The following is a 230686-nucleotide window of genomic DNA, read 5'->3' on the forward strand; positions in this document are numbered from 1 at the left end:
AGATGAGAGCTACAAGACAGGCTCGCTGATGCCTGGGTACTACGCCCTCGCCTCGCCTGCGGTCATCGATGCGACGAAGGTGGCCCAAGCCGTCGCCTTGAACATCAGTACCGGGCCTAAGGTGTCCTTGCTGTCCCGCACCGGTACGACACCGGGGAGGTTCAGCGCGGCCTCGACGCACTGGCCGTTGGCGTCGCTGCGGGTGCTCTTGTGCCACATGGCACGAGACAGGTCCATCGCCGCCCCTCCTCCTTCTTTCGGATCTAGGCCAGGTCCCTGGCGACGGCGGCGATCAGGTCGCGGGACTTGCTGGCGCTGAGCGCTGCCGCATGTAGGTGGGTGTAGGTAAGGGTAACCCGACGCATGTCGTCTTCACGTTCGAGGTAGGCGTCGCCTGCCTGGCTCACCACGTAGGCGACCGGGCTGTGCACGTCTTCGGGGAACTCTAAGATCGAGAAGGAGCCGACGGTGCCGGGGTGCCAGCCCTCGCTGAACGGCAAGACCTGCAGCTCGATGTTCGGCCGCTTGCTCATCTCGACCAGGTGGCGGAGTTGGGCGCGCATGACGTCAATGCCGCCGGTGTGGCGGTGCAGCACGCCTTCGTCCACGATCGCCCAGAACGTCAGCGGCGGATCCTCGGTCAGGCAGGCTTGCCGGGCCATGCGCAGCTCTACACGGCGGCGGACTTCTTCCTCTTTCCCTGGCCAGGCCGCCTTGGTGATGGCGCGGGCGTAGTCCTCGGTCTGGAGCAGGCCGGGCACGACGGCCAGTTCGAAGTTCTTGACCTCGACGGCCGCGCCCTCCAAGCCGACGTACATGCTGTAGTTGCTGGGCAGTTGGCCGTACTTGGCCCACCAGCCGCGCTGCTTGCCCTGCTGCTGGAGGTCGAAGATGGTGGCGCGGCGCTGTTCGTCGCTGATGCCGTAGCGGTCGAGCATGACGATGAGGTCGCCGCGGTTGATGCCGACGTCGCCTGCCTCGATCTTGTAGATCTTCGACTCGCTGCAGCCAAGGACGTCCGCAATCTCGACCTGGGTGATCCCGGCTGCTTCGCGAGCGGCCTTGATCTGCCTGCCGAGCTGCCATCGCGCGATGGTCGGGCCGCTTGCCCTGGGCACCTTGACCCTCCTCTGCCTGGCTGATCGACAGTCTTCTCCGCCCCGGGCGGGCGGGCAAGGCGCCACGCCGACCCATCAGACCAGACTCGTAAAACTTACACTGAAGTATTGAACCCGGAAGATTTGCGTGTCAGTCTGTAATCGGCCGGTGTCGTTGGGTGGATCCGAGATCCTCGGCGGCAGTGGTGAAGGAACCCGGCGGAGGGCGGTCTTGCAGGTGGGTGCCGGTTCGTCGCTCTCCGCCGGGCTGTAGTGCACGTACATGGCTGCCGGACGGACGGCGGCAACCGCCCGTCCGGCAGCCACACCGAAGCGAGGGTTGAGCATGGCGACAGCAGGTGCGCTGGTGGGAATCGCGCTGCTCGGGTTTCTGGCAGGGCTGTTCAGCTTCCGGGTGAAGAGCCGGTGGTGCCCGCGCTGCGGGACGTCCACTTCTCCAAGAAATCAGGGGCGGCACTGGGTATGAACATTGCGCCGACACAGATGTCACCGGCTGGGAGCCGACGGAGTTGATGCCAACTTGACGATTGGATCGCCTTGGAGCGAACTTGCCGTACAAAGCGGCCGGGCCAGAAATCGATTTTGCCCAATCTGGCTTGAACAAGGCGCTACCCGGCGCGGTGGGCGGACATTGCGCCGACGCGCCGGAGAGTCGTGATCCTAACTGTCCGGAAGGTTACCGAACGTGTTTCGGCTGGTGGGGGCAAGGGTCGGTAAGGATGGAGGTATGCCTTCGCCACTGTCCAAGCCCCGCCACGCCGTGGTCGTCGGCGGGAGCTTCGCCGGTCTGTGTATCGCGCGTACCCTCGCCGATCATGTCGAACGGGTTACCGTACTCGACCGGGACCGCTTTCCGGACGGACCGCGGCTGCGTACCGGTGTTCCGCAGGCCCGTCACCTGCACGTCCTGATCACGTCCGGGCAGCGCGCCCTCGACCGGCTATTCCCCGGCCTGATGGCCGAACTCTACGACCGGGGCGCCGTACCGGTCGCCGCCCCGACCGACCTGCTGTCGCTGAGCCCGTACGGCTGGCGGGAACGTTTCCCGGCCACGCACACCCTGGTCGGGGCCAGCCGGGAACTGCTGGACTGGACCATCCGGCAGCGGCTCTCGGCCGACGGGCGGATCCGGTTCGAGTCTGCCCGGGAGGTGGTCGGGCTGCTGCCCGGCGACGACGGCGCCTCGGTCGCCGGAGTGGAGTTGCGGGTCCGCCGTGGCGGGTCCGAGATCCACCGCTGCGACGCCGACCTGGTCGTCGACGCCAGCGGGCGCGGCTCGCGTACGCCGGGCTGGCTGGACGCGCTCGGCTACGGGCGGCCGGCGGAGACCCGGATCGACGCCGGGCTGGGCTACGCGAGCCGGCGGTACCGGCTGCCCCCGGGGGTCGCCGACAGTTGGAAGAACATCATGGTGATGCCGAAGCCGCCGCACGTCTCCCGGGCCGGCGTGCTGTACCCGATCGAGAACGGCCGCTGGATGGTCACGCTCGGCGGGTTCGGCGACGAGACTCCGCCCACCGACGAGGCGGGCTTCCTGGAGTTCACCCGCAACCTGCGCAGCCCGCTGATCTACGAGGCGATCCGGGACGCCGAGCCGGAGGGGCCGATTCACGGGTACCGGCGCACCTCGAACCACCGCCGGCACTACGAGACGATGCCGCGCTGGCCGGAGGGGTTCCTGGTGGTGGGGGACGCCGCCTGTGCCTTCAATCCGGTCTACGGGCAGGGCATGAGCGTCGCCGCGCGGACGGCGGTGGTGCTCGGCGACCACCTGCGGACCCGGCCGGGGCGGTTCGGCCGGGCCGCCCAGGCGGCGGTGGCCGGGTGCAGTGCCACCGCCTGGACCATCGCCACCGGTACCGACCTGCGGTTCTCCTCCGGCGGGGCGGTACGGCCCGGGCGGCGTGGCCGGCTCTCCCACTGGTATCTGGACCGGGCCTCCGACGTGGCGGACCGGGACCCGTACGTGCTGCGGGTGCTGACCGACGTGCAACACCTGGTCCGGCCGCCGACGGCGCTGGCCCATCCGAGGGTGGCGCTGCGGGTGCTGCGCGGTCCGACCCGCCCGCCGCTGTCCACCCCGCCCATCACGGCACCGGCTCGGCCGGCACCCGGACGGTGAGCACCCCGGCCAGGTCGATGTCCTCGGCGCGGCCGTCGAAGCCGGACTCCGAGATCAGTCGGGCGCCGAGGACGGTGCTCCAGAAGGTGCGGGCCTCGACGTCGGCGGGACGGTCGATCACCCAGCCGTGCCGGTCCAGGATCGCGGCGAGATAGCTCTGCGCCTGGCGGAACAGCACGGTGAGGCTCTGCTCGGCGACCGGGCGCAGTTCCGGCCGGCGCCGGGTGATCGACATCGCCTGCACCGCGATCGGTACCGCCGGCAGGGTCAGCGCGCTGCGGGCCAGCGCCGCCCGGAACGCGGCCGGGGTACGTCGGCGCAGGCCGACCGGCTCCAGCCGCTCGGCGTCCCGGAGCAGCAGCATGAAGGCGGCGTGTACGAACAGCCCCTCCTTCGAGCCGAAGTAGTAGGTGATCTGGTTCGGGTGCGCCGAGGCGGCAGCCGCGATCTCGGCCACGCTGACGGCGTCGAAGCCGCGCTCGGCGAAGAGTGTCGCGGCCTGTTCGAGGATCTGCGCCCGGGTACGCCGACCACGGGCTCTGGGCGGCTCGGTGGACATGCCATAGTTGTATGCGATACAACTAACGGAGGACAAGCCGGCACACCGCGCGGACGACGAGGAGACCAGCATGAGCGGCCGGGACGCGGTAGTCACCGGACTCGGCGCGACCACCCCGCTCGGCGGGGACGTCGACTCCCTCTGGCAGGGCATGCTCGCCGGACGCTCCGGAGTACGCCGGATCGACGACCTGGTGGCCGACTTCCCGTACACCGACGACCTGCCGACGAAGATCGCCGCTCCGATGGCGGTCTCCCCGGAGACGGCGCTGTCCCGGGTGCAGGCCCGCCGGATGGACCGTTGCCAGCAGGCCGCCCTAGTCGCCGCGCGGCAGGCCTGGGCCGACGCCGGCAGTCCCGAGGTCGACCCGCTACGCCTCGCGGTGGTGATCGGGACCGGGATCGGCGGCGTCAACACCCTGCTGGCCCAGGACGACCTGCTGGAGGAGAAGGGGCCGGCCCGGATCTCCCCGCTCACCGTGCCGATGCTGATGCCGAACGGCCCGGCGGCCTGGGTCAGCCTGGAGTTCGGCGCCCGGGCCGGCGTCTACACCACGGTCTCCGCCTGCGCCTCCGGCGCCGAGGCGCTCGCCCTGGCCGCCCGGCTGGTCCGGGCCGGCGAGGCCGACGTGGTGATCGCCGGTGGCGCGGAGGCGGCCATCGCACCGCTGACCATCGCCGGCTTCGCCCAGGCGCGCACGTTGTCGAAGCGCAACGACGAGCCGGAGTGGGCCTCCCGGCCGTTCGACGTGGACCGCGACGGCTTCGTGCTCGGTGAGGGGGCCGGGGTGATGGTGCTGGAACGGGCGGACTTCGCCGCCGCGCGTGGCGCCCGGGTGCTCGGCCGGCTGGCCGGCTACGGCATCACCGCCGACGCCCACCACATCACCGGTCCGGACCCGACCGGTGCCGGCCAGGTCCGGGCGATCCGCAACGCCGTGTCCGACGCCGGGCTGCAATCCTCCGACGTCGGACACGTGAACTGCCACGCCACCTCCACGGTGGTCGGCGACGTGGGGGAGGCGAGCGCGATCCAGCAGGCGCTCGGCGACGACGTCGTACTCACCGCGCCGAAGTCGAGCCTCGGGCACCTGGTCGGCGCGGCCGGCGCCGTCGAGGGCATCGTCACCCTGCTGTCGGTCGCCAACGGCGTCATCCCGCCGACACTGAACCTCGACCGGAAGGCCCCCGAGGTCCGGTTGGACGTGGCCAGCGCCGCGCCGCGCGAGCAGCGTCTCGCCGCCGCCGTCTGCAACTCGTTCGGCTTCGGCGGGCAGAACGTCTCGCTGCTGTTCACCGCCAACTGACGGCGGCTCCGTCCGGCGCCTGAGTTACCCGGGGAGGTTGAAAAGTTTCACTGCGGTTGGTTGAATTCGGCAATAGCTTACCGTCGATCTTGGAGCGTCCGCCGTGTCCGTCTCCCGCCGCGCCGTCCTGTCGACGATCCCCGCCGCCGGCCTGCTGGCGCTGGCCGTACCGCTGCGGGCCAGAGCCGCGACCCCGCCGGAACGGGTGACCGCCGCCCCCGCCGAGCACGCCGTACTGCTCGGCAACACGGTCGCGGTCTTCGCGGGTACCGCCGGGTCGAACGTCCGGCCCGAGGTGGCCGGCAAGGTCGCGGCGATCGACTCGACCGCCCGGTCCCGGCTCGACGCGCTGGCCGCCGCCGGCCCGGGCGAACTGTTCCGGAGCGTTCCGCTGGGCACCAGCGACCCGAACCTGACCGCGTCGTTCCAGTACCTCTACGAGATCGCCCTGGCCACCCGGACCCCCGGTGGCACCCTCACCGGCGACGCGACCATCCAGCGCCGGGTGATCGACGGTCTCGGCTGGCTGCACGAGCGCTACTACGGCGACCAGTCGGCCGGCTACTACGGCAACTGGCACAACTGGGAGATCGGCATCTCCACCCACGTCAGTCGGACCCTGGTGCTGCTCGCCGACGAGGTGGCGGCGTACCGGCCGGAGCTGGTCGGGACCTACCTGACCTCGATGGACGGCTACCTGCGCAACGGGAAGGACGGCGACGTCGACCTCGACTCGCGGTTCCACACCGGCGCGAACCTCGCCGACATCGCGACGAACCGGATCCTCCAGGGTGCCGTCTCCGGCGACGACGCCCGGATCAGCAAGGCGCTCGCCGACCAGCTCACCGTCTTCGCCACCGTCGACCCGTACGCGCTGCGGCACGGCGTCACCGACGGCTACTACGCCGACGGGTCGTTCATCCAGCACGCCTCGGTCGCCTACACCGGCTCGTACGGGCGGAACCTGCTGACCCGGGTGGTGCAGACCATCAAGATCCTCGAAGGTACCGGGTACGTCCAGCGCGCCGACCTGGTCGACGTGGTCCGGGGCTGGGTGGTCGACGGGTTCGCCCCGCTGATCTTCGAGGGCTGGATGATGGAGGTCGTCAAGGGGCGGGCGGTCTCCCGGCCCGGCACCGGCTACGCCGACGTTGCCGCGGTGGTCGAGGCGGTCGTCGACCTCTCCGGTCACGCCACCGGCGCCGACGCCCGCGCGCTGGCCGGCTACGTCAGGTTCGTCCGGCAGACCTCGCGGGCCGCGCCCAACCCGAGCACCTTCGTCTCCCCGGTCAGCATCGCCCGGTACGCCGACATCCTCGCCGACGCCTCGATCCCGGCGGCCGACCTCAATCCCGCGCAGCGCTGCGTCGCGTTCAACGCGATGGACCGGACGGTGCACCGCCGCCCCGGTTACGCCTTCGCGCTCGCCCGCAGCTCCGACCGGATCAGCAAGTACGAGTACATGAGCGGCGAGAACCTGATGCCCTGGTTCCAGGGGGACGGGGCGTACTACCTCTACCTCGCCGGACAGGACCAGACCCAGGCGTACGGGGTGGACTACTTCACCACCGTCTCGCCGTACCGGCTGGCCGGGGTGACCGCGCCGGTCGAGCACCGGCACACCGTCCCCGAGCTGTACGGCACCGCCTGGTACGACAACCCGGCGCGCGGCTTCACCTCCTCGTCGGAGTCGCAGAACACGTACGTCTACTTCCCGCGCGGCACCAACCGGTTCTCCGGCGGGGCGAGCCTCGGCGCGTACGGGGCGGCCGGAATGGTCCAGTCCGACGACGCCGCGTACGCCGCGAAGCGGGCCGGCACGCTGCCGGACGACTTCGTCGCGTACCGGAACGCCGTGGCCACCAAGTCGTGGTTCCTCTTCGACGACGAGATCGTGGTACTCGCCGCCGGGGTCGGCGACCTGGCCGGCCGGGCGGTCAGCACGACGGTCGACAGCCGGATCGCCGAGGCGTCCGATCCGGTGACGATCACCGGACGACTCCGCGACGGCCGGCACTTCACCGGCCCTGCCACGGCCACTGCCAGCGACACTGGCACGGCCACCGACAGCGACACTGCCACCGGCAGCGGCAGTGCCCCGCTGGCCTGGCTGCGCTACGCCAACGCCGCCCAGCAGACCTCGGTCGGCTACGTCTTCCTGGCCGGGCCGGCGCCCACCGTCACCCTCGACACGGTGACCCGGAGCCGCCGGCTGGTCCGCACCGCCAACCCGGACACGATGGTCCGCAAGCAGGTCTTCTCCGTCTCGGTGGAGCAGCCCGCCGCCGCCCCGCACGGCTCGCTGGCGTACGCGCTGCTGCCGAACGCCACCGAGCAGCGGCTGCGAGCGTACCCGGGCGGGCCGGTCGTGGTGCTGGCCAACAGCACCCGGTTCCAGGCGGTCCGGCACGCCGGGCTGGGGCTGGTCGCCGCGAACGCCTTCACGCCCGGCCAGCACGCCGCCGACCGGCTGGTGGTCGACGGCCCGGCCTCGGTGCTGGTCCGGCAGGCCCGGGACGGCACAGTCTCGGTCGCGCTGGCCGACCCGACCACCGACCGGGACACGGTCTCGGTGACGCTACGCGGCAGGTGGCGCCGGGTGGTCGCGGCCGACGACGGGGTCCGGGTCCGCCGGGTCCCCGGCGGCGCCCGGATCGAGGCCCACACCCGGCACGCGTACGGCCGCAGCTTCCAGGTGACCCTGCGCTAGCAGCACCGCCCGAACTAGCCTCGGGTACGCGGCAGGCAGCACTTCTTGTACTTCAGCCCGGAACCGCACCAGCACGCCTCGTTCCGCTCCGGCGGCCAGCGCAGTTGCGTGCCCCGCTCGGCCAGTTCCGTCGCGTAACCGGCCCGGGCCGACTCGTCGGTCGGGTCCGCGCCGTCGCGCCCGGCGAATCCGGCCAGCCCCTCGGTGGAGCCGCGCAGCGGGCCGAGCCCGATCCGGCCCGAGTCGGCCAGCCGGACGAGTTCCCGCTGGACCCGGCCCCGGTGCTCGTCCCAGTTCCGGCCGAACACCTCGGCCAGGTCGGGCCAGCGCGACAGCAGCGCGTCGAGTTCCGCCTCGGGCAGGAAGAGCCGGCCGGCCGGACCCGGCTCGGCCGCCGCCGTGGTCGCACTGCGGAAGAGTTCGTTCTCCAGCCGGTCGGCCAGGTTGTCGTTCTGGTCGTGCGGCAGGGCGAGTTCGCGGCGTACCCGGTGCCGCTGTTGCAGCAGGAAGAAGAGCAGCCCACCGGCCTCCTGCACGGCCGCCTCGCCGGTCACCGGTCCGGCGGTCACCGCTTCTCCGGCCACCGGCTCGGTGGTGCCGGCCTCGGCCGTCTCCTCCGTCGGGGTGGGCCGGTTGCGCAGTGCGGTCTCCACCGCCTCGGTGAGCCACTGCTCGGCCAGGTCGGTCCGACCGCCGACGTCCAACGCGGCGCTGAGGTAGGCGGCGGCGTCGGGCTGGGAGTCGAGCAGTGGGCGGAGCGCGGTGAGTTCGGCGAGCGCCTCGTCGGCCCGCCCGGTCCGGAACAGGATCCGGGCGTGCAGGGCGCGGGCGAATCCGGCGTCCGGGTCGGTGTCGTCGGGGTACGCCGCGACGGCGCGGTCCGCGTACCGCAGCGCGGCGTCGAACTTCGCCCTGGTCTCGGCGATCTCCGCGGCCAGGGTCAGCGCCTTTCCGGCGTCCGTCGGGTCGGCGAGCCGGCCCTGTTCGGCCGCGTCGGCGACCTCGGCGGCGATGCCCAGCGGGTTGGCCGCGCCCAGCGCGGACTGTCGTAGCTCGGTCAGGTCTGCGCTGCTGAGAACGTCTTTCGTCGGCACGTTTTCACCGTACTGCGGCACACCGCCCCAACCCGGCGGCTCCGGGCGTAACCCGCCTCACGTGGCCGGGGCAACCCGGTGGCCGGATCCGGCCAACCGTGGCGTCTTCCGGTGGACCGGCCGGCGGCGTTAACCTGCCTGAAACGATTCAGGCAGGAGGCAGGGGTGAGCCAGCTCAGCGCCGACCACACCGCCGACCCGATCCCCGACCCGGCTCGCCGGGGCCTGACCGCCGACCCGACCCCTGGTTCGTCCTGCCAGGAGTCGACCGCCGACCCGAGTGCCGGGCTCTCCCAGCGAGGGGCCACCGCCGACGCGCGACCCGGGCTCTCCCGGCGCGGGCTGCTCGGGAGCGGGGGTGCGCTCGCGCTCGGCGCCAGCGCCTCCGGAGCCGTGCTCGGTGCACTCGGCGCGGCCGTCACCGGCGCCGCCCCGGCCGCCGCGTCCTCCGGCGGAGCCGCCGCCCCGACCGGCCTGCTCACCTCCCTGCTGGACACTCCACTGGGGATCGCCGCCGACCGCCCCCGGCTGAGCTGGATCGTGCCGGCGCTCGGCCGCGCACCCCGGCAGTACGCCTACCAGGTGCAGGTGGCGTACGCCGCGACCGAACTGTCCCGCCGGGGCGGGGTGGTCTGGGACAGTGGCCGGGTCGTCTCGGCCGACTCCACCGCCGTCCCGTACGCCGGGCCGCCGTTGCGCCCCGGCTCGGTCTACCACTGGCGGGTGCGTACCTGGGCGGACCGGAACCGGGTCTCGCACTGGTCGACGCCGCAACGGGTGGTCACCGCCGCCGGGGACACCTGGGTCGCCGAGCCGATCTGGGCACCGGACGGCACGGTCCGGCTCGGCGACGGCAGCTTCGAGGTCTCGGTCACCATCACCTCGGTCGCGGCCAGCCTCTGGTTCCGGGCGCAGAACACCGCCAACAACTACCTCTGGCAGCTCCGGGCCGGCACCCCGGGCGTACTGCGTACGCACGTGCAGCGCAACGGCAGCTACACCGTACTGGCCGACAGGCCGCTGACCGAGCCGGTACCGGTCGGCGCCCCGCTGCGGCTACGGATCGAACTCGCCGGCCCGACCATCCGGACCTACCTCGGCGACGTCCTCGTGGACACCACTGTGGACGGTACCTACTCCGCCGGCAGCATCGGGTTCCGCAACGGCAGCACCGAGGCGCAGCGATTCCACTCGGCCACCTTCACCGACCCGGCCGGCGCGGTGCTGGTCGACGAGGATTTCTCGACCGGACCGGGGGTGTTCGCTCCCGGTGGCACGGTCAACGGCGGTGACCTGGTCGTCGAGCGGGGACAGTCGGTGCTGGCGACGCTCGGCGAGAGCAACGACTGGGCGCTGCTGCGTACCGAGGTGGTGTTGCCGCGCAAGGCGGTCGCCGCCGGCTTCGTCTACGCGACCGGGCAGTCGCCCGAGCCCACCCGGCAGTACGTCTACCAGCTCCGGGTCAACGACGAGTTCGCCGGAGTCGGCCCGGTACGGGCGATGGCCGGCGAGGCCCGGTACGCCACCCACGACGTCACAGGGCTGCTCCGGCCCGGCCGCAACGCCCTCGCCGCGCTCTGCTACTCCGCCCAGGAGCGTGCCTTCCTCGCCCAACTCGTCGTCGTCTACACCGACGGCACCCGCCAGGTCTTCGGCACCGGCCCGGGTAGCGGCACTGGTAGCGGCACCGGCTGGCGGGCTCGGCGCGCGGGAGCGTGGCGGCCACCGGCCGGCTTCACCGGCGGCGGCTACTACCAGGCGCCGCAGGAGTATCTGGACGCCCGTCGCGAGCCGGTCGGCTGGACCCGCGCCGGGTACGACGACTCCGGCTGGCAGCCGGCCGTCGCCGCCCCGCTGACCCGGCCGCTGGCACCGGCCTGGGTCGGCGACATGGAGTACACCTACCGGCGCCCGGTCGCGGTGCACCGGCTCGAACCGGGCCGCTGGCTCTTCGACCTCGGGCAGGAGGTGGTCGGCGGGCTCCGGCTCTCGGTCGACGCAACGGCCGGGCAGACCGTCGAGGTCCGGCTGGGCGAGGAACGCACCGAGACCGGTGCCCGGTACAACCTGCGGGCCGGGCAGACCTATCGGGAGGTCTGGACCCTGCGGGACGGCCGGCAGCGGCTCGAACACTGGGGGTACCGGGGCTTCCGCTGGATCGAACTGGTCGCCGATCCGGGACTCGACCTGTCCCGGGCGGTCGAGGCGGCGGTGCTGAAGCTGCCCTGGCGGGACGGGGACGCGACGTTCGAGAGTTCCGATCCCGACCTGGACCGGGTCTGGGCGATGTGCCGGTACTCGATCGAGGCGACCCGGCAGGACCTCTACCAGGACACCCCGACCCGGGAACGCGGCCCGTACGAGGGTGACGCGATCATCAACCAGCTCTCCGAGTACGCCACCCAGCGGTCGTACGCGCTGGCCCGGTACTCCACCTCCTACCTGGCCCGGCGGCCGACCTGGCCGGCCGAGTACCGGTTGCAGACCGTGCTCACCGCCTGGCAGGACTACCTGGCCACCGGTGACCCGTCGAACCTGGCCGCCGACTACGACCTCTTCGTCGACCGGCAGCTCGACGAGGCGCTCAACGCCGACGGGCTGGTGGAGAAGAATCCGGGCAGCTCCAGCCAGGCCAACGCCGACCTGGTCGACTGGCCGGCGAGCAACCGCGACGGGTACGTCTTCACCCGGGTCAACACCGTGATCAACGCCTGGCAGTACGCCGCATTCGAGGCGCTGTCCCGGATCGCCGGGGTGCTCGACCGTCCCGTCGACCAGCAGCGGTACGCCGAACTGGCCGCCCGGCTGCGCGCCGCACTCAACGCCCGACTGCTCGACCCGGTCGCCGGTGCCTACCGCGACGGGATCGGCACCGACCACCGGGCCCAGCACGCCACGGCGTTCCCGCTGGCCCTCGGCGTGGCGGAGGAGCAGCACGTCCGGGCGCTGGGGGAGGGGCTGGCGGCCGGCGGGATGCGGGTCAGCGTCTACGGCGCGCAGTTCCTGCTGGAGGCGCTCTACCGGGCCGGGCTGGCCGACGCCGCGCACGGGCTGCTGACCAGCCGCGAACAGTCCTCCTGGCTGCACATGATGGACGACCTCGGCGCCACAATCGTGATGGAGGCGTGGGACCCGTCGATCAAGCCGAACACCACGTTCTCGCACGCCTGGGGATCCGCACCGGCCAACATCGTGCCCCGGTTCGTCGCAGGGGTACGCCCACTCGCCCCCGGTGCGCGCGAGGTGCTGGTCGCCCCGCAACCCGGCCCGCTGGACTGGCTGCGCGCGACCGTCCCGACGGTACGCGGACCGGTACGGGTACACCTGGACCGCCGCTCGGTACCGGCCCCGGAGCACCGGTCCGGCTCGCACCCCGAGCACGGGTCCGGGCCGTACCTCGCCGTCACGCTGCCGCCGAACGTCGCCGGGCGGATCGAACTCGACCTGGCCCGGTTCGGCGTCACCGACCCTCGACGGGTGCGGGTTCGGACCGAAGGACGCTCCCCAGAGCGGACGGTGGCCGACGGCCGGCTCGTGCTGCCCCGGGTCGAGCCGGGCACAACCGTGCTCACCTGGCCCGACCGGCCCTGAACCCGCCCCACGGAGCCCGTCCACCGAGCCAGCCCACCGAGCCCGTCCATCGAGCCCGTCCGCCGAGCCCGTCCACAACCAACGAGCCGCCGACGCCGGGTCGGCAGGCCGTGCGGCAACGCCCACCGACCACCGACGAGCCCGCCCCATCGGCAATCACGAGCCCGTCCCACCAGCGCGAAGACGAGTCCGTCCATCGGCAGGAAGAGGAGCGCCACATGTCACGACGCCGACGATCCGCCCGGCTGGGTACCGCCCTGGTCGTCACCGCCGTACTCGTGCCGGGGAGCGTGCTCGCCGGTGCGCCACCCGCGATGGCGACCCGGGGACACGCACCGGGCACACCGACCGGGCTGACCGTCGACGACCGGACCCGCCCCCTCAACGTCGAGGGCACGCCCCGGTTCGGCTGGCTGCCCCGGGACCGCGACCCGGGCGAGACGCAGACCGCGTACCGGTTGACGGTCTCGGCGGCCGACGGCGACCTGGTCTGGGACTCCGGCAAGGTCCGCTCGGCCCGGCAGTCCTACGTCTCCTACGGCGGCCCGGCGCTGGCGGCCGGGGCGGCGTACCGGTGGACGGTGCGGACCTGGGACCGGACCGACCGCAGTTCACCTGCCGGCAGCGGCAGCTTCGAGACCGGCATCTCCGACGCCCGGTGGGAGGGGGCGAACTGGATCCGTCGGGTCACCGGCGACGCGGACGACTACACGCTGGCCCGGACGGAGGTGTCGATCGGGCGCAGCCGGGTGGTCCGGGCCCGCGCCTACACCGCCGCCGACCACACCTACGAGATCTACCTCAACGGCCGGCGGGCCGACCGGGGTACCTCGTTCGGCTACCCCGGTGAGGACTACTACCAGGCCGCCGACGTCACCGACCTGGTCCGGGCCGGCAAGCCGCTCGCGATCGGGGTGCGCTACCACTGGTACGGCAGCGGTCAGGGCCGCCCCGCCGGGGCTCCCGGAGTGTTGCTGAAACTGGTCGTCGAGCACGCCGACGGCACCCGGGCGGTGCACGTCACCGACGGCACCTGGCAGGTCGCCCGGGACAGTTTCTTTCCGGCCGGATCCGCCCGGCGCAACGGCGAGGGCGACCGGATCGAGCGCCAGGACGCCCGCGCCGAGATCGTCGGCTGGACCGCACCCGGTTACGACGACTCCGCCGCGCCCTGGGCGCCGGCCGTGGTCGTCGGGGCGCATCCGGCGACGGCGTACCCGCACCTGATCGGCCAGGAGACCCGGCTCGCCGAGCGGACCGTCAAGCCGGTCGCGCTGACCACCGCCGCCGACGGCACGGTGGTCGCCGACTTCGGCGTGGTGATCCCGGCCCGTCCGGCGGTACGGTTCGACGCCGGGGTCGCCGGCCGCACCGTGCCGATCCGGGCCGGCTACAACCTGAACCCGAGCACTGGCCGGGTGGAGACCTCCACGCTGCTCTCCCAGGGCACCGACATGAGCTTTCCCTACGTCCAGAAGGACGGGAAGCAGGAGTTCCGGGCCTTCACCCACCTCGGCTTCCGCTACCTGGAGATTCCGGCCGCCGGTGAGCAGATCGGCCGCGACGACGTCTCGGCGGTCGTGGTGCACACCGACACCCCGGCCGGCCGGGAGGCCGACTTCCGCAGCTCGGACCGCACCCTGGACGAGGTGTGGGAGATGCTGAAGCGGTCGGCGATCTATTCGGTGCAGGAGGCGTTCGTCGACACGCCGACCCGGGAGAAGGGCCAGTTCCTCGGCGACGCGGCCGACATCTCGTACGCCACCATGGGCGCCTTCGGCGAACGGGACGCCACCCAGCAGGCGATCCGCGAGTTCCTCCACTCCGCCACGCGCTTCTGGAACACCGGCAACGACCTGGGTCGCTACAACGCGGTCTATCCGAACGGCGACGGCAAGCGGGACATCCCCGACTACTCGCTGATGTTCGTGGACTGGGTCTGGCGCTACTACTCGGAGACCGGCGACACCGACCTGCTCGCCGAGGCGTACCCGTCGATCCGGAACACCGCCGACTACGTGCTGCGGCACATCCCGGCCGACGGCCCGACCGCCGGCCTGGTCACCCGGCTCTCCGGCGGCAGCGGGGCGTACCAGTACGGCATCGTCGACTGGCCGGAGCCGGGCCGGTTCGGCTACGACATGAGCGCCGCCGCCCGGACCACCATCAACGCCCAGGGCGTCGACGTGCTGCGCGACGCCGCCCGGATGGCCGAGGCGCTGGGCCGACCCGCCGAGGAGGCGGCCGGTTACCGGGCCCGGGCCGACGCACTCGTCGACACCATGAACGCGAAACTGCGCCGCCCCGACGGCGTCTACGTCGACGGCCTCGCCGCCACCGGCGAGCAGAGCACGCACGCCGGCCAGCACAGCACCTCGTACGCGATCGCGCACGGGGTGGCGCCGGAGGCCGATCGGCCTGCGCTGGCCGGATATCTCGCGTCGCTGGGCATGAAGCAGGGGCCGATGACGGCGCACTGGCTGCTCGCCGCGCTCGGCGAGGCGGGCCGGGCGGACGCCGTACTCGACCTGCTGACCAACCCGGACGACCTGGGTTGGGCGAACATCCTCGCCCAGGGCGGGACGTTCACCTGGGAGGCCTGGACCCTCGACCCGGGCACCAACTTCAGCCAGTCGCACGGCTGGGGCGCGCAGGCGGTGGTCGACGTGCAGGAGACGCTGCTCGGGGTGCGTACCGCGACCCCGGGCGCCGGCCGGGTCGACGTCGTGCCCCCGGCAACCGGCCTGTCGTACGCCTCCGGCACCGTGCACACCCAGCGTGGCCCGGTGACCGTGGACTGGCGTCGTGACGGTGCAGGGGTACGCGTCGCGCTGGACGTACCGGTCAACGTGACCGCCCGGGTCGCGCTGCCGGTGGTGCCGGGCAGGTCGTACCGGGCGAGCGGGCCGAGCCGGGCCACCTTCGTCGGCATCGAGGACGGCCGGGCCGTCTACGAGGTCGGCTCCGGCCGTTCCCTCTTCCAGCCGACCGAGCGCCGCCCCTGACCCGCCGCCCTACCCCGCCACCGTGACCCGACCGCGACCCGACCCAGCACCCCGCTGGGCCGGGCCACGGTCGGGTCACCATCATCGCGAAGAGTTCGGCTCGCCCCGGCCGGCCGGACTTTCCAAGATCTTTCCTGCGACTGTGGGTGGAGGGTCAGTCGGGGTCGGGGAGGGCGAGGAGGTCCCGTAGTGCGGATCTGCCGTCCGGGGTGAGTCGTACGGCGCGACCGGAGCCGATGCGTTCTATCCACTTGTGGTGCAGGAACGTCTCGCACAGCTTCGCGCCGGCGGTTCCGGCGAGGTGTTGCCGTCGCTCCGTCCAGTCGAGGCAGCCGCGGGCGAGCGGCCGGCTGCCGGGGCGCAGCGCCTCCGGGTGTACGCCGAGGGTGTCGGTGAACCAGGCGAGCCCGGCCGGGGTGAGGGCGAAGCCGCCGCTCTGGTCCAGCAGTCCCGCCCCGGTCATCGCGTCGGTGACCGCGACGCCGAGCTGTCCGGCGAGGTGGTCGTAGCAGGTCCGGCCGCGTCGCAGCGCCGCGTCGGCGGTCGCCGCCCGCAGGCCGCGCGGGGGTGCCGCCCGCCCGTCGATCCCGGCCGACACGCTCTCCAGCAGGTGGGCGACCGAGGGACCGGCGAGTTGGACGTACCGGTGCCGGCCCTGGCGACGCTCGACCAGCAGGCCGCCGGCGACGAGCCGGTGCAGGTGCTCGGTCGCGGTGGAGGGCGCGACCCGGGTGTGCGCCGCCAACTCGCCGGCCGTCCAGGCGCGGCCGTCGAGCAGCGCCAGACAGATGGCCGCCCGGGTCTCGTCGGCCAGCAGAGCCGCCCACGAGGCCAGGTCAGAGGCGGAGGTCATCACCCCAGTCTAGGTCGCGACGCTTCGGCCACCGCCGAACCATTTCGGCCGTACCTTCCGGTTCATGCAGCAGATCAGCGGCCACGATGCCGCCCTTGCCGTGTTGACCGACCCGGCCTTCGTGGTGCCGCCGGTGCCCTCCGGCGAGACTGGTGTCGCCTGGCTCCGCGCCACGGTCGGCCGGTTCAGCACCGGCGAGGCGCACCGGCGTCGACGGGCGCTCTCCGTTGCCGTCCTGGCGGCGATCCCGCCGGAGTCCCTCCGAAACGCCGCCGACCCGACGGCGCATCCGGTGGCCGTCCTTGCCCGCGCGATGGGCATCGACGACCCCGTGGTCGAGTTGGTGCGCGACGTCGCGCAGGCGTACCAGCCGGGCACCGGTGACGCCGACCGGGCCGACGCGGCCGTGGACCGGCTGGTGGCCGTGCTCGGTGGCGGCTTCGACGAGCCGACCGCCGCCCGGATCGGTGTACTGGTGCAGGCGTGCGAGGCCACCGCGACGCTGATCGAACGGGCCCGGTGCCGCCCGGTCGACGACGTACTGCGCAACGAGCCCCCGGTCCCGGCGACCCGGCGGCAGGCGCTCGTGCCGACCACCGTCGGCGGCGTCACCGTCCAGGCCGGCGAGGTGGTGCGGGTCGGCCTCGACGGTGAGCTGGCCTTCGGCGCCGGACCGCGCCGCTGCCCCGGTCGCGCGCACGCCCTCGCCCTCGTCGAGGCGGCACTACGCTGACCCGCCCGGGCTGGGGCTGACCCGCCCGGGCTGGGGCTGACCCGCCCGGGCTGGGGCCGTCCGAGGGCTGGAGCCGCCCCGCCCCTCCCGGGGCCACCGCGTCCTTCGGGACCACCCGCGTCCTTCCGAGGCCACCTCGTCCTTCGGCACCACCGCTACGGGCCACCGCGTCCTTCCGGCCCACCGTGCCGGGCCGGTTCGGAAACCGCTCGACATCAAGCGAGGTTCAGGTCATAGGGTCGTGGGCATGAGCGCGATCCGGGGGGACCGAAAGACCTTCTACCAACTATTGATCAACACGTTGTTGGTGTCGGTCATCAACTTCACCGTCTGGTTCGCGATCACCTTCTACGTCTACCTGGAGACCCGATCGGTCTTCGCCACCGGCGTGATCTCCGGGATCTTCCTGGTGCTGACGGCGCTGACCGGCATCTGGTTCGGCAGCCTGGTCGACCACCACCCGAAGAAGACGGTGATGCAGGTGTCGGCGGTGGTGTCGCTGGGGCTGTACGCACTCGCCCTGGTCGTCTACCGGTTGACGCCGGAGGAGTCGTTCGCCGACCCGACGAGCACCGCGCTGTGGACGATGGTCGTACTGCTGATGCTCGGGGTCATCGCCGGCAACGTCCGGACGATCGCGTTGCCGACCCTGGTGACGGTGCTGATCGAGGAGGAGACCCGGGACCGGGCCAACGGGCTGGTCGGTACCGTCTCCGGGGTCACCTTCCTGGTGACGTCCGTGATCAGCGGCATCCTCGTGGCGATCGGCGGGATGTTCTGGGTACTGGTCCTGGCGTTGGTGGTGCTGGCGCTCGCCCTGCTGCACCTGGCCCTCGTCCCCGTACCGGACCGGCCGGTGACATCCGTGCCGGCCACGGAGCCGTCGACCGAGCCGTCGACTGTCGGGCAGCCACCGCTGGTCGCCGGAGCGGCGGTCGGCACCGAGCCGGCGGTCGCCCCGAAGCGCAGCGTCGACCTGCGCGGCACCATCCGGGTGGTGGGCGAGGTGCCGGGGCTGAGCGCGCTGATCCTCTTCTCGGCGTTCAACAACTTCCTGGGCGGCGCCTTCATGGCGCTGATGGACGCGTACGGGCTGTCGCTGGTGTCGGTGCAGACCTGGGGCCTGCTCTGGGGTGTACTGAGTACCGGGTTCATCGTCGGCGGGCTGCTGATCACCCGGACCGGCCTGAGCCGGAACCCCGTCCGACTGCTGCTGCTCGTCAACCTGCTGCTCTGGACCGTCACCATGCTGTTCCCGCTGCGCGCGTCCATCGTCCTGCTCGCCGTCGGGCTCTACGTCTACATGCTCGTCGTGCCGTACGCGGAGGCCGCCGAGCAGACGATCCTGCAGAAGGTGGTGCCGTACGAGCGGCAGGGTCGGGTCTTCGGCTTCGCGCAGAGCGTCGAGCAGGCCGCGTCGCCGTTGACCGCGTTCCTGATCTCGCCGATCGCGCAGTTCGTCTTCATCCCGTTCATGACCGACGGGGCGGGTGCCCGGGCGATCGGCGGCTGGTTCGGCACCGGCCCCGACCGGGGACTCGGTCTGGTCTTCGTGCTGACCGGCATCATCGGCATGATCGCGACGGTGCTGGCGTTGCGCAGTCGTCCGTACCGACGGCTCAGTCAGCGGTTCGTGGCGGGGTCGGAGCCGAGCCAGCCTGAGCTCGCCCCCTCCGGCAGCAGGTCGTAGCCGGCCGATCGTCAGGGTCCGCACCGAGGAGCAGTTCGCCGCCGACGTCCCCGGGCGCGTGGCGTTCCGGTGACCGGATGTGGCCACCGGAATCCATTGAGTCCGGGCGGGGCTGCTGGCCAGGATCGTCTCAGGAAACACATCGAGACGTTTCACCGGCCGTGCAGTGGGGAGTCGGCGCATGAAATCCACCAGGTTGCCCCGGTCGGGACTGTCGGCCGTACTCGCGCTGCTGCTGGCGTTGCCGATGGCGGCGGTCGCCGGGTCGGCACCGGCCGCCGCGCGGGCGGACAGTCCGGCGGTGACGGTGGCCGGCCTGACCACCGAGCGGGCGACGAACCCGCTCGGGCTGGACGTCGAACGGCCCCGGCTCGGCTGGACGGTCGACTCCGCCCGGCGCGGCGTGCTCCAGCACTCGTACCAGGTGCGGGTGGCCAGCAGTCCGGGTCGGCTCGACCGGCCGGACGTCTGGGACAGTGGCCGGGTCACGTCCCGGAACAGCACCCTCGTCCCGTACGCCGGCCCGGCGCTGGAGCCGCGCACCCGGTACGCCTGGCAGGTGCGGATCTGGGACGAGACCGGTCGCGCCTCCGGATGGAGCGAGCCGGCGTACTGGGAGACCGGGGTCGGCGGGCCGGACGGCTGGCAGGGCGACTGGATCGGGCTGGCGCCGCCGACCGAGTCCTGGGTGGACTACACCGTGCAGACCACCGTCCGGGTGGAACGGGACGCGGCCGGGATCTTCCTCCGGGCCAACGGCACGGGCAACGCCTACATGTGGCAGTTCTCCACCACCAACGGCCAGGCGAAGCTGCGCCCGCACGTACGGGTGAACGGGACGTGGACGGTGCTCAAGGAGGTGTCGCTGGCCGCAGTCGTACCCCCGGAGAAGCTGGCGGTGCCGCACACCCTGCGGATCGCCGCGATCGGTGACACCTTCACCACCTGGGTCGACGGGGTGCAGGTCGACGTGACCCGGCACGGCGCGCACCGCTCCGGCTCGATCGGCCTGCGCACCTCGCCGCCGGAGACGGCGGTCTTCACCGACCTCTCGGTGACCAGCGGCGACCGGACGCTCTACGCGGCACCGCTGACCGACGGCGAGAACCCGTTCGGCGCCGGTGCCCCGACCGCCGACGGCCTGCGGGTCGGCGGCAACACCGAGACGCTGCTCGCCGCGCTGGACGCGAACCCGCTGCTGCGGCGCGGCTTCCGGGTCGACGGCACGGTCACCCGGGCCCGGCTCTACGCCAGCGCGCTCGGCGTCTACGAGCTGTCGCTCAACGGCACCCGGGTCGGCGACCACGAGCTGGCCCCGGGCTGGACCGACTACGCCAAACGGGTGCAGTACCAGAGCTACGACGTGACCGGCCAGCTCCGGTCGGGCGACAACGCGCTCGGGGCGATGCTCGGCGACGGCTGGTACTCCGGCAGCATCGCCTGGTTCGGCACTGACAACTACGGCCCCCGGCCGCTGCTCAGCGCCGCCCTGGTGGTCGACTACGCGGACGGCCGTACCGAGACGGTCCGCACCGACGGCTCCTGGCGGGCCACCCCCGGCCCGTTCCTCTACACCGACCTGATCCACGGCGAGACCTACGACGCCCGGCGGCTGCCGGCCGGCTGGGACGGGCCCGGCTTCGACGACGCGGGCTGGACGGCGGCCACGGTCGGCGGCGACGGCGGGGCGACGTCCCGGCTGGTCGCCCAGGTCGACCCGCCGGTCCGGGTGACCCAGGAGCTGCGGGCGCAGACGCTGACCCAGCCGACCCCGGGGACCTGGATCGTCGACCTGGGGCAGAACATGGTCGGCAAGGTCCGGCTCAGGGTGGACGGCCCGGCCGGCACGACGGTACGCATCCGGCACGCCGAGGTGCTCAACCCGGACGGTACGGCCTACACCGCGAACCTGCGGACGGCTCGGGCCACCGACCTCTACCGACTGCGCGGTGGCGGCCCCGAGGTGTACGAGCCCACCTTCACCTTCCACGGCTTCCGCTACGTCGAGCTGACCGGCTTCCCCGGCACCCCCGACCTCGGCACCGTCACCGGGCTGGTGATGCACACCGACGGCGAGCTGACCAGCACCTTCGCCACCAGCAACCCGATGGTGAACCAGTTGCACAGCAACATCACCTGGGGGCAGCGTGGCAACTTCCTCTCCATCCCGACCGACACCCCGGCCCGGGACGAGCGGCTCGGCTGGACCGGCGACATCAACGTCTTCGCCGAGACCGCGACGTTCAACATGGACAGTCTGACCTTCCTGACCAAGTGGCTGGCGGACCTGCGGGACGCGCAGTCGGCGAACGGGGCGTACCCGGACGTGGCGCCGAGGAGCTGTTGCGGGGACGGCGCCACCGGCTGGGCCGACGCCGGCATCACCGTCCCGTACACGCTCTGGCAGCGCTACGGCGACCTGCGGGTGGTCGAGGAACACTACGAGTCGATGGTCCGCTACGCCGGCTGGCTGGAGAGCACCAGTTCGGGACACCGGCGGACCAACGCCGGCCCGTACCTCGACTGGCTGAACCTGGACGACCCGACCCCGGCCGGTGTGATCGGCACGGCGTACTACGCGTACAGCATCCGGCTGCTCGGGGAGATGGCCGGCGCGCTCGGCCGGACCGCCGACGCGCAGCGGTACGCCGCGTTGTCGAAGCAGGCCGCCGAGGCGTTCACCACGGCGTACGTCGCGGCGGACGGGACCGTGCAGGGCGACAGCCAGACCGGGTACGTCCTCGCGATCGGGATGGACCTGCTGCCCGACCCGTTGCGGGGGAAGGCCGCCGACCGGCTCGTTGCCAACCTGGAGCGGCACGACTGGCATCTGGCCACCGGCTTCCTCGGCACCCCGGACCTGTTGCCGGCGCTGAGCGACACCGGGCACCTCGACGTGGCCTACCGGCTGCTGCTCAACGACACGTACCCGTCCTGGGGCTACGAGATCGGCAAGGGTGCCACCACCATCTGGGAGCGGTGGAACTCGATCATGCCGGACGGCAGTTTCGGCGACGTGTCGATGAACTCGTTCAACCACTACGCCTACGGCGCGGTGGGCGACTGGATGTACCGCACCGTGGCCGGCATCCGACCGGACCCGGCCAACCCGGGCTACGCGCACCTGACCATCGCACCGCAGCCCGGCGGCGACATCCGCGCGGCGAAGGCGTCCTACCGGTCGATCCACGGCACCGTCGGCACCGACTGGCGACTCGACGACCGGGACCAGTTGCACCTGGCGGCCACCGTGCCCGGCAACACCACCGCCACGGTACGGATCCCGGCGGCGAGTCGGCACGCGGTCACCGAGGGCGGCCGGCCGGCGGACCGGGCCGAGGGGGTGCGGTTCGTCCGGCTGGACGGTGCCGACGCGGTCTTCGAGATCGGCTCGGGGAGCTACCGCTTCGCCGTCGACCGGGTGCTCGGCGACCTGGGCGAGGCGGCCGACGCGGTCACGGCGGCGGCAACCGTCGCCGACCAGGTCGAAGGTGAACTGAGCTGGCCGCTGGTGGTCCAGTTGCGGGTCCGGCTCGCCCGGTTGACCGTCGAGGCGGCAGCGGCCCGGCTGGCGTACCGGTCCGGGGAGGGGGACGCGCGGGCCACCGCCGCCGCCGTACACCGGGCCCTGGCGACCGGGGCCGACCTGGAACGCTGGCTGGCGACCCAGGTACGGGCCAAGCGGATCCCGTCGGCGGTCGCGGACCGGTTCGCCGCTCCGCTGACCCGGCTCGACCAGCGGCTCTCCGCCGCCTCGTCGGCCCTGGTCGGCGCGGTGGCCCGGCTCGACCTGCCGGCCACCGAGGCACTGCCCGGCGACGTGGTACGCGCGGCGGTGCTGGTCGCCAACGGCGGAACCGCCACGCTCACCGGCGTCGAGTCCAGTCTGGACGTCGAAGGCGACGGCGTGACGGTGCGCCCGGTCGGCGGTCGGCCGGGCAGTGTCGCACCGGGCCGCTCGGTGCGACACGAGTACGAGGTACGGATCCCGGCCGGTCAGCCGGTCGGGACGGTGTCGCTGACCGGGTCGGCGGGTTACCGCCACCGGTCCGGTACCGCGACGATGCCGCTGGCCGGATCGCTGCCGGTGGCTCCGGCGGTCACCGTGGTCTCGACCACCGTCGCGCCGGCCACGGTGGCTCCGGGCGGCACGACGACCCTGCACACCGTGCTGCGCAACCGGTCCACCGTCGCGGCGAGCGGGCAGTTGACCGGTACCGGGCCGGACGGCTGGCGGATCGAGCCCGGCGGTCGGGCCTACACGCTGGCCCCGGGCGCCGAGGTCACCCTGGACAGCGCCGTCACGGCACCGCTGGCGGTGACCGAGGGCCCGGCCGCCATCACCGTCGCCACCGGGCCGACCGAGGCGGAGCGCCGGACGGTCGAGGTGCCGGTCCGGTTCGACAACCCGCCGGGGACGGTGCTCGACCACGTCGACCTGGGCGGGGCAGCGTCGGAGCAGGCGCACCGGCTGGCCGCCTCGGAGCACTCCGGCAGCAACGTCGAGGCCGGGCTGACCCGCCGCTACACCAACGTCAGCTATCCGGGCGGATGGTTCGAGTTCGACCTCGCCGTCGCGCCGGGCCGGCCGTTCCTGCTGCGGGCCGTCGAGACGTACGACAACCCGCAGTTGAAGGACTACCAGGTGCTGGTCGACGGGGAGTTGGTGCACGCACGGGCGTACCAGCGTACGGCCGCCGGGGTCGGCACGGTGAGCTACCAGTTCGTGGTGGACCGGCCGGAGTCGACCGCCGACGGGGTGGTCCGGGTGCGGTTCCAGGACACCGGCGAGGGCTACGACCCGTCGATCGCCGACGCCTGGGCGCTGCCGCTGCCGCAGTGACGGGTCAGCCGAGGGGCGCGGCGCAGTGACGGGTCAGCCGGTGGGCGGGCCGCAGTGACGGGTCAGCCGGTGGGCGGGGTGAGCGGGCGGCGGCTGGACTCCCGGACGACGAGTTCGGGTTCGAAGACCACCTGCTGGTGGCGGTGCTCGGCCGGCTCGTTCACCTCGCCGAGCAGCAGGCCGGCGGCGGTCTGGCCGAGTCGCTGCCGGGGTTGGCGTACCGAGGTGAGCGGCACGGCCGCAGCGGCGGCGAAGTCGATGTCGTCGTAGCCGACCAGGGCGATGTCCTCGGGTACCCGGATCCGCTGCTGGGTCAGCCCCTGGAGGACGCCGAGCGCGAGCAGGTCGTTGGCGCAGAAGACGGCGGTCGCTCGGTTCTGCCGGGGTGCGCCGAGCAGTCGGGCCGCCGCGTCCCGGCCGGCGGCCACGGTCAGCGCCGGGGTGTCGAGCCAGGGCAGGTCGCTCTCGGCCAGCCCTGCCCCGGTCATCGCCTGCACCGCGCCGGTGTGCCGGTCCCGTACCTGTTCCAGTCCGACCGGCCCGCCGACGAAGGCGATCCGTCGGTGCCCGGCCTCCAGCAGGTGGCGTACCGCCAGTTCACCGCCGAGCCGGTCGTCGACCGAGACGGAACAGAGGTCGGCGTTCCGGGAGCGCCGGTCGAGCAGTACGACGTGGATGCCCCGGTCCCGCAGCCGGAGCAGCCGGCTGCTGGCGTCGTCGACGGGAGTGATGAGGACGCCCTGCACCCGCTGCTCCTTGAGCAGGTCGAGGTAGGCGTCCTCGCGGGTCCGGTCACCGTCGCTGTTGCAGAAGATCAGTGCCATTCCGGCGGTGCCGATGGTGTCCTCGACGCCCTTGGCGATGTCGGTGAAGAACGGGTTGGCCACGTCCAGCACGACGAGGCCGACGGTCCGGCTCCGGCCCCGGCGCAGTTGCCGGGCCGCGTGGTTGGGTACGAAGCCGAGTTCGTCGATGGCCGCGAGGACCCGGGCGCGGGTCGCGTCGGAGACCAGCTCGGGCTGGTTGAGGACGTTGGAGACGGTACCCATCGAGACCCCGGCGTGACTGGCGACGTCGCGGATGCTCACCACGGGGGTCTCGCGCACCGCTGTCCCTCCCTCCGCATCGGCCTCCAACTGAATCGTGTCAAGGATGCCTGGCGGCTCGGGCGGCGGGGGGTACCTGACCGGATGTGGCCACCGCTGGCGTGACAGGCGGCGCGGACGAACGCGACGGAGCGGGTGAACGTGGCATCGGCCCTGCCCACGGCGGGGTTACTCGAATAGGAAAGGGCTTACCTCCGGGTAACGATTCGGTAACCGTGTCGAAACGCTTGACCGGCTGCGAAAGGTGCATCTAGCGTCTTCATCACATTGGGCTGAAACGTTTCATGGCTGGAGGGCTCGATGCCCGAGCGTGCAGACCCGGTACCGGCGCGGCTGGCCCTGTCCGGCGTACGGAAGTCGTTCGGCGCGGTGCACGCGCTGGCCGACGTACGTCTAGAACTGCGGGCCGGCGAGGTGCACGCGCTGGTCGGTGAGAACGGTGCCGGCAAGTCGACCCTGGTGAAGATCCTGGCCGGGGTGCACGCCCCGGACGCCGGAGAGTTGACGATGGACGGTGCGCCGCTGGTGCTGACCGGTCCGGCCGACGCCCGCGCGGCCGGGATCGCGGTGATCTACCAGGAGCCGACGCTCTTCCCGGACCTGTCCGTGGCGGAGAACATCTTCATGGGCCGGCAACCGCTGCGCGGCCTGCGCCGGATCGACACCGCCGCGATGCGCGAGCGCGCGACGGAACTGTTCGCGCGGCTCGGCGTACCCCTCGATCCGGACCGACCGGCGCGCGGACTGTCCATTGCCGACCAACAGCTCGTGGAGATCGCCAAGGCACTCTCCTTCGAGGCCCGGGTGCTGGTGATGGACGAGCCGACGGCGGCGCTCTCCGGCGTCGAGGTGGAACGGCTCTTCGCGGTCGTCCGTTCGCTGCGCGAGGCCGGCGCGGCGATCCTGTTCATCTCGCACCGCTTCGACGAGGTGTTCGCGCTGAGCCAGCGGATCACGGTGATGCGGGACGGCCGATGGGTCTCCACCGACCCGGCCGACGAGCTGGACGTCGCCCAGGTGGTACGCCGGATGGTCGGCCGGGAGGTGTCGCAGCTCTATCCGAAGCAGCCGACCGAGGTCGGCGAGGTCATCCTCCGGGTACGCGGGCTCAACCGGCGCGGCGTCTTCGCCGACGTCGGCTTCGAGGTGCGCCGGGGCGAGATCGTGGCGCTGGCCGGCCTGGTCGGGGCGGGGCGCAGCGAGGTGGTCCGGGCGATCTTCGGCGTCGACCCGTACGACGCGGGCGAGGTACTGGTCGACGGCGTACGCCTGCCCGGCGGCCGGCCGGCGGCGGCGATGGCGGCCGGACTGGCGCTGGTACCGGAGGACCGCCGCCAGCAGGGGCTGGTGATGGAGCTGTCGATCGAACGGAACGCCACGCTGACCCGACGCTGGCCACTGGCCCGGTTCGGCCTGCTCGGCCGGGGCGCGGAACGGGCCGCCGCACAGACCTGGACCCAGCGGTTGCAGGTGAAGGCGGGCCGGCTCGGCGACCCGGTCTCCACCCTCTCCGGCGGCAACCAGCAGAAGGTGGTGTTGGCGAAGTGGCTCTCCACCGTGCCGAAGGTGCTGATCGTGGACGAGCCGACCCGGGGGATCGACGTCGGCACCAAGGCGGAGGTGCACCGGTTGATGTCGCAGCTCGCCGGGGAGGGAGTCGCGGTGCTGATGGTCTCCAGCGAGTTGCCGGAGGTGCTGGGCATGGCCGACCGGGTGCTGGTGATGCACGAGGGCCGGCTGGTCAGCGAGATAGCCCGGGACGCGGCGACCGAGGAGTCGGTGATGCTGGCCGCCACCGGACAGGGAGGTAGGGCGTGACGACCACGACCCGACCGGGGGCGGGGCCGGACGCGGCCGAGGTCCGGGCCCGCAGCGGTGCCGCCGGGATGCGGCTCGGCCACCGGCTCTTCGTGGCCCGCGAGGTCGGCATCGGGCTCGCCCTCGTCCTGCTGGTCGGGGTGACCACCGCGGTCAACCCCCGGTTCCTCTCCGGGCAGGGCCGGCAGGACCTGATGCTCGGCGCGACCATCCTGGTGGTGCTGGCGGTCGGCCAGGCGATCGTGATCATCACCCGCAACGTGGACCTGTCGGTCGGCTCGATCCTGGGCCTGGCCGCGTTCGCCACCGGAAAGCTCTTCCTGGCGATGCCGGACGCGCCGATCGTGCTCGCCGTACTGGTCGGGACCGGGCTCGGCGTGCTCTGCGGCGTGGTGAACGGGGCACTGATCGCGGTGGCCCGGGTACCCGCCCTGGTGGTCACCCTCGGCACCCTCTACGTCTTCCGGGGCATCGACTACTCGTGGGCGGCGGGTCAGCAGATCAACGCCGCCGACATGCCCAGCGGCTTCAAGAGCATGGGCACCGCCGACCTGCTCGGCATCCCGCTGCTCGCCCTCTTCGCGGTCGCCGTACTGCTGGTCGCCGGCTTCTACCTGAAGTCGTACCGCAGCGGCCGGGAGCTGTACGCGATCGGCTCGGACCCGGCGGCGGCCCGGCTGCACGGCATCCCGGTGGGGTGGCGGGTGTTCGGGGCGCTGGTGGTCAGCGGCGGACTCGCCGGCCTGGCCGGAGTGCTCTACGCGGCCCGGTACGGCACCCTCGACGCGGCGGCCGGCACCGGGATCGAGTTGAACGTGGTCGCGGCGGTGGTGGTCGGCGGCGTCGCCATCTTCGGCGGCAGCGGCTCGGTCTACGGTGCGGCGCTCGGCGCCGTACTGCTGAGCACGATCGGCAGCGCCCTGCCGGTGCTGAAGGTCAACCCGTTCTGGCAGCAGGCGGTCGTCGGGGCGCTGATCCTGGCCGCGATCGGACTGGACCGGGCCCTGGCCGCCCGGGTGGCGAACCGGCTACGAGGAAGGAAGGCCCGTGGCGCCTGACAGGACGACGGGCCGGTCGGCCCGCTGGGTTTCCACCTTCGGCACCTGGGACGTGCTGGTGATCGTCGTGTTGGCCCTGGTGGTGGTCGGCTCGTCGGTACTGGTCGAGGGCTTCGCCACCGCCCGGTTCTGGGGCTTCCTGCTGCTGGACATCGTGCCGATCGCACTGATCGCGCTGCCGATGACGCTGATCGTGATCACCGGCGAGATCGACCTCTCGGTGGCCAGCACGCTCGGCCTGGCCAGCGCGGTACTCGGCCAGCTCTGGGTGAGCGGGCTGCCGCTGGTGCTGGCCGTACCGCTGGTGGTGCTGCTCGGTGCCCTGCTGGGCGCGGTCAACGGGCTCTTCGTCGCCGGGTTCGGGCTGCCGTCGCTGGCGGTGACGATCGGCACCCTCGCCCTCTACCGTGGCCTGGCGTACGTGGTGCTCGGCGACCGGGCGGTGGCGGACTTCCCGATCGGCTGGACCGGCAACTCCATCGAGGCACTGCCCGGCACCACGGTCCCGTGGGTGGTGCTGCCGCTGGCCGTACTGGCGATCGGCTTCGGGGTGCTGCTGCACGCCACCCCGGTCGGCCGGGGCCTCTATGCGATGGGCAACAACGACCAGGCCGCCACCTTCTCCGGGATCGCGGTGGCCCGGACCAAGTTCTGGCTCTACGTCGTCACCGGCGCAATCGCCGCGCTCGCCGGAGTCTTCTGGACCATGCGGTACGCCAGCGCCCGCGCCGACAACGGCGCCGGGCTGGAACTGTCGGTGGTGGCGGCGGTGCTGCTCGGCGGCGTCTCCATCTTCGGCGGCCGGGGCACGCTGGTCGGCGTCCTGGCCGGGGTACTGCTGCTGATGACGCTGCGCAACGCGCTGCAACTGGCCGACGTGCCGGCCGACACCCTGACCGTGGTCACCGGCACCCTGCTGATCGTCTCCGTCGTCGGGCCGAACGCGGCCGGCATGCTCCGGGCGCGGATGCGACGGCGACGACCCGCCGCACCCCCGGTGGCGGGCGCCGAAGGCGCCTGACCACGTCTCCACCCCCCGCTGTAACCACTGTCGAATCCTCCGGCCCGCGAGTTGGGCGGCTGTATGTCAGGAAGGGACCAGTCATGACCGTCATGCGATCCAGAGGCGTACGGATGGCTGCCGCCGCGGCCACCCTGGCGGCGTTGCTGCTCAGTGCCGGCTGCGCGAGCGACGACGAGGGCACCCCGTCGGGTGGGGCCTCCGCCGGTGGCGGCGGCTCGATCAAGGAGGGGCTGAGCGTCGCCTTCCTGCCCAAGCAGGTCAACAACCCGTACTTCACCGTGTCGGACAACGGTGGCAAGACGGCGGTGGAGGAGTTCAAGGGCGAGTACAAGGAGGTCGGTCCCTCCGAGGCGAGCGCGTCCTCGCAGGTCAGCTACCTGAACACGCTGACCCAGCAGGGCAGTGACGTGATCGTGGTGTCGGCGAACGACCCGAACGCCATCTGCGGGGCGGTCAACCAGGCCCGGCAGGGTGGTGCGAAGGTGGTCACCTTCGACTCCGACACCAACAAGGACTGTCGGGACCTCTTCGTCAACCAGGTCACCGGGCAGGGGATCGCGGAGAACCAGGTCAAGCTGATCTCGGACGCGATCGGCGGCAAGGGCAAGGTCGCGATCCTGTCCGCGACCGCGAACGCGACAAACCAGAACGCCTGGATCGAACTGATGAAGACCGAGCTGAAGAAGCCGGAGTACAGCGGGATCGAGCTGGTCACCACCGTCTACGGCGACGACAAGGACGAGAAGTCGTTCCAGGAGACCCAGGGCCTGCTCTCCGCCCACCCGGACCTGAAGGGCATCATCTCGCCGACCACCGTCGGGGTCGCGGCGGCGGCCCGCTACCTCTCCGGCTCGCAGTACAAGGGCAAGGTGGCGTTGACCGGGCTGGGCACCCCGAACCAGATGCGCGAGTTCGTCAAGAACGGCACCGTCAAGAGCTTCGCGCTGTGGAACCCGGCCGACCTCGGCTACCTGGCCGCGTACGCGGGTGCGGCGCTCGCCTCCGGGATGATCACCGGCAAGGAGGGGGAGAAGTTCACCGCCGGCAAGCTCGGTGAGTACACCGTCGGCGCCGAGGGCGTGGTGGTGCTCGGCCCGCCGACCGTCTTCGACGCCGCCAACATCGACCAGTTCAACTTCTAGGCGGTACCCGCCCGGCGCCGCCGCCGGCCAGAGCCGACGGGTCCACCCCCGACAGCTCTGGCCGGCGGCGTAGCCGGGTCAGGCCGCAGGGAGGAAGGAATGGTGTCGTGACCGTACCGATCGAGCAACGCCATCGGATGGACGACGAGGAACTGGCCCTGCTGCGACTGCTCGCCCAAGGGCTTCCGGTCGACGCGGTCGCCCGCCGGCTGGAGATGTCGGAGCGGACCGTGCGACGGCGTACCCGGGCGATCTGCGACCGGCTCGGCGTGCCGGCGCCGATCTCGGCGGTGGTGTGGGCGGTCCGGCACGGCCTGCTCTGAGCGACCGCCCACCGGCAACTGCTGTCAGCCGGCGTCGCCGGGGCGGTCCTCCGGGGCGACGACGTACTGCCGCAGGTAGAGGTCCTGGAAGGTGACCGGTCCGCGCGGGCCGGGTACGTGGTCGACGTTGATGCCGGTCTCCGGTACGCCGTGCAGCTTGAAGCCGTCCAGCAGCCGGGTGGTGGCGTTCCAGAAGATGCCGGTGCCGATCGCGGTGGCGATGAACCGCTCGGCGGCGGCCCGGTCCTCGGTGACGATCGTCGCGGCCAGCCCCGAGGTCTCGGTGTTGGCGATCGACACCGCCTCGGCAAGATCGGCGACCTCGGCGACGGTCACCGTCGCCTCCCGCCCGCTGTCCAGCGCCCACTCGTAACCGACCGGGTGGTCGTACGGCGGCAGCGAGGCGCGTACGCCCAGCTCGGTCAGGGCCGCCTCGAAGCGTGGCACCGCCTGCCCGGCGACGTCCCGGTGCACCAGCAGCAGGTTGACCCGGTTGCAGACGCCCAGCCGGTCCAGGCCGGCGACCAGTAGTTCGGTGGCCCGGTCCAGGTCGGCGGCGGCGTCGACGTAGAGCACCCCGCCGCCGTCGGCGTGCGCCAGGGTACGCACGCCGTGCCGGGCCGCCTCGGCGCCGAGCGAGCGGGTGGCGTCACCACTGCCGCGCAGGATCACCAGCGGAATCAGGTCGGTCTGCCGGACCAGGGCGACCGCGCTGCCCCGGCTGGCGTCCGGCAGCAGTTGGATCGCGTCCGGGTCGAGCCCGACGTCGCGCAGCCCGGCGGCGATGACGTGCCGGTGCAGCGCCTCGGCCGAGGTGAGCGCCGCACCCCCGGTACGCAGCACACCCGCGTTGCGGGACTTGACCAGTTGCGAGGCGACGTCGACCGTCACGTTCGGGCGGGCCTCGAAGTTCGCCCCGATCACCCCGACCGGCCGGCGTCGCTCGGAGAGCCGCAGCCCGCCGGGCAGCGACCGCAGCGGCGTCTCCCGGGCCGGGAACGGCGCCTCGGCGAGCAGCCGCAACTGGTCGGCCATGCCCTTCAACCGGGCCGTGTCGAGCCGGAGCCGATCCTGGAGAGCGGGGCTCATCCCGGCCTTCCCGGCGGCCTCGACGTCCTGCTGGTTGGCGGCGAGGATCTCGCGCTCGGCGGCGACCAGGCGGTCCGCCATCGCCGTCAACGCGGAGTCGATCACCGAATCGGGGGCCTCGGTCAACCCGGCCGACGCCGCCCGGGCCCGCCGGCCGCACTCGGCGACCAGGGCGTGCACGCGCTCGTCCGCTCCGCCGGAGGCTCCGTCGGCCGTCTCGATCGACACCATCTTCCGGTCTCCTTCGCCGTCCTCGTCCGCCGTCACGCCCGTCCGCCGCCGTCACGCCTGTCCAAGGCGCTGGTGACAGCCACCGAGTGTGACACGTTTGTTCAACGAGGGAGCAATAGTGTCCGCTATTCAGGACCAGCCGGGCGGCCCGGGGGCTCAGAGACGACCATGATCGTCGTACGGATAGGGTCCCCGCCATGTCGAAGAACCTGGTGCGGGTCGTCTTCCTCGACGCCGACACCGGAGCACAGCTCGGCCGGAGCGAACTGCCGCTCGGGCAACTGCCGGAGAGCTTCCAGCCGGCGACCACCCTGGAACTGGCCGGCGCCACCTGGTCGGTGGAACGCGCCGAGCCGCCCACGGCAGCCCAGTTCGCCGCCACCGGCACCCTCACCCTCACGCTGCGCCGGGTCGAGTCGGCCCCGCCCGGCGACATCCTGTACTCGCTGCCGACGCTCTGCGCCAGCCTGCCGGCGGTCGCCCCCACCCCGGCCGGTGCCGACCGGCTCGAACTGCACGAGGACGACTGGCGGCAGGTGGAGTTCGTCAGCGCCGACCTCGGCGACGAGGTCCAGGCCGAACTTCGGGAGGTACGCCGCAGCTTCGAGCAGCACGCCCGCCGCGACGAGCAGGGCCGGGTGCAGGGCTTCCAGAACATCCACGTCCGGAGCAACCCGGTCAACCCGCTGTCCCGGCCGGTGTCCCGGACCGGACTGCTGGACCTGCTGCCGCCGGACGCCCGCAGCCGGGGCGGGATCGGCTTCCGTGGCCAGCGGGGGATCGTGCCCAGCTCGTTCGCGGTGACCGTCGGCCGGGTACTGCTGTACGGCCTCGCCGACGGCGACGCGCTCGCCGTACTGGCCCTGCGGGCCGAACCGGGTCCGGCGGCGGAGCCACAGCCGGGGCTGGTCGCCGCGTTGGAGCGGGTGATGCACGAGGCGGACCTGCTGCTCGTCGACTGGTGCCGGGTGGCTCTGGTCGGACCGGCGTCGGTCGGTGACTACCTGGCCGCCACCGGAGCCGTCGGCCGGAGCTGACCCGATGCGGCGGGCCGGCCGGAGCTGACCTGGCGGCCCAGCGGGTCGGTCGGAGCTGATCCGAGCGGGCTCGGTTCGAGCGCTCCTGGTCCGGGCGCTCCTGCTCCGAGCGCTCCTGCTTCGAGCGGGCCGGGGGCTGGACGGGGCTTTCTAAACTCGGCCCGTGCCTCCCGGCATCACCGATCTCGACGGGCTGGCCCGGGCCGCCGCCGCTGGCGACCGGGACGCCCTGGACCGCCTGCTCGTCGCGGTACGCCCCGACGTGCTGCGGATGTCCGCGCGCTTCCTGCCCAACCGGGAGGACGCAGAGGAGGCATGCCAGGACACCCTGCTGGCGGTGGCCAGGGGGATCACCGGATTCGACGGGCGGTCGGCGTTCCGGACCTGGCTGCACCGGGTCGCCGCCAACCGGGCCCGGTCGACGTACGCGACACTGCGTCGGCGGTTCGAGGCCGAGGGGCGTGGCGGGCCGGTGCCGGAGACACCCGACCCGCGCCGGACCAGCGTGGTCGCGGGCACCCGGCTGGACCTGCTCGACGCGCTGGAGGCGATCGGCCCCGAGTACGCCGAGCCGGTGGCGCTGCGGGACGTGCTCGGGCTGCCGTACCGGGAGATCTCGGTGTTGCTGGGGCTCGCCGAGGGCACCGTCAAGTCCCGGATCCACCAGGGGCGGCAGCGGTTACGCGACCGGCTCACCGACGCACAGGTCTGATCTGGTGCGCCGCCGGCCGCCCCGCCCCACCGCCGTCGAGATCGGCAAACCCGACCCTCGCCGTCGGAGGCGGCTCGTCGTGCCGGGGCTGCTGATCGTGGCGTTGCTGGTGGCCGGATGCGGTTCGGCGCCGGTCGCCCCGCTGCCCGCACAGTGGCCGACGCCCACCCCGATCGGCAGCGCCACCGCGAGCCCCACCAGCACCGCTGGCCCGTCCCGACCGGCGGCCACGTCGACCCCGGCCGCCGCCACCACCGCGCCCCGCACGCCCCGACGCACCCGTACCCCCGCGCCGTCCCGGGCCACGCCGACCGTCGAACTCTCCCCGGCCTGCCTGCCGGCGGTGATCTACACCGTGGACGGGTCGGACAGTGCGGCGATGCCCAAGGCGCTCTGCCTGACGGTGGCCGCGATTCTGCGCATCCAGAACGTCGGCCCGGGGACCGTCACCGCCACTCCGGCGGACAGGGTCGCCCAGCACTACGAGGGCGGTGTGGTCGACTGCCGCATGCTCCGGCCAGGCACCGTCGAGGTGAGGATCGAGGGGGAGACGGGCAGCCACACCATCACCGTGCTCGTGGTCGAGTGATCGTCGGATGGGCGCCGGCCATACGTGGGACGGCGGGACGAGTGACGACCGGGAGCCGGCGTCAGGGGCGTACCCGGATTCCGGCCAGTAGCGTGTCGACGAAGTTTGCCGAGGCGTTCGCCGGGGGCGCGACCTGCACGTACAGCAGACCGGCAGAGTCCGGGGCGAGTGCGGCGACCTCCACGATCACTGGCTTACCGGTGCGGCAGGCGGTGAACGCCGCCACGTACCAGTCGACGGAGCCGCGTCGCACGGTGCGTACCGGGGCCGCCTCGCACTCGGCGTGCGGGCGTTCGGCGAGGTATCCGGCCGGGTCGTGCCGTTCGGCCAGGCTGCCGGAGAGCCCGACGAAGGCGCCCGGCACCGTCGGGTCGGTCGGCCAGCGCTCCGGATCCGGCGACATCACCAGCGCCGGCTCCAGGTCACCGTCCGGGCCACGCTGGCCGATCCAGCCCGAACCCGTGGCCCGCCAGCCCTCCGGCAGGGCGACGGTGATCCGGCTGGTCGAGTCGGTGCCGATCCGGCTGTCCCGGCCCAACCAGCCCGGCCACAGCACGGTGAACGCGGTGCCGGCGAGTGCGGTGACGGCGAGTGTGGCGGCCCCGAGCAGCGTGGCGGCCCGGAGCGGGCGGCGGCGTGGTCGGCGTACCGGAGATGGTTGGTCGGTCGATGCGGACGGCCCGGCGGTGCCGGTGGCCAGGTCCAGCGCGGCGGCGAAGGCGGCGGCGTCCGGGTAGCGCTCCGCCGGGGACCGCGCCGTGGCCCGGTGGAGCACGGCCGCGACATCCGGGGGTACGCCGGGCCGCAGTGCGATTGCCCCGGCCGGCCCGTCGGCGGTGTCGTTCCGGCCCGGCGTGTCCTCCGGTCCCGTGGCGCCAGGCGGTGGCGTGCCGAGCAGTGTCGTGCCGAGGCGACCGAGCCCGAAGACGTCGGTGCGGGCGTCGACCAGCGCCGCCGGGGACTCCTGTTCCGGCGCCATGTAGCCGGGCGTGCCAGCCCGGGCGGTCAGCCCGGACGCCGCTGCCAGGGCCTTGGCGAGCCCGAGGTCGGCGATGAGCACCGATTCGTCGGTCCCGGCGTCGCCCGACGCGCTGTCCTCTGACCCGGTTGTCGGCGTCGTGGCGCTCTCGTCCGGTAGGTGGTTGGCCGGCGATGGCTGGAACAGGACGTTGCCGGGAGTTAGATCCCGGTGCACGATGCCGTTCGCGTGCAGCACGGCCACCCCGGCGGCGATCTCGCGCAGCACCCACAGTGCCCGGCCTACCGGCAGCGGCCCTGCCGCGAGACGGTCCCGCAGGCTGCCACCCTCGGCCCAGGCCATCACCAGGTACGGCCGGCCGTCGGCCAACTCGCCGACCGAGTGGACCCGGACGAGCCGCTGGTGGTCCAGCCGCCACAGCAGGCGGGCCTCGTCCAGGAACCGTTCCCGCACCCGCAGGTCGTGGCTCCAGTTCTCGGCCAACACCTTGATCGCCACCCGCGCGTCGAGGGCCGGGTCGTGGCCCAGCCAGACGGTGGCGAACGAACCGAAGCCCAACAGCCGCTCGACGCGGTACGGGCCGATCCGCTGCGGCGGGTTCACGTGGGCGGCTGGTGGCGGTCGCGGGTCACCAGGCCGGAAGCGCTGGTCACCGGCTCAGGATACTGCGAGATCGCCAGGCGACCGACGTCCCGGCCTACTCGGACGTTACGGCTGGCAGGGGCACTCGCAACGCCAGTCCCGGAGCGCGGCGGCCGGGTGCCGGTTCGGGTCGACCTCGATGCAGTTGTGGTCCTGGTCCCCGGCAGCCAGCGCCGTGGCGCACCGGACGCAAAGGTGGACCGGCAGCGAAATGTTGATCACGTTCGGGTCGGACGTCCAGGACACGGGGAGCGGCCCGGAGTCCGTGGACGGTACGGCTTGGTGCGGTAGGTCGTCACTGAACACATGTCACCCCTCACAGGAGCGCGGGCAGGTCCGGCCACGGAGCCCTAGTCACGTAGCCGGACCGCATCCGTTGTTTGTGCCCCTCTAGGTAACGACAATCAGCCACCCCCTGTCAAGTACGACAGGGGGCATTTCGACATGTGAAATGGCGAGCCACCAGCGCAAACGGGTGACTCGGGTAGGACTTCCAAGTCCGTAAGGGGTTCTCGTCCGGAAGCTCAGGCCATGGCCCGGCGGAAGTTGTACGGCTCAGCGGAACTCCAGGAGCGCCTGGGTGTGTCCCGCGTTCGCGTCGTGCAGCTCACCAGCCGGTCGGACTTCCCGGAGCCGGTCGACCGCCTCGCTGGCGGCGCCGTCTGGTGGGCGGAAGACGTGGAGCGCTGGATCGAGGAACACCAGCCGTGGAAGGCCAGGGGAGCGGACGAGCCACCGCCGCCGGAGGACTGAGCGTCACCCAGACGTGAAACGGCCCGCACCCCGAGTAGGCATCCAGGGGTGCGGGCCGTTGTTCGTGTGGCCTCAGCCGGCGTCGGGGTACGTCAGCACTGGTCGTCGCCGCCGACGAAGGAGGCGAGTACCCGGTCCCGCTCGCCACTGGCGATCCGGTAGACGTACGGGGTGTAGGGGTCCTCGAAGAAGGCGATGATCCGGCCGCCGCTCGGCACGACGTACGCGCGCAGCGTCCACTTGCCGTACTCGATCGCGCCCTGCGGGCCGTACTGCTGCTCCAACTCGTCGAGGGTCATCCCGACCCGCCCGCCGGCCCTGGTCCGGATCGTCGGATCGGTGCTGGAGAGCAGGACCAGCCGGTTGCCCTGGAACCTGAGCAGCAGGATGCCGGCGTACCGTCCGGTGGCCTGCCCGGAGTAGAAGCCGGTGCAGGTCTGCTCCTCCTCGACATTCGTGACCAAGCCTTGGGCGAGTAGCCCGGTACGGGTGGAGACCCCGATCCGGTACGGGCCGATCCCGTCGGCGGTGAGCACAGGACGGAACGCGACACGTCCGGTGCGTACCCCGACGACCGCCCCGAATCCGCCGCCGCCGTCCCCGGGAGCGGCGGCCCGTACCGGCGCGGCGGCCCGTTCCGGTGCGCCGACGACGGTCGACGCGGCGGCAACGGTCGACGCGACCGACGCGGCCGGCACCGCGCTCGCCGGAGCGGCCGGGGCGACCGGAGTGGCCGGGGTGACGACGAGAGCGGCGAGCAGGATGCCCAGGCCGGCGACGGAACGCCGTGCTGGTATGTACATGGTGGACCTCCGGTCTGATCGGTGCTGTCATCCGGTTAGTCCCGGCCACCGGAGGGGTTTGTTCGGCTCGCCGCTGCCGGAAACCCGACAGTGCCCGGCCCGTCCCGCGCCGTGCGCCGGATGCGGTCCCGGCCCGTCCCGCGCGGCGCGCCGCTGCGGATCCGCCGGCTTTCCGGCGCCGTTGTCCACCGGTCGGTGGACAGCCGGATTCCATCCGGTGGTCGTCCCCGCCGGGCCTCGTCGGCGGAAGCATCGAGGCATGACAGTCGTCAGCGCGCAGGGGTTACGCAAGAGCTACGGCGGCGAGGTGGCGGTGGACGGGATCGACCTGACCGTCGAGCGGGGCGAGGTCTTCGCGCTGCTGGGGCCGAACGGGGCGGGCAAGACCTCCACGATCGAGATCCTTGAGGGGCACCGAAAGCGGGACGGCGGCACCGTGTCGGTGCTCGGCGAGGACCCGGGTACGGCCGGCCGGCGGTGGCGGGCCCGGCTCGGGATCGTGTTGCAGACCGCCACCGACGCCGCCGAGCTGACCGTCCGGGAGACCGTCCGGCACCTGGCCGGCTACTACCCGAACCCTCGGGACCCGGACGAGGTGATCGAGGTGTGCGGGCTGACCGGGAAGGCGAGCGCCCGGATCCGTACCCTCTCCGGCGGTCAGCGCCGCCGGCTCGACGTGGCCCTCGGCATCGTCGGCCGACCCGAACTGCTCTTCCTGGACGAGCCGACCACCGGCTTCGACCCGGAGGCCCGTCGGCAGTTCTGGTCGTTGATCCGCCGGCTCGCCGACGAGGGCACCACGATTCTGCTCAGTACCCACTACCTGGACGAGGCGGAGGCGCTGGCCGGTCGGCTCGCGGTCCTGGCCGGTGGCCGGATCATCGCCGAGGGCACCCCGGCGACCATCGGCGGCCGGGCCGGCGTCGCGGCCACGGTCAGTTGGCGGGACTCCAACGGCGAGCACCACGAGCAGACCGCCGACCCGGTCGACCTGGTGGCCCGGCTGACCGCCCGAACCGGCGGAGCAGTGACCGACCTGCGGGTGCACCGGCCCAGCCTGGAAGACGTCTACCTGGACCTGATCGGAGAAGGTCGATGACCGCCACCGAGCCGACGACCGAGACCGGGCCGACGGGCGCCACCAGCACGCCGTCTCCGACGGTACGGCTGCCGTCGACGTTCCGGGTCGGTCTCGCCCGGGGAGCCGTCGAACTGAAGCAGTTCTTCCGGCAACGTGACGCGGTGGTCTTCACCTTCGCCTTCCCGGCCTTCATCGCGCTGATGCTGGGGCTGATCTTCGACGAGCCGGCGTACGGCATCCCGGGCCTCACCATCAGCCAGGTCTTCGTGGTCGGGATGATCGCGTACGGGATCGTCTCCACCGCCTTCATCAGCGTCGGCGTGGGGATCGCCGTCGACCGCGAGGACGGCACGCTAAAACGGCTGCGGGGCACTCCGGCCACCGCCGTCGCGTACTTCGTCGGCAAGATCTGCCTGGTCGCGGCCTCCACGGTCGGCGGGATCGCCCTGCTGCTCGCGGTCGGGGTGTTGCTCTTCGGGCTGCGGCTGCCGACCGATCCGGCGCGCTGGCTGACCTTCGGCTGGCTGCTGGCGCTCTCCGTCGTCGCGTGCACCCTGCTGGGCATCGCGGCCAGTTCGCTGGCCCGGTCGGCGAAGAGCGCGCCAGCGGTGTTGAACCTGCCTGCGATCGCGCTCCAGTTCGTCTCCGGGATCTTCGTGCTGAACGACACGCTGCCGGCCGGGATGCTCAGCGTGGCATCGTTCTTCCCGGTGAAGTGGATGGGACAGGGCTTCCGGTCGGTGTTCCTGCCGGACAGCATGATGGCGCAGGAGGCGGCGGGTTCCTGGCAACACGGTACGACGGCTCTGGTGCTCGGCGCCTGGTGCGTGGGCGGACTGCTGCTCTGCCTGCTGACCTTCCGGTGGACCGAGCGCGGCAGCCGTTGACCTTCCGGTGGACCGAGCGCGGCAGCCGTTGACCCGTCGACGGACCGAGTGCGGCAGCCGGTGACCGTGCCGGCCGACGAGGTCCGGCGGCTGCCGAGCGTCAGGTGGGCAAGCCGGCCCGGGAACGGCGGGGGAGTGGGAGGTCAGGCGGTGATCAGGGTGTTGCTGGTGGACGACCATCCGGTGGTCCGGGACGGACTGCGCGGGATGCTGCACACCGAACCCGACCTGGAGGTCGTCGGCGAGGCCGGCTCGGGCCAGGAGGCGGTGGTGGCGGCCCGGGCGCACCGGCCGGACGTGATCCTGATGGACCTGCGGATGCCGGGCCTGGACGGGGTGTACGCCACCGAGGCGATCCTGCGCGAGTCGCGGAGTTGCCGGGTGGTGGTGCTGACCACCTACGAGAGCGACGCGGACATCCTGCGGGCGGTGGAGGCCGGCGCCATCGGGTACCTGCTGAAGGACGCCACCAAGGCGGACCTCACCGCCGCGATCCGGGCCGCCTCCCGGGGCGAGACGACGCTCGCACCGTCGGTCGCCGGCCGGCTGGTCCGGCAGGTACGCGGTCCGGCCGGTCCGACGCTCTCCGCCCGGGAGGTGCAGGTGCTCGCCCTGGTGGCCGAGGGCCGGACGAACGCCGAGATCGGTCGTGCCCTGCACATCAGCGAGGCGACGGTGAAGACACACCTGCTGCGTACCTTCGGCAAGCTCGACGTCTCCGACCGGACCGCCGCCGTCACCACCGCGATGGCTCGGGGACTGCTCGGATAGGTCTCCTCCGGCGTCCGGTGCCGTACGGGGGTCGGCACCGGACGCCGGAGGGCTCGGATCAGGGGTTCAGGACGTCGAGGCGGTGTCGGTGTCGGCGGTGAGGAGTTCCCGGACCCGGGGGACGACCTCGGTGCCGTACCGCTCGATCGTCTCCATCAGACGCTCGTGCGCCAGCGTGCCGGCCGAGTACTTCAGGTCGAAGCGCTGCACCCCGAGGACCTGTACCGTTCGGGCGATCTTGCGGGCGACGGTCTCGGCCGAGCCGACGTGCCAGGCGCCGTTGGCGATGTCGGCGTCGAACCGGGCCCGGGTCATCGGCGGCCAGCCGCGCTCGGCGCCGATCCGGTTGAACAGCACCCGGACGTGCGGCCAGAGCAGGTCGGCCGCCGCCTCGTCGGAGTCGGCGACGAAGCCGGGCGCGTGCACCGCGACCGGCAGCGGCTCCCGGCCGAACTCGGCGAGGGCGCGGTGGTAGAGCTGCACGTACGGGGCGAACCGGGCCGGGTCTCCGCCGATCACGGCCAGCACCAGGGGGAAGCCGTAGCGGGCGGCGCGGACCACCGACTCCGGGCTGCCGCCGACCCCGACCCAGGTACGGATCCGGCCGGACTCGGTCTTCGGATAGACGTGCTGCTTGGTCAGCGACGCGCGTACGGTGCCCTGCCAGGTGACGGCGTCCTCGGTGAGCAACTGCGACATCAGGTCGGCCTTCTCCTCGAAGAGCCGGTCGTAGTCGGTCAGGTCGAAGCCGAACAGCGGAAACGACTCGGTGAACGAGCCTCGGCCGAGGATGATCTCCGCTCGGCCGAGGCTGAGCGCGTCGAGGGTGGCGAACCGCTCGTAGACGCGTACCGGGTCGTCGGAGCTGAGTACGGTGACCGCGGTACCGAGCCGGATCCGCTCGGTCCGGGCGGCGATCGCGGCCAGCACGATCTCGGGTGCCGAGACCGCGTAGTCGTCCCGGTGGTGCTCGCCGAGCCCGAAGAAGTCGACACCGAGCCGGTCGGCCAGCACCGCCTCCTCGACCACGTTGCGGATCACCTGGGCGTACGGGACCGGGTTGCCCGCCGCGTCGGCGGTCACGTCGCCGAAGCTGTCCAACCCGAATTCCACGGCCGTCGCCATGTCGTCCTCCCACGCCTCACGCCGGTCGTACCGTGCGGCCGGCTTCCCGGGCGGTGCAACGGGGGTGCCGGGGGTCGCATTCCCGCCCGGCCAGGTGCGAAACGTCACCGCTGACCGGTACGCCGGTGCCCGCCGAACGGTACGGCGCGAGCCGTTACGACGCGGGGTCCGCGAGCCGGTACGGCGCGGAGGTAATGGCGTCGCCCGCGTGCCGACCGTCCCGGTAGGGTGACCCGGCCGGCCGCGGGACTCAGGTACGACTTCCGGAACCCGCCTCTTAAGCGATGATTCGCAGCTCGTGCCCCCATTCCCCGGCCGGCTCCCACCACTTCCGCAAGGAGGGTCGTCGTGCTGCCGCTGTCGGACCGGGTCGCCTGCGAGGACGTGGTCATGTTCGTCAACGCGGCGGTCACCTCGACAGGGCAACGCGAGTTCCGGGCGGGCGCCGCCGAGCAGCGGATGTCGCTGGCGTTCCTGCACGACTACGTGCTCGGCAACTACCGCGACCTGTACGCCGCGACGCTGGCGCTGGACGTCAACCACTTCAACGCGGCGCTGGTGGTGACGAACCTGCTCCGCACGGCGCGACTCGCCGACCCGCAGCGGCGGGCGGTGGAGGGGCGGCTGATCGCGGCCCGGTTGCGGCTGCTGCCGCCGCAGCGGGTGTACCGGGTGTTCGGGGAGTTGCGCCGGCTCGGGCTGAACAACCGGCGTACCCGGGCGATCATCCGCGACTGGCTGGCGGCCCGACCCGATCCGGCACTGGACGCCGTCAAGTACCGCCGGGGGTTCTCCGTCGCCGCCCGGCACGCCCACCTGGCACTGCCGACCGAACTCGGTACGGTGCTGTTCGACTGGCGCCGCCCGAAGCGGTACGACACCCCGATCCTGGAGACCTGGCGGCGGGCGCACTACGAGCAGCGGTCGCTGTACGGGCTGCCGTACACCGTCGCCGAGGGGCTGGCGGCCCTGCACGGCATCGACCGGGCGAAGTTCCTGACCGGCATCGCCCCGATGCTGACCGGCGGCGAGCGGCTCCGGCTCCAGTCCTCGGCCCGCCGGCTCGGCGTCGACGCGGTCCGGATGGACCTGTCCCGGGCGCCGCTGACCCGGCTCGCCAGCTTCGTGCTGTCGCTGCCCCGCGCGGAGCGCATCGAGCGGCGGGACGAGTTGACCGGGGCGCTGGTCGCCGCTGCCCGCCGGGCCGCCGGCCGGCAGGCCGGTAGCTGGGGGCGAGTGGTGGCGGTGCTGGACGACAGCTACTCGTCGTCCGGTTCGGGGGAGAAGCGCCGCCGTCCGTTGGCGGTGGCGCTGGCCACCCACTTCCTGCTCGGCGTGCTCGCCGCCGACTACACCGGACTCTGGCTGCGCCACCGGGACGACCCGTTGCTGGTCCGGGCGGCCGGCGCGACCGGGCTGGGGGAGCGGCTGGTGGACGGGCTGGCGCACCGGCCCGACCGGCTGGTGGTGGTCTCGGACGGCTGGGACAACGCGCCACCCGGGCAGGCGGCGGAGGTACTGCGGATCTGGGGTACCCGGCTCGACCCGGAGCGGCGGACCTTCGTCGTACACCTCAACCCGGTGTACGACAGCGACAACTTCGACGTGCGCCGGCTCGGCCCGGCGGTGGCGACCGTCGGGGTACGCGACGCCGAGGACGCCGCCGCCCTGGTCGAACTCGCCCGCTTCGCCACCGGTACGGCGAGCTTCGACGAGCTGCGCCGACACCTCGACGACCGGGTCGCCCGGTTCCTTGCCAACGAACCGGGCCGCTCGGCGGTCCAGGAGCCGGCCCGGCCGGAGGTGGCGGCGTGAGCCCGACCCGGATCGAGGGCAGCGCACCCGGCCCGTGGCGGTGGGACCTGTCGACGAGCGGACTGGTCGCCGGCCCCGACCAGGTGTGGGGTGCCGTCCGGCTCCAGCCGCTGCTGCGCGCCGAACCCATCACCGACCTGCGGCTGCACCCCCGGCTCTACGACCCGGACGACCTGTCGCTGGTGGCGGTGGACCGGCGTACCAGTTACGTCTCCTACATCCCGCACGCCTTCGTGGCGAGCTGGACCGCCGACGGCAGCCCGGCCGCCACGTACGGCACCCAGTTGGTCGACCCGGCGGCGGGCCGGCCGCCCCGGGGCATCGGGCTGCACTTCCACCGCCGGATGGCCCGACGTGAGGAGAAGCGCCGGCTGCGGTTCCTGCCGCTGCACCTGGCCCTGGAGGGCTATCTCGGGTTGCAGTTCGGCGGCCCGCCGATCGCCTGGCAGGAGTGGACCCGCCGGGCCGTCACCCGTGGGCTGTCGCCCCGGTCCGAGGCCGCGTACGCCGGCAGCGAGATCCCCGGGCTCGGCGACGCGCTGCGGATCTTCGAGATCCATCCCGACCAGTGCGGCGTACTGCTGTACGTCGCCGACGCGCTCGCCGCCGCCCTGGTGGTGCCGCACCCCGACGACTACCGCGCACTGCATCCGACCCTGCTCGGCGACCTCTACGGCGAGCTGGTCCACCAGTACGCGCACCTCTATCCGGCGGTACCGGAGTTCCGCAGCAGGCTCGACGACGACCGGGTGCACAGCGTCGCCGACCTGCGGGCCGAGGTGGCGCGCGACCGGGCCGGCTGGGACGGGCTGCGGAACCTGCTCGCCGACGGGCTCTTCGGCGCCGAATACCGCACGGTCGAGGAGGTGTACCGGATGAACGGCTTCGTGCTGTCCCGGTTCCTGCCGCCGTTCCATCCGGACCGGGAGAACCACGTCGGCGAGGTCGTCACCGACACCGACGGTCGGCTGGCGTACCTGAAGACGTTCCGGCTCTCCGCCGCGCAGGCCCGCCGGGGCTATCTGCTCGGCCGGCTCGGCGCGCACGACTGGGACCTGGACGCCACCGCCGCTGCGCTCGGCACCGACCGGGCCGGGCTGACGCTGCGCCTCGACCGCGCCGGCTTCGGCCACCTGCTGCGTCCGGACATCCTGGACGCCTGCCGCGCCCAGGCCCGGACCTCCGGCAACCGCACCGGCCGGACCCGCCGACGGCACTGAGCGGACCCGCCGACCGCACCGGCCGTATCCGCCGACGGCACTGACCCGGTCCGCCGGGCGGCACAGACCGGGCTTGGGCGGCGGCGCTGAGCGGGTCACCCGGGCGTTGCCGGCCGGGATCGATGTCATTCGTTGACCGGCCATCGGCCGCATGATCTGATGCGCGGACGCGAAGATGCGTCAATATTTCGATCGGATGTCCTTGGGGGTCGAAGATGTTCGGGTTCCGTCGACCCGTGTTGGCTGCGGCGCTGGTGTTCACCCTCGCCTCGGCCGGCACGCTGTCGGGCGTCGTCGCCGCACCGGGTACGGCCTCGGCGGCCCTGCCGACCGCCGCGGTCGCGCTCGGCGACAGTTTCGTCAGCGGCGAGGGTGCCGGTGGCTACCAGCCGGTGGTGGACGCGGGCGGCACGGCGCAGGGCTTCCCCGGCTGGTCCGCGCCGAACAGCAACGCGTTCTTCTGCCACCGGTCGGCGAACGCCTCGCTGCACCAGGCGAGCCTGCCCGGCATCCAGGCCCGGTTCAACCTCGCCTGCTCGGGCGGGCAGCCCTACGACATCACCAACGCCTCGGCCGGCCGGACCAAGGGGCGTACGGTGGCCGCGCAACTCGACCAGCTCCGCGCGGTGGCGCAGACCCACGACATCGACCTGGTGCTGCTCGGGCTCGGCTCCAACAACAGCTCGTTCACCTTCGGCGACGTCGCCTCGAAGTGCGCCAACCGGTTCATCGCGGACGCCTGGACCGGCTGGTGGGAGTTCTGGGCGTACATCGGCGGCCCGGTGCCGCAGGCGCCGTGCGCCGGCAACGACCTGGCCACCTCGGCCCAGTTCTCGGCGGCGACCGCCGAGACCGCCAACGCGGTCCGGCAACTGCTGGCCACGCTGGACCAGGTCGACGCCGACGGGCAGCACCGGATCGTCTTCCAGGACTACACCAACCCGCTCCCGTTCGACCTGGAGGCGCGGTTCCACGAGGAGGACAGCCGGGACGACAGCCGGGACAAGTTCCGGGCGCTGGGCGCGGAGCGGTACGCGGCCGGTTGTCCGGTGCACCGGGCCAGCCTGGCCGCCGGTCACCTCTTCTCCTCCGGTCTCGGCACCCTGGTCCAGTCGGTGCACGGCACGATGCGTACCGAGTTCCCCGGCGACGACCTGGTCTACCTGAACGTGCAGCGGGCCTTCGACGGTGCCCGGCTCTGCGAGACCGGGTCCAGCCCGACCGGCGCGCTGGCCACCCCGATCCGGTTGCAGGACGGACCGAGCGGCGTACCGGTGACCAGCCTCTCCGGCCACGACAAGATCTACATCCAGCGGATCGCGGACGCCTGCGTGACGTACTTCCAGACCTGCCAGGAGTCGTGGCACCCGAACGCGGCCGGGCACGCGGTGCTCGGGCAGTGCCTCGCCGGTGCGGCGGCCACCCCGAACCGGGCCGTCGCCTGCGTACGTTCCGGCTCCGGGGCGATCACCGTGAGTTGAGCCTCGGCCGCCCGTCCAGCGGGTCGGGTCCGCACCGGCGTCGGGACCCCGGTGCGGACTCGACCTTCGCGCGCTGAGGGTCGACGGTCCCGTCGCACTACGTTCGACGGGACCGTCGCACGCCGACGTCCGACGGGACCGCTGCTCAGCGCACGTGCAGGAACGGACCGCTGATCAACGCACGTGCAGGAACAGACCGCTGCTCAGCGGACGTGCACGAAGACCGGGTTCGAGTAGAACCAGAGGTCGCTCCACGGGCTCTCCAGCCCGTCCGCCAGTGGCTCGGCCTCGTCGGTGCTGGTGCCGCGTACCCGGGCGTAGGTGTCGGCGCCGACGTCGCGCAGGGTGTGCCGGATGACGTACTCGGCACCCTGCTTGCGCCAGTCGCGCGGGCCGAACCGGGCCACCACCTTGGTGGTCGGGTTGGTGTCGGCATCCAGGTTCGACTGCGGGCCGGTGATCTGCCCGGTGATCAGGTCGACCCGGCGGACCTCCGGGCGGTCGCCGTTGCCGTTCTTGCCGGCCGGCGGCCGGAACCGGATCTCGATCTCGACGTCGGTGCGGTTGCGCCGGCTCAACGTCACCGTCTCGCCCATCGCCGCCGTACGCCCCTGGCTCCGGGCGGTGAGGTCGAGGCTGCTGATCAGGTCGCCGGTGGTGACCCAGATCCGGCCGTTGCGCAGCCCGTCCATGATGTCGGCGTAGTCCTGCCGGGCGTGCACGTAGGTCTTGCTGTACTCGCCGGGCCAGAAGTCCGAGCCGCCCCGGGTCCAGTGCACGTGCGAGTCCGAGGTGGCGGTGATCCACCAGCGCCGGCCCTCACCGAGCAGCGAGTCCCACATGCCGCCGACCCGGGCGGTCATCTGGTCGAAGCCACCGTGCGTCGGGTAGTTGCCGTAACCGCCCCGGGCGCCACCGTTGAGCGGACCCGCCTGGTGTCCGGGTGCGCCCTCGAAACCGACGTAGATCTCCGGCGCCGCGTTGTTGCCGTTGCGGAACTCGCGCGGGGTGTCCTGGCCGTAGACGCCCCAGCCGGGCGCCGAACGGGAGGTGTGGTGGCCGATGACCAGCGGCTTCTGCCGCATGTCCCGGGCCGCCTTCAGGAACTCGATCATCTTCGCCTCGGTGTCCCGGCCCGGGTCGGTCGGGTAGGCGTCGAACTTGTTGAACCGGCTCTCCAGCTCGAAGAGCTGCTGCGCCTCGTCCTCGTGGTGCGGGATCATCAGCGTGTGGTGGTCCAGGGCGGGGGTGTCGAACTCCATCCCCCAGAACTGGAGCACCTCGGGGACCAGCTTGCGCGACCGCAGCAGGTCGGGGTACGCCTGCTCCAGGTTCACCTTGGAGTGGTTCGGCCCGCCGTGGTCGGTGCACATCGCCCAGGTCAGCCCGAAGTTCTTCGCCATGATGGCGTTGGTGACGATCGGGTAGACCGCGTCGGCGCCCTTGTGGAACGTCGGCGGGTTCGTCGAGGTGTCGAACTCGCCGCTGTACTCGGAGTGCACGTGGTGGTCGCCGGCCCGCCACACCCGGTTACGGGAGTCGCCCTGCTGGTTGCCCTTGTGGTCGTCGTCGTCCTTCTCGTGCGCGTACGCCGCGCCGCCCCCGACCAGGGGACCGGCGGCGACCAGCGTCGCGCCGACGCCGGCGTACCGGACCAGTTGGCGGCGGGAGATCTGCGCGCCCTCGGCCTCTTCCTTCATGGTGGAGCCTTTCGTTGAGCCAGCCGTGGCTGTGACAACCAGCGACTCTCACCGGATCGGTTGAATACCGGATGAATGGCGGCCGGGCCTGCCGGGAACAGTGCGTCCCGGTCGACTGAATCGGGCTCCGTCTCCGTGACCTGCTGTTTCCCTGCCTGCCCGGTGGGTGCCGGGCGGGCGGGTCAGCAGCAGTCGCAGTCGCAGTCGCAGCAGTTGCAGCAGTCGCAGTCGCAGTGCCGGGTGCACCAGCAACGGTCGCCGCGCGACCTGCGGTGGTACCTGCTCCAGCGCGGCTGCCACAGCCCGCAGGTGCAGGTGGTCAGCACGCAGGCGCCGCCGATCACCAGCGGGGCGCCGCAGCCGTCCGGTCGCGGTTCGGCAGCCCCGGGATGACCCGCCGGCTGCCCGGACCGGCGGTGCCCGGCGAGCGGCACCGCCGGGTGGTCGTCGGGTACCCCGGCCAGCGCGAACGTCCGTTCGATGGCGTCGCCGACCTCGCGGTCGAGCAGCGCCCGGACCAGCGCCCGGTCCCGCAGTTCCAGGTCGGCCAGGGCCAGCCGCAGGCCGTGGTGCGCGTCCTCGCACAACCGGCGGGCCTCGGCCAGGTCGGTGCCGGTGGCCCGCAGCGGGTTGAACGCGCCCCGGGCGGCGTCGTCGGCGTGGTCCTCGACGGCGTCGAGCAGGTGCGCGATCCGGCCGAAGTACCTGCCGACCTCGGCCAGCCCGGCGGCGTTGCCCGGTCGCCCGGCCAGGATCGCGGTGTGCGCGAAGGCAGCCGCCACGGCGGTCTCGGTCGGCTCGGTGGCGAGCAGTACCGACGCGCCCGGTACCAGGGTGGACTCCACCGCGCCCTGCCGGTCGACCGCGTCCAGCAGTACGGCCGTGTCGAAGCCGACCCCGTTGCCGGTCCGGGCGCCGGCCTCGGCCCAGCCGTCGGCCAGCCGACCGGCCACCCCGGCGAGGGCGGGCACCCGCAGCGCGCCGTCCCGGTCGGCGACGTGGTCCCGGGTCTTGCCGGCGGCGAGTACCAGCGAGACGGCGGCGGCCAGCCGGGCACCGGGATCGGCGGAGGAGAGCACCGAGGCGCGCTGGAACCCGCGCAGCGCGCACGGCGCCGCCGGGCGGTACGACGCCAGGGCCGGGCGCTGCGCCTCCAGCAGTACGGAGATCAGCAGGCCGTCGTAGTTGGTGGCGAGCCGGGCCCGCTGCCCGTGTTCGTCGCGCAGGGTGAGGCAGAGCCCGCAGAGGTGACCGAGCCAGGCGGCGTGCAGCTTGCCGCACATCCGGTGCCGACACGGTCGTACGATCCCGAACAACGCGCCCCCTCGGTCGAACCGTCTGCGGCGGCAGCGTACCGACCCGGTGCACCCCGGGACGGGTCAGGATTCGCCGGATCGGCGGCGGGGCCGGCGCAGCCCGCTCGACCGGACGGCGTCCGACATGGCCACCCCGAGCAGGACCGCTCCGGTGAACCCGGCCACCGCGACCGGGACCAGCGACAGGAACGCGGGTGCCGTGCCGACCAGCACCACCAGCCAGCCGAGCCGGGACCAGGCGAACGTGCCGAAGAGTTCGTACTCGAAGACGGTCCGCCCGATCAGGAACAGGGTGGGCCCGCCGACCACCACGGCGACCAGGTCGAGCCCGGCCGCGTTCCGGGTCTCGCTGACCAGCAGCTCGAATCCGGTGGCGGTGGAGACGACGCCGGCCACCATGAGCAGGTGGGTGTACGGCGCCCACCGGGTCGCCCGGCCCGGCCCCTCGGCGATCGCCGCCTGGAGGAGCGCGCCGGCCCGGTAGACGTAGATCTGCCAGAGCAGCAACAGGGTGGCGAACGCCAGCAGCAGGATGCCCATCCGTTCGGCGTTGAGTCCGGTACGACCGCTGAGCAGCAGCGGCACCAGGATGATGTCACCGAGCGCGAGGATGACGAACTGCTGGTAGCGCTCGCCGAGGTGCTCGCTCGCCTTGTCGTACTGGGCCAGCGGGACCCGGCCCAGCCAGGGTGTCGGATACCGCAGCGCGGCGCCGACGTAGTCGATCACCAGGGCGATGCCCCAGAGCACGAGCCGGGTCGACGCCGGCAGGAACGCGCCGGCCATCCAGAACGTCCCGGAGAGGGTGAACCAGCAGAGGAACCGGGCCGCCCGGGCCTGCGCCTGGTGCCGCCGGAGTACGGCCACCAGCACGATGCCACGGACCAGGTGGATGGCCACGTACATCCCGGCGAAGAGCCAGCCGAGCGCCGAGAACGCCTGCGGGATGCTCGCCGTCAGCACGATGCTGCCGAGCATCGCCCAGCCGACGATGATCTGGATCTTGGGCTCGTCCGGGTTGTAGAAGTCGGTGAGCAGGGCGGTGATCGACCAGACCCACCAGATCCCCATCAGCAGCACAAGTATCTCGGCCGCCGCCGTCCAGGTCACGGCCTCGGCCAGCCGCATCGACAGCAGGGCGAGGGCCGCGACGTAGACCACGTCGAGCAGCAGCTCCAGCAGGGTCGCCCGCTTCGGTGCCTCGGGATGGCGCAGCAGCCTGCGCGTCTCCTCGCTCGCCATCGAGCAGCCGCCCCACTTCCCGCCGTCCCAACGGTTACCTTCCGCTACCTATAGGCGAACGATCGACGGGCGGGGTTGGACGTAACCACGGCCGGCACCGCCCGCCGACGGCGTGGTCGACGACGAGAGGAACGCTCGGATGCGGGCCGGGTGGTGGCGGGTGGGGTCGGTGGTTCAGGGGTTCGGCTGGTCGATCGTGCGGGGCAGGCCCAGACCGGCGACGGCGGCGGCGACCAGTTCCTCCGGGGTCGCGGCGACGTCGAGGGTGAGGACCCGCTCGTCCGGCTCCGGCGGCTCCAGGGTGGCGATCTGCGAGTCGAGCAGGCTGGCCGGCATGTAGTGTCCGGCCCGCCGGGAGATCCGCTCCCGGATCACCTCGGCCGAGCCGTCCAGGAAGACGAAGTCGACGCTCGGCGGCCCCTGCCGGAGTACGTCGCGGTATGAGCGCCGCAGCGCCGAGCAGGCGAGTACGGTGGAGACCCCCTCGGCGGCGCGTTCGGCCATCCAGCCGGCCAGTTCCCGCAGCCAGGGCCAGCGGTGGGCGTCGTCGAGCGGCACTCCGGCCCGCATCAGCTCCACGTTGGACGGTGGGTGGAACTCGTCCGCCTCGGCGAAGGTCAGCCCGGTCGCCGCGGCGATCCCCTCGGCCACGGTGGTCTTGCCCGATCCGGAGACGCCCATCACCACGACGTGCCGGGTGGGTCGGGCCGGCCCGTCGCCGCTGCGGGACGGGCCGGGGACGCGGTCACCAGTCATGGACGGTGCCGTCCTGCAACCGGTTGAACGGCAGGTACGCCGGCTGGTACGGGAACCGGGCCGCCGCCTCCTCGTCCAGCTCGACCCCGAGCCCCGGCTGCTCGCCCGGGTGCAGGTAGCCGTCGGTGAAGGTGAACGACTGCCGGAACACCTCGTCGGTCAGCGGACCGTGCTTCATGTACTCCTGGATGCCGAAGTTGTGGATCGCCAGGTCCAGGTGCAGCGCGGCGGCCATCCCGACCGGCGAGATGTCGGTCGGCCCGTGAATCCCGGACTTGATCTGGTACTGCGCGGCGAAGTCCAGCAGCTTGCGCATCGCGGTGATCCCGCCGGTGTGCGTGACGGCGGACCGGACGTAGTCGATGAGCTGTTCACGGATCAGCGTCTGGTAGTCCCAGACGGTGTTGAAGACCTCGCCGATCGCCAGCGGGGTGGTGGTGTGCTGCCGGACCAGCCGCAGTGCCTCCTGGTTCTCCGCCGGGGTGCAGTCCTCCAGCCAGAACAGGTCGTACGGCTCCAGCGCCTTGCCCAGCTTGGCGGCCTGGATCGGGGTCATCCGGTGGTGGCCGTCGTGCAGCAGCGGCAGCTCCGGGCCGAACTCGTTGCGTACCGCCTCGAAGACGGTGGGCAGGTGCCGCAGGTAGGCCCGGGTGTCCCAGTCCTCCTCGACCGGCAGTGCGGTGCGCTGCGCCGGCTCGTAGTCGTAGCGCTTGCCGTCGACGCTGGTCTGCGCGGCGACGCCGTACACCGCGTTGATGCCGGGGACCGAGGTCTGCACCCGGATCGACCGGAAGCCCTCGTCGAGGTGCCGCCGGATCGAGTCGAACAGCTCCGGGAGGTCCCGCCCGGAGGCGTGCCCGTACGCCATGATGCCGGCCCGGGACGCGCCGCCGAGGAGCTGGTAGAGCGGCATCCCGGCGGCCTTCGCCTTGATGTCCCAGAGCGCCACGTCGACGGCGGCGATCGCGGCCATGGTCACCGGCCCACGCCGCCAGTACGCCGACCGGTAGAGGAACTGCCAGGTGTCCTCGATCCGGTGCGGGTCCCGCCCGATGAGCAGCGGTACGACGTGGTCGGCGAGGTAGGAGGCGACGGAGAGTTCCCGCCCGTTGAGGGTACCGTCGCCGAGCCCGGTGATCCCCTCGTCGGTGGTGATCTTGAGGGTGACGAAGTTGCGGTCCGGGCTGGTGACGTTCACGTCCGCGGCGACGATCTTCACGACTTGCCTTTCTGCGCTGGGGTGGAATGGGGGAGCGGTGGGACGGCGGGTCGGCTCACCACTCCGCGAAGGAGCCGTCGGGGTGCCGCCAGACGGGCCCGCGCCAACTGTGCCCGCGCTGGTCCGCCCGGCGTACCGCATTCTCGTCGATGTCGACGCCGAGACCGGGGCCGGTCAGCCGGGCGATGTGCCCGTCGGCGAACCCGAACGGCGTCCGGTCCAGCACGTAGTCCAGCACCTCGGCGTCGGCGTTGTAGTGGATCCCGATGCTCTGCTCCTGGATCAGGTAGTTCGGGGTCGCGAAGCCGACCTGGAGGCAGGCGGCCAGCGCGAGCGGCCCGAGCGGGCAGTGCGGGGCGAGCTGTACGTCGTACACCTCTGCCAGTGCCGCGATCTTACGGACCTCGGTGATCCCACCGGCGTGCGACAGGTCCGGCTGGGCGACCGCGATGCCGGCCTGGAGTGCCGGCAGGAACTCCTGCCGGCTGTAGAGCCGCTCGCCGGTGGAGACCGGGGTGCTGGTCGACCGGACGAACTCGCCGAGCAGGTGCGAGTTCTCCGGTACGACCGGCTCCTCCAGGAAGAACGGCCGGAACTGCTCCAGCAGCGGGGCGACCCGGCGGGCGTTGGCCAGGGTGAACCGGCCGTGGAAGTCGACGGCCACGTCCCGGTGCTCGCCGAGCACCTCCCGGGCGGCGGCGACCCGCCGGACCACCCCGTCGAGTTCGGCGACCGAGGCGACCGGGCTCATCCGGCCGGAGGCGTTCATCTTGACCGCCGTCAGCCCGGCCGCCACCTGCGCCGCGATGTGCTCGGCGACCTCGGCCGGCTCGTCGCCGCCGACCCAGCCGTACACCCGGATCCTGTCCCGGACCGGGCCGCCGAGCAACTGGTGCACGGGCGCGTCGAAGTGCTTGCCGGCGATGTCCCAGAGCGCCTGGTCGAGCCCGGATACGGCGCTGGCCAGGATCGGCCCGCCCCGGTAGAAGGAGCCTTTCGTCATCACCTGCCAGTGGTCCTCGATCCGCAGCGCGTCCTGCCCGACCAGCACCTCGCTGAGCTGGTGCACGGCGGTGCGTACCGTCTCGGACCGGCCCTCGCAGGTGGCCTCGCCCCAGCCGACGATGCCGTCCGAGGTCTCGATCCGCACGAACAGCCACCGGGGTGGGACGAGGAAGGTCTCCACCCGTTCGATCTTCGTCACGATGCCTGCTCTCAGCCCTTGGTGGCCCCGGCGGTGAGGCCGGAGACGACGTACTTCTGCACGAACAGCGCGATCAGCATGATCGGCAGGGTGACCACCGTGGACGCGGCCATCAGCCCGCCCCAGTCGATGCTGGCGTACCCGACGAAGTCGAAGATCGCCACCGGCAGGGTCTTGGTGTCGGCGCCGGAGAGCACCAGGGCGAACATGAAGTTGTTCCAGGAGAAGATGAAGGACAGGATGCCGGCGGTGGCGATGCCCGGCGCGGAGAGCGGCAGGGTGATCCGCCGGAACGCCCCGATCGGGGTGAGCCCGTCCACCTGCCCCGACTCCTCCAACTCCTCCGGCAGGCTGTCGAAGAAGCCCATCAGGATGTAGACCACCAGCGGCAGCGAGACGAACATGTGGCTGAGGATCAGCACGGTGAAGCCGCCGACCAGCCGCAGGTTGGAGAAGACGTAGTACCACGGCACCAGCAGCGAGACGCCGGGGATGACCCGGGCCATCAGCACCACCAGGGCCGACTTCTTCATGTTGAACCGGCTCATGGAGTACGCCGCCGGCACGCCCAGGATCAGCGACAGCACGGTCGCCGCGAACGCCACCCAGAGGCTGTTGCCGATGAACTGGAGGTAGTTCGCCTGGTCGAGGACCTTGGTGTAGTTCTCCAGCACCGGCGTGAACGCGAACGCCTTGCCGGAGTCGTAGATGTCGACGTTGGTCTTGAACGAGGCGGCGACCATCCAGAGCAGCGGGGCGATCAGCGAGACCACCACCACGGCCAGGGCCACCGCCCGGAAGACCTGGTACGGGGTACGACGCTTGCGGCGGGCCATCAGAGTGCGCCCTTCTTGCGACGGGACGTCAGCGCCCACATCGAACCGATGATGATCAGGAAGAAGATGATGAGTACGGTCGACGAGATGCCGTACTCGTTGTAGTCGAAGCTCAGCCCGTACGCGTACACGTTCAGCGTCTCGACCTCGTGGAACGAGCCGCCGCCGCGCCCCTTGGTGGCGTACAGGATGTCGAAGGTCTTCAGCGCGTCGATGCCGCGCAGCAGGATCGCCACGATCACGGTCGGCATCAGCAGCGGCAGGGTGACGTGCCGGAACCGCTGCCAGGCGTTGGCACCGTCGACCCGGGCCGCCTCGTCCGGCTCGTTCGACAGCGCGGTCAGCCCGGCCAGCAGGATCAGCACCACCATCGGGGTCCACTGCCAGATGTCGATGAAGATCGTCGTCGGCAGCGCGCTGTGCTGGCCGGCCAGCCACGGCTGCGGTCCGATCCCGACCCAGCCGAGGATCTGGTTCGCCATCCCGATGTTCGGGTCGAAGATCAGCCGCCACATCATGCCGACCGCGACCGGGGTGGCGACCAGCGGCAGCAGGATCGCCACCCGGACCCACCGTTCGCCGCGGAACGGCCGCCAGAGCAGCAGTGCGACCGCCATGCCGATAACGATCTCGAAGAGCAGCGCGACCCCGGTGAAGCCGACCGTACGCAGCACGGCGGGCCAGAACCGGTCGGTGTCGGAGAGCACCTCGAGGTAGTTCGCGAAGCCGACGAACTCGGACTCCGCCCGTACCGATCCCTCGGCGTCGGTGAGGCTGAGGTAGATCGTCCAGGCCAGCGGGAAGATGATCAGCGCACCGACGAACGTCATGGCCGGTGCCGCGAATAGCCACTTGCGATGGTTGTTCGCCCAGCGGGTCCAGCCGGTCAGGTCGCCGGACGGCTGGGTGGAAGCGATGGATGCCATGGGGTGGTCTTTCCGGTTCGGCGGGACTTCCCGGTTCGGCGGAAGAGACGCGGGGTGACGGAACCGCTCCGCCACCCCGCGCGACGGCTTACTTCTCGGCCTACTTCTCGTCGTCGAGGAGCTTCTGGAACGCCTCGTTCGCCGTACCGGCCGAGCCGGCGACGTCCTTGCCGGTGATCGCGTCGACGATCGGCTGTCCGACGATCTCCCGGGCCTCGGCGACCTTCACGACCAGCGGCCGGTCGTGGCCGACCCCGTTCTCGGTGCTGACCTTGATGGCGTCGGCGAGGTCCTTCGGGTAGGTCGCGATGCCCTCCGGGTTGGCCCAGACCGAGGTACGGGCACCCGGCACGCCACCCTTCTGCTGCGCCAGCGTCTGGTCCTTGCCGGCCGCCCACTGGATGAACTTCCAGGCGTTGGCCTGGTTCTCCGAGCCCTCGTTGACGCCGAGCGCCCAGGACGGGATGTTGTACGGCTTGGAGCCGGCCGGCCCGGCCGGGAACGCCGCGAAGCCGACGCTGTCGGAGACCTTGGACTTGGCCGGGTCGGTGGCGTTCTTGTAGAGCGAGTTGGCCTCGGTGTAGAAGGCCGCCTTGCCCTGGGTGAAGATGGCCATCGCCTCGGACCAGCTCATGTCGGTGCTGATGTTCTCCGGCCCGTGGTCCTTCAGCAGCCCGCCGTAGTACGCGTACGCCTGCCTGGCCGCGTCGGTGTTGACGCTGGCCTTGCCGCTGCCGTCGACGAAGTCGCCACCGAAGCTGTAGAGGAAGCTGGAGAACTGGGTGACCGCCGCCGCCTTGCCGGTCCGGGCGACGAAGCCGGCGATGCCCGGGTTGTCGGCCTCGACCTTGGCCGCCATGGTCTTCAGCTCGTCCAGGGTCTTCGGCGCTGCGGTGAAGCCGGACTTCTGCAACAGGTCCTTCCGGTAGTAGAGGACCTCCTGCTCGGTGATGATCGGTACGCCGACCAGCTTCTCCTCGTAGGTGGTGGCCTGCACCGGCGGGGCCTGGAAGTCGGCCAGCTCGAACGCCGAGTCGCCCTTGGCCTTCTCGGTCAGGTCGGCCAGGTAGCCGTTCTTGGCGAAGAGCTTCCCCTCCTGCAGCGGCCGGTACATCATCACGTCGATGTCGCTGGACCCGGCGTTCAGCTTGACGTTGTACTGGTCGGAGAGCTGGTCCTCGCCGAGCTGGGTGACCTCGACCTTGAGCCCGGTCTGCTGCTCGAACTCCGGCAGCGCCTTCTTTATGTTCTCCGTCCAGACGTGGTTCACCAGCGTCACGCGCAGGGTGTTCGACCCGCCACTGTCATCGCCGCCGCCTCCGCAGGCGGTCAGGCCGAGGGCAGCCACCACGGCCAGAGATGTTCCGATTACCGAGCGACGTAACACGTCCATCTCCCCTTCCGTCGCGGCAACCCGCCGTTGGGTGCCGCCCGCGGACTCCTACGTCCGCCTAATGCCGGATGCTAGGCCGATAAAGCTGACTTAAGCAAGACCAGGCCACTCACTGATAGGCTTTATTTATGGCCACGCCGTCACCTGAGGTCGCGTCTGTCCGGCTCGACCCCGCCGAGTCCGGGCTGCACGCCCGGCTGCTCGACCAACTCGGCACGGCCGTCTGCGCCGGCCAGCTTCCGCCCGGCTCCGTGCTCTACATCGACGACCTCGTCGAGCAGTACGCCGTCTCCCGCTCGGTCGTCCGCGAGGTGCTGCGGGTGCTCTCCTCGATGGGGCTGGTCGAGTCGCGCCGCCGGGTCGGCACGCTGATCCGCGCGGCCGGCGACTGGAACGTCTTCGACCCCCAGGTGATCCGCTGGCGGCTCGCCTCGGCCGGCCGGATCGCCCAGCTCCGCTCGATCACCGAGCTGCGTACCGCGGTCGAGCCGCAGGCCGCCTCGCTCGCCGCGCACCGGGCCACCCCGCAGGAGGCCAGCGAACTCGTCGGGCTCGCCGCCAAGATGTGGGCGGCCGGCAAGGCCGGCGACGAGGCCGAGTTCCTCCGGCTCGACATCGAGTTCCACCGGCTGGTGCTGGTCGACTCCGGCAACGAGATGTTCGTCAAGCTGCACGAACTGGTCGCCGAGGTGCTGGCCGGCCGCTACCACTACGACCTGATGCCGCACTACCCGCACGAGCAGGCGCTGCAACTGCACGCCGACGTCGCCCAGGCGATCCAACGGCGCGACGGCGAGCGGGCCAAGACCGCGATGGTGCAGATCATGGAGCAGGCCATGCTGGAGATGAGCGCGATCTGGGCGCAGACCGGACCGGATTCGGCCGGCTGACCCGGTTTCCCGAGCCGGCGGGCGACTCCCGGCGGGGGTACGGTTCTAGATCATCAATGCCGGCCCGGCGGACTATGGTTGGCCGGATCGCGCCGTCGCGTCACGTGGCGCCGGTGCGGGCCGACGAGACGTCCGCGTACCAGGAACAGAGGGGACCACCATGGCCGCATCATCCCGCCCGCCGTTCCGCGCCGACCACGTCGGCAGCCTGCTGCGACCCGCGCGGCTGCTGACCGCCCGGGAGGACCGGGCCGCCGGGCGGATCACCGCCGAGGAGTTGCGCGCCGTCGAGGACGACGCGATCCGCGAGGTGGTACGCCTCCAGGAGAGCATCGGGCTGCGTACCGCCACCGACGGAGAATTCCGGCGTACCTCCTGGCACATGGACTTCATCTACCAGCTCGGCGGGATCGACCCGGCCGACGAGAAGCTGACCGTGCAGTTCTTCAACGAGTCCGGAAAGCTGGAGTTTCAGTCGGCGGCGCTGCGGGTGCACGACCGGGTGAAGCTGACCGACACCATCTTCGGCGATGCGTTCTCGTTCCTGAAGCAGCAGGTCGGCACGGGCACCCCGAAGCTGACCATCCCGTCGCCGAGCATGGTGCACTACCGGGGTGGCCGGGCCGCCATCGACACCGGCGTCTACCCCGACCTGGACCAGTTCTGGACCGACCTCAGCGCCGCGTACGCCGAGCAGGTGCGTCGGCTCGCCGACCTCGGCTGCACCTACCTCCAGTTCGACGACACCAGCCTGGCGTACCTGAACGACCCCCGGCAACGGGAGATGGTGGCCGCGCAGGGCGGAGACCCGGAGCACCAGCACGAGCGGTACATCCGGCAGATCAATGCCTCGCTGGCCGGCCGCCCCGACACCATGTCGGTGACCACCCACATGTGCCGGGGCAACTTCCGGTCCTCCTGGGCGGCCGAGGGCGGCTACGACTTCGTCGCCGAGGCGCTCTTCACCCAGCTCGACGTCGACGGCTTCTTCCTGGAGTACGACGACGAGCGCTCCGGCGACTTCGCCCCGCTGCGCTTCGTACCGCCGGGCAAGAAGGTGGTGCTCGGCCTGGTCACCACCAAGCGGGGCGAGCTGGAGAGCAAGGACGACCTCAAGCGCCGGATCGACGAGGCCGCCCGCTACGTACCGTTGGAGCAGCTCTGCCTCTCCCCGCAGTGCGGCTTCTCCTCGACGGTGGAGGGGAACGCACTGACCCAGGAGGAGCAGGTGGCGAAGCTGCGGCTGATCGTGGAGACCGCGCAGGAGGTCTGGGGCGACAACTGACCGCCCGCCACCTGTCCACCCGGCCGGGCCGCCGCTCAGTCCGGCCGGGCTGCCGCTCAGTCCGGCCGGGCTGCCGCTGAGTCCGGCCAGTCACCGGTCGACCGGCTCAGTCCGGCCGGGCTGTCGGTCGGGGGCTCAGTTCGGCCGGGCGAAGCCGCCCTTCGGGGCGATGATTTCCAGGTTGGTGCCGTCCGGGTCGTTGAAGTACGCGACCTCGGTGCCGGCGGCGTCCGGCGGCGACACCTCCTCGGTGGTGAAGGTGTAGGCCGGGCCGAGGAAGTCGAGCCCGGCCGCGCGCATCCGGTCGTACACCGCCGGCAGGTCCTCGACCTCGAAACAGAGGTGCATCGAGCCGGGCCGGTTCGCCGCCACCTCGGCGGGCTCGCCGGCCGGCTGCCGGAACTGGATCAGGTCGATGCCGAGGTTGCGCAGCCGGAAGGTGGCGTACCGCAGTTCGGTGCGGAGCAGCCCCTGCGAGCGGGCGAACGCGGCACCCCGCATGGTCTCGTCCTCGACCACCGGTTCCAGCCCGGTCAGTGCCCGGTAGAACGCGACCGAACGGTCCAGGTCGGCCACGGAGATCCCGACGTGCGCGGCGGTGTCGAGCCCGACCGACACCGCCGCCGGATCGGGTACGGCGTTGCTCATCGTGGCACCTCCCGACGGCTGGTCGGGGTGGCTCTTCCCGGCCGTCAGGAGTGCAAACCGGGCTGTTCCGCCGGGCGTCCAGTGGGCTGTTCCGCCGGGCGTCCGGTGGGCCGGTTCCGGCCGAGCAGCCGGACCAGCGAGACGGTGGAGATCACCGCCCAGCTCGCCTCCAGGAGCAGGAAGCCCCAAGACTGGTGCAGCAGGGCGATCACGGCCAGCACGGTCGAGCCGACGATGTTGAGCGCCAGATAGCGGTAGGAGTGCGGGGACAGCCGACGGCTCTGGGCGGCGGCGAAGGCCGACAGGATCAGCAGCGAACCGACGATCTCGATGACATCGACAAGAGTCATGATTTTCTGCGCGCCGTCTTTGCAGGGCCGGGTACGGCAGCGCTCTCGTCCGGGGGCGGTCGCATGATGGCGCCACCTGATGATCGAGAATAGCCGGGTCGCCGCCGGATCGCCCGGTTGGTGCGGAACCTCACCAACCGGCCGCACCCCGGAAGGCCGACGGGTGGCCGGTGGATGGTTCGATGCACGCCAGCGACCGTGTGGAGGAAGGGGCATCCGGGGATGACGGGGCACGAACAGGACGCGGGTCCGGCCGGTACGCGTACCAGGTGGGTGGCACCGGTCCGCCGGGCGCTCGCCCGGATGCTCAACCCCGACGGCCTCACCTCCGGGTACGTGCCGGCGCAGCGCGGCGGGGACACCGACCGGATCGTGGACTGCGCCGCGTACGTCGACGGGCGTCGACTGCCGGGCCGGCCTGACTACCGCGCCGCGCTGGCGGCGGCCCGCCGAGGTCGCGGCTTCGTCTGGCTCGGGCTGCACGAGCCGGGCGAGGCGGACTTCGCGCCGATCGCCCGGACGTTCGGCCTCGACGACCTGGTCACCGAGCACGCGCTGAACCGGGAACACCGGCCGGCGGTGGAGCGGTACGACCAGGTGACGGTGATCGTGCTGCGCACCACCCGGTACGTCGAGCACTCCGAGCTGACCGAGACCTCCGAGGTGGTGGAGACCGGTGCGGTGACCGTGTTCGTCGGCCCCCGGTTCGTGATCACCGTCCGGCACGGCGCACCCGGTGCCCTCCGGCCGGTCCGGGCCGACCTGGAGGCCAAGCCCACGTTGCTGGCCCTCGGCCCGTGGGCGGTCGCCTACGCGGTCTGTGACCAGCTCGTCGGCTCGTACGTCCAGGTGGCCACCGCCGTGGAGGCCGACGTCGACGCGGTGGAGGAACAGGTCTTCGCCCGGCGCACCGCACGGGACCGGATCGCGCACATCTACCAGCTCAAACGGGAGCTGATGGAGTTCAAGCGGGCGGTGGCGCCGTTGCAGCGGCCGTTCGCCGCACTGCTGGAGGACCGGGAACTGCCCCGACCGGTGGTCCGGTACTTCCGGGACGTCGGCGGGGTGCTCTCCCGCACGGTCGAGCGGATCACCGCCTACGACGACCTGCTGAACTCGATCCTCCAGGCGCGGCTGGCGCAGGTGTCGGTGGACCAGAACAACGACATGCGGAAGATCGCGTCATGGGCGGCGATCTTCGCGGTGCAGACCTTCATCGCCGGCATCTACGGGATGAACTTCGAATTCATCCCCGGGCTCAAGGCGGCGCACGGCTTCTGGGTGGTGCTGGTGGTGATGCTGGTCCTGGCGGTGGCGATGCACCGAGGCTTCCGCCGCAACAACTGGTTGTGAGGTTCCGGGACGCGCGGTCGCCGGTCAGAGCCAGTCGCGGCGTTTGAAGATGACGAAGAGCGTGCTGCACACCACCAGCATCAGGAAGAGCGCGAACGGATAACCGAAGACCCAGTGCAGCTCGGGCATGTGCACGAAGTTCATTCCGTACACCGTGCCGATCAGGGTCGGTGCGAACAGGATCGCCGCCCAGGCGGAGATCTTCTTGATCTCCTCGTTCTGGGTGTAGCTGGCCACGGTCAGGTTCTTGACCTCCTCGTTCTGCGACTGGGACACCAGGGTGGCGTTCAGGGCGAGGATGTCCGCCAGGATCTGCCGGAACTCGTTTACCCGCTCCGACGCAGTGGTGGCGTGGTCGGCCACGTCGCCGAGATAGCGCCGCAGCTCCTCGTCGGTGCCGTACTTCTCGAACCCGGCACTCAGTCCCTGGAGGATGTCCAGCAGTGGCCGGGTGGCCCGCTGGAACTCGATCACCTCGCGGGAGAGTTCGTAGATCCGCCGGCTCACCCGGGGATCACCCCGGAACACCTCGGTCTCGATCTCGTCGATGTCGTTCTGCAACCCGCCGACCACCGGCGCGTACCCGTCGACGACGCTGTCCAGGATCGCGTACAGCACCGCCTCCGGGCCGCGCCGGAGCAGATCCGGGTCGTTCTCCATCCGGCGACGTACGGCGGTCAGGTCCGGTGCCTGCCCGTGGCGTACGGTCAGCACGAAGTTGGCTCCGACGAAGACGTGCACCTCGCCGAAGTCCACCTCCTCGGCCTCGTCGAGGTAGCGGGCGGCCCGGAGCACCACGAACAGGGTGTCGCCGTACCGTTCGAGCTTGGGGCGCTGGTGCGCGACGATGGCGTCCTCGATGGCCAGCTCGTGCAGCCCGAACTCCTCGGCGACGGTGAGCAGTTGCGCCTCGGTCGGCCGGTACAGCCCGATCCACGCCATCGTCCCCGGCTGGTCCCGCAGCCGCTGGCAGGTCTCCGCCAGGTTCGGCGGGCCGTCGACCCGCTGCCCGTCCCGGTAGATCGCGGAGGTGACCACGCTCTCCTCCGCCGGTGCCCGCTCGGCGACTGCCTCGGCCGCCCGGGGATCCATCGACAGCTCCGGTGGCGACTGCGGATACCGGTCCTGCGAGCGGCGCAGAGCCCGCTTCGCGGGACGCAGGGCGCGCGAACGCCAGTCGGACATGGGAAAGCCTCCACAACGAAGACGTCGAGCGACACGTGCGGGGATCCCACGGAAGAGTGGATCGCAATACCGGTCGACGGCCCGCGCCGAGCCGCCGTCCCATCCCACGCCCGCCCCCGGCCGAGGACGACAAACCGCCGGCCAACAGCACGGAAACGTTGACCAATCCCCACGGTAGGCGGAGCGGCCGGCCTTCGCACCCCGAGTCGCGGACAACCTCGCCCCGGCCCCGGACGACGGGACTGACGGGAACGAGGACTCCGGTGCGCCGAACCGCTCGTGCTGGGAGGGCGGGCGGCAGCCGCCGCAGCTCCGCCACCAGGTCCCCGTGACGGTCCGGGCGAGGTCGAGCGGCCGGGGCGCCGGCCTGCTGCCGCCTGCGGCCAGGGCCGGCGCCTGTTCGCGGTACTCGTCCGTCAGCCGCCGGCCACCGAGGGGATGACCTGTACCTCCGCGTCGTCGCGTACCGCCGTGTCGAGGCCACCGGTCTGTCGGCAGTCCTCGCCGTCGACGTAGACGTTGACGTACCGGCGCAACTCGCCCTGCTCGTCGCGGAGTCGACGGATCAGTCGGGGCCACCGCGCGGCCACCTCGTCGAGCACGGCCCGCAGCGTCCCCGTCGCGGTCACGTCCAACCGGCCCACCCCGGCCGTCTCGCCGCGCAGCGCGGCGGGCACCAGAACGGTGACCATCGGCTTCACAGCTCCACGGCCCGGACGCAGAGCACGTCGGGCAGGTGGGCGGCGACCAGCGACCAGGAGTCGCCCTCGTCTCGACTGGCGTAGACCTCGCCGGACCTGGTGCCGAAATAGACCCCGGCCCGGTCGGCGTCGTCGACGCACAGCGCGTCCCGGAGCACGGCAGGGTAGTAGGGGCCGCTCGGCAGCCCGTCGGTCAACGGCTGCCAGGTGTCACCGGCGTCGGTCGACCGGAAGACCCGGCAACGCCGGTCGACGGGGAAGCGTTCCCCGTCGGCGACCAGCGGAAAGGTGAAGATCGTGCCGCCCCGGTGCGGATGGGCGACCATCGGGAAGCCGAAATCGCTCGGCAGCCCGTCGGCGATCGACTGCCAGCTCACCCCGCCGTCGGTGGATCGGTAGACGCCGTGGTGGTTCTGCGCGTAGAGCCGCTCCGGGTCGGCCGCGTCCCGGGCGACCTTGTGCACGCACTGCCCGAACTCGGGCCACTCGTCGGGGAGGAAGTAGGCGCGGATGCCGGTGTTCTGCGGTCGCCAGCTCGCGCCCGCGTCGCCGGTGCGGTAGACGCCGCCGGTCGACATGGCGACCAGGATCTGCGCCGGGTCGTCCGGGTGCGGCAGCACGGTGTGGATCGCCTGGCCGCCGAACCCGGCGTCCCACTGCTTGCGGTGCGGGTGGTCCCAGAGCGGACGGATCAGCTCGTAGGTGATGCCGCCGTCGACCGACCGGAACAGCGCCGACGGCTGGGTGCCGGCGTAGACCACGTCGGGCTGGTCGACCGGACCGGGGGTGAGCTGCCAGACCCGCTCCAGGCTCGCCCCGGCGCCGGCCGGGAAGGCGACCGGTGGCTCCGCCGGCTCCTGCCAGGACGCGCCGAGGTCGTCACTGGTCGCCACACTCGGGCCGAAGTGCGAACTGGTCACCCCGGCGAGGAGTCGGGGCGTCGCCCGCCGTTTGTCGACGGCGACCGAGTAGACCCCGGTCATCGCGAAGTGTGGCCCGCTGACCTGCCAGGTCTTGCGGTCGTCGTCGCTGGTGGCCAGGAATAGGCCCTTGCCGGTGCCGATTGCCAACAAGGCTGTCATGATCATCCCTCCGATCGGACGTGCGCCGTCGATGTCCGTCGGCCAGTATGCCGACCGGCACCGACAAAAGCGCAGCCCGGAGCCGGTGGCGGGAGGATTTCCGACCGGCTACGGCCAGAGTTCGTTCACCTGGGCGTAGCTGAGCACGTCCCCGCCGAAGCCGAAGGTGCCGGTCTCGTGGATCTCCCGCGCCGCGTCGACGAAGGCGCTCAACGCCACCCGGGCGAGCGTCGAGCCGACGCTGATCCGGCGTACGCCGCAGTCGGCGAGCATCGCGACGGTCACCCCGGGGGCGCCGCCGGCCAGCGCGTTGACCGGTTTGTCCACCGATGCGCAGACCGACCGTACGGCGTCCAGGTCCGGCAGCCCGGGCGCGTACAGGACGTCGGCACCGGCTGCGGAATACGCCCGGAGCCGGTGGACGGTGTCCGGCAGGTCCGCCCGCCCGTAGAGGAAGTTCTCCGCCCGGGCGGTCAGGGTGAACGGGAACGGCAGCGCCCGGGCCGCCGCCACGGCCGCCTCGACCCGGCGGACCGCCTCGGCCAGCGGGCGGATCGGGTCGGCGGGATCTCCGGTGGCGTCCTCGATCGAACCGCCGACCGCGCCCGCCTCGGCGGCGAGCCGGATCGTCTCGGCCACCTCGGCCGGACTCTCGCCGAACCCGCTCTCCAGGTCGGCCGTCACCGGCAGCGGACCCGCCTGGGCGATCACCCGGACGTTCTCCAGCGTCTCCGCCCGGCTGACCAGGTTGACGCCGTCCCGTCGACCGAGCGCGAAGGCGAGGCCGCCGCTGGTGGTGGCGAGCGCGGGGAAGCCGAGTCCGGCGAGCACCCGCGCACTGCCCGCGTCCCACGGGTTCGGGACCACGAAGGTCGGCCCCTCGTGCAGGTGGCGGAACGTGACCGCCCGGCGGTACTGGTCGGCGGCGTCCAGAATCATCGGATCATCCTTCCTGGGAAGCCGCCGGCAGTCTACGAGTACGCCGCCGGCTGCGTACTCGTGCCCGGCCCGCCGCCTCGACCTCGGGGCAACCGGTCCGGGCCGGCCTCGTCACTCGGGGGTGCCGTTGAGCATCCAGGGCAGGTTGAACTTGCGGAACACGATCGACCGACGCGAGGTGTCGCTGGCGGCGGTGTTCTCGTTCACCTCGACCAACGCGCCGACGAAGTAGTCGGCGGTCTTGGCCATGCTCGAGTAGCCGCCCTCGGCGACACTTCCGCTGCCGAGGCCCGGCCAGGACGGCAGCGGGGCGTCGCTCAACCGGCGGTAGACCGGCCAGGTCCGCGCCTCGTCGTAACTGATCCGCACGGTCATCCTGGTCCGGGTCTCGGTACTCGCCGAGTTGAGGAAGACGATCCGGGTCGGCGAGTCGAGGTTGTAGCGCAGTACGGAGCCCTGGGCGCGCGGATCCAGCAGCGTGTCGTCCGGCACGAAGGTGGCGAAGCCGCCCTCGATCGTCCCGCGCGTCACCCAGCGGCGCTTCGCGTCCTCCCAGACCGAACCGACGGCCCGGTCGTTGCGCATCAGCCGGCCGTCGGTCAGTTCGAGTACCGTTCCCTCGCTGGTGCCCTCCTGGGCGACGCCGCCACTGGTGGTGATGCGCTGCACCTTCCAGGTCGCCCCATGGTCGTCGCTGTAGATGTTGCGGTGCAACGCCGGGATCACCAGCCGGCCGGTGGAGGTCTGCACGCCGACTCCCGGGCCCATCGCGTCCCAGGCCCAGGCCGCCCCGCTGGCGAACGTCCTCGGCTTGAGTGTGGCGGTCAGGTCCACCGGGTCGGTCCAGTTCCGGCCGTCGTCGGAGCTGCTGCTGACGTACACCTTGCGGTGCTCCCAGGCGGTGATCCGGGTGGTGCCGTCGTCGCCGTTCTGGCTGTAGCCCGCCGGGTTCCAGGACATGAAGAGCCAGATCCGGCCGTTGCTGGAGTCGACGACGGCGGTCGGGTTGCCCCAGGTGCCCTGCCCGGCCCCGACCACCTCGTCCAGCGCGGACCAGGTGGCGCCGTTGTCCTCGGACCGCTTGAAGACCAGGTTGATGTTGCCCCAGTCCCGGTTGTTTGACGCCCGGCCCTCGGCGAACGCGATCAGGGTGTTCGCCCTGGTACGCACGAGCGACGGAATCCGGAACGAGTGGTACGTGATGCCGTTGAGCGACTCGCCGCCGCCGTCGAAGAGCAGCCGCTCGCTGTGTGCGGCCGGTGCCGCCACGGCGGGCCCACCCGCCGGTGCCACGGACAGGCCACCGAGCAGCACGCCGAGCGCTGCCAGAGCCGTCGTCGTCCTCCGCCGGAACATCGCCACCTCCTCGCCGCCGAGCAGCAACTGACCGGCGGCTCCTCGTAGTAGATGCTGGCTGACCGGTCGGGTGCGTCGCGAACCAGTCAAATAGCTACATGTGTCGCTTGAGTCGAGAAGGAAACTGCCACACCGTCCCGGGCGCCGCAAGGCGCCGTATGGCGGCGGTGTATCTCGTCCGGGTCGATGCGGCTATCTAGACTCGCCGGATGGGCAATCGCAGGGCGACGGCGGCACTCTGGGGAGTCTTCGGCGTCGTCGCGGTGGTCTCGTCGGTGCTCGTGCTGCGCCGGCCCGACTGGGAACGCCTCTCCGACCTGCACATCTACTACGGTGCCATCCGCCACCTGCACGACGGCCGGCCACTCTACGACTTCGTCGCCGAGAACGGCGGCCCGTTCACCTATCCACCCTTCGCCGCCCTGGTCCTCTCGCCGATCGGCCTGCTGCCCGAGGGCGTCGTCCAACTGTCCTGGCTGGTGGCGACCTGCGCGGCGATCGCCGCCATCGCCGTCGCGGTCGGCGGCGCCGTCACCCCGGCACGGCACCGGCGACCGCTGGTGGTCGCGGCGATCGCCTGCGCGCTGATGCTCTCCGCGCCGGCCCAGAGCAACCTGCGGTTCGGCCAGGTCAGCGTCTTCATCGTGCTGCTCGCCCTGGTCGACGGGATGGGACTGACCCCGGCCCGCTACCGGGGCGTACTGGTCGGCATCGCCGCCGCCGTCAAGCTGACCCCGCTGCTGTTCGTGGTCTTCTTCCTGCTCGCCCGCCGTTGGCGGGACGCCGGCCGGGCGGTAGCCGCCTTCGTCGGCTGCGCCCTGGTCGGCGCGGTAGCGCTGCCGGCGGACAGTTGGACCTTCTGGACCGGAACCTTCCTGAACACCTCCCGGGTCGGCAACCTCGCCTCGCTCGGCAACCAGTCCCTGCACGGCATGCTGCTGCGGATCGGCGCGGACGGCGAGACGTTCCCGCTGCTCTGGGCCGCTCTGGTGCTGGTCGTCTGCGGTACGGCACTGCTGCGGGCGCGGCAGCTCGAACACTCCGACCGGTCGGCGCACGCGGCCGTGCTGGTCGGCTGCGCCACGGTGGCGGCCTCGCCGGTCTCCTGGACCCACCACCAGATCTGGCCGGTGCTGGCCGCGATGCTGCTGGTCGGGGCGTACGGGGTGGCCCGCCGGGTGGCCGGCGCGGCGTTGCTGGTCGTGATGGTGCTGTCGCTGGGTGCACTGCTCAGTCCGGTCTCGATGACTCCGGGACTCCAGTTCCTCTTCGAGAACTCCCGCTCGCTCGCCACGATCACACTGTGCCTGGCCGGATTCGGCGGCATCACGGTCGCGGCGGTCGCCGCCGGTCGGCGTACCTCCACGGCCCGGAGTTGGCTGCGGGTGGGTGTCGCCGCCGTGGCTGCGGTCGCGTTCTTCGCCGTACAGCCGCTGCCGGCGGGGGCGGATCCGACCTTCAAGGCGTACTCGATGGCCGACGTGCACAACCCCCGGTACTTCTTCGTCTGCCGGGGCGCCGCCGACTGTGCCGACTTCGGCGGTGGTGCGCCGATCACCTTCGGGGTCACCGCCGAGAAGACCAAGGTACGGGTGAACGGAGTGGTCGACGCCAGGGTGGCCCGGCTGGAGTACCAGTCCGCGCCGGGCGGAGCCGCCCGGACGATTCCGCTGCTGGAGGTCTATCCGGGGCAGTGGCTGTTCTCGTTCCGCTCGGCGAACCTCTCGCACGGGCGGCTGACCGCCTTTTCCGCGGACGGCAGCCCGATCGCGGCGTACACCGAGGAACTTGCCGTCGGGTGACGACCCGATCGCCGCGCGTGCAGGGCATCCGGAGCCCTCGACCGGCGGCCGGGGTCCGGTCAACTCGGGATGTTAACGTGGCGCCCGGATCACGACGGCGGCACGGAGACCAGGCCGGTCACCGCCCCGACCGTCGTCGGCCGGCCGGACAGCACCGGCACCGCCGACGTTGCGCGACGGTGCGGGTCGATCACTCCCAGTGGCGGGCGGGCGTCACCAGGCTTCGCAGGAAGGGCCTTTGGATTGTCGGTTTTCACGCGCCGTCGTCGTAACCCGACCGATGGACCGCCGGGAACGGCGGACGCCCCGAGCACCGACGCCGACGCGCAGCGCCGACCGGACGACCAGGGTACCCACGACCCCGCCGGCCCGGCGAACACCGCCGCCGGTACGGCTGACAACGGCACCCCGGACGCCACCGCGCCGACCCCTGCCACCACGGACCCGAACAGCGGCACCGACCCGGACGCCAGGACTGACCCGGACGGCAGAACTGTCCTGGGCAGCGGCACCGATCCGGACGGTGGCACCGACCCGGGCAGTAGGACTGACCCGGACGGTGGCGCCGGCCCCGACGGTGGCGCCGGTGCGAGCGACGGTGACCGTGAGGGCGACGGTGACGGTGGCGGGCGGAGGCGCGGCCGGATCCGGACCGTCGCGGGCTGGCTGACCAGCGTGCTGGCCCTGCTGCTGGTCGCCTTCGCCATGTTGGCGCCGAACCAGCTCAGCCTCTTCACCCCCTGGGTGTTCCTGCGGCTGCCGGTGGAGGCGCTGCTGGTGGTCGCGCTGGTGCTGCTCCTGCCGACCTGGGGACGCCGGGCGGTGGCGGTGCCGGTCGGGCTGCTCCTCGGCCTGCTGGCCATCGTGAAGGTCGTCGACATGGGCTTCTTCGCGGTACTGGCCCGACCGTTCAACCCGGTCTTCGACTGGATCTCCTTCGAGGCCGGCACCGACTTCGTCGAGCAGTCGTACGGCCGGACCGGCGCGATCGTCGCGGTGGTCGCCGCCGGGCTGCTGGCGGTCGGCCTGCTCGTCCTGATGACGTTCTCGGTGCTCCGGCTGACCCGCCTGGCGGTCCGGCACCGCCGGGCGACGACGCACATCGTGTCGGCCCTCGGCGCGACCTGTGTGGTCGGCGCGGTGCTCGGCGTGCAGATCGTCCCGGACGTGCCGGTCAGCACGCTCACCTACGACCGGGTACTCCAGGTCCAGGCGGCCCTGCGCGACCAGGAGGTCTTCGCCGCCGAGGCCCGGATCGACGCGTTCGCCAACGTACCCGGCGAGCAGTTGCTGACCGGGCTGCGCGGCAAGGACGTCGTACTCGCCTTCGTCGAGAGCTACGGCCGGACCGCGGTCGAGGATCCCTTCTTCGCCCGGGAGGTCGGTGCCACCCTCGACACCGGATACACCCGGCTGCGCACGGCCGGGTACGCGGCGCGCAGTGGCTGGCTCACCTCGCCGACCTTCGGCGGCGGAAGCTGGCTGGCCCACGCCACGCTGCTCTCCGGACTCTGGATCAACAACCAGCAGCGCTACACCCATCTCACCTCCAGCGACCGGATGACCCTCAACCGGGCCTTCCAGCGGGCCGACTGGCGCACCGTCGGAGTCATGCCGGGTGTCACCCAGACCTGGCCGGAGGGGACGTTCTTCGGCTACGACGAGGTGCACGCCTCGAAGGAACTCGGCTACCGTGGCCCACAGTTCAGTTGGGCCCAGATGCCGGACCAGTACACACTCTCCGTCTTCGAGCAGCGCGAGCACGCGAAGCCGGACCACCCGCCGGTGATGGCGACGATCCCGCTGGTGTCGAGCCACGCACCGTGGACGCCGATCCCGGAACTCATCGGCTGGGACCAGCTCGGTGACGGCTCGATCTTCGGGCCGATGGCCGAGACCGGCGAGTCGGCGGACGACCTGTGGCAGGACAGCGACAAGGTACGCACCCAGTACCGGCGCGCCGTCCAGTACTCACTCGACACGGTCGTCTCCTACCTCGAACGGTACGGCGACGACGACATGGTCTTCGTCTTCCTCGGTGACCACCAGGCCAGCCCGATCGTCACCGGCGAGAACGCCAGTCGGGACGTACCGATCACCATCGTGGCCAAGGATCCGGCCGTGCTGGACCGGATCTCCGGGTGGAACTGGCAGGACGGCCTGAAGCCCGGCCCGGCGACCCCGGTCTGGCAGATGAGCGACTTCCGGGACAAGTTCCTCACCGCCTTCGGGTCGTAGTACCCGGCTTGCTGTCGCGCCGGGCCGACGAGATCGCCCCCCCGCGATCGTCTGGCCAGCCCGGTTCGGCTCGGTTCGGCCCGTCCGGTCACCGTGCCGGGTGTCCGGGTCATCCGGCGCGCGGCGGGTGTGCCAGGTGCGCGCCGGAAGTCCGGCGGGTGTCGGTGCCCGCCGCTACGATCGTCGGGCCCGCGCCAGCGTGCCGGCCGATGCCGGACCGATGAGGGTTCGCCACGTCTGGCGACAAGGCTCTGACCAGCATTCGGAGGTTTCCCACCATGCTCGACGGCACCGCTCTGACGCTGACCACCGTCAACCTGAGCGCGCCGGACCCGAGGGCGCTGGCCCACTTCTACCGGCTCCTGCTCGGCTGGGAGATCACCGAGGAGGAGCCGGACTGGGTGCTGATGCGCAACCCGGCCGGGGGAGTGGGGCTGGCCTTCCAGACCGAGTCGCCGTACGCCCGGCCGAGCTGGCCGGCGGGTCCCGGTGACCAGCAGATGATGGCGCACCTGGAGATCCGGGTCGACGACCTGGAGCGTGCTGCGGCGCACGCCGTGGCCTGTGGTGCGACCCGAGCCGACCACCAGCCCCAGGGCGATGTCCTCGTACACCTCGACCCGGCCGGCCACCCGTTCTGCCTCTACCTGGGCTGACCGGGGCCGCCGGTCGCAGCAAGCCGGCGACGACAGGAGTCGGCCGGTCAGTCCGTCATTCGGCCAGGTGGTCAGTCGGCCAGGCGGGCTGGGAAGCCGCCCGTGGCGACCGGGCCCCAACTGTCGATGGTGACCCGGATCAGCGACTTGCCCTGTCGGCGCATGGCCTCGCGGTACTCGTCCCAGTCCGGGTGCTCGCCGGAGATGCACCGGAAATACTCGACCAGCGGCTCCAGCGCCTCCGGCAGGTCGAGTACCTCGGCGGTGCCGTCGACCTGCACCCAGGGCCCGTTCCAGTCGTCGGAGAGGACGCAGACCGAGACCCGGGGATCCCGGCGGGCGTTTGTCGCCTTCGCCCGCTCCGGGTACGTCGAGACGACGATCCGGCCGTCGGTGTCGACGCCGCAGGCTACCGGCGAGGACTGTGGCCGGCCGTCCGGCCTGGTCGTTATCAGGATGGCGCGGTGCCGAGGGCGGAGGAAGTCGAGCAGTTCCGGCCGGTCGACTCGGGTGTTGGTGGCGATGCTGCGGGTCATTGATCGTTTCTACCAGCCGGGGTCGGGACGGCCGACCGGGAGGCGGGTCTGGGTCCGCCTCCCGACCGGCCGGGCATCATGGGCCGCCGGCAGCCGGGCATCACGGGCCTCCCGCCGGCCTGGCATCACGGGCCGCTAACCGACCGGGCATCGCGGGCCGTCGAGCGGCCGTCCGGTGACCGGGGGTCGGGCCTCACTCGAAGACGGCCGAGCCGGTCTGCCGGCTGCGGATCCAGTCCCAGTCCAGCGTCACGCCGAGGCCGGGACCCTCCGGTACGGTCAGGCAGCCGTCGGAGTCGATCGAGTCGAGGTCGTCGGCGTAGCCGTCGGCGTACACCCGGTAGTGCCGGCTCTTCGGGTCGAGGCCGGGGGCGACCAGGGCCAGCTCGTAGTAGTTGGTGTTCCGGATCGCCGCCATGCAGTGCCGCTGGGCCGGCCCCGAGGCGTGGATCTCGCAGTCCAGCCCGAAACCCTCGGCGGCGTGCGCGATCTTCATGACCCCGGTGATGCCGCCGTCGTAGTCCGGGTCGGCCCGGACGAAGTCGGTGCCGTCCGCGACGATCTGGTCGACGTGCGCCTCCAGTCCTCGGACGTGCTCGCCGAGCAGCAGCGGGGTCCGGATCAGTTGTCGCAGTTTGCGGTGCGCGAACGCGGAGACGCCGCCGTCCCGGTACGGGTCCTCGTACCAGAGATAGTTCGCCTCGTCGCAGGCCCGCCCGACCTTGAGCGCCTCGGCGAAGGTCTGGTACTCGCAGGCCGGGTCCAACATCAGGTCCATCGCCGGACCGACCGCCTCCCGGGTGGCGAGCACGGTGGCCACCTCCCGGGCGATGTTCCCGCCGCTCCAACCGTGGATCTTGAACGCCGGATAGCCCATCTCCCGGCACCGCACCGCGAAGTCGGCGAACGCCTGCGGGCTGTCCAGCCCACCGTTGGAGTCACCGAAGTACGTCGAGGCGTACGCCGGCAGCTTCCGCCGGTACGTGCCGAGCAGCGCGTGGATCGGCGCACCGAGGCTCTTGCCGGCGATGTCCCACAGAGCGATGTCGATCGGACTGACCCCGAACCGGTCGTTCTTGCGCAGCGCCCGCTTGAGGTCGTTCCAGATCAGTTCCCGGTCCAGCGCGTTGCGGCCGATCAGGTAGCGGGCCACCATCGCCACCTGGGTACTGGACACCCCCTTGCCCCCCTGCGACCAGGCGTACTCGCCGGTGATCCCGGCGTCGGTCTCGATGGTGATGACGTAGCCGGTGTTCCGCGCCTCGGCGCCCGGCTGGTAGACCGGGTTGAAGCCGGTCGCGTCCCGGCCCAGGTCGGGCATCGTCCATTGCAGTTCGTGCGTGACCACCCGGCGGATCCGCAGGTCGTCGCCCATCACCGTTCCTCGCTTCCCGCCACTCGCCAGTCCCACCAGTTCATTCGCCGACCACGTCAGACGCTCGCCGGTCCCGCCGGTTCGTTCCCCGGTCAATCCGCTCGCGCACCGGTCCCACCAGTTCGATCCCCGCCACCTCGGTCGCTCACCAGTTGAGCGCCACGTACTTGGTCTCGGTGTATTCGAGCAGGCCGTCCCGGGCGCCCTCCCGACCCAGCCCACTCTGCTTGACCCCGCCGAACGGCGCGGCCGGATCGGAGACCAGACCCCGGTTGATCGCCACCATCCCGCTCTCCAGCCGGTCCGCGACCGCCAGGCCGCGCGCCAGGTCCCGGGTGTAGACGTACGCGGCGAGGCCGTGCTCGGTGTCGTTGGCGGCGGCCACCACCTCGTCCTCGGTGCGGAACGGGATCACCCCGGCGACCGGCCCGAAGACCTCCTCCCGGGCCAGGCTCGCCTCGGCGGCGACGCCGTCCAGCACCGTGGGCGGATAGAAGTAGCCGGGACCGGGCAGCGGCGTGCCGCCCAGCACGACCCGGGCACCTCCGGCGACCGCCTCGGTCACCAGCCGGTCCACCTTGGCCACGCTGCGCCGGTCGATCAGCGGGCCGCAGCCGGTCTCCGGGGCCGTACCCGGGCCGACGGTCAGCGCACCCATCCGGTCGGCGAGGCCGCCGACGAACCGCTCCCGTAGCGCCTCCTGGACGTAGATCCGGTTCGCTGCCGTACATGCCTGGCCGCCGTTGCGCATCTTGGCGATCATCACGCCGTCCAGCGCGTCGTCGAGGTCGGCGTCGTCGAAGACGATGAACGGCGCGTTGCCGCCCAGCTCCATCGAGCACTTCAGCACCTGGTCGGCCGCCTCCTTCAACAGCAGCCGGCCGACCTGCGTCGAGCCGGTGAAGGAGAGCGCCCGGACCCGGGGGTCGTGCAGCATCGCCGAGACCACCGGCCCGGGGTCGCTGGTGGTGACCACGTTGACCACCCCGGCCGGTACGCCGGCGCCGTGCAGGATCTCCGCGATCGCGTACGCGGTGAGCGGGGTCTCGGCGGCCGGCTTGAGTACCACCGCACAGCCGGCGGCCAGCGCGGGTGCGATCTTGCGGGTGGCCATTGCCGCCGGGAAGTTCCACGGCGTGACCAGCACCGCGACGCCGATCGGCTGGTGCTGCACCAGGATCCGGTTGGTGCCGCCGGGCGCGACGCTGACGTCGCCGACGATCCGGACGGCCTCCTCGGCGTACCAGCGGAAGAACTCGGCGGCGTACCGCACCTCGCCGTGCGCGTCCGGCAGCGCCTTGCCGTTCTCCAGCGAGATCAGCGCCGCGAGTTCGTCCTCACGCTCGATCATCATCTGGTAGCAACGGCGCAGGATCTCGGCCCGCTCCCGGGGCGGCCGGGCGGACCAGCCCGGCCGGGCGGTCGCGGCGGCCTCGACGGCGAGCAGGGCGTCGGCCGGCTCCGCGTCCGCGACCGAGGTGATCGGCTGCTCGGTGGACGGGTCGACGACGTCCAGCCGCCGTCCGTTCCGGGCGGGCCGCCAGCCGCCGTCGACGAAGAGGTCGGTACAAAGTGCGGTCAGGTCGGTCGTCATCGGGCTTCCTCGCCTCCGCTGGTGGACGGGTTGGTGCCGGTGCCGGCCGGCTCGGGGAGCAGCGAGGCCAGGTCTCCGGCGTACGCGGCGCCGACGATCCGGCGCAGCTCGGTGGGATCGAGCGGGCGGGGGTTGTTCTGCACCAGCCGGGCGGCGGTCATGCCCTGCTCGGCCGCCCAGTCGAGCCGGTCGGCGGACAGTCCCAACTCCGCCAGGTCACGGGGGATGCCGACCGCGCCGAGCAGTTCCGCCACCCGGTGTACGGCGGCCCGCGCCCGCCCGGCGGGATCCGCGCCCGGCTCGTCCGGTACGCCGAGTGCCGTGGCGACCTCGGCGAACTCGGCCACCCGGGCGGGCAGGTTGTACGCCATCACGTACGGCAGCAGCGCACCCACTCCGGCGCCGTGCGGGGTGTGCGTCACCGCGCCGATCGGGTACTGGAGGGCGTGCGCGGCGGCGGTGCCGGCGGTGCCGAGCGCGAGCCCGCCGTAGATCGCGGCCAGGTGCAGCTCGTGCCGGGCGGTCCGGTCCGCGCCGTCGGCGTCGGCGGCGACCAGGCTCCGCCCGATCAGCTCCATCCCGGCCAGCGCGAAGCTGTCGGTCAGCAGCGACTTGCCGACGAAGACCCGCTCGGTGCCGAGCGTCGGGGTGGCCGCCCGGCGCACGGCGGTGAACGCCTCGACGCAGTGCGTCAGCGCGTCGGCGGCGGCGTGCGCGGTCAGCGGCCGGGGACAGGAGTAGGTCAGCTCCGGGTCCACCAGTGCGGTGTGCGGGATCAGGTGCGGGCTGGAGATCCCGACCTTCATCTCCCGGTCCGGGTCGGCCAGCACCGCCACCGGGGTCACCTCGGAGCCGGTGCCGGCGGTCGTCGGTACGGCGACCACCGGCAGCGCCGGGCCGGGCACCTTGAACTCGCCGTAGTAGTCCCGGGGCTGCCCGCCGTGCACCAGCAGCATCGAGACCACCTTGGCGTGGTCGACGCAGCTACCACCGCCGATCCCGACCACCACGTCGACCGGGACACCGGCCAGTCCGGCGACGCAGTCGGCGATCGTCGGCGTGGGCAGTTCCGCCTCGACCCCGGCGAAGACCCGTACCGTCACGCCGCAGTCGCGCAGGTCGGCGACCATCTCCCGGAACTCCGGCTGTTCGGCCATCCGGCCGTCGGTGCAGACCAGCGCGTTGCCGCCGAGCGAGGCGACGATCCGGCCCAGGCCGTGCCGCTGCCCCGGGCCGAAGACGATCTGCCGGGGCCCGCGGATCAGCCCGTACGGGTCGCCGGGTCCATCCGGCCCGGGTCCGGCCGCCGGGCCGGCTGGGGTTTGCACAGTACTCACCGTTCGCTCTCCGCCTTCTCGGTCGTGCGGCCATACGTTGCGCCACCGTGCGCCGTGTCGTCATGCGCGGCGTCGTGATGCGCCGTGTCCTGGTGCGCGGCCTCGTCGTGCGCCGTGTCGTGGTGCGCGGCGTCGTGTGTCGCGCTGTCGTCGTCCGGATCGGGTGTCGCGTCCTGGTGCAGGGCCGACAGGTGCTGCCAGACCTCGTCGGCGACCTCGACGCCCTGTGTCAGGGTCAGCTCGTTGCGCCGCCGGGACCGGTCGCCCGGTACCTGCACCGGAATCTCACCGCTCGGCTCGGTGTCCCGGACCGCCTGGAGGTACGCCCCGATCGAGTCGCGCACCGCCTCCGGCGGCCGGTCGAAGACGATGAAGAGGTCGCCCTTGCTGCTCGGCTGGTCCGAGTCGAGGGTGCCGCGTACCGCCGTGCCGGTCTCCGAGGCGGTCAGGGTCGCGACCAGCACCTCCAGGGAGAGCGCCAGCGCATACCCCTTGGCGTCGCCGAACGGGGCGATGGAGCCGCCGGTCGCGGCCCGGGCGTCGGTGGTCGGCTCGCCGGCCGCGTCCAGCGCCCAGCCCGGGGGCAGCGGCAGGCCCCGGTTGGCGTAGTCGTGGATCTTGCCCATCGAGACCAGTCCGGTGGCCATGTCGAGGACCAGCGGCTCCGGCCGGGCGGGCACCCCGATCGCGATCGGGTTGGTACCGATCATCGCGTGCCGGCCGCCCCACGGATGCACCAGCGCCTCGCTCGTGCAGGTCGCGATCGCCACCTGCCCGGCCCGGGCGACCTGCTCGACGTACCAGCTCAGCATGCCGAGGTGGTTGTTGTGCCGGATCACCGCGGCGGCAACCCCGGTGGTCCGGGCCCGCTCCCGCACGGCGTCCAGGGCCGACATCGCCACCACCGGCCCGAGCCCCTGCTCGCCGTCCACCCGGAGCAGCGCGGTACCGGCCCAGTCGTGCCGGCCGGTGGCCCGGGGATCCGCGACCCCGCCCCGGATCCGCTCGACGATCCGGCGCAGCCGGAGTACGCCGTGCGACGGGTGCCCGCGCAGTTCGGCCGCGATCAGCAGGTCCGACTGCAACCGGGCGGCCGGCCCGGGTACGCCGTGCGCGTGCAGGATTTCGCGGACCATCCGGCGGAGCCGGGTGACCTCGACGAGAGCCATGAACGTTGCTCCGAATCGTCGTTGCGGTTCGTCGACCGTGTGCGGCACCGACGGGCGGCCGGCCCGTCGGCGCCCACGGCGGTCAGGAGGCTCCGGTGGGGGCGAACTCGTTGCTGAACCACGTAGCCGGGTCCTTGCCCGCCGCGATCAGGCCGGCCTTGACCAGTTCGTCGTACGTCCGCTGCCAGGCGGCGGGGTCGGTCTGCACCAGCTTGTCGGCACCGCCGGCCTGCCAGGAGTCGACGTAGACGTCCATCGCCTGCTGGGTCACCTTCTGGTCCTTCAGGCTGGGGATGTCGTACTTGCCGGAGGTGATGCACTTCTTCGTCTCGGCGTACCCGTTGGCCTTGTCCGCGATGATCGCCTTCATCGCGGCGGCGACGCCGCGCAGGAACCGGCGGATCTGGTCGGCCTTGGCCGCGTCCTTGACGTTGGCGGTGGAGGTGACGTAGTTGTTCGAGCCGGCCGAGGTGACCGTCGACGGGTCGAAGACCACCGCGTCCGGCTGCTGGCTCTGCAAGGTGAACGCGGTGTCCAGGGAGACCACGTAGCCGTCCAGCTTCTTCGTCTCGACCAGGTTGAAGACCGCCGGGGTCAGCCCGACCACCTGCCGCTTGAGCGCCTCCGGCTTCAGCCCGGCGGAGGAGAGCACCAGGTCGAGGGTGACCTTGGTGGAGCCGCCGGTCGAGCCGACGCCCATGGTCTTGCCGTTCAGCGAGGCCGCCGAGTCCAGCGGACGGTCCTTGTGCGAGACGATCCGCAACGTCGAACCGCCCTTCTGCACCGCGCCGACGTTGACGATCGGCGCCCCGGTCTCGATCGACTGCATCGTGTCGGTGTCGCCGGGCCGGACCAGCAGGCCGGTGCCGGCCAGGATGGCCTGCACCCCGGCCGGGGCGCCGTTGATGTACTGGAACTCGACGTCCAGGCCCTCCTTGGCGAAGTGCCCGCAGGTCTGCGCGACCAGTTCGGCGGCCCAGGTCAACCCGGCCGTCGGTACGTTGGTCAGGAAGGTGACCTTCTGTAGCCCCTCCTCGGTGGTGCCGCTCGCGTCGGAACCGCCGCAGGCGGTCAACGCCAGCACGGCGCTCAGGCCGACGGCGGTGCCGGCCCGGAACAGGTGGCCCCGCCGCCGGGCCGCCCGGGCGCCGAAGTGCTCCAGCACGGTCATTTTCGGTCTTCCTCTCAGCTAGCCGAGGCGGTTCGAGCCGGCCCGCGCCGGTACCCACGCTCCGGGTGGGTCCTCAGCCGCCTGTGCACCCTGAACCCTTGTCATCGGGGCGCCACAGCGCTAGCCTCCGTTCCGACATGCGGAACTCCAGCTCATCCCTGCTCCGGGCACTCTCCCTGCTCGACGCGTTCGACAAGGGTGACGGCGAACTCACCCTGACCGAACTCGCCGACCGGGCCGGCCTGCCCAAGTCGACCGCGCACCGGCTGGTCGGCGACCTGGTCCGGTGGCGGGCGCTGGAGCGTACGCCGGACGGGCTGCGGCTCGGGATGCGACTGTTCGAACTCGGTCACCTGGTGCCGTCGCCGCGCGAGCTGCGGGACATCGCGCTGCCGTACCTGGAGGATCTGCACACCACCACCCGCAAGACGGTGAACCTCGCGGTGCGGGACGGGATCGACATCGTCTACGTCGAGAAGCTGCTCGCGCCGAACGAGCCGGTGCCGCACTCCCGGGCCGGTGGCCGGCTGCCGATGCACTGCACGGCGCTGGGCAAGGCGATCCTGGCGTACTCGCCGCCGACCCTGCTGGACGAGGTGGTCGCCGCCGGGCTGCGCCGGATGACGCCGAAGACCATCCAGGACCCGCGTGCGCTCCGTACCGAGCTGGCCGCCGTACGGGAGCGGCGGATCGCGTACGACGTCGAGGAGTCCCGGATCGGGCTGCACTGCGTGGCGGCGCCGCTCTTCGACCGCCGGGGCGAGGTGGTGGCCGCCGTCTCGGTGACCGGGATGCAGAGCCGCTCCACCGCCCGGCACCTGGCCCCCGCCGTGCTGACCGCCTCGCTGTCGCTCTCCCGCCAACTCGGCGCCTGACCGGCGGGCCACCGCAGCCGGCTGCGCGGTGCTGGTGTCGGTGGCGATGGTCAGCGGGTCCGGGGGAACGGCGAGCCGCGCTCGCCCGGATAGCGGCCGAGCGCCTCCTCGTCGACCAGCACGCCCAGCCCCGGCCGGGCCGGCAGGCTCGCCCGGCCGTCCGCCAGGACCGGGCCGCCGCGCAGCACGCCGTCCCGGAACGGGTTCTCGACCGTGCCGTCCGCCTCGAAGATGCCGGCGCCGCCAGCGGCGGAGAGCAGGTGCAGGGTGGCCGCGTGGTTGAGCGCGCTGTGCGAGATGTGCGGGGCGAACCGCAGGCCGGCGGCCCGGGCCAGCGCCGCGATCCGCAGCGCCTCGGTGATCCCGCCCACCCGGCTGACGTCCGGCTGCACCACGTCCAGGGCGCCCCGGTCGATCCAGTCCGCGAACTCGTGCGCGCCGCCGAGGTTCTCCCCGGCCGCGACCGGCACCAGGCCGCGGGCCCGCAGCGCCGCGAACCGGGCCGGGCTGCCCGGCGGGTACGGCTCCTCCAGCCACTCCACGCCCAGCTCGGCCAGGGCCGGCGCGACCCGGGCCACGTCGTACCGGTGGCCGAGGTTCGCATCGACCATTATGGACAGTTCGTCGCCGAAGACCTCCCGCACGTGCCGGACCCGGGCCAGGTCACGTTCCGGGGAGTCGCCGATCCGAAGCTTGACCGCCCGCCAGCCCAACCGCTCCCGCATCCGCCGGACCTCTCCGGCCAGCTCGTCCGGCGGCTGGAAGCCGAGCGTGAAACCGCCGCCGTACAGTGCGAAGTCGGTGACCGAGCCACCGAGCAGCCGGTACACCGGCTCGCCCCGCACCTTGCCCCAGGCGTCCCACATGGCGATGTCGATCCCGCTGAGCGCCAGCAGGAAGCCGCCGGACATCCCGGCGGAGAGGACGAACCGGTCGAACGTCTCCCGGTTGACGTCCACCGTCTCGTACGGCTCCCGACCGACCACCACCTCCCGCATCGTGCTGTTGACAATCTCGGCGACGGCGGTGCCGGCGTGCCCGTGGAAGGACTCGCCGTAGCCGACCGTCCCGTCCTCGCACACCACCCGGACCAGTACGACGTCGCGGCGCAGGGCGCTGCCGAGGCTGAGCGGACGGGGACGGTCGTCGAACCGGTAGCTCACAACGCGGGCGTCGAGTGCGGTGATACGGGGCACGTGGACTCCTCGATGATCGGTGGCTTCTACCGACGGCAGCCAGCCGCCGGATCGTGCCGGTGGAGGTCAGCCGCCCGGGGCGTACCGGCGGTGGTCAGGCGCCCGGGCTGTGTCAGCGAGGTTCAGCCGCCGACCGGGTGGGCCCGGACGGCGTCCTCGTCGGGGGTGCAGCCCCAGCCGGGGCCGGTGGGCAGCAGCAGGTCGCCGTCGACGATCCGGGGTACCTCGGTGAAGACCTCGTCGCGCCACGGCACCCCGTCGACGTCGTACTCCAGCACGGCGAGGTTCGGCACCACCGCCGCGAGCTGGGCACTCATGCAGGTGAGCAGGTGACCGGCGTAGTTGTGCGGCGCGATGTTCAGGTCGTACGAGTCGGCCAGCTCGGCGATCCGGACGGCCTCCGGAAAGCCGTTCCAGGCCACGTCCACGATCGGCACGTCCATCGCGCCCGCGTCGAGGAACGGCCGGTACGCCCGGGCGCCGTAGAGCGCCTCGCCGGAGGCGATCCGGACCGAGGTGTGCCGGCGGGCGTGCACCAGTGGCAGCGGTGCGAGGGTGTCCACCTCCAGCCAGGAGAGGTCGGCCGGTTCGAGTGCCCGGGCCAGCCGGCCGATCCCCTCGCCCTTGACGTTGAAGTTGACGTCGAGCAGTACCTCGACGTCCGGTCCGGCGCCCTCCCGGAAGGCCGCCACGACGTCGACCACGTTCCCGACGAACCCAGGTGTCAGCTCCAGCCCGGGAAAACCCTCGCCACCCCAGGCGGGCAGCCGGAGCACGATCTGGCTGCCGTCGTACGCCATCAGGTTGGTCTTGAGAGCGCGGAAGCCTCGGGACCGGACCTCCGCGCCCAGTTCCCGGACGTCGTCGAGATCGCGCAGCGGGGGCGTGCCGAGCGCCTCGGACATCCGGATCCGGCCCAACCCGCAGTGCGACCAGTAGAGCGGGATCCGGTCCCGCACCGCACCGCCGAACAGCGCGTGCACCGGTACGTCCAGCGCCCGCGCCGTTACGTCCAGCGCGGCGTTGACGATCGCGCCCACGGCACGCTGGGCCAGCCCGCCGGCCACCTCCCGGACCGCCGACTGCAACGTCGCCTCCAACAGCCGGATCCGGCGGGGATCCGCGCCGACCACCCGGCGGCCCAGCCGGGCGACGACCTCGCCGAGCGCGACGCTGCCGAGCTGGTTGTCGGTGTACTCGGCCCAGCCGGTGACACCGGAGTCGGTGGACATCTTCAGGAACGACCAGACCCGTGTGCCGGCGGCACAGTGCAGGCTCTCCAGTGCGGTGATCCGCACGTCTGCGACTCCTCGTCTCGGCCCCGAACGGGTTCGGGGGAGCGGTCAGGACCTCGGGGCGTTCCGGTCGTCGAGCCACCGGGTCGGGTCCGCCCCGCCGCCGAGCAGTCCGGCCGAGACCAGTTCCTGGTAGGTCGAGGTCCACCGCGACGAGTCGGTGGAGACCGCCGTCTCGATGCCGCCGGCGGTCCAGGTCGCGACGTACGCGTCCAGGGCCGCCCGGGCGACCTCCGGGTTGCCGAACGACGGCACCTTGTACTTCCCGCTGATCAGCTTGATGGTGTCGGCATAGCCGTCGGCCTTGTCCTCGGAGATGAACCGCACCGCCGACTTGATCGCCCGCAGGTACCGCTGGATCTCGTCCTGCCGGGCCGGGTCCTTCGCCTGCTCAGTCGAGGTGACGTACGCCTGCGTGCCGGCGGCGGTGTACTGCGACGGGTCGAGCAGCACCGCGTCGTCCGGATGGTCGGCCTGCACCTGCAACGCGGTGTCCAGCGAGGTCATGTAGCCGTCGAGACGGCCGTTGAGCACCAGGTTGAAGGTACCGGCGCTGAGCGCGGCCACCTGCTGCTTCACGTCGGTCAACTTCATCCCCTGCGAGGCCAGCACCAGCACCAGGATGCCCTCGGTGGTGCCGCCGAGCGCGGACTGGCCGATGGTCTTCCCGCGCAGGTCGGCGGCGTTGGTGATCGGGTTGCGCTTGCTGGAGATGATCCGGATCGTGGTGCCGCCCTTCTGCACCGCGCCGACGTTGACGATCTGGGCGTTCTTGTCGGAGATGCTGCGCATGATGTCGGTGTCGCCGGCCCGGGTGAGCAGCCCCTTGCCGGACATCACCGCCGCGACGGCCGGCGGGGTGCCGTTGATGTACTGGAACTTCACGTCGAGCCCCTCGGCCTTGAAGTAGCCGTTGGTGTCGGCGACGAGTTCCGGGGCGTAGGTCAGGCTCTCCAGCGGCAGCGTGTTCAGGTAGGTCACCTTCTTCAGCTCACCCGCCGACGATCCCGGCTCCGATCCGCCGCCGCAGGCCGGCAGGGCAAGGCTGGTGGCGAGCACCACGGCCAGGGCCGCCCGCCCGCCGTACCGGCGCCGCGATCCGGTGTGGCGGGTGGGGGACCCGGTGCTCCCGGAGGAGAATCCGATGTCCTCGGTGGGGGACCCGGAGTTCTCGGCGGGGGATCCGGTGTTTCCGGCGGGGGACGAGGAGGATCTGGTGTCGCCGGAGAAGATCGACTTCCTGAGCATGGAATCTCCTAGACGGATGTCCGGACGCCGGCTCCGCCTACGGCGGCGGTCCGCCGGAAACGCGGCTCCGCGTACGGCGGTGGTCCGCCGGGCGGGCGGTCAGCGGATGTCCGGTGGCTGAGGGTGGGGTTCGGCCCGAGTCCGATGGTGCTTGTCGAGCACGCTCGCAGTCGCTTCCGACCCCGACAAGGCGCGGTTCCGGTATGCGGCACGCGGTCGGTTCGCTCGGCAGGGGTCGGGGGTCAGGGTGCCGTCGATCGCGCGACCCGCGATCGGTCTCCGCGTGCCGCGCCGGGCTCGGCGCCAGCATCCGCCAGCATCCGCCAGCATCCGCCGGTGTTCCGGTGGCAGGGCGCGCTTGACCGTCACCAGGTCGGTTCCGGCGGAATGGTGGCTCGGTGGCCCGGTGTTTCCGTGTTTTCGGTGTTCCGGCCGCCGGGTGGCTCAGGCGCCGGCCACGGATCGGCTGCCGCCGGTGGCCGCCTTGAGCGCCCGCAGCACCGAAAGCTCCGACCCGGTCGGCGGTTCACCGGTACGCAGATCGTCGGCGACCCGGAGCGGCCAGCCCGTCGCCGCGCTGGCCTGCTCGACCGTGGCGCCCGGATGCAGTTCGGTCAGCACCAGCTCCTGGGTGGCCGGGTCGGGCCGGAGTACGCCGAGGTCGGTGATCACGACCTGTGGACCGGCTCCGCGCAGCCCGAGCCGCTCCCGGTCGCCGGAGCCGGTGCCGTACCCGAACGAGGTGACGAAGTCGACCCGCTCGACGAACGAACGCGGACTCTGCCGCATGATGACGATGACCTCGCGGCAGGAGGCGGCGATCTCGGGTGCCCCGCCGGCACCGGGCAGCCGGACCTTCGGATCGCCGTAGTCGCCGCCGATCGCAGTGGTGTTGATGTTGCCGTACCGGTCGAGTTGGGCGCCGCCGAGGAATCCGACGTCGATGTTGCCGGGCTGGAGCCAGTAGTTGAAGACCTCCGGCACGCTGACCACCGCGTCGGCGGTGTCGGCGAGGATGCCGTCGCCGATCGAGAGGGGCAGCCGGTCCGGCTTGGCGCCGAGGCAACCGGACTCGTAGATGAGTACCAGCCGGGGGGCGTGGGTCGCCCGGGCGAGGTTCGCGGCCGTGCTCGGCAGGCCGATCCCGACGAAGCAGGCCGTGCCGTCCCGCAGTTGCCGGGCGGCGGCGACGGTCATCATCTCGTCGGCGCTCCACTCCGCGCTCATCGCCGCCCCTTCCCGGGCCGATCGTTGCGTTCGCCGCGCTCGCTCATGCGTTCCTCCGGGCGTCGAGGACGTGCTTGTGCATCCAGGCGGTGAAGCTGTCCCGGTCGCGGCTGATCGCGTCCCATGCCTGGTAGAAATCGTTGTCGCGGACGGAGTAGCCCTGTGCGTAGGACGGGTGCGAGCCGCCGGGGGCGAGCGCGACGGCGCTGACGGCCCAGGTCGGCAGGACCACCTGGGTGGGCATCGGCTCCAGGGTGTCGACGATCTCCTCGACGGTGACCAGTGACCGCCTGGCGGCGAGCACCGCCTCCTTCTGCACGCCGGTGATGCCCCACATCTGCACGTTGCCGGCCCGGTCGGCGCGCTGGGCGTGCACGATCGCGACGTCCGGGTTCAGCGCCGGCACGGCGGTCAGTACCTCGCCGGTGAACGGGCAGGTGATCGGCTTGATGGTGTCGGTGTGCCGGGGCAGGTCGGTGCCGGTGTAGCCGCGCAAGACCGCGAACGGCAGCCCGGACGCCCCGGCCACGTACCGGTTCGCCATTCCGGCGTGGCTGTGTTCCTCGATCTCCAGCGGGGCGGGCCAGCCCCGCTCCACCGCGTCCCGGAACCGGTGCAGCGAACCGACGCCCGGGTTGCCGCCCCAGGAGAAGACCAGCCGGCGGGCGCAGCCCATCCCGATGAGCTGGTCGTAGATGACGTCAGGGGTCATCCGGACCAGTTCGAGGTCGCGCCGCCGCTGCCGGACGATCTCGTGGCCGGCGGCGAACGGAATCAGGTGGGTGAATCCCTCCAACGCCACGGTGTCCCCGTCGTTGACCAGTTCGGCCACACCCTCGGCCAACGAGACGATCTCAGCCATCCGTCCCCAGTCTCCTGATCGCGCGTCGTCGCCCTGCCGAGCGGTGACGGCCGACGGGCGCAGTCGTTCGTTTTGCGTACGCCTGTTCTTAGAACGAACGTAGCGTGACCCGTCCGGCCCCGTCAACGCCGCCGGCACGGCCACGGGATTTTCGCCGCCGCCGTGGCCGTGCCGTCAGATCGTGTGGGAGAGCGCGAGCGCGCCACCGTCGACCGGGAACACCGCGCCGGTCATGAAGCTCGACGCGGGCGAGGCCAGCAGCAGCGCAAGGCCCTTGATCTCCTCCGGATCCGCCATCCGGCCCAGCGGGATCGTCCGGGCCCAGGTCGCCTCCGCCTCGGCGGACCGGGGCCGCTTGCCGCCGATGTTGGTGCGGAACGGGCCGGGCGCGATGGCGTTCACCCGGATCTGGTCCGGGGCCAGGTCCAGCGCGGCCTGCCGAACCACGTTGACGATCGCGGCCTTGGAGGCGACGTACGGGTAGCCGACCATCGGGTCCGCGCGCAGCCCGGCGGTGGACGCCGTGACGACGATGCGCCCGGAGCGCCGGGGGCGCATCACCGCGGCGGCGGCCCGCATCGTGTTCAACGCGCCGGTGAGGTTGACCCCGATCACCCGCTCCCAGTCGTCGAGCTGGACCCGTTCCAGTCGCCGGGACTCGTCGTCGGTACGCGGTGCCCCCGCGATGCCCGCGTTCACGAAGGCGACGTCGAGGCCGCCGAACCGGGCGGTCGCCGCCTCGACCGTCGCCCGCACCGCCGAGGCGTCCGCCACGTCGCAGAGCGCGTGCTCCACCGTGCCGCTCCGGCCGGCGAGCCGGTCGGCGAGTTCCCGTAGCGGGTCGGCATCCCGGTCGACCAGGGTGACCACCGCGCCCGCGTCGACCATCGCCTCGGCGATGGCCTGACCGAGCCCGCTGGCTGCCCCGGTGACCAGGACGTGTCGGTCCCGGATGTCGAAAACCCGCCCGAGGTACGCCTCCCGGCCGTTCGTCCCGGTCGCGTCGTCGTGTGCTGTCACGGCTGGCTCCTCACTCGATTTCCTGCTGAAATCCCGCTGTTCCGTCGGGTGGCTGACCGAACCCGTTCGACGACCGGGAAGCGCGCACGCCGGGGTGGACGTCGCGCCGGACGCGCTCGCGGCTGGCCTCGGTGTTCGGCCGATCCTGCGAACGCCTGTCCGGGGCGCCCCGGGCAGGCCGCGCGGTCGCCGGTACGTCGGTAGGCGACGGCCGACCGGGGCGCGGGCGCACCGTACCTCCGCCGACCCGGATCCGAACAGGTCTGGCGCTCCGGACGAGTCGACCTTGGGTGTCGAGCCATCGACGGAGATGGTGTAGATCAACGCGGTGTGAGCGGAGCGTGACCGGTGCGTGGCCTACTCGGATGTTCGGTCAGCCCAGGGGATGGCCAGATGAACCGTTGACGGCATGTCGTGACGCGGATAACGTCCGTAACACGTCCGATACGAGCACAGTCGTTCGGATGCCGCACAAGTGGGTTTGGTGACGGTCGGTCACCTCGGGGCCGAGCGTACTCGTCCCGGCCGTAGTCGGCCGGAGCGCTTTGCGTGATATCAGGGCTACTCAATAGGAGACGGCATGACCAGTTCGGTTGACGAGACCCGGGGGACCCCGTTCGGTCTCCGGACCCGACGCGGATTCCTCGGTGCGGTGGCCCTGGGCGTCGGGGCGACGGTGCTCTCCGCCTGCGGGGACGACTCTGCGGGTGCGGGCGGCGACGGCGACGGCGGTACGACCGACGTCACCTTCCTCAGCATCATCCCGGTGGCCAGCATTTCGATGTCGCCGGAACTGCTCGCGGACACCGGTGGGCACTTCAAGAAGCACGGCCTGAACGTCAAGCTCCAGGTGACGCAGGGCTCGCCGCCGGCGATCCAGACGGTGCTGGCCGGGTCCGCCCTGATCACCAAGATCGGTGACATCGAGACGATCACCGCGATCTCGGACAAGAACGCGCCGTTGGTGAACCTGGGCGGGGTGGAGAAGCAGGGCCTGCTGCGCTTCATGTCGAGCAAGCGGAAGCCGTTGGAGAAGCCGGAGGACTTCCGGGGCGTGACGATGGGTCTGCCGTCGACTGGTGGTACGAGCGAGAAGACCCTGGATCTGGTGCTGGCTTCGGCGGGTATTCCGAAGGATTCGGTGAAGCGGCAGGTGGTGGGGCTGGCGCCGGGCGTCTTCGAGTTGGTGAAGTCGGGGCGGATCGACGGGTACATCGTCTCGTTGGACACCTCGCTGTCGGTGCTCGCCCAGCAGCCCGACGCGGTGGCGTTCGCGCCAAGCTCGGTGGTCTCGGCGGGCGTGCAGCTCTACGCGACCTCGAAGCAGCAGAGCGAGGACCCCGGCAAGCAGGACCAGATCCGGCGATTCCTCCAGGCGATCGCCGACGCGATCAGGTTCATGGTCGACGACGAGAAGAACGGCTTCAAGGAGACGATGCGGCTGATCGGGACGAAGTACGACGTCCCGTCGTTCAAGGACCAGGCGGTCGCGGTGGAGGCGCTGAAGCTCTTCGTGAAGTCGTGGACCGTGGACGGACCGGACAAGGTCGTCCAGACGAACGCCCAGAGTTGGCAGGCCACCTACGACCTGATGGTGAAGTCGCAGCTCGTGGCCGGCGGGAAGGACCCGTCGGCATGGATGACCGACAAGTTCGCTCCCACCGCGGCCTGACGGCCCAGCGGACCGCCGCGCACGTCGGCAGGCGGTACTCCGACCCATTCCGCCACCCATCGGTGGCCGGCGATACATCCAGGGATCGATGAAGATGACACAGAAGGCAACGGTGCAGGACGGTACCGACGATACGGCGGTCGTGGATCCGTCGCGGTCGGGGCTGGGGCCGGTGGAGCTTGAGCTTGCCGGAGTGAACAAGGTTTATCAGGCGCGACGCGGTCGGGTCGAGGCGTTGTCTGATGTGAATCTGTCGATCCGGCGGGGTGAGTTCATTTCGTTGGTGGGTCGGTCGGGCTGTGGCAAGACGACGTTGTTGCGGATTCTGTCGGGGTTGTTGCCGCCGTCGTCGGGATCGGTGACGGCGAACGGGCAGTCGATCTGGCGGGGTTCGGCGCGAAACGACGAGGCGTTGCAGCAGGTCGGTCTGGTGTTCCAGGAGGCGAACCTCTTCCCGTGGTTCAACATCAGCGACAATATTTCGTTGCCGTTGAAGTTGCGGGGAGTGGACCGGAAGGCGCGGGCGGCGCGGGCCGAGGAGCTGTGTGAGCTGGTCGGGCTGCGGGGGTTCGAAGGGGCGTATCCGCGGGAGTTGTCCGGGGGTATGCGGCAGCGGGCGGCGATCGCGCGGGCGTTGAGTTCGCGGCCGTCGATCCTGTTGATGGACGAGCCGTTCGGTGCCCTGGACGCGTTGACGCGGGACAAGATGAACCTCGAGTTGCAGTCGATCCATGCGGCGACGGGGGCGACCGTCGTGTTCGTGACGCACTCGATTTCGGAGGCGGTGTTCCTGGCGGACCGGGTGGTGTTGTTGACGCCACGGCCGGGTCGGATCCGGTCGGTGACACCGGTGTCGTTGGCGCGACCGAGGTCGGCGGACACGGAGGCGTCGGTGGAGTTCCAGCAGATCGTGCGGGGGCTGCGGGTGGAACTGGATGAGGAGTCCTGATGGGTGAGCGTGAGGGTGTGGGTCGCTGGTTGCCGTGGATCAGTTCACCGATCCTGCTGGTGTTGTTCCTCGGGGTGTGGCAGTTCGCGGTGTCGGTGGTGGGGGTGTCGGAGTTCATCCTGCCGGCGCCGTTGAAGGTGGGTGAGTCGCTGGTCGGGATGTTGGACGAGCCGGCGACGTGGGCGCACGTCCGGGTGACGTTGTTCGAGGTGTTGCTCGGGTTCGTGATCGCCCTGTTGGTGGGTACCGCGTTGGGTGCGGTGTTGGGTCGAATGGTGTGGTTGGAGCGGGCGGTCCAGCCGGCGATGGTGGCGTTCCAGGTGGTGCCGAAGGTGGCGTTGGTGCCGATCTTCGTGATCTGGTTCGGGTTCGGGATGACGTCGAAGATCGTGATGGCGGTGATCCTGGCGTTCTTCCCGATCATGTTGAACGTCCTGCTCGGGGTCCGGTCGGTGGACCGGGGGCATCGGGACGTGATGCGGGGGTTGGGGGCGTCGCGGTGGGCGACGTTCCGGGACCTGGAACTCCCGTCGACGTTGCCGTACATCTTCGCGGGTGCCGAGGTCGGGATCGTGTTCGCGGTGATCGGCGCGATCGTGGGTGAGTTCCTCGGCGGCAGTGAGGGGCTCGGATATCTGGTGGTGTCGAGTCTGAACTCGCTGGACGCGCCGACCCTGTTCGCGGTGATCGTGATCCTGGCGATCCTGGGCTCGCTGCTCTACCTCGCGGTCACCACCGCGAAACGGTTCATCATCCCCTGGCACGACTCCGTCGCCAAGCAGTAGTTCCAGCAAGCGGACGATCGGATTCCACAACTGGTCGCACCCGCCCGGTCCGTGTGTCTTCCTGACTGATCAGTCAGTCAGGAAGGCGACGGTCGGCCGGTTGCCGCAATGAGCCCGATGGGAAGGAGAGCGGTGGAAACTCCACTGCGAAGGTCGCGCCGATGCTGACCAGGAGCACCGTCTTCCGGGCCGGCGGCTGGCACCCGTCGGCGTCCGACCGCACCGTGACGCTGGTCGACCCGACCACGGAGGAGCCGCTGGGCTCGGCACCGTGGGGCGACGAGCAGGACGTCGACGCGGCGGTACGCGCCGCCAGGCAGGCGGTCGACACGGGGGAGTGGGGCCGGAGCACCGCCGCCGAACGGGCCGACGCGATGGACCGGTTCGGCACGGCGATCGAAGCCCGCGCCGACGAGCTGGCCCGACTGGTGAGCCGGGAGATCGGGCAGCCGATCGACGTCTCCCGGCGGTACAGCGTGCAGCGGCCCGTCGGCGTACTGCGCTACTACGCCGAACTGATCCGCCAACGGGCCATCGAGGAGGTACGCCCTGCGGTGATGCGCCCCGGCCACACCGTCGTACGCCACGAGCCGGTCGGCGTGGTCGGACTGATCGTGCCGTGGAACTATCCGCAGGCGCTCACCATGGCCAAACTCGCCCCGGCCCTGGCGGCGGGCTGCGCGGTGGTGCTCAAGCCGGCGGCCGAGACCTCGCTCGACGCGTACCTGCTGGCGGAGGCCGCCGAGGCGGCGGGGCTCCCGCCCGGGGTCGTCAACCTGGTGCCCGGCGGCCGGGACACCGGGGAGTTTCTGGTTCGGCACCCGGGCGTGGACAAGATCGCGTTCACCGGCTCGACGGCGGCGGGCCGCGCCATCGGGGCGATCTGCGGCGAACTGCTCCGGCCGGTCTCGCTGGAACTGGGCGGCAAGTCGGCGGCGATCGTGCTGCCGGACGCCGACCTCGACACCGTCGCCGGGCAACTGACCGTCGGCTCGTTCGGCAACGCCGGGCAGACCTGCTTCCTGCTCTCCCGGGTGCTGGCACCCAGGTCCCGGTACGCCGAGGTGGTCGACGCGCTGCGCGAGGTCGCCGACCGGTTCGTCCTCGGCGACCCGCTGGACGAACGCACCACGATGGGTCCGCTGGTCAGCGCCCGCCAACGGGATCGGGTCGCCGGTTACGTGGCGAGCGGCGTCGAGGACGGCGCCCGACTGGTCACCGGTGGGACCCGGCCGACCGGGCTCGACCGGGGCTTCTACTTCACCCCGACCGTCTTCGCCGACGTGGACAACCGGTCCCGGATCGCCCAGGAGGAGATCTTCGGCCCGGTGGTCTGCGTACTGCCGTACGACGGCGAGGAGCAGGCCGTCGCGCTCGCCAACGACTCGGCGTACGGGTTGGGTGGCAGCGTCTTCACCGCCGACCCGGAACACGGCCTGGCCGTGGCCCGCCGGATCCGGACCGGCACGATCGGGATCAACGGCTACGCGCCCGACGTCAGCGCGCCGTTCGGTGGCTACAAGGCCAGTGGACTGGGCCGGGAGAACGGCCCCGAGGCGATCGCCTCCTACCAGAACGTCAAGTCGATGTACGTGACCGCCGGCGAGCCGGCTCAAGCAGTTCGCCGTGCGCGGACGACAGGGATGGGGCGATGACAGCGACGGTGGAGAAACCCGACAGCGAGACGGTGGAACTCGAACGTGGCCGGCCGGTCGACCACGCCGAGCTGGCCCGGCGGGCGGACTGGATCCGGCTGCGCACGATAGACCTGATCGACCAGGCCGGCCTGGGCCACTACTCCAGCACCTTCTCCTGCGCGGAAATCTTCTCGGTGCTCTACTACCACAGCCTGCGGCTGCGCCCTGGCCAGCCGGACTGGGCGGACCGGGACCGGTTCCTGCTCGGCAAGGGCCACGTCGCCACCGGACTCTGGCCGGTCTACGCCGACCTCGGCTACTACCCGGCCGACTGGCTGGAGACCTTCGGGCAGATCGGCAGCCCGCTCAACGACCACCCGAACATGCGGCTCGCCCCGGGCGTCGACTTCAGCTCCGGGTCGCTCGGCCACAACCTCTCGGTCGGTCTCGGCATGAGCCTGGCCGGCCGGCTGACCGGGCGGGACTACCGCACCTTCGTACTCACCGGCGACGGCGAGATCCAGGAGGGACAGGTCTGGGAGGCGATCATGGCGGCCGGCCACTACCGCCTCGGCGGTGGGCTGGTCGCGATCGTCGACGCGAACGGCTTCTCCGGGCACGGCCCGACCTCCGACGCCATCAACATCGAGTCGGTGGCCGACCGCTTCACCGCGTTCGGCTGGCAGGCGGTCGAGGTGGACGGGCACGACGTGGCGGCGCTCTGCGCGACCTTCGACGCGTTGCCCCCGGTGGGCGAGGGGCGGCCGGTCTGCGTGGTGGCCCGGACCCGCAAGGGCAAGGGGCTGGCGATGATGGAGGAGTCGCCGCAGTCCTGGCACCTCGGCCACCTGACCCCGGAACAGCGCGACCGGGCTCGCGCCGAGATCGAAGCGAGGATGCGATGACCGACACCCAGGCGCCACCCGCGACCGGGCCGGACCCCGCCGCGCCGGACCCCGGTGCGCCGGAGTCGCAGGAGCAGATCGAGTCGCAGGAGCAGATCGAGGCGCGGCAGCAGCCGGAGTCGCGGGAGAAGATGGTCGACGTCTTCGCCGACGACAAGGGGCACACGCAGGCGAAGACCAACCCGGTCGGGGTGGAGATCGCCCGGCTCGCCGACGCCGACGACCGGGTGGTGGCACTCTCCGCCGACATGAGCGCGGTCCTGGCCGACCTGCGGGCGCGGCATCCGGAGCGGTACTTCGAGTTCGGCATCGCCGAGACCAACACCATCTCGGCGGCGGCCGGGATGGCTGCGGCCGGGCTGCGGCCGTACGTGCTGTCGATGGCGCCGTTCGGGGCGATCAAGTGTGCGGAGCAACTCCGTACCGACGTGGCGTACAACCACCTGCCGGTGCGGTTCGTGGCCCGGCTCTCCGGGCTGGCGATGGGGTTCTTCGGCACCAGTCACCACGCGGTCGAGGACGTCGCGATCGCGCGTACCCTGACCAACCTGACCGTGGTGGCCCCGGCGGACAGCAACGCCACCATCGGACTGCTGCGCTCCACTGTGGACCACGAGGGTCCGGTCTTCTACCGGATCAGCGAGGGCACCCTGCCGGTCTACCCGGAGCCGCCGACCTTCGAATACGGCAAGTGGGTCCAGGTCCGCCCCGGCACCGATTTGACCATCATCGGGTACGGCATCGGCGTCGGCCTCGCGCTGTCCGCCGCCGAGACCCTGGCGGCGGAGGGGATCGAGGCGGAGGTGCTCGACGCGGTCTACCTGAAGCCGTTCGACCGGGAAGCCCTGCTGGCGGCGGCCGGGCGCACCGGCAAGCTGCTCACCGTCGAGGAGCACAACGAGATCGGCGGGCTCGGTTCGATCGTCGCCGAAGTGCTCGGCCGGCACCGGGTACCAGCGGATCTCGACACCCTGGCGCTGCCCGACGTGGACCTGGAGGTCGGGGTGCCGGCCGCGCTGCACGCGCACTACGACCTCACCCCGGACGGCGTGGCCCGGCGGGCCCGGGCACTGGTCGGGGCCTGAGCCGGATGCGCGCCGTCGTCTGTGTGCCGGGCGGCACCGAACTGGCCGAACTGCCGGATCCGGTGCCCGCCCCGGACGGCGTGGTCGTCGCCGTCGACGCCTGCGGGCTGTGCGGCTCGGACGTGCACATGGTCGAGCACGGCCGGGCCGTACCCGGGCAGGTGCTCGGGCACGAGTTCGCCGGCCGGATCGTCGCGGTGGGCCGGGACGCCGGCCGGTGGCGGATCGGGCAGCCGGTCGCGGTGAACCCGCTCGGCGGCTGCGGAAGCTGCCAGCCCTGCCGGCGGCAGTTGCCGTTCCGCTGCCAGGCGCTGCCCAACCTCGGGCTGACCGCCCCGGGCGCGTACGCGGAGTACGTCGCCGTGCCGCAGGCGCAGCTCGTGGCGCTGCCGGCGGAGGTGGAGCCGGAAGTCGGGGCGCACGCCGAACCGCTGGCGGTGGCGCTCCGGGCGGTTCGGCTCGGCCGGCCGGTACCCGGCGAACCGGCCCTGGTCTACGGGGTCGGCAGCATCGGACTGAACGTGATCATGGCACTGCGGCTGGCCGGCGCCGGGACCATCGTCGCGGTCGGTCGCTCCGCCGGGCGTCGGGCCGCCGCCGAGGCGCTCGGCGCGGACGTCGTACTCGACAGCCGGGTCACCCCGCCCGCCGAGTACGCGGCCGAGCACGGGCTGGCGTTCGGCACGGCGTACGAGTGTTCGGCGGCGGTCGGCGCGCTGGCCGAGACGGTGGCCGTACTCGCACCGGGCGGGGTGGCCGTGCAGGTGGCGTTGAACTCCGCGCCGGAGTCGCTGGACGCCCGGGGACTGGTCGGTCGAGGGCTGACCGTGGTCGGCAGTTGCGCCTTCGACGCCGACGACTACGCGCAGGCGGTCGGGCACCTGCTGGCCGGCCGGATCGACGGGGCGGCCCTGGTCAGCGAACGGGTGGCGCTGGCGGAGGTACCCGAGACACTGGTCCGGCTGCGCCGCCCCGGCGACCTGGTCCGGGTCCTGGTGCGACCGTGACCCCGGCGCGACGGGCGGGCGGTGCGACCGTCGGTGGACCTCGACGGAGATCCGGTGCAGACCGTGCCGGCCGCTCCGGTCCGGGTGTTGGTGCGACCGTGACCGGCCGGCCGGCGGGCGGGCGGGTCCGGGCAGGGGAGAAGCGTGTCCGGGCAGCGGGGAAGCGTGAGGGGAGCAGTCGGGTGAGGGAGTTTCGGGGCAGGGTCGCCGTCGTCACCGGCGCGGGCAGTGGGATGGGTCGGGCGTTCGCGCAGCGCTTCGCCGAGGAGGGGATGCGGGTCGTCGCGGCCGACGTCCAGGCCGACGCGCTGGACCGGGCGGTCGCCGAGCTGACCGCCGACGGCCACGAGGTGCTCGGGGTACGCACCGACGTCGCCGACCCGGCGGCCGTGCGCGACCTCGCCGCCCGAACGGTCGACGCGTTCGGCAAGGTGCACGTGATCTGCAACAACGCGGGTGTCGAGGGCTATCTCGACGGGGCGATCTGGGAGGCGACCGACCGGGACTGGGCCTGGACCGTCGGAGTCAACTTCTGGAGCGTGGTGTACGGGGTACGCACCTTCCTGCCGCTGATCCTCTCGCACGGCGAGCCGGGGCACGTGGTGAACACCGCCTCGATGACCGCGGTGACCCGACCCGCCAACATGTACGGGATCACCAAGCACGCCGTACTGGCGCTGACCGAGACCCTCTACGCCGACCTGCGGGCCCGGGGTCTGCCGGTCGGGGCCACCGCGCTCTGCCCCGGGATCATCGCCACGAACCTCTTCCTGGGCAGCCGGAACCGTCCGTCCGAGCTGCGCAACGAGACCGAACTTCCGGGCGCGGTGGCCGGCCGGGAGAAGCGCGACCTGATGCACGCCCGGCTGGCCGAGGGGATGTCCCCGGCCGAGGTCGCCGACCAACTGGTCGCGGCGATCCGGGCCGACCGGTTGTACGCGCTGACCGACGCCGACTGGGACGACCGGATCCGGCAGCGGGCCGGCGACATCCTCGACCGGGCCAACCCGCTGCTCGACGGCGTGCCGCCGGCCGCCCAGGTCGCCGAAGGCACTTCCCCGACCGGCGGTTCCCCGACGGATGGCCTGCCGACGGGAAACTCCCCGACAGGTAACGGAAAGGCGAGCTGAGCGAGATGACAGAGGGCAGATTCGAGGGCCGGGTCGCGGTCGTCACCGGCGGGGCGGCCGGCTTCGGCCGGGCGGTGGGGGAGCGGCTGTTGGCCGACGGCGCCCGGGTGGTGCTGGTGGACCGGGACGCCGAGGCGCTCACCGCCACCGCGGCCGAACTGGCCGAGCGTGGACCGGTCCGGGCGGTCCGGGCGGACGTGAGCCAGGAGGCCGAGGTCGCCGGATACGTCGCCGAGGCGGTGCGGGAGTTCGGCCGGATCGACGCGTTCTTCAACAACGCCGGTATCGAGGGCCGGATGGCGCCGATCACCGAGCTGAGCGTCGAGGACTTCGACCGAGTGATAGCGGTGAACCTGCGCGGCGGCTTCCTCGGGCTGCGCGAGGTGCTCCGGGTGATGAAGGAGCAGGGCGGCGGGTCGATCGTGAACACCGCCTCGATGGCCGGAATCCGGGGCAGTGCGATCTTCAGCCCGTACGTGGCGTCGAAGCACGGTGTGATCGGGCTGACCCGGTGCGCCGCGCTGGAGGGCGCGCCGTACGGGATCCGGGTCAACACCATCGCACCGGGGCACATCGACACCCGGATGGCCCGGGACCTCACCGTGCAGGTGGACCCGGACGACCCGCAGGGCGCGTACGAGCGGGCGGTGGCCCGGATCCCGCTGGCCCGGTACGGCACCGCCGAGGAGGTGGCGAACCTGGCGACCTGGCTGCTCTCCGACGAGGCGAGCTACGTCTCCGGCGCCACCCACCTGATCGACGGCGCGCTGAACGCCTGACCGGCCGGCGGACCGAACGCAGCCCTGACCATCCAGCCGAAAGAGAACCCGTGACCCTGCGCAGCAACCTCGCGGTCGGCAGTTCCCGCTGGGCCGTCCGGCGGGCCCAGTGGCGGGCCCTCGGCCTCTCCGACGAGGAGATGACGAGGCCGAAGATCGCCATCGTGAACTCCTCGTCGAACCTGGCGATCTGCTTCAGCCATCTGGACGACATCGTGCCGCCGCTGAAGGAGGCGATCCGGGCGGCCGGCGGAGTGCCGTTCGAGGTGCGTACCGCCGCGCCGAGCGACTTCATCACCAGCGCCGGGCGGGACGGCCGGTACATCCTGCCCAGCCGGGACCTGATCGTGAACGACATCGAGGTCGCGGTCGAGGGCGCCCTGCTGGACGGGATGGTCTGCCTCGCCTCCTGCGACAAGACCGCGCCCGGTCAGTTGATGGCGGCGGCCCGGCTGGACGTCCCGACCATCGTGGTCGGCTGCGGCTACCAGCCCAGCGGCCGGTTCCGGGGCGAGCACGTCGACATCGAGGAGGTCTTCCTGGCGGCCGGGCACGTGGCGGCCGGGCACCTCTCGCTGCCGGAGCTGACCGAGATGAGCGACAACGCGATCCGGGGCCCGGGGGTCTGCGCCGGGATGGGCACCGCGAACTCGATGCACATCGCCAGCGAGGCGCTCGGGATGACGCTGCCGGGCAGCACGCCGGTGCTGGCGAACAGCCCGCGGATGTGGGCGGACGTGCGGCGGGCCGGCGAGCGCATCGTCGCGATGGTGGACGAGAGGCTGAAGCCGAGCGACATCCTCACCGTCGAGGCGTTCGAGAACGCGGTGACCGTGCTGCTCGCGGTGAGCGGCTCGGTGAACGCGATCAAACACCTCCAGGCGGTCGCGGTCGAGGCGCGCCGGGCCGTCGACATCCCGGCGCTGTTCGAGCGGTACGCCGACAGCGTGCCGCTGCTGGCCGCGATCCGGCCGAACGGACCGCACTTCATCGAGGAGTTCGAGGGGGCCGGTGGTGCCCTGGCGGTGTTGAAGCAGCTCGCCGGTCAACTGCACCTGTCGGCCCGTACGGTGACCGGGCAGACCCTGGGCGAGGTGCTGGCCGACGTCACGGTCGCCGACGAGGAGATCATCCGACCGGTCGACCGCCCGCTCGGCCGCCGCCCCGGCATCGTGGTGGTACGCGGTTCGCTCGCCCCGGACGGCGCGGCGGTGAAGCGGCCGGTCGACGACCGGGGACCGACCCGGTTCGAGGGCCGGGCGATCGTCTACCCGAGCCGGGACGCCGCGCTGGCCGGACTGGCCGCCGGGGAGATCCGTCCCGGTCACGTGGTGGTGGTGGCCGGACTCGGTCCGAAGGGTGGCCCGGGGATGGGGATGGCCTCGGCGGTGGTCTTCGCACTGGACGGCGCGGGTCTGGGCGACCAGGTGGCGGTGGTCACCGACGGCCAGATGTCCGGGCTGGTCAACACCGGGATCGTGGTCGCCGAGGTGTCCCCGGAGGCGGCCGTCGGCGGACCGCTGGGGCTGGTCGAGCCGGGCGACCCGATCGTGGTCGACATCGTCGCCCGGACGGTCGACCTGCTGGTCCCCGCCGACGTGCTCGCGGAGCGCCGGAAACGGTTCCGGGCCCGGCCGCACTCCGCCGAGCAGGGCTGGCTTTCCGTCTACGAACGACTGGTCACGCCGGTGGCCGAGGGCGCCGTGCTGACCGAGCGCAGCGTGTCGACCGAGGGCGCCGTGCTGACCGAGCGCAGCGTGTCGACCGAGGGCGCCGTACTGACCACGGCCGCCGTGGAGACGCAGGAGAGGAACGAGCGATGACGTCCGGCAGCGGTGAACTGGTCGAGCCGGGGCGGCGTACCCCGGTGCTCGGCGAGTACGACGTGGTGGTGCTCGGCGGCGGGCCGGCCGGGGTGATGGCGGCGACCGCCGCCGCCCGGGCCGGCCGGTCCACGATCCTGATCGAGCGGTACGGCTATCTCGGCGGGGCGGGCAGCGCCGGTGGGTTGAGTACCTTCTGCGGGCTGCACGCCAACGTGCACGGCGAGCACCGTCAGGTGATCCACGGGCTCGCCGACGACCTGCTGGACCGGATGGAGCGGCTGGACGGGCTGAACCCGGCACACCTCTCCTTCGAGAACCGGATCCTGGCCCAGGCGTACGACATCTCGGCGTACAAGATCGCCACCGACGACCTGGTGGTGGAGTCGGGCGCGAAGGTGCTCTTCCACGCCCTCGCCGTCGGGGTGGTGATGGGCGCCGACGACACCGTGCACGCCGTACTGGTCGAGTCGAAGTCGGGCCGGGGCGCGATCGTCGGGCGGTTCTTCGTCGACTGCTCCGGCGACGCCGACCTGGCCGCCTGGGCCGGCGCTCCGTACGAGAAGACGCCCGGCGACGCCGGGATGATGTACCCGTCGCTGATGTTCCGGATCAACGGGGTGGACGCCGAGACGGCGATCCGGGAGCGGGAGCGGCTGCCCGGCCTGATGGACGAGGCGGAACGGGCGGGCACCTTCCGGTTCGCCCGGAAGAAGCCGATCGTGCGTCCGCAACGCAACCCGCTGGAGTGGCGGGCCAACATGACCCAGCTCAGCAACCCGGACGGCAGCGCGATCGACGGTACCGACGTGCAGCAGCTCAGCCTCGGCGAGTTGCAGGGCCGGCGGCAGATCCGGGACCAGTTCCCGTTCTTCCGGGCGCACGTCCCCGGCTTCGCCGACTCGTACGTCGTGGACATCGCCCCGTCGATCGGCATCCGGGAGACCCGGCGGATCGTCGGCCCGTACCAGCTCACCAGCGACGACATCCTGGACTGTGTCGACTTCCCGGACACGATCGGGGTGAACGGCTGGCCGGTGGAGGCGCATGTGGCCGGGGACGTGGTGATCCGCTGGCCGAACGGCGACAACCCGCGCGGCTTCAACCAGCTTCCGTTCCGGATGATCGTCCCGCAGCGGCTGGCCAACCTCTACGTCGCCGGCCGGTGCGCGTCGATGACCCACGACGGGCAGTCGTCGGCCCGGGTCACCGGCCCGTGTTTCGCGATGGGTCAGGCTGCGGGTACGGCGGCGGACCTCGCCCTCGGCGCCGGAGTGGCCGGCGGCGAGGTCGACGTGGCGCAGTTGCAGAAGCGGCTGACCGACGACGGGGCGTACCTGGGGACGACGTGGTGAGCGCCCGAGCGGTTTCTGGTGGAGGAGGCGACGGATGCGGTTGACCGACGACGAGCGGCGGATGCGCGACGGCGAGCAGGGCGAGGCCGTCGCGGCCGCGATGGACCTGCTGATCCGGTACGGCGAGGTGCTCGGCGCCGAGCGTCTGGTGGACACCGACAACGTCTGTGGGGCGAACATCTTCGGTCCCCGGCAGATGCAGCTCTGCGGGCACGCCGGCCCGGACGCGGTCTTCTCGGAGTTCAGCCTGGACAGCCCGGAGCCGGTGGAGATTCCTCCGATGCGGGCGCAGAGCTACCAGCTCATTGGGCCGATGGACACCCAACACTGGCAGGTGCAGGGCCTCAGCCAGGAGGCGCACGACGCGATCGAGGAGTCCGAGTCGTACAGCGCCCGGCACGGCATCCACCTGATGAACACCTGCACGCCGTACCAGGTCGGGAACGTGCCGGTGAAGGGGGAGCACTGCGCCTGGATGGAGTCCTCGGCGGTGGTCTACGTCAACTCGGTGCTGGGCGCCCGGACCAATGTGGAGGGTCGGGAGAGCGCGGCGGCGGCGATGTTGACCGGCAAGATCCCGTACTGGGGCTACCACCTGGCCGAGAACCGGTTCGGCAGCCACCTGGTCGAGGTGGCCGAGCCGGTACGGGACAGCCTGGACTGGGGCCTGCTCGGCTACTACGTGGGTGAGCAGGTCCAGGAGGGCGTACCGGTGCTGGACGGCATCGCCGAGGTGCCGAACCTGGTCAAGCTCAAGCACTTCGGTGCCGCCGCCGCCTCGTCCGGCGGGGTGGAGATGTACCACATTCCCGGCACGACGGTGGAGGCCAGGAGCGTCGAGGAGGCGTTCGGCCCGCGCCGGCCGCTGCAGACCCTCCGGTACGGCGAGCGGGAGCGACGGCTGACGTACGAGCAGTTGAACTCGACGGCGCAGGACACCGACGTCGACCTGGTGATGATCGGCTGCCCGCACGCGACGCTGAGCCAGATCCGGGACGTCTGCCGGCTGGTCGAGGGCCGGAAGGTGCATCCGGACAGCGCGCTCTGGGTCTTCACCCCGCGAGCCATCCGACAGGTCGCCGAGCAGAACGGCTACGCCCGGATCCTCCGGGACGCCGGTGCGCTGCTGATGAGCGACACCTGCCCGGCGATCGGGCAGTTCCTGCCGAAGGGGACCCGGGTGATCGCCACCGACTCGGCGAAGCAGGTGCACTACCTGCCGGCGATCATGAAGGTGCAGGGCTGGTTCGGCAGCACCGAGGAGTGCGTGCAGTCGGCCCTGACCGGCCGCTGGCAGGGGGAACTGCGATGACGGAGCAGGGGGAGCTGCGATGAGGGAGCAGGAGGAGCTGCGATGACGGCGGCCGGCACCACCATCACGCTGCGCGGGCGGGGCCTGGTCGGCGGGGTGACCGAGGGCGAGGCGCTGGTGACCCGGGACAGCATCTCCGGCTGGGGCGGCATCGAGCCGACCGGTGGCCGGATCATCGAGTCCCGGCACGAGTTGGCCGGCCAGTCGTTCCGGGACCGCGTCCTGGTCTTCCCGGCTGCGAAGGGCTCCTCCGGCTGGTCCGGCATGTTCCACATGTCCCGGCTGGCCGGTTCGGCACCGAAGGCGATGATCTTCAACTACATGAACACGAAGATCGCGCTAGGCGTGGTGGTGACCCGGGTACCGGCAGTCACCGACCTGGACCAGGACCCGCTCGACGTGATCGAGACCGGCGACTGGGTACGCGTCGACGCCGACAACGGCCTCGTCGTGGTGACCAGGGGAGGAGCCGTGGTGACCAGGACAGGAGGGCAGTCATGACCGACTGGGCGGGGGTGATCCTCGACCCGACCGGCGACGCCGAGAAGGGCGCGGACACCACCCTGGCGCCCCGGCTGGGCAGCCTGCGGGGCGCGAAACTGGGCCTGCTGGACAACGGCAAGCCGAACGGGTCGGTGCTGCTCGCCGAGATCGGCGACCACCTGCGCGAGCGGTACGGCGTGCGCGAGGTGGTGATGTACACCAAGTCGTACTTCGGCACGCCGGTGGACCAGACGCTGACCGAGCGGATCGTGCAGGAGTGCGACTTCGCCGTCGCGGCCATCGGCGATTGAGGCTCGTGCAGCGCGGCCAGTTTGGCCGACGGGATTCTGCTGGAACGTAACGGCATTCCAGCGGTCTCAATCTGCACCGAGCCGTTCCGGATTCCGGCCGATGCCATGGCGAAGGCCTACGGCTTCCCCGGTTTCCAGTACCTGCTGACTCCGCACCCGGTCGCCAGCCTGACCCTGGCGGAGGTCCGGCAGCGGGTGGTCGAGATGACGCCGCGCATCCTGGCGATCCTGGGGGTGGAGGAGTGACGGGTGGAGGAGTGACGACGACCGGTGTGCCGGTCGGGTCCGACGGCGGCCGGGTGCCGGACCCCGCCGCCGTGCAGGACGCGATCGAGTACTGCTACGAACGCGGCTGGACGGACGGGCTGCCCGTGGTCCCGTGCGACCAGGCGCTGCTCGACCGGTTCCTGGCCCAGACCGATCGTGGTCCGGACGACGTCGTCTTCGCGATGCCGCACCTCAACCGGCACTGCACCGTACGGCTCGCCGCGCTGAACGCGGCGATGGCCGGCTGCCGCCCGGAGTACTTCCCGGTGGTGCTGGCGGCCTGGGACTCGCTGGCCGCCGAGGGCTACCTGGCGAAGGGGATCTGGCAGAGCACCACGGGTACCGCGCCGATGCTGGTGGTGAACGGGCCGGTCCGGGAGCGGATCGGGCTGAACGGCCGGGGGAACGTCTTCGGGCCGGGCTTCCGGGCGAACGCGACGATCGGCCGGGCGCTCCGGCTCACCGCGCTGAACGCGTTCGGCCTGCGGCCCCGGGAACTCGACCAGGCAACCCAGGGCACCCCGGCGAAGTACACCCTCTGCATCGCGGAGAACGAGGAGGAGAGTCCCTGGGCGCCGCTGCCCGCCGAGTACGGCTTCGCGGCCGGGGAGAGCACGGTGACCGCGATGACGATCCGTTCGGTGGTGCACGTCGAGGCTCGGCACACCGGCGTACCGGAACAGTTGCTCCGGGACTTCGCCGACACGGTGGCCCGGACCGGCGCGTTGCTGCACGAGACGATCAGTGCCTGCCTGGTACTCGGTCCGGAGCACGCCCGGCTGCTCGCCGGGGCCGGCTGGGACAAGCCCCGGATCCGCGAGTTCGTGTACGCCGAGGCGGTGCGCAGCCGGGCCGACCTGGACCGGGTGGGCAAGGGGAGCGTGTCCCGGAAGTCCCGCTGGCGGGTACCGGTCGACCATCCGGACGCGGTCCCGGACCGCGAGGCGGAGTCCGATCCCGACTCGACGGTCGGTGCCGGCCGGGCGCACGTGCTGCGCTCACCGGAGACGGTGCTGGTGGTGGTCGCCGGTGCGTCGAACTCGGGAGTCTCCGCCGTGGTGGAGACCTTCGGTCCCCGGGGCGACCGGCCCTGCGTCGTACCCGTCGAACACCGCTGACGGTGGCCCGGGGCGGCCGGTGACGGCTGTCCCGGGAACGGGTCCGGCCCGCCGGACGTGGTGCTGTCGTACCCGCGACGGGCAGTTGCGATCTTCGTTGTCCGGGGCGTACCGTCGAGACGTAATTCATCGAGCGATGAATAAGGTGATCGCGGTGGGCGAGCGTACGAGTTGCGTCGTAATCGGCGGCGGACCGGCCGGAATGGTGCTGGGACTGCTGCTGGCCCGAGCCGGCGTCGACGTGACGGTGCTGGAGAAACACGGCGACTTCCTCCGCGACTTCCGGGGCGACACCGTGCACCCGTCGACCCTGCGACTCCTCGACGAACTCGGCCTCGGCGAGCGGTTCGCCCGGCTGCCGCAGAGCCGGGTGGACGAGATCGCCTTCCCGACCTCCGACGGCCGGCAGATCGTCATCGCCGACTTCCGCCGGTTGAGGACCCCGCATCCGTACATCGCGATGGTGCCGCAGTGGGACCTGCTCAACCTGCTCGCCGAGGCGGGTGCCGCCGAGCCGACCTTCACGCTGCGGATGCGCGCCGAGGTGACCGAGCTGCTCCGGGAGGACGGCCGGGTCCGGGGCGTGCGCTACCGGGGACCGGACGGCGAGACCGCCGAGCTGCGCGCCGAACTGGTGGTGGCCTGCGACGGCCGCTGGTCGATCGCCCGGGCACAGGCCGACCTGCCGGTCCGGGAGTTCCCGGTACCGATCGACGCCTGGTGGTTCCGGCTGCCCCGCGACCCGCAGGACGACCCGGCCGGGCTCACACCCCGGGTCGGGCAGAACCGGTTCGCGGTGGTGATCCCCCGGGAGGGCTACCTCCAGATCGCCTACATCGCCCGCAAGGGCAGCGACGCCGAACTACGGGCCCGGGGCATCGAACACTTCCGCCGAGACGTCGCGGACCTCGCACCCGGCTTCGCCGACCGGGTCGACACGATCGCCTCGATGGACGACGTCAAGCACCTCGACGTACGCCTGAACCGGCTGGACCGCTGGCACGTGCCCGGCCTGCTCTGCCTGGGCGACGCGGCGCACGCGATGTCCCCGATCGGCGGGGTCGGGATCAACCTCGCCGTGCAGGACGCCGTCGCCGCCGCGACCCTGCTCGCCGAGCCGCTGCGGCGCGGCACGGTGACCGAGGCCGAGTTGGCCGCCGTCCGGTCCCGGCGACTGCTGCCGACCATCCTGGTGCAGCGGTTGCAGCAGTTCCTGCACCAGAACTTGGTCGTGCCGATCCTGGCCGGGCGGCGGGCCGGCCCGCCCCGGCCGGTGCTGGCCCTGCTGCGGCGCGTCCCGGTCGTCTCCCACGGCCCGGCCTACCTGATCGGCGTCGGCTTCCGCCCCGAGCACGCGCCGCCGTTCGCCCGCCAGCCAGCGGCACCGGTCAACTCGGACGGGTAGCCCGCCCGGCGCCGGACGCGACAGTGCGACGCCGAGCGGCCCGGCGCAGTCGCCCTTCCGCTATCCGGAAGGTCTACTTCCCGGTCGACCGGCCGCTCGACATGCTCCGAGGAGAAGATCAGCCGCTTCTCCAAGGAGTCGCCATGACGGCTTTCGTACGCGACCAGTGGTATGTCGCCGCATACAGCAGGGAGGTCGGGCGGGAACTGCTCGGCCGGACGATCCTCGGCGAGCCGATCGTCTTCTACCGCACCGGGGACGGCGAGGCGGTCGGGCTGGCCGACCGGTGCGTGCACCGTCGCTTCCCGCTCTCGGAGAGCCGGCTCGACGGCGACACGATCGTCTGCGGCTACCACGGCTTCACCTACGACAGCGGCGGCTCCTGTGTCTTCGTCCCCGGCCAGCAGCGGATCCCGCGTACGGCGCGGGTCGCGGCGTACCCGGTGGTCGAGCAGGACTCGTTCGTCTGGGTGTGGATCGGCGACCGGGCCAAGGCGGATCCGGCGCTGATTCCCCGGGCGCCCTGGCTGGCCGACCCGAACTACACCACGGTTTCCGGTATGGAGCCGTTGAACGCCCGCTACATGCTGCTGGTCGACAACCTGATGGACCTCTCCCACGAGACCTACCTGCACGGCGGTTACATCGGCACCCCGGAGGTGGCCGAGACGCCGATCCAGACCGAGGTCGACGAGGACTCCGGGATCGTCTACGTCAGCCGGCACATGGACGACGCCGCCTGCCCGCCGTTCTACGCCAAGTCGACCGGGATCGAGGGCCGGATCACCCGCTGGCAGGACATCGAGTACCACCCGCCGTGCCTCTACCTGCTGCACAGCCGGATCGCGCCGCAGGGCGTCTACCCGCCGGCCGAGGGCCCGGACGACCAGGCGTTCCACGTCGAGGTGGTGTACGCGATCACCCCGTCCACCGAGAACACCACGTACGACTTCTGGGCCGTGGCACGGGACTTCGCGCTCGACGACGAGGAGGTCAGCCGGTTCCTGCACAGCAACAACCACACGGTGGTGATGCAGGACGTGACCGCGCTCAACCTGCTCGAACAGGTACTCGTCAAGGAGGCCGACGGCTACCAGGAGCTGAGCATCAACATCGACACCGGTGGCCTGGCGGCCCGTCGCATCCTCAAGCGGATGGCCGAGCGGAGTCGGCCGGAGGGCGCGGTGACGTCGTGACCGGGCGGAGCGGTCCGCCGGAGCCGCCCGGCCGGATGCTGACCGGTCCCCGGGTCTACCGGGTCGACTGGGTACTCGGCACCGACCGGCTGCGCGGCTTCTGCTTCTGCGGTACGTCGTACGACGCCGAGGACCCGATCGAGCTGTGGGCCTGGCTGCTGGCGCACCCGGACAGCCACGGCGGGACCGGCCCGACGGAGCCCGAGCCGGCCGACCCACCGTCCGGGACCGTCCGGGACCGCCAACCCGTTCCCGCCTGAGGTCTTCCCCGGAAACACCCCGCGCCCCCGCCCGAGATCCTTCCTCGGAAACGCCCCACGTCTCCGCCCGAGGCCCTCACCCGGAAACGCCCCACCCCCGAACCGAATGGCCGAACGATGTCCAGCAACCCCGATGACGAGTACCGGACCAGATCCTCCGGCGGTGCGAGCGCGCCGGCCGGCGGCGAGGGCGAACAGGACCTGCTGCTGACCGCGAAGACCGTGGCGGCGGACGGCGTCGTCGTACTCACCCTGCGGCATCCGGCCGGAGCGGCGCTGCCGTCCTGGGAACCCGGCGCCCACGTCGACCTGCTGCTCCGACCCGACCTCGTCCGGCAGTACTCGCTCTGCGGCGACCCGGCGGACCGCACCGAGCTGCGGGTCGCGGTGCTGCGCGAAACCGCCGGTCGGGGTGGCTCGGCGTACGTGCACGACGAGTTGCCGGTCGGTGCGACGGTACGCGTCCGGGGTCCCCGCAACTCCTTCGCGTTGCTGCCCGCGAAGCGGTACCTCTTCATCGCCGGCGGCATCGGGATCACCCCGATCGTGCCGATGCTGGCGGCGGCGGAGGCGGCCGGTGCCGACTGGCGGCTCGTCTACGGCGGCCGGTCCCGGGCCTCGATGGCGTTCCGCACCGAACTGCGGCAGCGGTACGGCGACCGGGTCTCGATCCAGCCGCAGGACGAGACCGGGCTGCTCGACCTGCCGACCCTGCTCGCCGACCCCGACCCGGACCGACTCGTCTACTGCTGCGGCCCGGAACCGCTGCTCGGCGCGGTACAGGACAACTGCCGGCAGTGGCCCGCCGGCACGCTCCGGGTCGAGCGGTTCGCGCCGAAGACCTTCGACGAACCGGTCCGCCGGGAGTCGTTCGAGGTGGAACTCGCCCGGTCCGGCCGGACCCTGACGGTGCCACCGGACCGGTCCATCCTCCAGGTCGTGGAGGAGGCCGGGATCCCGGTGCTCTCCTCGTGCCAGGAGGGGACCTGCGGCACCTGCGAGACCGCCGTACTCGGCGGCACCCCGGAGCACCGCGACTCGCTGCTGACCGACGAGGAGCAGGCGGCCAACGACACGATGATGATCTGCGTCTCCCGGTCCCGTACCCCGAAACTGCTGCTCGACCTCTGACGGTGAAGAAGTAGGAGCGGGTCACCCGGCCGCCCCCTCGTCGCGCGACCGGGCGCGGCGTTCCGGCCGGTCCGGCCGGCAAATATGCTGGTGGTGGCGGGGCTGAGCGGGCTGGGGGTGGCGGTGCCGGACGGGACGCCGTCGGGGACGGGATCGGTGACGGTACGCGCCCTGCGTCTGCTGGAGGCGTTCACCCCGGACCGCCGCGAGCTGACCCTGACCGAGCTGGCCGCCCGGGCCGGGCTGCCGCTCACCACCACCCATCGACTGGTCAACGACCTCGCCGGCTGGGGCGCGGTGGAGCGGGACGCGGACGGGCGCTACCACATCGGGCTGCGGCTGTGGGAGATCGCCTCGCTCGCACCGCGCGGGCTCGGGCTCCGCGAGGCGGCGCTGCCGTTCCTGGAGGACCTGTTCCAGGTGACGCAGGAGAACGTCCAACTCGCCGTCCGGGAGGGCTTCGAGGTGGTGTACGTCGAGCGGATCGCCGGGCACAGCGCGGTGCCGGTGCTGACCCGGGTCGGCGGACGGTTCGCGATGCCGCCGACCGGTGTCGGGCTGGTGCTGCTGGCGCACGCCCCGACCGACGTACAGGAAGCCGTGCTCGACGCGCCGTTGCAACGGTTCACCGAACGGACCATCACGTCCGCCCGTGAACTGCGCCGGGTGCTCGCCGAGGTGCGGCGTACCGGGATCGCGATCAGCGACCGGCAGGTGACCATGGACGCGCTGTCGATCGGTGCCCCGGTGTACGGCCCGACCGGCGACGTGGTGGCCGCCGTGTCGATCGTCGTCCGGGCACCCCGTCCGCAGCGCGCCGGACTGATCCCGGTGGTCCGGGCCGCCGCCCGGGGCATCTCCCGGGCACTGCGTGCTCCCGCGCTCCCGGCCGCCCGGCCGCCCCGCCGGGACCCCGGCCCGGAGTAACCACCACCGACCCGGTACCCCGGCCAGGCATCCGGTCTCAGGCTCTGCGGCGCCCGGGCCAGGTGTGTCGGTCAGCGGCGGTCGGGTGGGGCCGGGGCGGCGTAGGCGGCGAGCCCGGTGGCGAGTTGCCGAAACGCCTGGTCGGCGGCGGCCACGGCCTCCGGGTGCAGTTGGTCGGCGGTTCGTCCCTGGCGCAGCCGGTGCCAGTTCTCCCGGGCGAGCACCCGTTGGACCGCCACGATCTGACTCGCGGCGAGCCGGGCGCCGAGCCTGTCGGTCGGCGGGGACGCCTCGGTGAGCGCCTCGGCCAGGGCCTCCTCGTCGTCCGCCGCGTACCGGGCTACCCGGGCCGACAGGCTGGGCGTGTCGAAGACCATCCCGTGGTACGCGAGAACCTCCGGATGGTCGTTGAGCCCGGTCACCGGGTCCCGCCGGTCCAGCCCGGCCCGGAAGTGCCGGTGCAGCGCGCCGAGCGGAGCCTCGTCCGGGTCCCGCTGCCGGACCACCCGGGCCGCCTCGGCGCGGTGGTCGGCGATCCGGTGCAGGACCAGGTCCTCCTTGCTCGGAAAGTACTTGAACAGGGTGGGCTTGGAGACCTCGGCGGCGGCGGCCACGTCGGCCACCGACACCCGGTCGTAGCCGTGCCGGAGGAAGAGCGAGATCGCCGCCGCCGACAGCGCGTCGTGAGTGCGCTGTCGCTTCCGTTCCCGTAGGCCCTGCCGCTCCGCCATGTTGATCAGCCTAACACTTCCGGGACCGGGTTAACTTGTTGACTTGGTTGTACTCTTTACCGAGTTAAGAATTCGCTCAGCGACGTGGAGAGCCGATCATGGTCCTGCCGACTCCAGCCCGCCCCGCCGAATCCGGCCGCTCGACCCGGCCGGAGGTCTCGGACCGGCCCGACTCCTCGGCCGGGCAGCGGGCCGGGACCGGTGGCCGACCGGCGGCCACCCTCGCCGAAGAGCAGGCCCGGCTGGCCGCCGTACGGGCGGAACTGGCCCGGATGCTGGCCACCGCCCGGGTACGGGTGGCCACCGGCGAGACCGTCGCCGGAGACCGGTACACCGCCGAGACGCTCGGCCGGATGCTCAAGAGCCATGCCAAGGAACTGGCCGAGGAGCCGGACGGACCGGTCTACTTCGGTCGGTTGTGGTTCGACGACGCCCCGGCGGCCGGCGAGCACCGGGGCGAGTGCTACTACCTCGGCCGGCGGCACGTCCCCGACGGGTCCGGCCAGCCGTTGGTGATCGACTGGCGGGCACCGATCTCCCGCGTCTTCTACCGGGCCAGCGCCCGCGACCCGCTCGGACTCCGGGAACGCCGCCGGTACGGCTGGACCGGCCGGCATCCCGCCGAACTCACCGGCTTCGAGGACGAACGACTCGGCGGCGCCGGCCCGGCCGATCAACTCGGCGGTGTTGGCGGGACGGATCGGCTCGGCGGTGCTGGCTCGGTCGAGTCGCTCGGCGGTGTTGGCGCGTTGGATCGGCTCGGCGGCACCAGCGCGACCGATCGGCTCGGCGGTGCTGGCTCGGTCGAGTCGCCGGGCGGTGGGGCGGAGCGTGCGGACGACATCGCGGTGACGGCGGCGAGCCGGCTCGTCGCCGCCGAGATCGAGCGTCCCCGGGTGGGACCGATGCGGGACATCGTCGCCACCATCCAGCCCGAGCAGGACGACCTGGTACGGGCCGACCTCGACCGGTCCGTCTGCGTGCAGGGTGGGCCGGGCACCGGCAAGACCGCCGTCGGGCTGCACCGGGCGGCGTACCTGCTCTACACGCACCGGCAACGGCTGCGCCGGGGCGGCGTACTCGTCGTCGGGCCGAACGCTGCGTTCCTGCGCTACATCTCCGCCGTACTGCCCGCGCTCGGCGAGGTCGACGTCGCCCAGCACACCCTCGCCGAACTGCTGCCGGAGCACCCGGTCAGCGCCGAGGACGACACCGACACGGCGACCGTCAAGCACGACCCGCGGATGGCCACGGTGCTGCGTCGGGCGCTCCACGAACAGATCAGCCGGCCGACCGAACCGCTGGTGGTGCCGGACGGCTCGTACCGGTGGCGACTGCCGGTGGAGTGGCTCCGTCGCGCCGTCACCGAGGTACGCGCCGAGGAGCCGCCGTACGCGATCGGTCGGGAACGGCTCCGCGCCCGCATCGTCGGCCTGCTGCAACGTCGGGCCGAGAGCCGGACGGAGACGCCCGCCGGAGCCTGGCTGCGCAGGATGGCCCGGTGCCGTCCGGTGACCGCCTTCCTCGACGAGGTCTGGCCGGCGACCCGGCCGGCGGAACTGCTGGCCCGGCTGCTCGGTGACCCGGCCGTGCTGGCCCGGGCGGCGGCCGGACTGCTCGGTCCCGCCGAGCAGTCCGCGCTGGCCTGGCCCCGGCCGCCCCGGTCGGTCAGGACCGCCAGGTGGTCCCCCGCCGACCTGGTACTCCTCGACGAGCTGGCCGGGCTGCTGGACCATCCGGCCGGCTACCGGCACGTCGTGGTGGACGAGGCGCAGGACCTGTCGCCGATGGAGTGCCGGGTGATCGCCCGGCGTAGCCGGCACGGTTCGCTGACCGTGCTCGGTGACCTCGCCCAGGGCACCACCCCGTGGGCGGCGTCGGACTGGCGGGACCAGTTGTCGCACCTCGGCCGCCCCGACGCCGCGATCGTGCCGCTGACCGCCGGGTTCCGGGTACCGGCCGGCGTGCTCAAGCTGGCCAACCGGCTGCTGCCCGGGTTGCGGGTCGCGGTTCCGGAGACCCGCTCGGTGCGTACCGACGGAACGGTGCGGATCCGCGCGGCGGCCGACCTGCCGGCCGCGACCAGCGCGGCAGTGCGGTCCGCGCTGTCCCAGCCCGGATCCGTCGCGGTGGTGGCCGCCGACGCCGCGCTGCCCCGGCTGGCCGGCGCGCTGCGGTCCGCCGGCATCCCCGCCGCGCGGGCGGACGCGGCCGACCTGGACGTCCGGGTCATCCTGCTGCCGGCGACCCTGGCCAAGGGGCTCGAGTACGACCACGTCATCGTCGTCGAGCCCGCCGAGATCGTCGAGGCGGAGCCGCGCGGCCGGCACCGCCTCTACGTGGTGCTCACCCGGGCGGTGTCCCGACTGGACGTGCTGCACCACCGGGCCCTGCCGGCCGAACTACGCGATGCGGCCGAGCTGCGCGACCCGGCGGAACTGCGCGATCCCGGCTGAGCTGTGCGGCCCGGCCGAGACGCGTGATCCGGTGGAGGGTCGGTCGCAGGTCGGGCGGCTGTGCGCCGAGAACCGGTCGGACGCACAGCCGCGCGGGGCTGCCAAAGCTACCCGCCGACCAGACTGACCCGTCGCTGGACGGGGTCGATCGCGTCGAGGCGCGCCTCGACCCGGGCGCCGACGTCCACCGGGCCGGCCTTCCAGAGCAGGCCGGGAATACCCTCGACGGTCTCGACCAGGGCACCGAACGGCAGCGTCCGGGTGACGGTCACCGCGACGGCGTCGCCGACGGTGTGCCGTAACAGGAAGTCGTCCCAGTCGGCAGGGGTGTTCGTCCGAGTCATGTGATCACCTCCTCTCCTCACCCGGATCCGACAGAGATCTGGGGGAGAGGGCGGCGGGCTGCGCGCCCGCGGTCGGATCACGGAATCATCGGGTAACCCGTCCGCTGATGGCGCCGTGGCGCCGACCCGACCGTCACGGGACGGATCCTACGGCATCCGGACGCTCGCCCGGGGACGTCGTTGCGGCCGGAGAAACCGACCGGGCTAGGCAGGAGAACCGACCGGGCTGGGCCGGAGAATCGACCGGGGCTAGGGTTGGCCGGTGCCGGACCGGGCCGCCTTCGGATGGGACGAGACGCTGTACGCCGGCAGCGCCGCCTACTACGCCGTCGGCCGGATGTCGTACCCGCCGACCGTCGCCGACGTCCTGCGGACGGAACTCGGGCTGGACGGCAACGGCCGGCTGCTCGACGTCGGCTGCGGACCCGGCTCGCTGACCCTGCTGCTGGCACCCCTTTTCTCGACCGTCGTCGGGATCGACGCCGACCGGGACATGCTGCGCCAGGCGGACCGGGCGGCCCGGCAGGCCGGGATCGGCAACGTGCACTGGCAGCGGTCACGTGCCGAGGAACTGCCCGCCGGACTCGGCACCTTCGACGTCGTCACGTTCGCGCAGTCGTTCCACTGGTTCGACCGTCCCCGGGTGGCCCGCGCCGTACGCCCGATGCTCGGCGCTGACGGGGTCTGGGTGCACGTGAGCGCCACCACGCACCGTGGCGTGGAGGGTGCCGATCCGCTGCCGTACCCCCGTCCGCCGCACGACGGGATCGACGCGCTGGTGGCCCGCTATCTCGGGCCGGTGCGTCGGGCCGGCCGGGGCGTACTGCCGGGCGGCACGCCGGGCGGGGAGGAGGAGGTGATGCGCGCCGCCGGGTACCACGGTCCGCGCCGGCTGGAGGTCGGTGGCGGTGCCGTGCGGGAGCGTACCGAGGACGAGGTGGTGGCCTCGGTCTTCTCACTGTCGTACGCCGCGCCGCACCTCTTCGCCGACCGACGCCCGGAGTTCGAGCGGGACCTGCGGCTGCTGCTGCGTACCGCCTCACCCGGCGGGCGCTTCGCCGAACGGACCCGGGAGGTCGGTCTGGTGCTGTGGCGACCCTGGCCGTTGGCGGAGTCGGCAACAGGCGCCTGACGTGTGGACGTGTCCCGCTCTCCGGTGTGGATTTGGCGACATGAAGGGATAGGACTACGGTCAAGGCCGGCTGATGCCGCGAAATGGGGCTAACACGACCGACGGGATCATGGTGACTGTCCTCAACTTTCGGCGTACCCGATCACACCTCGTGCTCGCCGTGGCGTGCGCGACGGCCCTGCCGCTGCTGGCCTGCGCGGGCGGCGGCGGTGGCGAAGGTCCACGATGGGCCGATGGGGTGCCGACCACCGACTCCTCCTCGGTCGCGCCCACCCCGACCGAGGTCGGCCCGACGCCGACCCTGACCCCCACGGCCCGGCCCACGGCGGCCCGGACCACCCGACCGGCGGCCACCACCCCGGCGACCCGCCGGGCCCGCACCATGGCGGAGCAGACCACGGTGACGGTCCGGGTGACCGGCGGGTTCGGCCAGTCGCAGAACTTCACCGGACTGCACCAGGAGGGCTGCGGCAATCCCAGTTTCGGCCTGGTGCAGGTCCGGGTGGGCGCGGCTGCGAACGTCTCCTCGGTGTCGTTCCGCTACCAGGTGAACACGCCGGTGCCGTTCAGCGGCAGCGGGTCCGGGCGGACCATCGGCAACGACCGGTCGACCTGGCTGGCCAGCCTGGGGCCGTTCCGGGCCGAGTCGCGCAACGCGGCGGGCGGCACGATCGCGGTCACCGCGACGGCGAAGTTCAAGGACGGCTCCAACCGTTCGGGCCGGGTCAACACCGCGTTGAAGCCCTGCCAGCGCTGAAGCCCTACGGGCGCCGAAACTTCACGAGTGCTGACGTCCTACGAGTCGCCGAAGCTCCTGCCAGCGCTGACGGGCGATTCGCCGTTGTGACCTGGGACTTTCGCGGGTTGACTTCAAGCGAGGTTCAACTTGCAACCTGGTGAGCATGGCAGACTTCACCATCGACGAGGCGTACCAGCGGCTCCGGTCTACCGGTCCCGAACGCGACGGCTGGCTGTCCAACCACGCCCCGATGGCGGCGGAGGCCCTGGCCCGGCACGGCTACGGCGCACAGGTCCACCGCTGGCTGGACCGGTACGCGGACAAGTTGACCGACCGGCCCCGGGGAATCTCGGCGATACCTGTCGAGGAATGGCGTGACCCGCTCGGCGACCCCACCCGGGCCGGCGACTGGCTGGACTACTTCGCCCGGGAGTTGGCTGACGAGTCCTGGCGTGCGGTACTGGTGCGGTGGTGGCCACGGCTGCTGCCCGGAATCGCCGCCGGAGCCACCCACGGGGTTATCCGGGTGGGGCACGCCGTACGCGCGCTGCTCGACCAGGAGACACCGGACCGGGTCGCCGAACTCGGCGCGGGGCTGGCGTACTGGTCCGCCCGCTGGCAGCCGCTCGCCGCGCCCGGCACCGGGCCGTACCCGACGACCGATCCCCGTACCGCGCTCGACCGGGTGCCGAGGGTTCCCGACCAGCGGTTCGGGATCCGGGCCCGGCTGGCCCAGCTCGCCGAATCCGCCGAGTGGCCGGCGGCAGCCGGAGCCGTTCCCGGCATCCCCACCGACGTTGACCGCGGCGATAGCGGCGACAGCGGCGACAGCGGCGACAGCGTGCCGGATCGGCTGGCGGCCATTGTCGACGCCGCCGTCGTCCGGTATGCCAGCCACGGCTACGCCAGCCCGATCATGCTGGTGCACGCCGCGACCGCGCCGAACGCGGTGCTGCGTACCCTGCCCGCGCTGCCGGCGGAGCTGTGGCAGCCGAGCCTCGCCGCCGCCTGGGCCGCCACGGCCGCGGTCACCGCCGCCTACTCGCCGGCCGAGCCACGCCCCGTTGCGCCGCCACGTCGGGACCGGCGGTTCGACGAGGCGTGGGCCGGTGCGGTGCGCTCCGGCGACGAACACGCGATCAAGTTCGTCGACACCGCGACCGACACGTACGCCCGGACCGGCGACCCGACACTGCCCGGCCTGGTCGCCGAGGCGATCCGCCCACTGACCGAACCCTGATCGGCGCCCGGTCCCGACCGTCGTCGGCAACCGGGTGGTGGCCCGGTGTCAGGCTGGGGCATGATCGGCGGTGATGTCCTTCGTCCTGCACGAGCCCGCCCGGCTCGACCTCTGCCACGACAGCCTGCACGGCCTCTCCGTCGGTGACGCGCTCGGTGCCCAGTTCTTCATGGTCGGCCGGTCGCTGACCGAGTTGGCGGCGGGTCGACCGCCGGCCGGCCCGTGGGAGTGGACCGACGACACCCACATGGCCTGCTCGGTCGCCGCCGAACTCGGCGGGTACGGCGACATCGGGCAGGACCGGCTCGCCGTCGCGTTCGCCGAGCGCTGCGACCCGTACCGGGGTTACGGGGCGGGTGCGGTGGTGATCCTGCACCGGATCCGGGACGGTGTGCCGTGGCGGGACGCGGCCCGCGAGGCGTTCGGCGGCGAGGGTTCCTGTGGCAACGGCGCGGCGATGCGGGTGGCACCGGTCGGTGCGTACCACGCCGACCGGCCCCGGCACGCCGCCGAGCAGGCGATCCGGTCCGCCGAGGTGACACACGCACATCCGGAGGGGATCGCCGGGGCGATCCTGGTCGCGGTCGCCGCCGCGTACGCCGGGCAGGCCCGGCTCACCGGGGTACGCCCGCCCGCCTCCGCGTTCCTCGACCGGCTGGAGCCGTACCTGGTGGACGGTCAGGTGCGCCGGGGTGTCGAGCGGGCCCGTCGGCTGCTCGCCGGGCGGGCGGTCACCGTCGAGGAGGCGGCGTACGAGCTGGGCAACGGCTCGCGGGTGACCGCACAGGACACCGTCCCCTTCGCGCTCTGGGTCGCCGCCACCCACCTCGACGACTATCCGAAGGCCATCACGGCCTGCGTGGCCGCCGGTGGCGACGTCGACACCACCGGCGCGATCGTCGGTGGCGTGGTGGCGACGTACACCGGGCTCGGTGACCGTCCCGACGTGACCGGCGTGCCGGCCGCGTGGCTGGCCGCCCGCGAGCCGCTGCCGAGCTGGGCCGGCCGGGCGGCGGATCGCAACGGTTGACCGGGCGGCGCGCCGGCCGACCGGGGCGCGGTCACGGTTGCGGCGCCGACCACCATCGACCGCAGCGGGCGGGCGGTCCGGGCCGGGGAATGCGGGTACCCGCTCCCCGCTAGCCGGACCTGCCGCTCCTGTCGGGCGTGCCGTTCTCGGCTGCCCTGTCGGTCTCCGCCGCGTGCTCGGCCTCGGCCGCGTTCTTCTCCTCGGCCGCCTTCTCGGGCTCGTCGGGCTTCCGGGACTTGTTGGAGTGGTTCGGCTTGTCGATGGCCAGCAGTAGTCGGCAGTAGCGTTCGATCTCGCTCCGGCTGCCCGCCGCCTCCAGCAGCACCTTCGACGGTGACCGGTTCGCCCGGGCGTCGCTGTCGGCGCCGCCCCTGGCCAGGTAGGCCCGGCACTGCCCGTAGACCGAGGGATGCGGGGTGGCCTGCCGGGAGCGCGGCGAATGGTTCGGGGGCGGTGCCGCCGTGGGCCCGCCGGTCGGCGCCGTCGTACCGGTCGGTGGTGTCGTGATCGTGGGTGCTGTCGCGGTGGTCGGCGGGACCGGCGTGCGGCTGCCGCTGTCCGGTGCGCCGCGGCGCGGATCCGCCGGGTCCAGGGCGGGGATGTCGGTCGCCAGTGCCGCCCCGGCGGTCAGCGTGGCGAGGACGACCGCGATCCAGCCACCGGCGCCGACCGTCAGCCGGCGCCGACCGCCACGGGACCGTCCCGTCACCGCGTCGGGCGTCGTCGGGGAGGCCGCTCCGCCGGCCTTCGCCCGTGCCTCGCGCACCATTTCCGGGTACGTCCCGCCGGCCGCGAGCCGCGCCGCCCGCGCGGTACGGAACGCCTGAAGCGCCGCCTCCTCACCGGCGAGTTCCGCCGCGCGGGCCGGTGCCGAGGCGGCGGTGAGCAGTTCGGCGACCGGGTCGCTCGGGTCACGGTGCGGCTGCCCGGTGCCGGTGTCCCGCCCGGCGGCGGCGTCGAGCAGCCGCTCGGCCGCGTCCGGATCGAGTCCGCCCCTTCGGTGGGATGCCATCCACATGCTGTTCAACGCCGTCCCCGTCCCGCCTCGACGTCCCCGCCGGACCGTACGCCGGCCAGCGGGCCGATCGTCGGTGCCTCCCCGTTCCGCGCCGGGTCGCCCCGCTCGTCCTGCGCCAGGATCCGGGCCAGCCGGCGAAGTCCACGATGCGCGGCGGTGCGTACCGCGCCGGGGCGTTTGCCCAGTACCCGGGCGGTGCTCTCGGCGTCCAGCCCGATCACGGTACGCAGCAGCACCGCCTCCGCCTCGGTACGCGGCAACGTGGCGATCAGCGCGACCGCGGTGTCGGTGCCCAGTCCCTCGCTGGCGCTCTCGGCGGTGTCCTCGGTCGCCGGCAGTTCCGACAGCGCCTCGACCGGCACCGGTACGGTCGGGCGGCGGCGCTGGTGCCGCAGGTGGTCCAGCGCCCGGTTACGGGCGACCCGGGTGGCCCAGGCCCGGAAGCCGGGCCCGCCGGCGAAGTTGTTCAGGTCGCGGGCGATCTGGAGCCAGGCTTCCGACGCGACGTCCTCGGCATCCGCCCCGACCAGCACGGTCAGGTAGCGCAGCAGCCCGGGTTGCAGCTCCCGGAAGAGCAGGCGGAACGCCTCCTCGTCCCCGTCCTGTGCGGACCGGACCAGATCGGTCAACTCGTTCAGCACGGTCCGGCTCCGCTACGGGCCGCTCCGGCCCCGTCTGTCCGGGGTGCCGTCCGGACGTGCCGACGGGGAGCCGGAGCCCATCCCGCAGCGCCGGACCGTACCGTGCGTTGTCGTCGAATCCCGATCCGCACCGGTCCGTCCCCCGTCCACGTGATCGCCGCCCTACGCTAGGTGCGGTGGAGCCGGCGGGCAAGTCGTGGATCGATCAGAGCGAGTGAGATATCTCCGCCCACCGGCACGGCGAGTTGGGGTAACACGATTCCACTGTCCGGCGCTGTCCCGGTAGTGCCGTGGCGGAGACCAGCCGACGCACCGGCCGAACGCTCGGTGGTGCCGGGCTTCGGCGTCGTCGGGCAACCCCTGTGGCCTGCTGGTCAGGCGGCCCGGTAACCTCTGCGCTTCGACGGCGGGGACGCGTCGACAACGGGGGAGGGGAGACGGTGATGTGGCCGTTCCGGAAGAAGCAGGCAGCGGGGCCCGTGCCCACGGCCGGCACCGCACCGCAGATCGACAAGGCCAAGGGTGACCCGGGCGCGGCCCGGTTGCGCGCCGCGCTCGAACAGCGGAACTGGGGCGCCGCCCGGGACTTCCTGAACTCCGTCGAGCACCCCGACGACCGGGCGTTCTACCTGGGTGTCTGCGCGGACGTCGACGGGGTGCAGGACTGGATCGAGGAGTGGATCGCCGCCGAGCCGCAGTCCACCCTGCCGACGCTGGTACGCGGCTGCCACGCCGTCTACTGGGCGTGGGAGGCGCGCGGTGGCGCCCGGGCCTCCCAGACCAGCCGGAGCCAGTTCCAGGGCTTCTTCGACCGACTGCGGATGGCCGAGAACTGCCTCGACGAGGTGACCGAACGCGACCCCGACGACACGACCGCGTGGTCCTTCCTGGTGACCGCGGCGCGGGGCCGGCAGGTCGGCCGGGAGGAGGCCATGCACCGCTTCGCCCAGGTGGTACGCCGGCATCCGACGCACCTCGTCGCACACCAGCAGATGCTCCAGTTCCTCTGCAACAAGTGGTTCGGCAGCACGGAGGAGATGTTCGACTTCGCGCGTACCGCCGCCGCGAAGGCGCCGGCCGGCAGCCTGCTGCACGAGTTGGTCGTGGTGGCACACATCGAGCACTGGCTCGACCTGCCGAGCGAGGAGAAGGACCCGTACATCATGAGTCCGCAGGTACGCGCCGAACTGCGGGCCGCAGCCGAGCAGTCGATCTGGCACCCGGAGCACCGGCGCCGGCCGGGGTGGCCCAGCTCGTACAACTCGTTCGCGCTCGCCTTCTCGTTCGCCGAGGACTATCCGGCGGCGGCTGCCGTCTTCGACGCGATCGGCGACAACGTCACCGAGTGGCCGTGGTACTACTCCAGCGGCAGTGATCCGGCGGGGCGGTTCGTCACGTGGCGGGACATCGCGTTCGCCCGACGGCACGAGCAGCCGCAGTAACGGTCGCCGCGCCGGTTGGTCGGCGGAGCGATCCGACGGCGCGCATTCCACCGGGTTCGGTGACAGAAACGCGGTCGAAACATTGCCGACCTTCTTCCCCGGGACCGCCTCGGGCGATTATCGGACCTTGTCGAGATCGTCGTTTCTGTTACTCCGGCTGATCGTGAGAATTAATGTTCCAGCTCGGACGGGGTCCGGCAATAGCGTCGTCCGCTGCCCGGTCGAACAGCAGGGTGCCTGCCACCGTCCCACCCGGCGTCGATCACTGTCGTCTCAGGCACCCGTGAAACTCCGAGGACGAGCCCCGGGTGGCGGCGCCATCGTGAGTTCGAGGCACAGTGGACGGTCCACAGTGGCCCACGGTACGGCGAGCGTGCCGTCGGATGATGGCGGCCCGGCTTGCCGGCTGAACCCGCGCCCCGGCTCGGACGGCGCCCGGGCCGAGGGCCTGGTGGGTCGAGTGTGCCCGCCGGGCTGGCCGACGTTCCGGGCGGACTGTGCGTTGACCTGGGTGGGCAACGGCTGAGAGGCCGGGCAGGAATCGCTTCGCGCCGACCCGCGCGAGGGCGTGTAGTCGCGCCCGGAGCCGTCCGGCGATATCGCTGGCGACGGCGGGTCTCAGCCCGACCTTCCGGTGTCGACCCTTCCACCCCGACACGGTCGGAGCGTGGCGTAAGCGCGCCGGGCGGCGGTCGACCGCCGCCTCCGAGCGGACCGAGCGCGGAACTGCTGACCTGTCTGGCCTGGTCGTTCGCCGATAGATCGACGTGATGCCCGGCGTGGACAAAGCGGAACACGGCGCCGGTATATGAGATCGCTTCGGGGATCGCCTGGACCTGTGGCGCGTCGCGCCCTAAGCTCCATGCGCACAGGGGCATGCCTGCGCGCACTCGAACGGTCAATTGCCCTCGGCTCTTGGGGCGGTGCATCATGGGCTAACCGGTCCCGGCCGTATCAGCAGGTGATGGGGGAAGAGCGTGGCGCAGGGCTCGATCAAGAAAGATCCCGCCGCCGAGCTGCGGGACGCCCTAATCTCCGCGCTGATCGAAGTGCAATTCATGAATGCACTTCCGGATCGGCGCCTGCTCATAAATCTTGTCCGGCGAGACGTCATCAACTTCCCGGACGTGCAGGAGCGCCCGGAGGCCCGGCTCCATGTCGTGGAGATCGTGCTGGCGTGCCTGGGCAACCCGGGCGGCCTCCGCGCGCTGGTGGCCGCACTGTCGACGATGGCGCCGGACGCACCGGGCACGAAACGCGCCACCCAACTGATCGAGTCGGCGGCACTGCTCAACCTGCTTCCGGACAGCGAGGTCAAACGGATACACGAGCTGCTCCGCAGAGCCGAGGACGGGCGACCGGATCCGGGCTGGTGGCGGCCGACGGTGAGCACCTCGGCGCCACGGCTGCCGGGTACGGTCAGGAATCTGACAGCGGCATTCGACCACCTCGCCACCCAGCCGATCGGCCAGCATCGCGTGCCGGCGGCCCTGGCCCTGGTCAGCGATGTCGCGGCGCAGCTCGACGGTCCGATCGCCGTGGAGTTGTCGCACTGGGCGGAGGGGCATGCCGAGCGCCTCGAGTTGCTGGAGGAGTTCCGGGCCCTCCGCCGACAGCCCGATGATTCCGCCGAGGAGGCAGCAGTGGTGGCGGCGTCGGCCGGGCCGGCGGACGGTCCGGCGATCCCGCATCAGTCGGAGGCCCCGCCCGAGGAGGCTGACGACAGCGTCGGCGAGGATCCACAGGGGACCGGACAAATTGATACTATCTCCGCGAGCAGTCCGGCCGGCTCGGATCGGCTTGTGGAGATTGGACCGACCGACGTCGCCGACCTGCCCGTGCAATCCGAAAGCGACGCGGGCCTATTGCGAGGAGATCCGATGCCTCCCGTCGCTCCAACCCAGCGGTCCACCGCCAAACTGCCGCAGGTCTGGGGCGACGTCCCGCAGCGGAATCCGAACTTCACGGGTCGCAAGGAGTTGCTCGAACACCTGCACAACGAGCTCCAGACCTCCCGGGAGACCGCAGTTCTGCCACAGGCACTGCACGGCATGGGTGGCGTCGGCAAGTCGCAGGTCGCCATCGAATACGTGCATCAGCACAGTGGTGACTACGACCTGGTCTGGTGGGTGCCGTCGGAGCAGGACGGCCAGATCCTGGCATCTCTCACCAAGCTCGCCCAGCGACTGGATCTCGAGGTCAGCCCCGAGGCGAACAGCGCCGTTCCCGCCGTTCGGGAGGCGTTGAGCACGGGCCAGGTGCCCTATGACAGTTGGCTGCTCGTGTTCGACAACGCCGAGACGCCGGACGAGGTGCAGAAATACTTCCCCACCGGAGGAGCGGGCAAGATCCTGGTCACCTCCCGGGACCTGGACTGGGCGCGGGTCAGCCAGGCGATCGAGGTCGACGTCTTCACCCGTGAGGAGAGCCGGACGTTCCTGCGGAAGCGCAACCCCGAGTTGTCGGACGCGGACACCGACCGGCTCGCCGAGGCACTGGGCGATCTGCCACTCGCCATCGAGCAGGCTGCGGCGTGGCGGGCGGCCACGGGGATGCCGGTGGACGAGTATCTCGCGTTGCTTGAGGACAAGCGGATCGAGTTGCTCGACGCATCCCCTTCCCCCGACTACAAGCGGTCGGTGGCGGCGGCCTGGAAGCTCTCGTTGGAACGGTTGAAGGAAGTCAACGAATCGGCGTTCCAACTGTTGCAGATCTGTTCGTTCTTCGCTCCGGAGCCGATCTCGCGGGATCTGTTCGCCGGCTCGCCCACCGCGCCCATCACCCCTGCGCTCGACACGACCCTGAGCGACAAGTTCCGGCTCAGTCGCGCGATCCGTGACATCCAGCGGTACGCGCTCGCGCGGATCGACCACCGCCGGAACACGCTGCAGATACACCGGCTCATTCAGGCCGTGCTGGTGGGCGAGATGGGCGACGACGAGCGGGAGCTGATGCGTCGGGGCGCACACACCCTGTTGGCGAACGGCAATCCCAACAATCCGAGTCGGCGCGAACGTTGGGAGAACTACCTGGCGCTGCGGCCACACGTCGCGGTCTCCCGGGCCGTGGAATCCACGGATCCGAGGGTCCAGGATCTCGTCTTCGGAATCGTGCAGTTTCTCTACCACTGGGGTGACCACACCGGCAGCGAGGAGTTGGCCGAGGAGGCTTACGGCCTGTGGGTGCGGCACCGGGGAGAGACGGCCCCGCAGACGCTCCGGCTGGCCAAGTGGCTCGGCTGGACGCGGTGGATCAACGGGAAGTACCGCGAGGCCCGGGAGCTGAACCAGCACACCCTCGAGCTTTACCGGCAGACGCTGGGCGAGGAGGACGAGGGCACCATCGACGCGATGTACATGGTGTCGATCGACCTGCGTACCAGCGGAGACTTCACCGCCGCCCGCGAACTCGACGAGCAGGCGCTCGCGATCGCCCGCCGGGAGTTCGGCGACGACGACTTCGCGACGTTGGTCTGTGCCAGCAGCCTCGGGGTGAGTCTGCGACTCAACGGCGAGTTCGCCCGGGCCGCCAAGCTGGACCGGGACACCGCGGACCGCCGGGCGACTCTGCTGGGCTCCGACGACGAGGCCACGCTGAACACGCTCAACGGACTCTGTATCGACATGAGGGAATCGGGCAGTTATCTGGAGGCCCGCCGGCAACAGGAGGAACTCTACGCCCGGCATCTGACGGCGTTCGGTCCGGACGCTCCGGCGACGTTACGCGCCGCTCGTACGCTCGCGGTCGCCCGACGGAAGGCCGGGGACCACTCCGGGGCGCTTTCGCTCGCCGAGACCACTCTGGAGAAATATCGGCGCCGTTACGACGACGACTATCCCGACACGATCGCGACGGCGGTCAACTTCGCGATCGACCTGCGACATACGGGCGATCTGGCGGGTGCTCTCGAGTTGGGTGAGGCGACACTCGAACGCTACGGCCGGATGTTCGGGCCGCACCATTCGTACACGCTCTCCGCCCGGACCAATCTCGCGATCGTGTTGCGGCTGCAAGGCGATGTGGAGGCGGCGTACCGGCACAACAAGGAAGCGTTGGAACTTCTGCACTCCACGCTCGGCGACGACCATCCGGTCACGTTGATCTGCGCCACGAACCTGGCGAGTGACCTCTATGCGCTCGGCAAGGTCCAGGAGGCGTACGAGCAGGACACCGACACGTTGGCCCGCTCGGAACGGACGCTCGGGGTCGAGCACCCGTCGACTCTCGCCTGCAGCGTCAACCTGGCACTGGACCTGCGGGCACTGGGCCGGGTCAACGAGGCGGACAAGATCCTCGCCGACACGATGGCCAGACTCCGGCGGGTACTGGGCGACCGGCATCCGGCCACGCTGAACGCGATCCAGAACGTCCGGGCAGACTGCGACGTGGATCCGATGCCGCTGTGACGACCGATTCCGTCGGCCGGAATGGCTCCGGGGCGGCGGAACCGGTCGTGTCGTCCGCGCAGCCCAGGGACCGGAGCGGTCAATCCACCCGTCCCGGCGGTCCGCTGCCGCCGATGTTGCTGCGCGGGCGCTCGACCTGGTAGAGCACCTGTTGCAGCGGCCGGGCCAGCAGTTCCCGGTCACGGCCTGCCAGGGTGGCGAGTGAGTCCGCGCTGAGGTCGACCAGTTCCGTCTCGACGTCACGGGAGAGGGAGAGTTCCACTCGCCGGTTCCTTCCTCTTGACGGACGCCGTCCCATCACCCGCCGAGCGTGTGCTGGCGTGGCCGACATCGGTGGCGGGTGGACCGGGCCGTTGGCCCTGCGGTTTCACCAGTTTCCCACATGGCTCGGGCAAGTCGGTCGCGATTCCTCCTCTGTTTTTTCTACTCAGCGGGTGGGATGCTGAATCCTTTGGAGGCGTCCAATGTCGAGATCGTTCGGCGCATCCCTCGACGCCAAAGTCGGCATCGTCACCGCATTGCCCGTCGAATGTGTGGCGATGCGGTTGATGGTCGAGGAGCTGGAAGACCTCCGAGTGCACGGCGACCCCAATCACTACCGCGCCGGCAGGCTGCCGAGCCGGGATCCGCGGCACCCGCACCGGGTCGTGGTCGCCGTGCAGACCGAGGACGGTACCCGTAACGCGGCCGCGATCTGTGCGGACATGGCACGCAGCTTCGCCGGGCTGCGCACGTTCGTGATGTGTGGGATTGCCGGCGGTGTGCCCGTGCCGGACGAGCCGGGCCAGGTGCGGCTCGGCGACATCGTGGTGGCGACGAAGGGTGTGGTGGACTACGACCACGTCTGGACGGTCGACGGCGACGACACGCTCCGCCGGCCGGTGCAGCAGCCGTCGAAGGCGTTGCTTCGGGCGGACCGGGAACTGGAGATGAAGGAGCTGACCGGCGAGCAGCCCTGGGGCGCGCTGCTCGGCGAGGCGCAGACCAGGGCGGCGTTGTTCCGCCGGCCGGACGACGAGACTGATCCGCTCCGTCCGGGTGAGCAGCCCGACAGCCGTCGGGACTCGGCGCCCGGATGGCCGGTGGGGACGCCCCGGGTGCACCGTGGCGTGGTGGGCAGCGCCGACCGGCTGCTCCGCGACGCGGCCCGGCGGGACGCGTTGGCGGTCCGGCACCGGATCCGAGCCGTGGAGATGGAGGGCTCCGGGGTGGCGGTCGCCGCCGACCTCCACGAGCGGCAGTGGTTCATGGTCCGGGGCGTCGCCGACTACTGCGACAACCGGACGAAGAACGACGTCTGGCATCCGTACGCGGCGCTGGCCGCAGCGGCGTACGTCCGCGCGCTGCTGGCCGAGGCGGTCCCGTTCGCCGAGGACGGGCGAGACGGGCGACACGACTGGAACGAGCGAGACGGCTGGAACGAACGAGACGGCCGGAACGAACGAGACGGTCGGGATGGTCGGGACGGGCGGCGGCCGACCAGATCGCCGACGGACGGGCTCCAGACGATCGTCGACGCCCTGTTGAGCGTTCCGGCCATGCGTGACGACTACCAGCGGCGGGCGGTCATCGCGATGTTGCCCGAGCACATCCGTACGGCGGTTCCGGACAGCGTGGTCGGCCGGCTGCACGTCGTCGGGCTGGTGGGAACCTGTGAGCACTATCCGGACGGGCGGGACGCCCTGCTCGACGCCCTCCAACTCACGCTCGGCCCGGACGATCCGGAGTACCGGCGGATCAGCGAGGTCGTCCGGCGTCACTGGCCAGCGGGTTGACGCCGGCCGTCAGCTCGTCCAGCCAGGCGGTGAGCCGGAGCGCATCGGGCCGATATCCCCGCTCGGCGGCGCGGGCGTACACGGCACGTACGAGTTCCGGCCGGTGCAGCAGTACGGAGTCCCGGTGCGGCAGTGCGGAGTCGGAGGTGGGGCCGAGCGTGGTGAGGCCCAGCCCGACCCAGGCGTTCAGGTCGTCGGCGTCCGCCGCGAGACGTGCGAGGTAGCCGGCCCGGGCAGCGTCGGCGTCACCCCGGACGAGCGCGATGTCGGCCTCGGAGACGTCGAGTGCGCGTAACCGGGGGCCGAGCTGGAGCGGATATCCGGCGACGTACCGGCGGACGAGCAGCAGCAGCCCCTGCGACCAGCGCTGCTGCGGATGCGCGACGACGGCCGGCCGGTACGGGTCGACCTGCACGCCCCGCCCGCCGACCCAGGCCAGGGTCAGCCGACGGACGTCCTCGGCCGGCGGACGCAGGTGCCGGATCCGCCAGCCCGACCGGTGGCCGAGGGCGATCAGCTCGGCGGCCCGGGTCGACTCGACGGGCAGCGGTTCGGCCAACCACGGCTCGACCCGCTCGGCGAGCCGTCCGAGCAGCCGTTCACCCCAGTCGGTCAGCCCGGCCGGTCGCCGCAGCCCCCGAAGTGCCTCCCTGACCTGCGCCCGGGCGTACGCGTACTCCAGGTCCGCGTCGCGCCGCTGCGCTCCGGTGCAGGTGAGCCGGTAGTCGCGGAGGAACGCCGCGATGCCGACGAAGGCGTAGATCCCCTGTAGCAGGCCGCCCAGCGGGCGTGGGTCGTCGCGCCAGGGTGCGTACCTCGTCTGCTCGTCGCGGCCGGTGGTGAGCGGTACCAGGTGCATGAGTCCGCCGAGTTTGATGTGCTGGAACTCGTGCACCAGCGACACCGCCAGGGTCGCCTCGTCCGGCGGCGTCGAGACCATGACGCTGCCGAACGCCTCGCCGGTCGAGGCACTGCGGGTCTCCAGGTCGTCGCTGGTGGGTAGCGGCACCAGGGACACCACGCCGGCCGCGATCGACTCGGCGGTGTCGGGCTGCTGCTCGTGGAGCAGCCGCCAGGCACCGGCGAGGAGTTCCGACCACCGGGCGACGGCGGCGTCGTCGAGCCGGTCCGGTTCGACCGGGTCGGCGAGTTCGCGGTACGGGTCGACGTCGTCGAGCAGGACGCGCAGTCCGGGACCGGTACCGGCCGACAGCCGCCGTAGGCCCCACCAGCCCGGTACGTCGTCCTCGGTCGAGTCGAGCCGGACGGTCACGCCCTGATCGGGGTCGCCGATCCGGACCCGGCCGTCCGCGCACTCCGCCTCGACCGCGCACCACCGTCCCGGTGCGGGCAGCACCGCCATGCCGAGCGAGGGCAGCATGACCCGGCCGGAGCGTGCGGGTAGCCGGGTACGCCAGCGCAGCCCGGCCCGGGCGGCGGCCACCAGTGCCACCGCGTGCAGGGCGCCGAAGTCGGCCCAGATCGGTGCCTGCGCGTCCGCCCCGCCCCGGTGGCGTCGGAGGGTGTACGCGGCCCAGTTGCCGATCTGCGGATGCAGCAGCAGGTCGGTGAACTCCGCCGGTGCCGACTCCTCCGCGCGGACCAGCACGTCCCGGGCGGTGTCGGCCGGCGGAAGCGGGCCGAGCAGCCGCGCGTCGGCGCTCGCGGCCTCGATCACCGCGTGCAGCAGCAGGAGTCGCCGGCTGCGCTGGGTGTGCCAGAGTTGTCGGACCAGGTCGGGTCCGCCCCCGCCGGTGCAGAGTGCGTCGAGGTGCCGCTCGGACAGGCGGTGGCGGGGGAGGTCCGGCTGTGGCTCGACGTGGTCCACCACTGACACACTCCTCGCTCCGTCTTACGTAGACAGCGCTGTCCCGTCCGTGGCCAGTGCCGGAAACTCTACCGTCGCCGCCTCTCGCGGCAACCTATCGACGGATGGCGATCAGATGTGCCGTTCCGGCGCGGGTGGAGGATTGCCGGAACGCCGTACGGGGTGGCACCGGAAACGTCGGCTTCCGGTGCCACCCCGCGGTAGCGCGTACTACGGGTTGACGGTGATGGTGAAGGTGGACGTGGTGTTGCGGATGTTCTGGTAGTTGTTGCTCAGCCGGAGGTTGTTGAAGACCGCCGAGCCGCGCGCCGGACCCTGCCCGGCCTCCGGCATCTCGTTCGCCCAGATCCCGAACCCGGACTTCGCGTCGTACGCGTCACCGCTGCGTTGCGCGCCGCTGATCGAGATGTTGGTGAATATGGTGTCGGTGACCGAGTTCTGTGGCTGACCGCCCACGTAGTTCGTCTGGAACATGATGCCGTGGTAGGTCGGATCCACGATGTCGACGTCGGTGACCCGGATCGCCCGCATCTCCTTCGACGCGGCGAAGACCCATATCGCGGGGAAGGTCTGCGCGCCCCAGAAGTGCCCGCCGGCCCGGACTATCGACGCGTTCTCGATCCGGGTCAGCCCCGGCCCGAACCCGACGAACGGATATCCGAAGTCGAGCGAGCTGATGGTGATGCCGGAGTAGACGAGCTGGTCGGCGATGTACATGTTGCGGAAGATGTTGTCCTGCCCGCCGTACACCGCGACGCCCGCGGCCCGCCAGGTCAACGTCGCCGTCAGGTTCTCGAAGACGTTGCCGGTGTTCGCCCCGCCGCCGGAGTCGGTGGCGGAGAAGAGCGCGAACGCGTCGTCCCCGTTGCCGCGTCCCTCGACGTTGGTGACGAGGTTGTTCGTACTGCCGTTGGTCATGTTGATCGCGTCGGCGAAGGTGTTGCGGATCCGCGAGTTCTTGATCGTGATGTTGCTGACGTGCACGCCCCAGAACATGCAGACGGTGTGCTCGACCCAGACGTTGTCGAAGGTCAGGTTGGAGACGTTCGACAGCTCGCCCCAGACCTTGCCGGGGCCGTCGATCCGCTCGACGTAGTTGCCGAAGAAGGCGAGGTGTTCGAACGTCGAGCCGTTCGCCGAACTCTCGACCCGGAACCCGGCGTCGGTGTTCGAGCCGGTCGGCGGAGTCTGGAACCGGGTGTACCACAGGCCGGCACCGACCACCCGGACCGCCTTGCCGTACACCTGGAACTTGTTCGAGGTGCTGTAGGTGCCGGGCGGCAGGTAGACGCCGATCAGGTTGCCGGTGGTGTCCATCCGGACCCGGTCCAGCGCGTTCTGCACGTCCTGGTGGCCGGTCCCGGTCGGGGTGGCGTAGCGGGCCGGGTCCGGGTTCGCCCGCGGCGCGACCTGCTCCAGGTTGATGAAGTCGATCGCGTACGTGAGGCTGTTGGCCGGATCCTTCTGCAACCTGATCCGGCTGCCGGCCGGGATCGACGAGTTGAGCATCACGTTCGCCTCGTCGTAGATGTGCCGGGGCCCGCCCGAGCCGGGCGAGTTGTTCGGCTGCGCCTCGTTGCCGTACAGCCAGGCGTACCGGCTGGTCAGGTCGATGGCCTTGTGGAAGACGCCGTCGACGTAGATGTTCAGCGTCGAGTTGGCGCCGCCGCCGCCCGGGGCGTCCGGCATGGAGAAGCGGGTGACCAGGGTGTTCGTCGGCGCCCGGGTGGTCCACTCGACGTAGGCGCCGTTGTTGTTCAGGGTCACCGCGCGCCGGCCAGAGGCTTCACCGGCGAGGTCGCCGACGATCCGGTTCGGCCCGACCGCCGTGGCGCCGCCGCCGAGCGTGCCGTCCTCGGCCTCGTACATCTCGTACGGCATGTTGGCGCCGCGACCGACGAAGAACGGCGTGTCGCTGGTGTTGTTCGCCTGCTTCACCGGCAGTTCGTTGGCGTCGGCGGCGAGCACGGTGCGGACCGTGTACCGGCCGTTCGCCGCCGTCCAGGTGCCCAGGCTCACCGGGGCGGTGCTGGCCCCGGCGGCGATGGCGCCGCTGTACGACCCGGTCAGCGTGCGGACCGCCGTGCCGCTGGGGTTCAGCACGGTCACCGTGATGCCGTGCGCTCCGCTGGCGGAGGCGATCGTGCCCTGGTTGCGGATCGCCACCGAGAAGGTGACCGTCTGGCCGTTCGCCGGGGTGCTCGGCGACCAGCTCGGCACGGCGACCAGGTCCGAGCTGGCCACCGGGGCGACGGTCAGCGAGGACGGGTTGGTGAAGCTGTTGTTGGTCTCGCTCTGCTCGATGACGGCGTTGGACTCGTCGACCTTGGCGGTCAACTGGTAGGTGCCGGCGTTGCGCGGTCCGGCGTTGGCGGTGACGGTGCTGCTGGCCCCGGCCGCGAGCCCGCCGACGGCTGCGGTGCCGACCAGGGTCGTACCCAGGTAGAAGTTGACGTTCGTCGCGCCCGACGCGGCGGTGCCGGCGTTCTGGACCGTGGCCGAGACGGTGATCGCGGTGGTCTCGACCGGCGCGGCCGGGCTCCAGGTGGCGGCGGTGACGGTCAGGTCCGGGTTCGGGGCGGCGACCCCGAAGACCTGGAACTCGGCGACCTGGCCGGCCGGCGCACCGCTGTTCGCGGTGATCGACAGCCGGACGTCCGCGACGTTTCCGCTGACCGGGATGGTCACGCTGTTGCCGCTGCCGGGACTGAAGCTGTACGAGGTGGCCGCCGACAGGCTGGTGAACGACGAGCTGCTCTGCTCGCGGCCGAGCACCTGGATGGTCTGGTTACGCGGTCCCCACGCCGAGTCGGGGTTCAGCCGGACGACCACCGAGCTGACCGTGGCGTTCGCACCGAGCTGCACGGTGAGCACGCTCGGGTACGCCCCGCCGGCCCCCTCCCAGTACGTCGCCACGTTGCCGTCGTTGGCGTTGGCGGCGACGAAGGTGTGCACGGTCGACGAGGCGGTGATCGGCTTGCCGACCGCCAGGTTGGTGCCGGTCGGCGGGTTGCCGGTGCCGGTCCGGGTCACCGTGTTGCTGTTCCCGGACACGTTCCCGGCGGCGTCCCGGGCCCGGACGTAGTACGACACCGTGGCGGTGGCCGGCTGGCTGTCGGTGTACGTCAGCACGTTGCCGACGTTGGCCCGCAGCGCGCCGTTGGCGTAGACGTCGTACCCGACGACGCCGACGTTGTCGCTGGCCGCGTTCCAGGTCAGCCGGATCTGTCCGCTGGCCGGCTGGGTGAAGGCCAGGCTGGTCGGCGCGGTCGGCGCCAGGGTGTCGGTGCCGCCGGTCGGGCCGTGCACCTCGAACTCGGAGAGCTGTCCCGCCGGCCAGCCGTTGTTCGCGGTGATGTGCAGCCGCAGGTAGCGGGTGTTGGTGGTCGGCAGGTTGACGGTGACGGTGTTGCCGCTGGCCGGGTTGAAGGTGTAGCCGGTGGCGGCGACGAGTGTGCTGAACGTGCTGCCGTTGTTGCTGTTCTGCACGGCGAGGGTCTGGGTACGGGTACCCCAGCCGGGCGGCAGTTTGAGCACCAGCCGGTTCACGTCGCTGGCCGCGCCGAGGTCCGCCTGAATCCACTGTGGAAAGGCGTTGTTGGCGCTCTCCCAGTAGGTTCCCTGGTTGCCGTCGCCCGCGTTGCTCGCCGGGTACTCCGGGTGCGAGCTGCTGGCGCTGATCGTGGCGGCGACCGCGACCTCGGCCCGCTGGGGGCCGGCGTCGGGGCGGGCCGAGGCCGGGTTCGGGAAGAGCGATCCGGCGGCCACGAGTAGTCCGGTGGTGAGCGTCGCCGCGATCAGGCGGGGTCTTGGTGGTAGCTGTCTCATCGTCTTCCTTGGCGCTCGTCGGAACCGACTGGAGGTGCTGCGAGCGACCGGGCCTGGTCGGCGTCTGGCCCGGCTGCCGCCCGCCGCCGAAGGCGAGCGGTGGCGCCGTCCGTCCGACCTGTCCACCGCCGCCGCGACCCCGCCGAGGGCCGATCCCCGAGGCAGCCGGGGAAGGAGCACAGAGAACGCCTGTCCAGAAATTCCGGGGTGTAGGAAGCTATCTGGCAACCGCTGACCCGAAACTTGCGTGGTGTCGTCGTAATGTTGCAGACGTGCTACGGGTGCGTCAACACCTCGGGCAGATCAGTCCGGATCGATGAGACGGACTTGGCCGAATTATCCTCATCGATCGTTATTTGCGCGCTCGAATCTCGCCCGAGCGGACGTCGTCGGTCAGGCGCGGTCGGGGGCCTTTGCGCGGGCCACGGCGTACCGCTCGCGGACTGCCGGCACCGCGTCCGCCTCGTACGTCTCCACCTGCCCGACCGTCCACGACGGCGGTCGCGGCCCGCCCGTCAGCACCCAGGCCGCCTGGCGGGCGGCGCCGTCGGCGACGTACTCCCCGAGCGGTGGGACGAGCACGGGCACGCCGAAGACCGTGGGCGCGATCCGGCGTACCGCCTCCGAGCGGGCGCCGCCGCCGACCAGGATGACCCGGTTGACCGTCGTACCCTGCTCGATCATCGCGTCCAGGCCGTCGGCGAGGGCGCACAGCATGCCCTCCACCGCAGCGCGGGCCAGGTGTGCGGGAGACGAGGTCCGCAGGGTCAGGCCGTGCACGGCTCCGGTGGCGTGCGGGCGGTTCGGCGTGCGCTCGCCCTCCAGGTAGGGCACCATGACCAGCCCGTCGGCGCCCGGCGGGGCGGACAGCGCCAGCGCCGACAACTCCGTGTGGTCCACCCGCAGCATGGTCGCGGCGGCGTCCAGCACCCGGGCGGCGTTGAGCGTGCACACCAGCGGCAGGAACCGGCCGGTCGTGTCGGCGTACCCGGCCACGGTGCCGCTCGGGTCGACGGCCGGCAGGTCGGAAACGGTGGTCACGATGCCGGAGGTGCCGATCGAGACGATCACGTCGCCCGACTCGGCGCCGACACCCAGCGCCGCCGCGGCACAGTCGCCGGCGCCGGGGCCGAGCAGCGCGCCGGTGCGCAGCTGCCCGGCCCGACCGGTCGGCCCGAGCACCTGTGGCAGCAGCACGTCGTCCCGACCGAACGCCAACCGGATCAGGTCCGTACGGTAGTTCCCGGTCGCGGCCGACCAGTAGCCGGTTCCGCTGGCGTCGCTGCGGTCGGTGCGCAGGGCCGCCAGCCCCGGTGCGCCGGCCAGTCGCCAGGTCAGCCAGTCGTGCGGCAGGCACACCGCAGCCGTACGGGCGGCGTTGTCCGGTTCCGCCGAGGCCAGCCAGCGCAGCTTGGTGACGGTGAAGCTGGCCACCGGTACCAGGCCGACCGCCTCCGCCCAGGCCCGCTGTCCGGCCTCGCCGCCGCCGAGATCCCGGATCAGGTCGACGGCGGCGCCGGCCGAGCGGGTGTCGTTCCACAGCACGGCGTCCCGGACCACCGCGCCGTCGGCGTCCAGGCAGACCATGCCCTGTTGCTGCGCGGCGATCGAGGCAGCCGCCACGTCGTCCAGCCCGCCAGCCTGTGCGACCGCGTCGGAGAGTGCGGCCTCCCACGCGGCCGGCGGCACCTCGGTGCCGACGGGGTGCGGTGCACGACCCTCGCGCACCAGCTTCCCGGTCTCGGCGTCGCGGATGACGACCTTGCACGACTGGGTCGACGAGTCGACCCCGGCAACGAGTGGCACCGGTCCTCCCGGGGGTTGTCGGGGGTACGGGTCAGGTGGGCACGGGCGCGTGGTCAATTTGTTTAACGGCTGAATTATTTGTGTTGCGCCACGACGCAGTCAAGGCCGTGACGCGGCGTTTACCGGAACGATGCGCGATCCCGAAACCGCCCCTGGACCGGCTCGTCCACACTGGAGCCGGCCCCGACCTGCGGACCCGAGGAGTACGCGATGTGGATCGACCTGGTTCCGATGTCCGTGTACGCGTACCTCGGCGTCGCGGCGGCGGTCTTCGTCGGCGCGTGGCGGTACCGCCGCCGGGTGCTCGGCACACCGCCCCGGCTCGGCCTCGGTGACCTGACCCCGCAGCAGGTCGGCTACCTGCACGCGGGCGAGCGGCTGGCCGTCTACGCCGCGCTCGCCGGCCTGCGCGCCGCCGAGGCGGTACGCCTGACGCCCACGCGCCGGCTGCGGGTGAACGGGCCGCTGCCGACCGGTGCCACCCCACTGGACAGGGCGGTGCACGCGGTGGCCGGTGACGGAGTGGCCCAGCAGGCGCTCCGGGCCGACCCCCGGGTGGTGACGGCGGTCGGGCAGGTCCGGGACGGCTTGGAGGAGGCCGGGCTGCTGCTCGGCCCGGCCATACACCGCAGGGCCGGGCGTGGTGCCCTGCTGATGCTGCTCCTGGTGGCCGTCGGCGTCGTCTGGATCGCCCCCGACCTGACCGGCGGTCGGTCGCCCGGCTATCCGGGTCTCGCCACCCTGCTCGTGTTCGGCGCCTTCTTCGTGTTGCTCGGCCGGATGCCCGAGCAGAGCGGGTCCGCCGAGGTGATGTTGCACCAGCTCCGCCAGTCGTACTCCTACCTGGCCCCGGAGCAGCGACCGGCGCTCACCACCTACGGCCCGACGGCGGCAGCGATGGCGGTGGCACTGTTCGGCACCGGCGTACTCGGTGAACTCGACCAGGAGATGGGCGCCGAGGCGTACGTCGAGCACCGCGCGCTGGACACCGGACCGACCGGCACCCCGGGTCTCGGCTACGGCGGTCACGCCGGTTACGGCGCCAGCGGTGACGCGGGCAGCGGTGGCGGCGGCGACTTTGGCGGTGGCGGCGATTCCGGTGGAGGCGGAAGCTGCGGGGGTGGCGGCGGTTGTGGCGGCGGTGGGGGTTGTGGCGGTGGTGGTGGCAGTTAGCCGGCCGTAAGGCTGGCCCTGTCGGGGCTACCCTTCACGGAGACTCCCAGCCGGCGAACGGCGCCGGCACAGTGGTGACACCGATCCGTTGCCACCGAAGGAGTTTCCGTGCGATACCGCCTACTGGGCCGAAGTGGTCTGCGCGTCTCCGAGCTGTTCCTCGGCGCGATGGGACTCGCCTCGCCGACCGGCGGGGTTGCGCCGCTGCCGGTCGCCCGGGACATCCTCGACGCGTACCTCGACGCGGGCGGGAACGTCCTCGACTCGGCGATCAACTACGGCGGTGGGGAGAGCGAGCGCATTCTCGGCGAGTTGCTGATTGGCCGACGGGACCGGGTGGTGTTGGCCACCAAATACACGGCGTCGCGGGACCGCACCGACCCGAACGGGTACGGCAACCACCGGAAGAACCTCCGGCTATCGCTGGAGACCAGCCTCCGCCGGCTGCGTACCGACCACATCGACCTGTACTGGGCGCACGTGTGGGACCGGCACACCCCGATCGAGGAGATGATGCGGGCGCTGGACGACGCCGTACAGGCCGGCAAGATTCTGTACGTCGGCATCTCCGACGCACCGGCCTGGGTGGTGAGCCGGGCCAACACGCTCGCCGAGTGGCGCGGCTGGGCGCCGTTCGTGGGCCTCCAGGTGCCGTACAACCTGCTGGAACGGGACATCGAGCGGGAGTTGCTGCCGATGGCGGAGGCGTTCGGGATGACCGTGGCGAGCTGGTCGCCGCTCGCACACGGTCTGCTCTCCGGCCGGCACACCCGCCCCGGCGCCACGGCCGAGGACCGCGCCGGGGACGGGTTCGAGACACTCGACGACCGGCAGCGGGCGGCCGTGCTGACGGTGCAGGAGGTCGCCGACGAGTTGGGCGTGACCGCCGCGCAGGTCGCCATCGCCTGGGCCAGGGCCGGCTCCCGGGCGATACACCCGATCTTCGGAGCCGGCACCGTGGCCCAGGTGAAGGAGAACCTCGGCGCGGTGGACGTGACACTGCCGGCCGAGGCGGTGCGCCGGTTGTCGGCGGCGGTCGAGTTCACCCCAGGCTTCCCGGCCGACTTCATCGCGAGCTGTGAGGAGACCGAGTGGCTGGTCGGCCCGAACGCCACCCGGCTCGACGGACGCTGAACCTCTCAGCGCGTGGCGGTGACCCGGACGAAGGCCCGCCACGCGTCCGGCGTGAAGCGGAGGGTGCCGGCCGCGCGGTCCTTGCTGTCCCGCACGAGTACGACCCCAGCCACGTTGTCCGCCACCTCGACGCAGTCGCCGCCCTGAGCCCCGCTCCGGCTGGACTTCCTCCAGCGCAGACCGTTCATGGTGTCCACGGCCTCATCACATCCTTCATCAGCTCGATCGACTGCCAGGTCGGCAACGCGATGTTGCGAACACTCTCCCACCGTGACAACAGGGTGCTCACGTCCTCGCCGCGATCCACGGCATTACCGAAGATCTGGTTGTCCAGAAACCCCACCCAACCGCCCTCGTCGGACTGCCCGAGCACGAAGGGGCCGTTCAGCCCGATGTGCAGTCCGACCTTGGCCGGGATGACGTGGATGCTTACGTTCGGACGCTCGGCGCAGGCGATCAGATGGGTGAGCTGACCGCCCATCACCTGTGCGTAGTCCTCGGCGAAACGATGTAGTGCCGACTCGTCGAGCACGGCGACGAGCTGAGGCGGACGCTCCTGATCGAGAATGCTCTGCCGAGCCAACCGGGCGGCTATCAGCTTGTCGATCTCGCCTTCGGTCAGCGTCACGTCGCTCCGGAACACGGCCCGTGCGTAGTCCTCGGTCTGCAGAAGGCCGGGGACCAGGGTTGGGTGAAAGCAGCGGAGTTGTCGTGCCGCTCGTTCCGCGTCGAACCACTGCCGTACCCACACCGGCTCGCCGTCTCGTTCGGCCAGTCTCAGCAGGGAGACGAAGAGGTTGCCGGTGCCGAACACGGCGTCGGCGCGGGCCAGGTACACCCGGTCCAGCGGTCGTTGGCCCAACTCCACTGCCGACACCATCGACGCTGAGTAGTTCGCCCGACGGCCGTACTCGTCCTGGCTGAGCCCGGCGTTGGTGCGCATCAGGCGTAGCTGGGCGCGGATCAGGTCCGCCGTGGTCTGCTGCTCGCTCTCCACAGTTCCTCCACAGTCCCTCTCTCGCCTCCACTGGACACGGTGTGTGACGACCGGTTTAGCCACTGCAAAGCCGAGGCCACGGCCGACGCCTTCCGACAGTAGGGCAACCACAGCAGAGTGTCACCAGTGGAGTGGGAGAGGAGTCCTCGTGATGGTGGACGAGCCGGAAGCCGGATCCGACGACGGGCGCTCGGCAGGAGAGTCGCCCGCGCACGCTGTCGAGCTGGGTGCACAAACGGGGCGGTGGCCCACCTCGTCGGTGGGCGCACAAGCGGGGCGGTGGCCCACGCCGTCGGTGGGCGCACAAGCGGGGCAGCTCGACAGTCTCCGAAGCGAGTGGTCCTCCGGCCACCGCGACCGCACGGCGGCATGCGACGAGCCTGGCCGGTCCCACTTGTCCCGACGCCCGGCGACCGACCAACTCGGCTGGTCGCACCTGCCTCGACGGCCGCTCTGGCTCTGCCGGGTCTGCGCCACCGACTGGCCCTGCCTGACCGCCCGCACCCTGCTGCCGCTGGACTACGTCACCGATCCGATCGGGCTGGCCGTCTTCCTCGCCGGTCTGATGCAGGAGGCGATGGCCGACCTGCACCGGCTGCACCCGAGTCGCCGTCCTGATCCGAAGCTCATGCACGCACGCTTCCTCGGCTGGACGGCACCCCGGCTGCGCATCGCCCGGGACCGTCTCCGCCTAGGCTCCGAGGAAACGCGGAAGGAGCCGAGGATGGCGGAGACCACGCTCCCGGAGGAGGAGACCACGCTCCCGGAGGAGGCGACCACGATCGCGGAGACGATGGCCCCGGAGACGATGGCCCCGGAGACGACGGTCGCGGACCTGTGGTTCGACCCGTCCTGCCCGTACACCTGGACGACCTCGCGTTGGTTGCTTGAGGTGGCGAAGGTCCGGCCGGTCGAACCGCGCTGGCACCTGATGAGTTTGTCGGTGCTCAACGAGGGGCGGGACGACGACCCGGAGGGCGACCCCGAGGGGTACCTCTGGGTGCCGGTGCGGATCTGCGCGGCGGCCCGCGAGAAGCACGGCCCGGAGGCGCTGGCCCGGCTCTACACCGCGATGTGGACGACCGCCCGGGCCGAGGGGGACTGGCTCGGCGACCTGCACACCGCGCTGGCCGCCGCCGGCCTGCCGCGCGAGCTGGCCGAGGCCGGCATGTCGACCGAGTACGACGAGATCGTGCGGGCCTCGCACGCCGAGGCGATCGCGCTGGTCGGCGAGCACGTCGGTACCCCGATCATCGCGGCCACCGCCCCCGACGGTCGCCGGGTCGCCTTCTTCGGCCCGGTCATCTCCCGGATCCCGACCGGCGAGGAGGCCGGTCGGCTCTGGGACGGGACCCTGCTGGTGGCCGGTGTGCCCGGATTCCACGAGCTGAAGGCCGCCCCGCACGCCCCGCCGCAGCTCGACTACCCAGGCTGACCGAGCCGACCGGGTTGGCCTGAGCTGGCCGGGCCGAGCAGGCCGAGCAGGCCGAGCAGGCCGAGCAGGCTGAGCGGGCTGACCGGGCGGCCGGGGGTCAGGCCCGGTCCCGGCGCCAGTCGAGCAGCCGCTGGTAGGCGGCCAGCCCGTCCGGCACCCAGGCCCACTCGGTCAGCCGTCCGGCCAACTCCTCGTCGGAGAGGAAGGCGTGCCAGGCGACCTCCTCGACCTGCGGGTCGACCGGCGACTCGCAGCGCACCTCGTAGACGGCGGACCACCAGGTGTGCTCGGGCGTCTCGTAGAGAAATTTGAACAGCGGTGTCGGCGAGGGCAGCCCGGCGACGCCCAGCTCCTCGCCGGCCTCCCGCCGGGCCGCCTCGTCGTACGTCTCACCGGCGCCGACGACCCCGCCGACGAACATGTCGTAGCAGGACGGGAAGACGAGCTTCTGTGCGGTACGCCGGTGCACGAAGATCCGCCCCGACGGGTCCCGGGCGAGTACGAACACGGCCCGGTGCCGCAGCCGCCGGGCGTACGCCTCGCCGCGCGGAGCCTGCCCGACCACCCGGTCCTGCTCGTCGACGATGTCCAGGATCTCGTCCGCCGATCGTGTCACCGGAACTACTCCACCTCCACCGCCTCGTACGTGAGCACCAGCTTCTCGGTGAGCACGCCGGCGTCGTCGCCGCTGGTGATCGTACTGACCTCCAGGTGCTTCGGTGCGGCTGCCACCAGTTTGTAGCGCTTGATCGGCGTACCGTCGGCGTCGAACAGGACCACGGCGGCGGCCGAACCGCCCCCGCCGCCCCCGCCCGCGCGGACGTCGGCGATCCACGCCTCGAAGCTGTTGCCGCCGCGCTGCGGCCGGACGAGGGTCAGCTCGCCGGCGTCCGGCCGGCCAGGCACGGTCTGCACCACATACTGTCCGTCGGGGGTGGTCGACTTGAACTCGATGACGTCCTGGCCCACGCGCAGCCCGGAGACCTCGGTGATCTGCGTGATCACTATCCCGTCCACCTCCAGGGCGAACGAGTGACCGACGCTGGTGTCGTGATCGGGAAGTGGCATGTCTGCCTCCTCGGCGTGCTGTTCCCGGTACGGGGGGTGACAACCGGTATCACCAGATAACCAGGTCCACCCGTCTCCGGTCAGCCCCCACCCGGCGTGTGCCGAGAACTCAGCCCGGGCGTGTGCCGGAACTCAGCCCGGCCAGCGCCACTGCGCGATCATCGGATGGTCCTCGCCGTAGCGGCGGGTGTGCTCGCGGCACTCCTGCCGGGCGTCGACCATCGCCTGACGCAGGTGGGCGGCCCGGGTCGCCAGCCCGGGAACCCGGTCGACCACGTCCATCACCAGGTGGAACCGGTCGAGGTCGTTCAGCATCACCATGTCGAACGGCGTCGTGGTGGTGCCCTCCTCCTGATAGCCCCGGACGTGCAGGTTGGCGTGGTTCGTCCGGCGGTACGTGAGCCGGTGGATCAGCCACGGATAGCCGTGGTACGCGAAGATGACCGGCCGGTCCCGGGTGAACAGGGTGTCGAACTGCGCGTCGGCCAGCCCGTGCGGATGCACGCTGGCGGGTTGCAGGCGCATCAGGTCGACGACGTTGACCACCCGGACCTTCAACTCCGGCAGATGCTGCCGGAGCAGGTCGGCGGCGGCCAGGGTCTCCAGCGTCGGTACGTCGCCGGCACAGCCGAGCACCACGTCCGGCTCGGTGCCGTCGTCGGTGCTGGCCCAGTCCCAGATCCCGACCCCGCGCTCGCAGTGCAGCTCCGCCTGCGCCATCGGCAGCCAGTTCGGGGCCGCCTGCTTGCCGGCGATCACCACGTTGATGTAGTGCCGGCTACGCAGGCAGTGGTCCATCGTGCAGAGCAGGGTGTTGCCGTCCGGCGGCAGGTACACCCGGACGATCTCGGCCTTCTTGTTGGTGACATGGTCGATGAAACCCGGGTCCTGGTGCGAGAAGCCGTTGTGGTCCTGCCGCCACACATGGCTGGACAGCAGATAGTTAAGCGAGGCGACCGGGCGCCGCCAGGGGATGTCCCGGGTCACCTTGAGCCACTTGGCGTGCTGGTTCAGCATCGAGTCGACGATGTGGATGAACGCCTCGTAGCTGGTGAAGACGCCGTGCCGGCCGGTCAGCAGATAGCCCTCCAGCCAGCCCTGGCAGAGGTGTTCGGAAAGCACCTCCATGACCCGGCCGCCGGGGGAGAGGTGGTCGTCGCCGGGTTCGGTCGCGCCGAGGAACGCCCGGTCGGTCACCTCGAAGACCGGCGCCAACCCGTTCGAGTCCACCTCGTCCGGGCCGAACAACCGGAACCGGTCCGGGTTGGCCGCGATCACGTCCCGCAGCCAGGCGGCGAGCACCCCGGTCGCCCCGGAAGACGGGCTGCCGGGCCGGTCCACGGCGACGGCGTACCGGCGGAAGTCGGGCAGGACCAGGTCCCGGAGCAGGGTGCCGCCGTTGGTGCGCGGGTTCGCGCTCATCCGCCGGTCGCCGCGCGGAGCCAGCTCGGCCAGCGCCGGCAGCGGCCCGCCGGTCGCGTCGAAAAGCTCCTCCGGCCGGTACGACCGCAGCCAGCGCTCCAACTGGGCCAGGTGACCGGGATTGTCGCGTACCCCCTCCAGCGGCACCTGGTGGGCCCGCCACGTACCGGCGACCTGCTCACCGTCGACCTCGCCCGGCCCGGTCCAGCCCTTCGGGGTACGCAGCACCAGCATCGGCCAGCGCGGACGCTCGACCGGTCCGCCCCGGCGGGACCGCCGCTGGATCTCGGTGATCTCGTCCAGCGCCCGGTCCAGGCAGGACGCCAGTTCCCGGTGCACCCGGGCCGGCTCGTCCCCGGCCACCAGGTACGGCTGGTAGCCGAAGCCGCGCAACATGCCGAGCAGGTCGTCCTGGGGTATCCGGGCCAGCACCGTCGGGTTGGCGATCTTGTAGCCGTTGAGGTGCAGGATCGGCAGCACCGCCCCGTCCCGGGCCGGATCGAGGAAGACGTTGGAGAACCAGCTCGCGGCCAGCGGACCGGTCTCCGCCTCGCCGTCGCCGATTACGCAGGCCACCAGCAGGTCAGGGTTGTCGAACGCCGCCCCGTACGCGTGCGCCAGCGAGTACCCCAGCTCACCGCCCTCGTGGATCGACCCCGGCACCTCGGCGGCGACGTGGCTCGGAATGCCACCCGGAAAGGAGAACTGCCGGAACAGCCGGGTCATCCCGGCCTCGTCCCGGCCCACCGACGGGTACACCTCGGTGAAGGTTCCCTCCAGCCAGGTGTTCGCGATGATCGCCGGAGCGCCGTGCCCCGGTCCGGTGATCAGCATCGCGTTCAGGTCGCGGGCCACGATCACCCGGTTCAGGTGTGCGTAGACCAGGTTCAGCCCCGGGTCCGTACCCCAGTGCCCGAGCAGGCGCGGTTTGACGTGCTCCGGCCTCAACGGCTCGCGCAGCAGCGGATTGGCCAGCAGGTAGATCTGCCCGGCGCTGAGATAGTTGGCCGCCCGCCAGTACGCGTCGATCCGGTCGAGTTCCTCGTCGGTCAGTCGGGGCTGCGGGTCCAGCGCGGTCTCCATCACCCGAGCCTGCTCCTGCTCGGCCCGACCCGCGACCTGAACGGCGATCCCACCGTGCTCACTCCTGGACGTACAGCCCGTGCGCGTTGCGGACCACCACCACGGGAGAGGAGGAGTGGTAGAGCATCGCCTGGCTCACCGAGCCGAGCATCCCGCGCCACGGCTCGTCACCCCGGGCGCTGACCACCACCAGTTCGGCCTTGTGGGTTTCCCGGGCCAGCGCCGACTCCGGGTCGCCGAGCCGGACCTGCTGGTCGACCCGGACCGACGGGTACTTGCGCTGCCACGGTGCCACCGCCTCGGCCAACTGCTCGACGATCTCGGTCGGCGGTTCCCCGGTCGAGCCGTCCGGGTCGCAGACCTGCACCACCATCAGGTCGGTCGCGTGTCGGGAGGCGGTGTCGAAAGCGAAGTCGAGTGCGCCGAGCGAGCTGGTTGAGCCGTCCACGCCGACCAGTACCGGCCCGTTCGACGGTAGCTGCTCCCGGGCGACCAGCACGCTGCATCCGGCCCGGGCCGCGATCTGCACGGCGGTGGCGTCGGAGGCGGCCGCCACGTCGGGATCGACGGTCAGCCCGCCGTCGCCGATCACCAGCAGTGCGGCGGAGCCCGACTCGCGGAGCAGGGTGGTGATCACCGGTCCCTCGATCAGCGCACAGCTCGCCTCGACGTCCGGCTGCGCGTCGGTGGCGGCGGCCAGGGCCCGGTCCAGCAACTCCTCGGCCGGCCGGCGCGGCTCGTCGGGCATCGGCTCCGACGGGTCCGCCACCCAGTTGAACGCGTGCACCACGCGAAGCGGGCGGGAGTGCAGGACCGCTTCCCGGGCCGCCAGGCGTACCGCCGTCATGCTCAGCCGGGAGTCGTCGACCCCGACCACGACCAGCGCGTCCTGCGGGGCGCTCACCGCCGCCCCGCGGTCACCTCGGCCACCGGCCCGCCACTGGTTACGTAGCGTATCCTCCGCACCTGCCGAGAGTATCCGGACGGTACGCCGGCCGTGACCAGATTCGGCCAGGACGGCCGCACAGTGGAGGGTCTGTCAGGGCTCGACCCGCAGTACGGCGATCGTGGCGTTGTCCCGACCGCCCGCCGCCAGCGTGTCGGCGAGTACGCCCCGGACCGTCTCGACCAGGCTGGTGGTGCTGCCCAGCCGGCTGGCCAGCCGCTGGTAGTCGAGCTGTTCGGCGACCCCGTCGGTGCAGAGGCAGTAGACGTCGCCGGGGCGCAGCGCGACGTTGATCAGATCCGGCTCGGGCATCGCGGGGTGGCCGACGTACCGGGTGAGCTGGTAGCGGGCGGCGGCGGCTGCCGGGGAGTCCGCCGGGTACCAGCCGTAGACGGCACCGAGCCAGGCGGCCGTGTGGTCGACGGTGAGCAGTTCGAGCAGCCCGTCCCGGAGCCGGTACGCGCGCGAGTCGCCGATCTGCACGATCCAGGCGGAGAGGTCGGTGCCTCCGGTCGGCGCCGGTACGGCACTGCCCGGCGCCGCCCGGGCGACCGGCGCGGTACGCCGTGCCCCGGACTGCTGGCCGCTGCCACCCGACTCGGCGGCCCACGACGGTTCCGGCCTCGTCCCGCCCGGCACGGCGGCCGACCCGACGACCGTCCCCGCAGTGCCCGTCGCTCCGCTGCCTGCCGCTCCGGTGCTCGTCGCTCCGATGCTCGTCACCTTTGTGCTCGTCGCTCCGGTGCCTGCCGATCCGTCCCTGTTCGGCACCGCGAGCAGGCCGGTGAAGGTGCAGCCGGTCAGCTCGTTCAGTTCGGCGCCGGCCGCCCGTACCCGGTGCTGCGCCTGGGCCATCGCGGCGCGGAGTTGCCCGGGGTCGACGTCGGGAGCAGCCGCGCGGACGGCGGCGACCATGGTCTCCATGGTGGTGGCACCGGCGACGGTGCTGCCCCGGCCGTCGCCCATCCCGTCGGCCACGGCCAGGAACGGCAGCACCGGATCGACGTGCAGTACGTCGAAGTTCGCCGAGTAACGCTGCCCCACCCGGCTGCCTCCGGCAACGCTGAGCCGGTGGCCGGCGGTGGGGTAACTGCGGCTGACGTCGCCCTCGGCGGGCATCCGGTCCGGACCCGTCACGGGGCTACGGTGCATGGCGGGGAGGTTAGCAGGATTTACCGAGCCGACTGGGCGGTATATGCGAATCCTCGCAAATCTCCGCTACTGCCGCTTCTGTGCTGCTCCGGGCGGGTTCGGGTTGTGCCGCGCCGGGTCGGCCCGGCTGCCAGGATGGAGCGGTGAACCTGCCTGACGTGCTGCGCCGGCACCGCCTGCTCGCCGCCGTACGGGGTGACGATCCGGATGCCGCGCTGGCCAGCGTACTGGCCCTGGCGGAGGCCGGGATCGCGCTGGTCGAGGTGTCGCTGACCTCCCGGGACGAGGCCGGGGTACTGGTCCGGGCGCGGGCGGCGTTGGGTCCGGACGCACCGCTGGGCGCCGGTACGGTGCTCACCGAGGCCGACGTGGTGCAGGCGGAGCAGGCCGGGGCGTCGTTCGTGGTGACCCCGGGGCTGGTACCGGCGGTGGCCGAGGCGGTCCGGCTCGGGCTGCCCGCCCTGGTCGGCGCGTTGACTCCGACCGAGGTGGTGGCGGCCAGCCTGGCCGGTGCGGCGGCGGTGAAGCTCTTTCCCGCCTCGCTCGGCGGGCCGGCCTACCTGCGCGCGCTCCGGGAGCCGTTTCCGGACGTCCCGTTCGTGCCGTTCGGCGGCGTGGACGTCGAGTCGGCGCCGGAATACCTGGCGGCCGGCGCGGTCGCGGTGGGCGTCTCCGAGTCCCTGCTCGGTACCGCGCCCCGGGGCGGTGACCTGGCCGCGCTGCGCCTGCGGGCCACGGCCTTCCGAGCCGCCGTCTCCTGACCGGCAGGTGCTCCCGACCTACCGGTGTTTCTACCTACCGGTCTTTTCTGACCTGCCGTTTCGTCGGTCGTCCCGCGCGGTTACGGCGTCGATTCAGTCGAGGCAGAACTCGTTGCCCTCGACGTCCTGCATCGTCAGGCACGACTCGTTGTAGCCATCGGCGCGCAGTAGTTGCACCCGTGTCGCGCCGAGCGCGACGAGTCGGGCGCACTCGGCCTCGAGTACGGCCACGCGCTCTTCGCCGACGAGCCCGGCGCCGACCCGTACGTCGAGATGCACCCGGTTCTTGACGACCTTGCCTTCGGGAACGCGCTGGAAGAACAGTCGCGGGCCAACGCCTGAGGGGTCGGTGCAGGCGAACGCCGCCCCCTGGCGCTCGGGCGGCAGCGAGTGGTCGAAGTCCTCCCAGGTGGCGAACCCCTCCGGTGGCGGCGGCACCACGTATCCCAACACCTCGCACCAGAACCGGGCGACGCGCTCGGGTTCCGCGCAGTCGAAGGTGACCTGGAACTGCTTGACCGATGTCATCGGCCCACCATAGAGGCGGGTCTTCCGTCGTCTCGACGGGGTGGGGCGGGGCTCGCACGCCGTGCCTGTCAACTGGGGTTGACAACGGAGGCACTGTCAACCTAAGTTGACACCCATGAGTCAGGCAACGGATCTGGCGGCGGCGGCCGGCAGCACCGACCCCCGGGTCGGGCTGCGCGCGGTGCTGGCCCTGCGCCGGCTGTTGGAACGCCTGGAGGTCGTCCAGGTCGACAACGCCCGGCGTCAGGGCTGGTCCTGGCAGGAGATCGCCGACGCACTCGAGGTCAGCAGGCAGGGAGTTCACAAGAAGCACGCCGGCCGGGCGTCGGCGCGTACCCAGGGAGGGGCATGATGTTCGAGCGGTTCACGGTGCAGGCCCGGGAGGTGGTCCGGGGGGCCGTGGCGGCGCGCGAGCGGCTGGGGCACCGCAACGTCGGCACCGAGCACCTGCTGCTCGCCCTGCTGGACGAGGAGCGGAGTTCCGTCGCCGGGCTGCTGCACGAGGCCGGCGTGGACGCCGCGCGGGTGACCGAGGCGATCGACCGGAAGGTCGGCCGCGACACCGAGGAGTTCGGCGACCGGGACGCGGAGGCGCTCCGGTCGATCGGCATCGACCTGGCGGCGGTGCGCTCCAAGCTGGAGGAGTCGTTCGGCGAGGGTGCCCTGGAGTCGCCGCCCTCTCAGCCCTCCCGCCGGGGGTTCTTCGGCGGCTGGGACTTCTCCGGCGGGCGGTTCTCGCCGAGGGCCAGGAAGGTGCTGGAACTGGCCCTGCGCGAGGCGGTCCAGCTCCGGCATCGGGAGATCGGCGCCGAACACATCCTGCTCGGACTGCTCCGCGAGGGCAACGGGCTGGCCGCCCTGGTGCTGACCGAGGCGGGACTGGACCTCGCCGAGCTGCGCCGCCGGACCCTGCGCGCCTTCGACCAGGCCGCCTGAGTGGTCAAGGCCGCATGAGTGGTCAAGGCCGCCTGAGTGGTTAAGGCCGCCTGAGTGGCGGAGGGGTCAGGCCGTCGGACGGGTGTCGTCGAGCTGTTCGCGGAGGATGTCGGCGTGCCCGGCGTGCCGGGCGGTCTCCTCGATCATGTGGGCGTAGATCCAGCGCAGCGAGACCTGGCCCAGCCGGGGGTGCGGCACGGAATAGTCCAGCGCCAGCTCGGCGGCGACCCGGCGGGACTCCGCGCACGCCTCGGAGTATTCGGCGAGCAGGCTCTCGACGGTGTCGTCCGGGCCGAGCGTCCAACTCGGGTCGCCGCCGTCCACCCAACCGGCGATCTCGGCCGGCTCCCGCTGGGCCAGCCGACGCTGGAACCAGCTCCGCTCGACCACCGACAGGTGCTTGAGCAGCCCGCCGAGCGTGGTCAGCGAGGGTACGAGGCGACGCCGGGCATCCTCGTCCGACACCCCGGCGATCTTCTCGGTGAGTTCCCGCCGCTGGCAGTCGAGGAACGCCTCCCAGACCGCCCGTTCACCGGCGGTGGCCACCTTTTCCTCGAACGCGAGCGGTGGATCGACCATGTCGATCACTCTAGCGGCCGGCCGTCGATGTCCCACGGTCGGCGGGTGCGGGTGCGCCCTTCCAGGTGGTCGCCCGGCCAAACTTCTCCGGCATGCGCGATAGGTCACGCCCGCCCGGCTCGCTGTCGGCGGCAAGCTGCTGCACACTGGCGGCCGTGAACGGGCGACGGGAGAGTGCGGACGGTGTGACGACGGGACACCGGACGGCCGGTGACGGCGGTCCCCGCTCGGCGGTGGTGGTGAACCCGGCGAAACAGGACGACCTCGACGGGCTGCGCCGTACCGTCACCGAGACGCTGACCGCCGCCGGCTGGCCGGAACCCGCCTGGTACACCACCAGCGTCGACGATCCGGGTCAGGGCCAGGCACGGCGGGCCATCGAGGCCGGCGCCGAGGTGGTCTTCGTCTGCGGCGGCGACGGCACGGTGATGTCCTGTGTCGGCGCACTGGTCGGCACCGACGTGGCGATGGCGATCCTGCCGGCCGGCACCGGCAACCTGCTCGCCGCCAACCTGGGACTCTCCACCGACCTGGCCGCCGGCCTGGAGGTGGCGCTCGAACGGGGACGGCGGCGCATCGACGTCGGCACCTGCGGCGACCAGTACTTCACCGTGATGGCCGGGATGGGTTTCGACGCACAGATGCTCGAAGCCACCTCGGAGACCACCAAGGCGAAGGTCGGCTGGCCGGCGTACGTGATGGGTGCGGCGCGGCACCTGCGGGACCGGCCGATGCGGGTGTCGATCCGGATCGACGACGAACCGCCCCGGCGCCGCCGGGCCCGGACGGTACTGGTGGCCAACGTCGGGCGGTTGCAGGGCGGGGTACGGCTGCTCGCCGACGCCGAGCCCGACGACGGCTACCTGGACGTCGCCGTGCTCACGCCCCGGACCCTCCAACACTGGCTCTCGCTCGGCTGGGCGGTGCTGCGCCGACGCCGTCGGGTACCCCGGATGGAGGTGCTGCGTGGCCGGCGGGTGACCATCACCAGCAACCGGGCGCAACCGCGCGAGCTGGACGGCGATGTGATCCCCGCCGGTCGCTCGTTGAAGGTGTCGGTACGCCCCGACGCGCTCTGGCTGTGCGTACCGCAGCCGGCGGTGGAGCCGGACCTGTCGGTGGACGCCGACGCGGTGGCCGAGCGGGGGGAGCGGCGGGTGGAGGAGGCACGGTGAGCAGCACCCGGTTGGTTCCCGAGACCCGGTGCATGGCGGACGACGAACTCTCCGCCGACGACGCGTGGCACACGCTGCGTCGACACGGTGGCTGGCACCTGCTCCGGGACGCCTTCATCCGGTTCCGGTACGGCGACGCGTTCAGCCACTCCCGGGCCCTCGCCCTCCAGCTCTGCCTCGCCGTGGTGCCGTTCCTGATCGCGTTGGCCGGTCTGATCAGCGACCTCGGCGCGGACGAGGGCGGCCTGGTCGTCGCGGACACGGTGATCGCGCTGACGCCGGGCGCCAGCGACGGAGTGGTCAAGGAGCTGCTCGTCGACTCGGAGCAGACCGAGGAGGCCGGCGAACTGGCCCTGGCGCTCGGCCTGCTCACCGGCCTGGTCGCGCTGACCACCACGATGGCCCAGGTGGAGCGCGGTGCGAACCGGATCTACGGGGTGGAGCGGGACCGGCCGGCGCTGTGGAAGTACACCCGTGCCGCCGTACTCGCCCTCACCGCCGGGGCACCGGCGCTGGTCGGATTCTTCATCCTGGTCGGCGGTGGTGAACTGGGGCGCTCGATGGGGCGGCACTACGACTGGTGGGGACCGTCGGTCGGTCTCGCCTGGGACGTGCTGCGCTGGCCGCTGAGCCTCGGGCTGACCGTCTTCGCCGTCGCGGTGCTGTTCCGGCACGCGCCGCGCCGCCGGCAGCCGGGACTGTCCTGGCTGCTCTTCGGGGCCGGTTTCAGTACCGCGCTGTGGTGGCTGGCCAGCGTCCTGCTCGCCGGCTACGTGTCGTACAGCGACGCGTTCGGCGCCACCTACGGCGCGTTGACCGGGATGATGGCGCTGCTGCTCTGGGCCAACCTGACCGGGATCGCGCTCTTCGGCGGGCTGGCCTTCGCGGCCCAGTTGGAGGCGCTGCGGATCGGCGAGCACGAGCCGGCCGAGCCGGACCGCTGGGACCCCGACCGGGACGCCGACCCGGAACACGCCGACCCGGCGCATGCCGACGCGCAGACCGACACGAACGCAGCAGCGCGGGCCGGCGGGGTGGACGACGACCGGGCCGGCACTCTCGTCCGGGGCGTACCCGCGCCTCGCACCCGGGGCAAGCGGCTGACCGACGCCGTCGGCTCCGGCGGGGAGCCGCGCGACGGCTGACGGGTGTACGCCCTCCGCAGCGCGGGTACCGGGCAGGCCAGGAACGAGAAGGGAGCCTGGCGTGTCCACGGTCAGCGATGTGTTGCGGCGCCCACTCGGGCACTTCGCCGAGCGGAGCCTTGCCGGATGGGCCCTGGTCGCCGCCAGCGGCGTCGGGTTCGGGGTGCTGTTGCTGCTGGTACGACTGCACTGGGAGCCGCTGCACGCCGCCGACCACGAGAGCGCGGCCTGGTTCAACCGGGTGGTCTCGGGCAACGACGGTCTGGTCACCGTGCTCCGGGCGATCACCTCGCTGGGCGGCCGGCCGATCATGATCTGGCTGGTCACCATCGCGGTGGTGGGCCTGCTGATCCGCCGGCAGGGCCGGCTCGCGGTCTACCTCATCGTGACCGGCCTCGGCGCCCTGCTGCTGGACCCCTCGCTCAAGGAACTGGTGGGCCGGCTCCGCCCGGTGGTCGACATCCCGGTCGCCTCGGCACCGGGCAACAGCTTCCCCAGCGGGCACGCGCTCGGGTCGATCGTCGCGTACGGCGCACTGCTGCTGGTCTTCCTGCCCGCCATGCGCCGAGGCTGGCGACGGGTGGCCACCGCCGTGGTGATCGCGGTGGTGGTGGCGGTCGGACTGACCCGGATCGCGCTCGGCGTGCACTACGTCTCGGACGTACTCGCCGGCTGGCTGCTCGGCCTGGCCTGGCTGGGCGTCACCGCGTACGCCTTCCGGCTGTGGCGCCGTGAGCGGGGCCGCCCGGTCCGGCCGCTGGCCGACGGGCTGGAGCCGGAGGCGGGCCGGGACATCACGCCGGCACCGGCCGAGGACCACCTGCTGCCGCACCCCCGGGCGGCCGTCGCCGAACTCCTCACCGGCTGGGTACTCGTCTTCGGCCTGCTGTACGCCTTCGGCATGCTGGTCAGCTACTACGTCGAGGACACCTTCGTCGACACGCTCGACCGGGTGGTGCCGGAGTGGTTCGCCGCGCACCGGACCGAGCAGCTCAACGACCTCAGCTATCTCGCCAGCAAGGCCGGCGACACCCACGCCATCCTGCTCGTCTCGCTGGTCTTCTGTCCGCTGGCGCTGGCCTTCTGGCGGCGCTGGCGGCCGGTGCTGTTCCTCGCGCTGACCATGTTCGGCGAACTGAGCCTCTTCCTCGCCTCGGCCCGCGCGGTGAACCGGCCCCGCCCCGAGGTCGAACACCTGGACGGCCAGTTGCCGACCGCGTCGTTCCCGTCCGGGCACATCGCCGCGACGATGTGCCTCTGGGTGGCGATCGCGCTGCTGGTGATGCCGCGTACCGACAGGTGGTGGCGCTGGCTGACCGTGGTGGCCGCGGTCGTGATGCCGCTCGGGGTGGCCGCGTCCCGGATGTACCGGGGGATGCACCATCCGAGCGACTTCGCCGGGGCGATGCTGCTCACCGCCCTCTGGATCGGCCTACTCTGGCTGGTGGTACGCCCGAACGAGGAACTGACCCGGGGTGGCCGGCAGGACACGGGCGACGGCCGGCGTGACGGCGATGGCGACGGCGACGCGGATGCGGGGCGGGGCGGGAGTGGCGCCGGGGCGGAGTCGCCGGAGTCGACGCGGCCGAGGGAGACCGCCCGGACAGCCCGGTCCGGCCCGGCCGAGTTGTCGGATCTCGACGACGAACTGGCCCGGGCGGCCCGGTCCGACTGAGCCGGCTGCCAGGAGCGGAGGGTGGGCGCCGGATGCGGGCGATGACGTACAACATCCGCAACGGCGGATGGGACGGCGCCGACCCGGGCCGGCTGGACCTGGTGCTCCAGGTCGTGAACGAGCAGCGCCCGGACGTGCTGGCGGTGCAGGAACTCCGGGGACTGCGCCGGGACCGCCGCCGGCTCGACATGCTCGCCCGCCGGCTCGGGATGCGGGCGTACCTGGCCGGGGGATGGTTCGGGCAACCGGTGGCGGTGCTGGTCCGGGCACCGGCCGAGGCCAGGGTGGTGGCGCCGGTCCGGCGACCGTTGCACCACGGGGCGCAGCGGGTCGTGCTCGACACCGACCGGGGGCCGCTGACCGTGCTGAGCACGCACCTGCATCCGTACTCGGGGCGGCGCCGGCTGCGCGAGGCCGGCTGGCTGGTCGGCGCCGCCGGCCGGGGCGGGCCGGACCGGAGGCCGCTGCCGGATCGGCTGGTACTGCTGATGGGGGACCTGAACTCGCTCGACCCGGAGAGCCGGCACGAGGAGCGGGTCGGCCGGCTGCCACCGGCGTACCGGGGGCGGCACCTGATGCCGGACGGGGTGACCGTGGACACCCGCACGGTCGCCGCGCTGTACCGGGCGGGCTTCGTGGACCTGTTCCGCCCGGATCCTTCTGAGCGAGGGGAGCCGCCGAAGACGGTGCCGACCAGCGGCGGCGGTGGGGTGGAGTTCACCGACATGCGGCTCGACTACCTGCTCGGTACGCCACCGCTGGCCCGGCTGGCCGATCGTCCCCGGGTCGTCACCGGTGGCGTGGCGGAGACCGCCTCGGACCACTACCCGCTGGTCGTCGAATGCGACCTCCGGCTGCGCTGACCGCAGCCGCGCGCCGGTACCGGTACCGGTGCTCGTGTGCTGGTGGTGGTGCGGGCGTCGGATCGGCCGCGCGGCGTCAGGTGCCGAGCCCGACGTCGCGGGCGAGCAGCGCCGCCTGTACCCGGTCCGCGACACCGAGCTTCGCGAAGATCGCGGAGAGCTGGTTGCGTACGGTCTTCTCGCTGAGTCCGAAGTGCCGCGCGATCTTGGCGTTGGTGTCGCCGAAGGCGAGCCGACCGAGGATGTCCCGCTCGCGGGCGGTGAGCTGGTTGAACGGGGCGGGCAGCTCGACCGGGCCCCGGTTCAGCGCGGTCAGCACCGACGGCCCGATCCCGGGCCCCAGCACCACTCCGCCCTGGGCGACCGTACGCAGCGCGTCGATCACGGCGTCCGGGTCGGTGTCCTTCAGCACGTAGCCACGGGCGCCGGCCCGCAGCGCCCGGGCGACGATCTCCTCGTCGTTGGCCATGGTCAGCATCAGCACCTTGGTCTCCGGACGGGACTGGATGATCCGCGCGGTGGCGTCGACGCCGTCACCGTCCGGCAGCGTCACGTCCATCGCGATCACCTCGATCCGCTCGCCGATCGCGGTGCTGATCGCCTCGGCGGTGGTCGCCGCCTCGAACACCTCGCTCACCCACGACTCACCCTCGAGCATGGTGCGCAGCCCTCGGCGCACCACCGGGTGGTCGTCGACGATGAGGATCCGTCCACCGTGCACCATGCTCGTTGCCGCCTCTGCACGCACGCCGCGTCCGACTCGATGCCAACGGCCGGCAGGGTCCAACCAGGAGACCGGGCTGCGCATCGCGGAATCAGCGTAGCGGGCTAGCCGATCCGGCCGGCATCGCTGTCCGGTGTCTGGCTGCCGGCGGCCGGCGGTGCGGCGGCGGCGCGCTGCACCGGTCCACTCCGTGGCTGTGGCAACTGCGACTCAGGGTCGACGTCGACGGATCGGTGGGCCACCCCCCAGCAGCCGTCCGGCTCGGCGGGCTCCGAATCGGTCCCGGTGCCGCTGCCCGTACGGGCGGTGCCGGTGGCATCTCCGGCCGGTGGCGCGACGGTCGGACGGTCGAGTGCCGCTGGGCCGTCCTGCGCGGGCGAACCGACCGGCTGGTCGGCTACGGCCGGCTGGAACGGTAGACGCACCCGGATGGACGTACCGTGTGGATCCGTCTGGGCGATCTCGAAGGCGCCACCGAGTTCGGCCGCCCGTTCCCGCATCGAGTCGAGGCCGACGCCACCGGGCCGGCGCGGGCCCAGCCCCACACCGTCGTCGACGATCTCCACCGTCAGCGCCCGCTCCCGGCGTACGTTCACCCGGCAGGTGCTGGCCTGGGAGTGCCGGGTCACGTTGTTCAGCGCCTCCGCGACGATCCGGTACGCCGCCACCTCGATCGCCGCCGGCAGCCCCTGGAGGTTCCCGTCGACCTGCAACCGGACCGTCAGGGTCGGGCTGTCGAACCGGGCGCACTCGTTGCGCAGCGCCGCCGCGAGCCCTCGGTCCAGCGCCGGTGGCCGGAGCTGGTCGACGAGTTGGCGTACCTCGGCGGTGCAGGTCTGTAGGTCGGCGCCGAGCGCGTCGAGGATCCGGCCGGTCCGGGGCTGGCCGGCGACCAGCTTGTGCGCCGCGCGTACCTGCATCGCCATTCCGGCCAGCGTCGGGCCGAGTCCGTCGTGCAGGTCGCGGCGGAGTCGACGGCGTTCCTCCTCGCGGGCCGTGATCAGCCGCTCGCGCGACTCCTGGAGGTCGTGGATGAGTCGGACGGCGTCGGCCGCCACCGCCGCGTGCAACGCCAGGTCGTTCAGCAGCCGCCGTTCGACCGGGGTGAACCGGCTGGCGGCACTGCGGTTCGCGACGAGCAGCCGACCGACCCGTTCACCCCGGGTGACCATCTCGAACGCCTCGACCGGGGTGTTCGCGGTGCCGTGTGCGGCGAGTACCCGGGGACCGTCCCGGCCCTCGACCTCGACCGCGACGTGCGGGACCCGCAGCGACCGCGCGATGGTGCCGGTCAGCAGCGGCAGCACGGCGCCCGGTTCGACGGTACGGCCGAGCAGGTCGCCGAGCCGGGCCATCACCTGGTACGGGTCGTCCCGGTCGCCGTAGAGCAGCCGGTTGACGCCGCGCTGCACCCGGCCCCGGGCCGGCTCGAAGGCGACCGCGATCAGACCGGTCGCCACCAGCGAGGCGTTCGAGGTGCTGCCCGCCATCAGCAGGTCGCGCAGCAGGGTGATCAGCCCGACGAACGCGGCGATCACCAGCAGGCTCATCACCAGCCAGACGATGGTGCGGTTGATCACCTGGTCAAGCCCGTACAGCCGGTAACGCAGCACCGCGACGGCCATCCCGACCGGCAGCGCCACGACCATGATCATCCATGCGCCGGTCAGGTCGATGGTCTCCAGCACGACGCCGAGCAGCAGCATGATCGCCGATGCCAGCAGGCAGGCGAGCTGCGCCCGGATCTCCCCGTCCGCCCGGCGCCAGCGCAGCACCAGGGACACCAGTACGCCGAGCAGCCCGGCCACCGTCACGGCCATGGCGCCGGCCCCGATAAGTACCAGCGTCCGGGCCCGTTGCGAGGGCGGCGGCGCGGTGTCCGCCCCGTTGATCAGGGTGTAGGGGTGGTCCAGCGCCGCCACCGCGGTGGCGAGCGCGGCGAGCACCGTGCCGGCCACGATCAGCACGGCCAGCGGGCGCCATCGTGGCGAGGGCAGCCGCCCGTTCGGGAACACCAGCAGAGCGAGGAAGATCAGCCCGTACGCGGGCCACCACGCCCACTGGCTGACCCAGGCCAGTGGTAGCCAGGTCCGCCAGCTCTCCGCGAGCAGGCTGATGCTCGCCGCCCCCCCGGCGGCGAGCATCAACCGGCCCACGAGATGCCCGGGTACGCCCACCAGCACCAACGCGCCCATGGTGGTGAACGCGACGGCGATCACCGCGCTCTCGCCGGTTAGTACGACCGTTGAGTCACCCGCGTTGACCAACTGCCCGGTCACCACCAGCGCGACGACTACGGTTGCCAGGACCAGTGCGCTGATCCGACGTGCGGACCAGCGCCCGGTCTCCTCGTTGGACGTCACCCCTCGTACCCCTGTCCGATCAGACTCTCAGTGCGCCAGGTCGAACTTTCAGTGCGCCAGGCCGGCGGCGTGCAACGTCTGGTGGAACCATCCGCCCGGCGTCATCAGCCGGATGCCACCCGACGACGGCTGCTCGCCACCCGGGAAGTGCGCGGCGTCCTCGGCCAGAGTGCCGCCACCGATCTGCGGCAGGGCGGCGATCGCCTCGTCCGCGGTGAGCCCGGAATCCGCGACCACCTCGGGGTGGCGACGGATGTGGTCGGCGACGTGCTGCACCACGGCCTGCAGCCGACCCTGGATCAGCTCGGGATCGGGATCCTCGAGCGTCGGCACCAGACCTTCCAGCTCCCAGGCGTGGCTGAGCACCGGCGCGAGCCGACGGCCCGCCCTGTCGAAGAACTCCAGGCCGCCCTGGGCCATGGCACCGATGTCCTTCTCGCTCAGCATCTCCGCCACACTGCCGTAGGCATGCGCGAAGCTGTTGTCGCTGGCGATGAGGATCGGTTCGATCTCCCTGCGACGAACCGGGCGAATCGGCTTTGCGGTCATGACACTCCCCTCGTAATCCAATTTCGACGGTCTTCGGCGCTGGTGGGCGACGGTTTCCATCCGCAGCCTAGGCGCGCTGTTCAACGGGGCGCGGGACAGTCCGTCGGCTAGGCATCATGTCCCCTCCGGCGTCCCGCTGACCCGGGACCGGTGTCCCAGTCCACTCGGGAAAATCCGGCCCGTCTCCGTACGGTCCGGTACCCGACCGGATCTCCGACGGGTACCCGACCGGAACGGCGGCGCGCCGGCCCGCCCCCTGCCTCCGGCGTTCCTCACGTCGCGGCCCGGCGTCGGTCCCGTCCGTCCGGTCGTGGCCCGGCATCGGCTCTCGGGCGCCCTCCCGGTCGTGGCCCGGCGCGATTCCGGGCGTCCTTCCGGTGGTGGCCCGGCGCGATTCCGGGCATCCCTCCGGTGGTGGCCCGGCGTCCGTTCCCGAGGGATGCCTCCGGTGCGGCCGGCGCCGTGCGTACTCGATGCGGGGTCGATGCCCGGATGATGCGCCGAGCCGGCACTCTCGTCGGCGGTGCCAGCCGCCACTCACCACGGCCGGCATCTCGTCACCGTTGGATGGGGAGACACATGACGCCCGAGACGTCGGCCACCGCGCGCCGGAGTTCCGGCCGCACCGCGCCGACACGCGGGCAGGCCGAGGCTCCGGCCCACCGTACGGCGTCGGCCGGGCAACGTGAGCCGGCCGACCTGGTCACCGACCTGCTGGACCTGATCAGCCTCGCCGGCTGGACCGTCCGGCAGCGGGCCGGGCGGACTGTGGTCGCCCCGGCGATGCCACTCGCTCGGTTGCAGGGCTGGAAGCTGCACGTGTCGGCGACGCCGTCGCACGCCCCCGAGGTGCTCGCCGCATGCGTGCCGGTACTGGTCGAGACCGGTACCGCGTTCAGTTTCGTGGACAGCACGGCGGGGCTGGCCGAACTCAACGGACCCCGGGCGCACCGGGCAGCGGCGGGAAAGTTCCTCACCGCGTACCCGGCGAGTGACGAGCTGTTCCGGGAGCTGGCGAAGCGACTCGACGAGGCGACGGCCGGACACGTGGGGCCGGCCGTCCTCTCCGATCAGGCGTACCGGTTGGGCGGGGTGGTGCATTACCGGTACGGCGCCTTCGGCGGGGTGGGCGTACTCGACAACGACGGCCGGCACCGGCGTTGTCTGGTCGACCCGGAGGGCAACCTCGTCGAGGACCGGTGTGAGCCCGTCTTCCGGCCACCGGCCTGGGTCGAACTGCCGTTCGACTCGGCGCCGCAACGGCCGGCCACGGCGGTGCCCGGGCCATCGGCCCGGCCGACCGGCTCGTCCGGCCTGACCGGGCGGAGCTGGTCGGTCGCATCGATGCAGGGAATGGGGACGTCCCTCGTCGACCCGGGCTCCGGGCCGGTGGGGACGGTCAGGTCCGCAGGGGGCGGACCGGGGGGCCCGGTCGGGCCGGGGGGATCCGCTGCGGCGGGTGGCCCGGCCGGGTCGGGGGAACCTGCCCGGCCCGAGGGGGCGGCCCGGTCGGGGAGACCTGCCGGGCCGGACGGTGCGGCGGGGGCGGGGGGATCGGTCGGGCAGGGGGGATCTGTCAGGCCGGAAGGTGCGGCCGGGTCGGGGGGCCCGGGCGGACCAGTGGGGGCGGTCGGGTCAACGGGGGCGGCCGGGTCGACAGGGACGTGGGGGCCTGTCGACCCGGCCGGACCCGCCGGGGTGCTGATCGGCGGCAGGTACGCGGTGACCGGCGCGATCCGGCAGGCCAACAAGGGCGGTGTGTACCGGGCTCGGGACCTGCGTACCGGAGTCGAGGTCCTGATCAAGGAGGCGCGGCCGTACGTCGGTGCCGACCTGCACGACCGGGACGTCCGTGACCTGCTCGGGCACGAGGCACGGGTGTTACGGCACCTGGCCCCGCTCGGCGTGACCCCCCGGCCGCTGCGCGAGTTCGTGCAGGGCGACCACCGGTTCCTCGTCGAGGAGATGCTGCCGGGGCGCCCGTTGTCAGCGGACCCGGTGGACCTGTCGGCAGCCGCACCGGACCGACCGGTGTGGCACCATCTGCTCGACCGGCTGGCCCGGCTGCTCAAGGGCGTGCACTCGGTCGGCGTGGTGGTCCGGGATCTGGCACCGGAGAACGTGCTGCTGCTGCCGGACGGGGAACTCCGGCTGGTCGACCTGGAGTCGGCGGCGTTGCGTACCGGCGGACCGGACGACTGGTCGTACCTCGACATCCGGCACTCCGGCGCGGCGGGGTTCGTCGCTCCGGAGCAGTGGCGGTACGCACCACCGGAAGCGGCTGCCGACCTGTTCAGCCTCGGCATGCTGGCCCTGTGGCTGGCGGGCCGGGTCTCCCCGACCGGCGCCGAGTGCGGCCGGTGGACACCGGACGGCGCGGGATCCGGCCCGGTGTCCGTGCACGCGGTCGAACTCGCCCGGCGGTCGGGAAGTGCCCCGGTACGGTCGCCGGAGGAGTGGGCGGGGGCCATGCTGGAGCCGTCCTTCGGCGGGCCGCCGGTCCCGTCGGCGCTGGGCCGGGCCGTCACCGGCCTGCTCCGCGCGGAACCGGCCGACCGGATCGGGCTGGACGAGGTGATCGCGCTCTGCGCCGAGGCGTCCGGGCACGCGCCCGCACCCCGGCCGGGTCCGGCCGGCGGCCCCGAAAGCGGTCCTCGTCCTGGCACCGCCGCCACCACCGGTTCTCGCCCCGGCGCCGGCACCGGCGCTGACGCCGGCACGAGCAGCGCCGTAGGCGCCAGCACCGGTCCTGGGCCTGAATCCGGCTCCGGCTCGGGGCCGGAGTTCGGGCGCGGGCCGCTGGCGGAGCTGGCGACGCTGCCGGCGCCGGTCTGGCACGAGCTGGTCGAGGAGCTTGTCGCCCGGCTCGACCCGACACCGGTGCCGGAGTCCACAGTCGATTCGGCAAGCCGACCCGGTGCCCGGCCGAGGCCGCGCGTCCCGCTGGACGGTCCCCGCTGGCCCGCCCGGGCGGTCCACGGGCGGATCGGGGCCGACCCGGTGCCCGGCCCGGACCCGGGATGCGGCGGCAGCGCCCGGTCGGTCGCGGCGCTGACCCGGCTGCTCGTCGACGAGCCGGCGGCCGGCGAGCCCGGCCGGCCGGTCCGGGCGGTCCAGGTACTGGACATCCTGCTGGACCGGCTGCTGTACTCGCTCGACCGGGATCCGCACCGACTGCCCGGCCTCACCGCCGGCTGCGCCGGAGCCGTCTGGGCACTCTGTGACGCCGGGCGGCTGCTGCGCCGGCCGTACCTGGTGGACCGCGCCGTGGAGTTGGCGCTCCGGTTGCCGGTGCGCTGGCCGGACCCGGGGCTCGGGAACGGTGTCGCCGGGCTCGGCACCGGTCTGCTGCACCTGTGGCAGCACACCTATCTGCCGGCACTACGGGACCGGGTCACGTCGGCCGCCGGTCACCTGCTGGACACCGTCGACCCGGGCGGGGCGATGGTGTGGACCGTCGACCCGTCGTTCGACTCGGTACGCGCCGGACTGCGGTCGTACGGCCTGCGCCATGGTACCGCCGGGATCGGTGCCTTCCTGCTCGCCACCGGACGCCTGCTCGGCCGGCGGGACCTGACCGCCGCCGCGGTCCGCTGCGCGGAGACCCTGCTGGACGCCGCTCGCTATGTCGACGGTGCCGCACACTGGCCGGACCCGTACGCCGGCACGGCAGCACAGCGGCGGTCCTCCTCGGCCGACGACCCGGCCGGAGTCGGCTCCTTCCTCTGTCGCGCGTACGCACACACCGGCGACACCCGCTACCGGGAGGCTGCGGTGGCCGCCGCCCGGACGGTGGTACTGGGCCGCTGGGCGGGGTACCGGAGCGGCGCCGGGCACACCGGCGAATCCGCCTCGGAGTCCGGCTCGGAGTCGGCCGGAGACGGGGAGTTCCTGCTCGACCTGGCCCGGGTCACCGGCGACGCCCGGTACGCCGGCTGGGCCGAGGCGGTGGTCGTGAGGTGCTGGACGACCGGTGTCGGGCTGGTCCGGCTCGGCGACCCGTCGGGCGGGCCGGCGCGGCCGGGTACCCCGAACTCCGACCCGGCCGGGCAACTGGCCTTCCTGCTCCGACTGCGGCTCGGTGGGCCGCGACTGTTCCATCCCGACCCGGAGGTGGGCTCGGAACACGCCGGATTCGGGCCGACGCCGTTTGACCAGGCGAGATCGGTAGGCATCGACGCTTGGCGGACCAACGCCGGCCGGTCGCTCGTGCCCTGTGCCGGCGGACCGGTCTGCCGTTGCTGAACGCCGGGGTGGCGCCGGCGGTGTTCAGGCCCCAGCGGGGTGGGAACGATGGTGTCAGGCCGTCGAGCCTGCCGTTGTTGAGTGCCGGGGCGGTGCCGGCCGCGTTCAGCCCCGGGACTGCGGGAACAGTGGTGCCAGCCCGTCGAGCAGGCGCTGGAGGCCGAACTCGAACAGACCGTCGAGGTTCATTTCGATGTCGGGCCGGGTGGCGGTCCTGGCGAGCAGCGGGAACGAGCCGGCGGCGAGGAGCGCGCCGACGGCGTCCTGCCGAGCCCGCATCCACTCGTCGCCGCTGATCCCGGTGTCCTGTTCGGCCTCCGCCTCGCGTTCCAGGTTGACGGCGGTGCCGCGTACGTAGTTCGCGGTCGTCGCGGCTACGTGCAGTACGAGGTCGAGGTCGAGGCCACGGTCGCTGACCGCCCGCATCGTCCACTCGGTGTGCGCCATCGCGTTCGGCGCCAGCAGTGGCCGGGTGAGCGAGACGATCTGGGCCAGCCACGGATGTCGCCGGTAGATCGACCACTGGAGCCGACAGACGTGTTCGAGTTGGGCCCGCCAGCCCGGTGGTGGTGGCTCGGGCAGCGCGTCCTCGCCGAACGCGGCGTCGGCCATCAGCAGTACGAGGTGGTCCTTGCCCCGGACGTGCCGGTACAGCGACATCGTGGCGACCCGCAGTTCCAGCGCCACCCGTCGCATCGTCGTCGCGGGCAGCCCTTCGGCGTCGGCGATTCCGATCGCCGTGCGGACGATCTGCCGCTGGCTCAGCTCCGGTTCGGACCGGCCGGCGGCGTGGCGGCGCTGGCCGGGCGCCGACTGGCGGGCGGTCGGCGCGCGGCGGCCGGTCTGCGGGTTCGGCCCGGACGGGCCGGCGGCGACCACGGTGCCCCGGCCCGGCACGGCCTCGACCAGGCCCTCCTGGCGGAGCGTGCTCAGCACCCGGGTGGCGGTCGCCATCGCGACGCCGGACTCCCGCATGATCTGCCGGGTCGACGGGACCCGGTCGCCCGGCTCCAGGTCGCCGGAGCCGATCCGGTCCCGGAGTCCGGCGACGATCCGCAGGTACGGCGGATCGGGTCGGGTCACGGTCACCTCCGCTCGGCCCGGCCAGCCGCCGCGCCAGAACTCGGCCGGGCCAGCCGCCGCACCGGAACTCGGTACGGCCGGCAACCGCACCAGAACTAAAGCAACCGGCCGTACTAGTGCACTTGGTGCGCCAGAGCATAACGGATCGGTTCCGTGACGACGAAGTTACCCAGGTCAGCGGGCTCTCCGGCGCCTGGCGCACTAGTGCGGAAAGGGCTCGTCCTTGCCGCCTTCGCCGCACCGGCACGACCATGTGCGCAGGGCGGCAACTTACGTCGTACGCGGGATTGCGTATCGCGTACATCGGATTCGTCGACAACGTCACTGGAGGACGACTGTGCGAGCGACCATCCGGGCGATCCTCGCCCGCCGAACCGTACCGGCCGAGGGGCGGCCAGCCAGGCAGCGGCGTACCCGGGTCCGGGCCCTCGCGGTCGCGGTCGCGCTGACCGCCGCCGTCGGTGCCGGCGCGGTGGTACTGACCGGCGCCGCCGCCGATCCGGGCGAACCGGACGCCCGACGCTCCGATGCCGGCGACCGTCCGACGGCCGCCGTGGTCAGGACGACTGCCGGTACCGTCCGGGGCAGTGTCGCGGCCGACCACCGCACGTTTGCCGGCATCCCGTACGCGGCCCCGCCGGTCGGGCAGCTCCGCTGGGCCTCGCCGCACCCGGTCGCGCCCTGGCCCGGGGTACGGGACGCGACCAGCCCCGGTATGGCCTGCGCACAGCTTGCCGGCCTGCCGATGGACCGGCCGAGCGACTCCGAGGACTGCCTGTACCTGAACGTCACCACCCCGACCGTCCGGCCGGGCGCGAAGCTGCCGGTGATGGTCTGGCTGCACGGCGGCCACTTCCTGTTCGGCCAGGGCGACGTCTACGGCGGGCGGGCGCTGGCGGTGCCGGGCGACGTCGTCGTCGTCACGCCGAACTACCGGCTCGGCCCGCTCGGCTTCCTGGCCCACCCGGCTCTGGACCGGGCGCCCGGACAGGCCACGTCGGGCAACTTCGGCTTGGAGGACCAGCAGGCCGCGCTGCGCTGGGTACGGGACAACGCGGCCGCCTTCGGCGGCGATCCCGGCAACGTCACCCTGTTCGGCCAGTCGGCGGGCGCCACCAGCGTCTGCGCGCACCTGGCCGCGCCCGCCTCGGCCGGCCTGTTCGACAAGGTGATCATCCAGAGCAACTCGTGCACCAGCCCGCTGCCCGAGCGGCAGGTCGCCGAGCGGCAGGGTGCCACGTTGGTGGCCGAACTCGGCTGCACCGACCATCCGGCCGGGGTCGCCGGTTGCCTGCGCGACAGGTCGCCGGCGGAGTTGCTGGCCAAGGCCGGATATCCCGGTCTCGGATTCGACTCCGGCCCGTCGGCCGGCGGGTCGGTGCTGCCGGTCGACCCGGCCCGTGCGCTGGCCACCGGCCGGTTCCACCGGGTACCGGTGCTGACCGGGGTCACCTCCGACGAGTACCGCGCCCAGCTCTGGGGGATGGAGCGGTCGGGCGCGAACTGTCCGGACGGGCCGGGCACCGGCCGGTGTGCCCTCACCGAGCGGCAGTACCGCGCGCAGCTCGACGCCACCTTCGGAACCAACGCGCCCGCCGTGCGGGCCCGCTACCCGCGCGGGAGCTACGGCTCCGCCAGCGAGGCACTCGCCGCGGTGCTGACCGATCACGAGTACGTCCGCCCGACGCTCGACGCCGCCGCCCAGTTCGCCGGGTACGTGCCGAGCTACGTCTACGAGTTCGCCGACCGGTTCGCCCCGTGGTTCGCGGCCGAACCCGCGCCGAGCTTCCCGACCGGCGCCTACCACCTGGCCGAACTGCCGTACCTGTTCGAGGTCGGCTACGCGGCACCGCTCGATCCCGGGCAGCGGGCGCTGGCCGACGAGATGGTCAGGTACTGGACCCGGTTCGCCCGCACCGGTGACCCGAACGGTCCGGGCAGCGCCGCCTGGGCCAAGTACGACGACCGGTCCCGGTACGTCCAGTCACTCGCGCCGGGTCGGGGCGGGATCGGCCGGACCGACCTGGCCCGAAACCACCGCTACGACTTCTGGCGCTCGCTGGGCTGACGGGGCGTACTGCGGGACCGCCCGGCGCGGTGCGGGAATGCCGGCGCCGATCCGTCGGGGCAGTGGCTCGGTCTGGTCGGTGGGGCAGAGGGTCGGGGTCGCCCGGGGGGCGACTCCGATCCGTCGGATCACCCCGCGCAGCGTCCCCGGCTTCCTGGGCGCGGCGGGCTCGTCGGCGCCGCGCCGGACGCCGGTACGCTCGCCGACCGGGCCGGGGCGGCCGGCTGGTGCCGCACCGACCGCCGACGGAGTCGACCGCTGGCCGGCCAGCCACTGCACGGTCGCGCAGGCCGCCGCCCGGTCCGGATCGCCCAGCTCGTCGAAGAGCCGCCGGGCGTTCCGGGCCGCCGCCCAGGCTGCGGCGGGCTCGGCCCGGGCCAGCAGCAACAGGGCGTTGCTCAGCGACAGCAGGGCTTGGCCCCGGTGCGGGCCGGTGCGGTTCCGCAGCGCGGTACGCCCGTGCTCGACGGCCCGCTGCCACAACCCGGTGAACCCGCGCAGGTGCAGGAAGTTGGTCGTCGCCACGGCGAGCCGCCAGGCCAGCTCGGTGTCGCCCAGCGCACCGGCCTGCTCGGCGGCGCCGACCACCAGTTGCCGTTCGGCGGCGAGCCAGCCGAGCGGGTCCGCGTCGACGGCGGCCAGCAGGTCGGCGTCCGGTCCGAACCCCTCCGGCAGGCCGATCGCGCCGGCCGGGAAGACCTGATCGGCCAGTTGCCGGTCGGCCCGCAGCGCGAGATCGAGCAGGCACCAGTACGCCCGGCGGTGTGCCGTCGCCCGCAGCGGCGCCGGATCGTCGAGGCCGATCCGCTCCCGCGCGTACAGCCGGACCAGTTCCGGCATCCGGTAGCGGGGCAGCCCGGTGCGGTTGTCCGGCACCGGGTGCACCAGTCCGGCGTCCACCAGGTCGGTCAGCGCCTGCTCGGCGGTGCTCCGGTCGGTGTCCAGCAGCGGTACGCCGAGCCAGCCGGGGAACTCGGCCACCGGCAGCGCGCCGAGGCGCCGCAGCAGGGTCGCGGGCTCTGCCGCCAGCCGCCGGTACGCGCCGGCCAGCCCGCGCCGTACGTCCCGGTCGCCGTCGGCGAGCCGGTCGAGCCGCCGGGTACCGTCGGCGAGTCGTTCCACGGTCTGCACCAGGGACCGGTCCGCGCGGGCCGCGAGCCGGCTTCCGGTGACCCGGATCGCCAACGGGAGCCGGTCGCAGAGCTGGACCACCCGGTGCGCGGCCGGCAGGTCGGCGGCGAACCGTTCCGGCAGCATTCCGGTGAGCAGCTTGACCGCCGGTTCGACCGGCAGCACGTCGAGCGTGATCGGCTGGGCGCCGTCCAGCCCGGCCAGCGGGCGCCGGGCGGTGACCAGGGCCGCCGAGCCCGGACCGGTGGGCAGCAGCGGGCGTACCTGGTTCTCGTCGACGGCGCCGTCGAGCAGCACCAGCAGCCGGCGCTGTGCCACCACCGAGCGGTAGAGGTCCCGTCGCTCGGTACGCCCCGCCGGCACCGACTCCCCGGGTACGCCGAGTGCGGACAGGAAGCCGCCGAGCACCTCGTACGGGTCCACCGGTACGCCCCGGTCGTCGACGAGGTCGGCGTAGAGGCAGCCGTCCGGGTGGGCGGTACCGGCGTCCCAGCCGGCCCGGACCGCCAGCGCCGTCTTGCCGACGCCGGGCAGGCCGGAGAGGACCAGCACGACCGGTCCGGAGCGGCCGGTGCCGTCGTCGCCGAAGCGGCTGGCGTCGTCAGCGCCGAGCGCGCGCCGGATCCGGGCCAGTTCGGTCTCCCGCCCGACGAAGTCGGCCACCGTGGCCGGCAGTTGCCGTGGCGTGACCGACACCTCCCCGGCCGGGCCGGTGATGTCGCCGGGACATCCGGGCGTACCGTCCCGGCCGCTCGGTCGGCGGCGGGCCGGCCCGCCCGGTTGCCCACCGGGACGCTGGCCGGGGATGCCACCCGGCCGGCGGGCCGGCCGTCCGGTCGCCCGGCGGCGGACCGGTGGGCCGCCCGGTCGCCGTCCCGGCCGGTTCGACTCGGTACCGCCCAGGTGGACGTCGGTGCCGCTGGTTGGGACGGCGGCCGTCATCGGGTCGAGGGCCGGTTCGGCGTGGACGGGTGTGGTGACGAGCGGTTCGGTGTGGACGGGCGTCGTCAGGGCCGGTACCAGGTGGACGGGTGTGGTGCGGGCCGGTGCCGGGTGGGCGGGAGGGCCGAGCGGCGGGCGGACCCGGGTCAGCGCGTCCGAGGCCACGGCCGGCGGGTCCAGCGCCGGATCGCGGTTGAGGATCTGCCGGTGCAGCGCGGCGAGTCGCGGGCTCGGTTCGATGCCCACCTCGTCGGCCAGCCGCTGCCGGAAGCTCTGGTAGGCCGCGAGCGCCTCGGTCACCCGGCCGGACCGGTAGAGCGCGAGCACCAGGTCCTCGCGGAACCGCTCGTTGAACGGATCACCGGCGGCCAGCCCGACCAGTTCGGTGACCAGGTCGGCGTGCCGGCCGAGGGCGAGTTCGAGTTCGATGCAACGGGCCCGGACAGCGGCCCGACGCTCGGCCAGCAGGGTTCCCGCCGTCTCGACCAGCCGGCCGCTCACCCCGGCCAGTGCCGGTCCGCGCCACAGGTCGAGCGCGGACCGGAACCAGTCGACGGCCTCGGCGGGCCGGCCGGCCACGACCGCCCGCTCCGCGTCGGCGACGTGCTGCTCGAACAGCAGCGCGTCGACCTCGACGGGCGTCGCGGCGAGCCGGTAGCCGGCGCTGTCGGTGAACACCACCGGTCCGGGCGCACCGGCCTGGACGAGCAGTCGGCGCAACTGGGACACCACGATGGTCAGTTGGGAGCGGGCCGTCGACGGCGCGTGCCAACCCCAGACCGCCTCGATCAGCCGGTCGGTCGGCACCGTCCGGTTGGCCTCCAGGAGCAGGGTGGCGAGCAGCGTCGCCACCCGTGCACTCCGGATCCGGAGCGGAGCACCGGCAACCTCGACCGACAGGGGACCCAGGATTCTGAACCGCATACTCGTCTCCGCCGCGTCGCCGAAGCGACAGCCGTACGACTGCCCGAGGCCGAGCCTCGTCCAACCGGCGAGGCCGAGCCAGGGACAGCTGACCCGGCCGGCCGGGAGGATCGCCCGACACGCCGGGCAGCGTCCGGGCCGCCGGCCGGTCGGTCGAGCGTCGGCCGCCCGATCAGCGCGGATGTCCGACCTGAACAGCGTGACCTGACCGGCCCGTCCGCCATCCCGGCGACGACGGACCGCCAGGGGCGCGGAGGTTCAGTCGAGGGCCAGGTTGACCAGTACGGTCAGCGCGATCGAGCCGAGTATCGAGAGCAGGATCATCAGCAGGCAGCCCGGTCCACCACCGAGCGGGCGTACGTCGACGCGGCCGAATCGCATCGCGATCACAGTTCCCGGAGCCGGGGCAGCAGCTCGTGCTCGGCCCAGTCCAGGAACATCGGCTGGCTCTCCACCCCGACCTGGAGCATCGCCACGTCGCTGAAACCGGCGTCGACGTACTTGCGGACCGCCGCCACGTGCGTCTCCAGGTCCGGCCCGCAGGGGACCACCTGCGCGATGTCCTCGGGCCGGACCGCCTCGCTGGCGCTGACGAACGACTCCGGGCCGGGCAGCTCCGCCTTGACCGTCCAGTTCAGGGCGGCCCAGCGCCACTGCTCGTGTGCCGTCTTGACACAGTCGTCGGTGTCCGGCCCGTAGCAGATCGTCGCCTGCCCGTAACGCGGCTTGCCGGCGCCGCCGCGCTGGTCGTACATCCTGACCACCGCCGGGTCCGCGACGTCGCAGACGAGCGCGTCGGCGTACTCGGTGGCCAGCTCGACGGAGTGCGGCCCGGAGGCCGCGACGGCGATCGGGACCGGCGTGTCCGGCCGGTCCCAGAGGTACGCCTCGGGCACCTCGAAGTGGTTGCCGGAGTAGGAAAGGTTGTCGCCGTCGAGCAGTGGCCGGATGATCTGCAACGCCTCCTCCAGCATCTCGTGCCGCTGGTGCACGTGCGGCCAGGCGCCCACCACGTGTTCGTTGAGGTTCTCCCCGGCGCCGAGCGAGAGGGTGAACCGGCCGTCCGACATCACCCCGATCGTCGCCGCCTTCTGCGCCACCACCGCCGGGTGGTAGCGCCGGATCGGGCAGGTGATGTACGTCATCAGCCTGACCCGGGAGGTGGCGTGGGCGACCGCGCCGAGCACCGCCCAGGCGTAGGGGGAGTGGCCCTGCTCGGCCAGCCACGGGTAGTAGTGGTCGGAGATGACCAAGTAGTCGAATCCGGCCCGCTCCGCCCGGATCGCCTGGTCGACCAGGTCCTTCGGGCCGGTCTGTTCACACATCAGCGTGTAGCCCACCCCGACCATGCCGACCTCCTCCGTCGTCCGATTCCCGTTGTCTACCCCGCCTCGCGGAGGTAAACCCCGGTGCGCCGCCCCGGCCGCTGACATCGGGTGCAGTGATGTCCTTGACTATCCGTCGGCGTCGGGGGTAGGTTCGTCCTTAACCGGTTAAGGATCACCGGTGCATCATCCTTGTGGTGGGGATGACGGCGCCCGTGGCGGTCGGTCACCGCACCGCCCGGGCGCCGCCCTTCGTCCATGACGCGTCGAGACCGTCGGCCGGACGCGGCGCTGGTGCGGACCGTACGGGACCGGCGTCCGTTCGGTCCTTCCCCCGGGGTCAGCGGCCGTATTAACGTGTCCGACCATGGTGATCTCTCGACGGGTCGGTGCCGTGCTGGCAGCCACGACCGTCACGCTCTCGCTCGGCGCCACTCCCGCCACGGCCACCGGCCGGGGCCACGGGCACGGCGGCACCGGGGCACCGGGCGCGCCCGGCGTCGGCGACGGCTACTTCCCGGCCGCCGGCAACGGCGGGTACGACGTGCTCCACTACGGACTCGACATCCGCTACGAGCCGACCAGCCGGGCCTTCACCGGGGTCGCCACGCTCAGTGCCCGGGCCACCGACCGGCTCTCCCGGTTCAACCTGGACCTGCGCGGCTTCGAGGTGCGCTCGGTGACCGTCGACGGCCGACCGGCCCGCTTCGACCGGGACGGCCAGGAACTGCGGATCTCGCCGCCGCGCGGTCTCGCCAAGGGCGAGCGGTTCACCGTGGTGGTCCGGTACGACGGCACCACCGGCCGGCCGACCGACATCGAGGGCGCGCTCTACGGCTGGGTCTCCACCCCGGACGGCTCCTTCGTGGCCAACGAGCCCGACGGCGCCTCCACCTGGTACCCGGTCAACGACCACCCCACCGACAAGGCCAGCTACGACTTCCGGCTCACGGTACCGGCCGGGAAGACCGCGGTCGCCAACGGCGAACTCGTCGAGCAGCGGACGAAGAACGGCTGGACCACCTTCGTCTGGCGGGCCCGTGACCCGATGGCCAGCTACCTCTCCACCGCGTCGGTCGGCGACTACGAGCTGCGCCGCAGCACCGGCCCGCGCGGCCTGCCGATCATCGACGCGATCGACCGGGACCTCGGACCGGACGCCGCCGACGGGCTGGCCCGGACGAAGGAGATGATCGCGTACTTCACCGAGCTGTTCGGCCGGTACCCGTTCACCTCCTACGGGGCGATCGTCGACGACGACGAGGACGCGGGGTACGCGCTGGAGACCCAGACCAGGCCGATCTACTCCGGCCCGCCGAGCGAGGGCACGGTCGCGCACGAGCTGGCCCACCAGTGGTACGGCAACAGCGTCAGCCCGGCCCGTTGGCAGGAGATCTGGCTCAACGAGGGGTTCGCCAGCTATGCCGAGTGGCTGTGGGAGGAGCACAGCGGTGGGCGTACCGCACAGGCGCGGTTCGACACCAACTACGCCCGGCCGGAGACGGCCAGCTTCTGGAACCCGCCGCCCGGTGACCCGGGTGCCACCAACCTGTTCGCCGGCTCGGTCTACACCAAGGGCGCGATGACGCTGCACGCGCTGCGTACGAAGATCGGCGACAAGGCGTTCTTCGCCCTGCTCCGCACCTGGTACGCGGCGAACCGCGACGACACGGTGACCACCGCCGACTTCGTCGAGCTCGCCGAGAAGGTGAGCAAGCGTCAGCTCGACGCCTTCTTCCAGACCTGGCTCTACACCCCGGGCAAGCCCGCCTCCTGGTAAGCACGCTGAGTAACCCCTCCGGCCCTGCTGCGGCCGGAGGGGTTACTTAACCGGTTGCGTTAACCGATTCATCGGCCTACCCTGATCCGTGCCGTCGCAGGGAGTCGGGTGGTAACTGTCGGGCTGCAGTTACCGATCCCCTCACTTCTGTCCCCGTCCCGGGGCTCTCCCTGAGGTAGGTCATGAAAAGACGAATCTACGCCGTTGGATCGGCCCTGCTCGCGCTGCTCGTCGCCGCCGTCGTCTCGCTCGTGGTGGCGGCACCGCCGGCCCAGGCAGCGGCCGGGTTCACGGTCAGCGGCGGGCGGCTGCTCGACGCGAACGGCAACCAGTTCATCATGCGCGGGGTCAGCCACGCGCACACCTGGTACACCAGCCAAACCGGTTCATTCGCCAACATCAAGTCGCTTGGCGCCAACACCGTCCGTGTGGTGCTCAGCAGCGGCGGCCGGTGGACCCAGAACAGCGCCAGCGACGTCGCCAACGTCGTCTCGCTCTGCAAGGCGAACCGGCTGATCTGCGTCCTGGAGGTGCACGACACCACCGGGTACGGCGAGGAGGGCGCCGCGATCACCCTCGACCAGGCGGTCAACTACTGGATCAGCATCCAGAGCGCGCTGACCGGCCAGGAGAACTACGTCATCGTCAACATCGGCAACGAGCCGTTCGGCAACAACGAGAGCGTCAGCGCCACCTGGCCGACCGCGACCCGTAACGCCATCACCCGACTGCGCAACGCCGGCTTCGACCACACCATCATGGTCGACGCGCCGAACTGGGGTCAGGACTGGCGCTTCGTCATGCGGGACAACGCGCAGAGCGTCTTCAACGCCGACCCGGACCGCAACACCGTCTTCTCGGTCCACATGTACGGCGTCTTCGACACCGCCGCCGAGATCACCGACTACCTCGGCCGGTTCCGCAGCGCCAACCTGCCGATCGTGGTCGGCGAGTTCGGCCACAACCACTCGGACGGCAACCCGGACGAGGACACCATCATGTCGTACGCCCAGCAGAACGGAATCGGCTACATCGGCTGGTCGTGGAGCGGCAACGGGGGTGGCGTCGAGTACCTCGACATGGTCACCAACTTCAACGTGAGCCAGTTGACCTCCTGGGGCCAGCGGATCTTCAACGGCGCCAACGGCATCCGGCAGACCGCCCGGGAGGCGACGGTCTACGGCGGCGGCAACCCGACCACCCCGCCGACCACCAGGCCGCCGACCGGTACCCCGACCACCCGTCCGCCGACGACCGCGCCGACCACCACCCCGCCGGCCGGTACCCGGGGCTGCACCGCCACGTACGCGATCACCGGGCAGTGGCAGGGCGGCTTCCAGGGCGACGTCCGGGTGACCGCCGGCAGCGCCGCGATCAGCGGCTGGACCGTCACCTGGACCTTCGGCAACGGGCAGCAGGTCAACCAGTCCTGGAACGTGAACCTGACCAGCAGCGGGTCGAGCGTGACCGCGCGGAACGTCGCCTACAACGGCAGCCTCGGCGCCGGGGCGAGTACCGCGTTCGGCTTCATCGGCACCTGGAACGGCACCAACAGCACACCGACGCTGAGCTGCACCGCCACCTGATCTCATCTGGCGGCGGATCCGGTGGTCGGGTGCCGGGCGCACCCGACCACCGCCGCCTCCCGTCAGTTCCGGTCACCCGGCCGGGACAGCTCAGTGCCGGCCCGGCAGCCCGGGAAGCACCTCGGTCGCGACCTCGGCGAGCACCGCCTCGTCCCCGGCGTACCAGCTCGACTCGCGCGGCCAGTGCACGACCACGTCGGTGAAGCCCAGTTCGGCGGCCCGCCCGACGGCGTCGGTGAACTGGCCGACGCTGGACAGCGAGAAGACCGGCGCCGAGTCCAGCGACAGGTAGCGGTCCAGGGTGCCCGGGTCGCGGCCGGCGGCGGCCAGCACCTCGTCCATCCGGGCGGAGAGGTCGGCGACCGACCGCCACCACGCGGAGACGTCGTCGCCGTCCCGGAGACCGGTGGTCACCCAGCCCTGACCGTACCGGGCGGCGAGCCGCAACGAGCGCGGCCCGTTCGCGGCCACGACGAACGGCACCCGGGGTGTCTGGACGCAGCCCGGGTTGCTCCGCGCGTCGACCGCCGCGTAGTAGTCGCCGCGCCAGCTCACCCCGTCTTCCCGGAGCAGCAGGTCGAGCAGTTCGGTGAACTCGGCGAACCGGTCCACCCGGTGCCGGGGGGAGAGGGTCTCACCACCGAGCACGGCCGAGTCGAACCCGATGCCGCCGGCGCCGAGCCCGAGCAGTAGCCGGCCGTCGCTGACGTCGTCCAGCGCGGTGACCTGACGGGTGAACTGCACCGGGTGCCGGAAGTTCGGCGAGGCGACCAGGGTGCCCAGCCGGATCCGGGAGGTGACCATCGCGGCCGAGGTCAACGTGCCCATCGCGTCGAACCACGGCCCGTCGACCAGATCCCGCCAACCCAGGTGGTCGTAGGTCCAGGCGTGGTCGAAGCCCCACTCCTCGGCCTGCCGCCAGCGGCGCTCGGCGGCGGACCACCGCTGGTCGGGAAGGATGACGATGCCCACGCGCATGACCTGGAGCATAGGGGTCGGCGGAACGCGCCCGTCACCCGAACCGGTGACGGGCGAACGCTCTCAGCCACCTCACAGCTACGGTGCATAGGGTCACCGCGTGGCGTGCCGATCCATCGTGGAAGATCCGCGCCCGACACCCACGGCACAAATCAGCCGTAAATCAGGAGTATCTCTATGGTCTTCAAGAAGATGTTGAGCGCCCTCGGCGTCGGCGGTCCGAGCGTGGACACCGTGCTGACCAACCCCAACACCCGGCCCGGCCTGGTGCTCGACGGGCAGGTCAACCTGCGGGGCGGAGAGTCCGCGGCCGACATCGAGCAGGTCACCGTCGCGCTGGTCACCCGGGTCGAGATGGAGGCCGGCGACAGCGAGTACGCCGGCACCATGGAGTTCTACCGGCTGCCGGTGAGCGGTGCGATGCGCCTCGAGGCCAAGCAGGAACTCGCCATCCCGTTCCAGGTGCCGGTGCCCTGGGAGACCCCGATCACCGACGTCTACGGTCAGCGCCTGCGCGGCATGACCATGGGTCTGCGTACCGAGCTGGCGATCGCCCGGGCGGTCGACAAGGGCGACCTGGACGCGGTCGCCGTGCACCCGCTGCCGGTACACGAGAAGATCCTGGAGGCGTTCGCCCAGCTCGGCTTCCAGTTCAAGAGCGCCGACCTGGAGCGCGGGCACATCTACGGCGTGCAGCAGACGCTGCCGTTCTACCAGGAGATCGAGTTCTACGCCGCCCCGCAGTACGCGCACGCCATCCGCGAGGTCGAGCTGACCTTCGTGACCAACCAGCACGGCGTGGACGTGATCATCGAGTGCGACAAGCGCGGCGGGATGTTCAGCGGCGGGCACGACACCGTCGGCCGGTACACGGCGGAGCACGCGGGTGTCGACCAGGTCGACTGGCGCCAGCGGGTCGAGGGCTGGCTGGCGCAGACGGTGGAGAGCTACGGCCGGCACGGCGGGATGGGCCACCAGTACGGACACCCCGGCAAGCAGGGGCACCACGGCGGGCACGGCGGGCACGGAATGGGCGGCGTCGTCGCCGGTGCCGCGCTCGGGCTGGCCGGGGGCATGATCGCCGGCGAGATGCTGGATGACGCCTTCGAAGGCGACTTCGGCGACGAGTGATCCGACCCCGGGCGGCGTAAGCCGCCCCGGGCGACGCGACGACGAAAGGGCCGCGGTCCCCGCCGAATCCGGCGGGGACCGCGACCCCCCGTGGCAAAGTCGCCACTGCTCGGGACACTCCGGCTACGCCCTGCGGTTCCGGGGACGTGGCCGTCCGGCCGACCGTCGCCCTATCGCTGCGGCGTCCGGAGCGTCGTCACCGTCGGCCGTGCCGCCAAGAACTCGCGAGCTTGGCCAGACCACGGCTACCCAGGTAGGCGATGGTCATCAGGGTGATGAAGAACCAGGCCTGCTGTGCCCGGAACGGGTCCACGCCGGACGCGTCCGTGCCGACCAGGTCCGCGGCCAGCAACGTGAAGCCGACCGCCGCCAGATAGATGTAGAACTCGGTACTCAACCAGGCGGGCTTGGTCTCGTTACCAGGATTCCGCCGTACCGGCTCGTCCATCCGGCGCTGCATCTCCGCCAGGGTCTGCTGTATCTGCTGGTTGGAGATGTTCTGGGCACCCATCTCCCGGGTCGGTGCCGACTGCATGTCCGTCACCTGCTGGCCCATCGGCTGCCTGGACGGGGTCTGCGTGCTCATCTTTCCTCCTCGGATTCGATGAGATCTCTTCCGACCGCCCCCGGTCACGGCACCGCCGCGCCGGTGGCACCCGCTGGCTACCCGACCGGGTCTGCCACAAACAGCCGCTGACCAGCCGACTCCCGGTCCGGCAGCGGTCGGGGCGGCGAACAGGTGTTTGCCGACCCGGGCACCGGGGACACCCCGGACAACGACAACTCGGCGAGGTGGTGGACGTGCGCGGCGAGGACGAACGGCGGGAATCGGCACGGCGGAGCGTCGACCGGATCGGGCGCGGCAAGTACGCCCCGGGTGCCATGGAGGAGGTCACCCTGCCGGTCGACGAGGGCCGGGAGGCGCACGAACGCGACATCGAGGACCCGGCGGACCGGGCGCGTGATCCGGACGTACTGCGTGACGGCGGGCCGGCCCGGAACCGAGGGGTGAGCACCACGACCGGAACCGAGCGTCGGGCGGGGCCGGCGAACGTACGCCGCCAACCCCGCCGACCGGGCGGAAAGGTGGCTCCCACCACCACCGGGGACGCCACCACCGGCGGGATCAACCCGTCGGCGGCCGGGTCGACCAGCGACGCCTCCGGCCAGTCGCGGCAGATCGGCAACTTCACCGACAAATGACCCACCGGCCGCGCCGTGCTCAACCGACCCGGAGGATGCCCAACCGCTGGGTGGCCCGGGTGAGCGCCACGTAGAGGTCGCTGCGCCCACGCGGAGACTCGGCGACGATTCGGTCCGGATCGACCACCAGCACCGAGTCGAACTCCAGCCCCTTGGCCTGGGCGACGGTCAGCAGCACGACCCGGCTGGTCAACTCGGGATCGTCGCCGAGCGCCACCTCGGGCTCGGCCTCGGTGGCCGCCCGGCCCAGTTCGTCGACCAGCCCGGCCGGCACGATCACGCCGACCCGGCCCGCGCCGACGCCGGCCGCCTCGGCCCGGATCGCCTCGACCAGCCGCCCGGCCAGTTCGGCGCCGCCGACCCGGGCGTCCCACGGCTGCTCTCCGGTGTCGCGTACGGCGCGGGGCGGGGTGAGCATCGGGTCGATCTCGGCCAGCACCTTGGCGGCGACCGCCAGGATCTCCGACGGCGTACGGTAGCTGACCGTCAGCTCCTCCAGCCGCCACCGTTCGCCGACGTATGGCTCCAGCACCGGCCACCACGACGACGCGCCGGCCAGCGCCCCGGTCTGCGCCACGTCGCCGACCAGCGTCATCGAGCGGCTCGGGCAGCGGCGCATCAGTACCCGCCAGGCCATCGGGGACAGTTCCTGCGCCTCGTCCACGATCACGTGCCCGAAGGCCCAGCTCCGGTCGGCCGCCGCCCGCTCGGCGGTGGTGAGCTGTTCCCCGTCGACCTGCCGCTCGGCCAGCCGGTCGGCGACGAGCAGGTCGGTGATGTCCAGCATGCCGTCCTCGGCGTCGGCCTCGTCCTCGAAGTCGATCGACTTGGAGCCGGCGGCGATTTCGAGGACGCCCTCGGCGTACTCGATCTCGGCCTGGCGCTGCCGCGCGGCCCGGGCCTGCGCCGCCCGGTCGTCCTGACCGAGCAGCTCCGCCGCCTCGTCCAGCAGCGGTACGTCGGCCGGGCTCCAGCCACCCCACGGCTCGCGGCGCAGCGCGGCCCGGTCCTCCTCGCCGAGCCCGGCCGCCGCGACCGCGAGCCGCTCCTCGGAGGCGAACAGCCCGGCCACCACCTGCTGCGGGGTGAGTACCGGCCAGAGCCAGTCCAGCACCGCCTGCACCTCCGGCTCGCCGCGCAGCTCGCGCCGGAACTCGGCCAGGTCCGCCTCGTCGAGCAGGTTCTCCCCGCCGAGCGGGTCGGCGCCGATCCGCTCGGCGAGCTGGTCGGCGAGAGCGTGGATGATCTCGATGTCGAAGAGCGGCCGGGCCAGGTTGTGCGGCCGGCCGGTGCGGCGGACCCGGTCCCGGGCGGTGGCGACGGTGGCCGGGTCGAGCACCAGGCTGTCCCGCTCGATGTTGATCTCGATCGGCTCGTCCGGTACCCGCTCCCGGTCCCGGATGGCGGCGGCCAGCACCTCGACCATGTCGAGCCGGCCCTTGAGTTCGGCGACCTCGGCCGACTCGGCCCGGGTCGCGGTGATCCCGGGAAAGAGTTCGCCGACGGTACGCAGCAGCACGCCGGTCTCCGCGAGCGTCGGCAGCACCTGCGAGATGTAGCGCAGGAAGGTGGCGTTCGGGCCGACCAGCAGCACACCCCGGGTGGAGAGGATCTGCCGGTGCGTGTAGAGCAGGTACGCGGCCCGGTGCAGCGCCACGGCGGTCTTCCCGGTGCCGGGGCCGCCCTGCACGACGAGTACCCCGTTCAGGTCGGCCCGGATCACCCGGTCCTGCTCGGCCTGGATGGTCCGGACGATGTCCGTCATCCGGCCGGTACGGCTGGCGGTCACCGCCGCCAGCAACGCCGCCTCGCCGGTCAGTCCGCCGCTGGCGCCGCCGGTGCCGGCCCGGCCCGCCTCGGCGAGGTCGAGCACCTCGTCGTCGAGGCCGACCACCTCGCGGTCCCGGGTCCGGATGTGTCGCCGCCGGCGTACCCCGTCGGGGGCGGCGGCGGTGGCGAGGTAGAACGGCCGGGCGGCCGGGGCCCGCCAATCCAGCAGCACCGGTTCGTGGTCGCCGGCAGTGTCGAAGATGCCGATCCGGCCGACGTACCGGCGGGCGCCGTCGGCCAGGTCCAGCCGGCCGAAGCAGAGGCCCTGTTCCACCGCGCCGAGTCGCTCGATGTGGTCGGTGTACATCCGTACGGTTCCGTCGCGCTGTGAGCGTTCCTGCTGGGTGCCGCCGACATTGCGCAGCGCGGCACGCAGCCGTCGGTCGGTGTGGGTACGCAGTTCGTCGAGGCGCCCGTAGAGCATGGTGACGTACCGCTGCTCGTCCACGATGTCGTCCGCCGTGGGGCCCGTGGGCCGGGGTTGTCCGGCCGGCACCGGACCGTCGGTACCGGAGGGTGCGGCATGCCGGATCGGTTCGTCGACCGGCTCGGCGAGCCGCTGGTCGGGCGAAACACCGGATTGCTTTGACAAACCGTCTCTCCATCGTTTAGACTTTGCCGAGAACGGCATTCTGCCGTTCTTTTTTATTGCCGAACTGAGAAACGATAGCGCGTTTTCCTGCCCGCAGCCATCAGCCGCCCGGCCCGCCGCGAATGTCGATTTCGACGGACCGCCGGACGTGGGCCGGGGACCCTGCCCGAGGAGATCGCGGGTAGACCGCCCTGCCCACAGAGATCGGGGGCAGAGCACCCTGCCCACCGAGATCGCGGGCGGACTAGCTGGTCACGTCCCGACCGCCGAACCGGGCCCAGGCCGCGGAGAGGAACACCACCGCGTAGCCGGCCGCCGAGAGCAGGCCGGGGCGGAGCGCGTCGAACGCGACCGGATCGCGGAGCAGTTCGACGAACGCCTGCCAGTGGTGGGTCAGCAGATACGGGTGCAGCCAGTCGAGCTGCGGAATGCTGTCCAGTACGAAACTGGTCACCGCGAGCATCGTGGTCGCGATGGTCGCACCCATCGGCTGCTCGGTCAGGGTGGAGACGAACAGCCCGACCGCACCCAGCGCGCAGAGCCCGACCGTCAGATAGGCACAGACGCCGAGCAGCCGGAGCAGTCCTTCGGCCAGGCTCACCTGGACGCCGGAGAGCAGCGTCACCGGCCCACCGCCGAACAGCGCCAGTCCGGCGAGCAGGCCGATCGCCGCGACCAGCAGGGTCACCGTGGCCACGAAGACGACGATTGCGGCGTACTTGACGGCCAGCAGCCGGGTACGCCCGACCGGCACCGTCAACAGGTAGCGCAGGGTGCCGGAGTTCGCCTCACCGGCGATGCTGTCCCCGGCGATCGCCGCCACCGCGATCGGCAGGAACAGGCCCAGTTCCGCGCCGAGGGCGGCCAGCGCCACGAAGAACCCGTTGCCGCTGATCGCCGAGAAGAACCCCGGATCGCGGCCGGCCTCCGTCGGCCCGTCGGTGACCCGCAGCGCGACAGCGATGATCACCGGTACGGCGGCCAGCGCCGCCATCCCGGCCTGGTTGCGCCGTCGGCCGAAGACCAGTCGCAACTCCGAGCGGAAGAACCGGGCCCTGCCGGTGCGGCCGGACCGCCAGCCCCGCCGCCGGACCGTCCCGGGCGACACCGTCCCACCCGGGAAGGCGCCGCTCGCCACGGCACTGCTCGCCACGGCACCGCTCGCCGTGGCGCCGGTTGCCGGGGAACTGCCTGGCGGGACGTCGGCCGGCGAGTCAACCGCTGACATCGAAGCCCTCCCCGGTCAGCGAGACGAACAGTTCCTCCAGGTCGGGGGCGTCCACCGCGAAGCCGCGTACCGGCACGGCGGCGTGCACCAGGGCGGCCACCACCTTCTCCGGCGGCACCGCCCCGAGTGCCGCGCTCGCCTCCCCGGAGGACTCCGCGACCTCGGCAAGGCCCAGCTCGCGCAGTACCTGGGCGGCCATCGCCGGCCGGCCGGTGCTCACCCGGGCCCGGGGTGCCGCCGCCGCCCGCAGCTCGGCCAGTGACGCCTGGGCGACCAGCCGGCCCCGGTGCATCACGCCCACGTCGGTGCAGACCTGCTCCACCTCGGCCAGCAGGTGGGTGGAGAGCAGCACCGTCACGCCCTCGGCGGCGAGCGCGCCGACCAGTGCCCGCACCTCCCGGGTGCCCTGCGGGTCCAGCCCGTTCGTCGGCTCGTCCAGGATCAGCAGGTCCCGGGGGACCAGCAGCGCGGCGGCCAGCGCCAGCCGCTGACGCATGCCGAGCGAGTACGCCCGGTACCGCTTGCCGGCCGCCGCCGTCAGCCCGACCCGGTCCAGTGCCGCACCGATCCGGGCCGCCGAACTGCGCGGGTCGGCGGTACGGTCCGCCGCGTCCAGCCGGCGCAGGTTGTCCGCCCCCGACAGGTACGGGTGGAAGGCGGGTCCCTCCACCAGTGCCCCGATCCGGGGCAGCACCTCCGCCGCCCCGTCCGGCATCGCTCGACCGAGCAGCGCGTGCCCGCCCGACGTCGGCCGGACCAGGCCGAGCAGCATCCGGATCGTGGTGGTCTTGCCGGAACCGTTCGGGCCGAGGAAGCCGTACACCGCGCCACGCGGAACCGCCAGGTCGACGGCGTCCACCGCGACCTGGCGGCCGAACCGCTTGCTCAGCCCCGTGCTCCGCACCGCTACCTCCGGCACCGGGCGGGTCCTCCGCTCGCGCTACCCGGCACGCCGGGCGAGGGCTCCGGCCGGTGGCCGGTCATCTGGTGCTCTGCGCGACTTCGTAGAGCCGTTCCGGCGTCACCGCGCCGACCAGCACCCGGCCGTCGTCGGTGAGCAGGGCGGTGAAGAGCTTGCCGGTGACGATCCGGCCGGTGCCCCACGCGCCGTTCACCTCGGGCAGGCCGCCGAGCACGCTCCGCAGCAGCGCGGCCTCCGCCCCGTCGGTCTCCGCGACCTTGGCGACCTCGGCGAGCTGGGGCACCTCGGCGACCAGTACGCTCGTCCAGCCCTTGCCGACCACCGTCGGCCGCTCGACCTCGGCCGGCAGCGCCATCGGCTTGCCGTCCGGCCGCGCCCCCTCGGTGACCACGGTGCCCGGCGGCGGGTTGAAGACGAACTGCGCCGGGTCCGGGCGCTCGAAGTCGATCTGGGTGAACGCCACCTCGAAGGCCGGCTTGCTGGTGCCCTGCGGCACGACCTGGAAACGCAGCGGTACGTGCTCGGCGGCGTCGATCGCGATCGTGATCTGGCCCACCAGCGACGTCGCGTCCCGGGGTTCGAGGACCAGTTCGTACGCGTCCCGGCCGGCGATCGAGGCGGACCGCCCGACGCTGACCCGGGTACTCGGATCGACCGCCGCCAACGCCTGCTCGGCGGCCTCCTGCGGAGTGGTCGGCAGGTGACCGGGCCGGCCCGTCGGCTGGCCGTCCAGCGTGCTGTGCTCGGCCTTGTTGGCCTGGCTGTCCCAGATCCAGACGTCCTTGCCGTTGCGGATCACGTCGGTCTCGCCGAGGGTGCCGAGCAGGGCGACCCGGGTCTTGTCCGGGCCGGCGTGCCAGACCCGCAGCGTGTGCGTACCGGAGACCAGCGAGGTCAGTTCGGCGCTGCCCCGGCCACCGATGCCGGGCAGGCTGGGCAGCCCGAGGTCGGCGCGTTTGATCACGGTGCCGGAGAGGCCGTCCAGCCGGGCGGTCTGCAGGTCGACGAGGAGCTGTGCGGCACTCCGCTCGGGCAGGTTCGGCTCGGCGGCCGAGGCGAACGTGCCGACCGCCGCACCTCCGCCGAGGATCGCCAGGGCCGCACCGGTCGGGACCAGCCACCGCAACGCGGGCCGGGTCTGGAAAACAGACATGTTCGTACCTCCTGTGCTCCATCCTGCGCCTCCGGCACTGTGAAACCACTGAGAACCGCTGTGGCCTCACTCAGCCGGGTCTGGTTGCCCCGCCCCGGGGATGGCACGCTTGTCCGGTGCGCTTGCTGGTGGTAGAGGACGAGGCCCGACTGGCCACGGCGTTGCAGCGCGGCCTCCAGGCCGAGGGGTTCGTGGTCGACGTGGCCGGTACCGGGCCGGAGGGGCTCGACCTGGCCCGGCACGGCGGGTACGACGCGATGATCCTGGACGTGATGCTGCCGGGGCTCTCCGGCTACCGGGTGGTACGCCAGTTGCGGGCCGAGAAGCACTGGCTGCCCGTGCTCATGCTCTCCGCCAAGGACGGCGAGTACGACCAGGCCGACGGGCTGGACTGCGGCGCGGACGACTACCTGACCAAGCCCTTCTCGTACGTGGTGCTGCTGGCCCGGCTGCGCGCCCTGCTGCGCCGGGGTGCGCCGCGCCGTCCGGTGGTGCTGGTCGCCGGTGACCTGAGCCTCGACCCGGCCCGCCGTCGGGTGACCCGGGACGGCGTCGAGGTCGAACTCACCGCCCGGGAGTACGCGTTACTCGAATACCTGCTCCGCCGGGCCGGCGAGGTGGTCTCCAAGACGGAGCTGCTCGACCACGTCTGGGACGCCAGTCTGCGTACCGCCCCGAACGCTGTAGAGGTCTACGTCGGCTACCTGCGCCGCAAGATCGGTCGGGACCGGCTGGAGACGATCCGGGGAGCCGGCTACCGGCTGGTGACATGACCCCGCCGGACCGAGGTCACCAGATGGTCGTGCCGGCCGGGGCGCGGTGCCGGGCGATCCGACGGGCGGCGGTGACCGGGGCATCGCGCTCTCCGACGGGTACCCGACGGGCGGCGGCACGATGGCCGACGCGGCCCGGATCCGGGAACTGGCCGGGGCGATGCCGACCCGGGCCCGAGCGATGACCCGGCTGCCGTTCCGGGAGCGTTTCGGCCGGCCCGGCTGGCGGCGACCCTGGCTGACGCTGAGCCTGCGGGCCCGGCTCACCATCATCAGCGCGGCCGGTCTGGCGGCCGGTCTCGCCGTCGGCGGGCTGGTGCTGATCGGCGCGCTCGGCTACGCGCTCCAGCGCACCGTGGACACCGAGGCGCTGAAGACCGCCGAGGCGGTGGCCCGGCTGGCCGGCCAGAACGCGCTGCCGGACCCGCTGCCGGTCGCCGGTGGCCAGGTACGGGTGCAGGTGCTCGACCGGCAGGGACGGATCAGGGCCGCCTCGATCGACGCCGACCGGCTGGTGCCGATGCTCTACCCCGACGAGCTGCGGCACTTCCACGCCGGTGAACGGGACCGGTTCTACCTGCCCGGCCGGCGCCTCGGCCTGGACGGCCCGATCCGGGTGGTCGCGGTGCCCGCCGGCCCGACCGCCGATCCGCAGACGGTACTGGTGGCCAAGTCCACCGCGGACGTACGGCACAGCGTGACCGTGGTCCGCACCATCCTGCTGATCAGTTTTCCGCTGCTGTTGGTCGCGTTGGCCGCCGTGGCGTGGCGGGTGATCGGCGCCACGCTGCGCCCGGTCGAGACGTTGCGGGCCGGCGCCGAGGAGATCACCGGCGGTGCCCGGCCGGGCAGGTTGCCGCTGCCCGCCTCGCACGACGAGATCCACCGGCTGGCGGTGACCCTGAACGGGATGCTGGGCCGGCTGGAGTCGGCCCGGGCCCGGCAACGCCTGTTCGTCGCCGACGCCGCACACGAACTGCGCAGCCCGCTGGCGAACATGCGTACCCAGCTCGAGGTGGCGCAGCGGCTCGGCCCGGCGACGGACTGGCCGGGGGTCGCCGACGACCTGCTCGCCGACACCCAGCGGCTCAGCCGGCTCGTCGACGACCTGCTGCTGCTCGCCCGGTTCGACGAGGCGGGTGCCCGACCGTCCCGGGCCGCCGGACCGGTCGAACTGGGGGAGCTGCTGGCCGAGGTCGCCGAGCGGTACCCGGCGCCGCCGCTGCGGGTGGTCGCGCCGAGGTTCCCGCTCTGGGTGGTGGCCGAGCCGGACGCACTGGCCCGGATCCTGGCCAACCTGCTGGACAACGCGGTCCGGCACACGACCAGCGAGGTGGTGCTGGAGGCCGGCCCCGGCGGCTGGACCGGTCCGGCGTACCACCTGGTGACCGTCACCGACGACGGGCCCGGCATCCCGGCCGGGGACCGGGACCGGGTCTTCGACCGGTTCACCCGGCTTGATGACGCGCGGGCCCGGGACGCGGGCGGCGCCGGCCTCGGCCTGGCCATCGTCCGCGAGCTGGTACGCCGCCAGGGCGGCACGGTGACCCTCGGCGACGCCGCACCCGGACTACGGGTCGAGGTGCGCGTGCCGGTCGCCGAACGTCCCGCCCCGGACGGCGACGCCGACCCGCCCCCGCCGCGACCGGATTCGGTCGTCGGAGTTCAGCGGGCGGCCGGGGAACCGCCGGGCCGGTCGGTGCAGACCGGTTCGGCCTCGCCGACCACGCTCTCCGAGTAGACGACCGCGACGGAGAAGCAGTAGTCGCCCCGAGCGTCCAGGCCGTAGACGACGTAGCCGGTCGACCCTGCCGGCAGTTCCTGGAACGGCCGGAGTTCCTGGCCGGCGCGCCCGCCGGCGAGTACCACCGGTCCCTTGGCGCCGTTGGGATAGCTCCAGCCCAGGGTCACGCTGCTCCGGTTGTCGGCCAGGGTGACCGAGCCGGGTGGGGTGCCGGGGGCGGCCGGCGGCGGTGTGCCCGGTGGTGCGGCCGGAGCGGTGGTCGCCACACCGGGTGCCGGCGGTGCCGGATCGTCGCCGCCGGCCAGCCCGAACCCGACCACCACGGCGACCGTGCCGAGCAGCACCAGCACCGCCAGGCCGGCGACGACGGTCGTCGGCATCCGACGGACCGTGGCCGGGGGCCGGTGAACCCGGACCGGCAACCGGGACGAGCGCCGCTCGGGCAGGTTCCCGACCTGTCGTACCCCGTCGGGCTCGCCGAGGTCGACGGCGCCGCTGCCCGGCGGTTCCGGGTACGGCCGTTCGGCGACCGCCGCCGACCCGGATCGGTGCTCCGGCTGCCACCGGTCGGTGGGGGCCGGCGCACGATGCGGACCGTCGGCCAGGTCGTCGTCGCCGTCCGGGGTGCGTCGGGCCACGTCCGGCGGCCACCAGCCGTGCTCCGGGTCGCCGTCCATCCCGCCGGCCAGTGCGGCGCCGGTCCCGTTGGGGGCGAAGCCCGACCCGGCCCGGTCGGTCGCCGTCCGGGGTGGTGGCACCACCGTCCCGGCCGTCGGCGGGGTGGCCCACCGGGGCGGCGGCTCGACGAGTGGTGCGGGTGGCAACCGGGGCGGCGGCACCGTCGGGCCCGCCGGTGCGGTCCCGGTGGACCGGGGCGGGATCGGCGGCGGAAACCGCAGTGGCGGCAGCTCGTCGCGCGGCGGCAGTTCGGCGTCCGGCGGATGGTCCCCGTCGGACGGAGGCCCGGCCGCCGCCGTCGCCCCATTCCGGTACGGCCGGTCGAGATGCCGGGGCTCCCCGCCGAACGGCGTGGCTGCTGACGGTTGTCCGGGCTGCCACTCCGGATGTCCCGGCTCCCCGCCGAACGGCGTGGCCGCCGACGGTTGTCCGGGCTGCCACTCCGGATGTCCCGGCTCCCCGCCGAACGGCGTGGCCGCCGACGGTTGTCCGGGCTGCCACGTCGGCGCGTCGTGATGTGGCGGTGCTGCGGCGTGCTGCGGTGGTGGCGTCCCGTGCTCCGGCGACGGCGCGGCGTGCTGCGGTGGTGGCTCGGCGTGCCGTGCCGGTGTCCCGTGCTGTGCTGGCGGTGCCGCGTGCTGTGGCGGTGTCCCGTGCTGCGGTGGTGTCGGCGACCACTGTGCCGCGTGCTGCCCATGACCGCCGTGCGGTGGATGGTCGGGCTCCGGCCCGGCGTCGGCGCAGACGTGGTCGGGATCGGCCGCCGCCCGGGCGAGCGCCCCGACCTGGGTCGCCAGCGGATGGTCGGCCGGCAGGTGCTCCCGGCACAGCTCGCGGGCCAGGGCGAGATGCTCGTGCGCCTGGTTGAAGAACCCGCAGTCGCGCTGCATGGCACCGAGCCGGGCGAGCATCCGGATCCCGCCCGGGTGCCCGTCGCCGTACACCTCCCGGTGCAGCTCCCAGGCGTCCTCCAACCGGTTCCGGGCCAGCGTGCACTCGCCCTGGGCGTACTCCACGGTGGCCAGGTCGGCGTGCGCCGCGAGTACCCGCAACGACTCCGGTCCGTCGTTCGCGGTGAGTTCGATGATCACGTCCCGGTACAGCCGGGCGGCCCGGGAATGGCTGCCCACCCGGTGCAGTACGGCGGCGAGGGTGGCCGCGGTGGCCACGGTCCGCTGGTCGGCGGCGCCGTACAGCCGGGTGCTCGCGGAGTACGCGAACGCGGCCCAGCCCCGGGCGGCGTGCGCGTCGCCGAGCGCGACGAGTACCCGGGCCTGGAGGCCGGCCGCCTCGGCCAACTCGGCGGAGGCGTGCCCGGGACTCGGGTCGGCGGCGTCGAGCGGCGGGCCGAGCAGATTCCGGGCCCCGGTCAGGTCACCGGCTGCCACGAGCGCGTTCGCCTGCTGGGTGAGTTCACCGAAGCCGGAAGCCACGCCCCATCGTGCTTGTCCGGCGACGTTCAGTACAAGAGGGCAGGTGGGGCAGTTTGCTCCGCATCTCGGGCAGCCCGGGGTGCGGGCTACCGTGGAGAGATGGCGATCCACCGGCTCAACCACGCCGTACTCTTCGTCCGCGACCTCGGCCGCAGCGTCGCGTTCTACCGTGACGTGCTCGGCTTCCGGCCGGTTCCGATGACCCCCGAGGGCTTCGACGGCGCCGTCTTCCTCCAGGCACCCGGCTCCACCAACGACCACGACCTCGGCCTCTTCGAGGTCGGTGCCGCCGCCGGGCCGTCCGGCGCCGGTCGGACCACGGTCGGGCTCTACCACCTGGCCTGGGAGGTGGACACCCTCGACGAGCTGGCGGTGCTCGCCGGCCGGCTTTCCGAGGCGGGCGCACTGGCCGGCAGCTCCGACCACGGCAGCACCAAGAGCCTCTACGGCAAGGACCCGGACGGGCTGGAGTTCGAGGTGGTGTGGCTGGTCCCGGCCGACCGGCTCGACGAGCAGACCCTGGCCGCGCGCCGCCGGATCTCGCGGCTCGACCTCGACGCGGAGAAGCGACGGTACGGCGGCCAGACCCGTGGCGGCGTCGGCGTCTCCGTCCCGTCCTGACCCGCCGACCTGTACCGGCCGGCTCCTGGCCCGTTGACCGTGGAGCGGCCGGCGGCGGTGCGGCGGGACGGCCGCCGAGATGACAGGGGCGGGTCGGGCAGGGTAGAACCGCTGCATGTCCACCGACCCGATCGGCGTAGTCAAACGGGAACTGCTGGTACGCCAGCTCGACTCCTGGACGCCGGCCGCGCTGCACCGGTCCCGCCGGGTCACCTTCGCGCAGGCGTACGCCGGGGCGGACGGCGGTGTCGCGGACGCCGCGTTGCGGGTCTTCGCCGAGTTCGCCGACCTGCTGCGTGGGCGCCGGACGACCGCACTGACGATCGGCCCCGCCGACGACCACGACCTGTCGGCGCGGCACGCGGCGGCCCAGTCGGAGCTGCCCGACGGGCTGACCGCGCACCTGGTGCCGGGCGGCGTCGAACGGCTGCCGGTGGGGCTGAAGGCGGCCGGTGCGGCCGGCGCGCCGCTGCTCGTGTACCTGGACGGCACCGGCGGTCCGGGACCGGCGCCCGAGATCCTCGCCGCAGTGGCCGGTGGTCGCCCCGCCGAACTGCTGCTGGTGCTCGATCCGCCGGTCTGGTCCGGCGCGGACCACCGACGGCTGCTCACCGAGGCCGGGCTGCCACTGGTGACCGAGGTGGAGTTGGTTGCCGAGACGCCGGCCCGCTCCGAGGTGCTGGTCTTCGGCACCGCCGCCGGCAAGCGGCTGGACGCCTTCAAGAACGCCCTGTGGGCGGTGGACGAGTACGCCGGGGTGCGCTACCGGGACCCCGCCGATCCGGAGGGGCACCTGCTGGACATCTCGCTGGCGCCACATCCGGGGCCGCTGCGCCGGGAACTGCTGACCCGGCTGGCGACCGTCGGTGCCGCGTCAGTCACCGAACTGCGGCAGTTCACCGCCGAGCGGACGGTCTACCGGCCGGCCGACACCAACCGGGTGCTGCTGGCGTTGCTGGCCGCCGGGCTGGTACGCCGGGAGCCCGAGGCGGGCCGGCTGGCCGGCGACGTCACCATCACCACCGCCCCCACACCCTGATCCCGGATCAGCCCGAGTACGCAACAGGGACGCCGACGGCCCCGCCGGCATCCCTGTCCCGCCATCTCCGTCCGCCTACCGGCGTGCCTTGTCCTGCTTCCAGGACAGCGGGCCGGGCAGGTCGACCCGGTGCGCGCGGGCCCGGGAGTTCCACGACCAGCGTCCGATCTTGATACTCCACGAGGAGAAACCGTTCTCGGTGAAGTTGAGGATCAGCGGACCGAACTTCTTACGCTTACGGAACATCAGTCCCACGGCCATGCTCCCTTCGAGACAGTTGCTTTCTTCCGGGGGTGGCCGTGAAGTTCCCCGTACGGATGTTCGGCAAACGTGTGTCGGTACCGGTTCGGAAATCCGACGGTCCGCAGCGGACGGTCCGGGGTGGCCGGTCGCGGGGCGGGAGGTCAGCGCGGCTGCCAGGCGTCCGGTCGGGTGGTCAGCTTCCGTACGTGCGCCGGCATCCGGCCGCTGATCAGTTCGGCGAGACTCACCTCGTCGACCACGTCCCGTACCGCCGCGCGGACGGCCACCCAGAGCCGGGGCAGGTTCTCGGCCGCGCCGTCGTACCGGGTCTGCTCGGGGCGCAGCCCGCGGATCCCGGCGAGCGGGCCGTCCACGGCGCGCAGGATCATGCCCACCGTCACCTCACGGGGCGAGCGGGCCAGCGTGTAACCGCCCTCCGCGCCACGCTGGGCCTTGACGATCCCGGCCCGGCGCAGGTCGGCCAGGACCGCCTCGAGGAACTTCCGGGGCAGGTCCTGCTCTGCCGAGAGCGCCTGGGCGGACATCAGCGCCGGGTACGTCGCCGCGAGACTGAGCCCGGCCCGTACCGCGTAGTCGCCTCGCGCGGAGATCTGCACGGCACCATCATCCATGGTCGGGCTGGTCGGCCGGGGCGGCGGGGCCGGCGGCGCGCCGGGGTGGGGCCGGTCAGCCCGGGACGGCGGGGGGCGAGCCGGCCAGCGCGGCGCGGAAGGCGCCGGGACTGTGCCCGACCTCCCGCTGGAAGAACCGGCCGAAGTTGGTCGGCTCCGGGAAGCCGAGCCGCCGGCCGACGTCGGCCACCGACAGGTCGGTCGCGGCCAGCAGCCGGCGGGCCTCCAGCGCCACCCGCTCGTCGATCACCTGTTTCGCGCTGCGCCCGGTGGCGGCCAGGCAGGCCCGGGTCAGGGTACGGACCGAGCAGTCCAGCCGGCCGGCGTAGTCCTCGACCCGCCGGGTCTGCCCGTACGAGCGCTCGACCTCGTGCCGCAGCCGCCAGAAAGTGCCGGTCGGGTCCACCCCGTCCAGGGCGGAACCCGTCGGCCCCCTGCCGTCCCGCGTCGACGGGGGCGGCTCCGCACCGGCCGGCGACCGGCCCGACGGAGGCACACCGGACGACAGCACACCCGGCGGCAGCACACCGGACGGCAGTACGCCGGGATCGGCCGGATCGCGGGGCAGTAGGGCCAGCCGCAGCAGCAGGACGGCGAGCTGGTGCCGCAACAGGTCGGCGGCGAGCCGGTCGCCCCGGTGCCGCTGGCAGTCCACCACCAGTTGGCTGACCTCGCTGATCACCGCGTCCTCGTCCTCACCGGCGAGTTGCCAGTGACCGGCGGCGAACGCGGGCGCGACCGGCAGAACGCCGAGATCCCGCATGGTCTCCGGGGTCCACCAGACCATGATCGCGTCGAGCCCGGCCTGCCCGCCGTGCCGGACCACCTGACCGGGCTGCACCCAGAGCAGTGACCCCGGCCGGCACGGGTACGTCCGGAAGTCGACCTCCTGGGTGCCGTGTCCGACCGTGACCAGGATGAGCAGATGCCGATCGACCAGCAGCGGTCCCCGGCGGGCCGGCTCGAGGACGTAGTCGCGCAGGGTGAGGGTGCGAATGCCGGCCCAGCCGGGCTGGGCCGGCACCTCTCCCGGGTTGCCGGGGAACTGACCGAATCGGACCATCACCTGCGACGTTAGCCGCCGACGGCCCGGCGCGCACCCCTCGCCCGGCCCACCCGCGCCGCCGACCGCGCCGAGGATCGCCCCGCCTGGTGGCGGCCGCCGTGCCGAGCTGGTGCGGCACCGGGGTCGGACGGTCAGACATCGACGCCTGACGTTGACCGTAAGGTCGGCCGATCGGTAGCCTGACCCCGGTCCGGGCCAAGACCAACCGCGCGCGGGAGCAGCGACGGGTGCACGCGAGACACCGACCCGCCACGTCCGCCCATCGGGCTGGACCCCTGGAGAGTTCCGGAGATCCCGCATGCGTCGCAGATCCGTCCTGTCCATCGCCACCAGCACCCTGCTCGTCGCCACGGGTGCGGCGGTCGTCGCCGCCCCGCCCGCCGCGCTCGCCGAACCCGGGCCGGCGCTGGAGGTGAACGTCGCCGCCGACCGGCACCCGATCAGCCCGCACATCTACGGCATGAACTTCACCGACGAGGCCCTGGCGGAGGAACTGGCCCTGCCGGTACGCCGCTGGGGCGGCAACGCCACCACCCGCTACCACTACCGCTACGACACCACCAACCGCGCCTCGGACTGGTTCTTCGAGAACATCGCCGAGGAGAACGCGGATCCGGCGGCGCTGCCGGACGGTTCGTCCACCGACCGGTTCGTCGAGCAGGACCGGCGTACCGGCACCGACAGTGTGCTGACGGTGCCGTTGATCGGGTGGGCGCCGAAGGCCCGGGACGGCTCGTGCGGCTTCTCGGTCGCCAAGTACGGCCCGCAGCAGCGTACCGACGAGTGGCGGCCCGACTGCGGCAACGGCGTACGGCCGGACGGCACGCTCGTGACCGGCAACGACCCGCACGACACCAGTGTGGAGGCCGGCCCGGAGTACGTCCGGGAGTGGCTCCGCCACCTGACCGGCAAGTACGGCACCGCGGCCGAGGGCGGGGTGAAGTTCTACAACCTGGACAACGAGCCGGACATCTGGCACTCCACCCACCGGGACGTGCACCCGACCGGCGCCAGTTCGGCGGAACTGCGCGACCAGGCGTACGCGATCGGCGCGGCGGTCAAGGAGGTCGACCCGACGGCGGCGACGCTCGGCCCGGTCGGCTGGGGCTGGACGTCCTGGGATCACTCCGGACTCGACCAGGAGGAGTGCGGGCGTACCGGGTGCTGGGCGAACCCGCCGGACCGGCCGAACCGGAACGGGCTGCCGTTCGCCACCTGGTACCTCCAGCAGATGCGCGACTACGAGGCACGGCACGGGCAGCGGGTGCTCGACTACTTCGACATGCACTTCTACCCGCAGGCCGCCGGGGTGGCGTTCGGCAACGGCAACGACCCGGCCACCAACGCGCTGCGGCTGCGCTCGACCCGGGCGCTCTGGGACCCGACGTACACCGACGAGAGCTGGATCAACACCCAGGTGCGGCTGGTGCCCCGGATGAAGGAACTGGTGGCGGCGAACTATCCGGGGACGAGGACGGCCATCACCGAGTACAACTGGGGGGCGCTGGACCACGTCAACGGCGCGCTGGCCCAGGCGGACGTACTCGGGATCTTCGGTCGGGAGGGGTTGGACCTGGCGACCCTCTGGGCGCCGCCGGCCGCGAGCCAGCCGGGCGCGTACGCCTTCCGGATGTACCGCAACTACGACGGTGCCGGCGGCCGGTTCGGCGACCTCGGGGTCCGGGCGACCTCCGCCGACTCCGAACAGCTCTCGGTGTACGCCGCCGAGCGCGGCTCGGACGGTGCGTTGACCGTGATGGTGGTGAACAAGAGCGGTGTCGAACGGACCAGTTCGCTGTCGCTGCGCGGCCGGACCGCGCCGTCCACCCAGGTCTACCGCTACGGTGCCGGCAACCTCGGCGCGATCGTCCGCGAGGCCGACCAGCGGATTCTGGTGCCGCCGCCGGTGGCCGGCGCACCGAACGGCATCCTGTCGCACACCTTCCCGGCCGACTCGGTGACCCTCTTCGTGATCGGCGGGCCGAGCACCCCGCCGCCGCTGTCGGTGCTGCACCGCAACCTGGACCGGTGGCCGACGGACGGCCAGATCCGGCCGGCGGTCGACGTCGACAACCCCGGTCGGGTGCCGGTCGACCTGTCCCGGGTGACGCTGCGCTACTGGTTCAGCCGGGACGGCGGCCGTGGTGCCGTGCAGGCGGCCTGCGTACAGGCCGCGATCGGGTGCGCCAACGTCACGCAGTCGCTGGTCACGCTGCCCAGGCCCCGGCGCGGGGCGGACGGATATCTGGAACTCGGGTTCGCCCGGGGCGCCGGGGTGCTGCCGGCGGCCGGCCGGACCGGTCCGATCGAGGTGCGGTTGACCAAGGCGGACGGGTCCCGGTTCGTCGAGACCGACGACCACAGTTGGCGGGCGGCCCGGCCTGACTACGAGGCCAGCACCCGGATAACCGTCTACCTGGACGGCGTACGCATCGCCGGGACCGAACCGTAGCGGTGCAGACGACTCTGTCCGGGGAGTGTGCCGGGAACCCGGCCGCGTCGAAGTCGATGGTGCCGCGATCCGGCCGGGAGTTGTCCGGTCGGGGCGGTCAGGATTAAGTTACCGAGCAGTACCCGGACTTTCGGCCGGCCGGCATCTCGCGGTGCCGGCCGGCCCACGATCGGTTGAAGAGGTGTGCATGCCAGGTCTGTTCTCGGTGCAGGACAAGGCGGTGCTGGTCACCGGCGGCACCCGGGGGATCGGTCTGATGATCGCCAGGGGATTCGTCGAGGCCGGCGCTCAGGTGATCATCTCGTCCCGCAAGGCGGACGTCTGCGCCGAGGTCGCCGAGCAGCTCTCCGAGTACGGCCGGTGCGTGGCGATCCCGGCGGACATCTCCAGCACGGCCGGGGCGGGTCGGCTCGCCGAACAGGTCTTGTCCCGGGTGCCGGCGCTGGACGTACTGGTCAACAACGCCGGTGCGACCTGGGGAGCCCCGCTGGAGGCGTACCCGGAGAGTGCCTTCGACAAGCTCTGGGCGGTCAACGTCAAGGCGGTCTTCCAGTTGACCACCGCCCTGCTGCCCGCGCTGCGCGCCTCGGCCAGCGCCGACGACCCGGCCCGGGTGATCAACATCGGCTCGATCGACGGCATCCGGGTGCCCTGGATGGAGGTGTACGCCTACTCGGCCACCAAGGCCGCCGTACACATGCTGACCCGGAGCCTGGCCCACCAGCTCGCCCCGGAGCACATCACGGTGAACGCGATCGCCCCTGGCCCGTTCGAGAGCAAGATGATGGCGTTCGCGCTGGACGACCCGGCGACCCGGGCGACGATCGAGCACCAGGTGCCGCTCGGCCGGATCGGCCGGCCCGACGACATGGCCGGGGCGGCGATCTACCTCGCCTCGCGGGCCGGGGCATACCTCACCGGAGCGGTCATTCCGGTCGACGGCGGCATCACCACGCACGGCTGACCGGACGGGCCGTCAACGCCCGGTCCCGTCCGCCGGTGTCCACCCGACCGTCTCTCGGCGCCCACCCTGCCCGGTCCGTCGGTCTCCGCCCGACCCTTTGTCGGAGCCGGCCCTGACTCGTCCGGAGCCGGCCTGACCGTGCAGACGCCGCGCGGACCTCGGCAGGGTCCGCGCGGCGGCGATTGCGTTCCAACGGTGTGACGTGCCCGCGAGGCCGTCGCGGGGAACGGTCAGCGACCGGCCAGCAGTCGGTTGACCGCGGTGTCGACGTCGAGGTGGTCCCCTTCCCGGCCTCGGGGCACCACCACGTACGTCCGGCGCAGGAACCTGACCAGGACGCTACGTGGCACCTCGAACAGTGCGTTACCGTCCGGTGATGAGAGCGCGAGCGCGACGAAGTCGCCCCGAGGTGTGGCCCAGGGCCAGACCCGGACGTCGCCGATCCCGGCCGGCTCATCGAGGCCGGTGACGAGCAGCTCCCGCGCGAAGGACCAGCTCACCGCTTCGCCTCCGGCGGATTCCGCGTGGAACAGGACATGGACCGCATACGGGTCGGCTGGGTCGTAGCGCAGACTGGCACGCACGGGCAGAGCCGTGGCGTCAGGTGCAACGAGCCTTAACGACGTCTCGACCTCGACCGTGGTCGGTCGGATGACACTCATGGACGTTCTCCCCCCGGCACCGCTGCGGGACGTATGTGTCCCGCCTTTCCCATCCTCAGGTGCTACTTCATGGTTACGCTCCGCCATACGCTGATATCACCCAGTAGTGGGAAGAGGCTTCCTAGCCACCGATCGAAATCGAATCTTTATGTAGGATGTCCAGTTCTGCCCAGGTACTCGATCCCACCCGACGCCGGATGGTTCAGTCGTCGACTCACTCCGGTAACGTCCAGTCGTCCTGTTGAGTGACGGGCCGGGCCACACTGGGGGTTGAAATGGCTACGAATCCATCCTCAATGGAGAAAGCAGCTCTGTCCGGGGCGTCGAGGGTGAACGGGGCCGGCGCCGGGGTCCGCTCCGGCGTCACGGGGGCGGTCGAAGAGCGGAGGTACGACGTGCCGGAGGACGAGCGCGTTTCATCGGGGGACCGGGCCGGACCTGCGAGGGGATCCCCTTCGGGCATCGGCGACGAGATTCCGCTCGACCCGTTCGTGACGCAGAACCGGCGGCAGCGCGCCCGCCGCACGCTGGAGATCATCCGGGCCAACCCGACCGGCCGGATCGCGCTGAAGGTGTTCGTGGCGGTCGCCGGTGCGATCGTCGTCACACTCGGACTCGCGTTGATTCCGCTGCCCGGGCCGGGCTGGCTGATCGTCATCGGCGGACTGGGCATCTGGGCGGTGGAGTTCCACTGGGCCAAACGGCTGCTCACCTTCACCCGACGGCACGTACAGAGCTGGGCGCGTTGGGTACGTGAACAGTCCCTGTTGGTCCGGATAGTCATCGGTTCGGTCGGCCTGGTGTTCGTGGCGGCGGTGGTCTGGCTGTCGGTACGGGCCAGCCTGGGGATCGACCTCATCGCCCGATTCATGCACTACATCGCGACGCACTGACCCCGGAGATGCGCGGGCTCCGGCCGATCAGGTACAGTCGTCCGCGCTGAGGGCGATTAGCTCAGCGGGAGAGCGCTTCGTTCACACCGAAGAGGTCACTGGTTCGATCCCAGTATCGCCCACGCAGGTAGAGAGGCCCGGATCACATCGATGATCCGGGCCTCTGCTCATTCCGGAGTGACCGACCGGACCACGGTGGATCCTCCCGCGACTGTCGTAGCGGGCTGGCCACCAGGTCGGCGACGGGCGCCGACCTGATGCCGTCGAGGGCGGGAAACGAAACCACGTCACAGTTCGCGCGGCCTCTGGGTCAGCGGGGTCCGAGCCCCAGCAGGGTCCGAGCCCCGGCCGGGGCGACGCCCGGCGGAGGTCGGCGCGGCGGCCGGGCTTATCCCGCAGCCGCCTCCTCGCCGGCGACGTTTCCCCGCATGAGCCACGTCGGGCCTTCGGCGTAACCGCTGACCTCGCCGAAGAAAGCACCGAAGTACGGGCCTTCGGCGTGCGTGTTGAATGCCTTGGCGTCCGTGTAAACCTCGTCCAGGTAGAAGAGGTCCGGGTTCTTCTCGTCCGCGATGACCTCCAACCGGCGAGAGCCGGGTTCGTTCGCGAGAGAGTCACGTGCGACCTTCCTGGCCGCCCGGACGAAGTCGTCGCGATGGTCTGGCTGGACGGTGAACGAAACGAGCAATTGGTACATCGCGCTGTCTACCCCCGGACCACCGGCGCTAACGCGGCGAGACGCGGGTGGCCGCCGAGGTCGGAGAAGTCGTCGTACCCCCGATCCGGGCGACGCCGAGCCTTGGCGCTCCAGCAGCCGGGTCAGCGGTTGCTCCGGTGCGGTGCGCGGCGGTACGTAATCCGAGGTCATGTTCAGCTCGTCGCGGTGCACCGTCGCGGTCACCGTTCCACCTCCATCGCGGCGTGGGCGGTCCGGACGCTGATCCGCGGAGTGGTGACCAGCAGCCAGAGCGCGTGCCGGAAGTCGGCGGCCAGCCGGGCGACACCGGCCTCGTCGAACATCCGGGGGTTGTACATCACCCGGACCACGAACGAGGTGTACGGCTCCATCACCCAGAGGAAGTCCACCGGCATCACCGGCTGCTCCTGGATCACCCCGGGCGGCAGCCTCATCCGCTGGTAGCCGACGGTCGCGCCGTCGTTGGCGACATCCGGGATCGGCTGGCAGAGCTGGATCGGCGTCGGCACCACGGTGGGGTTGTCGAAGGCAGCGGCGGCGATGTTCGGCAGCGCCTCCAGCACCCGGACCAGGGGTACGTCGTTGGCCCGCGCGGCGGTCCGGGCCCGGTGCACCCGGGCCAGCACCGTCGCGAGGGTCTGCCTGCCGGGTACGGCCAGCCGCAGCACGTGGCCGTCGACGAAGAAACCGGCGGTGTCCCACTGTTGCCGGCTGCGGCCCGCCCCGAGGACCGGGATCGCGATCTCGGAGCCGCCGGTCCGCGCGGTGAGGCTGAGCGCGTACGCCGTCAGCAGCATCGTGAAGAGGGACGTCCGGGCGGTACTGGCGGCCAGGCGTACCTCCCGCACGGTCTCGTCGGGCAGTTCGAAGGTGTGCAGCACGCGTACCCCGCCGGTGCCGTCGACCGGGCGGGGGCGGTCCGCCGGGATACCCATCGCGGGCAGGTCGCCGAGGGTCCGTTCCCAGTACGACAGGGCCGTACGGATCTGCTTCTCCCGTCCGGCCGTGCCCTCGGCGAGCGCGCACTCGGCGTACTGCGGCACCGGGCTGTGGTCCGGGGGCTCGCCCCGCAGTCGGCGCCGGTACCCGGCCGGCACGTTTCGGCCGGTCATACCGGACTCGCCTGCAACACCATCGGCTCTCCGTCGTCGAAACCCCGCTGCTCCGGGACCCGCTGCGTCGAGGTCCGCGTCGAACGTCCCCGGTCCGGAATCCGCGCGGGACCTGCCGGTCGCGGAATCAGGGTCGGCGGAATCAGGCCCTCGGCCCGGGCCTGGTAGTCCAGCGAGGCGACGAAGGCCCGTTCGACAAGCGCGGCGGTCGGTGCCGGTGGCCCGCCCGGCATCGTCCCGAGGTCGCTCGGAAACCGGCCGCCGTCGTCGAAGAGGCTGGCCAGGGCCATCAGGTTGGCGAACCGGCGGCGGTGCCGCGCCGGTAGCGGGTCGACGAAGACCGGCCGGATGACGCGTTCCACCATGGCCGGCGGCGCGAACCGGGGCACCGTCACCGGCAGGCCGAGCACGCCGCATCTGGCCAGGACCAGGTCCACCAGCCGTTGCACGGTGGGCGCGGCGTCACCTGCGGTGATCCAGTACTCGCCGGCCCGCTGCTGCCCGTCGGCCCGCTGGTTGTCGCGTTGCCGCCGTCCGTCGCGCTGCTGCCCGCCGGCCTCCTGGTCGTCGCGCTGCCGTCCGTCGTGCTGCTGCCCGTCGGGCTGCTGGTCGTCGGTCTGCTGGTCGTCGGGCTGCTGGTCGTGGGTCGGCACTGCGGGCGGGGCCAGGGCGAGGGCCGCCAGCGCCTCCGCCACCAGGTCCCGGGGCAGCACGTCGACGGGTGCGCCGGGGATGAAGGGCAGCACCGGCAGCAGGTTGCGCATGATCGCCGAGGTGGTGCTGTGCAGGCCCTGGAACCGGCTCGTCTCACCACCGGCCGAGTCGCCGATCACCACCGAGATCCGGGCGATCGCGGCCGGCAGGCCGCTGCGGCGTACGGCCTCCTCGGCGGCGAGCTTGCTGGCCAGATAGCGCCGGGGGTCGACGGTGTTGCCCAGGTCGCCGTTGCGGGCCGGCCGGGCCAGGTCGTGCCGGGCCACGAAGGCGGTCGAGGCGAACACCAGCCGCGCCCCGGCGTCGGCCGCGAACCGGACGATCTGCTCGGTGCCCCGGATGTTCTGGGCGCGCATCGTGTCGTCGTCGGCGCTGAAGTCGGTAGATCCGGCGCAGTGCAGCACCACGTCGGTGCCGCCGGCCAGCTCGGCGTACCGGGCCCGGCTGAGGCCGAGCCACGGCCGGGTGACGTCCCCGCGTACCGTCCGGCCGGGTACCGCAGCGCGGTAGGTCAGCGCGGTCACCCGGTGGCTGGCCAGCCGACGGAGTACCGCCGCACCGACCACCCCGGACGCGCCGGTGAGCAGAATCGAGGTCATCCGGTACCTCCCGATGGGCGTCGGATCGTGCCACCGCGTCGACCGGCATCCGGTGCCGTACTGCGGTGGAACGGCCGGTGAGCGCCTACGAGCTGCCGCCCCGACCGCGCCCCGTCCGCATCACCCAGCAAAGGACGATGTGGTCGCAGCCGCCAGGTCTGGCCCTGTTCGAACCTGTTCGGATCAGTTCCGAACAGCCCGGCCAGCCCGGATCCGGGCGCCGACGACCCGGCACCAACGGCGCGCCGGCCAGAACCTTCGACGTACCGTCCGGGTTGCTGGCCAGCTCGTCCCACAGCCAGGGCGACTGCTCGCGGTTCGGCCCGGGGGAGGACGCCGGAGGGTCAGCCGGACGCGGCGCCGGACGTTCCGCCGGACGGGGCGGACCAGGCCTCCGGCGGTGCCGGGTCGACCAGGAACAGCTGACCGGCGTGCCCGGGATCGCAGGGCAGACGCGACCGCACAGAGGCCGGGACGGTCGTACCCGGGCACTACGATCCCCGGTCGTGACCGCCGTCCGACACACCACGATCGCCAGCCCGATCGACATGCGTGAGCTTCTTCCACAGGTCGTGCCCTTCGCCCGCACGGCGACCCGGCTGCACCCCCGCAAGGGGACGCCCGGTGTCGGGCAGAGTTCGATGGGCGGCACGCTGCTGTGGCCAGCCGACGAGCCCTGGCCGGGCTGCGGGGGCGAACACCCCGAGGACCATCTCGACGCCGGGCCGGACGATCCGGCCCGAGGCCCTTGGTGCCGGTGCTGCAACTCTTCGCCGCCGACGTCCCTGACCTGCCGTTTCCCGCCAGTACGGACCTGTTGCAGGTGCTCTGGTGCCCGTTCGACCACGAGCCGTGGATATCGCCCCGGCCGTACCTGCGCTGGCGGCGTAGCGCCGACGTCGGCGCCCGGCTCGCGACGATGCCCGTACCCCACGAGGAGGTCGATCCGGAGCGGGTTCCGGATTCCTGCACGCTCGACCCGGAACGGGTGGTGGAGTACCCGAGCCACGACCTGCCCCGCGAGGTGTGGAATCAGATCGACGACACCGTACGCCGGCTGGCGGAGCAGACGGGCTGGCGGTACGAGCAGCATCTGTCGGAGGTGCCCGGGACCAAGGTCGGCGGCTATCCCGGCTGGACCCAGGCGCCGGACTGGCCGGTGTGCGATTGCGGCACCGGGATGGAACACCTGCTCACCGTCGCGAGCTGGGAGTTCGACCGGGGCGACGACCGGCGGTGGATCCCCGTCGAGGACCTGCCCACGATGGCGGGCTGGGAGTTCGACGACGACGACCACCCGTGGCGGGCGATCCAGAACCCGGCCGGCATCATGCTTGGAGACGTCGGCGGCATCTACCTCTTCGTCTGTCCGTCCTGTCCGGAGCGTCCGTTCGACTACCGGTTCGACTGTTCCTGACGCAGGCCCGACCGCACTGGGCGACGGGCGTACCCGCACGCCGGGCGGGAGGCGTCGCCGCACGCCGAGGTGATGCGCGTCGCCACACGCTATGCGACCGGTTGCGGCACGCTGTGCGACGGACGTTGCGGTACGCGTTGTGGCCCGGCCGGCCGAGCGGCCATACTGGCAGCCTTCCGAGGAGGCACGGCCACACCGGTGGCCTTTCGTGGGCGTCCGGGGCCAGCGTCCGGCTGTCGCGATCGCGGAAGCTCGGTGACGAGCAACAGGAGGTAGCACCATCGGCGCCCGCAGGGTTCTCTTCGTCGGCGGCAGCGGGATCATCAGCTCCGCCTGTTCCCGGCTCGCCGTCGCGCACGGCATCGAGCTGACGGTCCTCAACCGGGGCACCACCACCCGGCGACCACTGCCGGCCGGGGTCACCGTGCTGCGGGCCGACATCCGCGACCCTGACTCGGTCCGGGCCGCGCTCGGCCGCCGGGAGTTCGACGCGGTGGTCGACTGGATCGCCTTCACCCCGGCACACCTGCGTACCAGCATGGAACTGTTCCGGGACCGCACCGGCCAGTACGTCTTCGTCAGCTCGGCGTCGGCCTACCAGACCCCGCCGGCCCGGCTGCCGATCGTGGAATCGACGCCGTTGCGCAACCCGTACTGGCGGTACTCCCGGGACAAGATCGCGTGTGAGGACCTGCTCGTCCGGGCCTACCGCGACGAGGCGTTCCCGGCCACCATCGTGCGCCCGTCGCACACCTACGACCGGACCCTGGTGCCGTTCGACGGCGGCTGGACCGTGCTCGACCGGATGCGCCGGGGCCGGGAGGTGGTGGTGCACGGCGACGGTACGTCACTGTGGACACTCACCCACCACACCGACTTCGCCCGGGGGCTGGTGCCGCTGCTCGGGCATCCCGCCGCGATCGGGGACGTCTTCCACATCACCTCCGACGAGGTGCTCACCTGGAACCAGATCGCCGACACGCTGGCCGCGGCGGCCGGGGTGACGGCCCGGATCGTGCACGTACCGTCGGCCGCGATCGCGGCGGCGGACCCCGAGTGGGGTGCCGCGCTGCTCGGCGACAAGGCGCACTCGATGGTCTTCGACAACAGCAAGGTGCGCCGGCTGGTGCCGGACTTCGTGGCGACCGTGCCGTTCGCCCAGGGCGCCCGGGAGATCGTCGACTGGTACGACGCCGACCCGACCCGGCAGCGGGTCGACGCCCGGATGGACGCGCTGCACGACCGGCTGGTCGAGGCGTACCGGATCCGGGATCTCGTTCCGGCCGGCTCGGAGGACTAACCAGCCGAAGACGCGGTGGCCAGCCGGATCCGGACCAGCAGGTCGTGCAGGGCCGGCTCCGCCGTCGGCCGCTCGGGTAGCCGGGACGCCTGCTGCGCCTCGTCCAGCACGGTGTGCAGGGCGGCCAGGTCGGCGTGCAGACGGTCCGCGCCGGGCGCGTCGGGGACCCCGGCGAGCAGGTCGTGCTCGCCGGCCGCCTTCGCCCCGATCAGCGTGCCGAGGTAGCCCGGCGCCTCGGCCAGCTTGGCCAGCAGGGTCGGCAGGTGGGCCTCCAGTCGACCGGTCCGCATCAGGTGGATGCCGGTGAGCAGGGTCCGGAACGTGTAGAGCAGCGGCTTCAGCTCACCGCTGCGCTCGTAGAGCCGGTGCTGGGTGTGCGCGAAGCCCCGGTAGTGGTGGGCGTGGTGCCGGGTGAGGCAGGCGGGTGCCAGCGCGACCAGTTCGGCGTGCGCGTCCCCGGTGACCACCACCAGCGGGGAGAGGAGCTGCTCCAGCACGTACCCGTTGCGCCGCAGCAGCAGGTGGCCGAACTTCGCCGCGTCGTGGGTGACCAGGTCGATCTCGACCCCGTCCCGGGTCCAGCTCCGGTCCACCGTGGCCGGCCCGTGCCGCAGCCCGACCACCTCGGCGGCCGGCAGCAGGTGTGCGCCGCGCAGGTCGACGTCGGAGTCCCGGGACGGGAAGCCGTACAGGTGGGCCCCGGAGACGGTGGCGAAGAGCAGCGGGTACGGCTGGTCGGCCAGCACGCCGGACAGGCTGGCCGGATCGAGCCGGGTCAGATCGGGGCCCGGCCCGCCCCGACCGGTGTCACCGACCGTCCGGGCGCCGTCCCCGCGCATCATCCGAGTGCTGTCCGTATCCGTCGTCCAAGTGCCGTCCGCGTGCGTCATCAGGGTCCCGTCCGAAGCCGTCGTCCGAGTGTTCTCCGCGTGCGTCATCCGAGTGCCTCCCGGGCGCTGCGGGCCCGTACCGAGTAGAGCCAGGCGTCCACTCTGGCCGTTTCGGGTACGGCCGGCAGCGGGGTGTGCGACACGGCGTCGTCGAGGTCGGCGTGCAGGGCCAGCCGCCAGCGTTCCACCTCCGGCCAGGGCACCTCGCCCCGGCGTACGGCCAACAGCCGGTCGCGGTGCGGCCCGACGTCCAGCTCCAGCCGGCCCTCCCGGAGCAGGTCACGGGCGGCGATGAGCAGCCGGAGCAGGTGCATGACGTGCTTCCACCGGGGCTCGCCGTGCTGCCGCAGGTCCGCCTCCAGCTTCTTGAACTGACTAAGCACGTAGCCCGAGTAGGTCTGGTAGGCGAGTTGGGACAGGAACGCGGGCCGCAGTTTGAGAAGCTCCTCGCCGACCGGGGTGACGGTGAGCACGGTCCGCGAGTGCAGCACCTCCAGCAGGTTCGGGTTGGCCTTCAGGGCCAGTTCGCAGAAGCGCTCGACCTCCCAGGAGAACCGCTCCGGCTCCGGCCCGTCGAGGTGGCTCGGCGGCTTGACCAGTGACCAGAAGGCGGCGGTGGGCGCGGCGTAGACGCCCCGGACGTCGGTGTCGGAGTCCTCGGTCGCCAACCCGAAGGCGCGGGACCCGACCACCGCGGCGTAGACGGTGTGCCGGCCGACCAGCTCCGGCGCGTCGACCGCCGCCGTCCCCGCCTCGACCGCCAGATCCCACTGGTACGCCTTGCGCAGCGCGAGCTGCCCACGCGGGCTGTGCAGCCGGCGCCCGTCGGTGAGCTGGACCAGGTAGCCGTCCACTGCCGCGTCGTAACCGAGCACCCGGCCGGTGGCACCGCGCTGCACCCGGGCACCCGTCAGGTCGGCGGCGGTCTGCCGGAGAACCACCTGGGTACCGTCGGGCAACCGGGGCGCCGTTGATCGCCTCGACATGGCGCACATCGTGCCGTACCCGACCTCCCGGCCGCATCCGGTATCGCAGCACGGTATCCGAGGTGTCGGGCCGGTCCCGAGGTGTGGGGTCGTACTTGAGGTGTCACCTCTTACCCGAGGTATCGCGTCGTATCCGAGGTTCCCGAAGCCCCGGGATCACGGCGGTCCCGGCGGCACCTCCGGGCACCAGGTGTGTCGGCGGTGCCAGGTGTGTCGGCGGTGCCGGACCCCGCCCGGCCGCCCCCGGCGGCAACTCCTGTCGTACCCGGTCGCGACAATCGGGTGATGTTCCTCGCCACGCGGCACGGCCGGGCCGGACGGTGCCGCCCCCCGGTCCGCGCAGTAGGTACGCTCGCTACCGGCGCCGGGCCCCGCCCCGGCGTCCAGCGCGCCGACCGGCGGCGCACGACCGGCAAGCCTGGGAGTTCACCTCGTTGACTGCACAGCCTGAAATCCTGTACGGGGCCGACGACCTCACCCACCTCGAGGGTCTGGACGCGGTCCGGAAGCGACCCGGCATGTACATCGGGTCGACCGACGGCCGTGGCGTGGGTCACCTGCTCAACGAGATCGTGGACAACTCCACCGACGAGGGTGTCGCCGGTCACGCGACCCGGGTCGAGGTCACCCTGCACGCCGACGGGTCGGTGCAGGTCGACGACGACGGCCGGGGGATTCCGACCGACGTGCACGCCAAGTCCGGCCTCTCCGGCGTGGAGTTGGTGCTGACCCGGCTGCACGCCGGTGGCAAGTTCGGCAACTCCGGCTACAAGACCTCCGGCGGCCTGCACGGGGTCGGTGCCTCGGCGGTCAACGCGCTCGCCCGGCGGTTCGACGTCACGGTGCGCCGAGAAGGCAAGATCCACCAGATGTCGTTCCAGCACGGCGTACCGGGAATCTTCGACGGGGCCGGCGCCGGCGCGTCCTTCGCCGCGCACCCGGGGCTGCGGCTGCTCGGCAAGATGAAGCGGGGCGAGTCGGCCGGCACCTCGATCCGCTACTGGCACGACGCCCGCTACTTCGAGAGCGGCGCCGTCCTCGACGTCGAGACGGTCCGCACCAAGCTGCGGCACACCGCGTTCCTGGTGCCCGGCGTGACCTACGTGCTGCGCGACGCCACCGGCGGGGCGATCAGCGCCGAGACCTTCCACTTCCCGAACGGCCTGGCCGACATGGTCGACTACCTGGCGCCGGCCGCCGACAAGCCGGTCTCCGGCACGCTGCTGGTCACCGGCGAGGGCACCTACCGGGAGAACGCGGCCGACGCCAACGGCGTGATGCGGAGCAACGTCGAGCGCCGTGCCGAGGTCGAGGTGGCGTTCCGCTGGGGCACCGGCTACGACCGCACCGTGGAGTGCTTCACCAACACCATCCGGAACGTGCACGGCGGCACCCACCGCCGGGGCTTCGAGCGGGGCGCCACCCGGGCCCTGGTCGACGCGATCCGTAACGCCCGCGGCCTGCTCAAGCCGAAGGAGGACGCCCCGGTCCTGGACGACATCCTCGAGGGCCTCACCGCCGTCGTGCACGTCCGGATCCCGGAGCCGCAGTTCACCTCGCAGACCAAGGACGAGCTTTCCACCGCCCCGGTGACCAAGGTGGTGCAGACCGTCGTCGAGCAGCACATCAAGGCCTGGCTGGAGGATCGCAAGACCAAGGCCGAGGCGCGTACGGTGCTCCAGAAGATCGTCGACGCGGCCCGGGTCCGGCTGACCCAGAAGCAGCAGAAGGACGCCGCCCGGCGCAAGACCGCGCTGGAGGGCGCGGCGATGCCGCCGAAGCTGGTCGACTGCCGCTCCACCGGGGTCGAACGCAGCGAACTGTTCATCGTCGAGGGGGACAGCGCGCTCGGCACCGCCCGGCTGGCCCGCTCCTCGGAATACCAGGCGCTGCTGCCGATCCGGGGCAAGATCCTCAACGTGCAGAAGGCCAGCCTCCAGCAGGTGCTGGACAACGCCGAGTGCTCGGCGATCGTCCAGGTGCTGGGGGCCGGCTCGGGGCGTACCTTCGACCTCGCCTCGCTGCGGTACGGCCGCATCCTGATCATGGCGGACGCGGACGTCGACGGCTCGCACATCCGTACCCTGTTGATCACGCTCTTCGCGAAGTACATGCGGCCGGTGATCGAGGCCGGCCGGCTCTACGCCGCCGTGCCGCCGCTGCACAAGATCAGCACCAGGGGCAAGAACCCGGAGACCTTCTACACCTACACCCAGGCGGAGATGGTCGGCACGGTCAGCCGGCTGGAGAAGGCCAGGAAGCAGGTCGTCACCCCGATTCCCCGGTTCAAGGGGCTCGGTGAGATGGACGCCGACGAACTCTGGGACACCACGATGAACCCGGCCAGCCGGATGGTCCGGCGGATCACCATGGACGACGCCGAGGCGGCCGAGCAGGTCCTGGAACTGCTGATGGGCGAGAAGGTCGAGCCCCGGAAGAACTGGCTGATCGACTCGGCGAACCGGGTCGACCAGGAGGCGATCGACGCCTGATCCGTCGGGCGGGCGGACACGCGGTTACGACAGCGGCCGGGAGAACACCGGTCGGGCGAGGGAAGAGAGCACTTCACGTCATGGCACGCCGTACGGGTAAGGGACCGAAGGTCGACCTGTCCGCCTTCGACCAGGCGGGGGCCCGGGTCCTGGACAACCCACTGGCCACCGAGGTCGAGGACTCCTACCTGGAGTACGCCTTCTCGGTGATCCACTCCCGCGCGCTGCCGGACGCGCGGGACGGCCTCAAGCCGGTGCACCGACGCATCCTCTACTCGATGAGCGAGCAGGGGCACCGGCCCGACCGGGCGCACGTGAAGTCGGCCCGGGTCATTGGCGATGTGATGGGCAAGTTTCATCCGCACGGCGACACCGCGATCTACGACGCGATGGTGCGGCTGGCCCAGGACTTCTCGCTGAACACCCCACTCATCGACGGGCATGGAAACTTCGGGTCCCCGGACGACGGACCGGCAGCGGCGAGGTACACCGAAGCCCGGATGTCCCGGGAGGCGATGCTGCTGGTTGGCGAGCTGGGCGAGGGGACCGTCGACTTCAAGCCCAACTACGACGGCTCGCTGACCGAGCCCTCGGTGCTGCCGGCCGCCTTCCCGAACCTGCTGGTCAACGGCACCTCCGGGATCGCGGTCGGAATGGCCACCAACATGATCCCGCACAACCTCGGCGAGGTCGTCGCGGCGGCCCGGTGGCTGATCGACCACCCGGACGCCGAGCTGGACAAACTGATGGAGTTCGTGCCCGGCCCGGACCTGCCGACCGGCGGGATGCTGCTCGGCCTCGACGAGGTGCGCAAGGCGTACGAGACGGGCCGGGGCGTGGTGCGGATGCGGGCCCGGGTGGAGACCGGTCCGCTGGAGGGCAGCCGGGGCCGGCAGGCGATCACCGTGGTCGAGCTGCCGTACGGGGTCGGCGCCGAGAAGATCATCGAGGCGATCACCGACGAGGTACGCGGCAAGCTGATCACCTCCGGCCCGCGCAAGGGGCAGCGGCAGGCGGCCCGGCTCCAGGGCATCGCCGACGTCAAGGACCTGACCGACCGGGAGAACGGCACCCGGCTGGTGATCGAGTGCAAGGTCGGGGTGAACCCGCAGGCGCTGCTGGCCGACCTCTACCGGCTCACCCCGCTGGAGCAGTCGTTCGGGGTCAACAACCTCGTCCTGCTGGACGGCCAGCCGCAGACCCTCGGGCTCAAGCGCCTGCTGGAGGTCTTCCTGGCCCACCGCTACGAGGTGGTGACCCGGCGTACGACGTTCCGCCGTCAGAAGCGCGCCGACCGGCTGCACCTGGTCGACGGTCTGCTGATGGCGCTGCTCGACATCGACGAGGTGGTCCGGCTGATCCGGGCCAGCGAGAACGCCCAGGCCGCCAAGGACGGGCTGATGAGCCAGTTCGGGCTCTCCGACATCCAGGCCACCTACATCCTGGACACCCCGCTGCGCCGGCTCACCAAGTTCGACCGGATCGAGCTGGAGGTGGAGCGGGAGCGGCTGCGCGACGAGATCGCGGCGCTGACCGAGATCCTGGACGACGACCGGGTGCTCCGCAAGGTCGTCTCCGAGGAGCTGAAGGTGGTGGTCGACGAGTTCGCCGCACCCCGGCGTACCACGCTGATCGACGGGGACCTCAAGGAGGTGCTGGCCGCCTCGGCGCCGGCCGGGCCGCTGGAGGTCGCCGACGACCCGTGTCAGGTGATCCTCTCCGCCACCGGGCTGGTCGCCCGGACCGCCGCCGAGTCCGAGGAGGCCGCCGAGGGGCGGCGCCGCAACGGCCGGACCAAGCACGACGCGGTACGTGCCGTCGTACACACCACAGCGCGCGGGCAGGTGCTGCTGGTGACCAGCGCCGGGCGGGCGTTCAAGACCGACGTACTGCCGCTGCCGGTGCTGCCGGAGCAGGCCGGCACGGTCTCGCTCTCCGGCGGCATGTCCACCGCCGAACTGGTACCGCTGGAGCAGGGCGAGACGGTGGTCGGGCTGGCGCCGCTCGGTGAGCGTGGCGCCGGTTCGCCGGGCCTGGCGCTCGGTACCCGGCAGGGTGTGGTCAAGGTCTGCGCGCCGGACTGGCCGGTCCGGTCGGACGAGTTCGAGGTGATCGGGCTGCGCGACGGCGACGAGGTGGTCGGGGCGACCTGGCTCACCGACGGCGCGGAGACGCTCACCTTCGTCGCCTCGGACGCCTCGCTGCTGCGCTTCCCGGCCACCCTGGTCCGCCCGCAGGGCCCCAAGGGCGGCGGCATGGCCGGGATCAATCTCGGCGCCGACGCCGAGGTGGTCTTCTTCGGCGCGGTCCGCACCGAGGAGGACGAGCACGGCGAGCCGATGGTGGTCACGTCCAGCGGCAGCGGAGTCAAGGTGACCCCGTTCGCGCTCTATCCGGCGAAGGGTCGGGCCACCGGCGGGGTACGCGCACAGCGTTTCCTCAAGGGCGAGTCCAGGCTGGTCGTCGCCTGGGTCGGGCCCCGGCCGGTCGGGATCAGCAAGCGCGGCGAGCCGATGGCGCTGCCCGAGCCGGACCAGCGCCGGGACGGTTCCGGGGCGGCGATGTTCGGCCCGGACAAGGTCGGCCACCTGATCGAACGCGGCTGAGCCGGACGGCTGGCGGCGGCACGAACGAACCGGGTCGCCGTCTGGACTGCGAGTGTCGGCGGTTGTGCGTGGTGACGCCCAGCTCCACCCGTGGTCAGCGCACAGGGTGGTCAGTGCACGGGGTGGTCAGTGCACGGGGTGGTCAGTGCACGGTGGTCGGTGGGCGGGCGGAGGAGTCAGCGGGGCGGTTCCGGGTCGGTGACGTCGGCGACCTGGCCGTCGAGGCTGGCCAGCGCGATGTCGGCGGCCAGCGCGACGGCGGCGCCGTGTTCCCCGGTGCCGAGCGTGATGGTCCGGCCCCGGAGCCGCTCGTCCGCCACCACCGGCCACGCCGTGCGGGAGCCGAACGGGGTGATGGTGCCGCGCTCGTAGCCGGTCGCCGACCGGGCCTCGTCGGCGCCGGGCAGGGACAGCCGGTTCACGCCGAGCAGGGTGCGCAGTTTCGGCCAGGAGATGACCCGGTCACCGGGTACCAGGACGAAGACGAAGTCCTGCTCGCCCCGGCGTACCACGATGGTCTTCACCACGTCCGGGACCTCGACGCCGATCGCCTCGGCCGCCTCGGCGACGCTGCGGACCGGGCCGTGCCGGATCACCCGGTGCGGGATACCGGCCGAGTTGAGGGCGTCGATCGCGGACATGGCGCCACCGTACCCGCCGGCCCGGCGGCTCCGGGCCGGGTCCACCGACCCCGGGCCGGACCGGCCCGGCTGGACGCTCGGACATCCGTCCGAGCGTCCGAGCCATTTCGCGTCGCCGATGGCCGGGGTTGACTGGGTGCATGAGCGACGCACCCATCGTGGTCCTCGGCGGTACCGGAAAGACCGGCCGGCGGGTCGCCGCCCTGTTGGCGCGGCAGGGCCGACCGGTCCGCGCGGCCTCCCGGAGCGCCCCGACCCGCTTCGACTGGTACGACGACCGCACCTGGGCGCCGCTGCTGGCCGGAGCCGAAGCCGTCTACCTGGTCGACTCCGGCGGCCCGGACGCGGCGGCCCGGCTCGCCGACCTCTGTGCGCAGGCCGTCGCCGCCGGAGTGCACCGCCTGGTGCTGCTCTCCTCCCGGGACTGGGGGCTCTCCGGCGATCCCGAGCGGCTCGCTTGCGAACGGGCGGTCGAGGCCGCCGGGGTCGACTGGACGATCCTCCGCCCGACGTGGTTCGGGCAGAACTTCAGCGAGGCGCCGCTGCTGCGGGATCCGGTGCTGGACGGCGAACTCGTGCTGCCGACCGGTGACGGCCTGGAGCCGTTCGTCGACGCCGACGACATCGCCGAGGTGGCGGTCACCGTGCTCACCGGCCCCGGTCACGCGGGGCGGACCTACGATCTCTCCGGGCCCCGGCTGCTCAGCTTCGGTGCGGCGGTACGCGAGATAGCCGAGGCGACCGGACGGGAGGTGCGGTACCGGCCGGTGTCCGGGGCGGAGTACGTCGCCCGGCTCGCCGGGACAGACGTACCAGCCGACGAGGTGCAGATCCTGGACCTGCTTTTCGGCTGGATCGCGCAGGGGCGCAACGCACACCTTTCCGACGGGGTGCGGCAGGTGCTGGGGCGGGAGCCCCGGGACTTCGCGGACTACGTCCGGGCCACCGCACCGACCGGAATCTGGAACCCCGACCGGCGCGGGTAGCCGCCGGGGCCGGGGTAGCTGGAATTTCCAACCGGCGCGGTAACCGCCGGAGCCGGAGTAGGTAGTACCGGGCAACCGGGCACGAGCCCGATCAGCGGCGACCGGACCGGCCGGTGACGTTGCGCGGCGGCGAGCCGAGGCAGCGGACAGCACACCACCGGGCGGCACCCGGCGCCACCGAACAGTACCGAGAGGACGTGGAATGTCGATCGACGCCAGCACCGGCCAGCGGGACGGCCAGGACGGGACCGACTCTGCCGGTCCGGACCTGAGCAGCCGGGAGATCCGCCTGGTGGCTCGGCCGACCGGTGAACCGGGGCCGGAGAACTTCGAACTGGTCCGGACTACCGTGCCGGCGCCGGGGCCGGGCCAGATCCTGGTCCGCAACACCTGGCTGTCGGTGGACCCGTACATGCGGGGCCGGATGGACGACCGGAAGTCGTACATCGCGCCGTTCCGGATCGGGGCCGCCCTGGACGGCGGGGCGGTCGGCGAGGTCGTCGCCTCCGAGGCCGAGTCGGTACCGGTCGGGGCGACCGTGTCGCACTTCCTCGGCTGGCGCGAGTACGCCGTCCTCGACGCCGCCGCCGCGACCGTGGTCGACACCGGGATCGCGCCCGCCGAGGCGTACCTGGGGGTGCTCGGTCTGACCGGTCTGACCGCCTACGTCGCGCTCACCGACACCGCCACGGTACGCCCCGGCGACGTGGTCTTCGTCTCGGCCGCCGCCGGTGCGGTCGGCTCCGTCGCCGGACAGTTCGCCCGCAAGCTCGGCGCGTCCCGGGTCGTCGGCTCGGCCGGCGGGCCGCAGAAGGCGCGCCGGCTGGTGGCGGAGTTCGGCTACGACGCCGCGATCGACTATCGGGCCGGCTCGGTGGCCGCGCAGTTGGCGACGGCGGCGCCGGACGGGATCGACGTCTACTTCGACAACGTCGGCGGCGACCACCTGGCGGCGGCGCTGGGTGCCCTGCACGTGGGCGGTCGGGTCGCGCTGGTCGGCGCGATCAGCGGCTACAACGCGACCGCGCCGGTGCCCGGCCCGGCCAACCTCGCGCTGGCCGTCAGCAAGCGGCTCAGCCTGCGCGGCATGCTGGTGACCGACCACCTGGACCGGTTCGCCGAGTACCTGCCGCTGGCCGCCAGCTGGCTGGCCGACGGTTCGCTGCGGACCGTGTCCACGGTCCGGGAGGGGATCGAGGCGGCGCCGGGCGCCTTCCTGGAGATGCTCCGGGGCGGCAACGTCGGCAAGATGCTGGTCCGCCTTGCCGACGGGCCGAGCTAGGGAGAGCTGCACCGCCTCGCCGACGAGCCGGGGCAGGGCAGGACGCTGATGCGGCTCGCCGACGAGTCGAGCTGGGGAGAGCTGCTCCGGCTCGCCGACGGGTCGAGCTGGGGGAACGCTGGTCAGGCTCCCGACGGTCGGGTCAGGGGACGGCCGCGCCGCGTTCCGGGACGGGGGTCCGGGACGCGGCGCGGTGCTCGCTGGGGCGTACGCCCTGGGTGCGCTTGAAGGCGACGCTCAGGGCGTACCCGTTGGCGTAGCCGACCTGCCGGGCGATGGCGTCGACGGTGGCGTCGGTCTGCCGGAGCAGGTCGGCGGCGAGGCAGGTCCGCCAGGCGGCGAGGTACGCCATCGGCGGCTGGCCGACCAACTCCGTGAAGCGTTTGGCCAGCGCCGCCCGGGAGACGCCGACCTTGCCGGCCAGCGTTGCCACCGTCCACGGATGGGCCGGGTCGTCGTGCAGCAGGCGCAGTGCGGGGCCGACCACCGGGTCGGCGTGTGCCCGGTACCAGTGCGGTGCGCGGGTGCCCGGACGGTCGAACCAGTCCCGCAGGGTGGCGACGAGCAGCAGGTCGAGCAGCCGGTCCAGCACCACCTGCTGCCCCGGCTTGTCGCGGCCGAGTTCCCGGGCGATCATCTGCATCGTCGGCGATCCGGCGGGATCGGCCGGCACCACGGCGATCCGGGGCAGTGCGGTCAGCACTCGCCGGGCGACACTGCTGCGGACCAGGTAGGTGCCCTTGAGCAGCACCGTCGACCGGGCCGGGTCGGCGTCGGCCCGGCACATCGAGATCCGTTCGTCCACCACCCGCCCGTCCGGGGTGGTGCACCGGCGTGCGTCGTGCACGAGTACCTGCGGGGTGGTGTCCGGGCTGTCGGCGACCTCGTACGGCTCGGTGCCGACCACCATCGCCACGTCCCGGGTACGCAGCCGGATCGGCTCGCCGCCGTCCGGCCGTAGCCAGGCGTCCCCGCCGAGCATGGTCAGCAGGGTGAGCGGGGCGGCCTCCACGATCCGCAGCGACCACGGCGGCCGGAGCGTCGAGCGGTCGAAGAGCGCACCCTCCGGCCGGACATCCTGGAGCAGCCGCGACAGGGCATCGAGCACGGGAACAGTCTAGACACGGAAACATCCGAATGCCTGGATTGGTCCGCAACCGTCCACGATGGGTAGTGTCCGCCGCGAGGCGACGCGTAACCGTTCGGTCATATCCGGCATCACCGTGTCGATCCGTCCGACCTGCCCGGACCGCCGATCCGGCGGCAGCGCTGAAACAAATCGGCAACTTTCTCTGTTCCTCGACGGAAACACACCCCTTGAAGACTCGGCGTCCCATGCACTTGATCTTCGGACAGGGGGCGGCATGAACCAGCACGAGCAGTCCACGGTCAGTCGGCGGGGCTTCCTCCGCGCGGTCGGAGTCAGCGGGGGCGCCGGGGCGATGCTCGCCACCATGGGTGCGCTCGGGCTCGCCCCGACCGCCGCGTCGGCCGCACCGCCGTTCCGGGCACCGAGCCGCGCCGACTTCAGCCTGACCGGCCGGTCAGGCGCCCGGGTGGTGGTGCTCGGCGGCGGCGTCGCCGGCCTCGCCGTCGCATACGAGCTGGGCAAGGCGGGGTACGACTGCACGGTGCTGGAGGCGCGCTCCCGGGCCGGCGGCCGGAACCTGACCATCCGGGGCGGCGACGTGGAGACCGATCTCGACGGTCACACCCAGCGGGCGACGTTTTCCGACGGGGTCTACTTCAACGCCGGCCCGGGCCGGATCGCGCAGTGGATGGTCACCATGGACTACTGCCGCGAGCTGGGCGTACCCGTGGAGGTGTTCACCAACGCGAACGCGGACGCCTGGATCTACAACGCCTCGGCCGGGATGACCGCCCCGGTCCGCTACCGCACCGCCAAGGCGGACGTCTACGGCTACGTCTCGGAACTGCTGGCCAAGGCGACCGACCAGGGCGCGCTGGACGACCGGCTGACCGCCACCGACAAGCAGCGGCTGCTGTCGTTCCTGCAGAGCTACGGCGCGATCGGCGGGCGCACCGACGGCTGGGCGTACACCGGCACCGGGCGGCGGGGCTATGTCAGCTATCCGGGCGCCGGCAACGACGAGGGTGTACCGCTGGGCGCCCCGCCGCCGCTGGCCGACGTCTTCGCCAGCAACGTCGGCCGGTACTTCTCCTTCGAGCTGGGCTATGACCAGGCGATGCTGATGTTCCAGCCGGTCGGCGGGATGGACCAGATTCCCCGGGCACTGGCCAAGGCGGTCGGCCGGCACCGGATCCAGCTCGGTGCCGAGGTGACCGGGGTGACCGACCAGGGCGGCCGGGTCGAGGTGACCTACCGGCAGGGCGGCCGGGAACGGCTGCTCAAGGCCGACTTCTGCGTGGCGACGCTGCCGCCGCACCTGATGGCCAAGGTGCCGCACAACCTCGGCACCGGCGTGACGGCGGCGCTCGGCAGCTTCCCGACCACCGCCTCCGGCAAGATCGGTCTGGAGTACCGCAGCCGCTGGTGGGAGCTTGACCAGCGGATCTACGGCGGCATCACGGAGACCGACCTCGACCTGTCGCACATCTGGTACCCGTCCTACGGCTTCCACGGCCGGCGTGGGCTGATCGTCGGCTACTACAACACCGGGGCGAACGCGCGGGCGTACAGTGCGCTGACTCCGGCGCAGCGGCAGGAGCGGGCGGTGATGCAGGGCGTGAAGATCCACGGTGAGAAGTACCGCAGCGAACTGGTCACGTCGGTATCGCACGCCTGGGACCGGACCCGCTACCTGGAGGGCGCCTGGACCTCGCCGCCGCACGGCAGTACCGGCTACGACCTGCTGCTCCAGCCCTCCGGCCGGGTCTACTTCGCCGGTGACTGGCTCAGTCACGAGGTGGCCTGGCAGCACGGCGCGTTCGTCTCGGCCCGCACGGTGGTCACCGCCCTGCACCAGCGGGTGATGTCCTGCTGACCAGATCCGGCGGCGATCACAGCAGCGGCGCGACGTCCCGGGTGATCGGCACGGCCAGCACGGTCGGGCTCTCGGTGCCGAGCGCGGCCCGGAACGCCGTCCGGAACTCGTCCACCGACTCCACCTGGTGGGCGGTGCAGCCGTAGCCCCGGGCGATGCCGGGGATGTCCAGGCCGGGCAGTTCCAGTCCGGGCACCCCGGGCGCGTCCTCCAACTCGGCGAACGCCTTCAGCACGCCGTACTCCTGGTTGACCGGGACCACGAAGACGACCGGCAGCCGGTGCTGGGCGGCGGTCCAGAGCGCCTGCGGCGAGTACTGGAACGAGCCGTCCCCGATCACCGCGACCACCGGCCGGTGCTGCCGGGTGTCCCGTTGGGCGAGCGCGATGCCGACCGCCGCCGGCAGCGCGAACCCCAGGCCGCCGCTGGCCATCTTGAAGTACGACGCCGGCCGGGTGATGGTCAGTTGCCGGTGCAGCACGCTGAGGTTGGACGGGGACTCGGGGACCACCACCCCGTCCGCCGGCCACTCGGCGGCGAGTGCGCCGAAGAGCGCCTCCGGGGAGAGCGGGATGCCGCTGGATCCGTCCGACGCAGCGGGGCGGGGCGGTGGCAGCGGCCGGTCGGTCGCCGGCAGCAGTCCGGTCAGTCCGGCGCAGGCCAGCGTCACGTCGCCGACCAGGCTCTCGCCGACCGGGGCCCGGGCCGCCTCGTCGGGGTCGTCGGTGATGTGCAGCAGCCGGGTACCGCTGGGCAGGTAACCCTGCCGACCGGGCACGTACGGGTAGTAACGGAACACCGGGGCACCGATCACCAGTACGGTGTCGTGGCCGACCAGCTTCTCGGCCAGCGGTCCGATCGCCGGCGGCAGCAGCCCCTGGAACTGCGGATGGTCCTGCGGGAAGCCGACCCGGTCCGCGAACGGGGGCTGCCAGACCGGTGCCCGGGTCCGTTCGGCGAGCGCGACGGCCTCCTCCCAGCCGCCGCCCCGGTCGACTCCGGAGCCGATCACCAGCATCGGGTTCCGGCTGCCGGCCAGAATCTCGGCGAACCGGGCCAGTCCGGCCGGGTCTGGCGCGACCCGGGTACTCACGCTGCGTACCTCGGCGGGGCCGGTGGCTGGTTCGTCCCAGTCGTCCAGCGGCAGCGAGAGGTACACCGGCCCGGCCGGCGGCTGTACGGCGGTGGCGTACGCCCGCATGAACGCCTCGGGAATGTCCTGTGCGCGCAGCGGCTCGTGACTCCATTTCACGTACGGCTCGGGTAGTTGGGTCGGGCGCACATTCGTCAGCATCGGTTCGAACAAATTCATCGTCCGGGTCTGCTGTCCGGCGGTCACGATCATGGGCGTCTTGTTGTGCCAGGCGGTGACGAGGCTGCCCATTCCGTTTCCGGTGCCGGGTGCGGTGTGCAGGTTGACGTGCACCGGCCGGCCGCTGGCCTGGGCGTAGCCGTCCGCCATCGCGACCACGCTGGCCTCCTGGAGTGCCAGAACGTACGCGAAGTCGGCCGGAAAGTTCTTCAGGAATGGCTCCTCGGTGGAGCCGGGGTTGCCGAACAGGGTGGTCAGGCCGAGGGAACGAAGCAGGTCGTAGGTCGCTTCGTGCACCGTTGTCATCGGAAGGAGCCTCCTGGTGTCCTCGTCCCACACTCCGACCACCCGGCCAAGCCGGTCATTTCCGTCATACCGTACGCGTACATGATCATGCTGGTTTATGCGGCCTCCCGCCGACGGCCCGCAGCCCGGTCGCGGGACGTCCGAATCGGGGTGTCGGTTCCTGTTTTCGCTGTTCAGGGGGTTGGCATCGACAGAACGCGGCCAGTAATGTCGGCGAGTCCGGTCCGGCCCCTTGGTCGCCGTGCGGGTGACACCGGAGCGGACCCGCCGAGTCGTTAGGTAACGAGCCGGGGACCCACAGTTATCTGGGGTGAATCCGCGAGCCACCCGGCCCGCGGTAGGGCGGCCTTCCCGCCCGAATCCGTCAGCTAACCCGGTAGGCGGTGTCGGAAGGAGTAGCTGTTCGTGCCGCACCATCCGGGCTCCGGCCCGTCCCCCCAGTTCCCTCGCTGCGTCGCCGAGCGGCTTCCGGCCGCCGCGACCGTTCCGGGCCGCCCGGCCCACGGCAGGTACCCGACCCTGGCCTGACAGCGGTATGTGACGCGAACCTCGTCGACGCGCGGGCGCTCCGGGCCCGCCGGCCGGATGGCCGGCAGTTCCCGGTAAGGCCGCCGGACGGCCGCGACGGGTCGTGGTGGGACTGATTCCGCCGGTACGCCGATAGGGCGCATTCGCCGGTCGGCCCGCCGTCGGTCGGTCCCGCCGATTTCTCCGGCACCTTCGCCGTGCGATTCTCGCGCGATTTCGCGTCGCATTCCGGCAGCGGACAGAAACGCCGCGTCATTTCCCGCCCCCGGGAACGGTGACGCGCATTTCCTCTGGAGGATAAACGTTGAAGCACGCAATTAACGGGCGGTTCAGAACCGCCATGTCCGGCCGGCGCAACCGGCTCGCGCTCGCCTCGGCCGCGGTGCTGGCCGCCGCCGCGTCCACCGGGGTCGTACTGACCTCGACCGGGCCGGACGCCCCGGCGGCGTCGACCGTCGCCGTCGCCGAGGTCGGCGCCCCGGCGGCCGGCCAGGCCGCGGCGCCCGCCACCACCGCGCCGCCGACCGGCGCCCCGGGAACGACCGCCCCGGCGACCCCGTCGCAGCCGGCCACCGCCGAGCCGACCAAGGCGGCCAGCAAGGCGGCGAAGGCGGCCCCGGCCAGCACCCCGAGCAAGCCACCGGCCCCGCCGGAGTCGAAGCTGCTGGACTACCAGTTCCAGGCCCAGATCAACGGCTGGTACTGCGGCCCGGCCGCCACCCGGATCGCGCTCACCGTCCGGGACAAGCAGCCCAGCCAGGACGCCGTCGCCGCCGAACTCGGCACCACGATGAGCGGCACCAACTCGGCCGAGGACACCACCCGGGCGCTGAACGAGATCACCGGGACGGACTTCTACCGCACCACCGCCATCCCCGGCGGCGCGGCCACCCCGGCCCAGATGGACAAGCTCCAGGGCGACGTCGTGCACGCGGTCACCAGCGGGTACGCCGTGGTGGTCAACATCGCCGGCTCGGTCACCGACCTCGACGGCGGCTGGCACAGCTACCCCGGCGGCCACTACCTCACCGTGGTCGGCTACCGCGACGACGGCCGTACGGTGAAGATCGCCGACCCGGCCATCCCGGGCGAGGACAGCAACTACTGGCTGAGCACCATCGACCTGGCGAACTGGGCGGCCACCCGGGGCTACTCGTCCTGATCCGACCCGCTCGCCGGTGAACACGAACGCCGGCCCGACCCACCACCCGGACGACCCGTGCCGACCGGGGGATGGGACGGGCCGGCGTCGTCGTTCGTACCGGTCCCGAGCAGGGGAGGAGTGCGGTCAGGCGGTCCCCCGTCAACGGTGCGAGGTCAGGCGGCTTCCTGTGCGGAGCGGCTGGCAGGCGGCGGGGCTCACTGGCCCTCCCACACCGCCTTGGCGCCGGTGTCACCCGTGCGGAACACGTAGTAGAGGGCGAACCCGGCTGCGGCCAGGGACAGCACCCCGAGTACCACGGTCAGCACCGGGGAGCCCTTGGCGGCGGCGGGCGCACTGCCCGGCTCGGCGTCGCCGGTCGTCGCCGGAGCCGCCGCGCCCTTCGGCTTGACCAGGAAGACCAGCACCAGGGCCAGCACCCCGAGCAGGAGCGTCGCGTACAGGGTGGTGGTGCCGAGATCCTGGTGCTCGGCGAGTCGGGGGACGTACTCCGGGCTGACCCGGTTACGGGACTCCAGCCGGGCCAGGAAGCGGTCGCCGGAGAGCTTGGCCATCAGCGCGGCGAGCGGGGTGGCGACCGCGAGCAGCCCCAGCACCCAGCGCAGATGCGGGCGGACGAACGGGACGAACGCGTACCCGACCGCGGTCAGGGCCAGCAGCGGGATGAAGACCACTGCGGCATGGACCAGGAAGGGATGGGCAGGAATGCCCATGAACTCCTCAAGCACCGGCGCCTCCTCGGCGACAGATCAGTTCGGCGAAGACAGGGGATGGCCGACAGGCGTACGGGCCGGGCGGACGGAGGGTCCGGACGACCTGGCGGGTTTCGGAACGTTGACATGGTGCCCGTGGTGCTGATCGTTGACAAGTGCCGGACCGGTACGAGTCGGTGATCCGGTTCAAAGAGGACGGACGGCCGCCGAGGATGCCGGTGCGGGCGGTTCGCCGACGAGGTACTCGGTGTACTCGGCGACCGGGGTGAAACCGAGCCGGTCGTACAGCTTGTAGGCGGCGGTGTTCTCCGCGACCACGTTCAGCGCCACCGTGTCGACGGTCTCCAGCAGTCGCCGGCAGAGCGTCGCCACCACCGTGCTGGCCAGCCCCTGTCCCCGGTACGCCGCAGCGGTGGTCACGTTGCCCAGCGCGCTCACCCGGTACCGGGGCGACCAGACGTGCACCCCGGCGACGGCGACCAGCTCGCCGTCCCGGCGCATCCCCACGTAGTGGCCGGTCTCGACCATCCGGGGGTCGAACCAGTTGCCCGGATAGGCCGCCCGGTAGAACGCGGTCAGTTCCGGGATGTCGGCCTCGGTGAGCACCTCGCCGCCCGGCGCCACCCGCTCCAGCCGGTCCGGGTCGGTCAGCGCCATCTTCAGGTGCGGACCGCGCGACCTGACCGGGTACTCCCGGGCCAGCACCTCCGCGCCGCCGGGGGAGAGGTGCGCCTCGAAGTGCCGGGGCAGCACCGGCAGCAGCCCGGTGAGCAGCTCGGTCAGTACCGCAGGCGAGCGGTGCAGCGCCAGCAGCACCGGTGTGGGCGCACCGTGGTAGACCAGTGCCACCGCGTCGCCTTGGCGGTACCAGGTGGTGTACGGCCAGTAGAAGTCGTCGAGGTCGCCGAGCTCGTACGCGTGCAGGTGCGGATCGCGGCGCAGCAGGCCGGCGAGTTCGTTCCGGTCGTGGCTGGCTTCGATCTTCGTCACCGACGCATCATGGCACAGCCGACGCCGCCACCCAGCAGACCGGTGCGCCAGCAGACTGCGGCGCCAGGAGAACGAGTGCCGGCAGAAGGCGCCAGGAGACCGGGGATGCCAGGAGACCGGAAAGCTTAGGAGACCGGAGCCGGGCGCGGCGACGGTACCGGCGACGGCGCACCGGCACCCTCCACCTGCCGGCGGGCCTCGTCGAGGAACCCGTCGGCGTAGCGCTGCTCGGGGAAGTCGCCGAGATAGCGGGTACGGGTCCGCCAGCGGGTCTCGGCCAGCGGATCGGTGTCGAGCAGCCGGTCGAGTACGTCGTCCAGGTTGGACATCTGCGCGTCCAGCACGTAGCCCGAGCCGGCCAGCGGGAACCCCTCGACGAACCGCTCACCCTCGCCGACCCGGTCGGTGACCGCGTACGGTTTGCCGGAGTAGAGGTAGTCGGAGATGACCGCGGAGACGTCCGAGACCAGCGCGTCGGAGGCGTTGACACAGTCGACCAGGCTCATCTTCTTCGCCGCGTCGGCGCCGAAGACGTGCCGTCGCCCGGTGCTGGCCCGGTGCTCGGCGAGGAGCTGCTCGATCCGGGCGAGCTGCCGGGCCGACGCCGGGTTCTGCGAGGTGTACGGGTGGGCCCGCAGGATCACCGTCACGCCCCGGTCCAGCAGCCGGCGGACCAGGGTCTCGCCGACCGGCAGCGAGCAGTGGTCGACGTCGGCGTTGTGCCCGGTCCAGGTCGGCGTGTAGAGCACCACCTTGTCGGCCCGGTCCCGGATCGGCTCCCGGCGCACGGCGATCGACTCCACCTGCGGGCGGCCGACGATGGCGAACTTCTCCCGGGGGATGCTCACGCCGTTGCGGGCGTACCTGTCGATCGCCGCCTGCCCGGCCACGAAGATCCGGTCGAAGATCGCGGAGACCGGGTTGGCGCTCGGCGCCTTGTCGCTGTCGCCGTGGTGCAACTGGATGTGCGTGAGGTGCGCGAACCTGATGCAGTGGCTGTTCTTGGCGCCGTGGTTGACGTAGAACGCCACCCGCAGGCTCGGCACGATCGCCTCGTCGATCGAGCGTGGCGTCGGGCAGACCACCACCGGCGCCTTCGTGGCGGCCGAGATCGTCGGCAGGAAGTTCGGCTCGCGGAGCAGCACCATGAACGGCCGACCGATCCGTTCCAGGTACGGCAGCCACATCATGACCTGGTATTCCGAGCCGGGCGGCGCGGAGAAGTAGAGCAGGAACTCCGGCTGGTGCCGGCGGATTGCCGAGGTGACCGCGCTCTGCCCGCCGGAGGGGCGCAGTCGGCGCAGCGCGATCGGCCCGACCGCGCCGACGGCACAGGCCGCGCCGACCAGCACGGTGAGCACCAGGGCGGGCCAGACCGGCAGGTCGAGCGCCGCGCTGCCGGCGAGTACGACCAGCAGGACCAGGACCGCCGGCCCGAGCCGGTCGGCGACCAGCAGCGGCCAGGAGCGTACGCCCAGGTTGGCCGAGCGCACCTCCAACTCGACGGCGTCCCGCAGTGGCCGCTCGGCCAGCGTCAGCCCGAGCAGGGCCGCGCCGGTGAGCACCAGCCCGACCCAGTTCAGCTCGGACTCGGGCACCCCGTGGGCGTACCCGACGAGTACCCCGGCGATCAGCAGGACCGGTTCGGCGACCAGGTCGGCGCGCGGGTTGACCCGTCGCTCCACCCAGACCGAGGCCGCACCGGCCACCGCCAGGCCGAGGCCGAGCAACTCGGCCGAGGTCAGGGCCAGGACCAGGAAGGACAGCACGGCCAGGCCGGCACTCAGACACCGGACGGTCAGCTTCCTGACCAGATCGCCACGCATGCGCTTCCTTCCTCACGGATCGCCGGACGGGGGCCCGCCGGAGCGGGATTCGGCTAGGGGGTGCCGACCCGGGGTGGTGGCACCAGTTCGGTGGTGGAGCGTTGCCGGCCGATCCGACCGGACCCGGCGGCCTGCTCCGGCCCGCCGGAACCGTTCGGCTCGGTGCTGCCGTTGGCGGCGGTGGCCGGACCGGTCGGGTCGGTGGCCGGGTCGCCGGGGGCGCGGCGGACGTCGACCACCTGGCCGGTCAGCCCGGACAGCAGCACGTCCAGCGAGACCCGGGCCACCGTGTCGGCCGCCAGCAGGGTGTGTTCCGGCTCGTCCCCGAACGCCCGGGTCCGCATCGGGGTCGCGGTCCGCTCGGGGTTGACGCAGTTCACCCGTACGCCGAACTCGGACCACTCGTCCGCGAGCGCCTGGGTCAGGTTGACCACGGCGGCCTTGGTGGCGGAGTAGAGGGCGTACCGGGCCCGGCCCCGGGTGTAGGAGCTGGAGGTGTAGAGCAGCAACTGGCCCCGGGTCTGCCGCAGGTAGGGCAGCGCCTGCCGGGCGATGTCCACCGGCGCGACCAGGTTGACCTGGAACATCTGCGCGATGGTCGCCTCGTCCATCTCGGCCAGCGCGCCCATCCGGAGCACCCCGGCGGTCACCACCACGTGGTCGATCCGGCCGGTCGCCTCGAACGCACCGCGCAGCGCGGCGGCGACGTCCTCGGCCCGCTCCACGTGGGTACCGGTGGTCGACCGGCTGACCGGGAAGACGTCCGCGCCGTAGCCCCGGGCGATCTCGGCCAGCCGCGCTCCGATGCCCTCGCTGCCGCCGAAGACCACCACCGTCCGGCCGCTCAGCTCCTCGGTGTACGCCCGATCGTCGCCCAGTCCCGGCGCCTGTGCGGCGGCGAGCTGGAACAGCTTGTCCGCCAGGTGTACGTCGACCGGGTGGGTCACCTTGATGTTCTCGTCCGAGCCCTCGATCACCTTGATCGGCACCTCGGGCAGGTAGCGCAGCACCACCCCGCAGTCGTCGGTGGCGCTGAACTCCGGGTCCTCGCCGGCCACCTCGTAGGCGGCCCGGATGGTGCCGGACCGGAACGCCTGCGGCGTCTGCCCCCGGCGCAGCCGGGACCGGACCGGGATGTCGGTGATGCAGTCGTCCTCGTCCACCTGGATGATCGTGTCGGCGGACGGGATGGCCACGTCGACGGCGGAGTGCGTCCAGAGCGCGTTGACGCACTCCCGGACGATCCGGGGGCTGAGCAGCGGCCGGACCGCGTCGTGGAAGAGGATGTTGCAGTCGTCCGGGCCGATCGCGGCCAGTGCGAGCCGGGTGGTGGCGTTCCGGGTGTCGCCGCCCTCGATCACCTGGCTGACCTTGCGGAAGCCGGCCTTGTCGACGATCTGCCGCGCCTCGTCGAGGAAGCCCGGCGCCATCAGCACGATGATGTCGTCGATCTCGGGCGCGGACTCGAAGACCGCGACGGTGTGTTCGAGGATCGGCTTTCCGGCGATCTTGAGGAGCTGCTTGGGGATGCCCAGCCCGACCCGGGTCCCGGTGCCTCCGGCCAGCACCACCGCGACGGTCCGGGTGGGCCGCCACGGGGCGGCGTCCGGCTGGCCGGCCGGCCGCGTCGCCGGGTTCTGCACCATTGCCGATCCTCACTGACTGTGCGTGGTGGACTGGGTGTTCCCGGGCGTCGTCGCACCGTTCGCGCCGCCTGGGCGGTATCGGGCGGATCCGCGTCGGGGGCGGGGTCGCGGACGACCCCTAGGACCCTAGCGCGGCGGGGGCGGGGCAGGGCGCCTGAGCGCTGCCGCCGCCCCCGGTGAACCGCCGGTGTCCGGACTACGTCCGGTTCATGTACTTCTCGTACTCCGGCACGACCTCGTCGGTGGGGCCGTCCGCCCGGATCACCCCGGACTCCAGCCAGATCGACCGCTCACAGGTGGTCCGGATGGTGTCGATGCTGTGGCTGACCAGGAAGACCGTGCCGGCCTCGGCGCGCAGTTCACGTACCCGCTGCTCGCTGCGGCGGCGGAACCGGGCGTCACCGGTGGCCAGCGCCTCGTCGATCAGCAGTACGTCGTGCTTCTTCGCCGCCGCGATGGAGAACCGCAGCCGGGCGGCCATACCGGAGGAGTAGGTCCGCATCGGCAGCGAGCTGAAGTCGCCCCGGTCGTTGATGCCGGAGAACTTGATGATGTCCGGGGTGATCTGCCGCACCTGGGGCGGGGTCATCCCCATCGCCAGGCAGCCGAGCGCCACGTTGCGCTCGCCGGAGAGGTCGTTGAGCAGCGCCGCGTTCACGCCGAGCAGCGAGGGCTGGCCCTGGGTGTAGACGGCGCCCCGGCTGGCCGGCAGCAGTCCGGCGATCGCCCGCAGCAGGGTCGACTTGCCGGAGCCGTTGCTGCCGATCAGGCCGACCGCCTCGCCCCGGTACGCGGTGAAGCTGACGCCCTTGACCGCGTGCACCTCGCGGACGGCGGCGGACTTGGTGCCGGTCACCATCCGCTTGAGGGCGGCCACCGGGCTGCCGTTGCCGCCCGCGCCGGCGCCGTACACCCGGTAGACCACGTGCACGTCGTCGACGACGACGGTGGGGATCCGGGGACCGCCGACGGTGGTGGTGGTCGCCGAGAGGTCGGTCTTGGGGTCGATCGGCTCAGCCACGGCCGTACTCCTTCTCACCACGCCAGAAGTAGATGAACCCGAGCACACCGGCCAGTACCGCCCAGCCGATGCCGAGCAGCCAGGACTGGGTCTGCGACGCGGTGACCGGCGCCGTCTCCATCAGCGCGTGCCGCATCAGCTCGATGTAGACCAGCAGCGGGTTGAGCTGCACCAGGGAGGCTGCCCACTCCGGCAGGTGCTTCTCGAAGTTCTGCACGCTGTAGAGCACGCCGGAGGCGTACATCCAGGTACGCATCACGAACGGGACGAGCTGCTTCAGGTCGGTGATCTTCGACCCGAGCCGGGCCATCGCCATCGCGACACCGGCGTTGAAGACCGACTGGAGCAGCATGGCCGGGATCAGCAGCAGCCATTCGAGGGTCAGTGGCTCGCCGTCGATCAGCACGATGCCGGCGAGTACGACGATCGAGGCGAGCAGGTGCTGGAACTGGGTCAGCGTGATCGCGATCGGCAGGCTGGCCCGGGGGAAGTGCAGCGCCCGGATCAGCCCCAGGTTGCCGCTGATCGCCGTCACGCCGCCGCTGACCACGGACTGGGTGAAGGTGAAGACGAACAGCCCGGTGCAGAGGTAGGCGATGAAGTTCTCGACCTCCCGGCTGGTGCCGAGGATGACGCCGAAGATCAGGTAGTAGACCGCCGCGTTGGTCAGCGGGGTCAGTACCTGCCAGAGCCGCCCCAGCCGGGCCGTGCTGAACGAGGCCGCCAGCTTGGCATTGGCGTAGGCGGTGATGAAGTGCCGATACGACCAGAGCTGGTTGACGTACCGCCCGAGGCTGGGTCGCGCTCCGGCGACCGACAGACCGTACCGGGCGGCCAGTTGTGCCTGGGTCAGCTCTGAATCGGGATGTGCTACCGCCGTGCTGGCCATAGCTGGGCGCTCCGATCTGTCCGGGCTTGAAAGATGCGCGCGACTTGCGGGCCGAGCTGTTGCGGTGGAACGCCTTTTCGGCCGTCGCTGCGTGGCAAGGTAGTCCAAACTACGTCGGGACGCAACCGTACCGTCGTCGCGCTATATTGGCCGACGTGGCGACCGACAACCGGCGTGCTCCAGCGGGAGCGGCGGTACTCCGTGGGGAGATAACCACCGCACTCCGCCGGGCCGTGATGCAGGAACTCGCCGCGGTCGGCTACGGACGCCTCTCGATCGAGGCGGTCGCGCGCCGGGCCGGCGTCGGCAAGACGGCGATCTATCGCCGATGGAGTTCGAAGCTGGAGATGGTGCTGGAGATCGTGTCCCGGGTTGCCGGACAGAGCCTACCGTTACCGGACACCGGCAGCCTAAAGGGTGACCTGGAGGTGCTGCTGGCGATCGTGGCCAGGGCACTGAGACACCCGCTGGCCTCGCAGATCGTTCCGGACCTGCTGGCCGAGGCGGCCCGCAACCCGGAAATCGCGCAGACCCTCCAGCAGGCCCTGCGGGCGAACCAGCGGGATGTCGGCATACTCTTGATCGACCGGGCGGTCGGTCGCGGTGAGCTTCCCCCGGAGGCGGATCCGGACGTCGCGGTCGACCTGATCATCGGTCCGCTCTACTGGCGGCTCGCCGTCGCCCGCACCCCGTTCCCGGAGGACTACCTGCCTCGAATGGCCGCCGCGATCGCGGCCGGGCTCGGCGTGCGGGGCCCGGTGCCGGTGGAAGGGGGCCTTGACGTCGCTCTGCCCGGCTGACCGTCGGCGGCCGAACCGGCCGTACGCGCCGCAGCCCCCGGCACCCCCCGGGACCCGCTCCACCCCGTGACCTGAACCCCACCACCCATTTCATCGACCGCGTCAAGAGCTAGCATCGCTGCCGGACGCGATCCCCTCGTCGACAGGAGGATGCCCATGACTGGGCAGCAAGACCTGATTCCACCCGCGAAACCAGTTATCGGAGAAGCTGAGATCGAGGCCGCCGTACGGGTGCTCCGCAGCGGCCGGGTGGTCCAGGGGCCGGAGGTGGCCGCGTTCGAGGAGGAGTTCTCCGAACTGGTCGCCGGACGGCACTGTGTCGCGGTCAACTCGGGCACGTCCGCCCTGCACCTGTCCCTGATGGCGCTGAACATCGGCCCCGGCGACGAGGTCATCGTGCCGTCGTTCTCCTTCGCGGCCAGCGCGAACGCGGTCCGTTTGGTCGGTGCCGAGCCGGTCTTCGCGGACATCGAGGCCGGCAGCTTCTGCCTGGACCCGGCGGCGGTCGAGGCCGCCATCACCCCGCGCACCGTGGCGATCATGCCGGTGCACCTCTACGGCCACCCCGCCGCGATGGACAAGCTGATGCCGATCGCGGAGCGGCACAACCTGGCCGTCGTCGAGGACGCCGCCCAGGCGCACGGCGCGGCCCTGAACGGCACGCCGGTCGGCAGCTTCGGCGCGGCCGGGTGCTTCAGCTTCTACCCCACCAAGAACATGCACTCGCTCGAGGGCGGCATGATCACCACCGGTGACCCGGAGCTGGCCCGTACCCTGCGGCTGCTGCGCAACCAGGGCATGGAGCAGCGGTACGCCAACGAGATCGTCGGGGCGAACGTGCGGCTCACCGACGTGGCGGCGGCGATCGGCCGGGTGCAGCTCCAGCAGCTCCCGGAGTGGACCGAGCAGCGCCGGTCGAACGCCAAGTTCCTCGACTCCCGGATCACCGGGGCGGTCACCCCGCCGGTCGCCGACGCGGCCCGGCACGTCTACCACCAGTACACGATCCGGGTGACCGGGGACCGGGACGGCGCCCAGCAGAAGCTGCTGGACCGGGGCGTCGGGAACGCCGTGTACTATCCGACTCCGATCCACCGGTTGAAGCCGTATCTCGGCGAGGACGGCAAGCCGGGTCCGTGGACCCTGCCGGAGACCGAGCGGGCCGCCCGTGAGGTCATCTCGCTGCCGATCCACCCGTCGCTGAGCGCGACCGACCTGGAGCGGATCGCCGACGCCGTGAACAGCCTGGAGGGCTCACAGTGAGTGTCGTCAGCGGCCAGGGGCGTACGCTGCGCGCCGGCCTGATCGGGCTCGGCGCGATGGGGCGCAACCACGCCCGGGTGCTGTCCAACCTGGACGGTGTCGAGCTGGTCGGCGTCGCCGATCCGGCCGGCGACACCACCGGCACGGTCCGGGCGCCGGTGGTGGCGACCCTGGCCGAGCTGATCGCGATGAAGCTGGACTACGCGGTCGTGGCCTGCCCCACCGCCCTGCACGAGCAGGTCGGCCTGGAACTCGCCGCGAACGGCGTCAGCGCGCTGATCGAGAAGCCGCTGGCCCAGTCCGTGGAGACCGCGCAGCGGCTGGTGGCGGCCTTCGAGTCGGCCGGCCTGGTGGCCGGGGTCGGGCACATCGAGCGGTACAACCCGGCGTTGCAGAACCTGCGCAGCCGGCTGGAGGCGGGCGAACTGGGCGAGGTCTTCCAGGTCGTCACCCGCCGGCAGGGCCCGTTCCCGCACCGGATCGCCGACGTCGGCGTGGTGATGGACCTGGCCACCCACGACATCGACCTGACGAGCTGGGTCACCGGCCGGGAGTACGTCTCGGTGTCGGCCCGTACGGTCTCCCGCAGCGGCCGGCTGCACGAGGACATGGTGGCGGCGGTCGGCCAGTTGACCGACGGCACGATGGTGAACCACCTGGTGAACTGGTTGAGCCCGCTGAAGGAGCGGTCGACGGTGATCACCGGCGACCGGGGCTGCTTCATCGCCGACACCCTCACCGCCGACCTCACCTTCTACGCCAACGGCGCCATCGACACCGAGTGGGAGGCGCTGCGCGCGTTCCGTGGGGTGGCCGAGGGCGACATGGTCCGGTTCGCCATCCCGAAGCGGGAGCCGCTGCTCGTCGAGCACGAGCGGTTCCGCGACGCGGTGGAGGGCAAGGACAGCGACATCGTGACGCTGCGCCAGGGTCTGCGTACGGTCCAGGTGGCGGCAGCGGTGCTCCAGTCCGCGACGGACGGCAGCACCGTGTCGGTGGCACCGGGCGACCGGACCGTCGGCGACCTCTCCACGACCGGCTGAAACCGCGCGCGGCCCCGGTGGCCGCGCGCGGTTCCACCGCACCCGTATCTCCGAGCTCTGTCTGCACAGTCCCGTCGCAGGCGGGTAAGAGTCAGCTCGTTCTAACTGGAGGATCGCGCATGGCACCGCCCGCTCGCCGACCGCGACTGGCAGTGATCGTCGGTAATGCCATCACCGGGGACTCCCGGGTACAGAAGACCGCCATCTCCGCCGCCCGGGCCGGCTGGGAGGTGCTGCTGATCGGCGCCGGGCGGGGCCGCGCCGTCAAGTCGACAATGGGCGCCGTCCAGGTCGTCCGGGTCGGCGTCGGGGCGCACATGCGGGCGAAGCAGAAGGGCCACAAGCTTCGCCGGATCGTCACCCAGTTCGGCATCGCCGACAAGGAGGCGTTGGCGCGCACCCGGGCGGCGAACCAGACCTGGGTACGCCAGACCACCGCCCGGATGGGCCGGATGCGGGCCACCGAGGGCCGCTCGGCGGCGGTGAACGCGATCGCCGTACCGGCCAGCCGGGCGTTGGGCGCACTGGTCCGGGCCCGCCGGATGACCCACCAACTGCGGGTCCGGGCCTTCCAGTGGGAGCAGCGCTACCAGGCGTCGCCGACCGGGCAGTGGGCCAAGGACTGGCCCTACCTGCTCGACCTCGACCTCGCGTTCGGCCCGGCGATCGAGGAGTTCAAGCCGGACGTCATCCACGCCAACGACATCACGATGATCGGCACGGCGGCGCAGAGCGTCGCCCGGATGCGGGCCCGGGGCGAGAAGGTCAGGTGGCTCTACGACGCGCACGAGTACGTGACCGGCGTCGACTGGCCGGAGCCGTTGCAGGCCAGCGCGTTCGCCGCGCTGGAGAAGGAGTTCATCCGGTTCGCCGACGCGGTGGTGACGGTCTCCCCGGAGATCGCCGAGCTGCTGCGCAAGGACTACAAGCTGAAGAAGACCCCGCTGGTGGTCCGGAACGTGCCGATCCGGGAGACGGTCAACACCGGGCGGGACACCTATTCGGTACGCCGGGCCTGCGGCCTGGAGCCGGACGTGCCGCTGCTGGTCTACTCGGGCTGGCTGGCCGCCGAGCGGGGGCTCGGGGTGGCCGTCAACGCCCTGCCGGAGCTGCCCGAGTTCCACCTCGCGATCGTCTCCGGGCGGACCAGCCCGGAGCTGACGACGCTGCTGGAGAAGGCCGACCAGTTGGGCGTACGGCAGCGGATCCACGTGGTGCCGTACGTGCCGCAGCACGCCGTACCCGACTACCTCTCCTCGGCGGACCTCGGCCTGATCTGCTCGAAGCGGACGCTGAACTACGAGATCTCGCTTCCCACGAAGCTCGCCGAATACCTGCACGGCAGGCTGCCGGTGGTGGTCAGCGACGTGAAGACGCTCAGCGCGTACGTCCGGAAGCACAAGGTCGGCGAGGTCTTCCGCTCCGACGACGCGGCGAGCTTCGTCGCCACCGTCACGCACGCGATGGCGAACCGGAAGCAGTTGGCCGACGCGATCACCGAGGAGATCCTGGAGGACCTTTCCTGGGAGACGCAGAGCGCCGGCCTGATGCAGCTCTACCAGCAGATCTCCGGGATCACCCCGCCCAACCCGCGCCCGGAGGTGCGCTGGTCGCTGACCGAGCAGCCGGTGCCGGTGGCCGGTCCGGCGACCGAGCCGGGGCCGCTGCCCCGGTGGCGTCCGCTGGACCACACCAAGGTCCGGCTGGGTCTCGGCCCGGCCAACTACGCGGGCCAGCTCGCCACCTTCGCGCAGGCGATCTGCCGGAGCAACGCCGAGGTCTCCGCCGAGGTCGTGATGGTGAAGACCTCGCCGACCCTGCTCTATCCGGCGGACGTCTACGTCGACCAGGCCCGGCTGCCCGACCTGGACTGCCAGTTGGAGCAGGTGCAGCGGGCGATCGGCCGCTACACGCACCTGGTGGCGGACGCGTTCCTGCCCTTCTTCGGACACCTGAACGGCAACAACATCGAGGGTGACCTGCCGGCCCTGCACCGCGCCAAGATCAAGGTCGCGCTGCTCGGCCACGGCAGCGAGGTACGTCATCCCAAGCGGCACCTGGCCCGGCACGAGTTCTCGCTGTTCCGGGACGCCCCGGACGGCTACGTCGAGCGCTACACGGTGCGGGCCGAGCGGAACCGGAAGGTGGCCGAGGAGACCGGGTTGCCGCTCTTCGTCACCACCCCGGACCTGCTCGACGACCTGCCCTGGGCCACCTGGGCGCCGCTGGTGGTGGACCTGGACGCCTGGGCCACCGACGAGCCGATCATGGAGCGGGCCCGGCCGGTGGTGCTGCACGGTCCGTCGAAGCGCTGGACCAAGGGCACCGACCGGATCCTGCCGGTGCTGAACGACCTGCACGAGCGGGGCGCGATCGAGCTGCGGCTGGCCGAGAACGTCGCCTGGAAGGACATGGCGGACCTGGTCAAGACGAGTGACATCGTCATCGACCAGTTCACCACCGGCAGTTACGGCACGTTCGCGGTGGAGGCGATGGCCGCCGGCAAGCCGGTGGTGGCATACCTCAGCGAGAGCGTCGCCGGGACGGTCGGCACGACCCCGCCGATCGTGAACGCCACCCCGGCCAACCTGCGCCAGGTGTTGGAGTCCCTGCTGGACGACCGGGCCGGCACCGCACGCCGGGGCGCAGAGTCGATCGCCTACGTCCGGGAGTACCACGACGGCCGGCGTACCGCGCAGGCGTTCGCGGGCTTCCTGGCCAGTTGACCTCCACGCCGGGGCGGGACCTCGCGTCCTGCCCCGGCACCGGACAGGCTGGGACTCCGGTCCCGGCACGGCCACTGAGGGGCTGGGATCTCGCGCTCTGCCCCGGCACCTGACGACTTCGGCCGCTGACCGGCTCCCGGGCAACCGGGGCGGTCAGCGGCCGAAAACGTTCTGCGGCAGGACCTGTCAGCCGACCGGTGCCGACAGCACGGCGCTCACGTCGAAGCAGAGGGTCGGGGCGGCGCCCCGGGCCGTCAGGTTGGCCAGCACGGTGGCGGCGGCCGGCATCGACCCCGGGTCGGCGACCAGCAGGACGTCGAAGCGCCCCTGCTGGAGCACGTACCGGTCGAGCAGCCGCAGCCGGGGGTCGCCCTTCTTGGCGTACAGCGGCTGGAAGAGCCGGCGGTAGACCGGCAGGCCGACCCGGCGGTGCACCCGGTCCGCGAACGCCCGCTGGTAGGCCCGGTTCGCCTTCTTGGAGCCGCCGGCCAGCGGCCCCCGCCCGACCGCCTTGAACAGGAACCCGGGGCCCCGGACCAGCACCAGTTGCTCGACGGCCAGCGGTGCCAGCCGGAGTTCGAGTTTGGTCAGGTCGACGACCCGGAGCTGCTTGGGCAGCTTCTCCCGGCGCCACTTGGCCATGTCGCTGACCACCAGGGTGGCGGTGCCGCCGGCGGCGATCACCTGGGCGACGTCCGCCAGTACGGCGAGCCGGCGCGAGCCCTCCAGGGCCAGGATCAACACCTGCGGTTCAGCCATCGGTACGGGCATCCCATCCGGTCGTGGTCGACGCTCCCGCGCCCGCTCCGCCGAACCACGCCTCCCGGTGGCTGCGGGCGACGGCGGGATAGCTGTACTTGTCGGCGAGTTCGCGCTGGGCGCGGGGCAGGTCGAGGCCGTGCGGGAAGCGGTCCCGCAGCCGGCGGTAACCGTCCACGATCGACTCCGCGTTCTCCTCGACCGGGATCAGCTCGCCGGCCGCCTGCTCCAGCCCGGCCAGCGTCTCCTCCGGCCCGCCGCACCGGGTGACCAGCACCGGCGTACCGGCGGCGATCGCCTCGACGATGGTCATGCCGAAGGTCTCGAACCGGCTCGGGTGCACCAGCAGGTCGTGCTCGCGCATCATCCGCAGCGCCTCGTCCGGCGGCAGCGCACCGGCGAAGGTGACCGCCTCGGTGACGCCGAGTTCGGCGGCCCGCCGGGTCAGGTCCTTGCGGAGCTGTCCCTCGCCGACGAAGGTGAGCGAGAGGTCCGGCTCCTCGGCCCGGCACTTGGCGAACGCCTCCAGCAGCCAGGAGACGCCCTTTCGGGGCAGCAGGCCGCCGACGAAGAGCCAGCGGTGCAGCGCGGTGACCGGAGTGGCCCGGGGCTGGTCGAAGGCGATCGGGTTCGGGATGAAGCCGATCTTGTCGGCGTGGTGCGGAAACGCCTCGACCAGCGGCTTGCGTACGGCGTCGCCGACGGCGAAGAAGCCGGCGCAGCGGTGCAGCAGTTCGTCGTACATCGCCCGGGCCTCGGGCTGTTCCAGCACCAGGTTGAGGAAGGTGGCGTGCTCGGTCACGAAGACCCGGGCGTCGGGGCGCGCGTTGTGCAGCGCCGCCCAGCCCCCGGGAAGCCCGACGTGGGCGTGCACCACCGGCGCGTCGAGCGGCACGTTGCCGATCGACGACCGGAGCGCCTCCGTGTGGTTGCGGGAGATCTCCGCGTAGTCCGGGGTGACCGGCATCACCACCGGCAGGTGCACCAGATCGGCGCCGCCGACGGTGGGCCGCCGGTGCACCCCGTGCGGCAGCAGGGCCCGGTACGCCTCGTCGATCGCGGCGGTGGTCTCCGCCGGCAGCCGGTGCCCCCACTCGTCGGTGTGGTAGACGGTGACCCGTCGGTATTCGGGCGCGGTCGCCTCCACCATCGCCTGCACGAACGCGCCCCGGAACGGGCGCTGGCCGGTGGGATACCACGGGGTGACGACGGCGACGTCGCTGGCGATGTTCGTCTGCACCTGGTTCGGTCCTCGCTTCGCCGGGCGGTCTCGGTCAGGCATGCCGCTCGAGGATCTGGACGACCCGCTGCGCGGCGGTGCCGTCGCCGTACGGGGCGGCGCGTTCGGCCGTCGGGGTGGCGCGGGTCGCCGTACCGCTCCAGTCGACCACCTCGGCCGGGTTGGGCACGAGGCGGTTCCAGTCGCCGTCCAGCGTCTCGACCCACTCGGTCTCCGGGCGCAGCGTGGTGCAGACCCGGCCGAGCAGGAACGCCTCCTTCTGCAACCCGCCCGAGTCGGTGACCACACCGGTCGAGCCGAGCACCGCGGCGATCATGGCGGCGTAGCCGACCGGCCGACCGACGTGGATGGCGCCCTGGGCGAGCTTGAGACCGTACTGCTCGGCCCGGGCCAGCAGCCGGGGGTGGGCCAGCAGGGCGACCGGGACGGGCAGCTCGGCCAACGCCGCGACCAGCCCGGCGAGCCGCTCGGGGTCGTCGGTGTTCTCCGCCCGGTGCAGCGTGGCGAGCAGGTACGGCGACTGCGGGTCGATCCCCTCCGGCAGCGTCGGCGCCGGGTGCTCGCCGGCCAGCACGGCGTCCCGGATCCGCAGGCAGACGTCGACCATCACGTCTCCGGCGAGCACGGAACGGGCGGCCAGACCCTCGTCGGCGAGGTGCCGCATGGCCTCCTCGGTCGGGGCCAGCAGCAGGTCGGCGGCGTGGTCGGTGAGTACCCGGTTGTGCTCCTCCGGCATCCGCCGGTTGAACGAGCGCAGCCCGGCCTCCAGGTGGGCGACCTTCAGGTGCTGCTTGACCGCCGAGACCGCACCCGCCAGCGTCGAGTTGGTGTCGCCGTAGACGAGCACCCAGTCCGGGTTCTGCTCGGCCAGCACCGGGTCGATGCCGGCCAGCACCGCACCGGTCTGCACGCCGTGGCTGCCGGAGCCGACCCCGAGGTGCACGTCCGGGTCGGGGATGCCGAGGCCGGAGAAGAAGACGTCGGAGAGGTCGGCGTCGTAGTGCTGGCCGGTGTGCACGATGACGTGCTCGTGGTCCGTTCTGGCGAAGGCGGCCGCGATCGGCGCGAGTTTCACCAACTGCGGGCGGGCTCCGACAACGCTGACAACCTTCACTGCGGATTACTCCCGGCGTCGATCGACGGTGGAATGCGGGGCATCGGGCTGTTCGGGCGCCCCGGCCGCGCGAGCTTCGCGCGACAAGGCGGGAATGGTACAGCACCCCTGGTGCCCACACGATACGTCACTCGATCGGTGATCTCCCACTCGGCCGGTGGCGACGATCACCCGGCGTCCGACCCCGGTCCGGGCCGCCGGGCCGACCGGCGACCGCGCCACACCCGGGCCAGTTCCCGGGGTACGCCGGCCAGCGCGCGCGCCGGAACCCGCGCTCCCCGGGCGACCGCGCTGCCGAGCTGGTACCCGGCCGAGGACTCGACCTCGGCGAGCCGCCGCCGGGCGTCCCGGAGCAGTTCGTCCCGTTCGGCGAGCAGCCGCTGTTGCGACTCGACCCGCTCGGTCAACTCGGCCAGCCGCCGCCGCACCGGCCGGCTCACCAGGTCCGCGAGCTGGTACTCGTTGACCACCCGCAACACGGTCGCCAACTCCCCGCCGTCCCCGGAGTCTCCGTCGTTCCCGCCGTCCGGTTCCGCCGGCCCGGGCCCGGCCGGTTCGACGGGAGTGCGGGCGTCGATCAGGTAGCCGCGCAGCGGGGCCAGCCGGGTCACCCGCTCGACGACCAGCGCGCCGGACACCCCACGGATGGCGGCCCGGTCCAGCGGGGTGACCTCCCTGATCTGGCAGCGCCCGGCCACCAGCGGCCCGACCAACCGGTGGTACGGCAACTCCTCGACCGACCAGCCGATCAGCAGCGCCGCCCGGGTGCCCGGCGAGAACCGGCGCAGCACCGGGGTCAGCGCGTCCGGGTCGACGTGCGCGGGCGAGGCGGCGCCGAGCAGGCAGAACAGCATCGTCTCCGGGCCGAACCCCGCCCCGGCGGCCTGCTCCAGCGCCACCCGCCGGTAGCCGACCTCGGCCGGCAGCCGCAGGTGCCGTTCCAGCGTGACGTCGGGGTGGCTGACGTCGACGACCTCGCGTACCCCGTCGAGATAGCGGGGGAGGAGTTCGGAGATCCGCATCGGCGGCGTTCCTTCCTCAGCCGGTCCGGGTGAAGACGTAGAACCCGTTGGGATTGCCCCGGAAGGCGTACGGCCGCCAGCCGTCGAACCGGAGCCCACACTCCCGGGCCAGTGGTACGTACCGGTTCCTGCCCCGGACGACCTGGTAGTTCCCGTACGTCCGGTCGCCGTCCTCGCCCCAGTCGGCGAGCGCCAGCCGGCCCCGCAGTCGGACCAGCGAGGCGAGGTTGCGTACCGACCGCTCCCACTCGTCGTCGTCGAGGATGTGGAACAGCACGTCGACCGAGAGCACCACGTCGTAGAGCCATGGGCTGCGCCAGCCGGAGAGGCTGGACTGGAAGTAGCGGGCTCCGCCACCCCGCTCCCGGCAGTACGCCAGTGCGCTCTCGCTGGCGTCGATCCCGTCGACCTGGTGGCCGAACCGGGCCAGTTCCCGGCTGAACCAGCCCTTGCCGCAGCCGGCGTCGAGCAGGAAGAGCGGCGCCACCGGGTCGGACTGGTGGCCGACGATGTCCAGCAGGAGGCTGAGCCGCAGGATGTAGAACATCCGGTTGGTGGGCTCGTCGAACGACATGTCCCCGCCGGAGCGGAGGTCGCCCTCCCGCTGGTGCCGGGCGTTCCAGTAGGCGGCGTTCTCCTCGGCGGACAACAGTCCCACCCTCGCTCACCATCCTCGCCTCGCTGCCGGCGTACCTTCCGGTGGCTCCGGCGGCGACGCTAACACGCGACCGTCCGGGCAGAACGGATCTACCCGGCAGGGGTGGGGCGAAACCGGTCAAACGATGGTGCGCAGGTACGGCACCCGGGCGGCGCCGAGCGACGCCGCGAAGGACACGAGCACGATCACCAGGTAGGCGCCGACCATGAGGACCAGGGAGCGGGCCTCGGCCACCCCCGGCACGGTCTGCCGGAGCACCTCCAGCACCAGCAGGTGCATCAGGAACACCCCGAACGACGCGTCGGAGAGCCGGACGAGGATCCGGCCGACCCGGGGCGGCGGGGTCACCCGGGCGCCGACCCCGACGGCGAGCAGGAAGACGCAGACGGCCGCGACGGCCACCGTGGTGCCGAGGTAGCCGACCGGGAGCAGCGCCTGGAGCCAGGGGTGCTCCGGGCGTACGCCCCACTGCCAGACCGCCTCGGCCATCAGCAGTACCGCCAGCACTCCCGCCACCACCAGGCCGCGCCGGCCGAGCACGACCCGGTGCAGCGCCCAGCCGGCCACGAAGTAGCCGACGTACGGCCACCACATGGTCAGCGCGCCGAGGTGGATCGGGCGGGGTGCGCCGATCATGGCAGCCGCACCCGAGGCCACGAAGGTGACCATGGTGAAGGCCAGCGCCACCCCGGCCAGGATCATCGCC

General features: G+C 72.1%; 185 protein-coding genes, 1 tRNA gene, 1 pseudogene and 2 riboswitches (1 of these 189 cut by a window edge). Of the genes and pseudogenes, 94 read left to right on the forward strand and 93 right to left on the reverse strand.

What is annotated here, in order from left to right:
* Positions 1–39 precede the first annotated feature (39 nt).
* Both Pen02_RS31760 and Pen02_RS31765 read right to left on the reverse strand, forming a co-directional pair.
* Positions 40–237 carry a DUF397 domain-containing protein gene (locus Pen02_RS31760; protein ID WP_203869850.1) on the reverse strand — a complete coding sequence of 66 codons (198 nt, stop codon included), beginning with the start codon at positions 235–237 and terminating at the stop codon, positions 40–42.
* 26 nt (positions 238–263) lie between these two features.
* The gene (locus tag Pen02_RS31765) at positions 264–1118 is read right to left on the reverse strand and encodes a helix-turn-helix domain-containing protein (RefSeq protein ID WP_203869851.1); all 855 of its coding nucleotides are present in this window, start codon (positions 1116–1118) and stop codon (positions 264–266) included.
* 727 nt (positions 1119–1845) lie between these two features.
* On the opposite strand from Pen02_RS31765, the gene Pen02_RS31770 reads away from it, so the two are divergent.
* Positions 1846–3240 carry an FAD-dependent oxidoreductase gene (locus Pen02_RS31770; protein ID WP_203869852.1) on the forward strand — a complete coding sequence of 465 codons (1395 nt, stop codon included), beginning with the start codon at positions 1846–1848 and terminating at the stop codon, positions 3238–3240.
* Here Pen02_RS31770 and Pen02_RS31775 read toward each other — a convergent pair.
* Positions 3206–3799 (reverse strand): TetR/AcrR family transcriptional regulator C-terminal domain-containing protein, encoded by a 594-nt coding sequence (locus tag Pen02_RS31775; RefSeq protein ID WP_203869853.1) that lies wholly within the window; start codon positions 3797–3799, stop codon positions 3206–3208. The genes Pen02_RS31770 and Pen02_RS31775 overlap by 35 nt on opposite strands.
* A gap of 70 nt (positions 3800–3869) precedes the next feature.
* Here Pen02_RS31775 and Pen02_RS31780 point away from each other — a divergent pair, with 70 nt between their 5' ends.
* Entirely contained in the window at positions 3870–5105 is a 1236-nt protein-coding gene (locus Pen02_RS31780) for a beta-ketoacyl-[acyl-carrier-protein] synthase family protein (RefSeq protein ID WP_203869854.1), read from the forward strand.
* A 103-nt stretch (positions 5106–5208) separates the two neighbouring features.
* Positions 5209–7815, forward strand: coding sequence for a polysaccharide lyase family 8 super-sandwich domain-containing protein (locus tag Pen02_RS31785; RefSeq protein WP_203869855.1), 2607 nt, complete (start codon positions 5209–5211; stop codon positions 7813–7815).
* 14 nt (positions 7816–7829) lie between these two features.
* Here Pen02_RS31785 and Pen02_RS31790 read toward each other — a convergent pair whose 3' ends face one another.
* Positions 7830–8909 (reverse strand): SEC-C domain-containing protein, encoded by a 1080-nt coding sequence (locus Pen02_RS31790; RefSeq protein WP_203869856.1) that lies wholly within the window; start codon positions 8907–8909, stop codon positions 7830–7832.
* A 165-nt stretch (positions 8910–9074) separates the two neighbouring features.
* Between Pen02_RS31790 and Pen02_RS31795 the strand changes: the two genes are divergently transcribed.
* Positions 9075–12500, forward strand: coding sequence for a family 78 glycoside hydrolase catalytic domain (locus tag Pen02_RS31795; RefSeq protein WP_203869857.1), 3426 nt, complete (start codon positions 9075–9077; stop codon positions 12498–12500).
* Between the two features lie 218 nt (positions 12501–12718).
* On the forward strand, positions 12719–15505 hold the full coding sequence (locus Pen02_RS31800) for a family 78 glycoside hydrolase catalytic domain (protein WP_203869858.1): 2787 nt from the start codon (positions 12719–12721) through the stop codon (positions 15503–15505).
* A gap of 154 nt (positions 15506–15659) precedes the next feature.
* Here Pen02_RS31800 and Pen02_RS31805 read toward each other — a convergent pair whose 3' ends face one another.
* On the reverse strand, positions 15660–16358 hold the full coding sequence (locus tag Pen02_RS31805; protein ID WP_203869859.1) for an ArsR/SmtB family transcription factor: 699 nt from the start codon (positions 16356–16358) through the stop codon (positions 15660–15662).
* Between the two features lie 64 nt (positions 16359–16422).
* On the opposite strand from Pen02_RS31805, the gene Pen02_RS31810 reads away from it, so the two are divergent.
* The 3 genes from Pen02_RS31810 (at position 16423) to Pen02_RS31820 (ending at position 23624) form a co-directional block, all read left to right on the forward strand.
* Positions 16423–17091, forward strand: coding sequence for a cytochrome P450 family protein (locus Pen02_RS31810; RefSeq protein ID WP_203869860.1), 669 nt, complete (start codon positions 16423–16425; stop codon positions 17089–17091).
* Positions 17092–17338: 247 nt separating this feature from the next.
* Positions 17339–18781 (forward strand): MFS transporter, encoded by a 1443-nt coding sequence (locus tag Pen02_RS31815; protein ID WP_203869861.1) that lies wholly within the window; start codon positions 17339–17341, stop codon positions 18779–18781.
* 181 nt (positions 18782–18962) lie between these two features.
* Positions 18963–23624 carry a family 78 glycoside hydrolase catalytic domain gene (locus tag Pen02_RS31820; protein ID WP_203869862.1) on the forward strand — a complete coding sequence of 1554 codons (4662 nt, stop codon included), beginning with the start codon at positions 18963–18965 and terminating at the stop codon, positions 23622–23624.
* A gap of 62 nt (positions 23625–23686) precedes the next feature.
* Here the strand turns inward: Pen02_RS31820 and Pen02_RS31825 are convergent, their stop codons facing one another.
* A complete protein-coding gene (locus Pen02_RS31825) occupies positions 23687–24730 on the reverse strand; it encodes a LacI family DNA-binding transcriptional regulator (RefSeq protein WP_239141636.1) in 1044 nt (347 codons plus the stop codon).
* A gap of 300 nt (positions 24731–25030) precedes the next feature.
* Here Pen02_RS31825 and Pen02_RS31830 point away from each other — a divergent pair, with 300 nt between their 5' ends.
* From Pen02_RS31830 to Pen02_RS31850, 5 genes are all read left to right on the forward strand, one after another.
* Entirely contained in the window at positions 25031–26548 is a 1518-nt protein-coding gene (locus tag Pen02_RS31830; protein WP_203869863.1) for a sugar ABC transporter ATP-binding protein, read from the forward strand.
* Entirely contained in the window at positions 26545–27606 is a 1062-nt protein-coding gene (locus Pen02_RS31835) for an ABC transporter permease (RefSeq protein ID WP_239141639.1), read from the forward strand. The genes Pen02_RS31830 and Pen02_RS31835 overlap by 4 nt, the downstream gene beginning before the upstream one ends.
* Positions 27596–28627 (forward strand): ABC transporter permease, encoded by a 1032-nt coding sequence (locus Pen02_RS31840; RefSeq protein ID WP_203869864.1) that lies wholly within the window; start codon positions 27596–27598, stop codon positions 28625–28627. Before Pen02_RS31835 ends, Pen02_RS31840 begins: the two co-directional genes overlap by 11 nt.
* Positions 28628–28710: 83 nt before the next feature.
* The gene (gene rhaS, locus Pen02_RS31845) at positions 28711–29772 is read left to right on the forward strand and encodes a rhamnose ABC transporter substrate-binding protein (RefSeq protein ID WP_203869865.1); all 1062 of its coding nucleotides are present in this window, start codon (positions 28711–28713) and stop codon (positions 29770–29772) included.
* A gap of 107 nt (positions 29773–29879) precedes the next feature.
* Positions 29880–30095: a helix-turn-helix domain-containing protein gene (locus Pen02_RS31850; RefSeq protein WP_203869866.1), complete on the forward strand. Its 216-nt coding sequence runs from the start codon at positions 29880–29882 to the stop codon at positions 30093–30095.
* A gap of 24 nt (positions 30096–30119) precedes the next feature.
* Here the strand turns inward: Pen02_RS31850 and Pen02_RS31855 are convergent, their stop codons facing one another.
* Positions 30120–31415 (reverse strand): aldehyde dehydrogenase family protein, encoded by a 1296-nt coding sequence (locus Pen02_RS31855; protein WP_203869867.1) that lies wholly within the window; start codon positions 31413–31415, stop codon positions 30120–30122.
* Between the two features lie 197 nt (positions 31416–31612).
* Between Pen02_RS31855 and Pen02_RS31860 the strand changes: the two genes are divergently transcribed.
* The 3 genes from Pen02_RS31860 (at position 31613) to Pen02_RS31870 (ending at position 33753) form a co-directional block, all read left to right on the forward strand.
* A complete protein-coding gene (locus tag Pen02_RS31860) occupies positions 31613–32452 on the forward strand; it encodes a hypothetical protein (protein WP_203869868.1) in 840 nt (279 codons plus the stop codon).
* A gap of 163 nt (positions 32453–32615) precedes the next feature.
* On the forward strand, positions 32616–33164 hold the full coding sequence (locus Pen02_RS31865) for an RNA polymerase sigma factor (protein ID WP_239141640.1): 549 nt from the start codon (positions 32616–32618) through the stop codon (positions 33162–33164).
* A gap of 79 nt (positions 33165–33243) precedes the next feature.
* The gene (locus Pen02_RS31870; protein ID WP_203869869.1) at positions 33244–33753 is read left to right on the forward strand and encodes a hypothetical protein; all 510 of its coding nucleotides are present in this window, start codon (positions 33244–33246) and stop codon (positions 33751–33753) included.
* A 61-nt stretch (positions 33754–33814) separates the two neighbouring features.
* On the opposite strand, the gene Pen02_RS31875 is transcribed toward Pen02_RS31870, so the two are convergent.
* A complete protein-coding gene (locus Pen02_RS31875; RefSeq protein WP_203869870.1) occupies positions 33815–35335 on the reverse strand; it encodes a serine/threonine-protein kinase in 1521 nt (506 codons plus the stop codon).
* Positions 35336–35956: 621 nt separating this feature from the next.
* On the opposite strand from Pen02_RS31875, the gene Pen02_RS31880 reads away from it, so the two are divergent.
* Positions 35957–36127 carry a DNA-binding protein gene (locus tag Pen02_RS31880; RefSeq protein ID WP_307837752.1) on the forward strand — a complete coding sequence of 57 codons (171 nt, stop codon included), beginning with the start codon at positions 35957–35959 and terminating at the stop codon, positions 36125–36127.
* A 92-nt stretch (positions 36128–36219) separates the two neighbouring features.
* Here the strand turns inward: Pen02_RS31880 and Pen02_RS31885 are convergent, their stop codons facing one another.
* Positions 36220–36930 carry a hypothetical protein gene (locus tag Pen02_RS31885; RefSeq protein ID WP_203869872.1) on the reverse strand — a complete coding sequence of 237 codons (711 nt, stop codon included), beginning with the start codon at positions 36928–36930 and terminating at the stop codon, positions 36220–36222.
* A 259-nt stretch (positions 36931–37189) separates the two neighbouring features.
* Here Pen02_RS31885 and Pen02_RS31890 point away from each other — a divergent pair, with 259 nt between their 5' ends.
* The 3 genes from Pen02_RS31890 to Pen02_RS31900 all read left to right on the forward strand — a co-directional run bounded on the left by Pen02_RS31890 (position 37190) and on the right by Pen02_RS31900 (position 39669).
* Positions 37190–38029, forward strand: coding sequence for an ABC transporter ATP-binding protein (locus tag Pen02_RS31890; RefSeq protein WP_203869873.1), 840 nt, complete (start codon positions 37190–37192; stop codon positions 38027–38029).
* Positions 38026–38898 (forward strand): ABC transporter permease, encoded by an 873-nt coding sequence (locus Pen02_RS31895; protein WP_203869874.1) that lies wholly within the window; start codon positions 38026–38028, stop codon positions 38896–38898. The genes Pen02_RS31890 and Pen02_RS31895 overlap by 4 nt, the downstream gene beginning before the upstream one ends.
* A gap of 150 nt (positions 38899–39048) precedes the next feature.
* Positions 39049–39669, forward strand: a complete 621-nt coding sequence (locus tag Pen02_RS31900) for a response regulator (RefSeq protein ID WP_203869875.1) — start codon at positions 39049–39051, stop codon at positions 39667–39669.
* 66 nt (positions 39670–39735) lie between these two features.
* Here Pen02_RS31900 and Pen02_RS31905 read toward each other — a convergent pair whose 3' ends face one another.
* Positions 39736–40794 (reverse strand): LLM class flavin-dependent oxidoreductase, encoded by a 1059-nt coding sequence (locus Pen02_RS31905; protein WP_203869876.1) that lies wholly within the window; start codon positions 40792–40794, stop codon positions 39736–39738.
* A gap of 348 nt (positions 40795–41142) precedes the next feature.
* Here Pen02_RS31905 and Pen02_RS31910 point away from each other — a divergent pair, with 348 nt between their 5' ends.
* The 3 genes from Pen02_RS31910 (at position 41143) to Pen02_RS31920 (ending at position 45310) form a co-directional block, all read left to right on the forward strand.
* Entirely contained in the window at positions 41143–42609 is a 1467-nt protein-coding gene (locus tag Pen02_RS31910; protein WP_239141643.1) for a hypothetical protein, read from the forward strand.
* Positions 42606–43829 carry an ARPP-2 domain-containing protein gene (locus tag Pen02_RS31915; RefSeq protein WP_239141645.1) on the forward strand — a complete coding sequence of 408 codons (1224 nt, stop codon included), beginning with the start codon at positions 42606–42608 and terminating at the stop codon, positions 43827–43829. The genes Pen02_RS31910 and Pen02_RS31915 overlap by 4 nt, the downstream gene beginning before the upstream one ends.
* 215 nt (positions 43830–44044) lie before the next feature.
* Positions 44045–45310, forward strand: coding sequence for an SGNH/GDSL hydrolase family protein (locus Pen02_RS31920; protein WP_203869877.1), 1266 nt, complete (start codon positions 44045–44047; stop codon positions 45308–45310).
* A 203-nt stretch (positions 45311–45513) separates the two neighbouring features.
* On the opposite strand, the gene Pen02_RS31925 is transcribed toward Pen02_RS31920, so the two are convergent.
* The 9 genes from Pen02_RS31925 to Pen02_RS31965 all read right to left on the reverse strand — a co-directional run bounded on the left by Pen02_RS31925 (position 45514) and on the right by Pen02_RS31965 (position 55860).
* Complete coding sequence (locus Pen02_RS31925; RefSeq protein ID WP_203869878.1) at positions 45514–47010, reverse strand: CehA/McbA family metallohydrolase domain-containing protein; 1497 nt, start codon at positions 47008–47010, stop codon at positions 45514–45516.
* A 182-nt stretch (positions 47011–47192) separates the two neighbouring features.
* Positions 47193–48326: a DUF5685 family protein gene (locus tag Pen02_RS31930; protein WP_275413629.1), complete on the reverse strand. Its 1134-nt coding sequence runs from the start codon at positions 48324–48326 to the stop codon at positions 47193–47195.
* A gap of 63 nt (positions 48327–48389) precedes the next feature.
* Positions 48390–49568, reverse strand: coding sequence for a low temperature requirement protein A (locus Pen02_RS31935; RefSeq protein WP_203869880.1), 1179 nt, complete (start codon positions 49566–49568; stop codon positions 48390–48392).
* Positions 49569–49742: 174 nt separating this feature from the next.
* The gene (locus Pen02_RS31940; RefSeq protein WP_203869881.1) at positions 49743–50324 is read right to left on the reverse strand and encodes a gluconokinase; all 582 of its coding nucleotides are present in this window, start codon (positions 50322–50324) and stop codon (positions 49743–49745) included.
* On the reverse strand, positions 50314–51543 hold the full coding sequence (gene manD, locus Pen02_RS31945) for a D-mannonate dehydratase ManD (RefSeq protein WP_203869882.1): 1230 nt from the start codon (positions 51541–51543) through the stop codon (positions 50314–50316). Before manD ends, Pen02_RS31940 begins: the two co-directional genes overlap by 11 nt.
* Before the next feature lie 55 nt (positions 51544–51598).
* Positions 51599–52747: a galactonate dehydratase gene (dgoD, locus tag Pen02_RS31950; protein WP_203869883.1), complete on the reverse strand. Its 1149-nt coding sequence runs from the start codon at positions 52745–52747 to the stop codon at positions 51599–51601.
* An 11-nt stretch (positions 52748–52758) separates the two neighbouring features.
* Entirely contained in the window at positions 52759–53583 is an 825-nt protein-coding gene (locus Pen02_RS31955) for a carbohydrate ABC transporter permease (RefSeq protein ID WP_203869884.1), read from the reverse strand.
* Complete coding sequence (locus Pen02_RS31960) at positions 53583–54509, reverse strand: carbohydrate ABC transporter permease (protein WP_203869885.1); 927 nt, start codon at positions 54507–54509, stop codon at positions 53583–53585. Before Pen02_RS31960 ends, Pen02_RS31955 begins: the two co-directional genes overlap by 1 nt.
* Before the next feature lie 100 nt (positions 54510–54609).
* Entirely contained in the window at positions 54610–55860 is a 1251-nt protein-coding gene (locus Pen02_RS31965; protein ID WP_203869886.1) for an ABC transporter substrate-binding protein, read from the reverse strand.
* A 170-nt stretch (positions 55861–56030) separates the two neighbouring features.
* Between Pen02_RS31965 and Pen02_RS31970 the strand changes: the two genes are divergently transcribed.
* Both Pen02_RS31970 and Pen02_RS31975 read left to right on the forward strand, forming a co-directional pair.
* Entirely contained in the window at positions 56031–56792 is a 762-nt protein-coding gene (locus Pen02_RS31970) for a FadR/GntR family transcriptional regulator (RefSeq protein WP_203869887.1), read from the forward strand.
* Between the two features lie 160 nt (positions 56793–56952).
* Positions 56953–58077 carry a 5-methyltetrahydropteroyltriglutamate--homocysteine S-methyltransferase gene (locus Pen02_RS31975; protein WP_203869888.1) on the forward strand — a complete coding sequence of 375 codons (1125 nt, stop codon included), beginning with the start codon at positions 56953–56955 and terminating at the stop codon, positions 58075–58077.
* 135 nt (positions 58078–58212) lie between these two features.
* On the opposite strand, the gene Pen02_RS31980 is transcribed toward Pen02_RS31975, so the two are convergent.
* Entirely contained in the window at positions 58213–58725 is a 513-nt protein-coding gene (locus tag Pen02_RS31980; RefSeq protein ID WP_203869889.1) for a VOC family protein, read from the reverse strand.
* A 44-nt stretch (positions 58726–58769) separates the two neighbouring features.
* Complete coding sequence (locus Pen02_RS31985; protein ID WP_203869890.1) at positions 58770–59075, reverse strand: CBU_0592 family membrane protein; 306 nt, start codon at positions 59073–59075, stop codon at positions 58770–58772.
* Positions 59076–59082: 7 nt separating this feature from the next.
* Positions 59083–59143: riboswitch (guanidine-III (ykkC-III) riboswitch) on the reverse strand.
* 154 nt (positions 59144–59297) lie between these two features.
* Here Pen02_RS31985 and Pen02_RS31990 point away from each other — a divergent pair.
* On the forward strand, positions 59298–60428 hold the full coding sequence (locus Pen02_RS31990) for a magnesium and cobalt transport protein CorA (protein WP_203869891.1): 1131 nt from the start codon (positions 59298–59300) through the stop codon (positions 60426–60428).
* Positions 60429–60452: 24 nt separating this feature from the next.
* On the opposite strand, the gene Pen02_RS31995 is transcribed toward Pen02_RS31990, so the two are convergent.
* The 5 genes from Pen02_RS31995 to Pen02_RS32015 all read right to left on the reverse strand — a co-directional run bounded on the left by Pen02_RS31995 (position 60453) and on the right by Pen02_RS32015 (position 65718).
* Positions 60453–61613: a magnesium and cobalt transport protein CorA gene (locus tag Pen02_RS31995; RefSeq protein ID WP_239141647.1), complete on the reverse strand. Its 1161-nt coding sequence runs from the start codon at positions 61611–61613 to the stop codon at positions 60453–60455.
* Positions 61614–62029: 416 nt separating this feature from the next.
* A complete protein-coding gene (locus tag Pen02_RS32000; protein ID WP_203869892.1) occupies positions 62030–62305 on the reverse strand; it encodes a ubiquitin-like small modifier protein 1 in 276 nt (91 codons plus the stop codon).
* Between the two features lie 5 nt (positions 62306–62310).
* Entirely contained in the window at positions 62311–63396 is a 1086-nt protein-coding gene (locus Pen02_RS32005; RefSeq protein WP_203869893.1) for a WD40/YVTN/BNR-like repeat-containing protein, read from the reverse strand.
* A 108-nt stretch (positions 63397–63504) separates the two neighbouring features.
* On the reverse strand, positions 63505–64335 hold the full coding sequence (locus Pen02_RS32010; protein WP_203869894.1) for an isocitrate lyase/PEP mutase family protein: 831 nt from the start codon (positions 64333–64335) through the stop codon (positions 63505–63507).
* Positions 64336–64446: 111 nt separating this feature from the next.
* Positions 64447–65718, reverse strand: coding sequence for a sialidase family protein (locus tag Pen02_RS32015; RefSeq protein ID WP_203869895.1), 1272 nt, complete (start codon positions 65716–65718; stop codon positions 64447–64449).
* 182 nt (positions 65719–65900) lie between these two features.
* On the opposite strand from Pen02_RS32015, the gene Pen02_RS32020 reads away from it, so the two are divergent.
* From Pen02_RS32020 to Pen02_RS32030, 3 genes are all read left to right on the forward strand, one after another.
* On the forward strand, positions 65901–67493 hold the full coding sequence (locus Pen02_RS32020) for a glycosyltransferase 87 family protein (RefSeq protein WP_203869896.1): 1593 nt from the start codon (positions 65901–65903) through the stop codon (positions 67491–67493).
* A gap of 243 nt (positions 67494–67736) precedes the next feature.
* On the forward strand, positions 67737–69731 hold the full coding sequence (locus Pen02_RS32025) for an alkaline phosphatase family protein (protein ID WP_239141648.1): 1995 nt from the start codon (positions 67737–67739) through the stop codon (positions 69729–69731).
* Positions 69732–70009: 278 nt separating this feature from the next.
* Positions 70010–70387 carry a VOC family protein gene (locus Pen02_RS32030; protein ID WP_203869897.1) on the forward strand — a complete coding sequence of 126 codons (378 nt, stop codon included), beginning with the start codon at positions 70010–70012 and terminating at the stop codon, positions 70385–70387.
* Positions 70388–70458: 71 nt separating this feature from the next.
* On the opposite strand, the gene Pen02_RS32035 is transcribed toward Pen02_RS32030, so the two are convergent.
* From Pen02_RS32035 to Pen02_RS32060, 6 genes are all read right to left on the reverse strand, one after another.
* Complete coding sequence (locus Pen02_RS32035; protein ID WP_203869898.1) at positions 70459–70923, reverse strand: PPOX class F420-dependent oxidoreductase; 465 nt, start codon at positions 70921–70923, stop codon at positions 70459–70461.
* Between the two features lie 193 nt (positions 70924–71116).
* Positions 71117–72298 (reverse strand): enolase C-terminal domain-like protein, encoded by a 1182-nt coding sequence (locus tag Pen02_RS32040; protein ID WP_203869899.1) that lies wholly within the window; start codon positions 72296–72298, stop codon positions 71117–71119.
* Between the two features lie 145 nt (positions 72299–72443).
* Positions 72444–73892 carry an NAD-dependent succinate-semialdehyde dehydrogenase gene (locus tag Pen02_RS32045; RefSeq protein ID WP_203869900.1) on the reverse strand — a complete coding sequence of 483 codons (1449 nt, stop codon included), beginning with the start codon at positions 73890–73892 and terminating at the stop codon, positions 72444–72446.
* Entirely contained in the window at positions 73889–75229 is a 1341-nt protein-coding gene (locus Pen02_RS32050; protein ID WP_203869901.1) for an iron-containing alcohol dehydrogenase, read from the reverse strand. The genes Pen02_RS32045 and Pen02_RS32050 overlap by 4 nt, the downstream gene beginning before the upstream one ends.
* Positions 75226–76398, reverse strand: a complete 1173-nt coding sequence (locus Pen02_RS32055; RefSeq protein WP_203869902.1) for an Ldh family oxidoreductase — start codon at positions 76396–76398, stop codon at positions 75226–75228. Before Pen02_RS32055 ends, Pen02_RS32050 begins: the two co-directional genes overlap by 4 nt.
* An 82-nt stretch (positions 76399–76480) precedes the next feature.
* Positions 76481–77569 carry an ABC transporter substrate-binding protein gene (locus tag Pen02_RS32060; RefSeq protein WP_203869903.1) on the reverse strand — a complete coding sequence of 363 codons (1089 nt, stop codon included), beginning with the start codon at positions 77567–77569 and terminating at the stop codon, positions 76481–76483.
* A 137-nt stretch (positions 77570–77706) separates the two neighbouring features.
* Between Pen02_RS32060 and Pen02_RS32065 the strand changes: the two genes are divergently transcribed.
* The gene (locus tag Pen02_RS32065; RefSeq protein WP_203869904.1) at positions 77707–78444 is read left to right on the forward strand and encodes an IclR family transcriptional regulator; all 738 of its coding nucleotides are present in this window, start codon (positions 77707–77709) and stop codon (positions 78442–78444) included.
* 50 nt (positions 78445–78494) lie between these two features.
* On the opposite strand, the gene Pen02_RS32070 is transcribed toward Pen02_RS32065, so the two are convergent.
* The 6 genes from Pen02_RS32070 to Pen02_RS32095 form a co-directional block, all read right to left on the reverse strand.
* Positions 78495–79640, reverse strand: coding sequence for a mandelate racemase/muconate lactonizing enzyme family protein (locus Pen02_RS32070; protein ID WP_203869905.1), 1146 nt, complete (start codon positions 79638–79640; stop codon positions 78495–78497).
* 122 nt (positions 79641–79762) lie between these two features.
* Positions 79763–80938 (reverse strand): mandelate racemase/muconate lactonizing enzyme family protein, encoded by a 1176-nt coding sequence (locus tag Pen02_RS32075; protein WP_203869906.1) that lies wholly within the window; start codon positions 80936–80938, stop codon positions 79763–79765.
* 45 nt (positions 80939–80983) lie between these two features.
* Positions 80984–82183, reverse strand: coding sequence for an ABC transporter substrate-binding protein (locus Pen02_RS32080; protein WP_203869907.1), 1200 nt, complete (start codon positions 82181–82183; stop codon positions 80984–80986).
* Positions 82184–82627: 444 nt separating this feature from the next.
* Positions 82628–83410: a CoA-transferase subunit beta gene (locus tag Pen02_RS32085; protein WP_203869908.1), complete on the reverse strand. Its 783-nt coding sequence runs from the start codon at positions 83408–83410 to the stop codon at positions 82628–82630.
* A 43-nt stretch (positions 83411–83453) separates the two neighbouring features.
* Positions 83454–84272 carry a CoA transferase subunit A gene (locus tag Pen02_RS32090; protein ID WP_203869909.1) on the reverse strand — a complete coding sequence of 273 codons (819 nt, stop codon included), beginning with the start codon at positions 84270–84272 and terminating at the stop codon, positions 83454–83456.
* Positions 84273–84446: 174 nt separating this feature from the next.
* On the reverse strand, positions 84447–85292 hold the full coding sequence (locus Pen02_RS32095) for an SDR family NAD(P)-dependent oxidoreductase (RefSeq protein ID WP_203869910.1): 846 nt from the start codon (positions 85290–85292) through the stop codon (positions 84447–84449).
* Between the two features lie 580 nt (positions 85293–85872).
* Here Pen02_RS32095 and Pen02_RS32100 point away from each other — a divergent pair.
* From Pen02_RS32100 to Pen02_RS32200, 20 genes are all read left to right on the forward strand, one after another.
* Complete coding sequence (locus Pen02_RS32100; RefSeq protein ID WP_203869911.1) at positions 85873–86964, forward strand: ABC transporter substrate-binding protein; 1092 nt, start codon at positions 85873–85875, stop codon at positions 86962–86964.
* 88 nt (positions 86965–87052) lie between these two features.
* Complete coding sequence (locus Pen02_RS32105) at positions 87053–87913, forward strand: ABC transporter ATP-binding protein (RefSeq protein WP_239141650.1); 861 nt, start codon at positions 87053–87055, stop codon at positions 87911–87913.
* Positions 87913–88698, forward strand: coding sequence for an ABC transporter permease (locus tag Pen02_RS32110; protein WP_203869912.1), 786 nt, complete (start codon positions 87913–87915; stop codon positions 88696–88698). The genes Pen02_RS32105 and Pen02_RS32110 overlap by 1 nt, the downstream gene beginning before the upstream one ends.
* A 161-nt stretch (positions 88699–88859) precedes the next feature.
* Positions 88860–90353 (forward strand): aldehyde dehydrogenase, encoded by a 1494-nt coding sequence (locus Pen02_RS32115; RefSeq protein ID WP_239141651.1) that lies wholly within the window; start codon positions 88860–88862, stop codon positions 90351–90353.
* A complete protein-coding gene (locus Pen02_RS32120) occupies positions 90350–91240 on the forward strand; it encodes a transketolase (protein ID WP_203869913.1) in 891 nt (296 codons plus the stop codon). Before Pen02_RS32115 ends, Pen02_RS32120 begins: the two co-directional genes overlap by 4 nt.
* Positions 91237–92325, forward strand: coding sequence for a transketolase family protein (locus Pen02_RS32125; protein WP_203869914.1), 1089 nt, complete (start codon positions 91237–91239; stop codon positions 92323–92325). Before Pen02_RS32120 ends, Pen02_RS32125 begins: the two co-directional genes overlap by 4 nt.
* A 5-nt stretch (positions 92326–92330) precedes the next feature.
* A complete protein-coding gene (locus tag Pen02_RS32130; protein ID WP_203869915.1) occupies positions 92331–93332 on the forward strand; it encodes a zinc-dependent alcohol dehydrogenase in 1002 nt (333 codons plus the stop codon).
* A gap of 182 nt (positions 93333–93514) precedes the next feature.
* Entirely contained in the window at positions 93515–94462 is a 948-nt protein-coding gene (locus tag Pen02_RS32135) for an SDR family NAD(P)-dependent oxidoreductase (RefSeq protein ID WP_203869916.1), read from the forward strand.
* A 5-nt stretch (positions 94463–94467) separates the two neighbouring features.
* A complete protein-coding gene (locus Pen02_RS32140) occupies positions 94468–95241 on the forward strand; it encodes an SDR family NAD(P)-dependent oxidoreductase (protein ID WP_203869917.1) in 774 nt (257 codons plus the stop codon).
* A 50-nt stretch (positions 95242–95291) separates the two neighbouring features.
* On the forward strand, positions 95292–97064 hold the full coding sequence (gene ilvD / locus Pen02_RS32145; protein ID WP_203869918.1) for a dihydroxy-acid dehydratase: 1773 nt from the start codon (positions 95292–95294) through the stop codon (positions 97062–97064).
* Positions 97061–98419, forward strand: a complete 1359-nt coding sequence (locus Pen02_RS32150; protein ID WP_203869919.1) for an FAD-dependent oxidoreductase — start codon at positions 97061–97063, stop codon at positions 98417–98419. Before ilvD ends, Pen02_RS32150 begins: the two co-directional genes overlap by 4 nt.
* Before the next feature lie 34 nt (positions 98420–98453).
* Positions 98454–99731, forward strand: coding sequence for an aconitase X (locus Pen02_RS32155; RefSeq protein ID WP_203869920.1), 1278 nt, complete (start codon positions 98454–98456; stop codon positions 99729–99731).
* Positions 99732–99773: 42 nt separating this feature from the next.
* Positions 99774–100232, forward strand: coding sequence for an aconitase X swivel domain-containing protein (locus Pen02_RS32160; RefSeq protein WP_203869921.1), 459 nt, complete (start codon positions 99774–99776; stop codon positions 100230–100232).
* Positions 100229–100771, forward strand: coding sequence for a UGSC family (seleno)protein (locus Pen02_RS43255; protein WP_443678489.1), 543 nt, complete (start codon positions 100229–100231; stop codon positions 100769–100771). Before Pen02_RS32160 ends, Pen02_RS43255 begins: the two co-directional genes overlap by 4 nt.
* 11 nt (positions 100772–100782) lie before the next feature.
* Complete coding sequence (locus Pen02_RS32175) at positions 100783–101910, forward strand: hypothetical protein (RefSeq protein ID WP_203869924.1); 1128 nt, start codon at positions 100783–100785, stop codon at positions 101908–101910.
* A gap of 154 nt (positions 101911–102064) precedes the next feature.
* Positions 102065–103315, forward strand: a complete 1251-nt coding sequence (locus Pen02_RS32180) for an FAD-dependent oxidoreductase (protein ID WP_275413630.1) — start codon at positions 102065–102067, stop codon at positions 103313–103315.
* A gap of 143 nt (positions 103316–103458) precedes the next feature.
* Positions 103459–104511 carry an aromatic ring-hydroxylating dioxygenase subunit alpha gene (locus tag Pen02_RS32185; protein ID WP_203869926.1) on the forward strand — a complete coding sequence of 351 codons (1053 nt, stop codon included), beginning with the start codon at positions 103459–103461 and terminating at the stop codon, positions 104509–104511.
* Positions 104508–104771, forward strand: coding sequence for a hypothetical protein (locus Pen02_RS32190; RefSeq protein ID WP_203869927.1), 264 nt, complete (start codon positions 104508–104510; stop codon positions 104769–104771). The genes Pen02_RS32185 and Pen02_RS32190 overlap by 4 nt, the downstream gene beginning before the upstream one ends.
* Positions 104772–104888: 117 nt before the next feature.
* Entirely contained in the window at positions 104889–105902 is a 1014-nt protein-coding gene (locus tag Pen02_RS32195; RefSeq protein ID WP_203869928.1) for a PDR/VanB family oxidoreductase, read from the forward strand.
* A gap of 93 nt (positions 105903–105995) precedes the next feature.
* Positions 105996–106829, forward strand: a complete 834-nt coding sequence (locus Pen02_RS32200; protein ID WP_239141653.1) for an IclR family transcriptional regulator — start codon at positions 105996–105998, stop codon at positions 106827–106829.
* 71 nt (positions 106830–106900) lie between these two features.
* On the opposite strand, the gene Pen02_RS32205 is transcribed toward Pen02_RS32200, so the two are convergent.
* Positions 106901–107560, reverse strand: a complete 660-nt coding sequence (locus Pen02_RS32205) for a TetR/AcrR family transcriptional regulator (RefSeq protein ID WP_203869930.1) — start codon at positions 107558–107560, stop codon at positions 106901–106903.
* A gap of 98 nt (positions 107561–107658) precedes the next feature.
* Here Pen02_RS32205 and Pen02_RS32210 point away from each other — a divergent pair, with 98 nt between their 5' ends.
* Positions 107659–110016: a HelD family protein gene (locus Pen02_RS32210; protein ID WP_239141655.1), complete on the forward strand. Its 2358-nt coding sequence runs from the start codon at positions 107659–107661 to the stop codon at positions 110014–110016.
* Between the two features lie 107 nt (positions 110017–110123).
* On the opposite strand, the gene Pen02_RS32215 is transcribed toward Pen02_RS32210, so the two are convergent.
* Entirely contained in the window at positions 110124–110360 is a 237-nt protein-coding gene (locus Pen02_RS32215) for a hypothetical protein (protein WP_203869931.1), read from the reverse strand.
* 262 nt (positions 110361–110622) lie between these two features.
* On the opposite strand from Pen02_RS32215, the gene Pen02_RS32220 reads away from it, so the two are divergent.
* From Pen02_RS32220 to Pen02_RS32235, 4 genes are all read left to right on the forward strand, one after another.
* Complete coding sequence (locus Pen02_RS32220) at positions 110623–111492, forward strand: class I SAM-dependent methyltransferase (protein WP_239141657.1); 870 nt, start codon at positions 110623–110625, stop codon at positions 111490–111492.
* A gap of 109 nt (positions 111493–111601) precedes the next feature.
* Positions 111602–112249 (forward strand): hypothetical protein, encoded by a 648-nt coding sequence (locus tag Pen02_RS32225; protein ID WP_203869932.1) that lies wholly within the window; start codon positions 111602–111604, stop codon positions 112247–112249.
* A 145-nt stretch (positions 112250–112394) separates the two neighbouring features.
* Positions 112395–113471 (forward strand): questin oxidase family protein, encoded by a 1077-nt coding sequence (locus tag Pen02_RS32230; RefSeq protein ID WP_203869933.1) that lies wholly within the window; start codon positions 112395–112397, stop codon positions 113469–113471.
* A gap of 73 nt (positions 113472–113544) precedes the next feature.
* The gene (locus tag Pen02_RS32235; protein WP_203869934.1) at positions 113545–114501 is read left to right on the forward strand and encodes an ADP-ribosylglycohydrolase family protein; all 957 of its coding nucleotides are present in this window, start codon (positions 113545–113547) and stop codon (positions 114499–114501) included.
* Positions 114502–114610: 109 nt separating this feature from the next.
* On the opposite strand, the gene Pen02_RS32240 is transcribed toward Pen02_RS32235, so the two are convergent.
* Complete coding sequence (locus Pen02_RS32240) at positions 114611–115513, reverse strand: hypothetical protein (protein ID WP_203869935.1); 903 nt, start codon at positions 115511–115513, stop codon at positions 114611–114613.
* A gap of 11 nt (positions 115514–115524) precedes the next feature.
* Positions 115525–116160 (reverse strand): RNA polymerase sigma factor, encoded by a 636-nt coding sequence (locus tag Pen02_RS32245; RefSeq protein WP_203869936.1) that lies wholly within the window; start codon positions 116158–116160, stop codon positions 115525–115527.
* A 443-nt stretch (positions 116161–116603) separates the two neighbouring features.
* On the opposite strand from Pen02_RS32245, the gene Pen02_RS32250 reads away from it, so the two are divergent.
* Together Pen02_RS32250 and fxsT are read left to right on the forward strand one after the other, a co-directional pair.
* The gene (locus Pen02_RS32250) at positions 116604–117602 is read left to right on the forward strand and encodes a tetratricopeptide repeat protein (protein ID WP_203869937.1); all 999 of its coding nucleotides are present in this window, start codon (positions 116604–116606) and stop codon (positions 117600–117602) included.
* Between the two features lie 1049 nt (positions 117603–118651).
* Positions 118652–122008, forward strand: a complete 3357-nt coding sequence (gene fxsT, locus Pen02_RS32255) for an FxSxx-COOH system tetratricopeptide repeat protein (protein WP_275413638.1) — start codon at positions 118652–118654, stop codon at positions 122006–122008.
* Positions 122009–122087: 79 nt separating this feature from the next.
* Here the strand turns inward: fxsT and Pen02_RS32260 are convergent, their stop codons facing one another.
* Positions 122088–122270, reverse strand: coding sequence for a hypothetical protein (locus Pen02_RS32260; RefSeq protein ID WP_203869939.1), 183 nt, complete (start codon positions 122268–122270; stop codon positions 122088–122090).
* A gap of 202 nt (positions 122271–122472) precedes the next feature.
* On the opposite strand from Pen02_RS32260, the gene Pen02_RS32265 reads away from it, so the two are divergent.
* On the forward strand, positions 122473–123783 hold the full coding sequence (locus Pen02_RS32265; RefSeq protein ID WP_203869940.1) for an effector-associated domain 2-containing protein: 1311 nt from the start codon (positions 122473–122475) through the stop codon (positions 123781–123783).
* Here Pen02_RS32265 and Pen02_RS32270 read toward each other — a convergent pair.
* From Pen02_RS32270 to Pen02_RS32280, 3 genes are all read right to left on the reverse strand, one after another.
* Complete coding sequence (locus tag Pen02_RS32270) at positions 123746–125611, reverse strand: HEXXH motif domain-containing protein (protein WP_203869941.1); 1866 nt, start codon at positions 125609–125611, stop codon at positions 123746–123748. The two genes, Pen02_RS32265 and Pen02_RS32270, sit on opposite strands and share 38 nt — an antisense overlap.
* A 210-nt stretch (positions 125612–125821) precedes the next feature.
* Positions 125822–129439 (reverse strand): discoidin domain-containing protein, encoded by a 3618-nt coding sequence (locus tag Pen02_RS32275; protein ID WP_203869942.1) that lies wholly within the window; start codon positions 129437–129439, stop codon positions 125822–125824.
* Between the two features lie 393 nt (positions 129440–129832).
* Positions 129833–131245: a xylulokinase gene (locus Pen02_RS32280; RefSeq protein WP_203869943.1), complete on the reverse strand. Its 1413-nt coding sequence runs from the start codon at positions 131243–131245 to the stop codon at positions 129833–129835.
* 210 nt (positions 131246–131455) lie between these two features.
* On the opposite strand from Pen02_RS32280, the gene Pen02_RS32285 reads away from it, so the two are divergent.
* Together Pen02_RS32285 and Pen02_RS32290 are read left to right on the forward strand one after the other, a co-directional pair.
* On the forward strand, positions 131456–132418 hold the full coding sequence (locus tag Pen02_RS32285) for a TIGR04222 domain-containing membrane protein (protein ID WP_203870120.1): 963 nt from the start codon (positions 131456–131458) through the stop codon (positions 132416–132418).
* Positions 132419–132526: 108 nt separating this feature from the next.
* Positions 132527–133552 carry an aldo/keto reductase gene (locus tag Pen02_RS32290; RefSeq protein WP_203869944.1) on the forward strand — a complete coding sequence of 342 codons (1026 nt, stop codon included), beginning with the start codon at positions 132527–132529 and terminating at the stop codon, positions 133550–133552.
* Positions 133553–133557: 5 nt separating this feature from the next.
* On the opposite strand, the gene Pen02_RS32295 is transcribed toward Pen02_RS32290, so the two are convergent.
* Positions 133558–133740, reverse strand: a complete 183-nt coding sequence (locus tag Pen02_RS32295; protein WP_203870121.1) for a DUF397 domain-containing protein — start codon at positions 133738–133740, stop codon at positions 133558–133560.
* On the reverse strand, positions 133737–134549 hold the full coding sequence (locus tag Pen02_RS32300) for a helix-turn-helix domain-containing protein (protein ID WP_239141659.1): 813 nt from the start codon (positions 134547–134549) through the stop codon (positions 133737–133739). The genes Pen02_RS32295 and Pen02_RS32300 overlap by 4 nt, the downstream gene beginning before the upstream one ends.
* 808 nt (positions 134550–135357) lie before the next feature.
* Here Pen02_RS32300 and Pen02_RS32310 point away from each other — a divergent pair.
* Entirely contained in the window at positions 135358–135984 is a 627-nt protein-coding gene (locus tag Pen02_RS32310; protein WP_203870123.1) for a mycothiol-dependent nitroreductase Rv2466c family protein, read from the forward strand.
* Positions 135985–136081: 97 nt separating this feature from the next.
* Here the strand turns inward: Pen02_RS32310 and Pen02_RS32315 are convergent, their stop codons facing one another.
* From Pen02_RS32315 to Pen02_RS32335, 5 genes are all read right to left on the reverse strand, one after another.
* Positions 136082–136600: an NUDIX hydrolase gene (locus tag Pen02_RS32315; protein WP_203869945.1), complete on the reverse strand. Its 519-nt coding sequence runs from the start codon at positions 136598–136600 to the stop codon at positions 136082–136084.
* Positions 136601–136605: 5 nt separating this feature from the next.
* Positions 136606–137052 (reverse strand): phage tail protein, encoded by a 447-nt coding sequence (locus tag Pen02_RS32320; RefSeq protein ID WP_203869946.1) that lies wholly within the window; start codon positions 137050–137052, stop codon positions 136606–136608.
* 132 nt (positions 137053–137184) lie between these two features.
* On the reverse strand, positions 137185–139557 hold the full coding sequence (locus Pen02_RS32325; RefSeq protein WP_203869947.1) for a phosphoketolase family protein: 2373 nt from the start codon (positions 139555–139557) through the stop codon (positions 137185–137187).
* A 58-nt stretch (positions 139558–139615) separates the two neighbouring features.
* The gene (locus tag Pen02_RS32330) at positions 139616–140461 is read right to left on the reverse strand and encodes a universal stress protein (protein WP_203869948.1); all 846 of its coding nucleotides are present in this window, start codon (positions 140459–140461) and stop codon (positions 139616–139618) included.
* A gap of 135 nt (positions 140462–140596) precedes the next feature.
* Entirely contained in the window at positions 140597–141655 is a 1059-nt protein-coding gene (locus Pen02_RS32335; RefSeq protein ID WP_203869949.1) for a PP2C family protein-serine/threonine phosphatase, read from the reverse strand.
* Positions 141656–141798: 143 nt separating this feature from the next.
* Here Pen02_RS32335 and Pen02_RS32340 point away from each other — a divergent pair, with 143 nt between their 5' ends.
* Entirely contained in the window at positions 141799–142416 is a 618-nt protein-coding gene (locus Pen02_RS32340; RefSeq protein ID WP_203869950.1) for a bifunctional 4-hydroxy-2-oxoglutarate aldolase/2-dehydro-3-deoxy-phosphogluconate aldolase, read from the forward strand.
* Between the two features lie 93 nt (positions 142417–142509).
* On the opposite strand, the gene Pen02_RS32345 is transcribed toward Pen02_RS32340, so the two are convergent.
* Positions 142510–142944 carry a VOC family protein gene (locus Pen02_RS32345; RefSeq protein ID WP_203869951.1) on the reverse strand — a complete coding sequence of 145 codons (435 nt, stop codon included), beginning with the start codon at positions 142942–142944 and terminating at the stop codon, positions 142510–142512.
* 115 nt (positions 142945–143059) lie between these two features.
* On the opposite strand from Pen02_RS32345, the gene Pen02_RS32350 reads away from it, so the two are divergent.
* Both Pen02_RS32350 and Pen02_RS42670 read left to right on the forward strand, forming a co-directional pair.
* Positions 143060–143296, forward strand: coding sequence for a helix-turn-helix domain-containing protein (locus Pen02_RS32350; protein ID WP_203869952.1), 237 nt, complete (start codon positions 143060–143062; stop codon positions 143294–143296).
* The gene (locus tag Pen02_RS42670) at positions 143293–143880 is read left to right on the forward strand and encodes a Clp protease N-terminal domain-containing protein (protein WP_275413631.1); all 588 of its coding nucleotides are present in this window, start codon (positions 143293–143295) and stop codon (positions 143878–143880) included. The genes Pen02_RS32350 and Pen02_RS42670 overlap by 4 nt, the downstream gene beginning before the upstream one ends.
* Positions 143881–143946: 66 nt before the next feature.
* Here the strand turns inward: Pen02_RS42670 and Pen02_RS32360 are convergent, their stop codons facing one another.
* Positions 143947–144459: a DinB family protein gene (locus tag Pen02_RS32360; RefSeq protein WP_203869953.1), complete on the reverse strand. Its 513-nt coding sequence runs from the start codon at positions 144457–144459 to the stop codon at positions 143947–143949.
* Positions 144460–144644: 185 nt separating this feature from the next.
* Here Pen02_RS32360 and Pen02_RS32365 point away from each other — a divergent pair, with 185 nt between their 5' ends.
* The 4 genes from Pen02_RS32365 to Pen02_RS32380 all read left to right on the forward strand — a co-directional run bounded on the left by Pen02_RS32365 (position 144645) and on the right by Pen02_RS32380 (position 149317).
* Positions 144645–145634, forward strand: coding sequence for a diacylglycerol/lipid kinase family protein (locus tag Pen02_RS32365; RefSeq protein ID WP_239141702.1), 990 nt, complete (start codon positions 144645–144647; stop codon positions 145632–145634).
* Complete coding sequence (locus Pen02_RS32370; RefSeq protein ID WP_239141661.1) at positions 145631–146779, forward strand: YihY/virulence factor BrkB family protein; 1149 nt, start codon at positions 145631–145633, stop codon at positions 146777–146779. Before Pen02_RS32365 ends, Pen02_RS32370 begins: the two co-directional genes overlap by 4 nt.
* Positions 146780–146840: 61 nt before the next feature.
* Positions 146841–148454, forward strand: a complete 1614-nt coding sequence (locus Pen02_RS32375; RefSeq protein WP_203869955.1) for a phosphatase PAP2 family protein — start codon at positions 146841–146843, stop codon at positions 148452–148454.
* A 32-nt stretch (positions 148455–148486) separates the two neighbouring features.
* Positions 148487–149317, forward strand: a complete 831-nt coding sequence (locus Pen02_RS32380) for an endonuclease/exonuclease/phosphatase family protein (RefSeq protein WP_203869956.1) — start codon at positions 148487–148489, stop codon at positions 149315–149317.
* A 76-nt stretch (positions 149318–149393) separates the two neighbouring features.
* On the opposite strand, the gene Pen02_RS32385 is transcribed toward Pen02_RS32380, so the two are convergent.
* From Pen02_RS32385 to Pen02_RS32395, 3 genes are all read right to left on the reverse strand, one after another.
* Entirely contained in the window at positions 149394–150041 is a 648-nt protein-coding gene (locus tag Pen02_RS32385) for a response regulator (RefSeq protein ID WP_239141663.1), read from the reverse strand.
* 104 nt (positions 150042–150145) lie between these two features.
* The gene (locus tag Pen02_RS32390; protein WP_239141665.1) at positions 150146–152404 is read right to left on the reverse strand and encodes a sensor histidine kinase; all 2259 of its coding nucleotides are present in this window, start codon (positions 152402–152404) and stop codon (positions 150146–150148) included.
* A 48-nt stretch (positions 152405–152452) separates the two neighbouring features.
* On the reverse strand, positions 152453–153013 hold the full coding sequence (locus tag Pen02_RS32395) for a hypothetical protein (protein ID WP_203869958.1): 561 nt from the start codon (positions 153011–153013) through the stop codon (positions 152453–152455).
* 519 nt (positions 153014–153532) lie between these two features.
* Here Pen02_RS32395 and Pen02_RS32400 point away from each other — a divergent pair.
* The gene (locus Pen02_RS32400; RefSeq protein ID WP_203869959.1) at positions 153533–157198 is read left to right on the forward strand and encodes a class III lanthionine synthetase LanKC N-terminal domain-containing protein; all 3666 of its coding nucleotides are present in this window, start codon (positions 153533–153535) and stop codon (positions 157196–157198) included.
* Between the two features lie 105 nt (positions 157199–157303).
* Here the strand turns inward: Pen02_RS32400 and Pen02_RS32405 are convergent, their stop codons facing one another.
* Positions 157304–158281, reverse strand: a complete 978-nt coding sequence (locus Pen02_RS32405; RefSeq protein WP_203869960.1) for a TetR/AcrR family transcriptional regulator C-terminal domain-containing protein — start codon at positions 158279–158281, stop codon at positions 157304–157306.
* Between the two features lie 337 nt (positions 158282–158618).
* Here Pen02_RS32405 and Pen02_RS32410 point away from each other — a divergent pair, with 337 nt between their 5' ends.
* Complete coding sequence (locus Pen02_RS32410; protein WP_203869961.1) at positions 158619–160349, forward strand: carboxylesterase/lipase family protein; 1731 nt, start codon at positions 158619–158621, stop codon at positions 160347–160349.
* Here Pen02_RS32410 and Pen02_RS42675 read toward each other — a convergent pair.
* The 3 genes from Pen02_RS42675 to Pen02_RS32420 all read right to left on the reverse strand — a co-directional run bounded on the left by Pen02_RS42675 (position 160266) and on the right by Pen02_RS32420 (position 164695).
* Positions 160266–163346 carry an AfsR/SARP family transcriptional regulator gene (locus Pen02_RS42675; protein WP_203869962.1) on the reverse strand — a complete coding sequence of 1027 codons (3081 nt, stop codon included), beginning with the start codon at positions 163344–163346 and terminating at the stop codon, positions 160266–160268. The two genes, Pen02_RS32410 and Pen02_RS42675, sit on opposite strands and share 84 nt — an antisense overlap.
* A gap of 258 nt (positions 163347–163604) precedes the next feature.
* A complete protein-coding gene (locus tag Pen02_RS42680) occupies positions 163605–163727 on the reverse strand; it encodes a hypothetical protein (protein ID WP_275413632.1) in 123 nt (40 codons plus the stop codon).
* Between the two features lie 5 nt (positions 163728–163732).
* Entirely contained in the window at positions 163733–164695 is a 963-nt protein-coding gene (locus Pen02_RS32420; protein ID WP_203869963.1) for a TIGR03557 family F420-dependent LLM class oxidoreductase, read from the reverse strand.
* Positions 164696–165038: 343 nt separating this feature from the next.
* On the opposite strand from Pen02_RS32420, the gene Pen02_RS32425 reads away from it, so the two are divergent.
* Both Pen02_RS32425 and Pen02_RS32430 read left to right on the forward strand, forming a co-directional pair.
* Positions 165039–166451 (forward strand): M1 family metallopeptidase, encoded by a 1413-nt coding sequence (locus Pen02_RS32425; RefSeq protein WP_203869964.1) that lies wholly within the window; start codon positions 165039–165041, stop codon positions 166449–166451.
* 182 nt (positions 166452–166633) lie between these two features.
* On the forward strand, positions 166634–168037 hold the full coding sequence (locus tag Pen02_RS32430) for a cellulase family glycosylhydrolase (RefSeq protein WP_203869965.1): 1404 nt from the start codon (positions 166634–166636) through the stop codon (positions 168035–168037).
* A 90-nt stretch (positions 168038–168127) separates the two neighbouring features.
* Here the strand turns inward: Pen02_RS32430 and Pen02_RS32435 are convergent, their stop codons facing one another.
* Positions 168128–169015, reverse strand: coding sequence for an LLM class flavin-dependent oxidoreductase (locus Pen02_RS32435; RefSeq protein ID WP_203869966.1), 888 nt, complete (start codon positions 169013–169015; stop codon positions 168128–168130).
* 177 nt (positions 169016–169192) lie between these two features.
* Here Pen02_RS32435 and Pen02_RS32440 point away from each other — a divergent pair, with 177 nt between their 5' ends.
* Positions 169193–170146: a sporulation protein gene (locus Pen02_RS32440; RefSeq protein ID WP_203869967.1), complete on the forward strand. Its 954-nt coding sequence runs from the start codon at positions 169193–169195 to the stop codon at positions 170144–170146.
* A gap of 196 nt (positions 170147–170342) precedes the next feature.
* On the opposite strand, the gene Pen02_RS32445 is transcribed toward Pen02_RS32440, so the two are convergent.
* On the reverse strand, positions 170343–170732 hold the full coding sequence (locus Pen02_RS32445; RefSeq protein WP_203869968.1) for a hypothetical protein: 390 nt from the start codon (positions 170730–170732) through the stop codon (positions 170343–170345).
* Between the two features lie 215 nt (positions 170733–170947).
* Here Pen02_RS32445 and Pen02_RS32450 point away from each other — a divergent pair, with 215 nt between their 5' ends.
* A complete protein-coding gene (locus Pen02_RS32450; protein WP_203869969.1) occupies positions 170948–171349 on the forward strand; it encodes a hypothetical protein in 402 nt (133 codons plus the stop codon).
* A 19-nt stretch (positions 171350–171368) separates the two neighbouring features.
* Here Pen02_RS32450 and Pen02_RS32455 read toward each other — a convergent pair whose 3' ends face one another.
* The 4 genes from Pen02_RS32455 to Pen02_RS32470 form a co-directional block, all read right to left on the reverse strand.
* Positions 171369–173810: a HelD family protein gene (locus tag Pen02_RS32455; protein WP_504739749.1), complete on the reverse strand. Its 2442-nt coding sequence runs from the start codon at positions 173808–173810 to the stop codon at positions 171369–171371.
* 205 nt (positions 173811–174015) lie between these two features.
* Positions 174016–174999: an ABC transporter permease gene (locus Pen02_RS32460; protein WP_203869970.1), complete on the reverse strand. Its 984-nt coding sequence runs from the start codon at positions 174997–174999 to the stop codon at positions 174016–174018.
* The gene (locus Pen02_RS32465) at positions 174986–175918 is read right to left on the reverse strand and encodes an ABC transporter ATP-binding protein (protein WP_203869971.1); all 933 of its coding nucleotides are present in this window, start codon (positions 175916–175918) and stop codon (positions 174986–174988) included. The genes Pen02_RS32460 and Pen02_RS32465 overlap by 14 nt, the downstream gene beginning before the upstream one ends.
* A 61-nt stretch (positions 175919–175979) precedes the next feature.
* Positions 175980–177074 carry a LolA family protein gene (locus tag Pen02_RS32470; RefSeq protein WP_203869972.1) on the reverse strand — a complete coding sequence of 365 codons (1095 nt, stop codon included), beginning with the start codon at positions 177072–177074 and terminating at the stop codon, positions 175980–175982.
* A 116-nt stretch (positions 177075–177190) separates the two neighbouring features.
* Here Pen02_RS32470 and Pen02_RS32475 point away from each other — a divergent pair, with 116 nt between their 5' ends.
* Positions 177191–177847 carry a response regulator transcription factor gene (locus Pen02_RS32475; RefSeq protein WP_203869973.1) on the forward strand — a complete coding sequence of 219 codons (657 nt, stop codon included), beginning with the start codon at positions 177191–177193 and terminating at the stop codon, positions 177845–177847.
* Positions 177848–178028: 181 nt separating this feature from the next.
* Positions 178029–179588 carry a sensor histidine kinase gene (locus tag Pen02_RS32480; protein ID WP_203870127.1) on the forward strand — a complete coding sequence of 520 codons (1560 nt, stop codon included), beginning with the start codon at positions 178029–178031 and terminating at the stop codon, positions 179586–179588.
* A 1393-nt stretch (positions 179589–180981) separates the two neighbouring features.
* On the opposite strand, the pseudogene Pen02_RS43260 reads toward Pen02_RS32480, so the two are convergent.
* Positions 180982–181702 (reverse strand): annotated as a pseudogene (locus tag Pen02_RS43260) (tetratricopeptide repeat protein); the annotation flags it as partial.
* Positions 181703–181801: 99 nt separating this feature from the next.
* On the opposite strand from Pen02_RS43260, the gene Pen02_RS32490 reads away from it, so the two are divergent.
* Together Pen02_RS32490 and Pen02_RS32495 are read left to right on the forward strand one after the other, a co-directional pair.
* Complete coding sequence (locus Pen02_RS32490) at positions 181802–182323, forward strand: VOC family protein (RefSeq protein ID WP_203869975.1); 522 nt, start codon at positions 181802–181804, stop codon at positions 182321–182323.
* A 115-nt stretch (positions 182324–182438) separates the two neighbouring features.
* On the forward strand, positions 182439–183362 hold the full coding sequence (locus Pen02_RS32495) for a hypothetical protein (RefSeq protein WP_203869976.1): 924 nt from the start codon (positions 182439–182441) through the stop codon (positions 183360–183362).
* A 75-nt stretch (positions 183363–183437) separates the two neighbouring features.
* Here the strand turns inward: Pen02_RS32495 and Pen02_RS32500 are convergent, their stop codons facing one another.
* The 3 genes from Pen02_RS32500 to Pen02_RS42165 form a co-directional block, all read right to left on the reverse strand.
* Entirely contained in the window at positions 183438–183617 is a 180-nt protein-coding gene (locus Pen02_RS32500; protein WP_203869977.1) for a DUF4236 domain-containing protein, read from the reverse strand.
* 149 nt (positions 183618–183766) lie between these two features.
* Entirely contained in the window at positions 183767–184222 is a 456-nt protein-coding gene (locus Pen02_RS32505) for an RrF2 family transcriptional regulator (RefSeq protein WP_203869978.1), read from the reverse strand.
* A gap of 70 nt (positions 184223–184292) precedes the next feature.
* Complete coding sequence (locus tag Pen02_RS42165; RefSeq protein WP_239141667.1) at positions 184293–185300, reverse strand: AraC family transcriptional regulator; 1008 nt, start codon at positions 185298–185300, stop codon at positions 184293–184295.
* Between the two features lie 301 nt (positions 185301–185601).
* On the opposite strand from Pen02_RS42165, the gene Pen02_RS32520 reads away from it, so the two are divergent.
* Positions 185602–187755, forward strand: coding sequence for a glycoside hydrolase family 44 protein (locus tag Pen02_RS32520; protein ID WP_203869979.1), 2154 nt, complete (start codon positions 185602–185604; stop codon positions 187753–187755).
* Between the two features lie 187 nt (positions 187756–187942).
* Complete coding sequence (locus Pen02_RS32525) at positions 187943–188719, forward strand: glucose 1-dehydrogenase (RefSeq protein WP_203869980.1); 777 nt, start codon at positions 187943–187945, stop codon at positions 188717–188719.
* A 230-nt stretch (positions 188720–188949) separates the two neighbouring features.
* Here the strand turns inward: Pen02_RS32525 and Pen02_RS32530 are convergent, their stop codons facing one another.
* Positions 188950–189381 (reverse strand): SsgA family sporulation/cell division regulator, encoded by a 432-nt coding sequence (locus tag Pen02_RS32530; protein ID WP_101365276.1) that lies wholly within the window; start codon positions 189379–189381, stop codon positions 188950–188952.
* A gap of 275 nt (positions 189382–189656) precedes the next feature.
* Here Pen02_RS32530 and Pen02_RS32535 point away from each other — a divergent pair, with 275 nt between their 5' ends.
* Positions 189657–190274: a TIGR02611 family protein gene (locus tag Pen02_RS32535; RefSeq protein ID WP_372445717.1), complete on the forward strand. Its 618-nt coding sequence runs from the start codon at positions 189657–189659 to the stop codon at positions 190272–190274.
* 50 nt (positions 190275–190324) lie between these two features.
* A tRNA-Val gene (locus Pen02_RS32540) sits at positions 190325–190396 on the forward strand.
* Positions 190397–190662: 266 nt separating this feature from the next.
* Here Pen02_RS32540 and Pen02_RS32545 read toward each other — a convergent pair.
* The 3 genes from Pen02_RS32545 to Pen02_RS32555 are packed head-to-tail and all read right to left on the reverse strand — an operon-like array spanning position 190663 to position 193396.
* A complete protein-coding gene (locus Pen02_RS32545; RefSeq protein ID WP_203869982.1) occupies positions 190663–191175 on the reverse strand; it encodes a putative quinol monooxygenase in 513 nt (170 codons plus the stop codon).
* Entirely contained in the window at positions 191172–192083 is a 912-nt protein-coding gene (locus tag Pen02_RS32550; RefSeq protein WP_203869983.1) for a condensation domain-containing protein, read from the reverse strand. Before Pen02_RS32550 ends, Pen02_RS32545 begins: the two co-directional genes overlap by 4 nt.
* Positions 192080–193396, reverse strand: a complete 1317-nt coding sequence (locus tag Pen02_RS32555) for an SDR family oxidoreductase (protein ID WP_203869984.1) — start codon at positions 193394–193396, stop codon at positions 192080–192082. Before Pen02_RS32555 ends, Pen02_RS32550 begins: the two co-directional genes overlap by 4 nt.
* A gap of 751 nt (positions 193397–194147) precedes the next feature.
* On the opposite strand from Pen02_RS32555, the gene Pen02_RS32560 reads away from it, so the two are divergent.
* Together Pen02_RS32560 and Pen02_RS32565 are read left to right on the forward strand one after the other, a co-directional pair.
* Positions 194148–194813 carry a hypothetical protein gene (locus Pen02_RS32560; protein ID WP_203869985.1) on the forward strand — a complete coding sequence of 222 codons (666 nt, stop codon included), beginning with the start codon at positions 194148–194150 and terminating at the stop codon, positions 194811–194813.
* A 280-nt stretch (positions 194814–195093) separates the two neighbouring features.
* On the forward strand, positions 195094–196113 hold the full coding sequence (locus Pen02_RS32565; RefSeq protein ID WP_203870128.1) for an SDR family oxidoreductase: 1020 nt from the start codon (positions 195094–195096) through the stop codon (positions 196111–196113).
* Here the strand turns inward: Pen02_RS32565 and Pen02_RS32570 are convergent.
* Positions 196110–196952 carry a nucleotidyltransferase domain-containing protein gene (locus Pen02_RS32570; protein WP_203870129.1) on the reverse strand — a complete coding sequence of 281 codons (843 nt, stop codon included), beginning with the start codon at positions 196950–196952 and terminating at the stop codon, positions 196110–196112. The two genes, Pen02_RS32565 and Pen02_RS32570, sit on opposite strands and share 4 nt — an antisense overlap.
* A 95-nt stretch (positions 196953–197047) precedes the next feature.
* Positions 197048–197989 (reverse strand): nucleotidyltransferase domain-containing protein, encoded by a 942-nt coding sequence (locus tag Pen02_RS32575; protein WP_203869986.1) that lies wholly within the window; start codon positions 197987–197989, stop codon positions 197048–197050.
* 434 nt (positions 197990–198423) lie between these two features.
* Here Pen02_RS32575 and Pen02_RS32580 point away from each other — a divergent pair, with 434 nt between their 5' ends.
* Positions 198424–200481: a DNA gyrase/topoisomerase IV subunit B gene (locus Pen02_RS32580; RefSeq protein WP_203869987.1), complete on the forward strand. Its 2058-nt coding sequence runs from the start codon at positions 198424–198426 to the stop codon at positions 200479–200481.
* 80 nt (positions 200482–200561) lie between these two features.
* Positions 200562–203087, forward strand: coding sequence for a DNA gyrase/topoisomerase IV subunit A (locus Pen02_RS32585; protein WP_203869988.1), 2526 nt, complete (start codon positions 200562–200564; stop codon positions 203085–203087).
* A 176-nt stretch (positions 203088–203263) separates the two neighbouring features.
* Here Pen02_RS32585 and Pen02_RS32590 read toward each other — a convergent pair whose 3' ends face one another.
* Positions 203264–203728, reverse strand: a complete 465-nt coding sequence (locus Pen02_RS32590; RefSeq protein ID WP_203869989.1) for an aminoacyl-tRNA deacylase — start codon at positions 203726–203728, stop codon at positions 203264–203266.
* 140 nt (positions 203729–203868) lie between these two features.
* Between Pen02_RS32590 and Pen02_RS32595 the strand changes: the two genes are divergently transcribed.
* Positions 203869–204714, forward strand: coding sequence for an NAD(P)H-binding protein (locus tag Pen02_RS32595; protein ID WP_203869990.1), 846 nt, complete (start codon positions 203869–203871; stop codon positions 204712–204714).
* A 202-nt stretch (positions 204715–204916) separates the two neighbouring features.
* On the forward strand, positions 204917–205996 hold the full coding sequence (locus Pen02_RS32600) for an NADP-dependent oxidoreductase (RefSeq protein WP_203869991.1): 1080 nt from the start codon (positions 204917–204919) through the stop codon (positions 205994–205996).
* A 142-nt stretch (positions 205997–206138) separates the two neighbouring features.
* On the opposite strand, the gene Pen02_RS32605 is transcribed toward Pen02_RS32600, so the two are convergent.
* Positions 206139–207104 (reverse strand): AraC family transcriptional regulator, encoded by a 966-nt coding sequence (locus tag Pen02_RS32605; protein ID WP_203869992.1) that lies wholly within the window; start codon positions 207102–207104, stop codon positions 206139–206141.
* A 256-nt stretch (positions 207105–207360) separates the two neighbouring features.
* On the opposite strand from Pen02_RS32605, the gene Pen02_RS32610 reads away from it, so the two are divergent.
* On the forward strand, positions 207361–208962 hold the full coding sequence (locus Pen02_RS32610) for a flavin monoamine oxidase family protein (protein WP_203869993.1): 1602 nt from the start codon (positions 207361–207363) through the stop codon (positions 208960–208962).
* Positions 208963–208978: 16 nt separating this feature from the next.
* Here Pen02_RS32610 and mdlC read toward each other — a convergent pair whose 3' ends face one another.
* Positions 208979–210580, reverse strand: a complete 1602-nt coding sequence (mdlC, locus tag Pen02_RS32615; protein ID WP_203869994.1) for a benzoylformate decarboxylase — start codon at positions 210578–210580, stop codon at positions 208979–208981.
* 255 nt (positions 210581–210835) lie between these two features.
* A riboswitch (cyclic di-AMP (ydaO/yuaA leader) is annotated at positions 210836–210978 on the forward strand.
* Positions 210979–211412: 434 nt separating this feature from the next.
* Here mdlC and Pen02_RS32620 point away from each other — a divergent pair.
* On the forward strand, positions 211413–212270 hold the full coding sequence (locus Pen02_RS32620) for a C39 family peptidase (protein WP_239141669.1): 858 nt from the start codon (positions 211413–211415) through the stop codon (positions 212268–212270).
* 197 nt (positions 212271–212467) lie between these two features.
* On the opposite strand, the gene Pen02_RS32625 is transcribed toward Pen02_RS32620, so the two are convergent.
* From Pen02_RS32625 to Pen02_RS32650, 6 genes are all read right to left on the reverse strand, one after another.
* On the reverse strand, positions 212468–212998 hold the full coding sequence (locus Pen02_RS32625) for a hypothetical protein (RefSeq protein ID WP_203869995.1): 531 nt from the start codon (positions 212996–212998) through the stop codon (positions 212468–212470).
* A gap of 171 nt (positions 212999–213169) precedes the next feature.
* On the reverse strand, positions 213170–213973 hold the full coding sequence (locus tag Pen02_RS32630) for a GNAT family N-acetyltransferase (protein ID WP_239141671.1): 804 nt from the start codon (positions 213971–213973) through the stop codon (positions 213170–213172).
* Positions 213974–214098: 125 nt separating this feature from the next.
* Positions 214099–215799 (reverse strand): CDP-glycerol glycerophosphotransferase family protein, encoded by a 1701-nt coding sequence (locus tag Pen02_RS32635; protein ID WP_203869996.1) that lies wholly within the window; start codon positions 215797–215799, stop codon positions 214099–214101.
* Positions 215800–215852: 53 nt separating this feature from the next.
* The gene (locus Pen02_RS32640; protein ID WP_203869997.1) at positions 215853–217445 is read right to left on the reverse strand and encodes a bifunctional cytidylyltransferase/SDR family oxidoreductase; all 1593 of its coding nucleotides are present in this window, start codon (positions 217443–217445) and stop codon (positions 215853–215855) included.
* Between the two features lie 196 nt (positions 217446–217641).
* On the reverse strand, positions 217642–218454 hold the full coding sequence (locus tag Pen02_RS32645; RefSeq protein ID WP_203870132.1) for an ABC transporter ATP-binding protein: 813 nt from the start codon (positions 218452–218454) through the stop codon (positions 217642–217644).
* Between the two features lie 4 nt (positions 218455–218458).
* Positions 218459–219355 (reverse strand): ABC transporter permease, encoded by an 897-nt coding sequence (locus Pen02_RS32650; RefSeq protein ID WP_203869998.1) that lies wholly within the window; start codon positions 219353–219355, stop codon positions 218459–218461.
* Between the two features lie 155 nt (positions 219356–219510).
* On the opposite strand from Pen02_RS32650, the gene Pen02_RS32655 reads away from it, so the two are divergent.
* The 4 genes from Pen02_RS32655 to Pen02_RS32670 all read left to right on the forward strand — a co-directional run bounded on the left by Pen02_RS32655 (position 219511) and on the right by Pen02_RS32670 (position 225187).
* Positions 219511–220155: a TetR/AcrR family transcriptional regulator gene (locus Pen02_RS32655; RefSeq protein ID WP_239141672.1), complete on the forward strand. Its 645-nt coding sequence runs from the start codon at positions 219511–219513 to the stop codon at positions 220153–220155.
* Between the two features lie 156 nt (positions 220156–220311).
* Positions 220312–221418, forward strand: coding sequence for a DegT/DnrJ/EryC1/StrS family aminotransferase (locus Pen02_RS32660; RefSeq protein ID WP_203869999.1), 1107 nt, complete (start codon positions 220312–220314; stop codon positions 221416–221418).
* A complete protein-coding gene (locus Pen02_RS32665; RefSeq protein ID WP_275413633.1) occupies positions 221415–222461 on the forward strand; it encodes a Gfo/Idh/MocA family protein in 1047 nt (348 codons plus the stop codon). The genes Pen02_RS32660 and Pen02_RS32665 overlap by 4 nt, the downstream gene beginning before the upstream one ends.
* Positions 222462–222580: 119 nt before the next feature.
* Entirely contained in the window at positions 222581–225187 is a 2607-nt protein-coding gene (locus Pen02_RS32670; protein ID WP_203870000.1) for a glycosyltransferase family 4 protein, read from the forward strand.
* Positions 225188–225373: 186 nt separating this feature from the next.
* Here Pen02_RS32670 and Pen02_RS32675 read toward each other — a convergent pair whose 3' ends face one another.
* The 6 genes from Pen02_RS32675 to Pen02_RS32700 form a co-directional block, all read right to left on the reverse strand.
* Positions 225374–225946 carry a hypothetical protein gene (locus Pen02_RS32675; RefSeq protein WP_203870001.1) on the reverse strand — a complete coding sequence of 191 codons (573 nt, stop codon included), beginning with the start codon at positions 225944–225946 and terminating at the stop codon, positions 225374–225376.
* Positions 225939–227228, reverse strand: coding sequence for a glycosyltransferase family 4 protein (locus Pen02_RS32680; protein ID WP_239141674.1), 1290 nt, complete (start codon positions 227226–227228; stop codon positions 225939–225941). Before Pen02_RS32680 ends, Pen02_RS32675 begins: the two co-directional genes overlap by 8 nt.
* Entirely contained in the window at positions 227221–228300 is a 1080-nt protein-coding gene (gene wecB, locus Pen02_RS32685; protein ID WP_203870002.1) for a non-hydrolyzing UDP-N-acetylglucosamine 2-epimerase, read from the reverse strand. Before wecB ends, Pen02_RS32680 begins: the two co-directional genes overlap by 8 nt.
* A 167-nt stretch (positions 228301–228467) precedes the next feature.
* Positions 228468–229322 carry a hypothetical protein gene (locus Pen02_RS32690; RefSeq protein WP_203870003.1) on the reverse strand — a complete coding sequence of 285 codons (855 nt, stop codon included), beginning with the start codon at positions 229320–229322 and terminating at the stop codon, positions 228468–228470.
* Positions 229323–229338: 16 nt separating this feature from the next.
* Entirely contained in the window at positions 229339–229980 is a 642-nt protein-coding gene (locus Pen02_RS32695) for a class I SAM-dependent methyltransferase (RefSeq protein ID WP_203870004.1), read from the reverse strand.
* A gap of 117 nt (positions 229981–230097) precedes the next feature.
* A protein-coding gene (locus tag Pen02_RS32700; RefSeq protein ID WP_203870005.1) for an acyltransferase crosses the window boundary here: on the reverse strand, positions 230098–230686 show its end. Its footprint extends 593 nt past the window's final position; the window shows 589 of its 1182 coding nt (coding positions 594–1182); the start codon falls outside the window, past its right edge — the gene reads right to left on this strand; the stop codon is at positions 230098–230100.

This window comes from Plantactinospora endophytica (assembly GCF_016862915.1).
In the GTDB taxonomy this organism is placed as follows: domain Bacteria; phylum Actinomycetota; class Actinomycetes; order Mycobacteriales; family Micromonosporaceae; genus Plantactinospora; species Plantactinospora endophytica.

Coding starts and splice junctions, on each gene's coding strand:
- Pen02_RS31760 (WP_203869850.1), bottom strand. CDS start 237: ATGGACCTGTCTCGTGCCATGTGGCACAAGAGCACCCGCAGCGACGCC.
- Pen02_RS31770 (WP_203869852.1), top strand. CDS start 1,846: ATGCCTTCGCCACTGTCCAAGCCCCGCCACGCCGTGGTCGTCGGCGGG.
- Pen02_RS31775 (WP_203869853.1), bottom strand. CDS start 3,799: ATGTCCACCGAGCCGCCCAGAGCCCGTGGTCGGCGTACCCGGGCGCAG.
- Pen02_RS31780 (WP_203869854.1), top strand. CDS start 3,870: ATGAGCGGCCGGGACGCGGTAGTCACCGGACTCGGCGCGACCACCCCG.
- Pen02_RS31800 (WP_203869858.1), top strand. CDS start 12,719: ATGTCACGACGCCGACGATCCGCCCGGCTGGGTACCGCCCTGGTCGTC.
- Pen02_RS31805 (WP_203869859.1), bottom strand. CDS start 16,358: ATGACCTCCGCCTCTGACCTGGCCTCGTGGGCGGCTCTGCTGGCCGAC.
- Pen02_RS31810 (WP_203869860.1), top strand. CDS start 16,423: ATGCAGCAGATCAGCGGCCACGATGCCGCCCTTGCCGTGTTGACCGAC.
- Pen02_RS31815 (WP_203869861.1), top strand. CDS start 17,339: ATGAGCGCGATCCGGGGGGACCGAAAGACCTTCTACCAACTATTGATC.
- Pen02_RS31820 (WP_203869862.1), top strand. CDS start 18,963: ATGAAATCCACCAGGTTGCCCCGGTCGGGACTGTCGGCCGTACTCGCG.
- Pen02_RS31830 (WP_203869863.1), top strand. CDS start 25,031: ATGCCCGAGCGTGCAGACCCGGTACCGGCGCGGCTGGCCCTGTCCGGC.
- rhaS (WP_203869865.1), top strand. CDS start 28,711: ATGACCGTCATGCGATCCAGAGGCGTACGGATGGCTGCCGCCGCGGCC.
- Pen02_RS31855 (WP_203869867.1), bottom strand. CDS start 31,415: ATGGTGTCGATCGAGACGGCCGACGGAGCCTCCGGCGGAGCGGACGAG.
- Pen02_RS31860 (WP_203869868.1), top strand. CDS start 31,613: ATGTCGAAGAACCTGGTGCGGGTCGTCTTCCTCGACGCCGACACCGGA.
- Pen02_RS31885 (WP_203869872.1), bottom strand. CDS start 36,930: ATGTACATACCAGCACGGCGTTCCGTCGCCGGCCTGGGCATCCTGCTC.
- Pen02_RS31890 (WP_203869873.1), top strand. CDS start 37,190: ATGACAGTCGTCAGCGCGCAGGGGTTACGCAAGAGCTACGGCGGCGAG.
- Pen02_RS31895 (WP_203869874.1), top strand. CDS start 38,026: ATGACCGCCACCGAGCCGACGACCGAGACCGGGCCGACGGGCGCCACC.
- Pen02_RS31905 (WP_203869876.1), bottom strand. CDS start 40,794: ATGGCGACGGCCGTGGAATTCGGGTTGGACAGCTTCGGCGACGTGACC.
- Pen02_RS31920 (WP_203869877.1), top strand. CDS start 44,045: ATGTTCGGGTTCCGTCGACCCGTGTTGGCTGCGGCGCTGGTGTTCACC.
- Pen02_RS31925 (WP_203869878.1), bottom strand. CDS start 47,010: ATGAAGGAAGAGGCCGAGGGCGCGCAGATCTCCCGCCGCCAACTGGTC.
- Pen02_RS31935 (WP_203869880.1), bottom strand. CDS start 49,568: ATGGCGAGCGAGGAGACGCGCAGGCTGCTGCGCCATCCCGAGGCACCG.
- Pen02_RS31940 (WP_203869881.1), bottom strand. CDS start 50,324: ATGACTGGTGACCGCGTCCCCGGCCCGTCCCGCAGCGGCGACGGGCCG.
- Pen02_RS31955 (WP_203869884.1), bottom strand. CDS start 53,583: ATGGCCCGCCGCAAGCGTCGTACCCCGTACCAGGTCTTCCGGGCGGTG.
- Pen02_RS31960 (WP_203869885.1), bottom strand. CDS start 54,509: ATGGCATCCATCGCTTCCACCCAGCCGTCCGGCGACCTGACCGGCTGG.
- Pen02_RS31970 (WP_203869887.1), top strand. CDS start 56,031: ATGGCCACGCCGTCACCTGAGGTCGCGTCTGTCCGGCTCGACCCCGCC.
- Pen02_RS31975 (WP_203869888.1), top strand. CDS start 56,953: ATGGCCGCATCATCCCGCCCGCCGTTCCGCGCCGACCACGTCGGCAGC.
- Pen02_RS31980 (WP_203869889.1), bottom strand. CDS start 58,725: ATGAGCAACGCCGTACCCGATCCGGCGGCGGTGTCGGTCGGGCTCGAC.
- Pen02_RS31985 (WP_203869890.1), bottom strand. CDS start 59,075: ATGACTCTTGTCGATGTCATCGAGATCGTCGGTTCGCTGCTGATCCTG.
- Pen02_RS31990 (WP_203869891.1), top strand. CDS start 59,298: ATGACGGGGCACGAACAGGACGCGGGTCCGGCCGGTACGCGTACCAGG.
- Pen02_RS31995 (WP_239141647.1), bottom strand. CDS start 61,613: ATGTCCGACTGGCGTTCGCGCGCCCTGCGTCCCGCGAAGCGGGCTCTG.
- Pen02_RS32000 (WP_203869892.1), bottom strand. CDS start 62,305: ATGGTCACCGTTCTGGTGCCCGCCGCGCTGCGCGGCGAGACGGCCGGG.
- Pen02_RS32005 (WP_203869893.1), bottom strand. CDS start 63,396: ATGACAGCCTTGTTGGCAATCGGCACCGGCAAGGGCCTATTCCTGGCC.
- Pen02_RS32010 (WP_203869894.1), bottom strand. CDS start 64,335: ATGATTCTGGACGCCGCCGACCAGTACCGCCGGGCGGTCACGTTCCGC.
- Pen02_RS32020 (WP_203869896.1), top strand. CDS start 65,901: ATGGGCAATCGCAGGGCGACGGCGGCACTCTGGGGAGTCTTCGGCGTC.
- Pen02_RS32030 (WP_203869897.1), top strand. CDS start 70,010: ATGCTCGACGGCACCGCTCTGACGCTGACCACCGTCAACCTGAGCGCG.
- Pen02_RS32035 (WP_203869898.1), bottom strand. CDS start 70,923: ATGACCCGCAGCATCGCCACCAACACCCGAGTCGACCGGCCGGAACTG.
- Pen02_RS32040 (WP_203869899.1), bottom strand. CDS start 72,298: ATGGGCGACGACCTGCGGATCCGCCGGGTGGTCACGCACGAACTGCAA.
- Pen02_RS32045 (WP_203869900.1), bottom strand. CDS start 73,892: ATGACGACCGACCTGACCGCACTTTGTACCGACCTCTTCGTCGACGGC.
- Pen02_RS32055 (WP_203869902.1), bottom strand. CDS start 76,398: ATGGCTCTCGTCGAGGTCACCCGGCTCCGCCGGATGGTCCGCGAAATC.
- Pen02_RS32060 (WP_203869903.1), bottom strand. CDS start 77,569: ATGACCGTGCTGGAGCACTTCGGCGCCCGGGCGGCCCGGCGGCGGGGC.
- Pen02_RS32065 (WP_203869904.1), top strand. CDS start 77,707: ATGCGGAACTCCAGCTCATCCCTGCTCCGGGCACTCTCCCTGCTCGAC.
- Pen02_RS32080 (WP_203869907.1), bottom strand. CDS start 82,183: ATGCTCAGGAAGTCGATCTTCTCCGGCGACACCAGATCCTCCTCGTCC.
- Pen02_RS32085 (WP_203869908.1), bottom strand. CDS start 83,410: ATGAGCGCGGAGTGGAGCGCCGACGAGATGATGACCGTCGCCGCCGCC.
- Pen02_RS32090 (WP_203869909.1), bottom strand. CDS start 84,272: ATGGCTGAGATCGTCTCGTTGGCCGAGGGTGTGGCCGAACTGGTCAAC.
- Pen02_RS32100 (WP_203869911.1), top strand. CDS start 85,873: ATGACCAGTTCGGTTGACGAGACCCGGGGGACCCCGTTCGGTCTCCGG.
- Pen02_RS32105 (WP_239141650.1), top strand. CDS start 87,053: ATGAAGATGACACAGAAGGCAACGGTGCAGGACGGTACCGACGATACG.
- Pen02_RS32110 (WP_203869912.1), top strand. CDS start 87,913: ATGGGTGAGCGTGAGGGTGTGGGTCGCTGGTTGCCGTGGATCAGTTCA.
- Pen02_RS32115 (WP_239141651.1), top strand. CDS start 88,860: ATGCTGACCAGGAGCACCGTCTTCCGGGCCGGCGGCTGGCACCCGTCG.
- Pen02_RS32120 (WP_203869913.1), top strand. CDS start 90,350: ATGACAGCGACGGTGGAGAAACCCGACAGCGAGACGGTGGAACTCGAA.
- Pen02_RS32125 (WP_203869914.1), top strand. CDS start 91,237: ATGACCGACACCCAGGCGCCACCCGCGACCGGGCCGGACCCCGCCGCG.
- Pen02_RS32130 (WP_203869915.1), top strand. CDS start 92,331: ATGCGCGCCGTCGTCTGTGTGCCGGGCGGCACCGAACTGGCCGAACTG.
- Pen02_RS32140 (WP_203869917.1), top strand. CDS start 94,468: ATGACAGAGGGCAGATTCGAGGGCCGGGTCGCGGTCGTCACCGGCGGG.
- Pen02_RS32150 (WP_203869919.1), top strand. CDS start 97,061: ATGACGTCCGGCAGCGGTGAACTGGTCGAGCCGGGGCGGCGTACCCCG.
- Pen02_RS32155 (WP_203869920.1), top strand. CDS start 98,454: ATGCGGTTGACCGACGACGAGCGGCGGATGCGCGACGGCGAGCAGGGC.
- Pen02_RS32160 (WP_203869921.1), top strand. CDS start 99,774: ATGACGGCGGCCGGCACCACCATCACGCTGCGCGGGCGGGGCCTGGTC.
- Pen02_RS32185 (WP_203869926.1), top strand. CDS start 103,459: ATGACGGCTTTCGTACGCGACCAGTGGTATGTCGCCGCATACAGCAGG.
- Pen02_RS32195 (WP_203869928.1), top strand. CDS start 104,889: ATGTCCAGCAACCCCGATGACGAGTACCGGACCAGATCCTCCGGCGGT.
- Pen02_RS32205 (WP_203869930.1), bottom strand. CDS start 107,560: ATGGCGGAGCGGCAGGGCCTACGGGAACGGAAGCGACAGCGCACTCAC.
- Pen02_RS32210 (WP_239141655.1), top strand. CDS start 107,659: ATGGTCCTGCCGACTCCAGCCCGCCCCGCCGAATCCGGCCGCTCGACC.
- Pen02_RS32215 (WP_203869931.1), bottom strand. CDS start 110,360: ATGACTCGGACGAACACCCCTGCCGACTGGGACGACTTCCTGTTACGG.
- Pen02_RS32225 (WP_203869932.1), top strand. CDS start 111,602: ATGGTGACTGTCCTCAACTTTCGGCGTACCCGATCACACCTCGTGCTC.
- Pen02_RS32230 (WP_203869933.1), top strand. CDS start 112,395: ATGGCAGACTTCACCATCGACGAGGCGTACCAGCGGCTCCGGTCTACC.
- Pen02_RS32235 (WP_203869934.1), top strand. CDS start 113,545: ATGTCCTTCGTCCTGCACGAGCCCGCCCGGCTCGACCTCTGCCACGAC.
- Pen02_RS32240 (WP_203869935.1), bottom strand. CDS start 115,513: ATGGCATCCCACCGAAGGGGCGGACTCGATCCGGACGCGGCCGAGCGG.
- Pen02_RS32250 (WP_203869937.1), top strand. CDS start 116,604: ATGTGGCCGTTCCGGAAGAAGCAGGCAGCGGGGCCCGTGCCCACGGCC.
- Pen02_RS32265 (WP_203869940.1), top strand. CDS start 122,473: ATGTCGAGATCGTTCGGCGCATCCCTCGACGCCAAAGTCGGCATCGTC.
- Pen02_RS32275 (WP_203869942.1), bottom strand. CDS start 129,439: ATGAGACAGCTACCACCAAGACCCCGCCTGATCGCGGCGACGCTCACC.
- Pen02_RS32285 (WP_203870120.1), top strand. CDS start 131,456: ATGTGGATCGACCTGGTTCCGATGTCCGTGTACGCGTACCTCGGCGTC.
- Pen02_RS32295 (WP_203870121.1), bottom strand. CDS start 133,740: ATGAACGGTCTGCGCTGGAGGAAGTCCAGCCGGAGCGGGGCTCAGGGC.
- Pen02_RS32310 (WP_203870123.1), top strand. CDS start 135,358: ATGGCCCCGGAGACGACGGTCGCGGACCTGTGGTTCGACCCGTCCTGC.
- Pen02_RS32320 (WP_203869946.1), bottom strand. CDS start 137,052: ATGCCACTTCCCGATCACGACACCAGCGTCGGTCACTCGTTCGCCCTG.
- Pen02_RS32325 (WP_203869947.1), bottom strand. CDS start 139,557: ATGGAGACCGCGCTGGACCCGCAGCCCCGACTGACCGACGAGGAACTC.
- Pen02_RS32335 (WP_203869949.1), bottom strand. CDS start 141,655: ATGCACCGTAGCCCCGTGACGGGTCCGGACCGGATGCCCGCCGAGGGC.
- Pen02_RS32345 (WP_203869951.1), bottom strand. CDS start 142,944: ATGACATCGGTCAAGCAGTTCCAGGTCACCTTCGACTGCGCGGAACCC.
- Pen02_RS32350 (WP_203869952.1), top strand. CDS start 143,060: ATGAGTCAGGCAACGGATCTGGCGGCGGCGGCCGGCAGCACCGACCCC.
- Pen02_RS42670 (WP_275413631.1), top strand. CDS start 143,293: ATGATGTTCGAGCGGTTCACGGTGCAGGCCCGGGAGGTGGTCCGGGGG.
- Pen02_RS32360 (WP_203869953.1), bottom strand. CDS start 144,459: ATGGTCGATCCACCGCTCGCGTTCGAGGAAAAGGTGGCCACCGCCGGT.
- Pen02_RS32380 (WP_203869956.1), top strand. CDS start 148,487: ATGCGGGCGATGACGTACAACATCCGCAACGGCGGATGGGACGGCGCC.
- Pen02_RS32385 (WP_239141663.1), bottom strand. CDS start 150,041: ATGGTGCACGGTGGACGGATCCTCATCGTCGACGACCACCCGGTGGTG.
- Pen02_RS32395 (WP_203869958.1), bottom strand. CDS start 153,013: ATGGAAACCGTCGCCCACCAGCGCCGAAGACCGTCGAAATTGGATTAC.
- Pen02_RS32400 (WP_203869959.1), top strand. CDS start 153,533: ATGACGCCCGAGACGTCGGCCACCGCGCGCCGGAGTTCCGGCCGCACC.
- Pen02_RS42675 (WP_203869962.1), bottom strand. CDS start 163,346: ATGCGGTTCAGAATCCTGGGTCCCCTGTCGGTCGAGGTTGCCGGTGCT.
- Pen02_RS42680 (WP_275413632.1), bottom strand. CDS start 163,727: ATGCGATTCGGCCGCGTCGACGTACGCCCGCTCGGTGGTGGACCGGGC.
- Pen02_RS32420 (WP_203869963.1), bottom strand. CDS start 164,695: ATGGTCGGGGTGGGCTACACGCTGATGTGTGAACAGACCGGCCCGAAG.
- Pen02_RS32425 (WP_203869964.1), top strand. CDS start 165,039: ATGGTGATCTCTCGACGGGTCGGTGCCGTGCTGGCAGCCACGACCGTC.
- Pen02_RS32430 (WP_203869965.1), top strand. CDS start 166,634: ATGAAAAGACGAATCTACGCCGTTGGATCGGCCCTGCTCGCGCTGCTC.
- Pen02_RS32435 (WP_203869966.1), bottom strand. CDS start 169,015: ATGCGCGTGGGCATCGTCATCCTTCCCGACCAGCGGTGGTCCGCCGCC.
- Pen02_RS32440 (WP_203869967.1), top strand. CDS start 169,193: ATGGTCTTCAAGAAGATGTTGAGCGCCCTCGGCGTCGGCGGTCCGAGC.
- Pen02_RS32445 (WP_203869968.1), bottom strand. CDS start 170,732: ATGAGCACGCAGACCCCGTCCAGGCAGCCGATGGGCCAGCAGGTGACG.
- Pen02_RS32455 (WP_504739749.1), bottom strand. CDS start 173,810: ATGCCGTTCTCGGCAAAGTCTAAACGATGGAGAGACGGTTTGTCAAAG.
- Pen02_RS32460 (WP_203869970.1), bottom strand. CDS start 174,999: ATGTCAGCGGTTGACTCGCCGGCCGACGTCCCGCCAGGCAGTTCCCCG.
- Pen02_RS32470 (WP_203869972.1), bottom strand. CDS start 177,074: ATGTCTGTTTTCCAGACCCGGCCCGCGTTGCGGTGGCTGGTCCCGACC.
- Pen02_RS32480 (WP_203870127.1), top strand. CDS start 178,029: ATGACCCGGCTGCCGTTCCGGGAGCGTTTCGGCCGGCCCGGCTGGCGG.
- Pen02_RS32490 (WP_203869975.1), top strand. CDS start 181,802: ATGGCGATCCACCGGCTCAACCACGCCGTACTCTTCGTCCGCGACCTC.
- Pen02_RS32495 (WP_203869976.1), top strand. CDS start 182,439: ATGTCCACCGACCCGATCGGCGTAGTCAAACGGGAACTGCTGGTACGC.
- Pen02_RS42165 (WP_239141667.1), bottom strand. CDS start 185,300: ATGGTCCGATTCGGTCAGTTCCCCGGCAACCCGGGAGAGGTGCCGGCC.
- Pen02_RS32520 (WP_203869979.1), top strand. CDS start 185,602: ATGCGTCGCAGATCCGTCCTGTCCATCGCCACCAGCACCCTGCTCGTC.
- Pen02_RS32525 (WP_203869980.1), top strand. CDS start 187,943: ATGCCAGGTCTGTTCTCGGTGCAGGACAAGGCGGTGCTGGTCACCGGC.
- Pen02_RS32530 (WP_101365276.1), bottom strand. CDS start 189,381: ATGAGTGTCATCCGACCGACCACGGTCGAGGTCGAGACGTCGTTAAGG.
- Pen02_RS32535 (WP_372445717.1), top strand. CDS start 189,657: ATGGCTACGAATCCATCCTCAATGGAGAAAGCAGCTCTGTCCGGGGCG.
- Pen02_RS32550 (WP_203869983.1), bottom strand. CDS start 192,083: ATGACCGGCCGAAACGTGCCGGCCGGGTACCGGCGCCGACTGCGGGGC.
- Pen02_RS32555 (WP_203869984.1), bottom strand. CDS start 193,396: ATGACCTCGATTCTGCTCACCGGCGCGTCCGGGGTGGTCGGTGCGGCG.
- Pen02_RS32570 (WP_203870129.1), bottom strand. CDS start 196,952: ATGCGCGGGGACGGCGCCCGGACGGTCGGTGACACCGGTCGGGGCGGG.
- Pen02_RS32575 (WP_203869986.1), bottom strand. CDS start 197,989: ATGTCGAGGCGATCAACGGCGCCCCGGTTGCCCGACGGTACCCAGGTG.
- Pen02_RS32585 (WP_203869988.1), top strand. CDS start 200,562: ATGGCACGCCGTACGGGTAAGGGACCGAAGGTCGACCTGTCCGCCTTC.
- Pen02_RS32590 (WP_203869989.1), bottom strand. CDS start 203,728: ATGTCCGCGATCGACGCCCTCAACTCGGCCGGTATCCCGCACCGGGTG.
- Pen02_RS32595 (WP_203869990.1), top strand. CDS start 203,869: ATGAGCGACGCACCCATCGTGGTCCTCGGCGGTACCGGAAAGACCGGC.
- Pen02_RS32600 (WP_203869991.1), top strand. CDS start 204,917: ATGTCGATCGACGCCAGCACCGGCCAGCGGGACGGCCAGGACGGGACC.
- Pen02_RS32610 (WP_203869993.1), top strand. CDS start 207,361: ATGAACCAGCACGAGCAGTCCACGGTCAGTCGGCGGGGCTTCCTCCGC.
- mdlC (WP_203869994.1), bottom strand. CDS start 210,580: ATGACAACGGTGCACGAAGCGACCTACGACCTGCTTCGTTCCCTCGGC.
- Pen02_RS32635 (WP_203869996.1), bottom strand. CDS start 215,799: ATGCGTGGCGATCTGGTCAGGAAGCTGACCGTCCGGTGTCTGAGTGCC.
- Pen02_RS32640 (WP_203869997.1), bottom strand. CDS start 217,445: ATGGTGCAGAACCCGGCGACGCGGCCGGCCGGCCAGCCGGACGCCGCC.
- Pen02_RS32650 (WP_203869998.1), bottom strand. CDS start 219,355: ATGGCCAGCACGGCGGTAGCACATCCCGATTCAGAGCTGACCCAGGCA.
- Pen02_RS32660 (WP_203869999.1), top strand. CDS start 220,312: ATGACTGGGCAGCAAGACCTGATTCCACCCGCGAAACCAGTTATCGGA.
- Pen02_RS32670 (WP_203870000.1), top strand. CDS start 222,581: ATGGCACCGCCCGCTCGCCGACCGCGACTGGCAGTGATCGTCGGTAAT.
- Pen02_RS32675 (WP_203870001.1), bottom strand. CDS start 225,946: ATGGCTGAACCGCAGGTGTTGATCCTGGCCCTGGAGGGCTCGCGCCGG.
- Pen02_RS32680 (WP_239141674.1), bottom strand. CDS start 227,228: ATGCCTGACCGAGACCGCCCGGCGAAGCGAGGACCGAACCAGGTGCAG.
- Pen02_RS32690 (WP_203870003.1), bottom strand. CDS start 229,322: ATGCGGATCTCCGAACTCCTCCCCCGCTATCTCGACGGGGTACGCGAG.